Source organism: Actinoplanes sp. SE50/110 (assembly GCF_900119315.1).
Lineage (GTDB): Bacteria > Actinomycetota > Actinomycetes > Mycobacteriales > Micromonosporaceae > Actinoplanes.
The window spans coordinates 5,190,022-5,419,245 of record NZ_LT827010.1 but is presented as its reverse complement, the minus strand read 5'-3'; the positions used below and the strand labels follow the sequence as shown (position 1 = coordinate 5,419,245).

Annotated in this window: 200 protein-coding genes and 4 pseudogenes (2 of these 204 cut by a window edge); 111 read left to right on the top strand and 93 right to left on the bottom strand. The window is 71.6% G+C overall.

The window, feature by feature from the left end:
- Window positions 1-531, bottom strand: partial view of a heavy metal-binding domain-containing protein gene (locus tag ACSP50_RS24320; RefSeq protein WP_014691937.1) — the 5' portion only. Its footprint begins 294 nt before the window's first position; only the first 531 of its 825 coding nucleotides appear in the window; it begins with the start codon at window positions 529-531; the stop codon falls past the left edge of the window.
- A complete protein-coding gene (locus tag ACSP50_RS24315) occupies window positions 528-1,424 on the bottom strand; it encodes a heavy metal-binding domain-containing protein (protein ID WP_014691936.1) in 897 nt (298 codons plus the stop codon). Before ACSP50_RS24315 ends, ACSP50_RS24320 begins: the two co-directional genes overlap by 4 nt.
- A 125-nt stretch (window positions 1,425-1,549) precedes the next feature.
- Between ACSP50_RS24315 and ACSP50_RS24310 the strand changes: the two genes are divergently transcribed.
- Both ACSP50_RS24310 and ACSP50_RS24305 read left to right on the top strand, forming a co-directional pair.
- Complete coding sequence (locus tag ACSP50_RS24310) at window positions 1,550-2,410, top strand: xanthine dehydrogenase family protein subunit M (protein WP_014691935.1); 861 nt, start codon at window positions 1,550-1,552, stop codon at window positions 2,408-2,410.
- The gene (locus ACSP50_RS24305) at window positions 2,401-2,640 is read left to right on the top strand and encodes a hypothetical protein (protein WP_014691934.1); all 240 of its coding nucleotides are present in this window, start codon (window positions 2,401-2,403) and stop codon (window positions 2,638-2,640) included. The genes ACSP50_RS24310 and ACSP50_RS24305 overlap by 10 nt, the downstream gene beginning before the upstream one ends.
- A gap of 71 nt (window positions 2,641-2,711) precedes the next feature.
- On the opposite strand, the gene ACSP50_RS24300 is transcribed toward ACSP50_RS24305, so the two are convergent.
- The gene (locus ACSP50_RS24300; protein ID WP_014691933.1) at window positions 2,712-4,229 is read right to left on the bottom strand and encodes a beta-N-acetylhexosaminidase; all 1,518 of its coding nucleotides are present in this window, start codon (window positions 4,227-4,229) and stop codon (window positions 2,712-2,714) included.
- A 496-nt stretch (window positions 4,230-4,725) separates the two neighbouring features.
- On the opposite strand from ACSP50_RS24300, the gene ACSP50_RS24290 reads away from it, so the two are divergent.
- On the top strand, window positions 4,726-5,016 hold the full coding sequence (locus ACSP50_RS24290; RefSeq protein WP_197688087.1) for a TetR family transcriptional regulator: 291 nt from the start codon (window positions 4,726-4,728) through the stop codon (window positions 5,014-5,016).
- Here the strand turns inward: ACSP50_RS24290 and ACSP50_RS24285 are convergent.
- From ACSP50_RS24285 to ACSP50_RS24275, 4 genes are all read right to left on the bottom strand, one after another.
- A protein-coding gene (locus ACSP50_RS24285) for an IS5 family transposase (RefSeq protein WP_085945649.1) occupies window positions 5,000-5,805 on the bottom strand; the annotation gives its coding sequence in 2 pieces (ribosomal slippage) (window positions 5,000-5,475 and window positions 5,475-5,805; 807 coding nt in all). The two genes, ACSP50_RS24290 and ACSP50_RS24285, sit on opposite strands and share 17 nt — an antisense overlap.
- A gap of 271 nt (window positions 5,806-6,076) precedes the next feature.
- Complete coding sequence (locus ACSP50_RS42230) at window positions 6,077-7,147, bottom strand: hypothetical protein (RefSeq protein ID WP_155123610.1); 1,071 nt, start codon at window positions 7,145-7,147, stop codon at window positions 6,077-6,079.
- 229 nt (window positions 7,148-7,376) lie between these two features.
- Entirely contained in the window at window positions 7,377-8,540 is a 1,164-nt protein-coding gene (locus ACSP50_RS24280) for an IS110 family transposase (RefSeq protein ID WP_014691928.1), read from the bottom strand.
- Window positions 8,541-8,899: 359 nt separating this feature from the next.
- Window positions 8,900-9,931 (bottom strand): LacI family DNA-binding transcriptional regulator, encoded by a 1,032-nt coding sequence (locus ACSP50_RS24275; protein ID WP_014691927.1) that lies wholly within the window; start codon window positions 9,929-9,931, stop codon window positions 8,900-8,902.
- 172 nt (window positions 9,932-10,103) lie between these two features.
- On the opposite strand from ACSP50_RS24275, the gene ACSP50_RS24270 reads away from it, so the two are divergent.
- Window positions 10,104-11,504, top strand: coding sequence for a DUF1996 domain-containing protein (locus ACSP50_RS24270; protein WP_014691926.1), 1,401 nt, complete (start codon window positions 10,104-10,106; stop codon window positions 11,502-11,504).
- Between the two features lie 112 nt (window positions 11,505-11,616).
- Here ACSP50_RS24270 and ACSP50_RS24265 read toward each other — a convergent pair whose 3' ends face one another.
- Window positions 11,617-12,177, bottom strand: a complete 561-nt coding sequence (locus ACSP50_RS24265) for a DUF305 domain-containing protein (protein ID WP_014691925.1) — start codon at window positions 12,175-12,177, stop codon at window positions 11,617-11,619.
- A 152-nt stretch (window positions 12,178-12,329) separates the two neighbouring features.
- Between ACSP50_RS24265 and ACSP50_RS24260 the strand changes: the two genes are divergently transcribed.
- On the top strand, window positions 12,330-15,764 hold the full coding sequence (locus ACSP50_RS24260; RefSeq protein ID WP_014691924.1) for a discoidin domain-containing protein: 3,435 nt from the start codon (window positions 12,330-12,332) through the stop codon (window positions 15,762-15,764).
- A gap of 77 nt (window positions 15,765-15,841) precedes the next feature.
- Window positions 15,842-16,291: a 2'-5' RNA ligase family protein gene (locus ACSP50_RS24255; RefSeq protein ID WP_014691923.1), complete on the top strand. Its 450-nt coding sequence runs from the start codon at window positions 15,842-15,844 to the stop codon at window positions 16,289-16,291.
- Window positions 16,292-16,298: 7 nt separating this feature from the next.
- On the opposite strand, the gene ACSP50_RS24250 is transcribed toward ACSP50_RS24255, so the two are convergent.
- The gene (locus ACSP50_RS24250; RefSeq protein ID WP_014691922.1) at window positions 16,299-16,679 is read right to left on the bottom strand and encodes a hypothetical protein; all 381 of its coding nucleotides are present in this window, start codon (window positions 16,677-16,679) and stop codon (window positions 16,299-16,301) included.
- A gap of 144 nt (window positions 16,680-16,823) precedes the next feature.
- Here ACSP50_RS24250 and ACSP50_RS24245 point away from each other — a divergent pair, with 144 nt between their 5' ends.
- A complete protein-coding gene (locus ACSP50_RS24245) occupies window positions 16,824-17,555 on the top strand; it encodes a DUF72 domain-containing protein (protein ID WP_014691921.1) in 732 nt (243 codons plus the stop codon).
- Between the two features lie 20 nt (window positions 17,556-17,575).
- Here the strand turns inward: ACSP50_RS24245 and ACSP50_RS24240 are convergent, their stop codons facing one another.
- Complete coding sequence (locus tag ACSP50_RS24240) at window positions 17,576-18,184, bottom strand: TetR/AcrR family transcriptional regulator (RefSeq protein ID WP_014691920.1); 609 nt, start codon at window positions 18,182-18,184, stop codon at window positions 17,576-17,578.
- Window positions 18,185-18,282: 98 nt separating this feature from the next.
- Here ACSP50_RS24240 and ACSP50_RS24235 point away from each other — a divergent pair, with 98 nt between their 5' ends.
- Complete coding sequence (locus ACSP50_RS24235) at window positions 18,283-19,815, top strand: DHA2 family efflux MFS transporter permease subunit (protein WP_043512073.1); 1,533 nt, start codon at window positions 18,283-18,285, stop codon at window positions 19,813-19,815.
- 90 nt (window positions 19,816-19,905) lie between these two features.
- Here the strand turns inward: ACSP50_RS24235 and ACSP50_RS24230 are convergent, their stop codons facing one another.
- Window positions 19,906-20,964 carry a spore photoproduct lyase family protein gene (locus ACSP50_RS24230; RefSeq protein WP_014691918.1) on the bottom strand — a complete coding sequence of 353 codons (1,059 nt, stop codon included), beginning with the start codon at window positions 20,962-20,964 and terminating at the stop codon, window positions 19,906-19,908.
- A gap of 79 nt (window positions 20,965-21,043) precedes the next feature.
- Between ACSP50_RS24230 and ACSP50_RS24225 the strand changes: the two genes are divergently transcribed.
- Window positions 21,044-22,006 carry a hypothetical protein gene (locus tag ACSP50_RS24225; RefSeq protein WP_172898796.1) on the top strand — a complete coding sequence of 321 codons (963 nt, stop codon included), beginning with the start codon at window positions 21,044-21,046 and terminating at the stop codon, window positions 22,004-22,006.
- Between the two features lie 57 nt (window positions 22,007-22,063).
- The gene (locus tag ACSP50_RS24220; protein ID WP_043515288.1) at window positions 22,064-22,603 is read left to right on the top strand and encodes a GNAT family N-acetyltransferase; all 540 of its coding nucleotides are present in this window, start codon (window positions 22,064-22,066) and stop codon (window positions 22,601-22,603) included.
- 115 nt (window positions 22,604-22,718) lie between these two features.
- On the opposite strand, the gene ACSP50_RS24215 is transcribed toward ACSP50_RS24220, so the two are convergent.
- Window positions 22,719-23,582: a LysR family transcriptional regulator gene (locus ACSP50_RS24215; RefSeq protein WP_014691915.1), complete on the bottom strand. Its 864-nt coding sequence runs from the start codon at window positions 23,580-23,582 to the stop codon at window positions 22,719-22,721.
- Window positions 23,583-23,652: 70 nt separating this feature from the next.
- On the opposite strand from ACSP50_RS24215, the gene ACSP50_RS24210 reads away from it, so the two are divergent.
- From ACSP50_RS24210 to ACSP50_RS24185, 6 genes are all read left to right on the top strand, one after another.
- Window positions 23,653-24,378, top strand: coding sequence for an SDR family oxidoreductase (locus ACSP50_RS24210; RefSeq protein WP_014691914.1), 726 nt, complete (start codon window positions 23,653-23,655; stop codon window positions 24,376-24,378).
- A 106-nt stretch (window positions 24,379-24,484) separates the two neighbouring features.
- A complete protein-coding gene (locus tag ACSP50_RS24205; RefSeq protein WP_014691913.1) occupies window positions 24,485-25,135 on the top strand; it encodes a flagellar brake protein in 651 nt (216 codons plus the stop codon).
- Between the two features lie 43 nt (window positions 25,136-25,178).
- Window positions 25,179-26,405 carry a flavin monoamine oxidase family protein gene (locus ACSP50_RS44865; protein ID WP_014691912.1) on the top strand — a complete coding sequence of 409 codons (1,227 nt, stop codon included), beginning with the start codon at window positions 25,179-25,181 and terminating at the stop codon, window positions 26,403-26,405.
- A gap of 111 nt (window positions 26,406-26,516) precedes the next feature.
- Window positions 26,517-26,939: a DUF3592 domain-containing protein gene (locus ACSP50_RS24195; protein WP_014691911.1), complete on the top strand. Its 423-nt coding sequence runs from the start codon at window positions 26,517-26,519 to the stop codon at window positions 26,937-26,939.
- 51 nt (window positions 26,940-26,990) lie between these two features.
- Window positions 26,991-28,193, top strand: a complete 1,203-nt coding sequence (locus tag ACSP50_RS24190) for a cysteine desulfurase-like protein (RefSeq protein WP_014691910.1) — start codon at window positions 26,991-26,993, stop codon at window positions 28,191-28,193.
- A 203-nt stretch (window positions 28,194-28,396) separates the two neighbouring features.
- A complete protein-coding gene (locus tag ACSP50_RS24185) occupies window positions 28,397-30,355 on the top strand; it encodes a methyl-accepting chemotaxis protein (protein ID WP_014691908.1) in 1,959 nt (652 codons plus the stop codon).
- A gap of 15 nt (window positions 30,356-30,370) precedes the next feature.
- Here ACSP50_RS24185 and ACSP50_RS24180 read toward each other — a convergent pair whose 3' ends face one another.
- Complete coding sequence (locus tag ACSP50_RS24180; RefSeq protein ID WP_014691907.1) at window positions 30,371-31,000, bottom strand: TetR family transcriptional regulator; 630 nt, start codon at window positions 30,998-31,000, stop codon at window positions 30,371-30,373.
- Window positions 31,001-31,091: 91 nt separating this feature from the next.
- Here ACSP50_RS24180 and ACSP50_RS44180 point away from each other — a divergent pair.
- The 6 genes and pseudogenes from ACSP50_RS44180 to ACSP50_RS24155 form a co-directional block, all read left to right on the top strand.
- A pseudogene (locus ACSP50_RS44180) lies at window positions 31,092-31,372 on the top strand (hypothetical protein); the annotation flags it as partial.
- 48 nt (window positions 31,373-31,420) lie between these two features.
- Window positions 31,421-31,987 carry a hypothetical protein gene (locus tag ACSP50_RS24170; protein WP_014691906.1) on the top strand — a complete coding sequence of 189 codons (567 nt, stop codon included), beginning with the start codon at window positions 31,421-31,423 and terminating at the stop codon, window positions 31,985-31,987.
- A gap of 37 nt (window positions 31,988-32,024) precedes the next feature.
- The gene (locus ACSP50_RS24165; RefSeq protein WP_014691905.1) at window positions 32,025-33,989 is read left to right on the top strand and encodes an acyltransferase family protein; all 1,965 of its coding nucleotides are present in this window, start codon (window positions 32,025-32,027) and stop codon (window positions 33,987-33,989) included.
- Window positions 33,986-34,189 carry a hypothetical protein gene (locus ACSP50_RS24160; RefSeq protein ID WP_014691904.1) on the top strand — a complete coding sequence of 68 codons (204 nt, stop codon included), beginning with the start codon at window positions 33,986-33,988 and terminating at the stop codon, window positions 34,187-34,189. Before ACSP50_RS24165 ends, ACSP50_RS24160 begins: the two co-directional genes overlap by 4 nt.
- Window positions 34,190-34,245: 56 nt before the next feature.
- Window positions 34,246-34,419, top strand: coding sequence for a hypothetical protein (locus tag ACSP50_RS43110; RefSeq protein WP_014691903.1), 174 nt, complete (start codon window positions 34,246-34,248; stop codon window positions 34,417-34,419).
- On the top strand, window positions 34,416-34,649 hold the full coding sequence (locus ACSP50_RS24155; protein WP_014691902.1) for a hypothetical protein: 234 nt from the start codon (window positions 34,416-34,418) through the stop codon (window positions 34,647-34,649). Before ACSP50_RS43110 ends, ACSP50_RS24155 begins: the two co-directional genes overlap by 4 nt.
- A gap of 217 nt (window positions 34,650-34,866) precedes the next feature.
- Here the strand turns inward: ACSP50_RS24155 and ACSP50_RS24150 are convergent, their stop codons facing one another.
- Both ACSP50_RS24150 and ACSP50_RS24145 read right to left on the bottom strand, forming a co-directional pair.
- The gene (locus ACSP50_RS24150) at window positions 34,867-37,197 is read right to left on the bottom strand and encodes a non-reducing end alpha-L-arabinofuranosidase family hydrolase (protein WP_014691901.1); all 2,331 of its coding nucleotides are present in this window, start codon (window positions 37,195-37,197) and stop codon (window positions 34,867-34,869) included.
- Between the two features lie 459 nt (window positions 37,198-37,656).
- On the bottom strand, window positions 37,657-38,628 hold the full coding sequence (locus tag ACSP50_RS24145) for an AAA family ATPase (RefSeq protein WP_014691900.1): 972 nt from the start codon (window positions 38,626-38,628) through the stop codon (window positions 37,657-37,659).
- Between the two features lie 267 nt (window positions 38,629-38,895).
- Between ACSP50_RS24145 and ACSP50_RS42225 the strand changes: the two genes are divergently transcribed.
- On the top strand, window positions 38,896-39,399 hold the full coding sequence (locus tag ACSP50_RS42225; RefSeq protein WP_155123609.1) for a hypothetical protein: 504 nt from the start codon (window positions 38,896-38,898) through the stop codon (window positions 39,397-39,399).
- Window positions 39,400-39,478: 79 nt separating this feature from the next.
- Here the strand turns inward: ACSP50_RS42225 and ACSP50_RS24140 are convergent, their stop codons facing one another.
- Window positions 39,479-40,138 carry a hypothetical protein gene (locus ACSP50_RS24140; protein ID WP_155123608.1) on the bottom strand — a complete coding sequence of 220 codons (660 nt, stop codon included), beginning with the start codon at window positions 40,136-40,138 and terminating at the stop codon, window positions 39,479-39,481.
- Window positions 40,139-40,732: 594 nt separating this feature from the next.
- Here ACSP50_RS24140 and ACSP50_RS24135 point away from each other — a divergent pair.
- A complete protein-coding gene (locus ACSP50_RS24135) occupies window positions 40,733-41,275 on the top strand; it encodes a permease-like cell division protein FtsX (RefSeq protein WP_155123607.1) in 543 nt (180 codons plus the stop codon).
- Between the two features lie 316 nt (window positions 41,276-41,591).
- On the opposite strand, the gene ACSP50_RS24130 is transcribed toward ACSP50_RS24135, so the two are convergent.
- Window positions 41,592-42,587 (bottom strand): zinc-binding dehydrogenase, encoded by a 996-nt coding sequence (locus ACSP50_RS24130; RefSeq protein WP_014691897.1) that lies wholly within the window; start codon window positions 42,585-42,587, stop codon window positions 41,592-41,594.
- Window positions 42,588-42,710: 123 nt separating this feature from the next.
- On the opposite strand from ACSP50_RS24130, the gene ACSP50_RS24125 reads away from it, so the two are divergent.
- Window positions 42,711-43,751 carry an aldose epimerase family protein gene (locus tag ACSP50_RS24125; protein ID WP_014691896.1) on the top strand — a complete coding sequence of 347 codons (1,041 nt, stop codon included), beginning with the start codon at window positions 42,711-42,713 and terminating at the stop codon, window positions 43,749-43,751.
- 46 nt (window positions 43,752-43,797) lie between these two features.
- Here ACSP50_RS24125 and mraY read toward each other — a convergent pair whose 3' ends face one another.
- Entirely contained in the window at window positions 43,798-44,901 is a 1,104-nt protein-coding gene (gene mraY, locus ACSP50_RS24120) for a phospho-N-acetylmuramoyl-pentapeptide-transferase (protein WP_014691895.1), read from the bottom strand.
- A gap of 88 nt (window positions 44,902-44,989) precedes the next feature.
- On the opposite strand from mraY, the gene ACSP50_RS24115 reads away from it, so the two are divergent.
- Window positions 44,990-45,379 (top strand): TIGR03668 family PPOX class F420-dependent oxidoreductase, encoded by a 390-nt coding sequence (locus tag ACSP50_RS24115; RefSeq protein ID WP_014691894.1) that lies wholly within the window; start codon window positions 44,990-44,992, stop codon window positions 45,377-45,379.
- A gap of 18 nt (window positions 45,380-45,397) precedes the next feature.
- Here the strand turns inward: ACSP50_RS24115 and ACSP50_RS24110 are convergent, their stop codons facing one another.
- Entirely contained in the window at window positions 45,398-46,024 is a 627-nt protein-coding gene (locus ACSP50_RS24110; RefSeq protein ID WP_014691893.1) for a TetR/AcrR family transcriptional regulator, read from the bottom strand.
- Window positions 46,025-46,147: 123 nt separating this feature from the next.
- Here ACSP50_RS24110 and ACSP50_RS24105 point away from each other — a divergent pair, with 123 nt between their 5' ends.
- The 6 genes from ACSP50_RS24105 (at window position 46,148) to ACSP50_RS24080 (ending at window position 53,185) form a co-directional block, all read left to right on the top strand.
- Complete coding sequence (locus ACSP50_RS24105; RefSeq protein ID WP_014691892.1) at window positions 46,148-46,537, top strand: hypothetical protein; 390 nt, start codon at window positions 46,148-46,150, stop codon at window positions 46,535-46,537.
- A complete protein-coding gene (locus tag ACSP50_RS24100) occupies window positions 46,534-47,748 on the top strand; it encodes an MFS transporter (protein ID WP_014691891.1) in 1,215 nt (404 codons plus the stop codon). Before ACSP50_RS24105 ends, ACSP50_RS24100 begins: the two co-directional genes overlap by 4 nt.
- Window positions 47,749-47,909: 161 nt before the next feature.
- Complete coding sequence (locus ACSP50_RS24095; RefSeq protein ID WP_014691890.1) at window positions 47,910-48,191, top strand: acyl-CoA desaturase; 282 nt, start codon at window positions 47,910-47,912, stop codon at window positions 48,189-48,191.
- 358 nt (window positions 48,192-48,549) lie between these two features.
- Window positions 48,550-49,650, top strand: coding sequence for a CHAT domain-containing protein (locus ACSP50_RS24090; protein WP_052311707.1), 1,101 nt, complete (start codon window positions 48,550-48,552; stop codon window positions 49,648-49,650).
- Window positions 49,647-52,193 carry a tetratricopeptide repeat protein gene (locus ACSP50_RS24085; RefSeq protein WP_052311706.1) on the top strand — a complete coding sequence of 849 codons (2,547 nt, stop codon included), beginning with the start codon at window positions 49,647-49,649 and terminating at the stop codon, window positions 52,191-52,193. The genes ACSP50_RS24090 and ACSP50_RS24085 overlap by 4 nt, the downstream gene beginning before the upstream one ends.
- Before the next feature lie 32 nt (window positions 52,194-52,225).
- Entirely contained in the window at window positions 52,226-53,185 is a 960-nt protein-coding gene (locus ACSP50_RS24080) for a LacI family DNA-binding transcriptional regulator (protein ID WP_014691889.1), read from the top strand.
- A 1-nt stretch (window position 53,186) separates the two neighbouring features.
- On the opposite strand, the gene ACSP50_RS24075 is transcribed toward ACSP50_RS24080, so the two are convergent.
- Complete coding sequence (locus ACSP50_RS24075) at window positions 53,187-55,931, bottom strand: M14 family zinc carboxypeptidase (protein WP_014691888.1); 2,745 nt, start codon at window positions 55,929-55,931, stop codon at window positions 53,187-53,189.
- 379 nt (window positions 55,932-56,310) lie between these two features.
- Between ACSP50_RS24075 and ACSP50_RS24070 the strand changes: the two genes are divergently transcribed.
- A complete protein-coding gene (locus tag ACSP50_RS24070) occupies window positions 56,311-57,438 on the top strand; it encodes a cellulose binding domain-containing protein (RefSeq protein ID WP_014691887.1) in 1,128 nt (375 codons plus the stop codon).
- A gap of 61 nt (window positions 57,439-57,499) precedes the next feature.
- Here the strand turns inward: ACSP50_RS24070 and ACSP50_RS24065 are convergent, their stop codons facing one another.
- The gene (locus ACSP50_RS24065) at window positions 57,500-58,915 is read right to left on the bottom strand and encodes an FAD-binding oxidoreductase (RefSeq protein ID WP_014691886.1); all 1,416 of its coding nucleotides are present in this window, start codon (window positions 58,913-58,915) and stop codon (window positions 57,500-57,502) included.
- A gap of 79 nt (window positions 58,916-58,994) precedes the next feature.
- On the opposite strand from ACSP50_RS24065, the gene ACSP50_RS24060 reads away from it, so the two are divergent.
- Window positions 58,995-59,684 carry a TetR/AcrR family transcriptional regulator gene (locus ACSP50_RS24060; RefSeq protein WP_014691885.1) on the top strand — a complete coding sequence of 230 codons (690 nt, stop codon included), beginning with the start codon at window positions 58,995-58,997 and terminating at the stop codon, window positions 59,682-59,684.
- A gap of 41 nt (window positions 59,685-59,725) precedes the next feature.
- Window positions 59,726-60,256 (top strand): TOPRIM nucleotidyl transferase/hydrolase domain-containing protein, encoded by a 531-nt coding sequence (locus tag ACSP50_RS24055; protein WP_014691884.1) that lies wholly within the window; start codon window positions 59,726-59,728, stop codon window positions 60,254-60,256.
- Between the two features lie 106 nt (window positions 60,257-60,362).
- On the opposite strand, the gene ACSP50_RS24050 is transcribed toward ACSP50_RS24055, so the two are convergent.
- Both ACSP50_RS24050 and ACSP50_RS24045 read right to left on the bottom strand, forming a co-directional pair.
- Window positions 60,363-60,830: a low affinity iron permease family protein gene (locus ACSP50_RS24050; RefSeq protein WP_157432796.1), complete on the bottom strand. Its 468-nt coding sequence runs from the start codon at window positions 60,828-60,830 to the stop codon at window positions 60,363-60,365.
- 148 nt (window positions 60,831-60,978) lie between these two features.
- Window positions 60,979-61,860, bottom strand: coding sequence for a sulfotransferase domain-containing protein (locus ACSP50_RS24045; protein ID WP_014691882.1), 882 nt, complete (start codon window positions 61,858-61,860; stop codon window positions 60,979-60,981).
- 301 nt (window positions 61,861-62,161) lie between these two features.
- Between ACSP50_RS24045 and ACSP50_RS24040 the strand changes: the two genes are divergently transcribed.
- The 6 genes from ACSP50_RS24040 to ACSP50_RS24015 all read left to right on the top strand — a co-directional run bounded on the left by ACSP50_RS24040 (window position 62,162) and on the right by ACSP50_RS24015 (window position 66,751).
- A complete protein-coding gene (locus ACSP50_RS24040; RefSeq protein ID WP_014691881.1) occupies window positions 62,162-63,001 on the top strand; it encodes a MerR family transcriptional regulator in 840 nt (279 codons plus the stop codon).
- A gap of 47 nt (window positions 63,002-63,048) precedes the next feature.
- Window positions 63,049-63,429 carry a VOC family protein gene (locus tag ACSP50_RS24035; protein WP_014691880.1) on the top strand — a complete coding sequence of 127 codons (381 nt, stop codon included), beginning with the start codon at window positions 63,049-63,051 and terminating at the stop codon, window positions 63,427-63,429.
- Window positions 63,430-63,596: 167 nt separating this feature from the next.
- Window positions 63,597-64,679: a hypothetical protein gene (locus ACSP50_RS24030; protein WP_014691879.1), complete on the top strand. Its 1,083-nt coding sequence runs from the start codon at window positions 63,597-63,599 to the stop codon at window positions 64,677-64,679.
- Window positions 64,676-65,206 carry a SigE family RNA polymerase sigma factor gene (locus tag ACSP50_RS24025; protein ID WP_014691878.1) on the top strand — a complete coding sequence of 177 codons (531 nt, stop codon included), beginning with the start codon at window positions 64,676-64,678 and terminating at the stop codon, window positions 65,204-65,206. Before ACSP50_RS24030 ends, ACSP50_RS24025 begins: the two co-directional genes overlap by 4 nt.
- A complete protein-coding gene (locus ACSP50_RS24020) occupies window positions 65,203-66,306 on the top strand; it encodes an acyltransferase (RefSeq protein WP_014691877.1) in 1,104 nt (367 codons plus the stop codon). The genes ACSP50_RS24025 and ACSP50_RS24020 overlap by 4 nt, the downstream gene beginning before the upstream one ends.
- 112 nt (window positions 66,307-66,418) lie before the next feature.
- Window positions 66,419-66,751 carry a hypothetical protein gene (locus tag ACSP50_RS24015; protein WP_155123606.1) on the top strand — a complete coding sequence of 111 codons (333 nt, stop codon included), beginning with the start codon at window positions 66,419-66,421 and terminating at the stop codon, window positions 66,749-66,751.
- Here ACSP50_RS24015 and ACSP50_RS24010 read toward each other — a convergent pair.
- Complete coding sequence (locus ACSP50_RS24010) at window positions 66,748-67,989, bottom strand: Ig-like domain-containing protein (RefSeq protein WP_014691875.1); 1,242 nt, start codon at window positions 67,987-67,989, stop codon at window positions 66,748-66,750. The two genes, ACSP50_RS24015 and ACSP50_RS24010, sit on opposite strands and share 4 nt — an antisense overlap.
- A gap of 512 nt (window positions 67,990-68,501) precedes the next feature.
- Window positions 68,502-70,025 carry a M4 family metallopeptidase gene (locus ACSP50_RS24005; RefSeq protein ID WP_014691874.1) on the bottom strand — a complete coding sequence of 508 codons (1,524 nt, stop codon included), beginning with the start codon at window positions 70,023-70,025 and terminating at the stop codon, window positions 68,502-68,504.
- 361 nt (window positions 70,026-70,386) lie between these two features.
- Between ACSP50_RS24005 and ACSP50_RS24000 the strand changes: the two genes are divergently transcribed.
- Entirely contained in the window at window positions 70,387-70,935 is a 549-nt protein-coding gene (locus ACSP50_RS24000) for a TetR/AcrR family transcriptional regulator (protein ID WP_014691873.1), read from the top strand.
- On the opposite strand, the gene ACSP50_RS23995 is transcribed toward ACSP50_RS24000, so the two are convergent.
- Window positions 70,924-72,033 (bottom strand): alkane 1-monooxygenase, encoded by a 1,110-nt coding sequence (locus tag ACSP50_RS23995; protein WP_014691872.1) that lies wholly within the window; start codon window positions 72,031-72,033, stop codon window positions 70,924-70,926. The two genes, ACSP50_RS24000 and ACSP50_RS23995, sit on opposite strands and share 12 nt — an antisense overlap.
- 210 nt (window positions 72,034-72,243) lie before the next feature.
- On the opposite strand from ACSP50_RS23995, the gene ACSP50_RS23990 reads away from it, so the two are divergent.
- Entirely contained in the window at window positions 72,244-72,591 is a 348-nt protein-coding gene (locus ACSP50_RS23990) for a hypothetical protein (protein WP_014691871.1), read from the top strand.
- Window positions 72,588-74,738: a hypothetical protein gene (locus tag ACSP50_RS23985; RefSeq protein WP_014691870.1), complete on the top strand. Its 2,151-nt coding sequence runs from the start codon at window positions 72,588-72,590 to the stop codon at window positions 74,736-74,738. The genes ACSP50_RS23990 and ACSP50_RS23985 overlap by 4 nt, the downstream gene beginning before the upstream one ends.
- Window positions 74,739-74,780: 42 nt before the next feature.
- Here the strand turns inward: ACSP50_RS23985 and infA are convergent, their stop codons facing one another.
- Together infA and ACSP50_RS23975 are read right to left on the bottom strand one after the other, a co-directional pair.
- On the bottom strand, window positions 74,781-75,005 hold the full coding sequence (gene infA, locus ACSP50_RS23980; RefSeq protein ID WP_014691869.1) for a translation initiation factor IF-1: 225 nt from the start codon (window positions 75,003-75,005) through the stop codon (window positions 74,781-74,783).
- Window positions 74,998-75,759, bottom strand: a complete 762-nt coding sequence (locus ACSP50_RS23975) for a GNAT family N-acetyltransferase (protein ID WP_231956704.1) — start codon at window positions 75,757-75,759, stop codon at window positions 74,998-75,000. Before ACSP50_RS23975 ends, infA begins: the two co-directional genes overlap by 8 nt.
- Window positions 75,760-76,334: 575 nt before the next feature.
- Here ACSP50_RS23975 and ACSP50_RS23965 point away from each other — a divergent pair.
- Window positions 76,335-76,784, top strand: a complete 450-nt coding sequence (locus ACSP50_RS23965; RefSeq protein ID WP_080127992.1) for a hypothetical protein — start codon at window positions 76,335-76,337, stop codon at window positions 76,782-76,784.
- Between the two features lie 129 nt (window positions 76,785-76,913).
- Here the strand turns inward: ACSP50_RS23965 and ACSP50_RS43525 are convergent, their stop codons facing one another.
- The 5 genes and pseudogenes from ACSP50_RS43525 to ACSP50_RS23930 all read right to left on the bottom strand — a co-directional run bounded on the left by ACSP50_RS43525 (window position 76,914) and on the right by ACSP50_RS23930 (window position 84,962).
- Window positions 76,914-79,013: a glycosyl hydrolase gene (locus tag ACSP50_RS43525; protein ID WP_197688085.1), complete on the bottom strand. Its 2,100-nt coding sequence runs from the start codon at window positions 79,011-79,013 to the stop codon at window positions 76,914-76,916.
- Window positions 79,014-80,523: 1,510 nt separating this feature from the next.
- Window positions 80,524-80,670, bottom strand: a pseudogene (locus ACSP50_RS44860) (ClpX C4-type zinc finger protein); the annotation flags it as partial.
- Window positions 80,671-80,775: 105 nt separating this feature from the next.
- Window positions 80,776-82,143, bottom strand: a complete 1,368-nt coding sequence (locus ACSP50_RS23940) for a GGDEF domain-containing protein (RefSeq protein ID WP_231956703.1) — start codon at window positions 82,141-82,143, stop codon at window positions 80,776-80,778.
- Window positions 82,144-82,281: 138 nt separating this feature from the next.
- Window positions 82,282-84,003 carry a peptidase M16 gene (locus tag ACSP50_RS23935; protein ID WP_014691863.1) on the bottom strand — a complete coding sequence of 574 codons (1,722 nt, stop codon included), beginning with the start codon at window positions 84,001-84,003 and terminating at the stop codon, window positions 82,282-82,284.
- Window positions 84,004-84,017: 14 nt separating this feature from the next.
- The gene (locus ACSP50_RS23930) at window positions 84,018-84,962 is read right to left on the bottom strand and encodes a hypothetical protein (RefSeq protein WP_052311704.1); all 945 of its coding nucleotides are present in this window, start codon (window positions 84,960-84,962) and stop codon (window positions 84,018-84,020) included.
- A 68-nt stretch (window positions 84,963-85,030) separates the two neighbouring features.
- Here ACSP50_RS23930 and ACSP50_RS23925 point away from each other — a divergent pair, with 68 nt between their 5' ends.
- Window positions 85,031-85,681 (top strand): dihydrofolate reductase family protein, encoded by a 651-nt coding sequence (locus tag ACSP50_RS23925; protein ID WP_014691861.1) that lies wholly within the window; start codon window positions 85,031-85,033, stop codon window positions 85,679-85,681.
- A 106-nt stretch (window positions 85,682-85,787) separates the two neighbouring features.
- On the opposite strand, the gene ACSP50_RS23920 is transcribed toward ACSP50_RS23925, so the two are convergent.
- From ACSP50_RS23920 to ACSP50_RS23910, 3 genes are read right to left on the bottom strand one after another with little or no spacing between them, the layout of a single operon-like run.
- Window positions 85,788-86,249, bottom strand: a complete 462-nt coding sequence (locus ACSP50_RS23920; RefSeq protein ID WP_014691860.1) for a hypothetical protein — start codon at window positions 86,247-86,249, stop codon at window positions 85,788-85,790.
- Window positions 86,246-86,872 (bottom strand): RNA polymerase sigma factor, encoded by a 627-nt coding sequence (locus tag ACSP50_RS23915; RefSeq protein ID WP_014691859.1) that lies wholly within the window; start codon window positions 86,870-86,872, stop codon window positions 86,246-86,248. The genes ACSP50_RS23920 and ACSP50_RS23915 overlap by 4 nt, the downstream gene beginning before the upstream one ends.
- A complete protein-coding gene (locus ACSP50_RS23910; RefSeq protein ID WP_155123605.1) occupies window positions 86,869-88,107 on the bottom strand; it encodes a S8/S53 family peptidase in 1,239 nt (412 codons plus the stop codon). The genes ACSP50_RS23915 and ACSP50_RS23910 overlap by 4 nt, the downstream gene beginning before the upstream one ends.
- A 170-nt stretch (window positions 88,108-88,277) precedes the next feature.
- Between ACSP50_RS23910 and ACSP50_RS23905 the strand changes: the two genes are divergently transcribed.
- A complete protein-coding gene (locus ACSP50_RS23905) occupies window positions 88,278-90,956 on the top strand; it encodes a CHAT domain-containing tetratricopeptide repeat protein (protein ID WP_014691857.1) in 2,679 nt (892 codons plus the stop codon).
- Here ACSP50_RS23905 and ACSP50_RS23900 read toward each other — a convergent pair.
- Window positions 90,913-92,490 (bottom strand): methyl-accepting chemotaxis protein, encoded by a 1,578-nt coding sequence (locus tag ACSP50_RS23900; RefSeq protein ID WP_014691856.1) that lies wholly within the window; start codon window positions 92,488-92,490, stop codon window positions 90,913-90,915. The two genes, ACSP50_RS23905 and ACSP50_RS23900, sit on opposite strands and share 44 nt — an antisense overlap.
- A gap of 127 nt (window positions 92,491-92,617) precedes the next feature.
- Here ACSP50_RS23900 and ACSP50_RS23895 point away from each other — a divergent pair, with 127 nt between their 5' ends.
- Window positions 92,618-93,199: a hypothetical protein gene (locus ACSP50_RS23895; protein ID WP_014691855.1), complete on the top strand. Its 582-nt coding sequence runs from the start codon at window positions 92,618-92,620 to the stop codon at window positions 93,197-93,199.
- A 125-nt stretch (window positions 93,200-93,324) separates the two neighbouring features.
- Here the strand turns inward: ACSP50_RS23895 and ACSP50_RS23890 are convergent, their stop codons facing one another.
- Window positions 93,325-94,122 (bottom strand): hypothetical protein, encoded by a 798-nt coding sequence (locus ACSP50_RS23890; RefSeq protein ID WP_014691854.1) that lies wholly within the window; start codon window positions 94,120-94,122, stop codon window positions 93,325-93,327.
- Window positions 94,123-94,215: 93 nt separating this feature from the next.
- On the opposite strand from ACSP50_RS23890, the gene ACSP50_RS43520 reads away from it, so the two are divergent.
- Window positions 94,216-94,740, top strand: a complete 525-nt coding sequence (locus tag ACSP50_RS43520) for a hypothetical protein (protein WP_197688084.1) — start codon at window positions 94,216-94,218, stop codon at window positions 94,738-94,740.
- A 221-nt stretch (window positions 94,741-94,961) separates the two neighbouring features.
- On the opposite strand, the gene ACSP50_RS23880 is transcribed toward ACSP50_RS43520, so the two are convergent.
- Complete coding sequence (locus tag ACSP50_RS23880) at window positions 94,962-96,401, bottom strand: MFS transporter (protein ID WP_014691852.1); 1,440 nt, start codon at window positions 96,399-96,401, stop codon at window positions 94,962-94,964.
- Window positions 96,402-96,487: 86 nt separating this feature from the next.
- Here ACSP50_RS23880 and ACSP50_RS23875 point away from each other — a divergent pair, with 86 nt between their 5' ends.
- Window positions 96,488-97,207, top strand: a complete 720-nt coding sequence (locus tag ACSP50_RS23875) for a TetR/AcrR family transcriptional regulator C-terminal domain-containing protein (RefSeq protein ID WP_014691851.1) — start codon at window positions 96,488-96,490, stop codon at window positions 97,205-97,207.
- A 96-nt stretch (window positions 97,208-97,303) separates the two neighbouring features.
- On the top strand, window positions 97,304-98,074 hold the full coding sequence (locus ACSP50_RS23870; protein WP_231956702.1) for a hypothetical protein: 771 nt from the start codon (window positions 97,304-97,306) through the stop codon (window positions 98,072-98,074).
- Between the two features lie 874 nt (window positions 98,075-98,948).
- Here ACSP50_RS23870 and ACSP50_RS23865 read toward each other — a convergent pair.
- A complete protein-coding gene (locus ACSP50_RS23865) occupies window positions 98,949-99,482 on the bottom strand; it encodes a GNAT family N-acetyltransferase (RefSeq protein WP_014691849.1) in 534 nt (177 codons plus the stop codon).
- Window positions 99,479-100,594, bottom strand: coding sequence for a chromate efflux transporter (chrA, locus tag ACSP50_RS23860; RefSeq protein ID WP_231956701.1), 1,116 nt, complete (start codon window positions 100,592-100,594; stop codon window positions 99,479-99,481). Before chrA ends, ACSP50_RS23865 begins: the two co-directional genes overlap by 4 nt.
- 120 nt (window positions 100,595-100,714) lie before the next feature.
- On the opposite strand from chrA, the gene ACSP50_RS23855 reads away from it, so the two are divergent.
- The gene (locus ACSP50_RS23855) at window positions 100,715-101,041 is read left to right on the top strand and encodes a hypothetical protein (protein WP_014691847.1); all 327 of its coding nucleotides are present in this window, start codon (window positions 100,715-100,717) and stop codon (window positions 101,039-101,041) included.
- Window positions 101,041-101,898: a hypothetical protein gene (locus ACSP50_RS23850; protein WP_014691846.1), complete on the top strand. Its 858-nt coding sequence runs from the start codon at window positions 101,041-101,043 to the stop codon at window positions 101,896-101,898. The genes ACSP50_RS23855 and ACSP50_RS23850 overlap by 1 nt, the downstream gene beginning before the upstream one ends.
- Before the next feature lie 9 nt (window positions 101,899-101,907).
- On the opposite strand, the gene ACSP50_RS23845 is transcribed toward ACSP50_RS23850, so the two are convergent.
- A complete protein-coding gene (locus ACSP50_RS23845) occupies window positions 101,908-102,456 on the bottom strand; it encodes a sugar O-acetyltransferase (protein ID WP_172898793.1) in 549 nt (182 codons plus the stop codon).
- A 68-nt stretch (window positions 102,457-102,524) separates the two neighbouring features.
- Between ACSP50_RS23845 and ACSP50_RS23840 the strand changes: the two genes are divergently transcribed.
- Window positions 102,525-104,597 carry a tetratricopeptide repeat protein gene (locus tag ACSP50_RS23840; protein ID WP_052311702.1) on the top strand — a complete coding sequence of 691 codons (2,073 nt, stop codon included), beginning with the start codon at window positions 102,525-102,527 and terminating at the stop codon, window positions 104,595-104,597.
- A 48-nt stretch (window positions 104,598-104,645) separates the two neighbouring features.
- Here the strand turns inward: ACSP50_RS23840 and ACSP50_RS23835 are convergent, their stop codons facing one another.
- Complete coding sequence (locus ACSP50_RS23835) at window positions 104,646-104,909, bottom strand: hypothetical protein (protein WP_014691844.1); 264 nt, start codon at window positions 104,907-104,909, stop codon at window positions 104,646-104,648.
- Between the two features lie 367 nt (window positions 104,910-105,276).
- Between ACSP50_RS23835 and ACSP50_RS23830 the strand changes: the two genes are divergently transcribed.
- Window positions 105,277-106,131 (top strand): helix-turn-helix transcriptional regulator, encoded by an 855-nt coding sequence (locus tag ACSP50_RS23830; protein ID WP_014691843.1) that lies wholly within the window; start codon window positions 105,277-105,279, stop codon window positions 106,129-106,131.
- A gap of 12 nt (window positions 106,132-106,143) precedes the next feature.
- Window positions 106,144-106,362, top strand: coding sequence for a DUF397 domain-containing protein (locus ACSP50_RS23825; RefSeq protein WP_014691842.1), 219 nt, complete (start codon window positions 106,144-106,146; stop codon window positions 106,360-106,362).
- Window positions 106,363-106,490: 128 nt separating this feature from the next.
- Here ACSP50_RS23825 and ACSP50_RS23820 read toward each other — a convergent pair whose 3' ends face one another.
- The 3 genes from ACSP50_RS23820 to ACSP50_RS23810 are packed head-to-tail and all read right to left on the bottom strand — an operon-like array spanning window position 106,491 to window position 110,834.
- Entirely contained in the window at window positions 106,491-108,737 is a 2,247-nt protein-coding gene (locus ACSP50_RS23820; RefSeq protein ID WP_014691841.1) for a bifunctional diguanylate cyclase/phosphodiesterase, read from the bottom strand.
- A gap of 39 nt (window positions 108,738-108,776) precedes the next feature.
- Window positions 108,777-109,757 (bottom strand): hypothetical protein, encoded by a 981-nt coding sequence (locus ACSP50_RS23815; protein ID WP_014691840.1) that lies wholly within the window; start codon window positions 109,755-109,757, stop codon window positions 108,777-108,779.
- 36 nt (window positions 109,758-109,793) lie between these two features.
- Window positions 109,794-110,834, bottom strand: coding sequence for a low specificity L-threonine aldolase (locus ACSP50_RS23810; RefSeq protein ID WP_052311701.1), 1,041 nt, complete (start codon window positions 110,832-110,834; stop codon window positions 109,794-109,796).
- Window positions 110,835-111,045: 211 nt separating this feature from the next.
- Here ACSP50_RS23810 and ACSP50_RS23805 point away from each other — a divergent pair, with 211 nt between their 5' ends.
- The 3 genes from ACSP50_RS23805 to ACSP50_RS23795 all read left to right on the top strand — a co-directional run bounded on the left by ACSP50_RS23805 (window position 111,046) and on the right by ACSP50_RS23795 (window position 112,522).
- The gene (locus ACSP50_RS23805) at window positions 111,046-111,459 is read left to right on the top strand and encodes a hypothetical protein (RefSeq protein ID WP_014691838.1); all 414 of its coding nucleotides are present in this window, start codon (window positions 111,046-111,048) and stop codon (window positions 111,457-111,459) included.
- 78 nt (window positions 111,460-111,537) lie between these two features.
- Window positions 111,538-111,939: a DUF6578 domain-containing protein gene (locus ACSP50_RS23800; RefSeq protein ID WP_014691837.1), complete on the top strand. Its 402-nt coding sequence runs from the start codon at window positions 111,538-111,540 to the stop codon at window positions 111,937-111,939.
- A 46-nt stretch (window positions 111,940-111,985) separates the two neighbouring features.
- Window positions 111,986-112,522: a DUF1990 family protein gene (locus ACSP50_RS23795; RefSeq protein WP_063714017.1), complete on the top strand. Its 537-nt coding sequence runs from the start codon at window positions 111,986-111,988 to the stop codon at window positions 112,520-112,522.
- Window positions 112,523-112,574: 52 nt separating this feature from the next.
- Here the strand turns inward: ACSP50_RS23795 and ACSP50_RS23790 are convergent, their stop codons facing one another.
- On the bottom strand, window positions 112,575-113,174 hold the full coding sequence (locus tag ACSP50_RS23790) for a hypothetical protein (protein ID WP_043512052.1): 600 nt from the start codon (window positions 113,172-113,174) through the stop codon (window positions 112,575-112,577).
- A complete protein-coding gene (locus ACSP50_RS23785; protein WP_014691834.1) occupies window positions 113,074-114,210 on the bottom strand; it encodes a hypothetical protein in 1,137 nt (378 codons plus the stop codon). The genes ACSP50_RS23790 and ACSP50_RS23785 overlap by 101 nt, the downstream gene beginning before the upstream one ends.
- A 148-nt stretch (window positions 114,211-114,358) precedes the next feature.
- Between ACSP50_RS23785 and ACSP50_RS23780 the strand changes: the two genes are divergently transcribed.
- Window positions 114,359-114,808 carry a PASTA domain-containing protein gene (locus tag ACSP50_RS23780; protein WP_014691833.1) on the top strand — a complete coding sequence of 150 codons (450 nt, stop codon included), beginning with the start codon at window positions 114,359-114,361 and terminating at the stop codon, window positions 114,806-114,808.
- A gap of 54 nt (window positions 114,809-114,862) precedes the next feature.
- Here the strand turns inward: ACSP50_RS23780 and ACSP50_RS23775 are convergent, their stop codons facing one another.
- The 3 genes from ACSP50_RS23775 to ACSP50_RS23765 all read right to left on the bottom strand — a co-directional run bounded on the left by ACSP50_RS23775 (window position 114,863) and on the right by ACSP50_RS23765 (window position 116,168).
- Window positions 114,863-115,255: a nuclear transport factor 2 family protein gene (locus tag ACSP50_RS23775; protein WP_014691832.1), complete on the bottom strand. Its 393-nt coding sequence runs from the start codon at window positions 115,253-115,255 to the stop codon at window positions 114,863-114,865.
- 70 nt (window positions 115,256-115,325) lie between these two features.
- Window positions 115,326-115,706 (bottom strand): PPOX class F420-dependent oxidoreductase, encoded by a 381-nt coding sequence (locus tag ACSP50_RS23770; protein ID WP_014691831.1) that lies wholly within the window; start codon window positions 115,704-115,706, stop codon window positions 115,326-115,328.
- Window positions 115,707-115,727: 21 nt separating this feature from the next.
- Window positions 115,728-116,168 carry an Lrp/AsnC family transcriptional regulator gene (locus ACSP50_RS23765; RefSeq protein WP_014691830.1) on the bottom strand — a complete coding sequence of 147 codons (441 nt, stop codon included), beginning with the start codon at window positions 116,166-116,168 and terminating at the stop codon, window positions 115,728-115,730.
- Between the two features lie 131 nt (window positions 116,169-116,299).
- On the opposite strand from ACSP50_RS23765, the gene ACSP50_RS23760 reads away from it, so the two are divergent.
- From ACSP50_RS23760 to ACSP50_RS23735, 6 genes are all read left to right on the top strand, one after another.
- Complete coding sequence (locus ACSP50_RS23760) at window positions 116,300-117,379, top strand: thiamine pyrophosphate-dependent enzyme (RefSeq protein WP_014691829.1); 1,080 nt, start codon at window positions 116,300-116,302, stop codon at window positions 117,377-117,379.
- Window positions 117,379-118,371: an alpha-ketoacid dehydrogenase subunit beta gene (locus ACSP50_RS23755; RefSeq protein ID WP_014691828.1), complete on the top strand. Its 993-nt coding sequence runs from the start codon at window positions 117,379-117,381 to the stop codon at window positions 118,369-118,371. Before ACSP50_RS23760 ends, ACSP50_RS23755 begins: the two co-directional genes overlap by 1 nt.
- On the top strand, window positions 118,371-119,588 hold the full coding sequence (locus tag ACSP50_RS23750; protein WP_014691827.1) for a dihydrolipoamide acetyltransferase family protein: 1,218 nt from the start codon (window positions 118,371-118,373) through the stop codon (window positions 119,586-119,588). Before ACSP50_RS23755 ends, ACSP50_RS23750 begins: the two co-directional genes overlap by 1 nt.
- Window positions 119,585-120,235: a hypothetical protein gene (locus ACSP50_RS23745; protein ID WP_014691826.1), complete on the top strand. Its 651-nt coding sequence runs from the start codon at window positions 119,585-119,587 to the stop codon at window positions 120,233-120,235. The genes ACSP50_RS23750 and ACSP50_RS23745 overlap by 4 nt, the downstream gene beginning before the upstream one ends.
- A gap of 54 nt (window positions 120,236-120,289) precedes the next feature.
- Window positions 120,290-121,273: an SEC-C domain-containing protein gene (locus ACSP50_RS23740; RefSeq protein WP_014691825.1), complete on the top strand. Its 984-nt coding sequence runs from the start codon at window positions 120,290-120,292 to the stop codon at window positions 121,271-121,273.
- A 152-nt stretch (window positions 121,274-121,425) separates the two neighbouring features.
- Complete coding sequence (locus tag ACSP50_RS23735) at window positions 121,426-124,878, top strand: fibronectin type III domain-containing protein (protein WP_014691824.1); 3,453 nt, start codon at window positions 121,426-121,428, stop codon at window positions 124,876-124,878.
- 196 nt (window positions 124,879-125,074) lie between these two features.
- On the opposite strand, the gene ACSP50_RS23730 is transcribed toward ACSP50_RS23735, so the two are convergent.
- Window positions 125,075-125,569 (bottom strand): MarR family winged helix-turn-helix transcriptional regulator, encoded by a 495-nt coding sequence (locus tag ACSP50_RS23730; protein WP_043515224.1) that lies wholly within the window; start codon window positions 125,567-125,569, stop codon window positions 125,075-125,077.
- 65 nt (window positions 125,570-125,634) lie between these two features.
- Here ACSP50_RS23730 and ACSP50_RS43515 point away from each other — a divergent pair, with 65 nt between their 5' ends.
- The 5 genes from ACSP50_RS43515 to ACSP50_RS42210 all read left to right on the top strand — a co-directional run bounded on the left by ACSP50_RS43515 (window position 125,635) and on the right by ACSP50_RS42210 (window position 129,938).
- On the top strand, window positions 125,635-126,525 hold the full coding sequence (locus ACSP50_RS43515; RefSeq protein WP_085945593.1) for a class III extradiol ring-cleavage dioxygenase: 891 nt from the start codon (window positions 125,635-125,637) through the stop codon (window positions 126,523-126,525).
- On the top strand, window positions 126,522-127,580 hold the full coding sequence (locus tag ACSP50_RS43510; protein WP_014691821.1) for an FAD-dependent oxidoreductase: 1,059 nt from the start codon (window positions 126,522-126,524) through the stop codon (window positions 127,578-127,580). Before ACSP50_RS43515 ends, ACSP50_RS43510 begins: the two co-directional genes overlap by 4 nt.
- A 108-nt stretch (window positions 127,581-127,688) precedes the next feature.
- Entirely contained in the window at window positions 127,689-129,107 is a 1,419-nt protein-coding gene (locus ACSP50_RS23720) for a VCBS repeat-containing protein (RefSeq protein WP_231956699.1), read from the top strand.
- 42 nt (window positions 129,108-129,149) lie between these two features.
- The gene (locus tag ACSP50_RS23715) at window positions 129,150-129,335 is read left to right on the top strand and encodes a DUF4265 domain-containing protein (protein ID WP_155123603.1); all 186 of its coding nucleotides are present in this window, start codon (window positions 129,150-129,152) and stop codon (window positions 129,333-129,335) included.
- 54 nt (window positions 129,336-129,389) lie between these two features.
- Complete coding sequence (locus ACSP50_RS42210; protein ID WP_014691818.1) at window positions 129,390-129,938, top strand: hypothetical protein; 549 nt, start codon at window positions 129,390-129,392, stop codon at window positions 129,936-129,938.
- On the opposite strand, the gene ACSP50_RS44175 is transcribed toward ACSP50_RS42210, so the two are convergent.
- Entirely contained in the window at window positions 129,868-130,425 is a 558-nt protein-coding gene (locus ACSP50_RS44175; RefSeq protein WP_014691817.1) for a hypothetical protein, read from the bottom strand. The genes ACSP50_RS42210 and ACSP50_RS44175 overlap by 71 nt on opposite strands.
- A gap of 555 nt (window positions 130,426-130,980) precedes the next feature.
- Window positions 130,981-132,243, bottom strand: coding sequence for an aromatic acid exporter family protein (locus ACSP50_RS23700; RefSeq protein ID WP_014691816.1), 1,263 nt, complete (start codon window positions 132,241-132,243; stop codon window positions 130,981-130,983).
- A 121-nt stretch (window positions 132,244-132,364) separates the two neighbouring features.
- Here ACSP50_RS23700 and ACSP50_RS23695 point away from each other — a divergent pair, with 121 nt between their 5' ends.
- Both ACSP50_RS23695 and ACSP50_RS23690 read left to right on the top strand, forming a co-directional pair.
- Window positions 132,365-133,474, top strand: a complete 1,110-nt coding sequence (locus ACSP50_RS23695; RefSeq protein WP_014691815.1) for an MFS transporter — start codon at window positions 132,365-132,367, stop codon at window positions 133,472-133,474.
- A 36-nt stretch (window positions 133,475-133,510) separates the two neighbouring features.
- The gene (locus ACSP50_RS23690; RefSeq protein WP_014691814.1) at window positions 133,511-135,388 is read left to right on the top strand and encodes a PAS domain-containing sensor histidine kinase; all 1,878 of its coding nucleotides are present in this window, start codon (window positions 133,511-133,513) and stop codon (window positions 135,386-135,388) included.
- Here the strand turns inward: ACSP50_RS23690 and ACSP50_RS23685 are convergent.
- Window positions 135,385-136,407 carry a polysaccharide deacetylase family protein gene (locus ACSP50_RS23685; RefSeq protein ID WP_014691813.1) on the bottom strand — a complete coding sequence of 341 codons (1,023 nt, stop codon included), beginning with the start codon at window positions 136,405-136,407 and terminating at the stop codon, window positions 135,385-135,387. The genes ACSP50_RS23690 and ACSP50_RS23685 overlap by 4 nt on opposite strands.
- Window positions 136,377-137,366 carry a glycoside hydrolase family 11 protein gene (locus ACSP50_RS23680; protein WP_014691812.1) on the bottom strand — a complete coding sequence of 330 codons (990 nt, stop codon included), beginning with the start codon at window positions 137,364-137,366 and terminating at the stop codon, window positions 136,377-136,379. The genes ACSP50_RS23685 and ACSP50_RS23680 overlap by 31 nt, the downstream gene beginning before the upstream one ends.
- Before the next feature lie 295 nt (window positions 137,367-137,661).
- Between ACSP50_RS23680 and ACSP50_RS23675 the strand changes: the two genes are divergently transcribed.
- The 3 genes and pseudogenes from ACSP50_RS23675 (at window position 137,662) to ACSP50_RS23670 (ending at window position 139,238) form a co-directional block, all read left to right on the top strand.
- On the top strand, window positions 137,662-138,216 hold the full coding sequence (locus tag ACSP50_RS23675; RefSeq protein WP_014691811.1) for a hypothetical protein: 555 nt from the start codon (window positions 137,662-137,664) through the stop codon (window positions 138,214-138,216).
- A 111-nt stretch (window positions 138,217-138,327) separates the two neighbouring features.
- A pseudogene (locus tag ACSP50_RS42205) lies at window positions 138,328-138,414 on the top strand (IS5/IS1182 family transposase); the annotation flags it as partial.
- A gap of 38 nt (window positions 138,415-138,452) precedes the next feature.
- Window positions 138,453-139,238: a class I SAM-dependent methyltransferase gene (locus ACSP50_RS23670; RefSeq protein ID WP_014691810.1), complete on the top strand. Its 786-nt coding sequence runs from the start codon at window positions 138,453-138,455 to the stop codon at window positions 139,236-139,238.
- Between the two features lie 380 nt (window positions 139,239-139,618).
- Here ACSP50_RS23670 and ACSP50_RS23665 read toward each other — a convergent pair whose 3' ends face one another.
- The 4 genes from ACSP50_RS23665 to ACSP50_RS23650 all read right to left on the bottom strand — a co-directional run bounded on the left by ACSP50_RS23665 (window position 139,619) and on the right by ACSP50_RS23650 (window position 146,778).
- Entirely contained in the window at window positions 139,619-142,354 is a 2,736-nt protein-coding gene (locus ACSP50_RS23665) for an AAA family ATPase (RefSeq protein WP_231956698.1), read from the bottom strand.
- Entirely contained in the window at window positions 142,321-142,515 is a 195-nt protein-coding gene (locus ACSP50_RS23660) for a hypothetical protein (protein ID WP_014691808.1), read from the bottom strand. Before ACSP50_RS23660 ends, ACSP50_RS23665 begins: the two co-directional genes overlap by 34 nt.
- A 107-nt stretch (window positions 142,516-142,622) precedes the next feature.
- A complete protein-coding gene (locus ACSP50_RS23655) occupies window positions 142,623-145,292 on the bottom strand; it encodes a hypothetical protein (protein ID WP_014691807.1) in 2,670 nt (889 codons plus the stop codon).
- A gap of 64 nt (window positions 145,293-145,356) precedes the next feature.
- Window positions 145,357-146,778: an MFS transporter gene (locus ACSP50_RS23650; protein WP_043512048.1), complete on the bottom strand. Its 1,422-nt coding sequence runs from the start codon at window positions 146,776-146,778 to the stop codon at window positions 145,357-145,359.
- A 115-nt stretch (window positions 146,779-146,893) separates the two neighbouring features.
- On the opposite strand from ACSP50_RS23650, the gene ACSP50_RS23645 reads away from it, so the two are divergent.
- From ACSP50_RS23645 to ACSP50_RS23615, 7 genes are all read left to right on the top strand, one after another.
- A complete protein-coding gene (locus tag ACSP50_RS23645) occupies window positions 146,894-147,622 on the top strand; it encodes a TetR/AcrR family transcriptional regulator (RefSeq protein ID WP_014691805.1) in 729 nt (242 codons plus the stop codon).
- Window positions 147,623-147,774: 152 nt separating this feature from the next.
- Window positions 147,775-149,388: a methyl-accepting chemotaxis protein gene (locus tag ACSP50_RS23640; RefSeq protein ID WP_014691804.1), complete on the top strand. Its 1,614-nt coding sequence runs from the start codon at window positions 147,775-147,777 to the stop codon at window positions 149,386-149,388.
- Window positions 149,389-149,483: 95 nt separating this feature from the next.
- On the top strand, window positions 149,484-151,496 hold the full coding sequence (locus tag ACSP50_RS23635; protein ID WP_172898791.1) for a SpoIIE family protein phosphatase: 2,013 nt from the start codon (window positions 149,484-149,486) through the stop codon (window positions 151,494-151,496).
- A gap of 159 nt (window positions 151,497-151,655) precedes the next feature.
- Entirely contained in the window at window positions 151,656-153,431 is a 1,776-nt protein-coding gene (locus ACSP50_RS23630; RefSeq protein ID WP_052311697.1) for a DUF1996 domain-containing protein, read from the top strand.
- Window positions 153,432-153,529: 98 nt separating this feature from the next.
- The gene (locus ACSP50_RS23625; protein WP_014691801.1) at window positions 153,530-154,183 is read left to right on the top strand and encodes a DsbA family protein; all 654 of its coding nucleotides are present in this window, start codon (window positions 153,530-153,532) and stop codon (window positions 154,181-154,183) included.
- Window positions 154,173-154,697 (top strand): RIP homotypic interaction motif-containing protein, encoded by a 525-nt coding sequence (locus ACSP50_RS23620; RefSeq protein ID WP_014691800.1) that lies wholly within the window; start codon window positions 154,173-154,175, stop codon window positions 154,695-154,697. Before ACSP50_RS23625 ends, ACSP50_RS23620 begins: the two co-directional genes overlap by 11 nt.
- Before the next feature lie 69 nt (window positions 154,698-154,766).
- Window positions 154,767-155,123, top strand: a complete 357-nt coding sequence (locus ACSP50_RS23615) for a DUF6578 domain-containing protein (protein ID WP_014691799.1) — start codon at window positions 154,767-154,769, stop codon at window positions 155,121-155,123.
- On the opposite strand, the gene larC is transcribed toward ACSP50_RS23615, so the two are convergent.
- Window positions 155,056-156,396 (bottom strand): nickel pincer cofactor biosynthesis protein LarC, encoded by a 1,341-nt coding sequence (gene larC / locus ACSP50_RS23610; RefSeq protein WP_014691798.1) that lies wholly within the window; start codon window positions 156,394-156,396, stop codon window positions 155,056-155,058. The genes ACSP50_RS23615 and larC overlap by 68 nt on opposite strands.
- Before the next feature lie 103 nt (window positions 156,397-156,499).
- Window positions 156,500-157,168, bottom strand: coding sequence for a nickel pincer cofactor biosynthesis protein LarB (larB, locus tag ACSP50_RS23605; RefSeq protein ID WP_014691796.1), 669 nt, complete (start codon window positions 157,166-157,168; stop codon window positions 156,500-156,502).
- Between the two features lie 205 nt (window positions 157,169-157,373).
- Here larB and ACSP50_RS23600 point away from each other — a divergent pair, with 205 nt between their 5' ends.
- Both ACSP50_RS23600 and ACSP50_RS23595 read left to right on the top strand, forming a co-directional pair.
- Window positions 157,374-157,889: a cell wall anchor domain-containing protein gene (locus tag ACSP50_RS23600; protein WP_014691795.1), complete on the top strand. Its 516-nt coding sequence runs from the start codon at window positions 157,374-157,376 to the stop codon at window positions 157,887-157,889.
- A 124-nt stretch (window positions 157,890-158,013) separates the two neighbouring features.
- On the top strand, window positions 158,014-158,523 hold the full coding sequence (locus tag ACSP50_RS23595) for a hypothetical protein (protein WP_014691794.1): 510 nt from the start codon (window positions 158,014-158,016) through the stop codon (window positions 158,521-158,523).
- A gap of 48 nt (window positions 158,524-158,571) precedes the next feature.
- On the opposite strand, the gene ACSP50_RS23590 is transcribed toward ACSP50_RS23595, so the two are convergent.
- The 5 genes from ACSP50_RS23590 to ACSP50_RS23570 form a co-directional block, all read right to left on the bottom strand.
- Window positions 158,572-160,179: a hypothetical protein gene (locus tag ACSP50_RS23590; RefSeq protein WP_231957050.1), complete on the bottom strand. Its 1,608-nt coding sequence runs from the start codon at window positions 160,177-160,179 to the stop codon at window positions 158,572-158,574.
- Window positions 160,107-161,498, bottom strand: a complete 1,392-nt coding sequence (locus ACSP50_RS44170; protein WP_080127986.1) for a hypothetical protein — start codon at window positions 161,496-161,498, stop codon at window positions 160,107-160,109. The genes ACSP50_RS23590 and ACSP50_RS44170 overlap by 73 nt, the downstream gene beginning before the upstream one ends.
- Window positions 161,486-162,457 (bottom strand): hypothetical protein, encoded by a 972-nt coding sequence (locus ACSP50_RS23580; RefSeq protein WP_014691791.1) that lies wholly within the window; start codon window positions 162,455-162,457, stop codon window positions 161,486-161,488. Before ACSP50_RS23580 ends, ACSP50_RS44170 begins: the two co-directional genes overlap by 13 nt.
- A 26-nt stretch (window positions 162,458-162,483) precedes the next feature.
- Entirely contained in the window at window positions 162,484-163,449 is a 966-nt protein-coding gene (locus ACSP50_RS23575) for a hypothetical protein (protein ID WP_014691790.1), read from the bottom strand.
- A 187-nt stretch (window positions 163,450-163,636) separates the two neighbouring features.
- Window positions 163,637-164,269, bottom strand: coding sequence for a DUF4360 domain-containing protein (locus ACSP50_RS23570; RefSeq protein ID WP_014691789.1), 633 nt, complete (start codon window positions 164,267-164,269; stop codon window positions 163,637-163,639).
- A 398-nt stretch (window positions 164,270-164,667) separates the two neighbouring features.
- On the opposite strand from ACSP50_RS23570, the gene ACSP50_RS23565 reads away from it, so the two are divergent.
- Window positions 164,668-165,318, top strand: a complete 651-nt coding sequence (locus ACSP50_RS23565; protein ID WP_014691788.1) for a DUF4360 domain-containing protein — start codon at window positions 164,668-164,670, stop codon at window positions 165,316-165,318.
- Window positions 165,319-165,384: 66 nt separating this feature from the next.
- Here the strand turns inward: ACSP50_RS23565 and ACSP50_RS23560 are convergent, their stop codons facing one another.
- Entirely contained in the window at window positions 165,385-166,626 is a 1,242-nt protein-coding gene (locus tag ACSP50_RS23560; RefSeq protein ID WP_014691787.1) for a hypothetical protein, read from the bottom strand.
- Window positions 166,623-167,378: a polysaccharide deacetylase family protein gene (locus ACSP50_RS23555; protein ID WP_014691786.1), complete on the bottom strand. Its 756-nt coding sequence runs from the start codon at window positions 167,376-167,378 to the stop codon at window positions 166,623-166,625. The genes ACSP50_RS23560 and ACSP50_RS23555 overlap by 4 nt, the downstream gene beginning before the upstream one ends.
- Before the next feature lie 253 nt (window positions 167,379-167,631).
- On the opposite strand from ACSP50_RS23555, the gene ACSP50_RS23550 reads away from it, so the two are divergent.
- Window positions 167,632-169,275, top strand: coding sequence for a rhamnogalacturonan lyase B N-terminal domain-containing protein (locus tag ACSP50_RS23550; protein ID WP_014691785.1), 1,644 nt, complete (start codon window positions 167,632-167,634; stop codon window positions 169,273-169,275).
- Between the two features lie 171 nt (window positions 169,276-169,446).
- Here the strand turns inward: ACSP50_RS23550 and ACSP50_RS23545 are convergent, their stop codons facing one another.
- The 4 genes from ACSP50_RS23545 to ACSP50_RS44655 all read right to left on the bottom strand — a co-directional run bounded on the left by ACSP50_RS23545 (window position 169,447) and on the right by ACSP50_RS44655 (window position 173,850).
- Complete coding sequence (locus ACSP50_RS23545; protein ID WP_014691784.1) at window positions 169,447-170,292, bottom strand: aldo/keto reductase; 846 nt, start codon at window positions 170,290-170,292, stop codon at window positions 169,447-169,449.
- Between the two features lie 87 nt (window positions 170,293-170,379).
- Window positions 170,380-172,662 carry a bifunctional diguanylate cyclase/phosphodiesterase gene (locus tag ACSP50_RS23540; RefSeq protein WP_014691783.1) on the bottom strand — a complete coding sequence of 761 codons (2,283 nt, stop codon included), beginning with the start codon at window positions 172,660-172,662 and terminating at the stop codon, window positions 170,380-170,382.
- A gap of 158 nt (window positions 172,663-172,820) precedes the next feature.
- Complete coding sequence (locus ACSP50_RS23535) at window positions 172,821-173,645, bottom strand: SDR family oxidoreductase (RefSeq protein WP_014691782.1); 825 nt, start codon at window positions 173,643-173,645, stop codon at window positions 172,821-172,823.
- A 73-nt stretch (window positions 173,646-173,718) separates the two neighbouring features.
- A complete protein-coding gene (locus ACSP50_RS44655) occupies window positions 173,719-173,850 on the bottom strand; it encodes a hypothetical protein (RefSeq protein WP_255344701.1) in 132 nt (43 codons plus the stop codon).
- A 135-nt stretch (window positions 173,851-173,985) separates the two neighbouring features.
- On the opposite strand from ACSP50_RS44655, the gene ACSP50_RS23530 reads away from it, so the two are divergent.
- Window positions 173,986-175,080 (top strand): cobalamin biosynthesis protein CobQ, encoded by a 1,095-nt coding sequence (locus ACSP50_RS23530; protein WP_014691781.1) that lies wholly within the window; start codon window positions 173,986-173,988, stop codon window positions 175,078-175,080.
- A gap of 49 nt (window positions 175,081-175,129) precedes the next feature.
- Here ACSP50_RS23530 and ACSP50_RS23525 read toward each other — a convergent pair whose 3' ends face one another.
- Both ACSP50_RS23525 and ACSP50_RS23520 read right to left on the bottom strand, forming a co-directional pair.
- Window positions 175,130-175,504, bottom strand: a complete 375-nt coding sequence (locus ACSP50_RS23525) for a hypothetical protein (protein WP_014691780.1) — start codon at window positions 175,502-175,504, stop codon at window positions 175,130-175,132.
- Window positions 175,494-179,837 carry a polymorphic toxin-type HINT domain-containing protein gene (locus tag ACSP50_RS23520; protein WP_014691779.1) on the bottom strand — a complete coding sequence of 1,448 codons (4,344 nt, stop codon included), beginning with the start codon at window positions 179,835-179,837 and terminating at the stop codon, window positions 175,494-175,496. Before ACSP50_RS23520 ends, ACSP50_RS23525 begins: the two co-directional genes overlap by 11 nt.
- Before the next feature lie 162 nt (window positions 179,838-179,999).
- Here ACSP50_RS23520 and ACSP50_RS23515 point away from each other — a divergent pair, with 162 nt between their 5' ends.
- Window positions 180,000-181,421: a GGDEF domain-containing protein gene (locus tag ACSP50_RS23515; RefSeq protein ID WP_155123602.1), complete on the top strand. Its 1,422-nt coding sequence runs from the start codon at window positions 180,000-180,002 to the stop codon at window positions 181,419-181,421.
- On the opposite strand, the gene ACSP50_RS23510 is transcribed toward ACSP50_RS23515, so the two are convergent.
- Window positions 181,406-182,014 (bottom strand): hypothetical protein, encoded by a 609-nt coding sequence (locus tag ACSP50_RS23510; RefSeq protein WP_197688083.1) that lies wholly within the window; start codon window positions 182,012-182,014, stop codon window positions 181,406-181,408. The two genes, ACSP50_RS23515 and ACSP50_RS23510, sit on opposite strands and share 16 nt — an antisense overlap.
- Window positions 182,015-182,150: 136 nt before the next feature.
- Here ACSP50_RS23510 and ACSP50_RS23505 point away from each other — a divergent pair, with 136 nt between their 5' ends.
- The 5 genes from ACSP50_RS23505 (at window position 182,151) to ACSP50_RS23490 (ending at window position 184,939) form a co-directional block, all read left to right on the top strand.
- On the top strand, window positions 182,151-182,588 hold the full coding sequence (locus ACSP50_RS23505; RefSeq protein WP_155123601.1) for a hypothetical protein: 438 nt from the start codon (window positions 182,151-182,153) through the stop codon (window positions 182,586-182,588).
- 68 nt (window positions 182,589-182,656) lie between these two features.
- Window positions 182,657-183,406: an EAL domain-containing protein gene (locus ACSP50_RS23500; protein WP_099343853.1), complete on the top strand. Its 750-nt coding sequence runs from the start codon at window positions 182,657-182,659 to the stop codon at window positions 183,404-183,406.
- A gap of 34 nt (window positions 183,407-183,440) precedes the next feature.
- On the top strand, window positions 183,441-183,593 hold the full coding sequence (locus ACSP50_RS42200; protein WP_155123600.1) for a hypothetical protein: 153 nt from the start codon (window positions 183,441-183,443) through the stop codon (window positions 183,591-183,593).
- 76 nt (window positions 183,594-183,669) lie between these two features.
- Entirely contained in the window at window positions 183,670-184,257 is a 588-nt protein-coding gene (locus tag ACSP50_RS23495) for a hypothetical protein (RefSeq protein ID WP_043512032.1), read from the top strand.
- A 229-nt stretch (window positions 184,258-184,486) separates the two neighbouring features.
- The gene (locus ACSP50_RS23490) at window positions 184,487-184,939 is read left to right on the top strand and encodes a GNAT family N-acetyltransferase (RefSeq protein WP_014691772.1); all 453 of its coding nucleotides are present in this window, start codon (window positions 184,487-184,489) and stop codon (window positions 184,937-184,939) included.
- Window positions 184,940-185,039: 100 nt separating this feature from the next.
- Here the strand turns inward: ACSP50_RS23490 and ACSP50_RS23485 are convergent, their stop codons facing one another.
- Together ACSP50_RS23485 and ACSP50_RS23480 are read right to left on the bottom strand one after the other, a co-directional pair.
- Entirely contained in the window at window positions 185,040-187,364 is a 2,325-nt protein-coding gene (locus tag ACSP50_RS23485) for a sensor histidine kinase (RefSeq protein WP_014691771.1), read from the bottom strand.
- Window positions 187,361-188,620: a lipopolysaccharide biosynthesis protein gene (locus ACSP50_RS23480; protein ID WP_014691770.1), complete on the bottom strand. Its 1,260-nt coding sequence runs from the start codon at window positions 188,618-188,620 to the stop codon at window positions 187,361-187,363. The genes ACSP50_RS23485 and ACSP50_RS23480 overlap by 4 nt, the downstream gene beginning before the upstream one ends.
- 79 nt (window positions 188,621-188,699) lie before the next feature.
- Here ACSP50_RS23480 and ACSP50_RS43505 point away from each other — a divergent pair, with 79 nt between their 5' ends.
- The gene (locus ACSP50_RS43505) at window positions 188,700-190,199 is read left to right on the top strand and encodes a hypothetical protein (protein WP_014691769.1); all 1,500 of its coding nucleotides are present in this window, start codon (window positions 188,700-188,702) and stop codon (window positions 190,197-190,199) included.
- Window positions 190,200-190,206: 7 nt separating this feature from the next.
- Here ACSP50_RS43505 and ACSP50_RS23470 read toward each other — a convergent pair whose 3' ends face one another.
- The 8 genes from ACSP50_RS23470 to ACSP50_RS23435 all read right to left on the bottom strand — a co-directional run bounded on the left by ACSP50_RS23470 (window position 190,207) and on the right by ACSP50_RS23435 (window position 200,273).
- Complete coding sequence (locus ACSP50_RS23470) at window positions 190,207-190,896, bottom strand: response regulator transcription factor (protein WP_014691768.1); 690 nt, start codon at window positions 190,894-190,896, stop codon at window positions 190,207-190,209.
- An 81-nt stretch (window positions 190,897-190,977) separates the two neighbouring features.
- Window positions 190,978-191,388, bottom strand: coding sequence for a hypothetical protein (locus ACSP50_RS23465; protein WP_014691767.1), 411 nt, complete (start codon window positions 191,386-191,388; stop codon window positions 190,978-190,980).
- A gap of 34 nt (window positions 191,389-191,422) precedes the next feature.
- A complete protein-coding gene (locus ACSP50_RS23460; RefSeq protein ID WP_014691766.1) occupies window positions 191,423-192,586 on the bottom strand; it encodes a glycosyltransferase family 4 protein in 1,164 nt (387 codons plus the stop codon).
- Entirely contained in the window at window positions 192,583-193,443 is an 861-nt protein-coding gene (locus ACSP50_RS23455; RefSeq protein ID WP_014691765.1) for a glycosyltransferase family 2 protein, read from the bottom strand. Before ACSP50_RS23455 ends, ACSP50_RS23460 begins: the two co-directional genes overlap by 4 nt.
- A gap of 99 nt (window positions 193,444-193,542) precedes the next feature.
- Complete coding sequence (locus ACSP50_RS44855; RefSeq protein ID WP_014691764.1) at window positions 193,543-196,803, bottom strand: Neogenin; 3,261 nt, start codon at window positions 196,801-196,803, stop codon at window positions 193,543-193,545.
- A gap of 64 nt (window positions 196,804-196,867) precedes the next feature.
- Window positions 196,868-197,698, bottom strand: coding sequence for an ATP-binding protein (locus ACSP50_RS23445; RefSeq protein ID WP_231956697.1), 831 nt, complete (start codon window positions 197,696-197,698; stop codon window positions 196,868-196,870).
- 26 nt (window positions 197,699-197,724) lie between these two features.
- Window positions 197,725-199,584 (bottom strand): ATP-binding protein, encoded by a 1,860-nt coding sequence (locus tag ACSP50_RS23440; protein ID WP_014691762.1) that lies wholly within the window; start codon window positions 199,582-199,584, stop codon window positions 197,725-197,727.
- 101 nt (window positions 199,585-199,685) lie between these two features.
- Complete coding sequence (locus tag ACSP50_RS23435; RefSeq protein ID WP_014691761.1) at window positions 199,686-200,273, bottom strand: hypothetical protein; 588 nt, start codon at window positions 200,271-200,273, stop codon at window positions 199,686-199,688.
- A gap of 100 nt (window positions 200,274-200,373) precedes the next feature.
- Between ACSP50_RS23435 and ACSP50_RS23430 the strand changes: the two genes are divergently transcribed.
- From ACSP50_RS23430 to ACSP50_RS23420, 3 genes are read left to right on the top strand one after another with little or no spacing between them, the layout of a single operon-like run.
- Window positions 200,374-200,634 (top strand): hypothetical protein, encoded by a 261-nt coding sequence (locus ACSP50_RS23430; RefSeq protein ID WP_014691760.1) that lies wholly within the window; start codon window positions 200,374-200,376, stop codon window positions 200,632-200,634.
- Window positions 200,631-204,311: a hypothetical protein gene (locus ACSP50_RS44850; protein ID WP_014691759.1), complete on the top strand. Its 3,681-nt coding sequence runs from the start codon at window positions 200,631-200,633 to the stop codon at window positions 204,309-204,311. The genes ACSP50_RS23430 and ACSP50_RS44850 overlap by 4 nt, the downstream gene beginning before the upstream one ends.
- The gene (locus tag ACSP50_RS23420; RefSeq protein ID WP_014691758.1) at window positions 204,308-205,321 is read left to right on the top strand and encodes a metallophosphoesterase; all 1,014 of its coding nucleotides are present in this window, start codon (window positions 204,308-204,310) and stop codon (window positions 205,319-205,321) included. The genes ACSP50_RS44850 and ACSP50_RS23420 overlap by 4 nt, the downstream gene beginning before the upstream one ends.
- A 7-nt stretch (window positions 205,322-205,328) precedes the next feature.
- Here ACSP50_RS23420 and ACSP50_RS23415 read toward each other — a convergent pair whose 3' ends face one another.
- Window positions 205,329-206,429 carry a glycosyltransferase family 4 protein gene (locus tag ACSP50_RS23415; RefSeq protein ID WP_014691757.1) on the bottom strand — a complete coding sequence of 367 codons (1,101 nt, stop codon included), beginning with the start codon at window positions 206,427-206,429 and terminating at the stop codon, window positions 205,329-205,331.
- 88 nt (window positions 206,430-206,517) lie between these two features.
- On the opposite strand from ACSP50_RS23415, the gene ACSP50_RS23410 reads away from it, so the two are divergent.
- On the top strand, window positions 206,518-208,647 hold the full coding sequence (locus ACSP50_RS23410; RefSeq protein WP_014691756.1) for a hypothetical protein: 2,130 nt from the start codon (window positions 206,518-206,520) through the stop codon (window positions 208,645-208,647).
- Here ACSP50_RS23410 and ACSP50_RS23405 read toward each other — a convergent pair.
- Window positions 208,595-209,428 carry a glycosyltransferase family 2 protein gene (locus ACSP50_RS23405; RefSeq protein WP_014691755.1) on the bottom strand — a complete coding sequence of 278 codons (834 nt, stop codon included), beginning with the start codon at window positions 209,426-209,428 and terminating at the stop codon, window positions 208,595-208,597. The two genes, ACSP50_RS23410 and ACSP50_RS23405, sit on opposite strands and share 53 nt — an antisense overlap.
- A 139-nt stretch (window positions 209,429-209,567) precedes the next feature.
- Here ACSP50_RS23405 and ACSP50_RS23400 point away from each other — a divergent pair, with 139 nt between their 5' ends.
- Window positions 209,568-210,047, top strand: coding sequence for a peroxiredoxin (locus ACSP50_RS23400; RefSeq protein WP_014691754.1), 480 nt, complete (start codon window positions 209,568-209,570; stop codon window positions 210,045-210,047).
- 51 nt (window positions 210,048-210,098) lie between these two features.
- Here the strand turns inward: ACSP50_RS23400 and ACSP50_RS23395 are convergent, their stop codons facing one another.
- Window positions 210,099-211,157, bottom strand: coding sequence for an LLM class flavin-dependent oxidoreductase (locus ACSP50_RS23395; RefSeq protein ID WP_014691753.1), 1,059 nt, complete (start codon window positions 211,155-211,157; stop codon window positions 210,099-210,101).
- A gap of 100 nt (window positions 211,158-211,257) precedes the next feature.
- Here ACSP50_RS23395 and ACSP50_RS23390 point away from each other — a divergent pair, with 100 nt between their 5' ends.
- Window positions 211,258-212,502, top strand: a complete 1,245-nt coding sequence (locus tag ACSP50_RS23390; RefSeq protein WP_043512027.1) for a hypothetical protein — start codon at window positions 211,258-211,260, stop codon at window positions 212,500-212,502.
- On the opposite strand, the gene ACSP50_RS23385 is transcribed toward ACSP50_RS23390, so the two are convergent.
- Window positions 212,479-213,138, bottom strand: coding sequence for an alpha/beta fold hydrolase (locus ACSP50_RS23385; RefSeq protein WP_014691751.1), 660 nt, complete (start codon window positions 213,136-213,138; stop codon window positions 212,479-212,481). The genes ACSP50_RS23390 and ACSP50_RS23385 overlap by 24 nt on opposite strands.
- Window positions 213,139-213,194: 56 nt before the next feature.
- Here ACSP50_RS23385 and ACSP50_RS23380 point away from each other — a divergent pair, with 56 nt between their 5' ends.
- Window positions 213,195-214,247, top strand: coding sequence for a YafY family protein (locus tag ACSP50_RS23380; protein WP_043512024.1), 1,053 nt, complete (start codon window positions 213,195-213,197; stop codon window positions 214,245-214,247).
- A 20-nt stretch (window positions 214,248-214,267) separates the two neighbouring features.
- On the opposite strand, the gene ACSP50_RS23375 is transcribed toward ACSP50_RS23380, so the two are convergent.
- Window positions 214,268-214,816 carry a CGNR zinc finger domain-containing protein gene (locus tag ACSP50_RS23375; protein ID WP_014691749.1) on the bottom strand — a complete coding sequence of 183 codons (549 nt, stop codon included), beginning with the start codon at window positions 214,814-214,816 and terminating at the stop codon, window positions 214,268-214,270.
- A gap of 70 nt (window positions 214,817-214,886) precedes the next feature.
- Here ACSP50_RS23375 and ACSP50_RS23370 point away from each other — a divergent pair, with 70 nt between their 5' ends.
- The 8 genes from ACSP50_RS23370 (at window position 214,887) to ACSP50_RS23330 (ending at window position 223,128) form a co-directional block, all read left to right on the top strand.
- The gene (locus ACSP50_RS23370) at window positions 214,887-215,861 is read left to right on the top strand and encodes an EamA family transporter (RefSeq protein ID WP_014691748.1); all 975 of its coding nucleotides are present in this window, start codon (window positions 214,887-214,889) and stop codon (window positions 215,859-215,861) included.
- A 251-nt stretch (window positions 215,862-216,112) separates the two neighbouring features.
- Entirely contained in the window at window positions 216,113-216,844 is a 732-nt protein-coding gene (locus ACSP50_RS23365; protein WP_014691747.1) for a GTP pyrophosphokinase family protein, read from the top strand.
- A 139-nt stretch (window positions 216,845-216,983) separates the two neighbouring features.
- The gene (locus ACSP50_RS23360; protein ID WP_155123599.1) at window positions 216,984-217,697 is read left to right on the top strand and encodes a hypothetical protein; all 714 of its coding nucleotides are present in this window, start codon (window positions 216,984-216,986) and stop codon (window positions 217,695-217,697) included.
- A gap of 194 nt (window positions 217,698-217,891) precedes the next feature.
- Window positions 217,892-220,489, top strand: coding sequence for a tetratricopeptide repeat protein (locus ACSP50_RS23355; protein WP_014691745.1), 2,598 nt, complete (start codon window positions 217,892-217,894; stop codon window positions 220,487-220,489).
- Window positions 220,490-220,565: 76 nt separating this feature from the next.
- Window positions 220,566-221,264, top strand: a complete 699-nt coding sequence (locus tag ACSP50_RS23350; RefSeq protein WP_014691744.1) for a hypothetical protein — start codon at window positions 220,566-220,568, stop codon at window positions 221,262-221,264.
- Entirely contained in the window at window positions 221,261-221,587 is a 327-nt protein-coding gene (locus ACSP50_RS23345; protein ID WP_014691743.1) for a transcriptional regulator, read from the top strand. Before ACSP50_RS23350 ends, ACSP50_RS23345 begins: the two co-directional genes overlap by 4 nt.
- Before the next feature lie 636 nt (window positions 221,588-222,223).
- Window positions 222,224-222,508, top strand: coding sequence for a hypothetical protein (locus ACSP50_RS43100; protein ID WP_014691742.1), 285 nt, complete (start codon window positions 222,224-222,226; stop codon window positions 222,506-222,508).
- A 122-nt stretch (window positions 222,509-222,630) separates the two neighbouring features.
- Window positions 222,631-223,128, top strand: coding sequence for an RICIN domain-containing protein (locus ACSP50_RS23330; protein WP_014691741.1), 498 nt, complete (start codon window positions 222,631-222,633; stop codon window positions 223,126-223,128).
- 479 nt (window positions 223,129-223,607) lie between these two features.
- On the opposite strand, the gene ACSP50_RS23320 is transcribed toward ACSP50_RS23330, so the two are convergent.
- Window positions 223,608-225,590, bottom strand: a complete 1,983-nt coding sequence (locus ACSP50_RS23320) for a LamG-like jellyroll fold domain-containing protein (protein ID WP_014691740.1) — start codon at window positions 225,588-225,590, stop codon at window positions 223,608-223,610.
- Window positions 225,591-225,796: 206 nt separating this feature from the next.
- On the opposite strand from ACSP50_RS23320, the gene ACSP50_RS23315 reads away from it, so the two are divergent.
- Window positions 225,797-228,577: a BTAD domain-containing putative transcriptional regulator gene (locus ACSP50_RS23315; RefSeq protein WP_043512018.1), complete on the top strand. Its 2,781-nt coding sequence runs from the start codon at window positions 225,797-225,799 to the stop codon at window positions 228,575-228,577.
- A gap of 468 nt (window positions 228,578-229,045) precedes the next feature.
- On the opposite strand, the pseudogene ACSP50_RS45140 reads toward ACSP50_RS23315, so the two are convergent.
- Window positions 229,046-229,224: pseudogene (locus ACSP50_RS45140) on the bottom strand (DUF402 domain-containing protein) (its annotated part continues 163 nt past the right edge of the window); the annotation flags it as partial.

Sequence of the window (229,224 nt, the reverse complement as noted above, 5' to 3'; positions counted from 1 at the left end):
GTAGACGCAGGTGCCCATGGTCATGCCCAGCGGGGCGTACCCGGCCTGGATCAGCGTCCAGAAATCCTGGCCGGACAGGTCGCTGGTGAACGGCTGGTCGTGCCGGTTGCGCCAGCCGCCGCCGCTGTCCGGGGGCGCATCCGCCTTCACCGCGGTGCCGATCGCGATGAACTCGGCGAGCTCGGAGCCGAACTCCTTGAACTCGATGTCGAGGCGCACCCCGACGATCCCGTCGGCGCCGAGCGCGTCCGCTTCCGCCTCCATCCGGGTCATCGCCAGCTCCCGGGCGTGATACATCGCCTGGGACAGCTGGTCGAGCTCCCGGTTCTGGCTCCAGCGGCCGAACTGGATGCCGACGTGGTAGATGCTCGATCCCAGAACCAGCCCGAGCGGCCGGAAGCCGGCCTCGCGGACCAGCAGGAACTCGTTGACGCTCAGGTCGGAGGTGAACAGGCTGGTCGGCTGCCCGGGCCGCATCTGCGCCAGGCGGCGCATCGCATCATCGGGGACGCCGGGGGTCGGCACGGTCATCGAGGGCTCCGCAACGGCAGGATGGTCAGACTGTTCGGGGTGCTGAGCTGTCCGGTTCTGAACTGGGCGATCGCGTTGCCGGTGACGATGCACTCGGCGGCGTGATCGGTGTGGTTGTCGGCGACCTCGATCGCCCACATCCGGGACGACAGCCCGGACATCAGTGCCGCGTCGGCGCCGGTGGCGGCGACCCGCCGGGCGAACTCGTCACGCGCGACCGCCCGCACGTGGCTGATCAGCTCGGTGTACCCGGCCACCTCGACATTGCCGGCGAAAAACGACAACGACGATGTCGTCCGCCAGTCGTCGTGCCGGATCGCGACGGACAGGCCGTAGACGATCCCGGCCGGCACCCATCCGGCGCCGAGCAGCTTCGCCACGTCCTGGGCGGCCAGGTCGGTGGTGAACGGCACGCCGGCGCGCTGGCGACCGCGGGCGCGGACCGCCGTACCGAGGGCCATGAATTCCCGTTTCTGATCGTCCATCCGGGTCTCGGTGAGCCGGACGCCGACGACGCCGTCGGCGCCGAGCGCCGCGGCCTCCTGCCGCATCCGGTCGAGTGCGGTGTCGCGCCCGTGCCGGATGGCCCGCGTGTACGGCGCGAAGCCGGCGCCGCTGGGCCGCCCGGCCGCGGGCCCCGGGTCGCCGAGCAGCCCGGCGATCAGCCCCGGGTTGACGCCGGGACGCCAGCCGCAGCCACCCCATCCGGTCCACCCGATCTGCATCACGGTGGTGCCGAGCACCTCGCCCACGGTGTCGAAGCCGGCCACCTCCAGGCCGGCCACGCCGTCCGCGGACAGCAGCGAGGTCCGCACCCCGCCGTTGGCGGCCCGGGCGATCCGCGCGCGAGCCACCGGGGGCAGCCCCCGCCCGTCCCACCCGTCGACGCTCACCCCCCAGTCATACTCCGTTCCCCGGTTTCCGGCAGTCCCGGGGCGGTTCACCCGCCCGTGGGAAACTCCGCCCTGGGCGGGTCGCGAGGTGCGACGATGCGCATCGGGATCGATAAGCTCGGCGCATGCTCACCACCGTCGACTATCTGGCCGCCGACAGCGTCGACGAGGTGCTCGCCGCGTTGGCGGACGGCCGGACGTCGGTGCTGGCCGGCGGGCAGAGTCTGGTCCCGCTCGTGACCCGCCCGGGCGCGCCGCGCTCCCGCCTGGTGGACATCAACCGGGTGGCGGGGCTCGACACGCTGACCGAGGTGGACGGCTTCCTGCATGTCGGGGCGCTGGTCCGGCACCGAGCGTTCGAGTCCGACGCGGTCGGCGGAGCGCTCGGCCAGTTGCTGCGGGTGGTGGTGCGCCACATCGGGCACCCACCGATCCGGGCCCGGGGCACGATGCTGGGCAGCCTCGCGTACGCGCATCCGGCCGCCGAATGGCCGGCGGTGGCGGTGACCGTCGGCGCGCGGCTGGTGCTGGACGGACCGGCCGGCCGCCGCACGGTGCCGGCCGGCGACTTCTTCACCGGGCCGTTCCAGACCATCCGCCGGCCCGAGGAGATGCTGATCGAGGCGGAGCTGCCGGTGCTGCCGGGCGGGACCGGCATCGGCTACGCGGAGGATCGGCGCAGCACCACGTTCCCGCACGCGGCCGTGCTCGCGGCGATCACGGTGACCGCGGGCGCGATCAGCTCGGCGGCGATCTGTCTGGTGAACTCGGGACCCTGTCCGGTGCGCGCGACGGCGGCCGCGACAGCCCTGCTCGGCAGCACGTTCTCGGACGCCGCCATCGCCGCCGCGGCGCGCACCGCCGCGCAGGACGACACCCGCCTGCTCGCCGGCGACGCCCGGCGTCCGGGACGGCGGCAAGCCTTCGAGGTGCTGACCCGCCGGGCCCTCCGGCAGGCCCGGCAGGGAGCCGGCCGGTGCGGGTGAGGCTGACCGTGGACGGCGTGCCTCACGACCTCGACGTCGAGCCCCGCCGCACTCTCGCCGGCGTGCTCGGGATGCCCGTCTGCCCGGACGGCGCCTGCGGCGACTGTGACCTCGCGGTGGACGGAGTGGAGATCCGCTCCTGTCTGATGCTCGCCGTGCAGGCCGGTGGCGCCCGGGTCGTCACGGACGTCGGTCGTCGCCGGGCTCCGGGTCCCCGGCGTACGGCTTGATCCGGGCGGTCCAGGGCAGTGTCCTGGTCGGCCGGCAGATCAGGCGGTGTCTCGGTGCCGCGCCCGGTCACCTACGCCACCCAGGGCACCTGGGGCGACGGGTAGAAGTTGAGGCCCGCGGCCCGCCAGCGCGGGGCCTGCGCGGCCAGCCGCAGCCGGAACACGTCCCAGTCGTGGGTCGCGGCCGGCGACCAGCCCAACTCGGCGATGGCCGGCAACCGCGGGAACGCCATGTACTCCAGGTCGTTCGACGTGCGCAGGGTCTCCGTCCACAGCGGGGCCTCCACACCGCGGACCGCGGCCGCCGGCACGCCGGTGAGGTAGGCGCCGGGGTCCCAGCCGTAGGCGTCGCGGACCTCGATGAGCCCGGCCCAGTCCTGTCCCAGCGGTGTCTGCGGGGTGTACTTCATGTCCAGGTAAGCCAGGTTCGCCGGCGACAGCACGATCCCGGTTCCGGCGTTCGCGGCGGCGGCGACGGCGGGGTTGTCGGGCGTGGTGTCCCAGTACTGCGCGACCGTCGACGGCCGCGGGCCGGCCGCCACGATCTGGTGCCAGGCCGACGCCGCCTTGCCGTGCCGGGCGACGATGGCCTGGGCGCGGCGCATGAACGTCGCGTAGTCGGCCGCCGGGGTGGAGTCTGCCTCGTCGCCGCCGATGTGCAGGTAGCGCCCCGGCGTGATGGCGGCCAACTCGCCGATGACGTCGTCGAGGAAGCGGTAGGTGATCTCCTTGCCGACGCACAGCGAGCTGAAGCCGACGTCGGTCCCGGTGTACAGCGGCGGCGCCACCCCGTCGCAGTTGAGCTCGGCATAGGACGCGAGGGCAGCGTTGACGTGCCCGGGCATGTCGATCTCGGGCACGACGGTGATGAAGCGCCGCTGGGCGTAGGCGACGATCTCCCGGTACTGCGCCTGCGTGTAATAGCCGCCCGGGTCGCCGTCGACGGCGGTGCTGCCGCCGTAGGTGGCCAGCCGCGGCCAGCTCCTGATCTCGATCCGCCACCCCTGGTCGTCGGTGAGGTGGAAGTGGAAGGTGTTCACCTTGTACGCGGCCAGCTGGTCGAGGTACCGCTCGACCTGCTCGACGGTGAAGAAGTGCCGCGCCACGTCGAGCATCGCCCCGCGCTGGCCGAACCGCGGCCGGTCGGCGACCCGCCCGGCGGGCACGGACAGCGGACCGCGGGTGGGCAGCAGCTGGCGCAGTGTCTGCACCCCGTTGAACAGGCCGTGCGCGTCCGGGGCGGCGATACGCACGCCGCGCCGATCGACGCCGAGCCGGTACGACTCCGGGGCCCCGCCGCCGCCCACCGTGAGCACGATCGCGCCGGCCCGGACCGAGCGTACGACCGGCAGCCCGAGGAGCTCGCCCAAGTAGTCGGCGACCCCGGCCGCGCCCGGTCCGGCGGCGGTGATCGTGGTGTGTCGGTCTATACGGAAGGCGCCGCGCCCGGCCTGTGCGGAGACCGGCGCGGGAACGATGGTCGCGTAGGCGTTACCGGGGGTCGGCGGGCTTGCCGCGGCGGGCGGCGCCACCCCTGCCACCGATGAAGCCACGGCTAGCAGCATCGACACCAGCGTCCGACGCACCATCGCGCGCCCCCTCAACTGTTAACCATTCTGCCTAATTGATGGGAAGCTATCACATCCTCGGCCGATCCGTGGCCGGCCAGTGAGGTGGGGCCGTGGCGGTCGAGGCGCGGTCCGGTGCCGCCGGAAGGGTCGGATCTCGAACCGACCCTGGCGGGAGGCTGCGAACACGAACACCGATGTTCCCGCGCGCGCTCCTTCAGTCCGGGCTCGCTGATGAGAACGGTAGAAGCCGGGGCGATCGTCCCGCCTCGGTCGAGCTGACGCAGTCACAGCAGACTTGCGCAACGCTGGTCACTACTCCGGTGGGACGGGCGTTCAGTGGCTGGGGCGGCGTCCGCCCCGGCCGGCAAGGAGGAGACCGGCGACCACAAGGACAATATGGCCAGCCAGTTGAGCCCTGAAGCCGCCGGGTAGCCAACCGAGCAGGCCGGCGTTGTCGTGGTCCACGAGTTGGCGGACTGCGCCTTGAGCTCCGTAGACCAGCAGAATCATGCCGATGACCAGCGTCGTGGTCCTCATGACAGAGCTCGAAGACGCGACGATCCGCCGCGTCGCGGCGGAGGCGGGAGTGCCCGCCCGGCAGTTGCAGTACTACTTCGGCACCCGCGACGACCTGCTACTCGGCGCCCTCGAGCTACTCAACCGCGACGGCCGAAGCGTCACCTACCCGGGCGCCGGACGACGCTGGGTCACAGCCGTCGGCTCGGCGGCGGGGCCCTACGAACGCGCTCAACTGCCGATGAGCGGACATAAAACTCCTAACACGATCTCTAATCGGTCCAATTGATCAATCTGCGCCAGCAGATCAGGACGCAGGCAAGGCTGACGAAGCCGTCGTGGATGTCGAGGCGGCGCTCCCAGCGAACAGCCAATCGGCGGAACTGATGCAGCAGAGCGAAGGTCTGCTCGACGACGTACCGGAGCTTGCCGAGGCCCTTGATCCCGGTGGTCTTCGGTTTGGGGATGAGGGGTTCGGTGCCACGTTCACGGCAGGCCTGGCGGAACGCCGCACTGCTGTAGGCCTTGTCAGCCAGCAGCGCCGCGAACCGGCGCCGAGGCCGGCCCAGCCTGCCGGCGATCGGCGGGTAGCAGTCGAGCAGATCCAGGGCACGTTTGATGTCAGGTACGTTCGCGCCGCTGGTCAGCACGTAGATCGGGGTGCCGTTGCCGTCGCAGATCAGGTGGTGCTTGGAGCCGGGCTTGCCCCGGTTGACCGGCGACGGGCCTGTCCCGGCACCCCCTTTTTAGCGTCGATGTGACTGGCGTCAATCGCCGCTCTCGACCAGTCGATCCGGTTCGCCGCGTTCAGCTTGTCCAGCAGTATCTGGTGGACCTGGTCGAACACGCCTGCCTCGGTCCACCGCTGCAGCCTGCGCCAGCAGGTCATCCCCGAGCCGAACCCGAGCTCCTGCGGCAGGTCCTCCCAGCCGATCCCGGTGTGCAGGACGAACAGGATGCCCTGCAAGCACAGCCGGTCCGGCACCGGCCGCGGTCCCGGCGCCCTCGCTGGCCAAGCAGGCAGCACCGGCTCGATCAGCTTCCACAACTCGTCATCGACGACCCAGGCCTTGCTCACGAAGACCGGAACGAGACTGATCCTCACTCCGCAACGCTGATGAACATCGATTCAACAGATCGTGTTAGGTGCTTATAGCCTTGGCTTCCCGGCTCCACATTCCCGGGCTCTGGCAGGCTCTAATCGCGGGCAGCCAGATTGGTTTGCGGAACTAGTTAGCGACGGCGAGTGAGCGTCACTGAAAAAGAGGTTCAGTCGCGACGAACTCTACGGTGGACCGGGCCTGCTTATAGGGAGACGGTGGGCCTTGGCATTAAGAGCGCCGCGGCGGTTAACTATCTCCTACTTTTACCAGGGCAGCGATTTCTGCTGCCAGTTTCGCCCGAGCAGTCGTCGATGACAAGCTTTTCCTTAACTCCTTCAAAAGGGCACGGAGGCGCTCCTTCTCAGGGTCGCCTAGATAGGGGACTAAAGCTCTTGCGACGAGCAACGCTCGGTACTGTTCATCGCGTGATCGCGCCTCGAGCGCCACTGTACAGACGGAATCAAGGTAACTCGCATCGGGATGTATCTCCATGATCGTCAATGCGGCGATGCGCTCGCCGCTGCTTCCGCTCGACAAAGCTTCTATTACCGCCACCGGGTCGTACCTGCCCAGCTTCACGACGGAGCGTGCTTCGTCTGCCAACCTGTCGAACTCCGCGGTTCTCGGAGGTCCGGCTGGCATCAATCTTCGCGCTCTGTCATACGCTGCGCTTATAGGAGATAGTCCGCGCAGTACGTCGCGCGCCTGTTCCCGCGCGCCTTCGGCGCCGAGAGGATCACCTGCCCTTTCCATCTCGTCAGCCATATGGTTCAGCACCGCGGCCGCGGCCGCTCGCCGGTCGGCCCGCACCATTGCCGTTCCCAGTACCAGCCGCGTGTAGAGCCAACCTGTAACCAGACCGAATACGGCGGAGAACGTGACCAGCCCTCCTGCGAACGCCTTACCGGCCACTCCGCCGCCAAACGAGGGCGCCAGCGCACCGAACAGATCAACAGCGGACTTCCCGATCGAGTGAAACTGCGTTAAGCCGACGCCGACCAAGATTTTAGTGAGCCAGTCACTAATTTGTTCCAAGTTGGTGTTGGCGGCAACACCGAAAGAGTCCGCACGACGCTCGGCGTTCTCCGTGGTCAGCTGTCTTGGAACACCGAATACGAACCCTATTAGGCCGCCACTCAGCATCGCGGCCAACGAAACGACGATGCCTACGGCGAATATGGCGGTGCCGGCGGCTTGTTGCGAGGAGAAGACAACGAGCGCGGCGACCGCAGCCAAGATTCCGATGCCAATCCAGCCGAGCACGGCACGCCAGACGTTAGCATTGCCTTCACGCGGTTCTGAACGGTTCACCACCACAGCAGGATCCCCAAGTCGTCGTCGGGACAGCATCTCTACGTCAATGTATGCGGCAGGGGACTTCTACGCCCGTATTTCGTAGTGCAACTTCCGGCGAGTTGCATCGACCTCGGAGCGAGACGTCGTATAGTCTGCGGCGTTTACCAACTTTCGTCGAAAGCAGTCGCTCGTTCAACGCTCTTCCTTGAGCAAATCTCGGCACGGCGCACTCTCATGGCACCCCTCTGTGTCAAGAGGTGGTCGGAAGTGGTGTTCTAGGCTGGGGTTCGGCGGGTCCGGGAAGTGACTTGTCCGAAGTGTCGATCATGGGGATTGGATCGGCCGCGCTGGATTTCAGAGTCGCCCCCGCGTGTCCTCCCGGGCCCGTCTCGACGGTTTTGGCGTCGTTGACCATCTGCTGGTAGACGACGTCGGACAGTCGTCGTTTGAGCGCGCGCATGGCTTCCATCGGGGTTTTACCGGCGGCGAGTTTGCGCCGGTAGTAGGCGCGGCCTTCGGTGTCGTTGCGCAGCTGGACGACGGCCATGATGTGCAGGGTGCGGTTGATGCGCCGGTTCCCGGCTCGGGACAGCCGGTGCCGAGTCTGGTCGCCGGAGGAGGCGTCGATCGGTGCGGTGCCGTTCCAGGATGCGAAGTGCCCGCGGCTGGCGAAGCGGTTGATGTCGGCGACGTCGCCGATGAGCCGGGCTGCGCCGGACGGGCCGATGCCGTGCAGGTCCTGCAGGCTGCTGCCGGTCGCCTCGACAAGCTCACGCAGTTCCTTGTCGGCCGCTTTGGTCTTCTTGTCGACCTGGACGAGTTCGCTGATCAGCTCGGAGGCGAGCCGGCGCCGGGTCCGGCCGACCAGGTCACGCGGGCGGATCGTGGCGAGCAGTTCACGGGCCTGGGTAGCGGACAGATACTTCTTGGCGCCGCCGGGCAGTAGTTCGAGCAGCAGTTTGTGGATCCGGTTGAGCAGATCGGTGTGGGCGCGGCCCAGTTCGTCGCGGCGGTCGACCAGCAGCCGCAGCGCCACCGTCGCGTCGTCGGCGGCCACTTGCCGCAAGCCCTTGCTGCGCAGGGCGGCGACCGCGATGTGGTGGGCGTCGGCCGGGTCGGTTTTGCGTCCCTGGCCGGTGTCGAACACCCGGGCACGGGCGGACAACTTTGCCGGGACATCGAGGACGGTTTCGCCGTCGGCGACCAAGCGCTGGGCGAGGTGTTTGCCGATGCCGTTGCAGCCCTCGACTGCCCAGACCCGGTCCTTGTGCTGCCGGCCGAGCTTGAGCATCGTCTGGTATCCGTCGCGGTCGGTGCCGAACCGGCCTTGCGCGAGAATCTTCTCCCGGTCGTTGATGATCTCGATGGTCGCGGACCGCTTGTGCGGGTCCATACCGATGATGACCTGTCCCATGCCTGCTCTCCTCGATCGAACCGGGGGTGAATCCGGCGAGGAGGGCAGCGCTACTTCGAGCTGGGCAGTCCCCTCTTGAGCCTCTCCGCGCCACGGTGACCGGCAGGACGCATGCCATGAGTGAGTCATACCAACCAGCGGTGGACAGCCGCAATACGAGCGATCCCACCGGTCACCTCGACCAAGCCTGGCCCGGGCTGCGGTCGTCCCACCAGTAGATAAGTAGCCGCGTACAACGCGCGGTCCGCACCCGCTCCAGCCCCACCCGAGCCATGGGCCGTCACCGAGCGTAGGTAACGCCAAAACCGCTACGATCCCGCCTCTGGGGCACGGATCTGCGCTGGAGGTTGAACGCCAAGCTAAGCGGAGTGGCGGCGCACCAGGGTCGGCTCGTAGATCACCGAGCTGACCCGGGCCGCCGGGTCGTCGATGCGCAGGAGCAGGAGTTTGGCGGCCTCGGCGGCCATGTCCTCCAGTGGGTGGCGGACCGTGGTGAGGGCCGGGCGGGCGGCCAGCGCCGCGCTGCTGTCGTCGAAGCCGACGACCGCGACGTCCTCCGGGACCCGTTTGCCGGCATCCCGCAGGACGAGCAGGGCGCCCAGGGCCATCAGGTCGTTGGCGACGAACACGCCGTCCAGGTGCGGCTCGGCGGCCAGCAGGGCGCGCATCGCGCGCTCGCCGCTGTCCTGGGTGAAGTTGCCGGCCAGGGTGGGCACCCAGGCGTGGCCGTGCCGGGCCATCGCACGGCGGAAGCCGGTGACGCGGTCCTGGCTGGCCGGGACGTCGGCGGGGCCGGAGATCATGGCGATCTGCCGGCAGCCGCGGGCGACCAGGCGGTCGGCGGCCAGCGCGGCGCCGGTCTCGTTGGCCAGGTCGACGTAGCTGATCGGGACCGGCTCGGGTGGGCGGCCGATCAGCACGGCCGGGATGCCGGCCGCGGCGAGCAGGCCGGGCAGCGGGTCGCGGGCCGGCAGGGAGAGCACCACGGCACCGTCGGCCTGGCCGTTGCGCAGATCGCCGACCAGACGTTTGTGACCGTCGGCGCCGACCATCTGCAGGGCCAGCTGGGTGGCGGCGGGGCGCAGCACGCTCATCAGGCCGCCGACGACCCGACCGAAATACGGGTCGGCGAAGAAGCGGCTCATGAACGGGTCGTCGTCGTGGGTCTCCGAGTCGGAGACGACCAGGGCGATCGTGCCGGTGCGCCGGGTGACCAGCGAGCGGGCCAGCCTGTTCGGCACGTAGCCGGTCTGCTCGACGGCGCTCCAGACCAGCTCGTGCAACTGCGGGTCGACGTTGCGGACGCCGTTGACGACTCGGGAGACGGTGGCTCTCGAGACGCCCGCCACCCGGGCCACGTCCTCGAGCGTCGGTAGCCGCTGGCTCTGCATGCCCGCAGTTATAGCACGGCTGGAGAGCGCTTTCCGCGGCCGTTGATCGAACCGGGACAAACAGGGGCACTCGACGTTCCGGAACGGAAAACCATTGACGTCGGTGGTAACACCCTCGAAAACTGGAAAGCGCTCTCCAAGCGTATCGTCCGCCAACCTTGGGAGATCCCCCGTGAACAGAAGAACGCTCCGCAGGCTCGTGGCGCCCCTGAGCGCCGCGCTGCTGGCCGGCGCCTGGCTGGTCGCTGTCATCCAGCCGGCCAGCGCCGCCGACACCCTGCTGTCGCAGGGCCGGCCCGCACTCGCGTCGTCCGTCGAGAACGGCGAGTCCCCCGCCATCGCCGCGGTCGACGGGCGCTCCGACACCCGGTGGGGCAGCCAGTGGGCCGACCCGCAGTGGCTGCGCGTCGACCTCGGCGCCGCCGCCACGATCACGCAGGTCACACTGCAGTGGGAAGCGGCGTACGCCAAGTCCTTCCAGATCCAGACCTCGCCCGACGGGACCGCCTGGACCACCATCTACAGCACCACCACGGGCGCCGGCGGCACACAGACGCTGAGCGTCACCGGCACCGGCAGGTACGTGCGGATGTACGGCACCCAGCGCGGCACCGGATACGGTTACTCGCTGTACGAATTCCGGGTCTACGGCACGTCGACGGTCACCCCGCCGGCCACCGACGGCCCCGGCTACATCATGGCGAACCCGCCGGTCACCGGCGTGATCCCGTCCACCGCGACCCCGCCCGCACAGAACCCGCCGGTCACCCACCACGAATTCCAGGCGAACTGCTCGGTCAGCCGCACGAACCTCACCGACGACCCGATCGTCTTCCCCGGCCTGCCCGGGGCCTCGCACTCACACACCTTCCTGGGCAACCGGACCACCAACGCCACCACCACACTGGCGTCGCTGCAGGCCGGAGGCACCTCCTGCATCACCCCCGGGGACAAGACCGGCTACTGGATGCCGACCCTGCTCAACGGCGACACCGCGGTGCAGCCGGACGGCCCGCAGGTCATCTACTACAAGAGTGGAGTGCTCGACTACACCAGCGTCCGGCCGTTCCCGGCCGGGCTGCGCTACGTCGTCGGCAGCCCGAACGCGACCATCGACGAATTCCGCAACAACCCGGGCGCCGTCGAAGGCTTCGAGTGCGGCGACAGCACCCGCAACTGGGACATCCCGGCGAACTGCGTCGCCGGATCCCAGCTCAACGTCCGACTGCAGGCGCCGAGCTGCTGGGACGGCATCCACCTGGACACGCCCGACCACAAGAGCCACATGGCGTACCCGATCGTCGGCGTCTGCCCGGCCGACCACCCGGTCGCGGTGCCGATGATCGAGTTCAAGATGGCCTGGCCGGTCAGCGGCACCATGGCCAACGTGCACTTCGCGAGCGGGCGAGGCTACTCGTTCCACTACGACGTGTTCAACGCCTGGGACGGGCCGACGCTCGCGGCGCTGACCACGCACTGCATCAACGGTGGGCTGCAGTGCAACCCGCGCGGTTTCGACCAGTACAAGCCGGACCGGGGAGCCGCGCTCAACGAGAACTACGAACTCCCGTAACCCACCGACCGCCCCCGGCCGGGGTGACAGCATTGACTGCCCTCGGCCGGGGCGCTTCCACCGACGGTCAAAAGCAATATCGACAACGAATTTTTCCCGTACGTTTTCAGCACTATTTCTTGAGCGCCCCGAGCGCCGCCGCGCGGCTTTGCAGAATGCTCGCCGCGAGTGCCCTCGTGCGCGTTTCCGCACCGGCCGACTGCTCGCTGCCGGCCAGCTGCCGGCTCTGCTCCAGGTACTCCCGCAGCGCCACGCCGAGGGTCCGGTCGAACGCGGCCCCGTGCTGCCCGGTCGCCGCGGCGAGCATCGCCGGCGTCACCATCCCGGGCATCGGCATCCCCTCGTGCGGATTCCCGCCGGACAGCCCGGCCTCGTCGTGCAGCTTGCGCAGCGTGCCGAGTTCCCTCTCGGAAAGCGCCCTGACCTGGTCAGATACTGCTCGTAACCCGGTGTCCGCCCCGTTGCTCGGGGTCAGCGCGAGCAGCGGCAGCAGCTGCTCGTCCATCGCGATGTTGATCTGGATCCAGGCGATGTCGGTGCCGCCGAAGCTTGCCGCGGGGGTGCCCGGCGGTGGGCCGGCGGGTGGGGTGGTAGCGGTGGGGGAGCCGCAGGCGGTGACGGCGGCCAGCCCGCAGGCGGCCGCCAGGGCGCCGAGGCGGCGGCGTGTTCTCACGTCGCGGAGTTTCCAGTTCCGGAACCGTGATGTCAATGCCGAGTATTGACGTCCGGCAACACGAGAGAAACAATCGCTCTCGCTTGGAGAGCGCTTTCCCTGTTCGATTCCGGAGCAGGCCCCCGTCCGCAACATTCCCCGTTGGGGTGATCATGAGTCAAATATCCGCGTCCGGTCCGCGACGCCGCCGACCGTCCCTCGTCGCCGCGGTCGTCGCGCTGCTGCTCGGCCTCGCCGCGGTCGCGGTGGCCACCGCCGCGAACGCCGCCGACACCCTGCTCTCGCAGGGCAGGCCGGCCACCGCCTCGTCCCAGGAAGGCGCCGACGTCGGCCCGGGCAACGCCTTCGACGGCAATGCCGGCACCCGCTGGTCCAGCCGGTTCACCGACCCGCAGTGGATCCAGGTCGACCTCGGCGCCGCCGCCACGATCAGCAAGGTCGAGCTGCGGTGGGAGGGGGCGTACGGCAAGGCGTACCGGATTCAGACGAGCAGCGACGGGACGGCCTGGACCGACATCTACGCGACGACCAGCGGCGCCGGCGGCACCGAGTCGCTGACCGTCAGCGGCAGCGGGCGCTATGTCCGGCTCTACGGCACCGCGCGGGCCTCCGGCTACGGCTACTCCCTGTACGAGTTCCAGGTCTACGGCTCGCTCAGCACCGGCACGCCGGGCGCCGACTGCACGACGAACGCCGCGCAGGGCCAGCCGGCCGCCGCGTCGTCGGTCGAGGGAGCGGACGTCAGCGCCGACAAGGCGGTCGACGGCAACACCGGGACCCGCTGGTCCAGCCAGTTCAGCGACCCGCAGTGGATCCGTGTCGACCTGGGCGCCACCAAGACCCTCTGCGGCGTGGTGCTGCAGTGGGAGGGGGCGTACGGCAAGGCGTACAAGATCCAAACAAGCCCGGACGGGACCACCTGGACCGACATCTTCTCCACCGGCAACGGTGCCGGCGGCACCGAGGCGTTGACGGTCAGCGGCAGCGGCCGCTACGTCCGGCTCTACGGCACCACGCGGGCCTCCGGCTACGGCTACTCGCTGTGGGAGTTCAAGGTGCTCACCGGCGGCGGGACAACCACCCCGAGCACGCCGCCCACGCAGGATCCGACGAACTACACGACGGTCTGGCAGGACGATTTCGACGGTACGTCGGGGACCACCCCGTCCGCCGCCGACTGGCTGCTGCGCACCGGCACCGCCTACCCCGGCGGGGCCGCGGCCTGGGGCACCGGTGAGGTCGAGACGGCCAGCGCGAGCACCGCGAACGTGTCCCTCGACGGCAGCGGCCATCTGGCGATCAGGGCGCTGCGCGACGCTTCCGGCAACTGGACCTCCGGCCGCCTGGAGACCCGGCGCACCGACTTCGAGCCGCTCGCCGGGCAGCTCACCAGGTTCACCGCGGTGCTCAGGCAGCCCGACGTGGCCAACGGCCTGGGTTACTGGCCGGGCTTCCGAGCCACCGGCGCGGCGTACCGCGGCAACTACACCAACTGGCCGGGTGTCGGCGAGACCGACATCATGACCGACGTCAACGGGCGCAGCCAGCTGTCCCAGACGCTGCACTGCGGCACCGCCCCCGACGGGCCGTGCGCCGAGTACAACGGCCGCAACTCCGGCTTCGCGTCCTGCGCCGGCTGCCAGACCGGCTACCACGAGTACTCGCAGGTGGTCGATCGGACCAGGACCGACGAGGAGATCCGCTTCTACCTCGACGGGCGGCAGAGCTGGGTGGTGCGCGAGTCGCAGGTCGGCGTCGCGGCCTGGAACGCGGCCGTGCACCACGGCTTCTTCCTGCGCCTCGACCTGGCGATCGGGGGCTCGCTGCCGAACGCGATCGCCGGCAGAACCACGCCGACGGCCGACACGACCCCGGGCGGCGTGCTCAGCGTCGACTCGGTGACCGTGTCCCGGGCCACCGGCACCACGCCGACGGCCATGACCGACCCCGCGATCCCGGCCGGGCCCAGCGTCGTCAAGGTGACCGGCAGCCAGGGCAACTGGAAGCTCACCGTCGACGGGCAGCCGTACCAGATCAAGGGCCTGACCTACGGCCCGCCGGCCCGGGCCGCCGACGGCTACCTGCGCGACCTGAAGAACATGGGCGTCAACACCATCCGGATCTGGGGCGTCGACGACACCGATACCCCGATCCTGCTGAACGCCGCGGCCCGGCAGGGCATCCACGTGATCGTCGGGGAGTGGCTCAACCAGGGCGCCGACTACGTCAACGACACCGCGTACATGAACTCGGTGAAGACCTCGATCGTCAACCAGGTCAACGCGCTCAAGGGCAACCCGGGCACGCTGATGTGGGACGTCGGCAACGAGGTCATCCTCACCATGCAGGACCACGGGCTGTCCGCGGCCGACGTCGAGGCGCGGCGCGTCGGTTACGCCAAGTTCGTCGACCAGCTCGCCGACGCGATCCACGCGGCCGACCCGAACCACCCGGTTACCTCGACCGACGCGTACACCGGGGCGTGGCCGTACTACCGGCAGTACGCGCCCCACCTCGACCTGCTCGCGGTCAACTCGTACGGTGCGATCGGCAACGTCTACGACGACTGGGTGGCCGGCGGCTACACCAAGCCGTACGTGGTCACCGAGGGCGGCCCGGCCGGCGAATGGGAGGTGCCGGGCGACGCCAACGGGGTGCCGACCGAGCCGAGCGACCTGCAGAAACGCGACGGCTACACGGCCAGCTGGAACGCGATCACCGCGCATCCGGGGGTGGCGCTCGGCGCGACCGAGTTCCACTACGGCCTGGAGAACGACTTCGGCGGCGTCTGGCTGAACACCTTCACCGGAGGGTGGCGGCGGCTCGGATACGGGGCGCTGGCCAAGGCGTACACCGGCAGGGCCCTGGCGAACACCGCGCCGGAGATCACCGCGATGACCGTGTCGAACCCGGCGGCGGTACCGGCCGGCGGCACCTACACGATCACGACCAGCACGACGGATCCGAACGGCGACCTGATCCGCTACAACCTGATGTACTCCGACAAGTACATCAGCGGTGGCACCGGCCTGACCAACGTCAGTTTCACCGACAACGGCAACGGATCGTTCACCGTCAAGGCGCCCGAGACACTCGGCGTCTGGAAGGTCTACGTGTACGCCTTCGACGGGCAGGGCAACGTCGGCATCGAAACCCGGTCGATCAGGGTGGTGCCGCCCACCGTGACCGGCACCAACCTGGCCAAGGGCAGGCCCGCCACCGCCTCCGGGTACCAGCCGACCGGCATTAACGGACCCCAGCTGCCGTCGTACGCGGTCGACGGCGACTACGGCACCCGCTGGGCCAGCGAATGGGTGGACACCGCCTGGCTGCAGGTCGACCTCGGCTCGGTGCAGTCGTTCGACCACGTGAACCTGGCGTGGGAGGCGGCGTACGCCACGGCGTACCAGATCCAGACGTCGAACGACGGCACCACCTGGACCACGGCCTACGCGACCACCACCGGCGACGGCGGCTTCGACAACCTGGCGATCAACGGCTCCGGCCGCTACGTCCGGATCACCAACACGGCGCGGGCCACGGCGTACGGCTACTCGCTCTACGAATTCGGCGTCTACCGGCAGTAGCCACATCGGGGGAGGGAACGCGCCCGGCGGGCCGGCCGGGCGCGTTCCCCGTGCCCGCGTGCGGTACGCATAGTGCCGTGCACACCGTGGAACTGCTGCTCGATGCGGGACGGGAAGACGACGTACGCCGGCAGTGGGAGCTCTTGCGGGACGCCGGCCTGCCCAGCCTCGCCGATCATCGGCACCCCACCAACCGGCCGCATCTGACCCTGGTCAACGCCGCGTCGCTGGCTGGGTTGCCCGACCTGGACCTGCCGGTGGCCGCCGCGCTCGGTCCGGTGCGGATGCTCGGGAGGGCGCTGGTCTGGGCGGTGACGCCGACCGAGGAGTTGAGGGAACTGCATTTCCGGGTGTGGTCGGCGCTGCCGCAGGCGTGGCCGCCGCCGGACCGGTGGATTCCGCACGTCAGCCTGGCACTCCGGTTTCCCGCGGCGGCGGCCGCCACGATCACTCCGGCGGACGTGCGCGGAGAGTTCGTGGCGGCGCGCAGCTACGACACCGCAACGCGGTCGGTGACCGGCCTCTAGAGGAGGCTCACCGGGTGCTGGCGCGGGCCCAGGCGATCAGCGCCGGCTGACCGAGCAGGCGCACCGCCCGCTTGCGGTCGGTGTCCAGGCCGAAGCTGTCCTTGCGCTCGACGAACTGGGCGATGTTGCCCGGAAACACCCCGGCGAAGAACGCGGCGGCCACGTTGCCCAGCCGCCGCCGGGCCGGCTGACGCCAGGTGACCAGCAGCGCCGTCCCCAGCGCCAGCTCGGCCACCCCGGACACCACCACCACCCGGTCCGGGTCGACCGGGAACCAGGACGGTACCTGCGCCTGGAACTCCTGCCGTTTCGTGGTGAGATGCCCGGCGCCCGCGGTGAGGAGCACCGCGCCGAGGCCGACCTGTCCGAGAGTTCGCAGCAGACTCATGCCTTCACGATCTCCGATCGCCGCGCTTTCCACCACCCGCCCGGGTGACCGCCCGCCCCGGCAGTGGCTCACCGGCTGCCGGGCCGCCGCCATTTTCCTTCGGCGGCGCGCTGATCGGGGGCCGGGGTGGGTACTGGATCCGGCATGGCGGGGGTGCGGGTGGGATTGTGCGGGGCGAGTATGGCGCTGGCCTCCTATGCGCAGCGTTTCCCGGTGCTGGAGGTGCAGCAGACCTTCTACGAGCCGCCCCGCGAGAGCACCCTGCGGCGGTGGCGGGACACCGTGCCGGGGGAGTTCGAGTTCGTCGTCAAAGCGTGGCAGCTGATCACGCACGAGGCCCGGAGTGCGACCTATCGGCGGTTGCGCACCCCGCTGAGCGAGGCGGAACGGGCCGAGGTCGGCGGGTTCCGGTGGACACCGGTGGTGGCGCGGGCCTGGGACACCACGGTCCGGTGCGCGTCGCTGCTGCGGGCCGGCGCGATCCTGCTGCAGTGCCCGGCCAGTTTCCGGCCGACCGAGCCCGCCGTGACCCGGTTGCGGGAATTCCTCGCCCGGGCCCCGCGGCCGGACGGGGTGCGACTGCTGTGGGAGCCGCGCGGGCCGTGGCCGGACGACCTGGTCCGGGACATCTGTGCGGCCGGCGATCTGACGCACGCCGCCGACCCGTTCCTGCGGCCGAGTCTGACGCCGACGGCCTATTACCGGCTGCACGGCGTGACCGGCGCCCGCCACGTCCACACCGATGACGAGCTGGCGCGGCTGGCCGCCATGGTGGACGGCGGGCCGGCGTACGTGATGTTCAACAACCTGGCGCGGGCCGACGACGCTCGGCGGTTCCGCCGGCTGGTGGCCGGCGACGCGCAGCACACCGGATGATCGACGTGGCGCCGGCGTGGCTAGTCGTCGTCGCGTACCGCGCCGGGCCGGTCCGGGCCGGGGGCGATCAGGCTGTGGGCGATGTTGCGGGCGACCGCCGCGAGTTCGGTGTCGGTGACCGGCAGGCCGCGCGAGGCCATCAGCACGATGTTGACGCTGAGCAGCGCCGAGCGGACCCGTAGCGTCTCCTCGACGGTGGCGTCCGGGCCGGTCACGATGTCGAAGAGTTCGGTCATCTTGCCGAACGCGTTCTCCCGCCCCTGCTGCTGGTGCAGGTCGCGGACGACGTGCTGGTTGGCCATCGCGAACTTCATGGCGGCCATGCCGCTGCCGACGCCGAGCTCGACCATCCGGTCGACGACCTGGGCGCGCAGCTCCGGCCCGGGTGGCTGCTCACGGGCCCAGTCGACGAGCTCGTCGAGCGCGTCCAGGTGCGCCTGGAAGATCGACAGGACGATGCTCTCCTTGCTGCTGAAGTGGTAGTACAGCGCCGCCTTGGTGATGTCCAGCCGTTCGGCGATCTCCCGCAGGCTGGTCGCCTCGTAGCCGCGTTCGGTGAACAGCTCGATGGCCACCCTGCGGATCTCCGCTTTGGTGTCGGCGCCGCGCCGCTGTCCTGATGTCGCCATGACCGTCCTCACCTCGGGGTTTGCCAGCTTACCGTGCGGCAAGTAAACTACTGACCGGCCGGTAGGCTACGCAGCAACCATACCGAAAGAAGTCAGCCGTGACCCCACCCACCCGGTTCACCCATCGAGAGATCATGGTGACCATGAGCGGCCTCGTGATCGCGATGCTGCTCGCCATGCTCGACAACATGATCGTGGCGCCCGCCCTGCCGACCATCGTCGGCGAGCTGCACGGCCTCAACCACCTGGCCTGGGTGACCACCGGCTACATCCTGGCCTCCACGGTCGCCACCCCGATCTGGGGCAAGCTCGGTGACCTGCTCGGCCGCCGGATCACCTTCCTCAGCTCGATCGCGATCTTCCTGCTCGGCTCGGCGCTGTGCGGCATGTCGCAGAACATGGGCGAGCTGGTCGGCTTCCGGGCGCTGCAGGGTCTCGGCGCCGGCGGCCTGATGGTCGGCGTCATGGCGGTGCTGGCCGACATCATCCCGCCCCGCGAGCGTGGCAAGTACCAGGGCGTGATGATGGCCGTCATGCCGGTCGCGATGATCGGCGGCCCGCTGGTCGGCGGCTTCATCACCGACCACCTCAACTGGCGCTGGGCGTTCTACGTCAACCTGCCGCTGGGCGTCGTGGCGCTGGGTGTCTGCTGGTTCGTGTTGGCCAAGCTTCCGCGCGGCGCGGGTGCGGTGCGCATCGACTGGCTCGGCGCGGCCCTGCTCAGCGTCTGGATCACCGCGCTGGTGCTGATCACCACCTGGGGTGGCAGCCAGTACGCCTGGGCCTCCGCGCAGATTCTCGGCCTGCTCGCGCTCGCGGTGGTCGCCTTCGTCGCGTTCGTCGTCGTCGAGCGCCGCTCCGCCGAGCCGATCATGCCGCTGTCCGTCTTCGCCAACCGCAACTTCGCGCTGGCCGGCGCGCTCAGCCTGATCGTCGGCTTCGCCATGTTCGGCGGCATCACCCTGCTCCCGCAGTTCCAGCAGTACGTGCAGGGTTCCTCGGCCACCAACAGCGGCCTGCTGCTGATGCCGATGATGCTGTCCGCCATGGTCGTCTCGCTGGTCGGCGGTCAGCTGATCACCCGCACCGGCCACTACCGTGCGCTGCCGATCCTGGGCACCGTGTTGATGACCGCCGGCCTCGCCCTGTTCGCCACCATGGACATCGGCACCTCGCGGTTCACCACCGGCCTGTTCATGGCGGTCCTCGGCGCCGGCATGGGCTGCCTGATGCAGACCACCATGCTGATCGCGCAGAACAGCGCCCCGATCCAGGCGATCGGCGCGGCGACCGGCGCGGCCACCTTCCTGCGCAACATGGGCGGCTCGCTCGGCGTCTCGCTGCTGAGCACGCTCTACACCAACCACCTGATCCACGCGCTGGGCGGCGGCGTGCCGACCGGTTCGGCCGCCGGGATGACCCCGGCCATGCTGCGGGCCCTGCCGGACAACGTGCGGCACCTGTTCGCCCAGGCGGTCACCGACGGCATCGGCGCCGCGTTCACCTGGGGCGCGGTCGCGGCCGCGGCCGGCATCGTGGTGGCGCTGTTCATCCGCCACGTGCCGCTGCGCGGCTTCGCCGACGCACCGAAGGCCCCGGAGCAGGCCGCCGAGGAGCTGCAGGCGGTCTAGACGGTCACCGGCCACGAGCCGCCACGATCCGGCAACGGACCGTGGCGGCTTTTCCGATTGCGGCGGTACGCCGTCGGCAGCCCCGCGTCCTCAGAACGCGTAGCGGACCCGGCAGTAGGGCGTGCGCGCACCGATCAGATCGACCAGCTCAGCCACGTATCTTCCTTTCTCCCCGGTCCGGTACCGCACGTTCCACGACCCGTTCTGCGACCGTTTCGGCTGCTGCAGCTCCGGCCGCCAGATCAGCTCCTCGGCTTTCGGATGCCAGCCCAGGTTCACCTCGTGCAGTTCCCGATTGTGGGTCAGGAAAATGACCTCGGCTGCCAGCTGCCGTTTGGCCGCATCGCCGATTCCGGCATCGAGCTGATCGAGCAGTTCCGCCCAATCCTGCAGCCATCCGTCGCGGACGACGACCGGGCTGAAATTGACGTGCACCTCATAGCCGGCCGCCACGAAATCGTCGATCGCCGCGATCCGCTCGGCCACCGGCGAGGTGCGGATGTCCAGCACCTTCGCATCCTTCGCGGGCATCAGGGAGAATCTGATCCGGGTCCGGCCCTGGGGATCCCAGCCGAGCAGGTCCCGGTTGACGTGCTTGGTGGCGAACGACGCCTTCGCGGTCGGCAGCCAGCGGAACAACTCGACCAGATCCCGCACGTTGTCACTGATCCGCGCGTCGACGCTGCAATCCGAATTCTCCCCGATGTCGTAGACCCAGGCGACCGGATCACATTCGTTCGGCGCGCTCTTGACGCCCTGGCGCTTCGCGTGCCGCGCCACGTACCCGGTGATCTTGTCGATGTTGGCGAAGACCGTGATCGGATTGCTGTAGCCCTTGTGCCGCGGCACGTAACAGTAGGCGCAGGCCATCGCACACCCGTTGGCGGTGGACGGGGCGATGAAATCGGCGCTGCGCCCGTTCGGCCGGGCGGCCAGCGTCTTCTTGACCCCGAGCACCAGCGCTTCCCGTTTGATCCGCACCCACCGGTTGACGTTCGTCTCATCCCCGTAGAGCTCCGGAATCCGGTGGTGCGACTCCACCTCGACCAGCTGCGCCCCGGGAAACCGGGCCAGAATCTCCTTGCCGCGGGGCAGTTCGGCGGCGGCCGGCTCGACATAGATCCGGCGGATGTCCAGCAGCTCGCTCACACCCCGAGTATCCCCTTAATCTCCGCGGTCGGGGTGAACCCCGATGACCGGGAAGCCGCGTCGCGCCTACGGTTTCGAGGTGACCCGCCGACTCGTGCTACTGATCATCGGGGCAGCCGCCGTGGTGCTGGTGCCGTGGAGCGTCTATCTCGCCGACACCCTGCCGGACCGGTATGCGACCGGCCAGTGGCGGGCGACATGGGTGGGTTTCGACCTCGCCCTGGCCGCCTGCCTGGCGATCAGCCTGCGGCTCGGGCTGCGCCGGCGTCCGGCCGCGGTTCCGGTGCTGTCCGCCACCGCGGCGCTGCTGTTCTGCGACGCCTGGTTCGACATCTCGCTCGACTGGGCGTCGTCCGACCTGGCCGTCAGCGTGGTGCTGGCGCTGCTGGTCGAGGTCCCGTTCGGGATTCTGCTACTGGTCTGGGCCCGGCGGCTGATCAGCGGCGGCATGCGCCACACCCAGCTCACGATGCGCCACCTGCGGGCCCGGGAGGATCCGGAATTCGACCGGACGATGGTCGCGCTGGACCGTCTCGGCCCGGCCGACTGCCGCACCATCGCCGCCGCGGTCGGGGTCAGCGAGGCGCAGGTGGGGCTGCAACTGCGCGAGGCCGAGCAGCTGAACCTGGTCGACCGGCGGCGGGACGGCCGGTGGCTGCTGCCCGCCCATCAGAACCTGCGGCTGCCGTCCCTGGAGGCCGCCCGGGACGGCGAGGACCGCGAGCGGTTGCTGCGGTTCCTCGACGCCAAGTACCGCAGCGAGCTGGAGTTGCTGGCCTGGGCGGTCGAGCACCACGCCGAGTTCGGCCGGTGGGGCCACGGCGAGCGCGCCGTCACCCATCTCAGCGGCCCGGAGCTCGCCGCTTTCATCCGCGAGTATCAGGAGCTCAGCAACCGGTACTGTCTGCTGCGCTCGGCGCCGGGCCCGGACACGCGGGAGGTCGCGATCCGGTGGTACGCCTTCCCGAAGCCGGCTGATCAGCCCGCCCTCGTGTCCGTTCCGCACACGTCCGGGGCCACACCGCTCTCCCTCTCGCGATGATGCGGCCCGGGTGAAATCCGGATGTGGCGGCGGCGCCGGTTCCGGGATCATGTCGGTGTGCCCGCATTGATCGCGCCCACCGGGCGTGTACGTCAGTCGTTCCTCGCCGCCATGGCCGAGTTCCGCGCCGAGGGGCGCGCCGGCCCCGGCGACCAGTCCATGATCGGCCGGGAGTGGCGCGAGTTCGGCGACCGGTGGCCCACCCCGGAGGGCTTCGCCGCCTATGTGGACCGGCTGCTGTCCGAGCCGGTGGAGGACACCCCGCGACCCGAGGGGTTCGTGCCCTCCACCACCCTGTGGTGGGTCGACGGCGACGAGTACCTGGGCCGGCTGGCGATCCGGCATCGCCTCACCCCGCAGCTGCTCGACTTCGGCGGTCACATCGGCTACGACGTGCGACCTTCCGCCCGGCGCCGCGGCCACGCGACCGCCATGCTGCGCGCCGCCCTCCCGCTGGCACGCGCGCTCGGCATCAGCTCCGCCCTGGTCACCTGCGACGTCACCAATGTCGGCTCCCGCAGGGTCATCGAAGCCAACGGCGGCGTCTTCGAGGATCAGCGCGCCGAGAAGCTGCGCTTCTGGGTGCCCACCACCTGACGGTCCGCGGGCTGCCGCCGACAGCCGAAGCCGGCTCTGGACAGCACGACGGGCACGGCCCCTGGCCGGCGCCCGGCCGGAACAGCGATTCCCTCCCTGCCGCGGGGGGACGGACTCACGGCCCGGTGATCGTTGCCTGGTGCAGGCGGGTCGCGGTGTGGATCAGGGTGGCCAGTGGCCGGGAGCGGCTGTGTGGCGGCCAGGCGATCACCGTGGTCACCGGGGGTGCGTCCAGGACCGGGATGGTGGCCAGGCCCTCGCGCAGGTGGGGGCGGGCGGACTCGGGCAGGACCGTGCAGAGGCGGCCGAGGGCGACCAGCTGCAGCAGCTGGGCGTGGTCGCGGATCTCCGGGCCGGGACCGTCCGGGTAGGTGCCGTCCGGGCGTGGCCAGCGGGGCAGGGGCAGGCCGGGCAGGTTGCGGAGCTCGGCCATGCGCAGGTGCGGGCGGGTGGTCAGGGGGTGGCCGGCGGGCAGGACCGCGATCTGGTTCTCGGTGCCGAGCTCTTCGGTGTCGAGGCCCGCGGTGGAGTCGAACGGCAGGTGGAGCAGGGCGACGTCGGCGCGGCCGGCGCGCAGGACGCGTTCCTGTTCGGCGATGCCGCACAGGGCTACTTCGACGGGCACCGCGCCGGGTTCCGCGGCGTATGCGTCGAGGAGTTTCGCCAGCAGCTCGGTGGTGGCTCCGGCCTTGGTGACCAGGACCAGTCCGGGGCGTCCGGCGGCGGCCCGGCGGGTGCGGCGTTCGGCGGCCTCGACCGCGTCCAGCGCCACCCGGGCCTCGCGGAGCAGCACCGCGCCGGCCTCGGTGAGGGCGGCGCCGCGGTGGTCGCGGTCGAGCAGGGTGACGCCGAGCCGGCGTTCCAGCCGGCTGATCGCGCGGGACAGCGGTGGCTGGGCGATGCCGAGGCGCTGGGCGGCCCGGCCGAAGTGGAGTTCCTCGGCGACCGCGACGAAATACCGTAGCTCCCGCGTCTCCATGACCACAGGGTATGACCCCGCCACCCGATCGGTATTGGGCCCCGGCCGCCGGCGCGGACAGGATCGGGTCATGAGCGAAACGAGGGTCGCGCTGGTCACCGGCGCGAACAAGGGGATCGGGTACGAGATCGCGGCCGGCCTGGGCGAGCTCGGGCACACCGTCGCGGTGGGTGCGCGGGATGCCGGGCGGCGCGAGGAGGCGGTGGCGAAGCTGCGGGCGGCCGGGGTGGACGCGGTCGGCGTGCCGCTGGACGTGACCGACGAGGGCAGCGTGGTGGCCGCGGCGGAACTCGTCGAGCGGCGGTTCGGCCGTCTCGACGTACTCGTCAACAACGCCGGGGTGACCGGTGGGCGGCCGCAGGAGCCGACGGTCGTCGATCCCGCCGTGATCCGCACGGTCGTGGAGACCAACGTGATCGGGGTGGTCCGGGTGACCAACGCGATGCTGCCGCTGCTGCGCCGGTCGCCGGCGCCGCGGATCGTGAACGTGTCCAGCAGCGTCGGTTCGCTGACCCGGCAGTCCACGCCGGGCGCCGAGACCGGGCCGATCAGCGCGGCGTACTCGCCGTCGAAGTCGTTCCTGAACGCGGTCACCCTGCAGTACGCCAAGGAGCTGGCCGGTACCGGCATCCTGATCAACGCGGCCTGCCCGGGTTACTGCGCCACCGACCTGAACGGGTTCCGCGGCCACCGCACCCCGCAGCAGGGTGCCGCCACCGCGATCCGCCTGGCGACGCTCCCGGACGATGGTCCGACCGGCGGCTTCTTCGACGACGGCGGTGTCGTGCCCTGGTGAATGAGATATCTCACGCCGCGGCGGCACCGGGATCCTCACGTGCGGGCCGACCCGACCGAATGGAGGGGCCGAACCCATTCCACCCGGCTCGCGAGGTGTCTCCATCATGGTTGCTGCGGTCTCTTCCACCGTCGAGCTGCCCGCCGTCGGCACGCCGATGTTTCTCGTCCTCGGTGAGGGGATGAACTTCCGGTCGCGCCTCGAGGCGGTGGACGGTGACCGTTTCACGGTCGCCGCGCCGTTGGAGACCGCCGGCCCGGTCGTGATCTCGGCCGGTCAGCAGTTCGACGTCTTCTGGGCGCCGCCGAGCACCCGGATCGTGCTCCCGGCCCGGCTGGTCGCGGTCTCCGACGAGGCGCCGTTCCGGTGGAGTCTCACCGCGGCGGGGCTCCCGCAGCACAGCAACCGCCGCGAGTTCGTCCGCGGTGGTGGTGGCGCCGCCGTCCGGTTGACCACCGACGACGGTGAGATCGAGGGCGCCCTGCTGGACATCAGCGAGGGCGGGCTGCGCTGCTGGATCGACGAGCCGGCGGCGCTGGCCGCGGGCGGGCGGATGGCGGCCGCCGTCACGCTCGGCGCCGCGGGCACGATCGAGGTGAGCGGCACGATCCTGTCGGTCCGCGAGGCCCCGTACGGCGATCCGGGCCGGCATGTGGTGCTGACGTTCGACCCGCGGGAAAGCGCGGCCCGGGCGATCCGCCGCTACGTGATGGAGTGGGAGATCAACGAGCGCCGTCTCCACCGGGACGCCGCCTGATCCTGTCGTCGCAGGTCACGGACCGGGCGGTACCCTGCCGCCCATGTCGCATCCGGTGCAGTTGCTCGGTTCCGCGGTGTCCCGGTGGGGCGCTGATCCGTGGGCGCTCGGCTCGTGGAGCCTGATCGGCCGGCACGGCGGCCCGCGGGACCGGGTCGCGCTCGGCACGCCGATCGGCGGCCGGGTGCGGATCGCGGGGGAGGCCACCCACGCGACGCGCGCCGGGATGACCCATGGCGCGTACGAGCAGGGCCTTGCCGCGGCCGCCTGGGCCGCGGATCGGGGGCATGCCCGCGTCGCGGTGGTCGGCGCCGGGATGGCCGGCCTGGCCGCGGCCCGCGCGCTCACCGATGGTGGCGTCGAGGTGACGATCTGGGAGGCGCGGGACCGGATCGGCGGCCGGACAGCCGGGGTCGACGTCGCCGGGGGCGCCTTCGATCTGGGCGCCAACTGGCTGCAGCAGTACGACGAGAACGTCCTCGCGCGGATCGCCGAGGACCTCGGTCTCACCATGATCGTGACCGATTTCAACGATCCGCTGGTGCTGCGCGGCGAGCCGTTCCCCGACGGCCTCGAGGACGATCTGCGCCGGCGTCTGGCCTCGGCCGCGCCGGACGCGGGCATCGCCGACGTGCTCGACGCCTGGCTGCGCGATCCGGCCCCGTGGACCGCCGCGGAGATCCATCGTTTCGTCGCCGCCGAGATCGTCATGGACGCCGGCGCCCCGCTGTCCTGGCTGAGCGCCCGGCACGGCTTCGAGCCGGGCGTCGGTGAGGGCGACCGCTGGATCGCCGGCGGTTACCGTCTGCTCGTTCGACACCTGGCGACCGGAATCGACGTACGTCTTCGGCACCCGGCCCGCCACCTCCTGACCCTGCCGGACGGCGTGGTCCTGACCGGTGACGCCGGCACCCTGCGCGCCGACGCGGCCATCGTGACGGCCCCGGTGCCGGTCCTGGCCGCCGGCGCCATCACCTTCGACCCGCCGCTGCCGGAGCCGCACCGCACCGCCCTGTCGCGGCTGGGCGCCGGCCGGGTGGAGAAGGTGATCCTGCGGTTCGACCGGCGGTTCTGGCCGGAGCACGGCTACTACCGGGTGCACGGTCCCTCCGAGCTCTGCATCAGCGAGTGGCTGGACGCCAGCGCCGCCGACGGCGTCCCGACCCTGGTCGGCCTGTTCGCCGGCCCGTGGCTGGACGACCTGTGGACCGGCACCGACCGGGAGGTCGCCGCCCGCGCCGCCGAGGTGTTCCGCGCCGCGGTCGGGTAGAAGCAGCGGCCGGGCGCGGATCGCGGCCGGGTGCGACTCGGCCCTTGCGCGGCCGGAGGACAGTGTGGGGACCGATCGACCACGCGATCGACCACGTGAAGGGGCATGCCGATGACCTCGACCCGTTGGACCGCGGGCTGCCTGACGGTCGCCGCCGTCCTCGGCCTGCTCGCCGCCGGCGTCTTCCTGGTCGACGACCACCAGCGCGGCCGGATCGTCGACCAGGGCCATCAGGTGCGGGCCGTGGTCACCGCCGACCACGAGGACGAGTTCGACCACTGGTACACCGTCGACTACCCGGTACAGGGCACCACCCGCAGCGCCGACCTGCGGTATCCGTGGGTGATCGACACCTTCCCGGTCGGCTCGGAGCTCACCGTCTACGTCGACGCGGACCGTCCGGAGCGGATCGCCACCGCGGACGGCTACTCCACGCCGGTGTGGGCCTCCGCCCCGGGCTTCCTCGCCGTGCTGGCGGTCGCCGCGGCGTTCGCCTCGACCGCGGGCTTCGTCAGCAACCGGAGGAGCTCCTGAACGGCTGACCCGATCCGGCGGACAGTGGGCGCCGGATGGCAGACTGCGCGCATGGTCTTCGAGGTGGCGGCGTTCCGTGAGCACTTCCCGGCCCTGCGGCACGGTCTGGCGTTCTTCGACGGCCCGGGCGGCACGCAGACGCCGGCCGTGGTCGCCGAGGCGATCGCCGCGACGATGACCGCGCCGCTGTCGATCCGGGGGACGGTCGGCATTCCGGACGGCAACGCCGAGCGGGCCGTCCGGGAGTTCCGCGCCGCCTATGCCGACCTGCTCCACGTGCCGCCGGCCGGCATCGTGCACGGGCGCAGCGCCACCCAGCTCACCTACGACTTCTCCCGGCATCTGGCCAAGACGTGGCGGGCCGGCGACGAGATCGTGCTGAGCCGCCTGGAGCACGACAGCAACGTCCGCCCGTGGATCCAGGCCGCCGACCGGGCCGGTGTGACGGTCCGCTGGATCGAGCTGGACCCGGCCGCCGCGACCCTGGACCTGGACTCCTACCGGCGGGCGCTGTCCCCGCGCACCCGGCTGGTCGCGGTCGCCGGCGCCTCCAACGTGCTGGGCGCCAAACCGCCGCTGCGGCACCTCGCCGACCTGGCCCACACGGTCGGCGCGCTGGTCTACGTCGACGGCGTGCACCTGGTCCCGCACGACCTGGTCGACGTCCCGGCGCTCGGCGCGGACTTCTTCGTCTGCTCGCCGTACAAGTTCTTCGGCCCGCACTGCGGCGTGCTCGCCGCCCAGCCGGCGCTGCTGGAGACGCTGCGGCCGGACAAGATCCTGCCGTCCTCGGACGAGGTGCCGGAGCGTTTCGAGTTCGGCTCCCTGCCGTACGAGATGCTGGCCGGCGCCACCGCCGCGGTCGACTTCATCGCCGCGATCGCCCCCGGGCCCGGATCGAGCCGCCGTGAGCGGCTGGCGCACTCGATGGCCGCCGTGCACGAGCACGAGCTGGCCCTGCGCGCCCGGCTGGAGGCGGGTTTGGCCGCGCTGGGCGACGCGGTCACGGTGCATTCCACGGCCGCCGACCGCACCCCGACCACCCTGATGACGCTGACCGGCCGTGATGCCCGCGCGGCGCAGGTCCACCTCGCGGCTGTGGGGGTGCTGGCTCCGGCGGGGTCCTTCTACGCGTACGAACCCTTCACCGCCCTGAAGATCACCGACCCGGCGCTGCGCGTCGGCCTCGCCCCGTACAACACCGCGGCCGAGGTCGACCGCTTCCTGACCGCCCTGACCGACTTCCTGTCGTGACGCTCGCGGCTCCGCGGGCGGGCTGCCGGGGCGAGATCGCGGAAGGTGGCTGCCGGGGCGAGATCGCGGAAGGTGGCTGCCGGGGCGAGATCGCGGAAGGTGGCGGCCGGGGCGAGATCGCGGAAGGTGGCAGCCGGGAGCGGGGCCCGGCCTAAGCTGAACCGGACCATCCCGGATCAGCCGCATGCCGCCGAGGTGACACGGTGCACAGCATTCGGACAAGGCTGGTCACCAGCGTCCTGGTGACCGTGCTGATCGCCGTGGCCTCGCTGGTGACCATCGCGGTGGTGATGACGCGCTCCCTGGCGTTGCGTCAGGCCGGTGACTACACCGAGCAGCTGGCGATGCGACAGTCCGCGGCGGTCAGCCGGGTGATCGACGTGGCGGTGCACGCCACCGAGGAGCTGGCCGGCACGCTGGCGCGGCTCAAGGAGTCCGGGGTCACCGACCGCCGGGTGGTGACCGATCTGGTGGGCGCGGCATTGCGTCGGCATCCGGATTTCTTCGGCATGTCGACCGGGTGGGAGCCGAACGCGTTCGACGGCCGGGACCGTGACTTCCGCAAGGTCGCGCCCAGCGACGCCACCGGCCGGCTGATCCCGTACTGGTACCGCGACGGGGACCGGCTGCGGACCGACCCGCTCGTCGACTACGACAAGCCGGGCGCCGGGGACTGGTATCTCCAGCCGAAGGCGAACAGCAAGAGCCTGGTCGTCGACCCGTACGTGTACCAGGTCAACGGCAAGGACGTCCTGATGACCACCGCGACCGCCCCGATCCTGTCCGGCGGCCGTTTCCTCGGCGTGGTGACGGCCGACCTGGCACTGGCCGACCTGCGCACCGCGGTGACCGCCGAGAAGCCGTACGGCACCGGGTATCAGGCGCTGCTGACCGCGGGTGGTGCCGTCGTCGCGCACCCGCTGGCGGACCTGCTCGGCAAACCGCTGTCCGAGGTGAGCGCGCAGGTCGGCGCCGCGGTCAGTGGCCAGCGGCCGGTGCGCTGGAGCGGCCAGGACCCCTATCTGAAGTCCGCGGCGACGGCTGTGGTGGCGCCGGTGCCGCTGGCGACGGGTGACTCCTGGGCGCTGCTCGTCGCGGTGCCACACAGCACGATCACCGCCGCCGCCGACGACATGCGCCGCAACCTGCTGCTGGCGGCGGGGCTGGCCTTCCTGGCGGCCGGCGCGGTGGCCTGGGCGATCGGTACCGGCCTGGCCCGGCCGATCCACCGGCTGCGCGACCGGCTCGTCGAGATCGCGGCCGGCGACAGCGACCTCACCCAGCGGGTCGACCAGGATCGGCGGGACGAGATCGGTGAGCTGGGCGCGGCGTTCAACCGGTTCACCGCCAAGATCGCGGACGTGGTGCGGCGCATCGGGGAGAAGGCCGAGGGTGTCTCCGCCGCGGCCGACGCGCTGACCGGGGTCAGTGAGCGGATGCGCGGCACCGCCGACGACAGCGCCGGACGGGCGGCGCAGGTCTCGGACACCGCCGACCAGGTCTCCGGGAACATCCAGACGATCGCGGCCGGCTCCGAGGAGATGAACGCGGCGATCCGGGAGATCTCGGCCAGCACCATGGAGGCGGCGCAGGTCAGCCTGCGGGCCGCGGAGGCGGCGCAGGCCAGCACGGCCAGCGTCACCAAGCTGGGTGAGTCGTCGACCGAGATCGGGCAGGTGGTCCGGCTGATCACGGCCATCGCCGAGCAGACCAACCTGCTCGCCCTCAACGCCACCATCGAGGCGGCCCGGGCCGGCGAGACCGGCAAGGGTTTCGCGGTGGTGGCGGGTGAGGTCAAGCAACTGGCCCAGGACACCGGCCGGGCCACCGGGGACATCACCAGCCGGGTGGAGACGATCCAGTCGGACGCGCTCGCGGCGGCCGACGCGATCCGGGAGATCGCCGAGGTGGTGGACCGCATCCACGAGTTGCAGAGCACCATCGCCAGCGCGGTGGAACAGCAGACGGCCACCACGCACGAGATGACCCGGAACGTCGCCGAGGCCGCCGGCGGCTCCGCGGCCATCGCCGGCACGATCGGCGCGGTGGCGGACGCGGTCCACGAGACCAACGTCGGCAGCCAGGCCACCGGCCGGGCCGCCCAGGAACTGGCCGAACTCGCCGGCGAGCTGCGGTCGCTGGTCGGCCAGTTCCGGGTCTGACCGCGCCATGCCCGCTCAGCGGAGCGGGAGGCCGGAGCGGAGCTGGTCGAAGGCGCGGTTGGCCGCCTCGACCGCCGCCGGGTAGAGGTCGTCGGCGGTGGCGCCGGCGGTCAGGCGCCGCCAGTTCTCCCGGGCCAGGACCCGCTGGACCGCCAGGATCTGGGCCGCCGCCAGCCGCGCCGTCAGCGGGTCCGGCGTCGCCGTCGCCAGGCTCTCGGCCAGGCTCCGCTCGTCGCGCAGCTGATAGTCGTAGACCCTGGTGGCCAGGCTGGGTGTGGAGAAGACCAGGTCGTGGAAGGCGAGCACCTGCGGCACGTCGTTGAGTCCGGTGACCGGGTCGCGGGTGGCCAGCCCGTCGAGGAACCGCCGGTGCAGCGCATCGAGCGGGGAGCGCCCGGCCGGGCGGGAACTCACGGTCCGGGCCGGTTCGCCGGCGTGGTCGGCGAACCGGTGCAGGACCAGGTCCTCCTTCGACGCGAAGTAACGGAACAGGGTCGGCTTGGAGATCTCCGCGGCCGCGGCGATGTCGGTCACCGACACCCGGTCGAAGCCGTGTTCGAGGAACATGCCGATGGCGATCTCGGAGACCGTGTCGAAGGTGCGCTGCTTCTTGCGCTGCCGCAGGCCCGTCTCGCTCACCACCACAGGCTAGCATTCTGGTTAAATTTGTAACCTTGTAACTTTTCTTACCAAGTAAGGGAGCGTGACCAGAGGCGCCGGGCACCGTTCTCACCCGGGTTTCCGCGTCCCGGCGGTCGTGTTGACGTACGCTGATCGTCTCCTGCCGTTGCTGAAGTCCACCGTGCCGCAGACGCGGTCGGTTCGCGGTGACGCCGAGCTCACCGTGAGTCGCGTGCCGGACCTGGCCACCGCGGTCACCGAGCGGCTCGGTGCGGCGCCGTCGAGCCGGCCGAGATCGTCGCCGCCGAGCCGCGCGGCCACCACCGCCTCCACGTGGTGCTCACCCGCGCGGTCTCCCGGATGGACGTGCTGCACACGGGTGACCTGCCGGTCTGAGTACTTGCCGGGTTGCCTTACCTTACGGGCATCACACCTGGAGAGAACATGCGCCTGACATACGCCCTCGTCCCGATTCTGATCATGTCGCTGGCCGCCTGCGGCGACAAGAAGGTCGCCGCGCCGGCCGCGACCCCGGTCACGACCACGACCACGACGACCGCGACCGCCGAGTCGGGGGTCGCCCCCGCCTCGGCCAAGCCGGTGGCGGCTCCGAAGAGCCCGGCCGTGGTGAAGGCGAAGCCGGCCGGCTCGTCCAATCCGGCCTTCGGCATCCAGTACGCGCTGCTCAAGTCGAGCAAGCCGGCCACCCGGCAGATCACCTACGACCTGATCGAGTGGTACGAGGGCAAGGAGGCCACCAAGGCCTGCGCCGAGGACGGGGTCAAGGACACCGACGACGACCAGTGCACCGGCTGGTACATCCGGAACAACAACACGAAGCTGCGCACCCTCACCGTCGACCCGGACGCCACCATCAAGCTGACCGTCGAGGGCACGCTGAAGTCCGTCGACCTGAAGACGTTCCTGGCCGGCACCCACCCGGACACCGTCATCAAGTTCACCATCGACGCGAACCGGATCGTGTCGCTGGCGGAGATCTTCCTGCCCTGAGCGGTTTATCCCGAACCGCGCGTGGTAGCCGGGCGTCGTGTGGCGCTACCACCCGGCCCTCGACGGCCTCCGCGCGCTCGCCGTCACCGCGGTCCTGCTGTTCCACGCCGGAGTCCCCGGCGTGGGCGGCGGGTTCCTCGGCGTCGACGCGTTCTTCGTCCTGTCCGGCTTCCTGATCACTTCGCTGCTGCTCGACGAGCACCGGCGCACCGGCCGGATCGACCTCGGACGGTTCTGGCGGCACCGGGTCCGGCGGCTGCTGCCCGCCCTGCTGGCGATGCTCGCCGCGACCGTCGTGGCCGGACGGTACCTGCTCGACCCGGACGCGCTCGGACTGCTGCGCACCGACGCCTGGGCCGCGCTCGGCTACGCCGCGAACTGGCGGATGATCTTCCGCGGCACCGGGTACGTGGCGGTCACGGCCACCCCGTCGCCGCTGCAGCACACCTGGTCGCTGGCGATCGAGGAACAGTTCTATCTGCTGTGGCCGCTGCTGGTCGCCGGGGTGCTGGTCGGGCTCGCCACCCGCACCGCCCGCCGGTTGCTGCTCGCCGGCTGCGCCGCCGGCATCATCGTCTCCGCCCTGCTCTGCGCGGCACTGTTCCAGCCGGCGGCGCCGGGCCGTGCCTATTTCGGCACCGACACCCGGGCCCAGGCTCTGCTGATCGGCGCGGCATCCGCTGTGCTGCTGGCCCGCTCCGGGCGTGCCCGGTACGTGGGTGGCCCGGTGCCCGTCCTGGCCGGCGTCGCCGCCACCGCGGGGCTCTGGCACCTGGCGTCCGAACAGGCCCGCTGGATGTATCACGGCGGCCTGACCGCCGCCGCGCTCGCCGCCGCCCTGGTCGTCACCGGTGTGGTCGGCGACCCCGGATCCGGGCCGGCCCGGCTGCTCGCCCTGCCGCCGCTGGTCTGGCTGGGCCGGATCTCCTACGGCGTCTACCTGTGGCACTGGCCGCTGTTCACCTTCGCCACCACGGAGACCACCGGCCTGTCCCGCTGGCCGCTGCTGGCCGTCCGTCTCGCCGGCGCCCTGGCCCTGGCGGTCGTCAGCTATCACCTGATCGAGCTGCCGGTGCGACGCGGTCTGCTGGCCCGCACCCTGCCGCGTCACGGCCCGGCCGCCGTCACCGCGGCCGCCGCCGCGGCGGTCCTGCTCACCATCGGCCTCAGCACGCTGCCGGCCGGCCCGCCCCCGGCGGTCGCCGCGCCGGTGGTGATCCCGCCGATCCCGGCCGCGCCGGCACACCGCACCACCGGCCGGCTCCCGGCGCCCACCCGCGAACCCCGGGTCACCTTCCTCGGCGACTCGGTGTCCTGGACGATCGGCACCTACCTGCCCCCGCACCCCGGCATGTGGACCAGCGTGCGCGCCATCCAGGGCTGCGGCATCGCCACCCTGCCCGACATCCTGCAGCAGGGCACCCCGCACACCAACTATCCGGGCTGCACCGAGTGGCCGCGGCGCTGGCGGCAGGCGGTGATCAAGGACAGCCCGGACGTGTCGGTGATCCTGCTCAACCGCTGGGAGCTGATGGACCGCCGCTACCAGGGCGGCTATCAGCACGTCGGGCAGCCCGGCTACGACGGCTACCTGACCGACCGGCTGGACCTCGCGATCCAGGCCGCCGCCACCCGCGGTGCCGCGGTCGCCCTGCTCACCGCCGCGTACACGCACCGCGCCGAACGCAGCGACGGCAGCCTCTACGGCGAGGACCGGCCGGACCGGGTCGACGCCTGGAACAGCCTGCTGCGCCGGGTCGCGGCCCGGCACCCGGGCCGGGTCACCGTCCTCGACCTCAACGCGGTGGTGTGCCCGGACGGGCGATACACCGCCACGGTCCACGGGCTGCGGGTGCGCAGCGACGGCCTGCACTTCACCCCGGCCGGTGTGCAGCAGGTCATCGCCCCGTGGCTGCTGCCCCGGCTCGCCGCCCTCGCCGTCGGCGGTGATCGCGGGCCGGCGGGTTTACCCGGGTCCCGACCGGGAAGGCAGCGCTCATGAGTACCGAACAGCAAGCCGCGGGCCGGCATCCCACCGACGAGCCGGACGGCACGCCCGCCTACGCGGCCTCCCTGCGCCGTCCCGGCGAATCGGTTGCCGGGGCGCCCGCCGAGGAGCCCGAGCCCGACGAGGCACCGACCGGCGCCGGCTACGACGAGAACGCGGTGTCCGGCGACAGCACCGCCTACCGCCCCGACTGATGCGGTCGCGCCGGGTTCGCTGCATCGGACCGGACGGCGCGGGTATAGGAGCGATCATGAATGATGTCGATCCCGAGCAGTACGACGAGGACACCCCCGGGCAGGAGCGCGTCCCGAAGCGGGACGCGCAGGAGGCGCACGGCGGCAGCATGGCGCCCGGGCTGGTCGACGACACCGGTCACCGCACGGCCGAGCCGTTGCCCGGCGCCCCGGTCGAGGAGCCGCGATGAGCAACGCACCGGACCGGAACGACCCCGACCGCGCCCGCGGCCTGATCAGTGACGCCCAGGGCGAGTTCGTCCAGGAGCACCCCGGCGGCGCGTTCGACCCCCGCGCGTTCCGCTCCGGCCACCCCGCCCCGCCGGCCGAGCCGCCGGCCGCATCGCATCCGGCGGGCGAGCCGCCGATGCGCGGGAACCGGATGGCGCCACCCGGCGAAGAGTCCGCCAAGGCGGAATAGGCACAGGTTTCACCGGCCGCCGATCCCGCTGGCATGGCTGACGTGGTCGGCGGCGAAGCCCTGACACCCGACCCGATGTCTCGCGACGGCGACGCGTGGGCGCCCGGCCTGTCGCTGACCTGCACCCGCATCGCCTGACGGTGCGCGCGGCCGACGACCGTTGACCGCATCGCTGCCACCGGGCGAACAGTCCCGGTGGCAGCGATGCGGAGCGTCGTCAGCGCTGCAGGGTGAGCAGGCCCGGACGCCACGGCAGGTTGTTGTAGTCGCCGCCGGCGTTGGGGTCCTTGCCCTGATAGAGCAATTGCAGGTGGCACGGGTCGACGGTCTTGGTCTGGTCCGGATTCTCCCGGACCAGGTCCCCGTGGCTGATGTCGTTGGTCCAGGTGGCGCCGCTGTTGGCCGTGCCGGCGAACGGGTTGCTCTCGCTGGCGGCCTGCGGGGTCCAGGAGCCGCCGAGGCTGCTCGCGGTGAACGACCGGAAGTAGCGGCCCTGACTGCCGATCGCCTCGACGATCATCAGGTACTGGTTCTGTCCCTGGACCTTGTAGACCTCGACCGCTTCGAACAGGTTGTTGGTCGAGTCGCTCATGACCGTGGTGTACGAGGAGCCGAAGCTGCCCGGGAAGTTGCCGATCGGCATGCTCGCCCGGTAGATCTTGCCGTTGTCCCCGGCGAAGAACAGGTACATGTTCTGGTCGTCACCGATCAGCGTCTGGTCGATCACCCCGTACGGCGCGTCGGGCAGCGTTCCGGTGAACAGGGTCTGCGCGCTGGACCAGCCGTTGGCATTGGTCGGGTCGGTGGAGGTCTTGTAGCTGAACGACGTCGGCCCCCACTGGTAGGCCAGCACCCAGATGTTCTTCGGCGCGAAGTAGAAGAGGGTGGGCGCCACGGTGCCCTGGCTCATCCCGTTCTGCCCGGCCGAGGCCATGTCCGACCAGTTGGTGAACGGGGTGAAATTCATCGAGCCGTACGACCCGTTGGACACGTTGGACGCGTACACCAGGTGCTTGCCGTTGTAGACGACGTTGGTGAAGTCCTTCAGCGAGGTCCAGCCGTTCTTCGGCTGCGCGAGCGCACCCGTCGAGCTCCAGCGGTACGACGACGGCAGCGTGCAGGTGCTGCCGCTCGGCGACGGCGTCGGCGAGCTGGTGCCGGGGGCGGAGTAGGTGAATTGCTGGTTGGCCTGGCCGTTGCAGTCGTACAGCTGGACCTGCTGGCCGTTGGCGGTGCCCCAGACGTCCAGGCAGCGGCCGGACTGCACGCCGGTGATGGTCCCGTTGGCGTTGACGTTCCACTGCTGGTTGGCCTGCCCGTTGCAGCTGTAGATCTGGATCGCCGCGGAGTTGCCGGAGCCGGCGGCGTCCAGGCACTTGGTGCCGTACACCGTCAGCTGCCTGTTCGACGTGTACGTCCACTGCTGGTTGGTGCCGCGGTTGCAGTCGTAGAGCGTCACGCGGGTGCCGTCGGTCTGCGACCGGTTCGGTACGTCGATGCACCGCCCCGACTGGGTTCCCCGGATCTCTCCCGTCCCGCTCGGCGGGGTGGAGCTGCCGCTCGGGGTGGGGCCGGCGGCGTTGAGCGCGTCGAGGACCGAGGTGTAGGCGGCCTTCTTGGTGCCCGAACCGTCGAACAGCAGCGGGTTCTCACTCGACCGCCACGAGTCGCTGTCCCGCACACCCCACACGGTGACGCCCAGGCAGCGCGGCACGTTGACGCAAGCCTGGGTGAGCCCGGCGTACTGCGAGGTGGACGCGTTGGTGACGTCGGCCTCGGTCAGCGCGACGTCCACGCCGGCGTTGGCGAAGTTGGTGAGCGTGGTCTGAAAGTTGCCGGGCAGCGCACTGCCGCCGGTGAAGTGGGTCTGCAGCCCGACGCAGTCGATCGGCACGCCGCGCGACTTGAAGTCCTTGACCATGGTGAGCACGGCCAGGGTCTTGGCGTACGTCGCGTTCTCGATGTTGTAGTCGTTGTAGCAGAGCTTGACCGACGGATCGGCGGCCCGCGCCGTGCGGAACGCCACCTCGATCCAGTCGTTGCCGGTGCCCTGCAGATTCGACTGCCGGCGGCTGCCATCCTCGTTGTACGCCTCGTTGACCACGTCCCAGGCGGCCAGCTTGCCCTTGTAGTGCGCCATCACGCCGTTGATGTGGTCGATCATGGCCTGACGCAGCGAGCTGCCGCTGAGGCTCTGCATCCATCCGGGTTGCTGGCCGTGCCAGGCCAGGGTGTGGCCGCGGACCTTCATGCCGTGCTGGGTCGCCCAGTTGTAGATCTGGTCGCCGGCGCTGAAAGTGAACTGGCCGCGCTGCGGTTCCGTCGCGTCCGGCTTCATCTCGTTCTCGGGGGTCACCATGGTGAATTCGCGTCCCGCGATGCCGGTGTACGTCGCATCGCCGAGCCGCCCCGCCGCGAGGGCGGTGCCGAAGTAGCGGCCCGACTGGGCGGCCGCGGCGCCGAGGGTGCTCGCCGCCGCACTCGCGCCGGCGCTGACCACCACCGAACCCGCCACCGCGACGACCGCGACGACACCGCCGATGAGCATCTTGAGCCGTAACGGCCGGCCTCCTGGGGAGCCTGCGGGGTGGACAGGAGGGCTGGTTGTCACATCGGCCTCCGTTTCGGTTCTGCGTTCCGGCCCGGAGCACCGCGAGCAGGGGCCGGAATGCCGCCGGCGGGGTGCGGAAGGCATGCCGGTGCACCGCGCGTCCTGAGCGAGAACGACCAGAGTCAATATTTCCGCAATGCTGGCACGGTAATCGCGCTGAAACAATAGTTACGAAGAACTTCCGGAATCCAGATGCGACAGTACGACGATCGTCAGCCGGTTCGGGAGGGCTCCTAGCTGCGGCGATGGTGGGATCATCGGTGGATGCGCCGTCGGTGATGGGCATGCTGGCGAGGCCAGTGAGACGCGACGGATGTAATGCATCGAAAGTTTCGGAGCCGTTGAGGGGGGTCATCTATTGGCGGCCGTAATCTTCGAATCGTATGTCCAGAACTGTTATATCCGTTTGTCACGGAAAGTCGACACCGAGCCTGCTCGACCCCGGCTCGCATCGGCGTCCCGCCGGTGATCGATGTGGCCGAGCACTGTCGCGACACAGGCCTCCAACGGTCGGGCCGTGTCGACGAGCAGGGCGTCCGGCCAGGGCGGGAACGCCGCGAGCCGGGCCTTCGCGTCCGGCCAGTCGCCGGCGTCAGCCCAGCCGGGAATGCCGCGCACCCGGGTCTCCACCCGCTCCCGGTGCAAAGACTCCACGCTGCAGGCGCAGACCACCGGGATGAACGCGGCGCCGGCCGCTGACGCGAGACTCGCCCAGCGGGCCCGTACCCCCGGCTCCTCGCTCGTCGTGTCGAGGATCGCCGAGCGTCCGGCGGACAGCTCCCGATAGGCCAGCGTCGTCAGCAGTTCCGCACCGATGCTCATGAGGTCGGTGCGGTGCCGCATCCCGAACGGGCTCAGTGCACCCATCAGCCAGTCCAGCGCGAACACCGGCACGTCCAACGCCGCCCCGACACGGTCGGCGACCGTGCTCTTTCCGCTGCCGGGCACCCCACCGAACACGATCAGCGCCGCGCCGGACCTGGATGTCATCGGCACGCCGGTGAAGTCCGCCGGCAGGCCGGGCGTGAGATAGTCCGGCACCCAGCGCTGCGTATGGGTCAGCGTGATCCGATGTGGCACCTCGGCCCCGACCTCGACGTGCGACACCCACAGGTCGTCGTCGCGGGTGCGGAATCGGGCCGTGGCCGCTGTCCCGTCAGCGTCGACGCCGACGACGCGGATCGGGGCGAGCCCGGCCGCCCGGCTGCCGGTGATGTCCCGCAGTGCTGAGGCGCCGCCGATCCCCGCCGCGAATCCGGGGTCCAAGGCGCCGTCGACGTCGACGTCGACGGGCCACCGTCCGTCGAGTCCCTCAAGCAACCAGCGCAGTCGCGTCAATGCCGGGGTGCCGGCCACCAGATCGTCCATGCGTCGAGTCTGGACGGGCACCGGATCTTTCACCTTCCCGCGGGTTACGCGAAAAGCGTATCCGCCCCGGCAACCCGATCATCCGAAGCTCCTGCTGCCGGCGCCTACTCCAACGGCGATCGACCTGCGTTGGTCGCACGCGGCGGCTCGGACGCCGCGCAGGAGGTGGGCGCCATCAGCGGCAGATCCGGACGCTGGCCGGGGCCGAGCCCAAATCCGTCATCCGAATGGGGGAACAGTTATTGCGCTCATCGGCATAATGAAGAGGTGGACTCGGAGACCTATTTCGCCGCCTCGGCTCAGATACTTCCGGCTTTGATGATTCCCATCTGGATCGAGAATATTCATCTCGCTCGGCAACGCGCGTTGAGAATTATGGCAGCACGTCGACGAATCGAGGAACTCTGGGAGAGTGGTAAGGGAAAGGCAAGCGGGGACTTCACCACGAGGCTGGAAATTCTTTCGCGAAGTTTCGACAAGTCGCGCAATCGCCACCGTGGTGGGATCGTGTTGGCCGTCGTCTCCTCGGTGGTGTTCATCCTCGGCGAAGCAGGCGCTATCTATCCCTTGCTTGAGCCGCATACTCGTCCTGGGTCCTTTGATGTCAGTGAACCAGCGAAATGGACCACGGTCGGCGCCATTGCGCTACTTTCTGTACTCGTTGCGTTCTTTCCATTTCTCAGGTATCCGAGAACGGGATCGCGGAAAGATCCGGAAGGATACCGACCGCAGCCGGTGAATACCACCGACGTGCAGTGGGAATTGCCCTGATGCACCGGACCGCCATTGTCGAGGCCTGCCGTCGCACCGTCCCCGCCCCGAAGGTGATGGTTCTCAGGGGAACCTGGCGTCACCGGGATGTGAAGAAGCTCCGGCAGTCTGCGAGGTCGCCGTAGGAGACGATCGCATCGTCGATGTCGTTATAGTCGTCACTGACCTTTGCGATTGTGGCATTCACTTGGTTCTGAAGGCCATCGGAGACGGCTTGCGTTTTGGCCTGACCCTGCTGCTCCAATAGGGTCAAGAGAAGGTTGACATCGACCTGTATGCGGTTCAATGAATTCATCATAGCCTTGATGTGCTCCTCATCCTCCTCGGGATATGGAGCTGGAGCCCATTTGGAATAGAGTGCCTTCAACGTGTTCTCCGCTGCCGTTGTCCATCGAACCTGGGCGGCGATGCCGTTATCCGGCGCTTCCCCGGCCCTGTCGAGCTGTGCCTGCGCATCCCGGCACCACTGGTTGACCTCGGCGACATAAATGACGTGTTCCGGTGAAGGCTTCGACGGCGGAGTCGCCGAGGGGCCGGCGTGTGTGCTGCCGCCGGTCGAGTCGCCGTGGGCCTGAATGCCGAAAAAGACTGTCGCCGCGACGCCGACCACGCCGACCAGCACGCCGGCCCAGCTGGCGCGATCAGCGCCGGTGGATCGACCGATGGCCACGATCAGTACACCCGTGATGGCGACCAGAACGGAGATCGCCAGGAGTATTCCCATCGTCGGAAGATCCACCCAATCTTGTATTCTCGCTGGTCGGCCACCGCTGGCGCATCAGATGACGGCACCGTTCAGCACAGATTTCTCCGGCCGTGGGCCGCGGTGGCGATGGATGCGTTTTCGCCGAAGATCCGGTGGCGGCCAGCTTCGCGAGGTTCCTGTCGTGGCCGTGACCATATGGGCAGACTGTCGCTACGGCCATCGGCCGACCGACGGAAAGCGTTCGTTCAATCGCCTGGCGATGATCCATTTCCACCATCTGTATCTCCCTACGTGTCGCCCAGGACCGTAGCCTGTGCGAGCTACCGACGACGCGGTGCTTGCCCATTCAGGAAAATCATGACAGTGAAGTCGCTCCTTTGTCGCCCGGAGCCTCACTCAGTTGTGGGCGCGGCTCTGAAATGATCTTGGCTTCGGAAGAGTAGGCCTGACCCCGTGCGGTGCGGACAGCAGTTTTCGCCTAATCGGCGGGTCCAGCTCAGGGCTGTTTGGCGCATTGCACAAAAGATAGCTGGTCGTCCTTCGGTCGGACGGCAATATCTCATCGTCAACGCTGTGGAATCGAGGCGGCAGTCGCAGTATTGGCCCCCTCTGATAGAGTGGCCCGCCGTGTCTGATTCAAGCTCTTATTCCGGCGTCGACCTGCCCGCACCCACACAGCCGCCGCTCATGTCCCACGGGACTGCGCCGAAGCGGCGAAGCGTCACCCTTCTCGCGACAGCCCTCGTGGCGCTGGTCGTCGGGGCCGCTGGAGCCACCTCAGTATTGCTGTTGTCGGGCTGGCGTAAACCCGCAGAACAGCGGTACAACGTTTCCTTCTTTCTGAAGCAGAGCGTCACGGCGGCACAGACGTCAGCGATACGGACAGAGCTGGAGAAGGTCCCCGCCGTCAAAGACCTGCGATACGAGTCCAAGGAGGAAGCCCTCGCAAAGTTCAAGGAAATGTACAAGGATAAACCGGAGATGATTGAAGCGATAGAAAAGTCGGGTTCGGATAACGGCCTGCCCGTGTCGTTCCGCCTGGATATGAAGGCTTCCGATTTCGATTGTCGAACCATGGAGGCGATACGTGCGCTCCCCGGGGTGGAGCAATACAGTGTCGTCATGGGATCCATCGATGAGAACCCAGTCCTGCAGGTTCGCTGCCACTGATATCGGCTCATCGCTTCCGACGTCGCCACTTCGCCGCCGGGGCCTTTCAGCGGCTTGCGGCGATGATCGACGAGGTCACCGGTCACGAATCACCTCGGTGCTGGCCGAAGTCGTCATGGCGTCCCGGACGGCCGAGTCTCGCTGGCCATCGCTCGGCAACAGGCATTGAGCCATACCCTCCAGGCCGGGGTCAACCGCTCGCGAACGACCGCTGCGACCCGTCACTGCACCGTAGGACCGGCCACTCAGAGCAGGATTTCCACGGCGTCAGCGACGGTGACGACGGTCCTGTCGGGCGCGAGCGCGGCCGGGTTGCTCAGCGGCGGGGGTCGGCGTGGAATTTCGGGCCGGGGCCGGCGCCGGCCGGGCGGTTGCCGGCGAGGACGTCGACGATCTCGGGCAGGGTGAGGGTGGCGGCGACCAGTCTGCGCGGGGCGGTGGGCTTCGCGGCGTACGCCGCAATCGCTCCGGAAAGACCTGAGGAGGCGCCGAGAATGCCGACGGTGGTGACGTCCTTGAGCACGATGTCGCGGGTGTCGACCAGGCTGGGCGAGCCGGCGAGACCGATATAGACCACGGTGCGGCCGGGTTCGACCAGGTGCACCGCGAGGCTCGGCACGGCCGCCGCGTTGGTGGCGTCGACGACCCCGTGCCAGGGCAGGTCGGGCAGGGTGTCGCGGGTCCACACCGGGGTGTCGGCGAGCGGCTCGTCGCCGAGGCCGAGCAGGTGCACCTCGGCGCCCTGGGCCGCCCCGAACATGGCGGCGAGCAGGCCGATGGTGCCGGTGCCGAGGATCAGCAACCGTTCGCCGGGGGCCACCGCGGCGGCCCGGACCGCGCGCAGCGCGTTGCCGCCCGGCTCGACCAGGGCACCCAGCGTGGCGTCGACCGGGTCGGGCAGCGGATGCAGATAGGCCGCCGGGAAGAGCAGCCGCTCGGCCAGCGCGCCGGGCAGGCCGTCGCGGCAGCCCAGCTCGTGCCGGTCGGGGCAGACGTGGTGCCGGCCGGAGCGACAGCGTGGGCACGCGCCGCAGCCGATCATGGTGTCGCCGGTGACCCGCCGGCCGAGCCAGCTCTCGTCGACGCCGGGGCCGGTGGCGATGACCGTTCCGGCCCACTCGTGGCCGGGGCGCAGCGGATACGACGCGGCGCCGGTGTGCAGGTAGCTCATCTCGCCGGTGAACAGCTCGACGTCGGTGCCGCACACCCCGACCCGCTCGATGCCGACCACCACCTGGCCGGGGCCGGCCTGTGGCTCCGGCACGTCCTGGACCTCGGCCCGGCCGGGATCGGTGAAGACGAGCGCGCGCATGGTCGCCAGCGTAGAGCTTGCTCCCGGCCACTTCCGCCCGTGGGATCACCATTCCTGACGTGCCGGGAAAACGGTACGTTTCCTCCCGGTCCGGTAAGCCGGGAAGTTCGCGGAAGGAACCCGATGACGAGAATCGACAGCACCCCGTTCGGCGAGGCACCCGACGGCACGGCGATCGAGAAGTGGACGCTGACCGGCGCGAGCGGGGCGTCGGTGTCGGTCCTCACCTGGGGTGCCACCATCCAGTCGGTGATCGTGCCGGATCGGGACGGGCGGCTGGGCGAGGTGACGCTCGGCTTCGCCGACATGAGCGGTTACACCGACCCGGACAATCCGTACTTCGGCGCGACCATCGGGCGGTACGGGAACCGGATCGGCGGCGGTACGTTCACCCTCGACGGGCAGGCGTACAAGCTGGCCGGGAACGAGGGGGCGAATACGCTGCACGGCGGGCTGCGCGGTTTCGACAAGCGGGTCTGGGCGGCCACCGAGGTCACGGACGGGGTGCGGATGACGTACACCAGTCCTGACGGTGAAGAAGGTTTTCCCGGCGCCGTCGAGACGGCCGTGACCTTCAGCTTCGACGACGAGCTCCGGCTGCGGATCGACTATCACGCGACGACCGACCAGCCGACCGTGGTGAATCTGACCAACCACGCGTACTGGAATCTGGCCGGCGAGGGCAGTGGGACGATCGGCGACCATCTTCTGCAGATCAACGCCGGCCATTACACGCCGGTCGACGCGGCGCTGATTCCGACCGGTGAACTGGCGCCGGTCGAGGGCACCCCGTTCGATTTCCGCACGTTCCACGCGATCGGTGAACGGCTGCGCGACGACGATCCGCAATTGGCGTACGGGCGGGGCTACGACCACAATTATGTGCTCGCCGACCGGGTGGCGGCGATCGTCCGGGACCCGGCGACCGGGCGGCAGCTGACCATCGAGACGACCGAGCCGGGCGTGCAGTTCTACTCCGGGAACTTCCTCGACGGTCGGCTGCGCGGCATCTCCGGGCGGCAGTACCGGCAGGGTGACGCGTTCGCGCTGGAAACCCAGCACTACCCGGACAGCCCGAACCAGCCGCATTTCCCGTCGACGACGCTGCGGCCGGGGGAGACGTACACGTCGAGCACGACGCACACGTTCGGCGTCTTCGGCTGACCGTTCGGCAGGTCGTGGCGCGGGGAGCCGCCCCGCGCCACGACCGCTACCCGACGGCCGCCAGGAAGTCGGTGTAGAACAGGCCGAGGCCGATCGCCGCGCAGACCCCGGCCACGATCCAGAACCGCACGACGATGTTGACCTCGCTCCACCCGGCCAGCTCGAAGTGGTGGTGCAACGGCACCATCCGGAACACCCGCCGCCCGGTGGTCCGGTAGGAGACGATCTGGATCACCCAGGTGACCGTGATGATGACGAACAGGCCACCGATCAGGATCGACAGCAACGTGGTACGGGTGGCCACCGCGAGTCCGCCGATCAGCGCGCCGAGTCCCAGCGAGCCCACGTCGCCCATGAAAATCCGGGCCGGCGACGTGTTCCACCACAGGAAGCCCAGGCAGGCGCAGGCCGCCGCGGCCGCGATCATCGCGATCTCCAGCGGATCCCGCACCTGGTAGCAGTACTGGCCGGGGCGGGCGTACGTCGGGTCGGCGCACCAGTGCCGGTACTGCCAGAAGCCGATCAGCGCGTACGCGCCCAGCACCAGGGTGGACGCGCCGGTGGCCAGGCCGTCGAGGCCGTCGGTGAGGTTCACCCCGTTCGACATCGCCGTCACCACGAAGGCGAACACCATCACCGAGCCGACCTTGCCGACGTCCAGCCAGTCGAGGTCACGGATGAACGAGATGTGCTCGCTGGCCACCGTCTGGCCGTTGGTGCTCCGCACGTAGAGCGCGGCGATGCCGAACCCGACACCCACGAGCGCCTGGCCGAGCAGTTTGCCCTTGGCGGACAGGCCGTCGGAGTTGCGCCGGCGCACCTTGAGGAAGTCGTCGAGGAAACCGACCACCCCGCAGAAGACGAACACGCCGAGCAGCACGAGCGCCGTCATGGTCGGCTTCTCCTGCGCGATCTGCCGTTTCGGCAGCGTGGTCAGCGCGAAGTGCCCGGCGACGTAGGCGACGAGGGTCGCCACGATGAACGCGACCCCGCCCATCGCGGGGGTGCCCTTCTTCCCCTCGTTCGAGGCCAGCCCGAGAGAGCGGATCGGCTGCCCGGCCTTGAGCGCGGTGAAGACCCGGATCGCCACCGGGGTGGCGAACAGGGAGACGAGGAACGCGACCGCCGCCGCGACGATGACCGCCCTCACGGGCGGCCCTGCAGGAGATCCGGATTGCCCACGGGGCACGATCTTGCCATCTGCCGGCAAGCGTCGGTGGGAGCCTAGGCTGGGCCGGGTGGAGACGACCCCGGCGCAACGGTTCGCGAGCGCGCGGGTGGCCCGGCTGGCCACGGTCACCCCGGACGGCGCGCCGCACCTCGTGCCGATCGTGTTCGCCCTGGTCGGGGACGTGATCCACACCGGGGTGGACGGTAAGCCGAAGCGGTACCGCAACCTGCGCCGGCTGGTGAACATCGCCCGCGAGCCGCGGGTCAGTGTTCTCGCCGACGGGTACGACGAGGACTGGTCGCAGCTGTGGTGGGTGCGTGCCGACGGCGTCGCGACGGTCAGCGACGAGCCGGAGCCCGCGCTGATCGACCGTTACCCGCAGTATCGGGTGTCGCCCCCGCCCGGTCCGTTCCTGCGCATCCGGGTCACCTCCTGGCACGCCTGGTCCGCGACCTGAGGTGCCGGCGGGCACCGGTCACGCCGGGCCGGTGTTGACCGCGCCGTGCAGGAACAGGTCGACCAGGTCGGGGACGGGGGTGTGGCGGCCGGCGCCGCGGCGGCCGAAGAACAGGGCGAGGAAGGCGTCGGTGGCGGTGGCGGCCGGGACGCGCAGGGTGGCCTCGTCCGGCGCGAACAGGTTGAGAACGGCCTGCCGGGTGGCGGCCCGGGCGGCTTCCCGGTCGCCGGTACCACCCGCCGGCCGGGTCGGGTCGACGGCTTCGGTGCCCGGCCGCCGGTTCGGGGTACCGGAGGCGTGCACGGCCCCGACGACGGCGCCCATCCGGGCGAAGTAGGCGTCGAGCGCGTCGACCGCCTCGACCAGCCGGTCGGCGAGGGGCTGGTCGACGGAGATCGACCGGAGCTCGCCGAGCACGGTGGTCGAGTCCATGGCGGCGACGATGCACGCGCCCAACAGCTCGTTCTTGTCGGTGAAGACGCGGAACACGGTGGCCTCGCCGATCCCGGCGGCGCGGGCGATCTGCGCGGTGGTGACGGCGGCGCCGTGCTCGGCGACCAGGGGCAGGGCGGCGCGGACGATCATCTCGCGGCGTTGTTCGGTGGACATTCCCGGCGCGCGGCGCCGGTCACTCTCGGCTGTCATGCCGATCAGAGTACGGAGTGAGTACTCACTCCGTCAAGGCGGGCGGCGATTGGACGGGCATCGACGCGGGACATAGCATGTGCCGACCATATTGATCATGGTTGTCACCAGCGGGGGAATGCCTTGTCCGAGAGTTCGTGCCGCATCTGCCACCGGGCGCCCGCCGCGGAGGTCACCTTCCACGGGCACGAGGGCATGATCGTGCTGATGCGCTTCAGCCGGGTGCACGGCCCGTTCTGCCGGGAGTGCGGCCTCGCGGCGTACCGCGACATCACCGGACGCACGCTGCTGCGCGGCTGGTGGGGGCTGGGCTCGTTCTTCGTCACCGCCGGGGTGCTGGTGCTCAACACGGTGCGGCGCGCCCGGATCGCGGCGCTGCCCGAGGCGGACCGCCCGGCCAACGACCGGACGCTCGATCCGGGAAAGCCGCTGCTGGACCGCCCCGCCGCGTACGGCCTGCTGGTGCCCGCGCTGCTGATCATCTACGTGGCGTTCAGCACCGCCCGGTCGTGACCGGCGGGGGCGGCTACCGCGCCGTGTTGGCCCTGCCGTACGCGGTGCGCACCTTCGTGCCCGCGGCCGGCGCCCGGCTGGCCTACGGGCTGTTCCCACTCGCCACCCTGTTCACCGTCCAGCAGGCCACCGGTTCGTTCGCCACCGCGGGCCTGGCCTCGGCCGGCTTCGGGGTCACCGCCGTGCTGCTGCCGCTCAAGGCCCGCCTGGCCGACCGGCACAGCCAGCGCGCCGTCCTGCCGCCGCTGGCGCTGACCTGTGCCGCGGCCCTGGCGGGCGCGGCCATGGTCACCCGGCCCGCCGCGCTGGTCGCGCTGATCACCGTGGCCGGCCTGGCCGCGCCGCCCCTGGGGCCGGCGATGCGGGCCACCTGGCGCCGGCTCACGGCCGGCACCGGTCTCAAAGCCCGGGCGTACGGTCTCGATTCGGTCGTCGAGGAGGCGCTGTACCTGACCGGGCCGTTGCTCGCCGGCCTGCTGGTGGCGGCCGGGCCGGCCCGCTGGGCTCTGCTGCTGACCGCGGCCCTGCTGCTGGCCGGCACCCTCGGCATGGTCGCCACCCCACCGGCGCGGGACCGGCGGCCACCCACCGGCGACGACCCGGGCGGCCATCGGTGGCTGGTGGACACCGGGCCGCTGCGCTCGCCTGCCCTGCGGGGCCTGGTGGTGACGATCCTGGCGGTGGGGACCGGCACCAGCGCGGCGTACACCTGCCTGGCCGCCTTCGCCGAGGACCGTGGCGCCCCGGGAGCGGCCGGCCTGCTGGAGGCGGCGCTGGCCGTCGGCAGTGTGACCGGGGGCCTGCTCTGGGGCCGCCGCGAACACGCGGGCCGGCGTCACCTGCGCCATCTCGCCCTGCTGACCGGTGTGCTCGCGACCGGTCTGGCCGTCGCCGCGGCGGCCGCCGGGCTGCTCATGCTGGGTCTCGTCCTGTGCCTGACGGGTACGGCGGTCGGGCCGGTCTATGTGGTCGCCTATCTGGCCGCCGACGACGCCGCGCCCGACGGGTCCGCCACCGAGGCCGGCACCTGGCTGAACGTCGCCGCCACGGCGGGTGGGGCGGCCGGCGCCGCGCTGGCCGGGACGATCGCCGAGTCCCGGGGTCCCGGCCCGGGTTTCCTGACCGGCGCCGGGCTGCTGGCGGTGACCGCGGTGGTGACGGCCGTACGGTCGCGCCGGGAAGCGGTGAGTGCCCCCGACGCCACCGGTTGATCTGCGGGAATTCACGCATCTGAACGCGGACGGCCGCCCGCGGGCCGTAGATTCGGCGCGAAATTCCTACGGCGGAGGCAGGTCGACATGTCCCTCACCGCAGACGGTGCGACGGGTCGCCGCGGGCCATACTGGACGGAAAGCGTCCGCTGCCCGCCCACGTGACCGTCCACCTGTTCGTGATCGTGCGGTTCGTGGCGCTGCTCGCGGCCGTCCCGTTCGCCTGGGGCCGAGGGTTGAGCCGGCTCGATCTGGCGCTGGCCGTCGGCTGGTGCACGCTGACCTGCCTGGGCACCACGGCCGGTCACCACCGGTACTTCACGCACGGCTCGTTCAAGGCCGGGCGCCCGCTGCGGATCGGTCTCGCGGTCGCCGGCAGCCTGGCCGTGCAGGGCGCCGTGAACCGGCCCACCGCGGCCCGGCTCGCCCGCATCACCCGCTGACGCCTCGTCCCGTAGAGGTTCACCGCCACCACCTGCAAGCCGGTGCTCGACCATTCCGCCTACCGGGTGCCCGTCCTCGATGAGGCGCCACCCGGAAGCCGCTCGACCCGCACCCGTTCCACGGTGGTCATGCCGATCCCGAACGGCCTGCGGACGATCGCGGGCGACGCCGGCAGGCAGGTGCCCACCCGTGCGGTGCGCGGGGCCGGTTCTACTGTGAGCAAGACGGCCCCGGCGACATCGACGGCGTCGCGCGCGGTGCCAACCGCACCTGCGACGATGACGGCTACAGCCCGTTCTCCCTTTGATCGCACTTCCTGTCGGTCGTTCCCGTCGCGGGGGCTGGCACAGTGGAGTGATGAACCGCGCGGCGGGCGTCGACATCGTGGTGCGGGAGCTGTCGGCAGCGGACGACGGCTCGTTCGCGGCCCGGGTCGAGTTCGGTGACTCCGGCGGCGAGACCGTGACCGTCCGCGCGCCCGTCGACGACGGCGACGAGAAGCTGCTGGCCTGGTATTTCGAGCAGCACCTGCAGTTCCCGTTCCTGGACCGGGACCTGGAGCGGCAGGCCGCCGAGGTGGTGGCGGAATACGGTCGCGCACTGTTCCGGCAGGTCTTCGCCGGCGAGGCGAGATACGGCTACCGCCGCGCCTTCGACCAGGGTTTCCAGGGCTGCCGGCTGCTGGTGCGCGGGTCGGCGGCCTTCCAGCGGCTGCACTGGGAGACGCTGTGCGATCCGGAGCGGGGGGAGCGGCTCGCGCTGCGGATGCCGCTGGTGCGCCAGGACACCCGGGTGCCGCTGCCGTACCGGCTGCCCGACCCCGCACCCACGCTGAACATCCTGGTGGTGACGGCGCGACCGTTCGGCTCCCGCGACGTGGGATACCGGACGATCTCGCAGCCGCTGCTGGACGCGATCGGCCGGACCCGGCTGCCGGTCACCGTCGACCTGGTTCGGCCCGGCACCTGGGAGGCGCTGCGCGAGACGCTGCGGACGGCCGCGCGCGACCACGGCCAGGGCTGGTATCAGGTGGTCCACTTCGACGTGCACGGCGGGTTCGGGACGGCCGAGGCGATGACTTCCGGGGTGACCTCCGGGCGCTACCTGTTCGAGCCGGGCGAGCGGCCCGCCGACGCGCGGCAGGGATTCCTGTTCTTCGAGACCGGCACGGTGGGCCGGGCACGGCCGGTGCCGGCCGATCAGGTGGCGCAGCTGCTGGCCGAGCACCGGGTGGCGGTGGCGGTGCTGAACGCGTGCCAGTCGGCGATGCAGGACGGCGGCGAGGCCAGCCTGGCGCAGGACCTGGTGGCGGCCGGGGCGCCGGTCGCGATCGGCATGGCGTACTCGGTCACGGTCAGCGCCGCCCAACAGGCGATGCCGGTGCTGTACGGCCGGCTCGCGGCCGGCGACGACCCGGTCGTTGCGGCGTACGAGGCCCGCCGGCCCTGCACGACGTGAAAGCGCGTCGCGGACACTTCGAACAGGATCTCGATCTGGAGGACTGGATCCTGCCGGTCGTCTTCGCCCAGCGGGAGTCCCGGCTGGACCTGCGGCCGATGACCGCCGGCGAGCAGGAGGTCTTCTACCGGCGTCGCGAGCAGGTGAGCGTGGCGCCCGCGGTGGATTACGGTTTCGTCGGCCGTGACCTCGACCTGCACGCCCTGGAACGGCTGCTGCTGATCGATCCTGAGCGCACCCAGGTGCTGGTCCGTGGCATGGCCGGGGCGGGCAAGTCCACCCTGCTCGCGCACGCCGGCTGGTGGTGGCAGCGGACCGGACTGATCGAGCAGGTCTTCTCCTTCTCGTACGAGCAGCGGGCCTGGACGGCCGAGCAGATCACCCGCCAGATCGCGCACGAGCTGCTGCCCGCGCCGGAGTTCGCGGCCTGGGAGTCGCTGGGCCCGGCGGCCCGGACCGGCCTGATCATCGACCGGCTGCGCGCCACCCGGCACCTGATCGTGATCGACAACGCCGAGTCGATCACGGCCAGCCCGGCGGCGATCCCGCACGCGCTCCCGGAGCGGGAACGTGACCGGCTGGCCCGCTTCCTGTCCGGCCTGCGCGGCGGGCGGACGCTGGTGCTGGTGGGTTCGCGGGAGGCCGAGGAGTGGCTGGCGACGTCGACCTTTGCCGGCGGCGTCCACCACCTGCCAGGTCTGGATCCACAGGCCGCCACGGCCCTGTTGGAGCGGATCGTGGCGCGGCACGGCGGCAGCCGGTGGCTGGGTGACACCGTCGATGACGAGCAGCGTAAGGCGCTGAGCGAGCTGATGCGGTTGATCGACGGCTATCCGCTGCCGATGACGGTGATCATGCCGCAGCTGGCCGGCACGCCGCCGGCCCGGATCCTCGCCGAGTTCGGCAGCGGCGGTGATGCCGTCGATCCGTCGATGGCCGCTCGTCGTGCGATCGAATACAGCCATGGCAAGCTCGACCCGGCTCTGCAGGAGTCCATTCTCTTGCTGGCGCCGTTCACCGGTAGCATTCCGGTTCCGGTGTTGCACATTTACGTCAATGAGTTGCGCGCCGGCGCCGGGGAAGTGAACATCGGGGAAGTTGATCTGGCCGGTGCGGTCGCCGAGCTGCGTAGTGTCGGCCTCGCCCGTGCGCATCCGGAGTTGACTGGATTCGTGGAGACCGTACCCATCCTCCCCTACTTTCTCCGGAATCGAATCCGCGGTGATCCGGACCTGGAGCGGGTGTGTCGTCACGCGCATTACCGCCTTTACGTCGACTGTGCCGCTTTCATGCAGGATGCCGTTCTTTCCGGTGACCCCTATCGGCGCGCGCTCGGCCGTGTAATGGTCAAGGCCGAGTATGCGAACCTCATGGCTTCCCTCCACTATGCGCAAGGGGCGGGGGAGCCGGTCCTGTCCGTCGTCCGCGCCCTCAACATGTACCTCGATGTGGAACATCAGCACAACGTCCGCCGGGCTCTGCTGGAGCAGGCGATAGAGCGACTCCCCGAACCGGAAACCGCCGACGATCGATGGGAATTGTTGGATCTGCACAACATTGCGGGCAACGCGGCCCTGACGCAGGGGCAACTGGACGACGCAACTTATCATTACCAGCTGGAATTGGACATGAAGCGGGCTCTCGGGCTCCGCGAGTATGAGGCCGTCACCCTCAACCAGCTCGGGAAGATTGCGCAGGAGCAGCGCCGTTTTGCGGAGGCGAAGCAGTATTTCCAGGACTCCATCGACATCAGCCTGGAGCACAACGACCGCAAATCTGCGGCCACTTCCTACCACCAACTCGGTATGGTCGCGCACGAGGAGGGGGGCCTGGAAGTAGCGGAAGACTATTATCGACAGGCCGCCGATCTCATCCGTGAGTCCGGTGCTCGGCAGGAACTCGCAGCCCCCTACCATCAGCTCGGGATCATTTTTTCCGATAAGGGGGAATGGGATCGCGCCAATGAATTCTTCGAACAGTCGCTCGCCATCGCCACCGAATTCAACGACCGGCACAAGATGGCCTTCACGTACCACCAGCTCGGTATGTCCGCCTTCCAGCAGGGATCGCTCGACAAGGCGGTCTACTATTACCGGTTGGCTCTCGATATCGAGATCAACTCTGGTGATCGAATCGGCGCGGCGAGCACCTACCACCAGCTCGGTCTGGTCGCGGTGGCACAACATCGAGTCGAGCAGGCGGAACAGTACTTTCAGCAGGCGCTCGACACCTTCGTGGATCTGGGCGAACTGTCCGGGTGCGCCGTCGTCGGCTTCCAGCTCGGTGATGTGATATGCCTCTCCGGCCGGCACGACGTTGCTTTCGTGCACTTCATCCGGTCCATCGTCGCCTACAGATTGAGCAGGGGAATCTGGGCGGTGAATGTGCTTGACCGACTTCACGAGGAGGAGGGGCACCCGATCGACCGGACACTCCAGCAGGCGATTGCGGACCTCGTCCCGGTGGAGCTGCGGGGCGAGTTCGGAGAGGCTTTTCGTCAGCGCGCCGCCACCCCGGGTCGAGGCCCAGCGGATCGGCCCTGACCCACTCGTGTCGATCAGGTTATCGTCGGGTCATGGAGAAACGGGCGACGCTCGCCGACGTGGCGCGGGAGGCCCGGGTGTCGCGGGCGACCGCCTCCCGGGCGATCAACGGGGCGTACGGCACCTCCCCGGAGATGCGCGAGCATGTGCGCGCGGTGGCCCGGCGGCTGGGGTTCGAGCCGCACGCGGCGGCGCGGGCGCTGGCGACCGGGCGGGGCGGGGGCGGCCGCCGCGAGCGGATCGAGATCCTGATCGTCGATCCGGATCCGGCGGCGATGGGCGTCAAGCCGTTCTACGGCCGGGTGCTGGCCGGGGCGATGACCGCGGTGGACGGGCAGGACATCGCGCTGGAGGTGCGCCGGGTGGACGTGCCGCCGGCCGCGGACGACGATCCGCCGTTCGGACGCCTGCTGATCAACATCTCCGGGGCGGCCGGGGCGGCGTATGCGCGCCGCGGTCGGACGGTGGCGCTGGGCCGCTGTGCGCCGGGGGTCACGTTCGTCGCGCCGGACAATGACGGCGGCGGGTTCCAGGCCGCCGCACACCTGGTGATGAGCGGCCGGAAACGGGTCGGCGCGGTGTTCGGGCCGGCGACGCCGTGCGCGCGGGAACGGCGTGCCGGGTTCCTGCGGGTGATGTCCGGGGCCGGCCGGGAGGTGGTGGCCGCCGACGGTGACTTCACCCGGGCCCGGGCGTACGCGGCGACCCTCGAACTGCTGGACCGCGCCCCGGACCTGGACGCGATCTTCGCGGCCTGCGACGTGACCGCGATGGGTGTGCTGCAGGCGTTGCGGGCCTCCGGCCGCCGGGTGCCGGAGGATGTCGCGGTGGTCGGTTTCGACGGCAGCGCCCTGGCCGAGGCCGCCGACCTGACCTCGGTGTTCATGCCGGCCGAGGATGAGGCGGCCGCGGCCGTCCGGCATCTGCTCGACCCGGCCCGGCCGGCGCCGCGGCGGCTGCCGACGACGCTGACCGTGCGCGGGTCGAGCTAGCTCAGGCCACGATGGAGCGCAGCGGGATACCGGCGGCGCGCAGGTCGGCGATCAGGTCGCGCAGATACGGGTGCTCGTCGAACTGCAGGCCGTCCGGGTTCGGGATGGTCAGGTAGGCCGAGTCGCCGGCTACCGCCACCGTCGCCGTGCTCGTGTACCGGCTCACCACGCTCCGGGTGCGGGCCAGGTCGGCCACCGCCACCTGGATCCGGTCCGGCCGCCACTCGCCGCCCAGGTTCGGCGCCGCCGGCCGCGCGGCCGCGGCCGCCCTCGCCGGTTCCGGTCTCGCCGTGCGCGCCGCCGGCTTCGGGTTCCCGGCCGGGTACAGCAGCGCGTTGGCCACCAGCTGCATGCCGCTCTCGGTGTACCCGCGAAACAGCGGGTCGTTCGCGAACAGCACCGCCCGCCCCGCCCCGGTCGGCTCGTCGACCACCACCGAGGTGCCCTTGAGCACGTCCTCGTGCACCGTGTAGCCGTTGTGCCAGAATGTGCCGTCGCTCGGATAGGTCAGCACGTTCACGCCGGTGGTGCTCGGGGTGAGGATCGGGTCGCCGTTGTTGAACGCGAAGTCCGCGGCCGGCCGGCCCGTGCCGACCGGGCTGGCCGGGTTCACGTCGACCCGCAGGTGCGAGCCGATCACCAGGTAGTCGTCGGGCTGCGGCTTCTCGGTGGTCGAGGTCAGCCCGGCGGCCCGGGCCAGGCGGGTGCCCTCGTTGCGGAGACCGACGTAGGTGTGCCCCGCGCCGATCCAGGCCCGCAGGTTGGCCTGTCCGGCGGCGGTCAGTCCACCGGTCGGGTTGCTGCCGTCGGGCACCAGCAGCACGCTGCGCCGGGTGAACGCGGGCGTGTTGTCGTTGATGTCGGCGCTGGTCACCGGGGTGAGGTTCAGCCCCCAGCGGCTGCCGAGCAGGTAGCGGGCCTCGCCGTACGAGCCGGACGTGGTGGACACCCCGGCGCCGCGGAACAGCCCGACGTCGGGTGTGGTGAGCGCGGTCCCGCCGGTCCGCGCGCTGGGCGTCAGGGTGACACCCAACGATCGGGCCAGCCGGTCGACGGTCGGGGTGACCGCCGAGGCCGGTACCCGCACCAGATTCCCGTCGCGGACCGCGGCGATTCCCCGACCGAGCAGGCGGAAGGTCAACTGCGCCGCCGAGGCGGAATCCAGCGGGTACGTGTAGACCCGCCCCCGCCCGCTCGCCCCGCCCTCGACGCCGGTCACCAGGCTGCCCCGTGGGCGCACATCGTCACCGGTGTAGACGGTGTCGATCCCCATCAGCAGCGGATTGCTCCACGACGAGACGTCGTAGAAATACGGGAACGGGACGTACGGATCCTCGCCCAGCGTCGCCTGGATCCAGTGCTTCTGCGGCTGATCCATCGGGATCCAGTAGGCGCCCTTCGGAACAACGACCTCATCGGCCGTACGCCCGCCGAAGATCCGTGCGTGGGCGATCGTGACCGCCTTGCGCACCTCGTACACCTCGACGTCCATCCGCCGCAGCCGGTCGACCAGCCGTCGCACGTCGGCGAGCTGCCTGCCCGGCATCAGGAAATACGACCGGACTCGGATGTCGGGCACCGGGAACCGCACCTGGTTCTCCGGCTGCACCACCTGGTTCGGCTCCAGCTTGCCGGCGCGGCCCTCGGCGACCGCGTCACTCCACGTCCGGTAGTAGCCGGTCAGCACCTCGCGCCGGTTCGCCGCGGCCCAGCCCAGGGTCGCCCACTGGGTGTTGTACTGCTGCTGCACCCGGTCCTGCACCGAGGAGGCACTGCCTTTCTCGTACGTCATTCCGGCCGCCCCGAATCCGGTCGCCGGAACCGTGTCGCCGTACCCCATGTAGAACAGGTCGTACGTGTCGTAATTGAAATAGCACTCGGTGGTGACGGTGTCGCTGCACGCCCCGTTGTAGCCGAATGCCGCCTTGTTCGCCGCCCCGATCCGGTTGATCCAGTCCACCGGCGCGTCCGCGATCTCGTGGTGGATCGGGTCGGCGTCCGGCGGGAAGAAATACCGCTGTCCGCCCATCTCGTGCGCGTCCACGAACACCTGTGGCGGGTATTTCCGCAGCAGTTCCAGTTTGCTGTCGGTCTCCGGCTGGGTCCGCGCGAACCAGTCCCGGTTCAGGTCGAACCCGTACTCGTTCTGCCGCCGGTTCGCGTCCCGCCCGTCCGGGTTCTGGGTCGGCAGGATCACCGTGATCAGGTTGTCGTCGCGCTGCCGCACCGCGCAGGACGTGCCCGCGGCCAGCTCGTACAGCGTCTTGAGGCTGGCGTCCGCGCCACTGGTCTCGCCGCCGTGCACGTTCCCGGCGATCCAGACGATGGCCGGCTCCCCGGCCGCGATCCGCCGCGCCTGCTCCGCCTTCAGTTTCCGAGGATCCCGCAGCTCCCGGATCTGTCCGGCGATCCGGTCCAGGCTGCGCCGGGAGACGTGCCGGCTGCTGGAGACGATCGCGTAGTCGAGCGGCTGTCCCAGCACGCTGGTCCCCATGGTGCCACTGACCACCCGGTCGGAAGCCTTGTCGACGGCCGCCAGGTAGCCGCGGATCTCGGCGTTGGTGACCACCCGCTGCTGGCCGATGCCGAGCGGGAAGCCGAGGAAACTCTCCGGGCTGGGCACGGTGCCCAGATACCCGGCCGCGCCGGAGCACGACGGTGGACCGGCCGCCCCGGCCGGCGCCGGCGTCAGGGCCGCGGTCAGCAGGATCACCGCTGCCACGGTCGCGGGTCTCGGAATTCGCATCGTATGCCCGTTCCTTTCCCGGAAAACGCAACAAATGACCGCAGCCTAAAGCGGCTATTTATGCTGGTCAATGAACTGCGGTCATCGCGTTCCCGGGAGGGTGGTCGGCGGCCCCCGTCGCTGCCCCACCATAGCAGAGGTATGCGGCGAAAATCGGCCTTTGTCCGTTCTGGCGTCGCTCGCTGCCCACCGGCGCGAAGAAGGTCCGCGTACTGCCGCGCCTCGCGCTCCGGCCGGATCGGCCGGAGCCCGGTCGCCGCTCGCGCTTCCCGCCCGGAGCGGAGAGATCCGGTTCCGGAACCGGCTCGGCTTTCGACAAATGTCGATGTCTTGTACCGTGGTTTGGGAGCGCTCCCACTCCTCGTTCAAGGAGACTCCCATGCAACGGAAGCACCATGCCCTGGTCGCCGCCCTCGTCCTGGTGGCGTCCGGGCTCTTCGGGCTGACGCTGTCCAGCCCGGCGCAGGCCGACACCAGGATCTGCGACCAGTACGGGTCGACCACCATCGGCGGCCGGTACGTCGTGATGAACAACCGCTGGGGCACCAGCGCCGAGCAGTGCATCACGGTGACGGGCACCGGGTTCTCGATCGCCAGCCAGCAGGGCACCGGGAACACCAGCGGCGCGCCGGTGTCGTACCCGGCCGTCTACTACGGATGTCACTACACCAACTGCTCCCCGGGCACCACCCTGCCGCTGCGGGTTAGCGCGATCAGCAGCGCGACGAGCAGCATCAGCTACACCTTCGTGTCCGGGGCGACCTACGACGCGGCGTACGACATCTGGCTCGACCCGCGGCCGAACACCACCGGCGTGAACGCTCAGGAGATCATGATCTGGTTCAACCGGCAGGGCTCGATCCAGCCGATCGGCTCCCGGGTCGCCACCGCCACCATCGGCGGGCGCAGCTGGGAGGTGTGGCAGGGCAGCAACGGGTCGAACGCCGTGGTCTCCTATGTGGCGCCGTCGCCGGTGAGCAGCTGGAGCTTCAGCGTCCTCGACTTCATCAACGACGTGAAGAACCGCGGTGCGATCACCAGCTCGTGGTACCTGACCAGCATCCAGGCCGGATTCGAGCCGTGGATCGGCGGCGCCGGGCTGGCCGTCACCAACTTCTCCGCGGCGGTCGACGGCGGCGGCGCGCCGTCCGGTCCGGGCACCCCGTCGAGCCCGTCCAACCCGGGCACTTCCGGTTGCCAGGTCACCTACGCGCCGAACGTGTGGAACACCGGCTACACCGCGGACGTCACGGTGGCCAACACCGGTGGTGGGGCGGTCAACGGGTGGGCGCTCGGCTTCACCCTGCCGGCCGGACAGACGATCACCAGCTCGTGGAACGCGACGCTGAGCGGCAACTCCGGGGCGATCACCGCGCGCAACGTGAGCTTCAACGGCGCGATCCCGGCCGGTGGCAGCACGTCGTTCGGGTTCCAGGGCGCCTACAGCGGCTCGTTCGCCAAGCCGGCGTCGTTCACCCTGAACGGTACGGCCTGCGCGATCGGCTGAGCGTGACGCGGAGGTACGGCGCGGCGGCGCTCGCCGCGTCGTACCCCCTGATCGTTTCTGGTCAGGAATCGAAGGAGAAACCGAAGAGGTTGGCGGTCTTGAGAATCAGGCCGTCACGGCCGCCGTTACGGTCGGCGCGGGCGATCGCCCGCCGGATGACCTGCACCGCGGGGTACGCGATGGGTTCCGGCGGGATCGGCATCGGTCGCCTGGTCGCCATCCGCAGCCGGGTCCGCGGCGTGTCGGCCCCGGCGAGAAGGTCCAGCATGACGGCGCCGGCGAAGCGGGTCGCGGCCACGCCCAACCCGGTGAAGCCGCTGGCGTAGGCCACCTTGCCGCCCATCGCGAGGCCCTGGAACGCGGCCAGCCGGGTCGACATGTCGATCATGCCGCCCCAGGCGTGGGTGAACCTGATCTCGCCGAGCTGCGGGAAGGTGCGCAGGAAGTGGTCGGCGAGCCGGGCGAACGTTTCCGGTCGTTGGTCGAACTCCGGCCGGATGTCGCCGCCGCGGTGGTAGACCGCGTCATAACCGCCCCAGAGGATCCGGTTGTCGGCGCTCTTGCGGTAGTAGTGGAACTGCCGCGAGCAGTCGCCGATCCCGAACCGGCCGTGCCAGCCGATCTCGTCCAGTTGCGCCGGGGTGAGCGGCTCGGTCATCAGCACGTAGTCGTAGATCGGGATGGTCAGCATCCGGTTGCGCCGGAGCAGCGACGGGAAGCCGTTGGTGGCCAGCACCACCTGGCGGGCGCGCACGACGCCCATCCGGGTGGTGGCGCGGACCGTGCCGCCCCGATCGGTGAGTCTGGTCACCGGCGTGTGCTCGTAGATGCGTACGCCCAGTCTGCGGCAGGCGTCCTTGAGGCCCCAGGCCAGTTTCGCCGGGTGCACCAGGGCCGCGCCGGTCTCCTGGAAGGAACCGGCCCGGAACAGCGGCGACTTGACGATGCCGGCCAGCTGCTCCCGGTCGTAGAAGCGACCGGGCGCCGCCCGCAGTTCCTCGACCTGGTGCCGTTCGGTGGCGACGGCGAGTGAGCCGTTCTCCTCCCACTCGGCGTCGATGCCGTGCCGGGTCAGCGAGTCGCGGAAGCCGGCGAAGTTCTCCTCGGCGAGGCCTTCCAGCACCGCGAGGTCCTCGCCGAAGTAGCGCTGGCCGTTCTCCTGGCCGTGGGTGAGGCTGGCCTCGACGAATCCGCCGTTACGGCCGCTGGCCGCCCAGCCGATCTCCTCGCCCTCGACCAGGACGACGTCGCGGGCCGGATCCGCCTCTTTCGCCTGGAGCGCGGTCCACAACCCACAGTAACCACCGCCGATGATCAGCAGGTCGGTGTCGATGGTGCCGATCAGGGCGGGCAGCGGGACGGGCCGTCCGGGATCCTCGAGCCAGAACGGGGTCCGGGCCGCGTCGGCGAGCGCGGCGCGAATCCGCTTCTCGTCGGTCCGGATGTCAAGGTCGTAGGCCGGTGTGTCCGCCCGCATGCTGATCCTCCCTGGTCAGGGCCATAGGAAACCGCGTGCGGTACGCTTAGGTCAATGCGTTGACATAAGGAGTTCCGAAATGGCGACCACGCGGGGCAGTTCCGGCAGGGTCCGGCGGCGGCCCACCCGCAGCGGTGTGATCCTCGAACCGTCCATGATCATCGATGCCGCGCTGCGACTGATCGAGGCACCCGGTGGCAACGCACTCACGGTCCGTCGCCTCGGCGTCGAGCTCGGCGCCGACCCGTCGGCCATCTACCGCTACTTCCGCGATCTCGACGCGCTGCTGATCGCCATCGCCGACCGGCTGATCAGCGAGACGCTCGCCGGGTTCGAGTCCGGGCCGGACTGGCGGGCCGCGCTGCGCGAGATGGGCCGCGGCGTGCATGATTCGATGCTGCGGCACCCGCGGCTGGCCACACTGCGCGCCAGCCGGTTCACCGCCGGCCCCAACGAGCTGCGCGCCGACGACATCGGCATCGGCCTGCTGCTGCGTGCCGGCTTCCCCGCGCCGGACGCGGTGCGACATTTCCGGGACTTCATCGACGCCGTTCTCGCATTGGCGGCGATGGATGCCGCGGAATTGGCGCCGGGGCAGGAGGAAGCGGACCGGCAGGCACTCGCCCAGGCATATGCGACGTTCTCCCCGGAGGAATATCCGAATCTCGCCGCGGTCCGCGAGCACCTTCCGCAGATCGCCGTCTCCGCGTTCCCCGGCGTGCTCGACAAGCTGGTCGACGCGATCGCCGTGCAGCTGCCGGCATCGTAAACGGCTGGCGTCCGGCGATCCCGTCAGGCGAGGATGCGGCCATGACCGACGACGGGGACGCCCGGGCGCTGATCCTGGTCGAAGGGATCAGCGACCGGATCGCGCTGCGCACCACGGCCGCCGCCCGGGGCCGCGACCTCGACGCCGACCGGGTGCGGATCGAGCCGATCGGCGGAGCCCACGCCATCGGCCGCTACCTGCGCGACCTCGGTCCGGCGGCCGCCCGGCTCCGGGTCGTCGGCCTGTGCGATCGGCAGGAGCAGTGGACGTTCCGGGCCCACCTGCCCGCCGACCGTTACTTCGTTTGCGACCGCGACCTCGAGGAGGAGCTGATCCGCGCGGTCGGCGTCGCGTGCGTCGAGGAACTCTTCGCCGCCGAACGCGACCTGGACCGCTTCCACCTGTTCCGCAGCCAGCCCGCCTGGCGGGGCCGCCCGATCGAGGCGCAGATGCACCGCTTCGTCCGCAGCTCCTCGCGCCGCAACCTCCGCTACGCCCACCTGCTCGCCGCGGCCGCCGCGCGGCGTGACACCCGGCCCGGCCCGCTGGCGGCGCTGCTCGACGCAGTCTGAGCCCCGGCTTCTCGATCGACCTCACCGTCCGGGTTCCGGAAGTCGGCCGCCATGTCGTGGAGGCGGCGACCGGGTTCGCGAGTGGACCCGCGGATGGCGCAGCCCATCATGGCCACTGGGCTTCGGGCGTGTTCTCTCGCGAAGCGATGTCGCGATGGTGAAGCTCCTGCAACTCCCGCTCCGGCACCTCCTCCAGGGCGATCAGCCGGTTGTCGGCGGCCGGCACGGCGCGCAGCAATTCGTCGAGCTTGCGCTGCAGTGCCACGGCTTGCCGAGCCTGCGTGTGCTGAACGGTGAACACCATGGTCAGGGTGATCAGCGAGCTGGTCACATACAGGGCGTTCTCCCACCAGCCGGGGAAGCTGATCACCACACCGATGATCAGCCAGGCCACGACCAGTCCGGCGACCGCGAGACCAGCCAGCGAGTGGGCGGACAGTTCGCCGAGCCGATGGAGCAGCCGGCTGCTGAGGGCGCGCTGCCGCCAGTATCGCCGCCGGGTCCGGTGTGCCAGAGCGACGGCTCGCTGATGATCGTCCACACCGCTTCCGGAGGGTTCGAGGGTCGGCTTCACCACCTGATCCCGCCCTGCTGACCGATGGACCTGCGATGGGGAGACCGACGGCTGCGGGATCTGGGCACCGAAGCCCTATTCCGCTGTTGACCAGCGACCAAACGTCGGCGGATCGTCGGAGACCGCCGACCCGAGGCCACCCCGGGCCCTATCGTTGCAACCACTCGACGAATCCGGGGGCGGCCACCGAGCGCAGCACCGAGTCGTAGGCGGCCAGGTCGTCGTCGGTGAGCACGTCACGCCACTGCCCGCTCCGGCCTGACCGGAAGAACGCCGTCTCGCTGGTGAACAGGCCGAGACGCTCGTCCGGGACGAGCCGTGCGGCATTGCCCCGCATGGCGTCGAAGCCGGCCGCCCCCACCAGCGCCGGCCACGATCTCTCCGGCACGTCGAGAGCCAGGTGTCCGGCCAGCGCCCGCATCTGCCCGGGCAGGTCGGCGCTCAGCTCGGCGTAGTGCAGCAGCACCACCGACGGGTCGGCGCGGCACTCCCAGGCCTGGCCGAGGTGGTGAACCATGGTGCGCAGCGTGTCCATGCCGACGGTCGGCGGCCGCTCGTCGTGCATCCACTGCAGGATCCGCTCCCGCCGGGACGCCGGCCGCCGAGGCGCCGCGCCGCCACCCAGCAGCCGCTCGAAGACCGTGCCGTCCAGATTGGCGCGGTGGTGGTCGATCGACACCCCGACGTCCCGCGGATCCCGGCCGATCACCAGATACGTCACGCCCGGCCACCGCGGCAGCCCGTCCAGCGGCGTGTGCGTCTTGATGAACCGGCGGTGCCGTTGGGCCGCGAGCGTCGCCGTTACGTCCCCGATCGGCCGCAGCCGGATGTCCAGCCACGGCGACAGCGTGGTCAGCGGCGCCGGCAACGCGGGCTCCTGCAGGATCAGCAGTGCGCAGATCATCTGCAGCCAGGTGGTCCCGCACTTCGACGGCGCGCTGATGACGATGTCCCCGGTCCGCGGCTCGAATCGCTCCCACCGCGTGCTGTCGTTCAACCCGGCCCGATAGACCGGCAGCGTGGTCCCCATCGTGAGACCCTACCGAAGGCAGTCTTTCGGGAAGAACCTGATCAGCGGGCCGCGCCCGGCTGCCGTCGACCCGCAGGCGCGGCCGGGTCAGGCAGTGGTCACCCTTGCCGCGCGCGGCCCGCCGGCGCGGCACCCGCCTGTTCGCCTCGGGCTTCCGCGTGGAGCACCGGCCGCCCGCCGATCGACGGTCCGCCGCCGGCTTCCGCGCCGCTCGTCCTGCCGGGAGGATCGGTGGCCGATGTCCCGGGCCACCTGGCCGCCCGATTGACTCTCCCCGTGCGGGAGGGTGCAGGCTGTCGCGGTGGCAGAGTTACTGACGGTCGGGGAGTTCTCCCGGCTGACCCATCTGACGGTCAAGGCGTTGCGGCACTATCACGATGCCGGGGTGCTGGAGCCGGCGCTGGTCGACCCGTCGACCGGCTATCGGTACTACACGCCGGAGCAGGTGGAGGTGGCCCAGCTGGTCCGCCGGCTGCGCGAGGTGCGGATGCCGGTCGCCGGGGTGCGTCAGGTGGTGTCGGCACCCGATCTGCCGGCCCGGGAGTCGGTGATCGCCGCCCACCTCGACGTCCTGCGTCGGGAGCTGACCGCGACCGCCGCGGCGGTCGGATCGTTGCGGGCGCTGCTGGCCGGCGGGGACACCGCTGAGCTGATCTTCCGGGACACCGCGGAACAGCACTGCCTCATGATCGACGGTGATGTCGGCCAGGACGACCTCACCCCGTGGTGTGCCATGGCCTACCCGCGGTTGTACGCCGTCGCGGGCCGCCACGGTCTCGTGCCGCGGGGTCCGTCCGGCGCGCTGTACGCCTTCGCCTGGTTCCAGGTCGGCGGCCGCGTGACGGCCTTCCTCCCGGTAGCCGCCCTCCCGGCGGCGGACGACGGAGAGCAGCGTGCCGGGATCCTCGGCGAGGGGGTGCGGTGGGGGATTCTGCCGGCTGGGCGGCATGCGGTCGCCGTGCACGCCGGGCCCTGTCACGACCTGGACCGCACCTACGCCGGGCTGGGGCGTCAGGTGCTGGCGCAGGGGATCGGGGCGCCCGGTCCGGTCCGGGAACAGTACCTGGTCACGTCCGCGGACACCGATGACCCGGATCAGTTGCGGACCGAGGTCTGCTGGCCGGTCGTCGCTGCGGGGTGACGGTGCTCATGTCGTACACAAGTAATCGATTTTGAAGGAGTTCCCTGATGCCGCTGTCCATCGCGCAGATTGTCATCGACTGTGCCGACGCGCAGAAGCTGGCCGCTTTCTGGGCGGAAGCCCTGGACCGGCCGGTCGACCCGGGCGCCGGCCCGGAATTCGCCACCATCGGTCACGGCGCCGCCTCGACCGGCAACGCGCCGGCGCTGATGTTCATCGCCGTCCCGGAGCCCAAGCGCGGCAAGAACCGGCTGCACTTCGACCTCGCCGCCCGCCAGGTGCCGGACTGGCGCAGCGAGGTGGACCGGCTGCTCACACTCGGTGCCACCCGGGTCGATGAACACCAGGCTTTCGGCTGGCACTGGATCACCATGCGCGACCCGGAGGGCAACGAGTTCGACCTCGGCGCGGGCGCCGCCACGTCCTGACCGCCGAACCCGACCACGCGTGCGACGGGCCCCCGGGAGCGGCTGCCGCCGCTGATCAGCCCCGCCGAGCCCGCTCTGCGGACGCGTACGGACAAGGGTGATGGAACCTTTCGCCGTGCCGATGTCTTTCGAAGGGGTGAGATCGGTTCGGCAAGGGGGTTCTGAGCGTGACGGAACGGATCAGGGAGTTGCTCGACGAGGCGGTCGCCGAGCTTGAGCCCGGGTATCGCGACCCGGTCGCGACGGTGGTCCGGCGCGGCCGGGCCGCCCGCCGGCGCACCATGCTGGCGGCGACCCTGGCCGTGATGCTGCTGGCCGGCGGCCTGGTCGCCGGCCGGCAGATGCTGGCCGGCCCGCTCACACCGACCGCCGCCGGAACCGCCGATTCGCGGCCCCGCCTGGTCGACGGCAAGGTGCGGGCCGGCGCGGTCGAGATTCCGGTCCCGGCAGGGTGGCGGGTGGTCACCAACGATGCTTCACAGCCCTGCGGTGACCTGACCGAGACGATCATGTTGATCGTGCGGAACAACCGCGGCTGCCAGTACGCGCCGATGGAGATCTCGGTCGCGGCCGGCCGCAATCCCGGCGGCACTGTGCTCTTCACCGCCGCCGAACCGTTCTCCTCCGGCGACCTGATCACCACGCCACGATCCGTGACGCTCGCCGGTGGCGAGCCAGGGTGGATGCCGTCGTCGCCGGAGGACGCGGAACTGGCGCCCGGCCGCGAGGGGTACCACTACTCCGCCGAGCTGCTGCTGCCCTGGTCCGACGTGTTCATCCAGTTCCGGACGGACGGCCCGACCGCCCGGCGGATTCTGGAGACGTTCCGCAGCACGCCCCGCGAGGGCGGCGCGCTGAAGGTGCCGACCAGGGTCGGCTCGGTCGACCTGACGATGCCCGATTCCTCGGGCAGACTACGGCCGGCCGGTCATGGCATCTCCTCCGACCCGAAGACCGTCAACGCGGTCCTCGGACTGCTGCGCGAACAGACCGCGGTCGTGCGCGACGGCGACGCGTGTGCCGGCACTCAGCAGTTGAGCGCCCGACTGTCGCTGATCGCACCGGGCCCGTCCCCGTCCCCGTCGCCGGACGCGATGTCGTTCCCGGTCAGCTCGCCGAAGACCACCACCGTCGTGATCGCGCTCGGCACGAAATGCCAGGAGGCGGTGTCCTCGGACGGCGGCCGGGTGCTGCTCAGCGACACCGCCCTGGCCCGGTTGCAGGGCCTGATGGGGATCGGTGCACGGTGAGCGATCGCACCGCGCCACCCGGCTTCGGCGAGTTCGTCTCCGCCCGCTACCCGGCCCTGGTCCGCTACGGCGCGCTGCTCACCGGCGACCGCGGCCATGGCGAGGACCTGACCCAGGACGCCCTGGTCAAGACCTACCGGGCGTGGCGGCGCCTGCATCCGCAGGGTGACCCGGAGGCGTACACCCGGCAGGTGATGGTCCGAGCGGCCTGGCGCTCCGGCCGCCGCCTGTGGCGCTTCGAGATCCCGGCCGAGGTGCTGCCCGACCGGCCGGCCGCCGGCGACGTGGCCGACCAGCTCGGCACCGCCGACCTGGTTCTGGCGGCGTTGCGGGAACTGCCCGCCGGGCAGCGCGTGGTACTGGTGCTGCGCTACTGGGCCAACCTGTCCGAGCAGGAGATCGCCGCCCAGCTGAACTGCTCGATCGGCACGGTCAAGAGCCGGGCCAGCCGGGCCATCACCGCCCTGCGCCGCGCCGACGGCCCCCTGGCCGGCGCGTTCGCCCTGGCCGACGGGCCGCGCCGGTGACCCCGCCGGCCCGGGTGGCCGGCCTGGACGGGGTGCGCGGCCTACTGGCGCTCTACGTGGTGATCCACCACTGCTGGCTGGTCTGTTTCCCTGGCTACCCGGCCAACACCGGCCCGTGGTGGGGCGGCTGGCTGATCCACGGCCGGCTCGCCGTGGTCGCGTTCATCGTCCTCTCCGGTTTCTCCCTGGCCCTCGCCCCGGCCGGCCGCGGGTGGCGCCTCGGTGGCCTGACCGACTTCGCCCGGCGGCGGGCCCGGCGGATCCTCCCCGCCTACTGGGCGGCGCTGCTGGTCAGTCTGGCCGTGGCAACACTGGCCGGCCCACTGCCGATGATCCATCGGGCCGACGGGCGGATCGCTGTCGTCTATGCGTTGATGTTGCAGGACTTCGTCCCCGCGCCCGCCCCGAACGGCGCGTTCTGGTCGATCGCCGTCGAGGCGGCTCTCTACCTGGCGTTCCCGCTGCTGATCCTGGTCCGCTCCCGGTTCGGCGCGCTGGCCACCCTGGGCGTGTCCTTCGTGCCGGTGCTGATCGCCGGTCCGGCCGCGACGACCGGCTTCACCTGGGAGATGGCCCCGTTGTTCACCTTGGGGCTGCTCGCCGCCGGAGTCGCCGGCCGGCCGCCGCGCCTGCCCTGGTGGAGGCTGACCGCATTCGCCGCCACTCCGGTGATCGCCCTGATCGCGTGGCGTGGACCGGTCTGGACCGAACACCACTACTTCTGGATCGACCTGTTCGCCGGGCCCGCGGTGGCGTCGCTGCTGATCGCGGTGTCGGCCCGCCCGGCCCGGCTGCTCAGCGCCCGGCCGACCCGCGGGCTGGGCCTCGCCTCGTACAGCCTCTACCTGCTCCACGTGCCGGTGGTCGCGCTGGTCAGCCACCAGCTCGGCCGCTCCTTCCCGGTGCTCGTGGCGGTCGCTGTGCCCACGGCGGTGCTGATCGCCGCCCTGTTCGCCATGGTCTTCGAGAGGGCACCCTTCCGGAGAGCGGGAAATACCGAACAGGGTGAACGAGCGGACCCTCACCACAACGCTGCACGAGGGCTGGAAACCGACTCCCGGATCATGGTCGGGCCCGGAGCAGGATCCCTGCGAGGGTGAGCGCGGCCCAGTAGTGGACGGGTGCTCATGGCCGAACCGTGCCGTTGTTCGAACCGGTTGATGCAGCGTTCGCCGATGTTGCGCTGTCCATAGGAGACGGAGTCGACAGCAGGTGAACGCGGTCTTCTCCCGGCCTGAGCCTCGGCGCGCGACGGGTCTACCGGCTGACGATCACGTACGAGGATTCCAGGAACGAAGCGTGGAATTCTGTCTCTGGATCAAGGCCGTCGGGTACAGCGCGGAGCCGGTCGAGTATTTCGACGAGGTCCAAGGTGGCTTGGAGGTGCGCTTCCCGCTTGTCGCATCGGGTGGCGTATCCGCGCCGGTTGAAGCCGCGTTCGACCTGGTCGCGCCGTTGGACGGCGTCCGGATCGAACGCGGGTCGACGCGACGCTCGAGCGTCGCGTCGACCGGGGCGTCCCCGTCGCTGTCGCCGTCGCGCTAGCGGCCGTACTTGTCGAACGAGACGGTCCAGTCGCCGAGACCGTTCCAGATCGGCAGTTCCCGCGGGCTGTTCTTGACGTCGACGATGTCGCCGACCAGGAAGTTCTCGTAGACCCACTTGGCGTCGTCGACGCTCAGGTTGATGCAGCCGTGCGAGCGGTTGGCCTGGCCGAGCTGGTGGTTCCACGGGGCGGCGTGCAGGAACTCGCCGGAGTAGGTGATCCGGGTGCAGTACTCGATGGTCTCGGCGGCGTAGTAGTACGGGTTTTTCGGGTCGGAGACGCCGTAGCTGGCCGAGCTCATGTCGTGCTTGCGCTCCTTGGAGAGCACGACGTGCGGGCCGCCGGCGGTCCAGAAGCTGATCTTCTGACCGTTGGCGCCGGTGGTGGTGCCGCCCATGCCGAGGCTGCACTTCATGCGGCGCACGACCTTGCCGTCGATGTACACCTTGGCGACGTGTGTCCGGTTGTCGACGATGGTGATCAGCTGACGGCCGATCTTGAAGTTGGCCGACGCGTTCTTCTCGCCGTAGACGCCCTTGCCGAGGTTGACCCCGAGGGCGTTGACACTGACTTTGACGGTCGAGCCGGCCGTCCAGTATTTCGCCGGCCGCCAGTGCACGGTTTTGTCGTCGGCCCAGTAGAACTTGCCCTCGACCGACGGCGAGGTCTTGATCTCGATCGCCTTCTCGGCGAGCTCCTTGTTGACCGCCTTGCTGAACGCCACGATCACCGGCTGCCCGGCGCCGTAGGTGTGCCCCGACTGCAGCGCGCTCATCGCGTTGGCCTGGAAGGTGACCCGGACCGTGGCGTGCGGCTTGATCGTGGAGAACGAGGACGACTTCTCGGTCTTGGCGCCCGTGCTGTCGGTGGCGGTCACGGCCACCTTGTACGTCTTTCCATACGCCAGGTGCTCGGTGGAGACCCAGGAGCCGTCGGGCTTGATCTCGCCGTCGACCTTCTCCTTGCCGGCGGTGACGGTGACCGCCTCCAGCTTGCCCCCGGTGACCGCGACGGTGATCGGCTTCACCGGGGAGACCCCGGTGGCCCCGGCGTCCGGCGTGACGGTGACCTGCACCGGCGCGGCGGCCGCGGCGGGCTGCTCGTTGTTGGCCACGGGCTGCGTCCAGATCGTGCCCCCGGACGTGGTCGCGTCCTTTTTCGAGGAGCAACCGGCAACCGTGGTGGCGGCCGCGGCAACACCGAGTGAACCGATGATGACCTTACGTCGCTGAATCATTGGCTCTCACAATCGAGGGGGGTCCGGCCTGCGCCATCCGTGGCCGCACAAGGATAGACGCGGCTGCGACCGGAAAAGTTGCCTGCCGGATCGATCTATTTCTGATGCGGTGGAGGGACCGGGTCATCTTGACAGATCTTGATTCGATTCGGGACCCCGCATCGAGTGATATAAACCAGACATTCCAAAGGGAGCGGGATAGTCGCCCCGCTGGCGAAACCCGGGGTGTGTCCGTCGTTACATCAGTGCCGCGGCGGGAATCCCGCAGCAGGGACCTCCGGCCCCGGCCGCCGATCGAACTGTTCCCGCCCGCTACCAATCGAGCCGATTGAGCCATCCGCTCCGGATGGTCGCGCCTGCTGGACGACGCCGGGGGCGATCGAGCAGTCCCGCAGCGAGGCCTCCAGCCGCCGGGTCGCACCGGTCCGGGAATCGGCCGGGTCCACGGCAGTGATCGTACCGCGCAAAAAGCATGAAAAGGGCGGGCCCGGAGGCCCGCCCTCAGACGATCATCAGCAGGTGGGCTCACCGGACTGGGCCGGCAGGCTCACCGCGTTCCAGGCGGCCTTGACCGCGTTGAACTGGGTGCAGCTGCCCGGGTACAGGTTCTTCGCGGCCTGCAGCGTCCACACCCGGTACTTGGCGTAGGACGAGCTGGAGGTCTTGAGCAGCATCGCGTTGTACATGATCTTGATGGCGGTCTGGATGCCCACCCCGGTCACCGACGCGCCGTTGCAGGTCGGGCTGGCCGGCTGGCCGTTCCCGGCGCTGCCCTGGGCGAGCAGGTAGAACCAGTGGTTGCCGGGACCGGCCGCGGCGTGCACCTCCTGGCTCGGGGTACTGCTGGAGTAGCAGTTGCTGTCGCCGGCCAGCGACGGGTTGTACATGTACCGGATCGGGCCGGAGCCGACCAGGTTGACCTCTTCGCCGACCTGGTAGTCGGCCGGGTCGTTGGGGTTCGCCGCGTACGCCTCGGTCGCCGCGCCGAAGGTGTCGGCCACGAACTCCTGGGTGCCGCCCTTCGACAGGCTGCCCGGGGTGTGGTCGTCGATGCCGTGACCCAGCTCGTGGCCGACGACGTCGAGCGACGCGATCCACTTGCCGGCGGTGTTCTTGCCGATCTGCACCTGGGTGCCGTCGTAGTAGGCGTTCTGGTCGTTCAGCCCGACCCGCAGCGGCCAGGCGCCGCCGGAGCCGTCCTGCCCGTTGCGCCCCAGCCACGCGGAGAGCATCGCCTTCTGCTTCTGCGCCACGTACAGCGCGTCCACACAGCCGGTCTCCTTGCTGGTGCCGACCCCGTTGCCCCACACGTTGTCGGTGCCGCTGAACACCTTGTTCGTCGAGGCGTCCTGGCAGCTCAGGTTGGTCGTCGAGGGATCCTTGAGGGAGTACGTCGACCCGGACAGCGTGGTGTTCAGCGAGACCGAGCCGTTGATCCAGCCGGTGCCGCTGCCGGTCGCCTCGGTGACGTGCTCCTCGGTGGAGAGCACCTTGCCGGTCTGCGCGTCCACGTCGACGGTCAGCCGGCTCGCTCCGGTCGCGCTGCGCCCGTTCACCGTGGTCTCCCAGGCCAGCGTCGCCGCCCGGCCGTCGGCCGTGACGACGATCAGCCGGGTCGGCTCGACACCGGACACGCTCTTGAGCAGCTGCCGGGCGGTGGTCACCGCGGAGCTCTCCGAGATTGCCGGTACGGTCGTCAGCTCACCGATCGCGTTGTTCTGCGCCACCGAGGTGTAGCGCGTCTGGCCGGCGCTGTCGGTAACGACCACCAGGTCGCCACCTTTCACCGACAGACCCTTGTACGTCCGGTCGTAGGCCGCGTAGGTCAGCCCTTGCGACCGGATCACCTGACGGCGGAGGAAGCCGTCGTGGGCGCTGGCGTGCAGCGCCGCCGGTCGGGCGGCGACCAGGGCGTCGGCCCGCGCGACCGGGTCCGCGCCGGGTGCCTTCGCCGCGGCCGGACCAGCCACCGCGACCAGGGCGGACGCCGCCGCGGTCCCGGCCGCCAGGGCGATGCCCAGGGGGATTCGTGCCATCTCACGTACTCCTTTCCCGCCCATGGGGGTAGTGGGCGGGCTAGACCCGGTCCGGCGGAGTAGCCGGTACCGGGTGTGCCGGAAGTGACGTTATCTATCTGCGTCTATTCTCGAAATAGGGAAAACCCTCGCACTCCACCGAAGTCGGGTCCCGGTGACCTCCGCGAGCGCATCTGGCGGACCTGCTGAGCGGCCGCGAGGATCACGGCGGCCGGCGGCCTGTCTCGTACGGCGTCGACCGATGCCCGGAGGCCGGTTGACGCACCGCTTCGGCCGGTCGTGGGCGGGGTGGTCTGCCGGGGTGCGACAGGATGACTGGGTGTGTGCGGGGGCTGGTCCCGGTTTGTATGCTGCTGTCCTCATGGATGCCGACCGCACGCCCCGCGAACGTCTGGTTGCCGCGGCCCGCTCGCTGGCGGCCGAGCGTGGCTGGGACAAGGTGCGGATGGCCGATGTGGCGCGGGCCGCGGGGATGAGCCGGCAGACGGTCTACAACGAGTTCGGTGATCGCGCCGGTGTGGCGCAGGCGCTCGCCGTGTGGGAGATCGAGCAGTTCACCGGCGCGGTCCGGGAGCGGCTGTTCGCGGCGGGTGCGGACGTGCGGGGCGCCGCGTACGCCGCGATCCTGCACACCCTGCGGGAGGCCGCCGGCAACCCGCTGATCCGCTCCATCCTGGACAGCTCCGCCGACGGCCTGTTCCCGTATCTGACCACCCGCTCCGACCTGGTGCTCGCGGCGGCGGCCACGGTGATCCGGGAGTGGGCCGACGCGTGCGTGCCGGGCGTGGACGCGGCGCTGGCCGCCGAGTCGATCGTGCGGCTCACCGTCAGCCACATCGTGCTGCCGGGGGAGTCGCCGGAGGCGTCGGCGGCCGCGCTGGCCGAGGTGTTCGTGCGGCTACTGCGCTGACCGGCCGGCCGCGTTGGCCAGGGTGGCGTCGCCGCGGTAGTGGTCGAGGACCCGGTGGTCCATCACCCGCCGCCACAACGGGGGGACGAGCGCCAGGAGCAGCATCGTGGCGTACCCCGCGGGAAGTTGCGGTGAGACCTCGAAGGTACGCAGCGTCTGGTAGCGCCGCTGCGGGTTGGCGTGGTGGTCGCTGTGGCGCTGCAACTGGAACAGGAAGATGTTGGTGGTGAGCCGGTCGCTGTTCCAGCTGTGCCGCGGGTCGACCTTCTCGTAGCGGCCGGTCGGGGTGCGTTGCCGCAGCAGCCCGTAGTGCTCCAGGTAGTTGACCGCCTCCAGGACGGAGAAGCCGACCACCGCCTGCAGCACCAGGAAGACCAGGATGGCGGGGCCGAAGACGGCGGTCAACGCGGCGAACAGGACGACGGTCATCAGCCACGCGTTGAGGATGTCGTTGTGCAGCCGCCACGGGCTGCGGCCGCGGAGGCGGTGCCGGCTGGTCTCCAGGTGCCAGGCGGAGCGGAGGCTGCCGAGCACGGTCCGCGGCCAGAAGCGCCAGAACGACTCGCCGAGCCGGGAGCTGGCCGGGTCTTCCGGGGTGGCGACGCGGACGTGATGACCCCGGTTGTGTTCGACGAAGAAGTGGCCGTAGCCGGTGGGCGCCAGCGCGATCTTGGAAAGCCAGCGTTCGACGGTCTCCCGCTTGTGACCGAGCTCGTGGGCGGTGTTGATGGCGATGCCGTTGACCAGGCCGGCGGTCAGCACCAGGCCGAGCCCGGGCTGCCGGGTCCAGGCGGCGCAGGTGATCACCAGTGCGGCGTACTGCGCGGGCAGGAACAGGAAGGTGATCCAGCGGTAGTACGGCGACGCCTGCAGGGCGGGCACCGCCTCCTCGGGCGGGTTGGCGCGGTCGTCGCCGACCAGCAGGTCGATGACCGGGATGACGCCGAGGATGAAGACCGGGGTGAGCCACCACGCCCACCCGGATCCGGTGGCGCGGGCGAGCAGCAGGGCGGCGAAGGGCAGGGCGGGAACCACGAGGGCGAGTGGCCACAGCGGACGTTTGACGTCACGCCACGACCCGGCTACAGCAGCGGTCATGAATAGATGTTTTACAAAATAGGCCTTCGTGTCAAGTGGCCGGTTTCCCCGACCGGCTGACACTCGGACGGGTGTCGTTGCGTGTCGGGCGCGCACATCGCCGCAGGTCACTGACGGTGACTGGCGTCTTCCCCTCTTCGTCCGGTTTTCCGCGGCCACACCCGGCGGCCAGCCTGTTCCCGGTCCTGACGGAGAACCCGAGAGAAGACGATGTCCACCTATCACCAGAGCTTCACCACTTCCGGCAACGCCCGGGTCGGCACCCAGATCGGCCATCTCAGCGGCGACCTGCACCAGGGCGCCTCGGCCGGCCTCCCCGGGGAGATCGACCGACTGCGCCTGCTGCTGGACCGTGCCCACGAGCGCGGCGACCTGGACACGGACACCCTGGCGGCCGCCGGGCAGGACCTGGAGGCGGCCCGCGCGGCGGTCGGCGAGTCCCGGCGCGGACGTGCCGTGGTCGCGCTGCGCCGGCTGAACGGTCTGGTCGGCGACGTGGCCGGACTGGCCGCCCCGGTGGCCGCGATCCTGGCCGCGGTCAACGGGAGTGGCGCGTGACCGACTGGGACGAGGACGTGGCGCAGACCTTCGTCAACCAGGACAACGCCTATGTGGACACCCAGATCGGGGTGCTGCACGGCGATGCCCACTTCTACCACGTGACCGGTGACGCCGGCCCGGAGGAGCAGTTCCGGGTGGCGGTCAACTACCTCGACGCCGGGCTGGCCGGGGAGGCCCGCCGCCGGATCCGGGAAGCGGTGATGACCGGCGGGCTGAGCTCGGCCGAGGTCGCCTACCGGTGGGCGCTCGCCGTGCTCAGCGGCCGCCGGCTGACCGACCTGTCGGACGAGGATCTGGCCGCGCTGGAACACGCGTTCGCGATGGCCGGCCAGTATCCCAGCGGGCGCTGGTGGCGGTCGGTCGCGGTGATCCAGGGCTTCGTCGACGCCCTGCTGGCGCTCGGGCCGGACGGCCAGCCCAACCCGGTGGCGTGCGCCGAGGCGCTGCGCGGGCACGCCGCCCTGCCGCCCGAGGACCGGCTGGAGATCGAGAGTCATCTCGGCCAGTTCCTCGCGCACATCCTGCGCGACGACGCCGACCAGCGCACCGACGAGCGGGTCCGGGCGGCGCGGCTGGCCGGGGACCGCCGGGACCGGGTGCCCAAGTTCTTCGAGCCGGACCCGGCGCCGCCGGTGCGCAAGGTGCCGCTGCAGACCCCGCCGGGCAGCGCCTGGCGGCCGGTCGCCGGCGGCGCCGCGATCGCCGCGCTGGCCCTCTGGACGTTGCTCGCCGAGCTGGGCGAGGTGAGCATCCTGGCCACGCTGGCGGTGACCGCGCTGCTCGGCGCGGGCGGCTGGTTCGCCGGCCGGCAGCTGCTCGAACGGGCCTACCTGGCCAGCCGGCGGGCGGCCAAGGAGGCCGAACTGACCCGCGGGGAGCGCGCCCCGATCGAACGACCGGGCAACCAGGCGCCCCAGGAGGGTTTCGCGGACGCGGTCAGCGGCCTGATCGATGCCGCGTTCGCCCGGCGGCAGCCCGCCGATCACAGCCGGGACGCTTTCTGGCAGCAGACCTGGGGATTGCGGGCCGCGCTCTACGGCGACCTGGTCGACCTGTACGCACACGCCGGGGTGCCGGCGGCCACACTCGCCTGGCTGGTCAACTTCCACGCCGGGGAGATCGCCCGGCGCTGGCGGGCCGGTGGCCTCGACGAATTCCGCCGGGACCGGCCGGCCGCCCCGCTGGCCTCCCCGGAGTTCGCCGGTGGGCTGGCGGCGCTCGGCGGGGCCGCGGTGATCGCCGTGCTGACCCTGCTGAACAGCCACTTCTTCGGCATCGTGGTGACCGCCGGCCTGCTGTACCTGGCCACCCGGGTGGGCCGCGGCGGCGCCATGGTGCTGTACGGCGAGCGGCGGCGGATCACCCTGGACACCGCCGAGTACGCCCAGCGCTTCGACGCCGAGACCGCCGCACACCAGCGCCGGGTCGCCCACCTCGCCGACCGGCCCACCGACGTGGAGATGGGCCGGTGGCTGGCCCTCGACCTCGCCTACTTCACCCGGGCGGTCCTGCTGGACTCCCGGCTCACCGGCCGCGACGTGGTCACCCAACTGGTGCTCACCGAGGCGGCCGCGGGCAGCGTGCGGGCCCGGATCCTGGGTGGACCGTTCCGGCATTCGGCGTACACGGTGCTGCTGTTCCTGCTCACCGAGGGCGGGGTGCGCCGGGTGCAGGCGCGGCTGGAATTCGCGTCCGGGAAGTTCGTCGGCGAGCGGCGGGACAACTTCCGGTACGAGGCGATCGTCTCCGCCCACGTCCGCGAGGTCGGGGTCCGCTTCGACGACGGCCGGCCCCGGGTGCTGACCGACGACGAGTCGTATGCGTTGGCCCGCACCGACAAGGTGGTCCGCCGGGAGGCCCTGCTGCTGAACCTGATCGACGGGCAGAAGATCCCGGTGCTGGTGGACCACTTCGACCCGGCGACGGTCGACACCGGCCGCGAAGATCCGGACCAGCTGGCCCGGCTCGCCAAGGACAGCTCCGGCGTCTCCAGCGCGGTCCACGTCCTGGAGGCGATCGCCGTCGAGGGCCGGGAGTGGATCTCGCTGGAGCGCACCCGGATGTACCGGCGACTACCCCGGCGCCGTACGGTGCCGGGCCAGCCGCAGGGCCGGGAACTGCACGCCCCACCGGTCAGGTGGTGACCGGCGCCCGCCCGCCGCGGGGCGGGCGGGCGCCGGACGCGGTCAGTTCCGGTAGCGGTAGAGAATCCGGCCCCTGGTCAGGTCATACGGGCTGATCTCGACCAGCACCCGGTCGTACGGAAGGATCTTGATGTAGTTCTTCCTGATCTTTCCGCTGATGTGGGCGAGCACCACGTGCCCGTTCGGCAGCTCCACCCGGAAGGTGGCGTTGCGCAGGCACTCGACCACCAGGCCCTCCTGCTGGATGCCGCGGCTCGCGTCAGGCATGCCGCCCCCTCAACGCCGCCCGCGGCTCGCTGCCGGTGAGTGGCCCCCTCAGGACCAGCTCGAGGTTGCTGCCGGCCCGGCGGCCGCCGAACCCGTCGAACAGCGCGACCGCAGCGGTGTTGGCCGAGTTGACCTCAGCCGATGCCGTGGCGACGCCGCATCGGTGCGCGTCGGCGAGCACCTCGGCCAGCATCGCCCGCCCGATCCCCCGGCCGCGGTGCGAGGAACGGACCGCGATCAGGCCGATGTGCGGGCGCCGGGGCATCGGGCCGAGACGGGTCAGCCCCACACTCTCGCCGTCCATGGACGCGACCAGGTAGCGGGCCGGTTCCAGCGGCCGGGTCAGCACCTCGGCCGGCATGTTCTGCCACCCGATGCCCGCCTCGACCTCGGCCCTTACCACGGCGTACAACCGCTGCAAGGAGGTTGCCTCGGCGGGCCCGACGGTCACTCCCGGCGGCGGCGTCACCCGACCGCCACTGGTGGGTACGACATATTCCCACTCCCGCCGGCGCGGGCCGAAACCGAACCGTTCCCAGGCGGTGAGCAGCTCGAGATCGGCCTCGTCCACCACCGTGTAGAGCGGCCGCGGCAGCTCCGCGAGCATCGTCTCGGCCAGCCGCCGGAACACGCCCGCCTGCCAGGCGTCGACGCTGACGAACGCGCGCCCGTCGGGCCGTCGCGACACCTGGCCCCGGCCGGCCACCTCATCGTCGACGAGAGCGTGCCAATGCCGCTCCGACACCCGGATCACGTCAGAAGTATTTGTTTCCATGGCATGCCGCCTTTCCTGGAGTGCCAGACGTGGGCGCTCCGGGGCGGCTGCCTAGATCAGCCCTGAGCCGTGCGGACGAGGGGGAGCACCCACATCGAAGTAACGTTCACGGGGTCTCACCTCCTCAGGTCGTTCCACGGCTGCCCGGGACGTTATCGGTTGCGGTGCCACGCTGTCCATCCATTAATCCGCCGCCGACATCTGCCGCTCGGCCCGGCTCCGGCACCCCGCCCCGGCGCGGGAGGATGGCGACCATGGAGTCGCACCACGACCACGGCCACGGGCACCACCACACCCCGGAGCCCGCCTGGCCCGCCCCCGCCGAGTGGTCCGCGCCCAGCCCCGCCTCCGCGCCCGACTGGCCCTCGCCGTCCCCTTCGACCGATTGCCCCGCGGCGGACGTGTCTGCGTCGCCCGCGTCGACCGATTCCCCCGCGGCGGACCGGTCTGCGTCGCCCGCGTCGGCCGATTCCCCCGCGGCGGACCGGTCTGCGCCGCCTGCGTCGGCCGAATCTTCCGCGGCGGACGGATCCGCTCCGGGCCCGATGGAATGGGTGATCGCACCGCCCTTCACCGACCCGGCCACGCCGCTGACCGACACCGGCTCGCCGGCCTGGAACAACCAGCCGGCCCCGGCCCCGTGGCCGGAATACACCCCCGCCCCATGGTCGGATGACGCCCCCGCCGGCGGTGCCGCTCCCGCCACCTCCGGGCACCACGCTGTGCCCGCCGAATGGCGAAACACCGGCACCGTCACCCCCGCGGCCGGAACTCGCCGCGCGACCCTCGCCCTCCTGCTGGCCGCCGCCGCCGTGCCCTTGTCCCTCTGCGCCTTCGGCCTCCCGGCGGGGGCCGCCATCCTCCTCGGCGCCCTGCACCTGCGCCACACCACCAGCGGCGCCCCGGGCCGCCGCCGCGCCATCACCGCCATCTGCCTGAGCGCGGTGCTGCTCCTCCCGTCGATCGTCCTGAGTATCGGGTTCTGGTCCGCCACCTCTGCGTGACCCCGGCGCCCACCGGGACGCGCTGGTCGACGGTGACGGCGTCGGTGGTGGCGGCGGAGGCGTAGGTCTGTCCGGCCAGAGGGTCGGCCGCGGCCGGCCCCCTGGCGAGGTCCCGCTCGATCTCGGGAACTATCGACCCATGCCGGCGCCGAGGCTGTTGAGGGCCTTCTGGACCATGGCCTGGGCATTGGCGTTCAGGTCGGCGTTGGTGCCGTTCACGATCCAGGACGAACCGGAGAAGATCGCCACGGTTACGCCGTTGTCGACGCCGCCGCTGGTGCCGCTGCTGGGGATGCCGAGCAGCGAGGCCGCCTTCACCGACGCCTCGCCGAGCTCGCGGGAGTCGTTGTCCGAGGTGGTCTGGTCGTTCGCGGTCTGCGTGTCACCGAAGATGGCGCCGATGACCTTGCCTTGGTAGAAGGCCAGCGCGAACTGCCGCCCGGAGATGCCGTGCTCTTCGTAGAAGAAGTGCGGGCAGGGCGAGACGCGGTCCCAGCAGTCGTCACCCAGGACGTAGAACGGCACGTGGTGAGCGCCCAGGGACTGACCGTTGCTGTCCCGGAAGGTGGTCTCGCCCTGGTGGTCGGGGTCGGGATCGGGGTCGCTGCCGTCCGTGTCGATGGCCATGCCGGAGGTGTAGGCGTACACGCCCGACGCCACCTGGTAGACGTTGACGTTCCGGGCCCGCGTCATGGTGTTGATGTGCGGCTTGGAGTTGACCTGCCTGGCAGCCGTCATGTTCCTCTGGATGCCGGACAGTACCTGGGCCGGGGTGTACGGGCCCGGCCCGGTGGGTGGCGTCGTCGGACCGGTCGTCGGGCCGGTGGTGGGTCCGCTTCCTCCTCCCGACAGGGTCCATTTCTGCCAGGCGTTGGTGTTGACGTCCCAGATTTGCAGCTGGGTGCCGTTGGTCGTGCTACCCGCCGGGACGTCCAGGGCCCGGCCCGAAGCCGCGCTGATGATGTGGCCGTCCGGCCGCACGGTCCACTTCTGGTTGGTCTGCCGGTTACAGTCCCAGAGCTGGATTTTCGTTCCGTTGGCCGTATATTGCCCTGTCACGTCCAGACACTTGCCGAGAGCACGAATCGTGCCGTCGGTACCCACCGTCCACGACTGCGCGGGACCACCGTTGCAATCGTTGATCTGCACGGCCGTCCCATTGGTCGTGCTTGCCCCGGCCACCTCCACGCATTTGCCGCTGCTGGACTTGATGGAGCCCGTGCCGCCGGTGGGTGGCGGGCTTGTCGGTGGAGTGGTGCCGCCATCCGTGGCGATGGTGAAATCACCCTGGTTGAGCACACGAGCGTTGCTGAAGGTCGACCGGATGGTCGAGTTGCACCCGCACTGGGCGATGTATTCCGACCAGATCATGAAATAGGTCCAGTTCGGCTGACTCGCCAGCGTTGCCGCGCTCGGCGTGTTGCCCAGCTCCGCCAAGGCGATCGGTTTAACACCATGCGCGATGTTCACTATCGCCGAGTACCAGGCCGAAGTGGGGAAGTTGTTGTTCCACGGGTCGAGCGTGACCACGTCGACGTAATTGTCACCCGGGTAGTAGGCTGCTGCCCCGCTCGCGCTGCCGGTGTCCTTGACGTTCCACACCCAGGCGATGTTCGTCAGCCCCTTGGACAAGAAGTAGTCGTGCGTGAGCTGGTACAGCTTCGCGCTACCACCGGACCCGGAACGGCCACCCCACCAGGCCCAGCCGTCGTTCATCTCATGCAGGGGACGGAACAACACGGGCACGCCGGCGTCCTTCAATTGCTGGAAAAACGGAACCAGCTGGTCCATCTTCGCCTTGTACGCGTTGTTCAACGACGAACCGTCGGTAAGAAGCGACGACCACTCGGCATCGCTCAGCTCGCTGCCCACAATAGGATTATCGCCAGTGTCGAACTCACAGGTGGCGACATCGGGACGGCACTGGTGCCAGGTCAGCGCAACGAGTGAACCCGCGGACCACTGCGCCTTGGCCTGGTTGATCATCTTCTGCCGGTTCGGGATGTCGCCGGCGGAAAACCCCAGCTCACTGCCCCACAGGCCCGGCGTTTTCCCGGTGATGGACTGCATCTCGGCCGTGTACTCCGTCGGATTATTCAACCCCTTGTTGTGCACCCCGCTGACAATCTTGCCGCCGGTGATCGATGTGAGGAAGGCGACCACATTGGCCGGGCTGGTCGCGGCGAAGGCGGACGCGTTGGATGCGGGGGCCATGAGACCGGCGGCCACGGCCACACCCAGGACACCGAGTCCGGCGACGATCGATCTCCGGGAAGAATTTCTTCGTGTCATCTGAAACCTCTCACACGACGAATCGGGGATAATTCAGCGCTGCAGTGACAGCCTTGGTGATGGCTGCCTCCATTGAGCGCGGTGCGCTGTGAGGGACAGTTGGAATCACATTCGTATGTGTCGGAAACGACGCCGCTGGTACCGGAGCCTCGCAGCACTTCCAGTGCCGAAATTGCACATGCTCGACGCATTTTGCCGGCGAATGTCACTGACCCGTGCACAGCGTGGAAACGGGGATGGCGGGCACGGAATCAGTCCACGTCCGCACATTCGACGGCCGGCCCGGCGGCGCCTGGCTGGTGCAATAGGCCAGCGCTCAACCGCGAATATTCGCGCGCGCATCCAAGTGCGGTTCTACTTCGGTGACGGCGCCGACGTGCATACCGTCACCCCGGCCGTGCCCGGAGAAGCTGAAGAACCTGCTCAAGGTGCCGTTCGGCTCGGCCCGCACCTCGGCGCGATCAGGGCCCGGGCTGCCGGCATGTGCCGTGCCTGTTCGGCCGAGGACCGGCAGCGGCCGGTAGGCCGGCTACCACGTGAACGGAGATGCCCATCGCAGGGCCATGGAGGGGACACAGCGCTCCTCGAGGGGGTTGGGTGGCGCGGTGTTTCACAGGTCGAAGGGAGAGCACCACGCCGCCGAGGGAGTGGTGACACCATATATTAATTAAGTTGACTTATCAATGCCGGTAGATGTGTCAGAGTGAAGTTAAAAATTGAAGCTCTTCAGGTGTCCACACCAGCCGTTGGTCGTACCTGGCCGCCGCGCTACCCGGCGATCAACTCAGCTACGTCCTCGCGGCAGCCCGCTCACACCGGGCGCCGACCGGTCCCGGCGTCCAGCGGGCGGGTGGGTCCGGTCATAGGCGCGGTCGGCGTCCAGCCATTCGGCGTCGTTCCACGGCACGGGCATGGCGCCAACGGGCTCGAAGCTCAACCGTGGATCGTCCGACTGCACCGGGCAGATGATCCTGCGTCAGCCGCCGCTCGACGGCTCGGATTGGGCGCTCCGTCGCGGGCCGGGGCGCTGAAGTTCAGGCCCGTGGCCGGCGGGTCGGGGCGGCCGCGCTCGACCGGTTCGGGCGTCTCGTGCCGACCGGTGGAAGCCCTCGGCCGGCAGGAACGTGCGGACAGCAAGCCCCGGTGGGTGTACGAAGTCGCCCCCCGACGACGTGCCTACCCGTTCCCGATTGTCCGAGGTCGATCACTGTTCGCCGGAGAATCGCTCCCAGGCGGACTGCCGGGTGATGCCCAGGGCGGCGCCTATCCGCGCCCAGGTGACTTTCCGGTTGCGCAGGATCGTGACCAGCCGCTGGATGCTCGCCTCGGACTGGGCGCCGACCGCCACGATGCGGGGAAGCAGGTCGAGGATTTCCGCGTCGGTCATCCCGTTCTCCCGAGCGGCCATGCGGGCAGCCGATGCGAGCGGGTCGTCGTCGCCGGACCCGAGAATGTCGTTGCACAGGTCGACGCAGATGTTGCAGATGTACACGCCCGGCCCGGCGATGATCTTCTCGACTTCGGAGCTCGGCTGGGCGCAGAAGGAGCAGCGCAGCTCGACGCTCACCGGGTCCGCAGCGGTGTCGCCCGACATGTGGTCTCCCGACGGTAGAGGAATGTCAGGCTAATCCTGACAACCCCGCCGTGTCCAGGGGTGACCGCGCCCGCCGAGCCGAGTTGCCGGTCAGTTACCCCAGGGTCACGCCGCCAGGGTAGTGGCCAGCACCCAGCGCCCGCGGCCCTGGCGTTTCGCCTCGTACATGGCGGCGTCGGCGGCGCGCAGCGCGTCCCGCTCGTGGGCCTGCTCGCCGGCGCCGTAGGCGGCGATGCCGATACTGGCGCCGACGTCCAGCTGGCTGCCCTGGAACGGGATGGGCCGGGCCACGTCGGCGACCACCCGCTCGGCGAGCCGGATGGCGTCCGGCGCCGGCAGGTCGGGGCAGAACAGCACGAACTCGTCGCCGCCGAGGCGGACCACCAGGTCGGTGCCGCGGACGGCGGCGGACAGGCGGTTGGCGACGGTGGTCAGCACCAGGTCGCCGGCCTCGTGGCCGTAGCGGTCGTTGACCTGCTTGAAGCCGTCCAGGTCCAGGTAGAGCACGGCGACACCGGTGGGGCGGCCGCGGTCCATCTCGTCAGTGAGCATGGCGCGGTTCGCCAGGCCGGTGAGCGGGTCGTGGTGCGCCTGGTGGGAGAGCTGCGCCTGGGCCCGCTCCTGCTCGCGCACGGCCAGGGTGAACCGGGTCAGCACGAAGATCGTGCTGGCGGCGGTGGCGAGCAGGGTGGCCACCGCGTTCTTGGCCAGGCCGTCCTGGACGGCGGTGAGGACGGGGGCGGTCAGGAACGCGACGCCGAGGAACAGGACGCGGGACGGGTGCAGCACCCGGACCTGGGCGCTGGAGCGGGTCAGCTCGTCGCGCTTCGGGTGCAGGCAGGCGGCGGTCAGCAGGGCGTTGCCCAGCATGATCAGGCTGCCGGCGCGGGCCACCAGCCCGTCCGACAGGAAATGGAACCCGATGTTGGTGATGAGATCGATCGACAGGTAGAGGGCGACCGCGCCGAACAGCAGGCGGGTCGGCGCCTGGCGCGTGCCCGGGGACAGGGCGATGAACAGCAGCGCGGCGAGCACCACGACGTCGGCGACCGGGTAGAGCGCCGGGATGATCGACGCCCCCGTGGAGTAGCCCTGCCGCAGCGACGGCTCGATCAGGAACTGCCAGCTGACCAGGGCGGCCGCCGCGGTCAGGGTGAGCGCGTCGAGGACCGCGCCGCGCAGCCGGCCGGGGGCCCGGCGGCGGGCCATCAGTACCAGCGCCACGGTGAGCACCGCGTACCCGCCGAGCCAGCAGACGTCGGACAGGCCGACCGGCGGGACCTTCGCCAGGTAGTAGTAGGCCAGCTCGGTCGCGTCGCCGGCGAACCAGAGGGTCTGCGTGACGGCGACCAGCAGCCACGGCCGGCGCTGCGGCCCGGCCGGCACCCGGCGCATCGCCAGCCAGGCGGCACTGGTCAGCGCGCCGTACAGGAGGACGTAGAAGACGTTCCCGAAGGTGGAGTTGTAGGTCACCGCTGCGAGCGCGACGGCAACCGTGGTGCCCCCGAGAAATCCCCAAACCCTGCGTGCTGCCATGTCGTGGGTAATCGGCAGGGGCGCCGCCGTGCTGTGCAGAACGCGGCATGACGCGGGCCACACCGGCCCGGGAGGTCAGTGTCGGTAGAGGCGCAGCAGTCCGCGGGCGGCCCAGACGGCGCGGGCGCCCACCATGGCCACCACGATCAGCACCGCGGGGAGGTTGTCCAGCGGATGCGAGCCGGACGGGGCCCGCACCTGCGCCGGGTCGAGGGCGCCGGTGGCGAACCCGGCGATCACGCCGACGCAGAGGACCAGGTTGACCAGGTAGCCGCGCCAGGTCCAGCGGGACGGCGGCGGGCCGGTGAAGGCGCCGGCCGGCGGCGCCGGCGCGGTGATCGTGGGCAGCCGCAGCTGAGGCTGCGGCACGGCCGCCGGGTCGCGGACGGCCATCGCGGCCCGCAGCCCGGCCGGGACACGACCGTCGAGAGTCGGGATCGCGGCGGCGAGGCGGTGGAACATCGTCGGTTCCAGGTGGACCGTGACGCCGTCGTCGCCGATCAGCCGGCGGGCGCCGTCCGGCCAGGCCAGCACGGCGGCGCAGGCGTCGAACCGCACGGTAGCGGCGGTCTCGCCCAGTACCATGCTGGCGCCTTCGGCGCCGATGATCACGCGGGTCCGGGCCGGGTCGGCGAGCGACGGGAAGACGTCGCCGTCGATCGGGGCGGTGGAGGCGACCGGGGCCGGAGTCCAGCCGGGCGGTCCGGTGTCCGGGCGGCCCGGCTTCTGCAGCAGACCGGCCGCGAACGCCGCGCGCGCCACCCGGGTCACGTCCGCCCGGGTGACCGCACGGGTCTCCGACAGCAGCTCGTTCGGCTCGGCCGGCGGACGCCCCAGCAACAGGTCGATCGCCTGCGACCGCGCCCCGGCGCCCTGCCCGGCGGCCTGCGTCAGCCCGTCGGCGCACAGGGTGACGACCGTGGCGAGCTCCGCCTCGTCGATGTCGCCGTGCCGCAGCCGGTCCAGCACGCCGAGCAGGCCGGCCAGCACGGCGTCCTGCTTCTCCGGGAGGCCGTCGGCGAGCGCGGTGATCAGCGCGGTGCCGTCGGCGCGCGGCGCGTAGCCGGCCGTCGCGGTGTAGGACAGCCCGCCGTCCACGCGTAGCGTGCGATGCAGCGCGCGGGCCAGCAGCTGGGTGAAGACGACGGCGGCGGTCTCGCGCGGCACCACGGCGTCCCACACGATTACGCCGTCCGGCCCGGGGAAATACCCGGGAGTGGCCGGCAGGGTCGGTGTGGCCGGCGCCGGCCGGCGGTCCCCGGCGGGCAGGTCGACGCCCAGATCGGCGGGCAGGTGCGGGCCGCTCACCCACAGCGCCGCATTGCCGCGTACAAAATAGTCGTTCGTCCAGATTTTAAGATCTTCGGCCTGAAGGCCGTCCAGACCGAACCGGGGGTACGCCGTGAGCCCATAGCCGTGGGCGCCGTGCCGCCAGATCGGCATCGCGGCGGCCGCCCCGTCGTGGCGGGCGGCGTACTCGGCGTGCACCAGGTCCCGCGCCACCGCCAGCCGGTCGGCCGGCAGCTCGCGCAGTGCGGCGCAGACCCCGGCCAGGAAGGCGCGGACCTGCTCGGCGGACCCCTCGGTGTGGAACTCGGTGAGGTCCGGCGCGGTCGCATCATCCTGATCTGCATCGGTCACAGCGTGCCGGACCAGGTGCTCGATCAGCCGGGTGACGCCGCGCCGGGCGAGCGGCTCGTCGACCTCCCCGACCCGGAAGATCAGGCCGGCCCGCAGCGGACCGGCCGACGCGACGAACACGCCGGGCACGCCGCCGGTCTCGAACTGGATGCTCATGCGACTTCTCCCGGCTATCTCGTGACGTAGCGGCGGACGACGCCGACCGCCGGCGCGGCCGCGACCAGCAGCAGGTCGGCGATCCCGGGCAGCCCGCCGGAGAGGCCGAAGGCACGCATCCGGGCCTGTCGGAACGCGGCCGTGACCTCGGCCGACTGGGTCGACCAGGGATACTCCGACGCGTACGGGCCGAGCATGGTGAACATCCGCCGCGCGTTCGCCCGGTCGCCGACCTTGCTGAACGCCAGCGCGAACGAGTTGACCACCTGGACCCAGCCGACGGTGCGGGCGAACGCGGGGTGGCACACCGAACGCCCGGCGGCCTCCTCGATGTCCGCCCGCAGCCCCCGGAAGTCGGCCTTCTCCAGGTAGTAGTCGACGAGCAGGACCGCGTTGTGGGCGCCCTCGGGGGCGGCGCGCATGGCGGCGCGGACGAACGCCTCGGCCTCCGGCCAGGAGCCGCTCCACTTGGGGCACAGCTGCTGCAACAGCTGCGACTGGGCCGGCAGGTGGTGCGGATCGAAAGCGGACAGGCACGCGTACCGGTAGCGGGCGTGGTCCAGCCCCATCTCCAGGCCGCGGACGGTGAGCAGGCTCGCCGTCCACAGCGCGAGGTCGTGCGGCGTGCGGGTCAGCGCGGCGTGCAGCACGCGCTCCGCCTCCGCCAGGTACCGGTGGAACACCCGGAACTGGCGGGCCGTCACGGTCCGGGCCCGGCCGCCGCCGCGGACGTTCCAGCCCTGCTCGATCAGCTGGAAGGCGCGAACCGCCGACGCGGTCGGATCCGCCGGGTCCGCCGGCACCGGCTGTTTCGCCTGGGCCGCGTAGAGGCGCAGGAGCCGGGTGCGCGCCTGCGGGTCGGCGGCGTCGGCGGCCCGGAAATCGCTGTCGCGGAGCAGGGCCCGGGCCTCCGGATAGGGCGCGGAGGGGGAGAGGCGGACGGCGAGGCTGTCGAGCACGAGCGCAGAGCATAGGTGATCACCGCGGAGGGTGTCAGTCCCGGTCGGCCGGCCCATAGAGTGGGGCGATGTCAAAGGTGAGGGTGCACAATCTCGCGGTTTCGCTGGACGGTTTCGCCACCGGTGAGGGGCAGACCCTGGAGGCGCCGTTCGGGCATGCCGGTGGGCGGCTCATGCAGTGGTTCTTCCCGACCCGCGCGTTCCAGTCGATGAACGGGCAGGACGGCGGCAGCGAGGGCGTCGACAACGCGTTCGCGGCCGCGTGGGGGCCGGGGATCGGCGCCGAGATCATGGGCCGCAACAAGTTCGGGCCGCAACGCGGCGCCTGGGAGAACGAGGAGTGGCAGGGCTGGTGGGGCGACAACCCGCCGTTCCACACCCCGGTCTTCGTGCTCACCCACCACCCGCGGCCGACGCTCAAGCTGGAGGGCGGCAACGTCTTCCACTTCGTGGACGCGTCGCCGGCCGAGGTGCTCGCGCAGGCCCGGGAGGCGGCCGGTGGCCTGGACGTCCGCATCGGCGGCGGGCCGACCACGGTCCGTCAGTTCCTGGAGGCCGACCTGATCGACCATCTGCACGTCGCCCTGGTGCCGATCATCCTCGGCCGGGGAGTACGCCTGTGGGACGGCCTGGAGAGCCTGGAGGACCGGTTCACCGTCGAGTCCGTTGCCTCCCCGAGCGGCGTCACCCACCTGACCTTCACCCGGCGCCCGGCGTAGCCGTGGGCCGGCGGCGCCGGGCGCTCGCGGTCCGCGGCGTTCCGGCGCTGCCCCACGTCCGGGATCGCCGCCGGCGCCCGGTGCCGGACGCCGGCGGCGATCCGGGTCAGAGGGTCAGGGCCGCGGTGACGATGCGGCGGCCCGCCGGCGTTTCACAGGTCAGCGTGAAACGGTCGCGGGGCCGCGGAGCGATGCGGAAACAGCCGTCCTCGTCGACCGGGACGGCGGTGGTGGTGCCGTCCGCCAGGCGCAGCGTGAGGCTGGCCGGTTCGGCCGGGACGAGCTGACCGAGCAGGGCGGCCGGGGCGACGCCCAGCTCGATGGTGAGGTCGGGCGCCTCGAAGCTGAGCGTGCGCAGGTCGGCCTCCTCGGCGCGCAGGCCGGCCAGCTCGGGCGGGCGGGTGGCCGAGTCGTGGACGAGTTCGGCTAGTTCGGCGTCGACGGTGCGCCAGGTGAAGACGGCGCGGGCGGCCTCGAAGACCTCCGTCGGGGTGCGGTCCGGTGCGGCCACGGCTCGGCTCAGGGCGTGCAGGAGCTGGTCATCGTCGTACCACCAGGTGTCGGTCATTTCTTCTCCTCGTTGCCTTCGGCGTCGGTGAGCAGGGCGCGCAGGGCCGGGTTGCGGCGCAGCCGGTCCAGGCAGCGGGAGCGGGTCGGGCCGATCGCGCCGCACGGCATGCTCAGCCGGGTGCTGATCTCGGCGTACGGGACGGGCTCGTCGCGCATCAGCATGCCGAGCAGGCTGCGGCAGTGCTCCGGCAGTTCGGCGAAGGCGGCGCGCAGGGCGGCGTCGCGTTCCGCGGCGATCAGGTCCCGGTCGACCGGGCCGTCGTCGTCGGCGGGGGTGCGGGCCAGCCGGGACTCCACATCCTCCGGGTGTTCGCGCTGCCGGCAGTGGTACAGCCGGGTGCATTCGCGGGCCGTCGTGGTGGTCAGCCAGCCGGGCAGGGCCTGCGGCTCGCGCAGCCGGGACAGGTTCTCCACCAGGCGCAGCCACACCGTCTGGCTCACGTCGGCGGCGTCGGCCTCGGTCAGCCGCCAGCGCCGGCAGGTGGCGTAGACCAGGGAGGCGTACCGCGCCACCAGGGCGTTCCAGGCCGCTTCGTCGCCGGCGGCCGCGGCCGTGACGAGCGAGACCAGGTCGGCCGGTTCCGGCGGCAGGCCCGCGCGCGGGCGGTCGACGGCGGTCATGCCGACCACTTGGGGATCATCGTCGCGGTGGTGCCGGCCGCGGTGTCCTGCAGCAGCCGGTGCAGCGCCGCCGGGGCGTCCGTCTCGCCGGGCCGGATCCGGGCGGCCACCAGGCCGGAGACCCAGGCCGCGGCGAACGACGTGCCGCTCCAGGCCGCCAGCCCCGGATAGCGGCCGGTCGTGCCGGGGGTGTCCGGGTCGACCACCGACACCGCGTCGCCGAAGTAGTTGCTGACCACGTTCACACCCGGCGCCAGCAGGTCCACCCACGGTGCGTCCGGGCTGAACGTCGCCGGCATGCCCTGCGGGGTGAGCGCGCCGACCGCCACCACCTCGTCGTACGCGGCGGGCCACATCGGGCGCCGGCCGTCCTGCTCGTTCTCGCCGTGGTTGCCGGCGGCGGCGACCACCACGGTCCGCGGGCCGAGCAGCCGCAGCGCCGTGGTGACCGCGAGGGCGGGCTGGTCGTCGCCGGTGAAGAAGCCGGCCGACACGTTGATCACGTCCACCCCGCGGCCGGCGAGGGCGACCAGGTCGTTGGCGAACTGCCAGGTGGTGCCGCGGGCGTGGTCGTCCAGGGTGGGGTGGACGACCACGGCGGCACCGGGCGCGCTGCGCAGCACGATGCCGGTGACGAACAGGGCGTGCCCGGCGGTGAAGGCGACACCGTCCGGGCCGGGCGGGGGCAGCAGCGCGGCCGGCGGGGCGAGGTAGGCGCCGGCCAGCGCGCCGTCGCCCCACAGCCGGGTGTCGCAGACCGCCACGGTGGCGCCGCGCCCGCGGTCGCCGTCGAGCCGGGCCAGGCCGTCGTGCAGAGTGCGGCGGCCGCCGGGGGAGCCCTCGACCTCGGGCAGGACGTCGGCGTCGGCGGGCAGCGCTCGGCCGGACCAACCGCCGGTCAGGACCTCCGCCTGGGTCGGGGTGCCCGGCAGGCCGCGACCGCCGCCGCTGATCACGTTGGTGCTGCCGACCATCTCGACCTCGCGGTTCTTGCCGAGCACCGGCGTCCAGCCGTGGTACTCCCGGCGGAAATAGGCCCGCAGGTCGGCCAGCAGCGCGTCGAGTGGCGAGTCCGCGCCGTCGGCCGCGGCGGCCGGCCCGTCGCGCGGTCCGGCCGGCTCGCCCAGTTCGACCAGGGCCAGGCCGAGCGCCGGGCTGCGCTGCGGCTCCCGGACCGGCGTCCGGCCGAGGGTGCCGAGTCGGTCGAGCACCAGGCTCAGATGTGGCAGAGCCACGATCAGTTCATTGACGCGGTGCGTTGCGGTCGTCGTGCCCATCGTTCTCCCCGTGCGTGCGTTGCGTCCGGGAAACCCACCCGGCTTCTAGGGAAAAGAACGACTAGCAGTGGATTTGATACAAATGTCGCTGACAGTTTCGTGGCGGTGCGCCGAGCGGGGAGTACGACATGGGGCGTGACCCGGTCGCTGAGCGGCTCTGCGACGAGGCGCTGTCCTCCGTCGACGCGCAGCCCCGGCGGGCGTGGGGACTCGCCGAGCGGGCCCTGCGGACCGCTCAGCGCGCCGGCGATCCGGAGTCCGCGGCGGTGGCCGAACGGGCCCGCGGGCTGGCCGCCCTGCACCTGGCCGACCTGGACACCGCACTGCGCTGCGAACGGGGCGCGGTCCGGCTGGCCGAGCGGGCCGGCAACCCGACGCTCGCCGCCGAGGCCCGAATGACCCTGGCGTTCGTGCTGGGCCGCCGGGGCCGGACCGGCGACGCCCTCGCCGTGATCGACCAGGCCCGCGCCGACCTGCACGGGGTGCAGCGACTGCGGGCCACCGCCCAGCGCGGCGCGATCCTGCAGCACGCCGGCCGGCTCGGCGAGGCCCTGGACGCGTACCGGGAGACGCTGCCCCGGCTGCGCGCGGCCGGCGACGCGGTGTGGACCTGGCGGGTGCTCAACAACCGGGGCGTGCTCAACGTCCAGCGGTACCGGTTCGCCGAGGCGCTGGCCGATCTGCAGGACGCCGAACGGCTCAGCGACGCCCAGGACCTGCGCCTGCTCGGCGCCACGGTGCGGGAGAACCTGGGCTTCGCGCTCAGTCGGCAGGGCGAGATCCCGGCGGCGCTGCGCTACTTCGAACAGGCCGAGCAGCGGTACGGCGTACTCGGCGTCAACGTGAGCTCGCTGCTGCTGGACCGGGCCGAGCTGCTGCTCGCGGTCCGCCTCGCCCCCGAGGCCCGGGTGGTCGCCGAACAGGCGGTCGCCGAGCTGACCCGCACCCGCGGCCGGTTCAAACTGCCGGAGGGACACCTGCTGGTGGCCACCGCGGCCCAGCTCGCCGGGGACTGCGGGGCGGCCCTGCCGGCGGCCCGCCGGGCGGCCGCCGCCTTCGCCCGGCAGCAGCGCACCGACTGGAGTGCGGTCGCCCGGCTGGTCGCCCTGCGCTGCCGGCTCGGCCTCGGCCTGAAGGTCGCGGTGGCCGACCTGGTCCGGGTGGCGCGCACCCTGGAGACGGCCGGCTGGCGGCTGCCGGCGCTCGACGCCCGGATCACCGCGGCCCGGCTCGCCCTGGACCGGGGCCGGCCCGCCGCCGCCCACGCGGTGCTCGCCGCGGCCGGCCGGGCGCGCCGCACCGACCCGGCCGAGCTGCGCATCCGGGCCTGCCAGTGCGTGGCGCTGCGCCAGCTGATCGAGGGCCGGCGGCGGGCCGCGAGCGCCACCATCGCGGCCGGGCTGCGCATCGCCGAGCAGCACCGGGCCGTGCTCGGCGCACCCGATCTGCTCGCCCACGTCTCCGGGCACCGCACCGACCTGGTCGACATGGGGCTGCGGATGGCGCTCGACGCCCGGTCGGCCCGCCGCGTGCTGCGCTGGGCCGAACGCGGCCGGGCCACCCACCTGCTGCTCACCCGGGCCCGCCCGCCGGCCGACCCGGTGCTGGCCGCCGAGCTCGACGAGATGCGCGGGGTCGCCGCCGAACTGACCGCCGCGCGCCGGGCCGGGACCTCGGTCGCCGACCTGGAGCGGCGGCAGGCGGCGCTGGAGAACCGGGTCCGGGACCGGCTGCGGCAACGCGACGGTGACCACGCCGCGGCGGCGGCGCCGGCCTCGGCGGACCGGTTGACGGCGCTGCTGGGCGAGGCGGCGATCATCGAGTACGTGGAGTCCGCCGGCCGGCTGTTCGCCCTGCTCGTGGCGGACGGCCGGGTGCTGCTGCGCCCGCTCGGGCCGGCCGCCCGGATCGCCGGGCCGCTGGAACGCCTGCCGTTCGCGATGCGCCGCGCGGCCTGCGGGACCGGACGCGGCCCGGAAGCCGCCGGGCAGCTCCTGGCCACCCTGGGCGGCCGGCTCGACGACTTCCTGATCGGCCCGGTCCGCGACGCGCTCGGGGACCGCCCGGTGGTGCTGGTGCCGACCGGCACCCTGCAGTCGTTGCCGTGGGGGCTGCTGCCGTCACTGAACGGCCGACCGGTCACCGTCACCCCGTCGGCGACGCTGTGGTCCCAGGCCGCCGGCCGGCCGCGCCGGACCGGCCGCCCGCTGGTGGTCGCCGGGCCCGACCTGCCCGGCTCGGTGACCGAGGCGGCACAGCTGGGCCGGCTGTACCCGGCCGCGACGACCCTGACCGGCAGCGCCGCCACCGCCGGGGCGGTACTGGCCGCGCTCCCGCACGCCGACATCGCGCACCTGGCCGCGCACGGCAGCTTCCGGCGGGACAACCCGCTGTTCTCCTGTCTGCGGCTGGCCGACGGCCCGCTCACCGTGCACGACCTGCAGACCCTGCCCGCGGTGCCGGAACTGGTGGTGCTCGCCGCCTGCGACAGCGGCCTGTCCCTGGTCTGCCCCGGTGACGAACTGCTCGGCTTCTCCGCGGCGCTGCTGGCGCTGGGCGCCCGGTCGCTGATCGCGGCGATGCTGCCGGTGCCCGACGAGGCGGCCGCGGAGCTGATGGCCCTGGTGCATCAGCGGCTCGCCGCCGGTGAGCCGCCGGCGGTGGCGCTCGCCGCGGCCGGGCGGGAGCTGACCCGCTCCGGCGGGCCGGCCGAGCGGGTGACCGCGGCCGGCTTCGTCTGCCTCGGCGCCGGACTGCAGCCGATCAGGTGCGGAAACTCCGGGTCAGGTCGTTCAGCGCCTGACTGAGCCGGGTCAGCTCGTCGGCGGCGCGCCGCGAATGGTCGGCGCTGTCGCGCGTGCGGTCCGCGACATCGCGGACGCCCGCGATGTTCTCGGTGATCTCACCGCTGCCGACGGCGGCGTTGGCGACACCCCGGTTCATCTCGCCGGTGGTCGCGGTCTGCTCCTCGACGGCGGCGGCGATGGTGTCCTGCGCCTCGCTGATCCGCTGGATGATTTCGGTGATCTGCTGGATCGACTGGACCGCCGCCCCGGTCTGCGACTGGATGCTGCCCACCCGGGCGGTGATGTCGTCGGTCGCCCGGGCCGTCTCCTGCGCCAGATCCTTGACCTCGGAGGCGACCACCGCGAAGCCCTTGCCCATCTCGCCGGCCCGGGCCGCCTCGATGGTCGCGTTCAGGGCCAGCAGATTGGTCTGCTCGGCGATCGTGGTGATGGTCCGGACCACCTCGCCGATCTCGGCGGAGGCCGTACCGAGCCGGGACACCGTGGCGCCGGCCTGACCGACCGTGTCGACCGCGGTGCTGGCCACCATCGCGGCCTCGGTGGTGTTGCGACTGATCTCGGCGATCGCGGCACCCATCTGCTCCGAGCCGGCGGCCACCGTGTCCAGGTTGCGGGACACGTCGGCGGCGCTGTCCGCGACGATGCCGATCTGCTGCGACGCCTGGTCGGCGTCCGCCTGCAGGGCCTGGGACATGCCGGTCAGGGTGCTGGAGGCGGCGGCGACCTGCTCGGCGTGCGAGGTGATCCCGGTGACCGTCCCGGCGATCCGGTCGATCGCCCGGTCCAGCGAGGCGCTCATCCGGCCGATCTCGTCGCCGCGCCGCACCCCGGTGCGCTGGGTCAGGTCACCGTCGGCGAGCCGGTCCACCACCGCGACCACCCGCTGCAGCGGCCGCCGGATGGAGCGGGTGAGCAGCGTGGCGGCGAGCAGGGCCAGCAGCACCGCGCCGGTGGCCAGCACCAGGTCGCGGACCGTCGCGTGGCTCCGGGTCCGGGTCAACGTCGCCAGTGCGGCGGTACGTTCGGCGGTCACCGAGTCGTCGAACTTGGCGGCGGCGTCCATCGCCTTCAGGTACGGACCCGACTCGGTCACGTTGCTGATGTGCGTGGCCTGGGCGTACCGGCCCTGCTGCACGGCCGTCCACACCTGGTCGTCGATCGTCATGAAGTCGTCGAGGCCGGCCTGGAAATCGGCGGCGTGCTGTCGCTGCGCGTCGTTCGAGGCCGACTTGCGCACGTCGGCGAGCACCGCGTACACCTTCGCCTTGGCCTCGGTGAAGAAGCCGTGCTTGAGTTCGTGGTCGGAGGCGGTGTACGCGGTCTGCAGGCCGTACGCGTCGGAGAACCGGAACTGCAGCAGCGCCACCGAGCGGGCCTTGGGGTCGATCTGCTCGACCACCTGGCGGGCCTGCCGGTCGACGTTCGCCCGGACCTGCCCGGCGCTGACCGCCAGCACGATCATCAGCAGGGCGAGCGACCCGAAACCGGCCCACAGCTGGAAACCGAGCGACAAATCGCGAAAGTTGGGGCGCATCACCTCAGATTAACCATCCGGCACGGACGGCGTACCGGCTTCGTGCCAGGGGGTCAGCGGGCCGACACCGCAGCGTGCGTGGCACCGATAGAGTGCGCCGAAAGTCGATCCCTACCGGGGAGGATCCGTGCCCGCTCCGTATGCGGCGTCGCGACGTCGGTGGTTCATCGCGGTGCTCGTCCTCCTGGTGGTGCTGGCCGTGCTGACCGGCATCGCGCTGCACAAGCTGTGGAACCGGCCCCAGGCCTCCGGCGCGACGCCGACGGTCACCACCTCCTTCGGCACCCCGTCGACACCCCCGTCGTCATCCGCGTCGGCGGTGGCCGGCGCCGCGCCGCAGACCGCGTCGACCCACCGGGTCAGTGGGACGACGGCGCCGGTGGTGACCAGGACGACCCCGTCCGGGCCGGTGATCGTCTACTTCCGGGTCAGTCAGCAGCCGACCTGCCCGTCCGGTACCGACCAGGTCCAGTACCCGGGCACCCCGGTCACCCTCGCATGGAAGGTCACCGGCGTCGACAAGGTGACGCTGTCGGTGGACGGCCCGGGCATCTACGACACGTACGACGCCAACGGCTCTGCCGAGATCAACTTCTCGTGCGGCGGCGAGGCGAACTCGTACCAGTCCCACTCGTTCCTGCTGACCGCCGCCGGCAAGACCCGGAAGCTGGTCGTGAAGGCGCGGGTCAACGAGATCGCCCACACCTGAGTTCAGGACAGGTCGGCGGCGTCCAGCGCGGACTGCGGCGACCGCAGGTACCCGTCGCTGGTGACGGTCGCCCCAGCGGGTCGACGCGGTCTGCCCGGTGTAGGTGGTGGCCTGGGAGCCTCCGCTCAGCCCGTCGCCGGGGCGAGGCATCGGCCGGTGGTCAGCGCCCCGACGGCGCCGAGCCGGCTGGGATGCCGGCCGATGGCCGCGTAGGAGACCGCGCACGCCTGCTGTCCCAGCGGGACGCCGTACATCACCGTCTGCGACGGGCCACCGTCCCCGGGCTGCACCAGCCTCACCTCGGCCTCGGGATGGCCGATCGCGGCCAGCGCCCGCCGGACCGCGGCCACATCGGCATCCGCCGGCCGATGATGCTCGGCCGGATCGCTCGGATCCCCATCCGAGGGCCGATGATGCTCGGCCGGATCGTTCGGATCCCCGTCCGGGGGCTGAGGCTCCTCCGGATTGTTCGGGTCCCACTCCGAGCAGGCGGTGCCCGCCGGGCAGAGAACGCCGTCCAGCGCGGCGGTGATCTGCTCGGCCCGGCTGTCCCATCCGTCCGGCGGGGACAGCAACACCCGCCGTGGGTCACCGCCGATCTCGGCGGTGCAATCCCGGAGCTGGCTCTCGCGCACCATCCGCCGGAGCTCCGCCGGGCTGGGCCGGGCGCCCTCGACGGAGATCAGCACCGCGGTCGAACAGCCGTAGCCGCCGGTGGAGAATCTCTCCCGGTACGACTTGATCAAAGCGGCTCGGATCTCCGCCTCGCTGACGGCGGCCGGCGGTGCCGCAACGTCCGGCGGATCCACCCGCCGGGCCGGGCCCCACAGCACCGCGACCACGCCGGCCGTCATCACCACCAGCACCAGCACCCCGGGCAGCCGCAGCCGCCGCGGTGGGTCATCGTCCCCGAATACGAACACCGGACCACGCTAGGTGCGGAAGGTTGCGACGGCGGTTCCCGCCCGGTTGCCGGCGCCCGGGCCGGGGTGGCCGGGGACGGGTACGTTGAGATGGTGACTATGGATGACGGGCAGGTCAGCCGGGAGGATCGGATCGTCGCCGAGTTCGGGGACGGGCATGACGTGGCGGGGATCGCCGCCCGGTACGGGATCAGCGTGGAGCAGGTCTACGCGGTGATCCAGCGGGAGGTCGGGCCGGCGGCGCCGAGCCCGGTCGCCCCGCCGCCCGGGTATCAACCGCCGTACGGTTACCAGCCGCCGCCCGCATCTTATCCGCCGCCCGCCTATCCGCAGCAGCCGACGAACTACCCGCCTGGGGCTTACCCGCCGCCTGGGGCTTATCCACCGCCTGGGGCTTATCCACCGCCTGCGGCTTATCCACCGCCTGGGGCTTGTCCGCCGCCCCCGGCCTACCCGCCGCCCGGCCACTACGGGCCGCCGGTGTTTCCGCACGGATCTCCTGAGGTGGACGCGATCGTGGCGGAGTACGGGGACGGCCATCCGGTCGAGGAGATCGCGCGGCGGCGGGGGCTCAGCGTCGATCAGGTCTACGAGATCGTCCGTCGCGATCTGGGATAGCGGGACAACGGCGTATCAGGCGGGCGCGGGCTCGGGACGGTTTGATGGACCACCTCCGGATGCGCACCTACACGCCGCGCGGTAGGACGAACGGCCACGCACCGCGGGCGTCGTCGGCGTGAGACGGGGCCGGCTATCCGCGTACGCCGCAATCGTCATGGCGGCGGGCGGAGCGGAACGCCCGGCCGCGACAGGGAGTGGCTGTCGCGGCCGGGTGTCGGTCAGGCTTTGGCGGCGCGGCGGGCGGCCCAGACGACCAGCATGGTGCAGATCGCGGTGAGGGCCAGGGTGGACACCGTGACCGCGTTCTCGAAGGTGTGCGCGGCGGCCGGGCTGGTGTCGACGCCGGTGAGGGAGCCGCTGACCGCGGCGGCGACGATGGTGCCGATGACGGCCATGCCGATGCTGCCGGCGACCTCCTGACTGGTGTCGCTGAGGGCGGCGCCGGTGGAGGTCTGGTCCTCGGGGAGGCCGCGCATCACGGTGACGCCGGCGATGGTGGCGACGACCCGCATGCCGGCGGCCGTGAGGGCCAAAGCGATGGCGATCCAGACGTAGTCGTAGCGGCCGAGCAGGGCGTAGATCAGCAGGCCGCCGATGACCGCGCCGGCGCCGAGCGGGGCGGCGATCCGGGTGGTGAGCCGGTCGACGATCTTCTCGACGAACGGGCCGATCGCCAGCATCACGGCGACCTGCGGGAGGTTGCCGAGCGCGGCCTCGGCGGGGGACCAACCCCAGACCACCTGCAACTGCAGCGAGGCGCTGTACGACACGGCGGCCATGCCGAGGCCGAGTGCCGCCTCGTAGGCCAGGCTGGCGCCGACCGCGGGACGCTTGATCAGGGCGAAGTCGAACAGCGGGTGCGGGGTGCGGCGCTCGCGGACGACGAAGGCGGCGGCGCAGGCGAGGGCGCCGAGGCCGGCCAGCCACGGGGCGGCTTGCGACCAGCCGTCCTCGACGGCGAGGGTGGCGGTCCACAGGGCCAGGATGATGGTGGCGGTGCCGAACAGGGCGCCGGGCAGGTCGAGCGGGGTGCTGTTGCGGGCGGCCGGGTCGTCGGCGGGGATGCCGCGGCGGATGCAGACCAGCGCGAGGACGGCGATCGGGACGTTCATCACCAGCAGCGTCTGCCATGGCAGGACCTGCAGGACGAGGCCGCCGACGGTGGGGCCGACGGCCATCCCGACCAGGCCGACCGTGGCGATCAGCGAGGTGGCGCGCATCAGCAGGTTCTCCGCGTCGAACAGGCGGAAGCAGAGCGCCATGGTGCCGGGGGCGGTCATCGCGGCGGTGACGCCGACGACGGCGCGGACCGCGATCAGCTCGCCGGGGGTGCGCACCAGCAGGACGGCCAGATTGGCGAGGGTGAACAGGGACAGGCCGATCAGCATCATGCGGCGGGTGCCGTAGCGGTCGGCGACCGCGCCGAAGGCCATCATCAGGCCGCCGAACAGCAGGGAGTACCCGGAGGTGATCCACTGCAGGTCGGCGGTGGACGCGTTCAGCTCGCGGGCGATCCTCGGGAGGGCCACGTTGAGCACGGAGTTGTCGAGCATCTCCACCAGGAAGACCACGGACAGCCCCAGGATGGCGGGCCAGACGGCCCGGAGCGAGGTGGCGTGCACCTTGTCGGCGGGTGCTTCCAGGACTGCGGCACTCATCAGGCACCTCCTTCGATTCGCATTTTGGAACGGCGTTCCAGTGAAGCTAGTCTGGAACGACGTTCCAGTCATGTCAAGATGGGGTCATGCGGAACACGGATCGGCGCGCGGACGCTCTGTCCAAGGAACGGATCATCGAGGCCGCCGTCGAGATGCTGGATGCGGCGGGGGAGAGCGGGCTGACCTTCCGGGCGCTGAGCGCGCAGCTCAGTACCGGGGCAGGCGCCATCTACTGGCATGTGGCGAACAAGGGCGAGCTGCTGGTCGCCGCCACCGACACGATGCTCGCCGCGGCGATGGCGGTCGAGGACGCGCCGCGGGCGCCGGCCGCGGCGATCCGGGCCATCGCGCTCGGCGTGTTCGACGCCGTCGAAGCGCATCCATGGATCGGCGACCAGATGACCCGGCTGTCCGGGCAGTCGTCGACGCTCCGGATCTTCGAACGGATCGGGCGGCACGTGCAGGCCCTCGGCGTGCCCGAGGCGGCCCAGTTCGACGCGGCGTCCGCGCTGCTCAACTACATCCAGGGGGTGGCGGCGCAGAACGCGGCACTGTCCCGGTCGGTGACGCAGGGGACGGACCGGGCCGACGTGCTCGAAACGGTGTCGGCGATGTGGGCCAGCCTGGACACCGACGACTTCCCGTTCCTGCGGACGATCGCCGGGAAACTGCGCGACCACGACGACCGCGAGCAGTTCGTCGCCGGCATCGATCTGATCCTGGCCGGCATCGAGAGCCGCTGGCCGGCCGGGCCCCGGGGGCTTCCGCGAGACGTTGGCGGCGATCGGCACCCTGATCGGTGTTGATGTCGAGGACGACTTGAGAAACGCGCCGGTGCTGTCCTCGAGTTGACGGCTTGGCGGATGAGTGGCCGGCTTTGCGTGCTGGTGCACGAATAGCGGTTGTCGATCGAGCCCGATACCGTCCCGGACATGGGCATCAGGTACTCAGCGCTCCTGCGATGGGGCGCCGCACTCGTCACCGCCGGCGTGGCGTCGGCCGGCTGTGGGACCGTCTCGCTCCAGGGCGAGTATCCGGCGCGCGACGCCGAGCAGGCGGCACGGCGGCTCAATGACGACTTCGGTTACCGTGACCGCCTTCGGCAGGCGGAGTACATCGCCGCCACCGAGATACCCACCACGGCACAGGGCGGCAACAGCGAGGTCGGCGAGACACCGCTGGCCTGGTCCGGGCGGGTCTTCGCCGACGAGAAGGCCACCATCGACATCCGCTTCGCAGTGCGATCGCCCGATTCGGCGCCCACCGAGGAGTTGACCCGGTGCTACCGCTACACCCTTCAGTTGTACCGCTACACCAGCTATGACGAAATCGCCTGCCCGGCGGTCGCAACGCCACCGGCGCCCTCGGCCTCGCCGCCGCTGAAGTTGCCGCCCGACGCCGAGGCCCGACTGAGCGCCGCGCTCCGTGACGCCACACCCGAAACACTTGCCGGCCGCGTCCGAGCCGCCTTCCCCCATGAGGGCATCACGGTGGACACCGTCACCGACAAGGGCACCCTGGTCGCCGCGGTGGGTGTAGCCGCCGAGCGCGAATGCACCGTCGTGATCCGGAAAACGGACGGTAGGACGACGCCGGTCGCCTTCCGCGCCAGGCAACTCGAACCCGGCGAGACGGGCTGCCGAACCAGCCTGTACACACACCCGGCGCAGTAGGCCCGCCCGAGTACAACCCGATCCCGGCCGTGTCTGCCCGGCCGAGCCCGTGAACCGTCTTTCTTCTTCCCACGGACATCTGACGAACCCGAGAGGTGCAGGCCATCCGCGACACCCTTTTCGCCGCCGCGTGGGTCACGGGCAATGTAGCGAGATGGGTACCTGGTCGAGGCCACCGGCAGGCGATCGAAAATCAGGGATTCTCCGCCGGTCCACGCACAAGGGGAATCTGCGGATTCAGGGCGAGGATCCGGGAAGCGACCTCACCATGCAGGTCCGCCAGGACGACCTCGTCACGGTTCACTCGCGGGTGCTGCGCGATCAACGATCGATGTGTCAGCCGGTCGGATATTTGTGATGCCCACAAGGCGACAAGCCCGGGAAGGAACATCCAGGAAATCCGGAACGATACGGGGCCGGTGAGCAACCAGGCAGTACACACACCGACCACGGCCAGCGCGATCACCACATGGGCCCGGCGAAGCCACCTCGAGACAGTGTTGAAGGCGCAACTGCGTGCGATCCTCTTGGCGGACGTCTCGTCAACGTGTATCGGCACCCGGAGGGGCCGCCGAAATGCGGGCCCTCCGGTACAACAAGCGAGGATCAACCTCGGATCGGGAGTGCCGTCGACAATTGATCGGTTGGGCGCGCGCAAGGTGATCGGCTTCACGGGGAATGCGTAGCGTCGCGCGCCCCATCACCTTCTCCTGTCAACGCTTCGCCGCATGATAATGGGATGGCGCTGATACAGCCGGAAAATGTCGCCCTCTCGGGAATCGTCCGGGAGGTGGCCACGCCGATGGCCATGAGGTGTGTTCGGGACGGCACCACCGTCGGGGTCGGCGTCATCACCAGGCCCTCGGGTCGGCGATCAGGTGCCGCTTCCGGCCGGTGACCACTCCACGGTCCGGCGCATGCAGGCGCGGGGCCAGCGGTCCAGGCCCAGCGCGGCCTCGTGGGCGCGGACGGCGCGCAGCCCGGGAGTGATCTCGGCGCTGCCGAGCTGCCGGAAACCGCACCGGCGATAGTACGGCGCGTTCCACGGCACCTCGGTGAAGGTGGTCAGGGTCAGCGCCGGGATCCGCGCGGCCGCGGCGTGGGCGGCGAGGTGGTCGATCAGGCGGCGGCCCAGGCCCTGGCGGGCGTGGCGGCGATCGACCGACACCTGCTCGATGTGCAGACAGCCGTCGACCGGGTCGGCGATCAGGTAGGCGACGGGTCGATCATCGGGGTCGGCCGCCACCCAGGCGAGCCCGGTGCGCAGGTAGCGGGTCAGCTCGTCGATGGTGAACGGGTCGTCGTCGGCGATCTCGGGCATGCCGATGTCGCGGAACTGCTCGCCGGCGGAGCGCTCGATGTCCTGAACGGCGAGCAGGTCGTCGGGGCGCATCGGTCGGATGATCATCGCGGGAGTGGACCTCCGGCCAGGACGATGGCGACGCCGGCGGTGGCGGCCGCGAGCAGGGTGAGGACCGGACCGCGGCGCAGGGCGAGGGCGAGCGCGGCGGCGCCGGCGAAGACCGCGTACTGCCAGGGCTCGGTGAGGGCGCGCAGGAGGGGGACCGCGGATCCCAGGATGGCGCCGATCGCGGCCGGGCCGGCGCCGTCGAGGAAGGCGCCGACCCGCCGGTTGCCGCGGAGCCGGTCGAAGCGGTGCGCGCCGAGCAGGATGAAGGTGAACGACGGGCTGAACGCGACGGCCGCGGCCAGCAGTCCGCCGAGCAGGCCGGCGGCGGCGTAGCCGACGACCGCGACGGTGTGCACGACCGGGCCGGGTGTGATCTGCCCGAGCGCGACCGCGTCGAGAAACTCCGCGGCGGTCATCCAGTGGTGCTGCCCGACCGCGTCGGCCTGCATCAGCGGGATGATCACGAAGCCGCCGCCGTAGGAGAGCGCGCCGACCTTCAGCGCGGTCCACGCCAGCGGGAGCAGCGCCGCGCCGCCGAAGACCGCGACCAGCGGCGCCGGTCGCTGATCAGAAACGGGCAGGCGCTGGGCGGCGATCTCGGCGATGCCGCACGCGATCAGGACCAGTACGAGCCACGGCCCGACGGTTGCCGCCGCCACCGCGCCGAGCAGCAGGTATGCCGCCCACCGCACGCGTACCGCCCGTTTCCAGCTGGCCGGGACGAGCATCGCCCCGGACTGCAGGGCGATCGCCGCGACCGCCGATCCGGCGCCCGCGCCGGCGGCCCGCACCCAGGTCGGCGGGTCGCCGAGGAACAGCGCGGCCAGGGCGAGGATGGCGACCAGGCCGGGCACGATGAACGCGAGGCCGCCCACCAGGGCGCCGGCCCGGCCCCGGACCCGCCACGCGCAGTAGATCGCGAGCTGGGTCGAGGCCGGCCCGGGCAGCAGGTTGCACGCGGCGATGGCGTCCTCGAACTCCCGCGCGTCGATCCACTGCCGCCGGTCGACGCACAGTTGGCGGAACAACGCGATGTGCGCCGGGGGGCCGCCGAAGCCGAGACACCCGATCCGGCCCCATTGCTTGATCACGGTAGCGAGGCTGACCACGCCGGCAGCGTACGACATCTGCTTCCGCCCATCCGGCACGCGCTGACGTCCTGACCGGAGCGCGCATCGCGCCGACAGGCCGATAACCAACATCAATTCCCCTTGGCTACAGTGCTCTCCATGCCGGACGTCGCACTGCCGCCGTTGTCCGCTGCCGCCTGGGCTCTGGTGGGCGGATCGGTCGTCGAGGCGCTCGAACTCGCCGGTGCACTGCGCCGGGCGAAGGCGCTGCCGTGGAAGCGTCCCGGCGAGCCGAGACTTCCCGCATACCTGCTCTCGGTGGTCCTCCGGCTCGCCGCCGGAGCCGGGCTGGCCGCCGTCTTCGGCGCGGACGGTCAGCTCGGCGGGCCGTTCGCGGCCGGCTCACTGGGCATCACCGCTCCGCTGATGGTGGAGAAGATGCTCAGACAGGTCGGCAAACCCGAGGTCGAGGACGGCACCGCCTGATGCCGGCCGGGGACCCGTCGTTCGGCCGTCAACTGCTGTTGGCTCTGGCCAGATCCACGCCCGCGTTCCACCCGGCCCGGGAGGCTCGGCGGGCTGACAGCACGCTCCTGGACGCGGTCGCTCGACGCACCCCGGCCTTCACCGGCGACCAGCCCCATCCGGACCCGGTCCCGTTCCGCGGCACGTTCGCCTTCGCCCGGCCCACCATGGCGCGCCGCGGGTCGCGATCGCTGGCCCCGCTGCTGGCCGGCCTGGCAACGGTGCTGTTCGCGGCGGTCGGCAGCGCGGTGCTGGTGGCCGGTGCGGGCGGCCACCAGCCCACCCTGCCCCTTCCCGGCCTCACCGACGCGACCGGCACCGCCACCACCGGCGGCCCGCCGCCTGACGCGAGTGCCTCACCCACCGGCAGCGCGGCGGCCCAGGGCGCCGCCATGAACCAGTTGCTGGACCGCAGCAGCGCATCCCGGGCCGAGCTGAACGCCGCGATCATCGCGGTGCTCGCCTGCGAGAAGGTGGACGACGCCGTCAGCAGACTGCAGGCCGTGGGCGTCGAGCGCGACGAACAGCGGTCCACGCTGGCGAGCCTGGACCTCTCGGCCATCCCGTCCGGCGAAGCGGCGCGGGATGCGCTGAGTGCCGGGCTCACGCACTCGCTGAACAGTGACGTGGCCTATGTGAAATGGGCCCGGGAAAGAAACAGCGCCGGGTGCGCCGACACCCCGGCCGCCAAGGTCTACCGGCAAGCCGCTGATCACGAGTCCGCGTCCTCCGCCGTGGCCAAAGAGCAGTTCCTGGCCCTGTGGAACCCGATCGCCGTCTCGCTGGGGCTGCCGTCCCGCGGTCGCCAGGACCTCTGACCGCCCGATCTACTCGCCGAGGCGTTTGCGCTCGACGAAACTGGTGGCGGTCACCACGCTCAGCGGCGGCACATCCTTGGCGATGACCGCGCCCGCGCCGACCACCGAGCCGCGCCCGATCGTCACCCCCGGAGCGACGGTGACGGCCGCGCCGATCCACACGTCATCCTCGATGACGATCGGGGCGTGCGTGATGAAATCGAACCGCTCACCCGGCGCCACCGGATGCCCGGCGGTGCTCAGCGTCACCCGCGGTCCGATCAGCACCCGATCGCCGATGGTGATGCCGCCGAAGTCGAGAAAATAGCAGCCCTGGTTGATGAAGACCCGCTCACCGAATGCGGCGCCCAGACCGTGGTCGCAGTAGAACGGCGGCAGAATGGTCAGCGAGTCCGGCAGCGCCTTGCCGAAGATCTGGGCCAGCACGGCCCGACGCCCGTCGAGATCGTCGAAGGGCAGCGCGTTGAGGCGGAAGGTGAGATTCATGACGACCTGCACCCGCTCCGCGAATGCCCGGGACTCGGGCGTCCGGGTGGGTAGGCGTTGCTCGTTACGCACGGGTCCATGCTGGCATGTCCGCTCACCCTGGAGCCGTCCCGGTGACCACGCCACCTGAACCTCCGCCGTTGCCGACGGCTCAGGCGCTTCAACTCGGTGCCCACAACGTCCAGTACAACTTCTCCGGCGGTGCGGTGCCGGTTACCTGGCCGTGCCGGGCCGGGGTGGTGCCGCCGGAGGCGGACTGCCGGCAGAGCCGGCCGGCCGACCAGACGCTGGCCAGGCCGTCGGCATCGCGCGAGGGCACGGTCGCTCAGGTGGTCACCGGCATGGGCGGAGTCGGCAAGACGCAACTGGTAGCTCACCTGGCGCACGACTTGTGGCGGAAACGCGAGGTCGATCTCCTGGTGTGGATCACCGCGACTTCCCGACGGAACCTGGTAGCCGGATATGCCGAAGCCGCGCTGAGGGTGTTCGGCATCGAGGAGGGTGACGTGGACCGTGCCGCTCAGCGGTTCCTGACCTGGCTCGCCGAGCCACACGGCCACCGGTGGCTGATCGTTCTCGATGATGTCTCGGACCCGGCGGACCTCCGATACCTGTGGCCGCCGGCTGAAGCCTTCGGCCGGACGGTGGTGACCAGTCGGCGCCGGGACAATGCTCTGTGGGCCGGGCGACAACTGATCGAGCTGACCGTGTTCCGTCCTGCCGAGGCCGAGGTCTATCTGAAGGCGAAGCTGGCGGCCCGCCCGGCAGCTCTCGACGGCGCCGCCGACCTTGCCGCCGCTCTCGGTCATCATCCGTTGGCTCTCGCCCAGGCGGCCGCCTACATCCTTGACCGCGGGCCGCGAACGTCCTGCTCCGCGTATCGGAAGCTGCTCACCGGCCGGCGGCGCCGGCTGTCAGACCTGGCCCCGGACGCCCTGCCTGACCAGCAGGGGGTGCCGATGTCGGCGATCTGGACTCTGTCGATCGAGCAGGCCGCGCGACTGGCCCCGGTCGGCTTGGCACAGCCGGTGCTCGAACTCGCCGCCCTGCTCGATCCGAACGGCATTCCGATCAGCATCCTGACAACCACGTCAGTCTCAGCGTTCTGCGCCGAGCGGGTCGATCGCGAGATCGACGCCGACACGATCGATGAGGCGCTGCGCCTGTTGGCTCGGTTCAATCTGCTGTCCCTCGACGATGCGACCGAGACCGCTCACATCCACGCAATGGTCCAACGGGCCGTCCGCGAAACACTGACTCCGGACGCCCGTCGGCGTCTGTCGACCTGCCTGGCCGACGCCGTCTTCGAACAGTGGAGGACCATGCGCCGACGAGAGGATGCGATGGCTGCGAATGTGATCGCACTCGTGGAAGCAACCGACCTGGATCTGTGGGACCCGGAGGGCAACCTCCATCCGGTGCTCTACCGCACCCTGCATCGCATCGCCGGTGAGGGCGAGCAACCGTCGACGAGCTTCCTCGACCACCTCTACCGTAGAACGGTCGAGCATGTCGGCATCGACCACCTGAGCACGCTGCGACTCCGCATCTACCTCGCCGTCCGTCGTGGCGCTTCAGGCGACATGTCGGGCGCGGTCGACGACTTCGAGGCGCTGGTCGGGGATTGTGTCCGGACGCTTGGGCAAGATCATGATGAAACGCTGAACGTCCGCCGCAACCTCGGCGAGCACAAGGCGCGCGCCGGAGACACGATCGGGGGAATCGCCGACCTGGAGGCGGTGTTGGTCGACTGCTTGCGCATTCAGGGAGCCGACCACCCGAACACCCTCGGTGCCCGCTTCAACCTCGCGAAGTGGCGCGGCCACACCGGCGACCCACTGCGGAGCGCCGGGGAATTCGACAATCTGGTGGCGGCTCTCACTCGGGAACTCGGGCCGGACGACAGCAACACCCTGGCGGCCCGATGGAACGCTGCCAGCTTCCGAGGAATGGCGGGGGAGGGGCGGCCGGCCGTCGAAATGTTCACCGCGCTGACTCGCGACTATGTTCGCTTGGCGGGCCGGAATCATCCCGTCACCCTCGAGGCCCGCCTTGAACTGGCGAAATGGCGCGCTGTCGCCGGCGACACCTCGGATGCCATCGCTGACCTTCGCGCTCTGGTGGAGGACATGGTGCGGGTTCTGGGCGCGGACCACGCCCAGACCAGGAAGGCTCAGGATGATCTCGACGGCTTGGTGAATTCGCCTATCTGAGGTTCACGGGCCGGCGCGGTCCCGACCGTGACTGTCGAGCGCGGCCGGTCATTCCGCGGAGGCGGGGTCCGCCGCGTCCGCGATCGGCAACCGGTTCGCGGGGATCGTCCGCAGGCCGTCGAACTGCACGAAGATGGTGCGCCGCTCGATCGCGCGCCCGGCCGGGTCGATGGAGTACCCGCTTATCCAGATCCAGCCGTCGTACGTCGTCCAGTCATGCACCTGGATGACCCGGAGCAGGATGGGTTTCCGGAACTGCACGCTGGCCGCGCTGCCGACGCGGAGGATGTCACCGGGCCGGGGCAGTGTCATGGCGACGGCCTTTCCCGCCGGTCAGGTCATGGTGCCGTTGCGGCAGTTCATATTGCGGTTGTACGTCCATGGAAGCTCCCTGTCGATCAACGAACCGCACGGGTGTGGTTGCCGGCCGCCGCGGGGCACCGGGGTCGTGGACTCTCGTCGCCGCGGGATCGGCGATCGTCGTCGACTGTGGAGTGGGCGGCTCGGTCGCGATAGCCAGAGTGGCACTGCCTTCAGGGGGCGTCAATCTTATGCCGTAACTTTTCGTTCCTCGAAAGAGGGACATCACTATGGATCTTCCACCTAACGCCGTTGCCGTATGCCGACGAAGCGAGCACGATGTCCTCGATCGATTCCGGCGAGGGAAGTGGAGTCCGCCATGGCGCGCCCGATCGGCCCGACCATCCCGCGCTGGCAGCTCGGCGAGCAGTTGAGTCAGCTGCGCACCTCCGCCGGCAAGTCGCAGCAGGACGCCGCCAACCGTCTGGGCTGCTCGATCAGCAAGATCCAGAAGATCGAGGGCGGCGAGGTCGGCATGAAACCGGTCGAGCTGGAAGCCCTGCTCGTCCTCTACGGCGCCCCGGACGCGCTGAGCGGCCAGTTGCAAGAGCTGCGCACCCTCGGCGCCCAGCGTGGCTGGTGGTCGAAATACGGTGCCGTCTCCGCTCCGTTCTCCACCTTTCTGGGTCTGGAGAGTGCCGCCACCAAAATCAGGATCTTCGAGCCGCTCATGGTTCACGGTCTGCTCCAGACCGAGGCTTATGCCCACGCCTTGACCGAGGCCTCCAATCCCTCGATGCCGGATACTGAAGTAGACCGACAAGTCCGGATTCGCCTGGAGCGGCAGGACCGGGTCTTCCTGGAGGAGCCGCCGGAGATCTGGGTCGTGCTCGACGAGGCCGTTCTCCGCCGGCAGATCGGGAGTCCGCAGGTGATGGCGGAACAGCTCAACCACCTGCTGCGCCTGCCGAAGCGGGTGACCGTCCAGGTGGTCCCGTTCGCCAACGGCAGCTACCCGGGCACGCTGGGCGCCTTGACGTTGTTCGAGTTCGCGGAAGAGTTGCACAGTCCGGTCGCCTACGTGGAATCCCAGGCAGGCAACCTTTACCTCGAACGGGAAGACGATCTGGCGCGGAGTAACGTCTCCTTGAACCACATCACCGCGGCGGCACTCAGTAAGCAGGAGTCCCGTGAGCTGATCGCCGCGGTCGCCCGCCAGCTCGTACCGCAGTAGTAGGAGCCATCGATGGACAAGTACCACGTCAATCTTGCCGACGCGCAGTGGCGCAAGTCCACCAAGTCCAACGCCAACGGCGGATGCGTGGAGATCGCTCAGGTTGACGGCTTCGTCGCGATCCGGGACTCGCGGAATCCGGATCGTGAGCCGCTGATCTTCGACGCCACCGAGTGGGACTGCTTCCTCGACGGTGTCGCGAAGGGTGAGTTCCCCGTTCCGCGCCCCTGAGCTCGGTCGACGGCCCGGTCACCGCAACCGGTGGCCGGGCCGTCGTACGCCCGCCAGAACGCTCCCCGAGGCTAACCCCTCCACCGGCGTCGATCGATGTTTTACGACGTAACTTCGAGAATGGCACGTTACTGTGCAACTTGCAGGTCGGCGGCCTGCTTCCCCAGGAACGCGGCGTGCCAGCGGTCGAAGTCGGCGGCCGGCATCGGCCGGGCGTAGTGGTAGCCCTGGGCGATGTCGCACCCGAGTTCACGCAGCGCCGCGACCGCCGTCGCGTCCTCGACACCCTCGGCGACGACCGACAGGCCCAGGTTGTGCCCGAGGCTGACCGCCGTCCGCACCAGGACCGCGTCGCCGTGGCTGGTCGCCATCCCCTGGACGAACGACTTGTCGATCTTCAACTCGTCGACCGGCAGGCGCTGCAGGTAGCTCATCGACGAGTGGCCGGTGCCGAAGTCGTCGACCGACAGCCGGATGCCGCCCGCGTGCAGGGCGTGCAGGACCGCGAGGCAGCGCTCCGGGTCGGTCATCACCAGGCTCTCGGTGACTTCCAGCTCCAGCACGGCGGCCGGAACGTCGTACGACCGCAATAATTGAAAGATCTGATCGGGGAAGCTCGGGTTGAGCAGGCAGCGGGTGGACAGGTTGACGGCGACCGGGAGGAGCCGGCCGTCGCGGCGCCACGCGGCCGCCTGACGGACGGCGATCTCCAGGACCCGGGTGGTCAGCGGGTGGATGAGGCTGGTGGTCTCGGCGATCGGGATGAAGCTGTCCGGGGGGATCCGGCCCCGGTCCGGGTGCTCCCAGCGGATCAGCGCCTCGACGCCGGCCACCCGCTCCCCGTCCAGCTCGATCTTGGGCTGGTAGTGGACCGTGAGCTGGTCGTCGGTGTCCAGCGCGCGGCGCAGGTCGGCGAGCAGCTGCAGCCGGTGCGCCGGGTCGGCGTCCTGCCCGGGCTCGTACTCGTGCACACCGGTGGCCTGTTCGGTGGCCAGTTGCAGGGCGCTGCCGGCGTGCCGGAGCAGGGTCTCCGCGTCGTCGCCGTGCCCCGGCCCGGCCGCGATCCCGGCGCTGACTTCGACGTCCAGGCTGACGTCGCCGAGGGTGAAAGCCGGCCGCAGAACCTGCAGCAGGTCGTCGGCCACCCGGTGCGCCCCGGCGAGGTCGCCGCCGGGCAGCAGCACCGCGAAGTCGTCGGCGCCGACCCGCGCCAGCAGCGCGCCGGACGGCACCGCCGCGGACAGCCGCCGGGCGACCTGGGTCAGCAACAGGTCGCCGTGCCGGGTGCCGAGCAGGTCGTTGACATCCTTGAAGCCCTGCAGGTCGAACAGCAGCACGGCGGCCCGCTGCCCGCCGTCCAGTGCGGCGCCGAGACGGTCGGCGAGCAGGGTGCGGTTCGGCAGGCCGGTGAGCCGGTCGTAGGTGGCCGACCGGCGGACCGCGGTCAGATACCGCCAGCCGCTGACGGCGGAGATCAGGATGATCAGCAGCGCGCCGAGCAGCAGCGCGAGCGATCCGATGCTGAGACCGTGGGTCCAGCCGCGGCCGAAGGCGGGCGCGGACACCGCGAGATACCAGTCGTTGGCGTTGCCGCGGGTGGCGTGGATCCGCTGGTACGCGATCCGCCGCCCGCCCAGCGTGGTCACACCGTGATCGCCGGCGCCGGGCGGCAGGGCGGCGGGGATGCTGCCGGTGCGGGTGTCGACCAGGACGTGGCCGGTCTGCGCGTCGACGATCGACGCGGCGATCGAGCCGGTGGTGCCGGCCATCCGGAAACTGTCCAGGGCGATCTCGAAGTGCACGATCCCGGTGTGCCCGGCGGCCCGCACGGTCGTCGAGTTCGAGATCACCGCGTTGTGGGTGTCCGTCGACTCGTACTCCTTGGCCTGGTACACCTGGCCCGGTTCGAGCGCCAGGGTGGGCGCGAAGAAGGCGTTGTCGTCCTCGTCCCGCGACAGGTCGTCAGGGCCGGCCGGGGTGCTGTCGACGACCCGGGCGATCTCGGTGCCACTGCTGTCGATGAAACAGGCCTCACCGATCCGCCCGGGGAAGAGGGTCTCCAGGTAGCCGAGCGCCTCGTTGACCCGGCGCAGCTTGGCGGGGGTGGCGGGTGCCGCGTAGTAGTCGCTGAACACCGGGTTGTCGGCGAGCACCGCGTCGATCGCGCGGGCCCGCTCGAAGTAGTTCTGCAGAGCCTCCACCTGACGCCCCAGGGTGACGTCGAGCGCGTGGTCCTGCGCGTCGACCCGGCCGCGGCGCACCGCGAGCACGCTCGTCACCACGCTGGAGATCAGCACCAGCACACCGATCAGGAACACCGTCATCCGGACGGTCCGATCGATCTTCCGCTTGCGGGAGCCCAGCGTCGCAGCCATCAAGGATGACCATCGGACGCTGAGCCCCCGGCGTGAGCCCTACGGACGAATCGGCGCCGCCGCGTCCGCGGTCCACGGGACGGCGAGGCCCATCTCCGGCACCGTGCCCAGCTCGATGTCCAGCTCACCGCCGGTGGCCGCGGCCGGGCGCCGGAAGGTGAACGGGTAGCTGACGGTGTCGTCGGACGGCGGGGCCGGGACCGTCACCCGGAACCAGTCCGGCTCCTCGGTGACCTTCGGCCAGCCGGCGCCGGAGCGTTCCAGGCCCTCCGGCGGGAAGAACGAGAGGGTGAACTGTTCCGGTCGCGCACCCCGGTGACGGGTCACGGTCACGATGGTCGTGCCGTACCGGAAACCGTCCTTCTCCGGCCCGAGCGTCAGCGGACCGGCGGTGATCGACGCGTCCGTCACGTGCGGGTTGACCGGCATCCTTCGTGGGCCGCTGACCTGCACGAACTTGCCGCTCCGCAGGGCGTAGCCGCGGGTCTGCCAGATCTGCGGCGTACGGTCGTCGCAGCACCGCTGATAGTCGGCGACGGCCGTGGTCAGCACCCCGCCGGTCACCTTCGGGCTGTCCGCGCGGATGTCCCGGACCGGTCCGGTGGTCGCCGCCACCCGCCCGAGGGAGATGATCGCGCCGGTGGCGTCCCGGTCGTACACCACGACCTGTTTGCTGCCGCCCTCGATGAGACAACCGAACGTGACGATGGTTTCGTCCGCACCGTCATGATCGACGTCGCCATAGGCGACCGACAGGATCAGGATCGAGTCACCGTACGGCGGTTGCCCCTCCGCCACGCTCCCTCCCTCGACCGGCACCTGACCCCGGTGGAAGTGCAGGCGCCCAGACGGTCCCCGCACGTTGTCCGCGGGCCAGGCCGGGACGTCGAGCGTCGCCTCCCGCAGGTCGGCGAGCGAGATCCGCCCGTTCGGCGCGGGGTCGGGCGCGGCCTGCGCGGACGATCCGATCGGCAGGGTCACGGTGAGGGCGGCGAGGGCCGCGAGCAGCTTCGGTCTCATTGCGCGCCATCCTCCGCCCTCCGAGCCCGTTTGGTGTCACCGTTGGGAGTAATTCACCCGATTTGGGCACGCCGCCCGGATGGCGTCTGCCAGCCGGTCGACATCCGCCGCGGTGGTGTCGAACGACGTCATCCACCGCGCCTCGCCACTCGGCCAGTCATGGAAGAGAAACTGCTCGTGCAGCGTGGCCAGGGCGTCCGCGGGCAGCCGCGCGAACACCGCGTTCGCCTGCACCGGGCGGTCGATCGTCAGCCCCGGCAGGTCCCGCACCCGGTCGGCCAGCCGGGTGGCCATCGCGTTGGCGTGCCGGGCGCCGCGCAGCCACAGATCACCCTGCAGCAGCGCCAGGAACTGGGCGGAGGCGAACCGCATCTTCGACATCAGCTGCATCGACGACATGCGCAGATGCTCCAGCCCCCGATCCAGCCGCGGATCGAGCACCACCACCGCCTCCCCGAACAGCATGCCGTTCTTCGTACCGCCGAACGACAGGATGTCCACTCCGGCGTCGGTGGTGAACGCCCGCAGCGGCACCCCGAGATGGGCGGCGGCATTCGCGATCCGGGCGCCGTCCAGGTGCACGACCATGCCATGCTCGTGCGCGAACGCGGCGATCTCGCCCACCTCGTCCGGGGTGTAGACGGTCCCCGACTCGGTGGCCTGGGCCAGCGACACGACCTGCGGCCGGGCGCGGTGTTCATCGTCGAAACCCCACGCCTCCCGCCGGATCGCCGCCACGGTCAGCTTGCCGTGCACGGCCGGCACCGGCAGAAGTTTCAGCCCGCCGACCCGTTCCGGCGCGCCGCACTCGTCGACGTGGATGTGCGCGGTGTCGACGCAGATCACCGCACCCCACCGGTCGGTGGCGGCCTGCAGCGCCACCACGTTCGCCCCGGTGCCGGTGACCACCGGATAGGTGGTGGCGGTCGGGCCGAAATGGTCGCGGAAGACGTCCTGCAGGCGGGCGGTCAACGGGTCCCGCCCATAACTCTCCGCATGCCCCTGATTGGCGTCCGCGAGAGCGGCCAGCACCTCAGGATGCGCCCCACTGTGATTGTCACTGGCAAAAGAGATCACCCCGCCAGTCTTACAGCGGACATCCTGACCGGCCGTCCAACGGAAGGCTGCCCGCACTGTGCCGGCCGACCGCGTACACCTGCCGGATCCCTACCAGCCCACCCGGCGTGACCTCGGATTCGCCACCGCCATCCATCGCCGCCTGCGGTCGGGTGGATGCAGGTAGGTCGCCGTTGGCCGGTACTCTGCGGCTCGTGGGCGGAGGGATCCGGTGACTCAGAAGTCGCTGCGGCTGGTCGGCTACTGGGACGATCCGGCGGCGCCGGACGGCTGGCCGGATGTCCGCGACTTCGTGTGCGCAGACGTCGCGGCGCAGGAGCGGGACGCGGTCATCGCGTATCTCCGTTCGGGGACCGTGGTCGTCGCCATGTCCGGTATTTCGGTGTGCCACCTATGCGGGGTGGGCAACGGAAGCACGGAACTGACCGACGGCGAACATCTGATCTGGCCGGCGGGCCTGGTGCACTACGTGGAGTCGCATGATGTCCACCTACCGGAGGAGATCCTCGCGATCACTCGTCGAGGCCCTGCTCGGCCCGTCGACCCTCGTGCGTTCGAGCGGGCGTTGCTGGAGACGCACGAACTGACCGTCGACGAACAGTGGTGGCGAGCGCTCCGGAGGTAGCGCACGCTGCCGCCCGCTCCAGCCCGCAATCGCCTTGCCCTGGCGGCCGGATGGTGATGGTGTCGGCCGGTGCGAGGGATGGGGGCTCCGGTGGTCACGGTGTGGGTGGACGGTTGGCAGCTGGAATGCTGCGGAGAGCCGTTCGCGGTGGGCCAGGAGGTTTCCTGGGTGCTGCGGGATCTCGATCGCGAGTGGTTGGCGAGTTTCCTGGGCGGTGGCCTGGCCGGCAGTGTCGACAAGGCGGAGGAGCATCACGGGAACGAGCCGGAAGGCGTGCCGCCGACGGTCGGGACCGTGGTGTCGATCGAGGCGGTGCACTGCCGGTACGCCCCGCTGTCGCCGGACGTCAACGGGCTCCATCCGGTCGCCGGGTCCGGGACCACGGTATCGGTGCGGAACACCGCGGTGGCGGGGCAGGACCGGGGTGACCTCACGTTCGTCGGCTACCTGGTGGGGTTGGCCGTGGACGAGGGGGCGTAACCACCGCAGCTGAGCACGTCACCGGGCGGGGCAGTAGCGTGGCGGGATGCGGCGGGCAATGGGTTCTGAGCTGGGCGCTGCCTCCTTGACCTATCGGGAGGTCGGTGCCACCCGGGCTGAGTCGATGCCGGAGGGCTACGGGCACGTGACGCGTGACGTGCGGTTGGGAGACGGCCCGGAGGTCTTCCGGCGGGCCGGGGCCGCCCTGCTCGGCTGGCGGATGCATGAGGAGGCCGGGCTCACCGTGGTCCACGCCGACGGGCGGGCCGCGGCCGGGGTCAACGTGGTCCTGCGGGTCGGCGGGAGCCTGATCGGTCTCGCCATTCCGTGCCGGGTGGTGTACGCGGTCGACGAACCGGATCGGTGTGGCTTCGCCTACGGGACGCTGCCCGGTCATCCGGAGACGGGTGAGGAGGCGTTCATGCTGGCTGTCACCGGGACCGGAGAGGTCCGCTTCCGGGTCCGGGCCTTCAGCCGGCCGGCGTCGCTGATGGCGCGCGTGGGCGGCCCGGTCACCCGCCTGGTCCAGCAGTATGCGACCGATCGCTATGTCACCGCGCTGCGGCGCCTCGCCCACCGGTAGGGGACACCCGGCGGCCGGTGCGGTCAGGGAGAACCGGCTCCACGCGCCCGGGTCACGGCTCGCCACTGCCGCGCTGTCGCCGGCCGGTGGCCAGGATCCAGAAGCCGCCCGTCGCGCCGGCTGTCACCAGTGTCAGCCCGGTGATGAAATCGGCCGCGCGGTCCGGCCAGGGCAGGGCCGCGGGGGTGGTGAACAACCCCAGGTAGAACGGCTGGATCACGGCTCCGACGGGGACGACGAGCCGGGCCCCGATGCCCCAGCCGTCCGGCCGACGGGCGATCGCGCCGACCAGGCCGAGCGGTCCGCCCAGGATCACCGCGGCCAGGAACCACGAGGAGTTGTCCGCCCAGACGCCCGCATCGAACATGCCCAGGGCGAGGCCCACGCCGTAGTGCACCACGCAGGCGGTGAGCAGTGCGATGATGCCGGCGACGACGGCCTGGGCGCGGCCGCGGACGAGCCACCCGGACAGCACGCCCAGCCCGGCCCAGAGTGCTCCCGCGTTGACCAGCTCGCTGAGGGTCATCCGAGCGGCCAACAGGGTGTTCGCCCTACCCTCCAGCTGGCTCACCGTCGTCACGTTGGAGGCGAGCGCCACCAGAGCCAGGACGCTGGCGGCGATGAACATCAGGACCCATCCCCGTCGATTCACACCCGGACGTTACCGAGCTCACGCCACGTGGCGGGCCCGGGTGGCCGGCGGCCTGCCGGTGGTGCAGGTGGCGCGCCAGCCAGGCGGCGAGTGCAGCGCTGAGCAGCATGTCGTAGCGGCCCAGCGCGGCGACCAGCAGGTCGAGGAGGGCGAAGAAGGTGAGCAGGCCGATGATCACGCGAAGGCCGTCGGCTCCGTACGGGCCCGTGGTCGCGAGCCGGGCGAGCAGCAGGGCGGCGACGACGACGGGGAGCAGAGCCAGGGACAGGCCGAGGGGCCAGGGCAGACCGGTCCCGGGCACGGCGTAGGTGAGGATCCAGTGGGCGGCCGCCCCGGTGAAGGCGATCGCCCCGAGCCGTCCTCGGGGGCGGGATCCGTCGTCCCGGCGGGTCGGCGTCCGCCGGCGCGGTGAGTGGCCGGCGGCGGCAGGGGGTGCGCCGGGCCGGCGGCGGCCGACCGGGAAGGCGAGCGCGATGACGGCGATCAGCAGAGCGCCGGTGGCGACCAGGACGGCGGCCGGCGGCCGCTGGGCGAACTCACCGTAGATCAGCGGCGTGGCGGCCAGCGTCAGGCCGGTCAGCCCCAGGGCCGGGCGGGAGGCCCAGGGACGGTCGCGGGCCCGGGGGACGAGCGCCTCCACGACCAGGATCGCGGCGCCGATGCTGATCGTGGTGTGGAAGACGGTGAGGTGCGCGGCGAGCAGCAGGTTGGTGTGCCCGACGACGCTGTAGGAGCCGATGCCGGAATCGGTCCAGAAGGCCGGGAGGAACCAGTAGCGGTCGACGAGGCCCTCCTCCCAGATGGCGTAGGCGACGCCGAGCAGGATCAGGCCGGGCAAGCCCAGCCGGAACCGGTGGGCGATGTCGCGGCACACGAGGGCGCCGCACCCGTACAGCGCCATCATGAAAGCGAGCCTCCCCGGCATCAGCAGGTCCAGCGGTGGGCTGGAGCCGGACAGGCCCTCGCCGAAGAACGGGGCCAGCACCAGGATGCGCAGGGCCGGGCTGCCGAGTGCCCGTCGGAGTGTGGCCGCCATGGGAACAATCTCCCGGCAACGGCCCCTTCGGCGCATCCGTCCAAAGTCGATGATTCATATACCAAAGTTTCGGCATCGGGACCGGACGAGGCCGTGGCGGCCTTATAGAATCGGGCTGGGAAACGGCGTTGCAAGGCTAGGAAAGTGCATGGAAAAGCAGCGGAAACGGCGATTGGCTCGTCTCGGGGGCGCGCTGGTGGTCATTGTCGTCGTCGGGCTGGCCGGGGCCTGTTCCCGCGGTGAGCAGACGTCGGCGGCCGCCTCGGTGCGGCCGGCCGCCGCGACCGTCGCCGTCCCGGCGACTCCGGACCCGGCGACCGCGACGCCGACCCGGGAGGCCTCCCGGAAACCGGCCACCAGGAAGGCTCCGGCCATGGTCAGGGTGCCCGACGGGGTCGGGCGGGACTACCAGTCAGCCCAGGACATCTGGCGCGCCGCCGGCCTGATCGTCGCCCCGGCCAAGGACGACACCGGCGCCCACCGCCTGCCGGTGATCGACGCGAACTGGGTCGTGCTGGCGCAGGACCGCAAAGCCGGCTCCAGGGTCCGGAAGGGCTCGCTGATCACCGCGACGGTGAAGAAGTACAGCGACGATTGAGGCACCGCGGGCCGAGACCGCGGGGAGGGGCCCGGACCGGCGGCTGACCGTCGGTCAGCCCTGGGCGGCCTCCTGCTGGATCTGCGGGAACTGGGCGGCCATGGCCTCCGCCAGGGCCTGCGCGGCGGACAGCGGACGGACCATGACCATGAACTCGTCGATCAGGCCGTCGGCGTTCAGGTGCAGGAAGTCGCAGCCGGTGAGTTCCCGGCCGCCGACGGTGGCCCGGAAGACCAGGGCGTGGTCGCGCTCGTCGGAGCCGGCCAGTTCCGTGACGTACCGGAAATCCTCGAAGACGCGCAGGACGGCGCGCAGGATCGCGGCGGTGACCGGCTTTCCGGGATAGGGCTTGTGGGCGACCGGACTGGTGAAGACGACGTTGTCGGCGAGCAGGGCTTCGATGGCGGCGCTGTCGCGCGCCTCGACCGCTTCGCGGAATGCTTTCACGACGATTCCTTAAAGGTCTGATCCATTGACGGGTGGTGATCGCCGAAATGCGGGCGACGATGGCGGCCGCTCACACGGTGATGACGATGCCGATGGCGGCCGGGCGCTTGATGTGGAACAGCCGGGCGAGCGTGCCACCGATCCGGGCCGTGACGTAACGGCTCTCCAGCAGCCGCCGGGCGGCGTCGGTCTGCGAATCCGGGAGCAGCACCGCCGTCCCGGCGATGGTCTGCGCGCCGGGCGGGACGTTGCCGCGGACGTCGCAGGCGGTGATCTCGACCCGCGGGTTGTTGCGGATCCGCTTGACCTTGCCGGCGGCCGCGGCGGAGACCGTGGTGATGGTGTCGCCGGACGCCACGTGCCAGACCGCGGTGGGGACCGGCGTGCCGTCCTTGCGGAACGTGGTCAGGCTGATCTGCTTGCTCGCGATGATCTCCGCGGGAATGCTCATGCCGCGATCCTAGGTGCGCGGTCAGGCGAGGTCGAACTCCTCGAAGACCAGAAGGGTCCGGGTGTTCACCACTCCGGGCATGCCCTGGATCTCGTCGAGGACGAGTCGTCGCAGGTCGGTGTTGTCCCGGGCGCGGACCAGCAGGATCACGTCGAATTCGCCGCCGACCAGGGCGATGTGCACGACGCCGGGCAGGTGCCGGAGGCGTTCGCCGACCTCGCGCCATTCGGCCTGGTGCAGGTTGACGGTGACGTACGCCGATGTCGTCATGCCGGCCGCGACGTGGTCGATCTCGGCGCGGAAGCCGCGGATCACGCCGGCTTCGCGCAGACGCTGCACCCGGGCGTACGCGTTGGCCCGCGAGATGTGCAGGGTCTCGGCGAGCTGCCGGATCGGCAGGCGCCCGTCCCGGGTGAGTTCGGCGAGGATGCGCCGGTCGATGTCGTCGAGGTCGCTGGCCACCTGTCTCCGTCTCTGGGTCCGGCGGGCCGTCCGGTTGGACGGTTGGCTCTGCGGAGCCGCCCGCGGAACGCAATTTTCTCGATCTGTCTCAGATTATGGAACATAGGTGACCGGCGACACACGATATCGGCATGACGCCTGACCCCCGCCGGCTCTTGCCGTCCGACAGCCCGGTGACCCTGATCGCTCCCAGCGGCGCCGCCGTCGGCGAGGTGCCCGAAGACGCCGTGCTGCTCCGTTCGCTCGCCGCGCTGATCACCGCGCGGCGGCTCAACGACCAGGCGTACGCCCTGGTCCGGCAGGGGAGGCTGGCCGTCTACCCGTCGTCGCACGGGCAGGAGGCCTGCCAGGTGGCCGCGGCGCAGGTGCTGGACGCGACCGACTGGTTGTTCCCGACCTACCGGGACACGGTCGCCGCGGTGGTCAAGGGTGTCGACCCGGTGGAGGCGCTCAGCCTGCTCAAGGGCGATTGGCACTGCGGGTACGACCCCTACGAGCACCGGGTGGCCCCGCACGCCACCCCGCTGGCCACCCAGCTGCCGCACGCGGTCGGGGTGGCGCACGCGGCCCGGCTGCGCGGCGAGCCGACCGTGGTGATGGCGATGTGCGGTGACGGCGGCACCAGCGAGGGCGACTTCCACGAGGCGCTGAACTTCGCCGCGGTCTTCCACGCGCCGGTGGTCTTCTTCGTGCAGAACAACGAGTACGCGATCAGTGTGCCGCTGTCCCGGCAGAGCGCCGCCCCGTCGCTGGCCCACAAGGGCATCGGTTACGGCATTCCCGGCGAGCGGGTCGACGGCAACGACGTGGCCGCGCTGCTCAGCGTGCTGGGCGCGGCGGTCGCCCGGGCCCGGGCCGGCGAGGGGCCGCAGCTGGTGGAGGCGCACACCTACCGGATGCAGGCGCACACCAACGCCGACGACGCCTCCCGCTACCGCGACGAGGCCGAGGTCGCCGCGTGGGTGGAGCGCGATCCGATCACCCGGCTCCGCACCCACCTGCGGGATCGGGGTGCGCTCACCGACGAGATCGAGGCCGGTTTCACCGCGGACGCCGAGCGGGCGGCCGCGCACCTGCGCGACGGGCTGCATCGGGACGTCACCCCCAACCCCGACGACCTTTTCGCGTACGTCTATGCCACCCCCACCCCGCAACTGCGGGAACAGGCCGCGCTGGTCGCCGACGAGCTCAGCCGGGAAGGAGCCCTCTGATGGCCACCGTCGTCCACGAGAAACTGTCCATGGCCCAGGCCCTCAACCAGGCGTTGCGCGACGCGATGGCGGACGACCCGACGGTGGTGCTGTTCGGGGAGGACGTCGGTGCGCTCGGCGGGGTCTTCCGGATCACCGACGGGCTGACCGCGGAGTTCGGCGACACGCGCTGTTTCGACACACCGCTGGCCGAGTCCGGGATCGTCGGGATGGCCGTCGGGATGGCGATGAACGGCATGCGCCCGATCGTCGAGATGCAGTTCGATGCGTTCGCCTATCCGGCGTTCGAGCAGATCGTCAGCCACGTGGCGAAGATGCGGAACCGGACCCGCGGACGGGTGTCGCTGCCCATGGTGATCCGGGTGCCGTACGCCGGCGGGATCGGCGGGGTGGAGCACCACTGCGACTCGTCGGAGGCGTACTACGCGCACACGCCGGGGCTGAAGGTCGTCGCGCCGGCTACGCCGGGCGACGCGTACGCGCTGCTGCGGGCCGCCATCGAGGATCCCGACCCGGTGGTCTTCCTGGAACCGAAGAAGCTCTACTGGAGCAAGGAGGAGATCGAGTTCCCGGTCCGTGCGCCCGGCATCGGCAGTGCCGTCATCCGCCGCGCGGGCACCGACGCGACCCTGATCGCTTACGGACCCTCGGTGCCGGTGGCGCTGGAGGCCGCCGCGGCCGCCGAGGTCGAGGGACGCAGTCTGCAGGTGGTCGACCTGCGGTCGATCGTGCCGTTCGACGACGCCACGGTGTGCGCCGCGGTCGCGTCGACCGGGCGGGCCGTGGTGGTGGCCGAGTCGGCCGGCTTCGCCGGGGTGTCCGCCGAGGTCGTCGCCCGGATCACCGAGCGCTGCTTCACCAGCCTGGCCGCACCGATCCGCCGGGTGACCGGCTTCGACATCCCGTACCCGCCGCCGAAGCTGGAGCACTTCCAGCTGCCCGGCGTGGACCGGGTGCTCGACGCCGTCGACGACCTCAACTGGGAGCAGTGATGATCTTTCGTTTGCCGGACCTCGGGGAGGGCCTGACCGAGGCGGAGGTCGTGCAGTGGCTGGTCGCCGAGGGGGACACGGTCGCCGTCGACCAGGTGGTGGCCGAGGTGGAGACGGCCAAATCGGTGGTGGAGGTGCCGACCCCGTTCGCCGGGCGGGTCGCCACGCTGCACGCCGCGGCCGGCAGCACCCTGGCGGTCGGCGAGCCGCTGATCACCGTGGAGGAGGTGGCCACGGCGACGGAAACCTACCGTGAGGAGGAGCGGGCCGGCTCGGGGAACGTGCTGATCGGCTACGGGACGTCCGGTGCCGCCACGACCACCACCCGGCGGCGCCGGCCGCGCGGCCCGATCCTGACCAATTCCGGTCACACGCGGCCGCCGCAGGTCATCTCGCCGCTGGTGCGGAACCTGGCGCGGACCACCGGGGTGGAACTGGGCACGGTCCAGGGCACCGGGCGCGGCGGGGTGATCACCCGGGCGGACGTGGAACGCGCGGCGGCCCGCCCGGCCGTCGCGCCCGCGGCGGCGGTGCCGGCCGCGGCGGAGGGGGTGAAACGCGTACCCCTCAATGGTTTCCGGAAGGCCGTGACGGCCGCGCTGACCCGCAGCCGCGCGGAGATCCCGGAGGCCACGGTGTGGGTCGACGTCGATGCCACGGAGCTGTGGCGGCTGCGGGAGAGCAACCCCGGCGGGCCCGGCCTGCTCGCCTATCTGGCCCGGTTCACGGTCGCCGCGCTGCGCGAGTTCCCGGTGCTCAACGCCCGGTTCGACGCCGAGCGGCAGGAGATCGTCCAGTACGATCGGATCGACCTGGGCATCGCCGTGCAGGGCGAGCGCGGCCTGGTCGTGCCCGCGGTCGCCGGTGCGGAGACGATGACCACGGCGCGGCTCGGCGACGAGATCCGGCGGATCACCGCGGATGCCCGCACCGGGCGGGTGAGCGGCCCGGACGGCACCTTCACGTTGAACAACTACGGCAGCCTCGGGGTCGACGGCAGCGCGGCGATCATCAACCACCCGCAGGTGGCGATCCTGGGGTTCGGCCGGATGATCGATCGAGCCTGGGTGGTCGACGGCGAGCTGTGCGTTCGTAAGATCACCCAGATGAGCTTCGTCTTCGACCACCGGGTGTGCGACGGCGGCACGGCGGCCGGCTTCATGCGCTCGGTGGCCGATGCCATCGAGAACCCGGCTTCGGTGATCGCCCGACTGTGATCCTGTTCACCGGCGACGTCGGCGGCCCGGCGCAGGATGCCGCGCTCGGGCCCCGGCTGCTCCGCGACGGCCTCGGCGACGCGCGGGACATCCTGCGCGTCTACTCGCCGGCGCCGACCGCGGCGTTCAGCCGCCGGGACACGCTGCGGCCGGGTTACGACCGTGCGCTGCTCGCGGTCCGCGCATCCGATTTCGACCCAGTCGTACGTCCCCAGGGCGGCAGCCTCGCGGCATACCACCCGGGCAGCGTGGTGATCGACCACGTGCACCGCTCGGGGCCGGAGGCGCCCGCCCCGGCCGAACGCTTCGAGCGGTACGCGGCGATGCACGCGGCCCTGCTGGCCGGGCTCGGGGTCGACGCCCGGATCGGGCCGGTGCCCGGCGAGTACTGTCCCGGCGAGTACAGCCTGCACGTGGGCGCGGCCAAGATCGCCGGTTCGGCGCAGCGGGTCACCCGGGACGGCTGGCTGTTCAGCACCGTGATCCAGGTCCGCGGCGCGGATCGGCTGCGGGGCGTGCTGACACCCGCGTACCGCCGATTGGGTTATGACTTCGATCCGGGCACCGTGGGGGCGATCGAGGACACCGCGCCGGGCCTGACCGTGGAGGCGGTCACGGCGGCGGTGCTGGCGGCGTACGAGGTTTGACCTCTTTGACCTTTTTGGTGCTTTCGTCGGTGGGAGTCGACGTACTGTGTCGTCGTGCCTTTGAAAGCTGAACTCACCAGCGCAGACCTCCTCGAGATCCGGCAGACCGCGCTCGGCGAGGCGGACCCGCTCGGGCTGGCCGCCGACCTGGCCGAGGCCGCGGAGAACGGGCGGCTCGCCGATCCCGCCGACGCCGGGGCCGCGCTCGTGCTCGCCGCCGAGATCGCGGAGACGCGGTCGCGGTTCGAGGCCGCCCTGCGCTATGCGGAGCGGGCCGTGGAAACCTACGGCGACCGGCAGGACAGCCCGGCCGCCGGCGCCCGTGCGGTGCGCGCCCGGCTGCTGTTCCACATCGGTCGCGGCGACGAGGCGATGGCCGAGTTGGAGGCGTTGCGGCCGACCCTGGAGCAGTATCCGGACGCGCCGGCGTATCTGAGCGTGGCCCTGGAGATCGGCGGCCGGCTACGGGTCGCCGAGCAGTGGCTGAGCGAAGCGGTGCAGGCGGCCCTGGCCGAGCGCGGGCCGGAGCCGTCCGGGCCGGACGAGGCCGGGCAGTTGCTGTTCCTGCTGCAGCAGCGCCACCGGGTGCGGCACGCGCTGAACCTCCCGCACGACGCGCACGACAACCTGGCGCAACGACTGGAGGACAGGCTCGCCGGCGCCGGCGCGACGACCGGGGACCAGCTGCTGTTCTTCCCGGAGAGCGAGCTGGGCAAGGTGCTCGCCGAGTGGCCGGGGCTCGCGGACGCGTACGGCGCGGACTGGACCGCGCACCGGGCCCGGCTGGAGGGGCTGCTGGCCCGGTTGTCCGCCGCCGGCCAGGCGAACCTGGCGGCGCTGCGCGGCTCGGCCGAGGGCCTGCGCAAGGCGGCCGGCCGCGACGGTGATCCGGCCGACGCCGAGGTCCGCGCCCGGTACGCGCGGCAGATCGCCACGGGCAGCGGGCCGATCCCGTGGCCCCCGGAGCGCAACGGGGCGTGCTGGTGCGGATCCGGCACCAAGTACAAGAAGTGCTGCCTGCCGCGAGGCCGCGCCTAGAGCATCCACCCCCGCCTGCCGCGCTCGGTACAACCAGCACCCGGACGGCGGGCGGTTTCCCGCGAACTCCTCCCAACGGGTCGCCGCCGGTCCAATAATCCGCTGGACGGATGAGTCCGGGTGAAACGCGATCAACGGTCTGCGGGGCTGTCATGGCGAGCGGTGTGATCAGCAGGACAGTGGTGACGGCCGGGGCAGTCGTGCTGCTGGCGGCGATGGTCGCCGCGCCGGCCGCGGCCCGGTCGCCGGGCAGCCGGGTGGTACAGCTCGCCGCCGGGAACGGTCACACGTGCGCGTTGCTCAGCGACACCGGGGCCTACTGCTGGGGCCGGGGCGCCGAGGGTCAGCTGGGCGACGGGAGCACCGTGTACCGGTCGGGCCCGGTGGCGATCGCCGCACCGCACGGGGTGAGCTTCACCCAGCTCACCGCCGGGCAGGCCCACACGTGTGGGGTGGGCAGCAACGCCAAGGCCTACTGCTGGGGCATGGGCGACTACGGTCAGTTGGGTGACGGCGCCACCGCGAACCGGTCGAGCCCGGTCGCGGTCGCCGGCCCGGCAGGCGTCGGTTTCACCGAGCTCGCCGCCGGCGACCGCCACACCTGTGCGCTGGGCAGCGACACCAGGACCTACTGCTGGGGGATCGGCAACGACGGCCAGTTGGGTGACGGCGCCACCGCGAACCGGTCGAGCCCGGTCGAGGTGGCCACCCCGCCGGGCGTGAGCTTCACCGAGCTCGCCGCCGGCGTCTACCACACCTGTGCGCTCGCCAGCGACACCGGAACCTATTGCTGGGGCATGGGCGGCATGGGTCAGCTGGGCGACGGCGGCACCGTGAACCGGTCGAGCCCGGTGGCGGTCGCCGCCCCGCCCGGGGTGACCTTCACCCAGCTTGCCGCCGGCGGCTTCCACACCTGCGGGCTGGGCAGCGACACCAGGACCTACTGCTGGGGCCTCGACGAGACCGGCCAGCTGGGCGACGGCGGCACCGCGCGGTGGTCGCGCCCGGTGGAGGTGGCCGTCCCGGCCGGGGTGACGTTCACCCGGCTCACCGCCGGGAGCAACCACACCTGCGCGCTGGGCAGCGACACCAGGACCTACTGCTGGGGGTACGGGTACTACGGCCAGGTGGGCGACGGTGGCACCGTGAACCGGTCGAGCCCGGTGGAGGTGGCCGTCCCGGCCGGGGTGACCCTCAGCCGGCTCACTGCCGGCTGGTACCACACGTGCGCGCTGGGCAGCGACAGCACGGTCTACTGCTGGGGACTCAACGAGACCGGTCAGCTCGGTGACGGCAGCATCACGGACCGGTCGTCGCCGGTGGGCATGCCGCCGCTCCCGTCACCGGCCGGGCCGCTGCCGCCGACCGGCGTGTCCGCCACCGCCGGGGACCGGGAGATCGCGGTGTCGTGGACGGTCCCGGCGGATCTGGGCAGCGGGGCGCTGACCGGCTACACCGCGACCACCTCGCCCGGGGGGAACAGTTGCACCAGCGTCACGACCGCATGCCTGATCACCGGTCTGACCAACGGCACCGCCTACACCGTCGCCGTGACCGCCACCACGACCGTCGGCACCTCGGCGGCCAGCGACCCGTCCGCGTCGGTCACGCCGGTCGCCGGGCCGCTGCCACCGACCGGCGTGTCCGCCACCGCCGACGACCGGGAGATCGCGGTGTCGTGGACGGTCCCGGCGGATCTGGGCAGCGGGACGCTGACCCGCTACACCGCGACCACCTCACCCGGCGGGAACACCTGCACCAGTGGCACCGCGACGACATGCACGATCACCGGTTTGACCAACGGCACGGCCTACACGGTCACCGTGACCGCCACCACGACCGTCGGGACCTCCACGGCCAGCGGCCCGTCGGCGCCGGTCACCCCGGTCGCGGGTCCGTTGCGGCCGAGCGGCGTGTCCGCCACCGCCGGCGACCGGCAGCTCGTCGTGTCGTGGACGGTTCCGGTGGATCTGGGCAGCGGGAGGCTGACCGGCTACATCGCGACCACCTCGCCCGGCGGGAAGACCTGCGCCAGCGTCACCGCGACGACATGCACGATCACCGGTCTGGTCAACGGCACGGCCTACACGGTCACCGTGACCGCCACCACGACCGTCGGCACCTCGGCGGCCAGCGATCCGTCCGCGCCGGTCACGCCGGCCGCCGGTCCACTACCGCCGACCGGCGTGACCGCCACCGCCGGCGACGGGCAGCTCGTCGTGTCGTGGACGGCTCCGGTGGATCTGGGCAGCGGGAGGCTCACCGGCTACACCGCGACCACCTCGCCCGGCGGGAGCACCTGCGCCAGCGTCATCGCCACGACATGCACGATCACCGGTCTGGTCAACGACACCGCCTACACCGTCGCCGTGACCGCCACCACCACGGTCGGCACCTCGGACGCCAGCGTCCCGTCCGCAGCGGTCACCCCCGCCGCCGGCCCGCCGGCGCCGACCGGCGTGACCGCCACCGCCGGCGACAAGGCGATCACCGTGTCCTGGATCTCGGCGGACACCGGCGGGCAGACGCCGACGAAATACACGGCCACCGCCTCCCCGGGCGGAAAGACCTGCACGATCAGCAGCAGCAGCAGCCACAGCGGGCTCTGCACGATCAACGGACTGACCAACGGCACCGCCTACACGGTCACCATGACCGCCACCACCAAGGCCGGCACCTCCCCGCTCAGCAGCCCGTCCGCGCCGGCCACCCCGGCTGCCGTGCCGCCGGCGGACCGGCCGCAGCCGCCGGTGGTCACCGCCGTGAAACCGCAGAGCGAGGCCATCGCGGTGTCGTGGCAGCCCGGTTCGCTGGGCGCCGGCACGCTGCTCGGCTACACCGCTTCGGCGGCCGCGACCAACGACCCGTGCTCGTCCGCCAGCACCCCGTGCATCACCACCAGAACCACCGGGAAGCTGGGTGCCATCCACCTCACCACCACGACGGCCGACCCGTCGACCTGCACCAGTACCGACACTGACGCCCAAGCCTGCACCATCACCGGCCTGACCAACGGCGTCAGCTACGCCATCACGGTGGTCGCCCACACCACCGCCGGCGATTCCGGGGTGGACCTCAGCGGGCCGGTCGTCACCGTCACCCCGGGCGACCGGACCCTGGTCCACGGCTCGCGCTTCACCACGGCCGTCACGGCCACCGATCCCTCAGGCATCGGCCGTTCCTACCTGACCGGCGCGGACGGGGCAGGACTGCCCTTCTCCTACCCCAGCGCCACCGTGCCGGCCGGCGCGGACGGCGACCGGACCGTCACCTGGATCGTGCTCGACAGCCTCGGCAACCAGAGCACCGCCTCGAGCACCGTGATCGTCGACAACACCGCGCCCGCGGTGACGTTCGGCAAGGCGCCCCGCAACGGTGCCAGGATCGCCAGGACCACCACGATCACCGCGGCCGCCAGTGACCGCAACGGTATCGCCCGGGTGCAGTTGCTGGTCAACGGCAAGCCGGTGGCCGACGACACCCGAGCTGCCTTCGCCTTCGTCCTGAACCCGGCGAAGTACGGGAGGAAGTTCACCGTGCAGATCCGCGCCTACGACCGGGCCGGCAACTCGCGATCCACCAGCCGGCGCACCTACCACCGCTGAACCGCGGACTCCCGACCCCGCCCAGAGCCACCACGAGCGCATGGCGGCGCGGCGCGACCGCGGCGACCGGACAGCCACTGTGAAGCGGAACGTCCGGCCCGAAAAGCCACGGACAGGTCCAGGACGTCCTGGGACGCGAGGCCGTCGGGAAAGCGCTGGTACGAGGTCGCGTGCCGCTCGACACGCCAGTGTGGTCTCAGTCCGGATCGTCGGTGAGGCAGGGGTCGTCGGGATCGATGGTGCGCACGATGCGGCGGCCGATGTCGCGCAGGTGGCGCTGCTGGGCCCGGGTCAGCGGGTCGAAGATCAGGCGCTGCACCTCCGCGACGTGGCCGGGGGCGGTCTCGACGACCTTCTGCCAGCCCGAGTCGGTGAGGACGGCCAGGGTGTAACGGCCGTCGGCGGGGTCCGGGGTGCGCCGGACCCAGCCCCGTTTCTCCAGGCGGGTCACCACCTGGGAGAGGCGGGGCAGGGAGCCCTCGCAGAAGGCCGCCAGGGCGCTCATCCGCAGGGTGTGCTCCGGCGCCATGGACAGGCCGGCCAGCACCTGGTACTCGAAGTGGGTGAGCTGGGCGTCGCGCTGCAACTGCACGTCCAGTGCGGCCGGCAGGCGGGCCATCAGGCCGATCAGGGTCATCCACGTCCGGCGCTGGTCGTCGTCCAGCCAGCGCGGCTGCGCCTCGTCGGTCATGACCCTCAGCATAGCCTCGATGACTTGCAGCTTGAAGTCATGAGGTCATACTGTTGACTTAACACATGAAGTCATCGGAGGGCGACGTGTCTCGTGAGGCGAAGCTTGACCCGGCGCGGCCGGCCGCGGCGTACGACGCGCTGCTGGCCCGGGTGCTGCCGCAGGCCCGGGCACAGCGGGTGTGGGAGCCGGCCGACGGGGCGCTGCCGGCGCTGTTCGTGAGCCACGGGGCGCCACCGACGCTCGACGACCCGCAATGGCTCGACGACCTGTTCCGGTGGGGGCAGTCGATGCCGAAACCGCGGGGCATCGTGATCGTCTCGGCGCACTGGGAGAACGCGCCCGCGGCGCTGTCCGGCAGCGCGGCCGGCACCCCGCTCTACTACGACTTCGGCGGCTTCCATCCGCGCTACTACACGCTGCCGTACGCCAGTCCGGACGCCACCGGCCTGGCCCACCGGGTGGCCGGGACACTCGGTCGGACCGGGCCGGTGCACCAGTTCGTGAACCGCGGTCTCGACCACGGGGCGTTCATCCCGATGATGGCCATGTACCCGGCGGCCGACGTTCCGGTCGTGCAGCTGTCGATGCCCAGCCTCGACCCGCAAGCGCTGCTCGGCCTCGGTCAGCGGCTGCGCGCATTGCGGGACGAGGGCATTCTCGTCATCGGCTCCGGATTCATGACGCACAGTTTCGCGGTGATGCGCGATCCCGCACTGGTCGGGCACACCCGGGCCTTCGACGCCTGGGCGGCGGACGCGCTGGCCCGCGGCGACGTGGACGCGCTCACCGATTACCGGGCGAAAGCGCCCGGCGCCGACGTCGCCCATCCGACCGCCGACCACTATGTGCCGCTGCTGCTGACCCTGGGCGCGGCGGCGGATCCGGCCAGCGCGGTGTCGGCCATCGACCGGATCGCGTTCGGCAACTCGATCCGGTCGGTCAGCGTCGCGTGAGTGGCCGGTCCGGGCCGCCGATCGTCGTCATCGGGGCCGGTCAGGCCGGGCTCTCCGCGGCCTACCACCTGAAGCGGCGCGGGCTGGAATTCGTGGTGCTCGACGCCGCGGACGGGCCCGGGGGAGCGTGGCGGGAACGCTGGGAATCGCTGCGGATGGCGACCGTGAACGGGATCTTCGACCTGCCCGGATTCCCAAGAGCGCAAGGGGATCCGCAGGAGCCGAGCCGCACGGCGGTGCCGCGGTACTTCGCGGACTTCGAACGGGCCAACGGGCTGCGGGTGCGGCGTCCGGTGCGGGTGATCGACGTACGGGAGAAGGGTCTTGATCTGGTCGTGGCAACCGACCGCGGGCAATGGTCGGCCGCGGCGGTCATCAACGCGACCGGGACCTGGACCAATCCGGTGCTGCCACACTATCCGGGGCAGGAGACCTTCGCCGGGAGGCAACTGCACACCCGGGAGTACGTGTCGGCCGAGGAGTTCCGCGGGCGGCGGGTCGCCGTGGTGGGCGGCGGGATCTCCGCGGTGCAGCAGCTCGAGGAGATCTCCCGGGTGGCGGCGACGTTCTGGTACACCCGGCGCGAGCCGGTCTTCCGGACCGACGCCTTCACGCCGGAGGTGGCCGGCCGGGAGACGATCGCGAAGGTCGTCGCCGACGTGGAAGCCGGCCGACCGACCGGCAGCGTGGTGTCCTACACCGGACTGGCCTGGACGCCGTACGCGCTGGCCGCCCGGCAGCGCGGCGCCCTGGAGCGCCGGCCGATGTTCACCGCGATCGAGCCGCACGGTGTCCGTGCGGCCGACGGATCGTTCACCAGCGTCGAGGTGATCCTGTGGGCCACCGGCTTCAAGGCGGCGCTCGCGCACCTCGACGGGCTGCATCTGCGCAACGCCCGCGGCGGTATCGCGATGGCCGGTACGCAGGTGGCCGGCGAGCCGCGCGTACACCTGATCGGTTTCGGCCCGTCGCAGTCGACCGTGGGCGCGAACCGGGCCGGCCGGGAGGCCGCTGTCACCCTCGCGCGACACCTGGCGGCGAGATCCGGGCATTGAGATCTTGGACAGCGGCCGGGTGATGTGAAAGATTTGTCCTGCACGTCCGACGGCCACGGGGAGGCTGGGTTCGACATGTCAGGTGCCGCATCGCGATGGGTTGCCGCGTTGACGCTCGCTTCGGTGTCGGCGTTGCTGCCGACCTCGGCGCAGGCCGCGCCCCTACCGGCAGCGTCCACCTGCGCCGGTGACACCGGGACGGCCGCGGACCGGGTCGTCGCCGACCGGCTGCGCCCGTCGATGACCGGCCGGCGCCTCGGCACCGCGGTCAGCCCGCGGGCCGTCGCCTGCGCCCGGGCGATCATCGGGATCGTGCAGCAGCGCGGCCTCGGGCCGCGCGCCGCGGTGATCGCGGTGACCACGGCGATCACCGAGAGCACCCTGACCAACCACGTGGTGTCGACCGACCACGACAGCCTCGGTCTGTTCGAGCAGCGGCCGTCGCAGGGCTGGGGCCGGGCCGCGCAGCTCGTCGACCCGGTCTACGCGACCAACGCGTTCCTGACCGCGATGCTCCGCAAATTCCCCGGCGACAGCTGGATGGGCGGCGACATCGGCGCAATCTGCCAGCGGGTGCAGACGTCGGCGCTGCCCGGGGCGTACGCGTTCGAGGTCCACGACGCGCAGCTCATCGTCTCCGCGCTGTGGGCGGTCGCCCCGGATCCGGCACCGGCCGTGCCCACCGCGGCGGCGACCGCCTCCGCCTCCGCCGCGGCGTCCGGTCCGTTCACCACCGCGCTGGCCTCGGCCCGGCCGCAGCTCGGCGCGCTGAACGGCCGGCACGGCCTGGCGATGGCCGACTGGAACGGTGACAAGCACCCCGACCTGATGATCATCAACGGGGTGGGCGCCGCCACCGGCAAGACCGAAATCCGGATCATGGACGGCGCGACGAACTTCTCCCGCCTCCTGCTGATCACCGCGACCGCGCTCGGCCCCACCGACGAGCGCCACGCGTACGCGGTCACCGACTACAACGGCGACGGCAAACCCGACCTGGTCGTCACCCAGAAATCCGGCACCGCCAGCGGTCACACCGAGGTGCGCGTCGTCGACGGCGCCTCGAACTTCCAGCGCCTGCTCGTCGAAACGGCCACCGTGCTCGGCCCGACCGACGACCGCTACCAGTTCTCGGTCGCCGACTGGAACGCCGACGGCCACCCCGACCTGCTCGCCACCCAGACCACCGGCACCGCCAGCGGCAAGGTCGAGGTGCAGGTCCTCGACGGCGCCACGAACTTCCAGCAGGCGTCACCGGCCGTGGTCACCGCACAGCCGGCCGGTGACGGGGTCCGGGTCGCGGTGACCGACTGGAACGGCGACCGGAAGCCCGACCTGGTCACCACGGTCAAGACCGACCTGAGCGTGCTCGACGGGGCGGCCGGGTTGACCAAGACCCTCGCCACGGCCAAGGTGCCGGGCGACAGCCGGGAGCAGGTGCTGACCGACTGGAACGCCGACGGCAAGCAGGACCTGGCGGCGGTGCAGACCGAGGGCACCGCGGAGATCTCCGTCCTGGGCGGCTGACCCGCGTGCGGTTTCCGGACAGGGCCGATGCCGGTGGCGTGCATGAGAAAGTTCGCACGCTTCGGTCTCGGCGGTGAGGTCTTCAGCGCGGACTTGCCGCTCGTCGCACTGACCGTCCCGGCAGGGGCCGCGTCCGGCGAAATCAAGCTTCTGCTCGACGAAGGCCAGGCCGATGGCTGGTGGCACCACGAGGTTGGTTGTGGTTCTCAACGGCGCTGGGACGCGTAACGCGGCACCTCGTGCGGGTCGGCGGCGCGGCCGGATGGCTGGCAGGATTGCCTCGTGCCGTGGCCCGACAGAGCCGAGATCATTTCGCTGTTGCGGCGGTGTGACGATGCCGACCATCTGGAGCATCCCGCCGGCTTCGACGATGCGGCCGAAAGACGCCGATTCGGGCTGCTGGTGGCTGGCCTCGAGCAGGGTTTCGGCGGTGAGTGCGCGGTCGACGCCGGCGCAGCGGTGCAGGACGCGAGTTACTTCGGCCAGGTGGTCGTGCCGGGTCCGGCGACAACGACCGGTGTGCCGATCTTCATTCGGGTGAGCAACTTCGGTGGTCTCGCACTGGTCGGTGCCGAGGGTCCGGGCCGTTATGACGACGAGGAAACGCTTGCGCTCCTTGCCGATGCGGACCTGACGCAAGTCTTGGGGATTCTGGCCAGCCAGGACTACGTGCCGCTGCTGGAAGACGTTCTGGCGGCAGAGTACGACGGCATCAGTGACGTGCTGAGAGATGCCTATCGGTCGTACCCGCCGACGTGGATCAACCTGTCCAGGAGACGACGTATTGGTTGGTCTGGTCATCGAGTCGGATGTCGGCGGGGCGGTCGGTGAATCCGAACTCTTGGGCTGCCCAACCAGCGATGGCGAGAGCGAGGGCCGGCTCGATGTAGTCCACTTCGATGATCTCCAGTGCGTGGATGACGACGGTGACGTGGGCGGTGGGTTCGGCGCGCGTGATGTCGTCGGCGACGTGGAGCAGTCCGGTCCGCAGCCATCCGACTTCGTTCTGGCTCAGCCTCAGTGGTGTGCCGCGGAAACCGTCAGTGACGTGGGACGTATCCAGCCAGATGTGATCGCTGATGTGATCGGCCTTCACGGGTAGGGTGCTTTGCCTCAAGGCCTCGGCGGTGAGGCCGGCGAAGATGCCGATCTTGTTGGTTTGGCGTTTGAAGCGGTAGTTGTGCACGTGCGCCCAGGTTTCCTTGGAGATCTTACCGATGGTGTCGGCTCGGCGGCTGACGTCGGCGGCGTAGGTGGTCCAGTCGCCGGCGCTGGCGCGTTGCCAGGCGGCGGCGACGCTGATGTGGATGCCCAGCATCCGGGCGAGGATCGCGGCGGCCAGTTCGGTGGCGAGGTCGAACAGTGCGGTGGAGCGGGACTGTGCGGGGTTGAGGCCCAGGTCGCACAGGCGTTTGGTGAGTTGGAAGGCGCTGACGGGTCGGCCGGGTCGGCCGCCACGGCTTCTTTGGACGTGGTTCGCAGCCGGTATCCATGCCCGCTTCGACGACGCCGGGAAAGGATAGCTCCGCGGGCGGCAGTGGTGTGGACCAGGTGGTGGCGCCGGTCTCGGTGTGACGGGCGACGCGGGGAGCCTGACCTGGTGGAACTGGACGGTAAGGGCTGGCCGGTAGCCAGGTCGTGCGGATACCGTCGGGGAGCAGGACGAAGGCGCCGAGGTGTTCATGGGCATGATGCTCCGGAACGACCGAGCGGAGGACCTGACCATCGAGGCCCACCTCGGTGAAGGTGTGACCGCCGGGGCCGCGGTGCGACAGCCAGACCGTGCCGGCCGGGGTGACTCGCGGCGGTCAGGTGGGCCATCGCCCCGATCGAAGCCCGGATATCGCCGGCGGGGCCCATGGCCGCATCGGATCTACGAGCGGGACGAGGTCTTCTTGAGGATCAGGCGGACGGCGGGGAGGACCTCGGAGACGGCCGGGATGCCGGGGCCCGGCTCGCGCAGGCCGATGGAGAGGGCTGGGGCCGAGCGGGCCAGGGAGCCGGCCATGCGGTCGATGTCGGTGATGATCGACCCGGTGAGGACCAGCACGCCGGTGTCGTCGAGTTCGGTGCGGACGGTGCGCAGGGTCTGGTGGCGGGCGTCACGCAGCGACTCGAGCTTCTCGTGGCGGCGGTCGTCGGAGCGTTCGGCGAACGCCTCGGCGGCGGCGGTCAGGACCGGGGCGATCGGGGCCGGGATCACCGGGGCGTGCGGGGTGGCCGCGGCGTCGAACATCGAGCGGGCCACCGAGTTGACCTGCTGCACCCCGTGCTCCAGGGCGTGCAGGGTGTCGCGCAGCGGGGTGACCTTGGCGACCGGGGTGGTCAGCGACCAGTGGGCGTGGCGGATCATGTCGTCGACCGCGGTGGCCGCCTCGTCGAAGTCGGCACCGAGGTCGCGGGACCGGGCCAGCCACTGCTCGGCCTGCTCCCGGGTGTAGCCGTCGCGCACGCCGTCGCCGAGGGCGGCGAGCAGCCGGGCAATCTCACCGGACAGGCGGTCCAGGTTCCACGCGGCGCGCTCCAGCGGGGTCATGCCGCCGACCAGCGGGGACAGGATGGCACCGACCACGATGCCGAGGGCGGTGGCGGCGATCCGCTCCCAGACGTACGCCTCGGTGACGGCGCTGCCGCCGACCAGGATGCCGAGCGAGGTGGCGGGCACCGTCACCGAGCTCTCGCCGAGGCGCAGCAGACGTCCGGCGGCCAGGCCGCAGCCGGTGATCGCGGCGATCGTCCACGGGGTGAGGCCGAAGACGCCCCACACGGCGACGGTCAGACCGAGACCGGCCAGGGTGCCGATCAGGCGCTGGGTGCCCTCGCGGACCGAGGCGTGCGAGCTGAGCTGCACGGACAGGGTGGCGGAGATGGCCGCGGTGACCGGGCCGGCCAGGTGCAGGGTGCCGGCCGCGGCCCAGGCGATGCCGGCGGCGACCGCGGTGACCAGGCCGGATCGCAGCACCGCCGGGTCGACATGTCGGCGGCACCAGCGTGCGGCGCGGCGTACGAGGCCAGGCAGGTGCGGGATCAGGGAACGGCAGGCGGACTCGACCGCGGGCCGGAGGTGGCGGCGGAGCAGGGCGGCGGTGATCGCACAGAGCAGCAGGCTCGCGGCGACGACGAGGATCGGGTGCATCGGTTTCGACGCTATCCCCGCGGCGCAGCCGTTTTTGCGATTTGGGCGGATTGTGACGGGCGTCGCCCCCGGTCGTGGGAAATCGGTTTCCTTCGATGGTTCCAGCCGATACGAACGGTGCGTGCCCTCGCTCGCGCTGTTCGCCGCGGTTCTGCTGCTCGGGATCGCCGACTCGATGGTCACCTCGTACATCGTGCTGTTCGGCGCGGATGTGGTCGGGCTGACGCCGCTGCAGATCGGGATCTGGTCCGCTGTGTTCGCGCTCGGCGGGATCACCATCGGGTCGTGGCTGGGCCGGTTGTTCGATCGGCGGCCGGCCAGGGCGTACGCCGCAATAGTGATCTTCCTGGGTGCGGCGGGTTACCTGGTGCTGCCGAGGGTGTCCGATTTTGTGGTTCTCCTGGTGATGGCGGCGACCGTGCTCGGGGCGATGGGCGCCGCCTTTCCGCAGCTGTTCGCCCTGGGCGGCGCCGGGCCGCGGGTCGCGGCGGTGCTGCGCTCGGCCTGGTCGCTGGCCTGGGCGACGGGGCCGCTGCTGGGTGCGCTGGTGCTGTCGCACGGCGGCTACACGTGGCTGATGTGGACCGCGGCCGGAGTGTTCCTGATCTCCGCGCTGACCGTTTTCGCCGTGCCGCCGCCGCGTCCCGCTCCGGCCGCGGATCCGCTGCCGGCGCCCACTCCGATCCTGCTGACCGTGGGCGTCCTGCTGTTCTTCGCGGCGATGTTCGCCGGTGGCCTGGTGGTGCCACTGTTCGCGACCCGCGCGCTGGGCCGGTCGGCCGCCTCGGTCGGCGTGCTGTTCAGCGTCTGCGCGGCGATCGAGGTGGCGGCCACGCTCGGCTTGACGCTGGTGCCGGCCACCTTCAGTCAGCGGACCCTGATCCTCTTCGGGTTCGCCGCGCTCGCCGCCTACCCCGTGGTCATCGTCGCGGCGTCCGGGATGCCGCTGCTGGTGGCCGCGCAGCTGCTGCGCGGGGTGGGCATCGCGGTGGTGGCCGCGGCCGGGATCCGGTATTTCCAGGAGCTGCTGGCCCCGGCGACCGGGCGGGCGACCACGCTGTTCGCCAATGCGTCGACCGCGGGTCTGCTGGTCTCCGGCACGCTGTCCGGCGCGGGGGTCGAGCACCTCGGATACCGGGTGACGCTGCTGCTCTGCGGGGCGGTGACGGTCCTGGGCGCGATCGCCTTCGCCTTTGGGGCGATGAGGTTTAGAACCGGTATATCCGGGTAGCGCTTGTCCGTTATGTCACCGCTTTCAGGAAATATCATGTCGTTCGACCATCGCGCGCTCTTCTGCAGCGCCCCGGTGGCCATGCTCGTGCTCGATCCTGAACTGGTGATCGTCGAAGTCAACGACGACTATCTGAGCGCCACCATGCGGGAGCGGGCGGACCTGATCGGGCAGTCGGTCTTCGCCGCCTTCCCGGAAAACCCTGCCGACCCGGGAGCCGGCTCGGTCGCCCAGCTCGCGAGCTCGCTGGACCGGGTGCGCCGCGACGGCGTCGCCGACATCCTGCCCATCCAGCAGTACGACATCCCGCAGCCCGGCGGCGGCTTCCAGATCCGGTTCTGGTCGGCGGTCAACGCGCCGGTTTTCGCCGCGGACGGCACGGTCTCGCTGATCATTCACCGGGTCACCGACGTCACCGAGTACATGCTGGCCAAGGAGGGGCACGCCCTGCGGGTGCTGACCGGCGAACTCGAATCCGAGATCTTCGCCCGCCGGCAGGCGCAGGAGCGGATCACCATGATGCAGGCGGTCGCCGACAGCCTGGTCGTCGCGATCATCGCCGGTGACCCGACCGGGCGCCCCGCGATGTGCAACCAGGCCGCCCTCGGCCTGGTCGGCGACCTGGTGCGAGGCCGGGCGCTGGAGCAGTGGCCGGAGCCGCTGCGGCCGCTGCTCGCCCGGGTGCTGCACGGCGAGGTCGTCCGGGAGGCCGAGGTGGAGCTGCGCCTGCCCGGGCGGCCCCGGCAGATCCTGCGGATGAACGCCCGCCCGCTCACCGGCCAGCCGAGCCTCGCCGTGGTCGTCGGGCTCCGCGACGTCACCGCCCGCCGGCTGGCGTCCCGGCTGCAGGAGGGCGAGCTGGAGATCACCCACCTGATCGCCAACGGACAGCCGTCCACCGGGACGTTGCGGCGGGTGATGGCGATCGCCGGCGCCTCCATCGGCTGGCAGGCCACCGAATTCTGGGCCGTCGACGAGGTGACCCGGACGCTGCGGCGCGAGGCGCACTGGGGAGAGTCGGCGCGCTCCGGCCCGGACCTGCCGGCCCAAACCCTGCGCGGGGCCGGGCCCCGATGGGAGGACGGGGCGCTGGCCGTCCCGGTTCCGGCCGGCGCCGAACCTCTCGGGGTGCTGGTCTGCTACGCCGGGGATGACGACGTACCGGAAGAATTGCGGGCCGCGGTGGTGACCGGCATCGGCGCGCGGCTGGGCGAATGGCTGCAGCGGCGTCGCGCCGAACGGCTCGCCGCCGAACTCGCCCGCACCCGCGACGAATACATCGCGCTGGTCGGCCACGAATTGCGCACCCCGCTGACCAGCATCCAGGCGCACACCGAACTCCTGCTCGACGACCCCGGCCTCAGCGACGACCAGCGGGACGCGCTGGGGGTGATGCGGCGCAACACCGAGAGCCTACGGACCATCGTGCTGCGCCTGCTCGACGTGGCCGGGCTGCGCTGGGGGCACATCGAGCTGCACCGCAAGCCGGTGGACCTGGCCGTGCTGGTGCGGGAGGCGGCGGCCGGGCACAGCGGGGTGGCGATCGGCGCCGTCGACCCACTGATCGTCGACGGGGACCGGGGCCGGCTCGGCGAGGTGCTGGACGAGCTGATCGGCAATGCTCGGGACTGGGCGGCTGAGGGCACCGTGGTCACGGTGGGGGTGCACGCCGATGGGGGCGCGGCGGCGGTGACCGTGACGAACCGCGGGACGCCGATCGCGGCGCACGAACGCGGCCGGCTGTTCGATCTGTTCTTCCGCGGTGACGCGGCGCGGCACGGCGGGATGCGGGGCAACGGGCTGGGGCTGACCGTGGCCCGGGCGATCGTGGAGCAGCACGGCGGGACGCTGACGGTCGGCGAGCCGGACGGCGGGATGACCACCTTCACCGTCCGGCTGCCGTTGACCGCCTAACCGCAGGAAACCGCGGGCCAGGTCCCGTTGCCGTTGGTCTGGATCGTCAGCCCGAAGGAGTTGCCGCTGCCGTTCGGCTTGGCGACCAGCGTTTGCGCGTTCGGGTAACTCGCGGTCGTGTTCCAGGTGGCGATGACCTTCGCCGGGGACGGGACGGTGAGCGTCACGGTCCAGGTGGTGGAGCCGGAAACGGTGACGTTCAGGTTGTACCGGTCGCTCCATTGCTGTCCCGCGGAGAGCGAGGCGGTGCAAGCTGTGCCGGTGCCGCCGGTGCCGCCGGTGCCGCCGGTGCCGCCGGTGCCGCCGGTGCCGCCGGTGCCGGTCGGCGCGACCGCCCGGCCGGTCTGCGGCGAGATCACCCCGGCGCACAGGCCCCGGCTCGCCAGGCCCTGGGCGATCCGCGGAATGGCGGCCACCGTGTTGGCCGGCCAGTCGTGCATCAGGATGATCTGCCCGTTGGTGAGCCGGGCATTGGCCGCCACGATCGCATCGACGCTCGCGCCGTTCCAGTCCTGCGAGTCGACATCCCAGATGATCTCGGTCAGCCCGTACTTCTGCTCGACCGATTTCAGCGTCGCGTTCGTCTCCCCGTAGGGCGGCCGGAACAGCTTCGGCGTGCCACCACCGGCATTGGCGATCGCCGATTGGGTCCGGGAGATCTCGGCATCGATCGTCGCCTGACTCTGCTGGGTCAGATGCGGATGGGTGTAACTGTGGTTGCCCACCTGCATGCCGGCATCGATCTGCGCCTTGACCAGGGCCGGGTTGGCCGCGGCATGCTGGCCCTCGTTGAACATCGTCGCCCGCAGCCCGTTGGCGCGCAGGGTGGCCAGCAGATTCTGGGTGTTCCCGGCGGTCGGCCCGTCATCGAAGGTCAGCCCGACGTATCCCGAACAGGTGGCGGCCTGCGCGGCGGTCACCTCGACCGCCACGAACCCGGTGGCGGCGGTCAGCACGGTGGCCACGGCGGCGAGCATGATGCGCATGGTCAGCTCCCGCTGCACGAAACGTTGGGCCACGTCCAGTTCCCGTTCGCCTGGATGGTGACGCCGAAGGTGTTGCCGCTGCCGTTCGGCTTGGCGACCAGGGTCTGCGCGCTCGGGTAACTCGCCGCGGTGTTCCAGGTGGCGATGCTCTTGGCCGGGGACGGGATGTTCAGCGTGACCGTCCAGTTGCTGGACCCGGAGACGGTGACGTTGAGGTTGTAGCGGTCACTCCACTGCTGGCCGGCGGAGAGCGTGGCGGTGCACCCGCCGCCGGTGCTTCCACCCCCGCCGGTGCTGCCGCCCGTGCCGCCCACGGTGATGTTCGAATTCCCGCTGCTCTGGTAGCCCTCGGTTGCCAGGATCTGGTAGTTGAAGGTGCCGAGGTTCATGCCCTTGGACGCCCAGGCGTCGAAATGGTTGCCGGTCGTGATGGTGCCGCCGGTCCGCTTCGACTGCCGGACACTCCAATACTGGTAGAACGTGGCCGTGCCCTGGATCGACGGCTGGTTGACGCGCTGCGTGCGATAGATGTCGTACGTGCCGCCGTCGCTGGTCACCGTGCCCATGTAGGTGCCGGTCGGGCGGTAGGTGCCCCAGTTGTCGACGATGTAGTACTCGACGAGCGGGCTGGTGGTCCACCCGTACAGCGAAAGATAGGCGTTGCCGCTCGGATTGAACGACCCCGAGTAGGAGACCGCGCGGCGCGCCCCGGTCGACCAGCCCTTGCCGGCGACGAAGTTGTTCACGCTGCTCCACTGGGTGCTGTACTGACCGCCGGCGCCCATGGTCATGCTGACGTTGCCGCTGTCCTTCCAGAACGAGTAGTAATAGCCGTTGTTGGTGCCGGTCTGATTGCTGCTGACGGTGGTGTCGGCGTGCGCCGGGCTGCTGGCCAGCATGGTGCCGGCGACGGCGGCGACCACCGTGCAGGCGGCGGCGAGGGTGGCTTTGAGCCGGGCCCGGGGACGGGATGACGTGGGAGCGTCGGGCATGGCGAATCCTTCGGGGGAGTGGGACTTCCGGGATCGACGGTGAGCGATCCCTGTCTGCGTGAGTATTCGCGCGCCCGCTCCACAGTGTCAACAACTTACGGAAACACTCCGGTAATTTAGCAGCTAGATGAGCTGGTAAAACTTAACCGTTCAGTAGTTTGATTGAAAGGTTCCGAGTTGAAGTTCCGAAAGTTTCGAAGCCGCATGTGGAGGAAGGAGCTGCCGGGCCGGTAACATCCCGCGCCGACGAGATCAACAACTCCGGCCCCCGGGCCGGGTCACCCTTGAGGCGCACATGAGCATTGCCATCCCGTCCAGCCTGGTGCCGGACGGCTCCGGCGTACCCTCCGTCTGCTCCCGGCACGGAGAAGCCCCCGCCGTGCAGAAGCCGGTCAAATTCTGGTCCAAGCCGCCGGCCTGGGCCCTGATCCTGATCCTCTTCGGCGCGCTGCCGTACCTCATCGTGGTCTGGGCGCTCCGCAAAGAGGTCCGCTCACAGGCCTGGCCGTTCTGCTCGGAGTGCGTCAAGCTGCACAAGAACCGGCTGCTCATCGGCCTCGGCCTGATCGCCGTGCTCCCGATCAGCCTGGCGTTCCCACGCGGCGACTCGTTCGGGACGGTGGTCCTGCTGGCCCTCGTCGTCGCCCTCGCCGGTGCCGCCGTCCTCGCCCGAGGCTCCTACCGGATGCTGCCCGGTGGCGTGGTCTCCCGCGACGGAGCACAGGTGGACTTCCCGAACTCCCACCCGGCCTTCGACGCCGCCGCGCAGGCGGCGTACCACCAGGCCGCCCAGCGGTACGCGGCGTGGCAGGCCGGGCAGCACGCCCCGTACCAGGCGCCGCAGGCCTGAGCCCACGAACACGCAACGGCGCCCGCCCTCACCGGGCGGGCGCCGTTGCGTGTGTTGTGGACAGGGATCAGAAGATGGCGTTGAAGGTGTTCCAGCCGATCCCGTGGCTGGATCCGCTGCTGTCCACGCCGGGCCACCGCGGTCGTGCAAGCCCTTCTCGTCCTGCATCGCGTCGAAGCCAACCGCTACGCAGGATGAAAAGGCTCGGTGCAGCAGAGCCTGCATATGGTGAAGGCATGGATTTCGCCGGATCGGTGCCCGCGAACTACGATCGCTACCTGGGGCCTTTGCTGTTCCAGCCGTTCGCCCGTGACCTCGCGTCCCGGTTGGCCGACCGGTCTCCCTCCCGGGTGCTCGAGCTCGCCGCCGGCACGGGCATCGTGACGGCCGAGGTGGCGCGGGCGTTGCCTGATGCCGTCATCGTGGCCACCGACCTCAGCCAGGCCATGCTGGACGTGGCAGCCGCCCGCAGGGAGACGGCCGGGGTGCGGTTCGAGGCGGTCGACGCCCAGAATCTGCCGTTCGGCGATGACAGCTTCGACGCGGTCTGCTGCCAGTTCGGCGTCATGTTCCTGCCGGACAAGGCGCGCGCCTACGCCGAAATGCGCCGGGTTCTGCGCCCCGGGGGCGGGCTGCTGTTCAACGTCTGGGAGCGCATCGAGGACAGCCCGATCGCCGCCACCGTCGAGGCCGCGCTGCAGAACTGCTTTCCCGACGATCCGCCGCAGTTCCTATCGCGGGTCCCGCACGGCTATCACGACGCGACGGCGATCCGCGACGCGGTGCGCGCGGCGGCCTTCGGTGAGGTGGATGTGGTGACGGTTTCGCTGCCGAGCGTTTCGCCCTCCGCGGGCGACGCGGCGATCGGCTTCTGCCAGGGCACGCCGATCCGCCACGAGATCGTCAGCCGCGGTGGCGACCTGGCGGCGGTCACCGAGAGCGTGCGTGCAGCTCTGACCGACAAGTTCGGCACCGGGGAGGTGCGCGCCGACATGGCCGCTCTGGTCGTGACCGCCTGCTGACCCGCCCGCGCGGCGCCGCGCGGCGCAGGAGAGCCGTCACGGGTACGCGGACGAGCTGGTGCTCCGCCTCCGGGCCGGCGGCTGACATCCACCGGGCCAGGCCCTCAGCATCGGTCAGTCGGGTGGTGGCTTCACCGCGGATCGTCGCGGTGCCGGCTTTCAGGATGATCCGCAGGCCGAGGAAATCATCCGGTTTGTGGCGCTCCTCGATGGTGACGCGGGGCGGGCCGGTCAGCGGGATCCCGTGTGAGCGCCAAGCCCCGCTCCGGCGGACGAGCGGCTACGGCTGGCGGTATTCGAGCTCATCGACCGCTTGCAGGAAATGATCGACAGATTCCCGGGGCGGGAAAGGGTCGCCGATTGGTGACGGCGCTGGTGGTTCAGGTGCCGTTGACCAGGTCGGCGACCTCGGTTCGGGAGGAGACGCCCAGTTTGCGCAGGATGTTGGAGACGTGGACGGCGGCCGTCTTCGGGGAGATGTAGAGGCGGCGGGCCAGCTCCGTGTTGGTCAGGCCGTCGCTGATCAGGACCGCCACCTCGCGCTCGCGCGGGGTCAGTGCCGCCGGCCCGGTCACCGCGGAAGCGTCGACCGGTGTCATGCCGAGCCGGGCGCGGACCTCGTCCAGGCGGGTCACCCGCCAGCCGTGCCAGCGGGACAGGGCCGTCGCCGCCGCCTTGGCGTGGACCTCGGCTTCGGCGGGGCGGCCGGCGGCGAGCAGGCAGCGGGCCGCGCCGACGTGGACGGTGCCGCGGGCGGCCGGTCCCAGGATGTGCGCATCGGTGATCGACAGGTAGCCGTCCAAGGCGAGAGCGTGCCGGCCGTGTGCCTCCGCCACCTGGGCGTCGACCAGCGTCCGGTACGCGTCCCACACCTCCGCGTCCAGCAGGGTCGCCACCATCTCGTCCAGCCGCTCCGCCGGCAGGCCCAGCTCCAAGGCCGCCGACACCAGGTCGTGCGCCTGTTCACCACTGCGCCAGGACTGTCCGGCCAGTGCGGCGAACAGGTCGTTCAGGGCCATCGAAGCGCCCGGCAGGTCACCCCGTCGGCAGGCCAGGTTGAAGGTCAGACCCGGGATCGCCGTCGGCAGGTTGTTCGGCAGCTCGCGCAGGTCGGCGAGGATCTGCTCGACCCGGTCCAGGTGCCCGGCCTCCAGATACAAACCGGCCAGGAACACCGCGTGGAAGTCGGCCCAGCGGCCCCGCCGCCGATACCCGATGTCCTGCTCGCGGCCCTCCTCCAGGGCGGCGATCGCGGCGTCCAGGTCGCCGGCGCGCTGGGCCAGGCGGGCGCGCCCCTGGTAGTACGTGGCGACGGCCAGGGACTCGAAGCCGGCGCGCTCGGCGTCGATCCGCATCCGTTCCAGGGTTTCGGCGTGTTCGATCGGGGAGGTGGGCGGGACGCCGACGACCAGGGCGGCCAGGGCGCGGGCGGCCAGCACCCATTCGCCGGCCGCCTCCAGGTCGTCGATCAGGCCGGACAGCATGGCGCGGCCCTCGGTGGCGGTCTGCGGGCGTTCGGTGAGGGTGGAGCCCTTCTCGACCAGCGCCGCCAGGCGCACCCCGGGCAGCTCGAATTCGTCGGCCAGGGCCAGCGCACGGTCGCACCAGAGCAGGGCGTCGTCGAGTTCGTCGCGCAGGTACGCCGACTGGGCGATCGCGGTCATCGCCCATGCCTGGTCGGCGCCCGGCGGGAGCTGGGCGATCAGGGTTGCGATCGCCTCGGTGAGGGTGCGCATCTCGGCGGCGTCGCGGGACTCCCAGGCGATCCGGACCAGCAGATACAGCGACTCGGCCCGGTCCGAGCTGGTGGTGGCCAGGTCACGCCATCGGCGGCCGTAGCGCAGCGCGTCGTCGAGCAGGCCGGCCAGCCACGCCGCGCGGGCCGCGGAGGCCAGCAGGCCCGGATCGTCGGGCACCTCGTCGAGCCCCATCTCGGCCAGCTGCAACGCCTGATACGCCGAGCCGATCGACAGGTACAGCCCGGCGCCGTCGCGGGCGGCCTGGACCAGGTCGTCGTAGCGGCCGGCGCCGCGCGCGTGGTGGGCCACCATGGCCGGGTCGGAGCCGCCGCCGCGCAGCAGACTGTCCAGGGCGGCCTCGTGCAGCCGGCGGCGCTGGCGGCTCAGCATCTGGTCGGCGATCGCCTCGCGCAGCAGCGCGTGCCGGAAGGCGAACTCGTCGTCGCCCGACTCGACCAGCACCCCGCGGGTCACCAGGTCGCGCAGCACCCGGATCAGCTCGTCCTCGTCGGCCCCGGTGACGTCGGCCAGCAGGTCGAACGGGATGCGGTGGCCCAGCACGGTGGCCGCCTCGACGATCCGGTGACTCACCGGGTCGAGGTCGTCGACCTGACGGCGCAACACATCGGCGAGGCTCCACGGCAGCGGTTGCTCGACGAGGCCCTCCACGTCGTACCCCGGCAGGGCTCTCAAAAGCTCCTCCAGGAAGAACGGGTTGCCGCCGGTGCGATGGTGCAACGCGGTCGCGGCGCGCAGCGGCGCCGGGGCCCCGGTCGCGGCCGCGAGCAGGGCCGCGGTCTGCGCCGGGGACAACCGATCCAGCCGTACGTGGGTCACCGCATGCCGGCGCTCCAACTGCGCCAGCAGGCTCGCCACGGGCTGCCGGCGGGTCACGTCACCCGGCCGATACGTCCCGATCAGCAACCGCGGGCCGTGCTGGTCGGCGATCCGCTCGAACAGCGCCGCGCTCTCCGAGTCGGCCCAGTGCAGATCCTCGAAGACGATCACCGCGGGCGAGTCGCCGATCAGGTCCGCGACGATCGCCAGGCCGGTGTGCAGCCGTTGCACCGGGCTGCGCCGCGGATCGGCGAGCGCGGCCAGCTGGTCCTCGTCCACTTCGGGCCGGCCGTCGATCGCGTCGAGCAGCACCTCGTAGGGCCGGGACAGGGAGCCGGGCTCGGCCTGCCCGACCAGCACCACCGTCTCCGGTGGCAGGGTGGCCAGCAGCTCCTGCACCAGCCGGGTCTTGCCGATGCCGGGCTCGCCGGCGATCACCGCGACGGCCGGTTCCCGGGCGGCGGCGAGCTGGGCCAGGCGGCGCAGCTCGCGCTCGCGCCCGACCATCACCGGGCTGGCACCGCCACGGAAGGTTCGCACGCCGAAAGCGTACCGGCGGGCCGCCCGCGCACCGCGCCGCGTTTTCCCGCCCTCCGGGACCGCCGGGCCGCGGCCAGCAGCCGCTCCCGGTCCGCCTCGGCGATCAGCTCGTGCCGCCGCTCCCGGGCCAGTCCCAGCATCATGAACGGATGGAACAACATGGTCTGTCTCCCTCGCTTGCCGACAGACCCATGCTCGCCGTCCGGACGCGGTGCCCACATCGACAGCGGGATGCGTATCTTCGCAGCTCAGGCCGGGATAGGTATACCTAGACCTTGGCCGGAAGCACGGTCAGCGCGTCCGGCGGATACACCTCGGGCATCCGGCGGCGCTGCCGGAACTCGCTGGTCAGCGTCCAGCCGACCAGCGGGTTCGCGGCCATCGCCCGGCGGATCGCGGCCAGCTCGTCGTAAGCGGCCAGGATGCCGGCGGACTGCGGCAGGGCGAAGAAGCCGACCAGGGTGCGGCAGTAGTAGGCGTACGCGGTGATCTCCCGGGCCAGGCGGCGCAGCGCCGCCCGGTTCGCCTCCTCACGGCCCCACATGTCGATGCATTTCAGATCGTCCATCGCCGCGGTGAAGTCGCCGTCGTCGGCGATCCGGCCGGCGATCGCACGGCACCAGAGCATCAGCCGGGAGGTGGCCGGTTCGGCGTCGACCTTGCGGATCGCGGCGGCGACCGCGTCCGCCTTGCCGGTCAGGTCCCGGGCCACCAGCCGGGCGGCGATGGCGGGCAGGTCCCGGCTGCCCTTCTCGGAGATCTCCACCATGGTGCGGGCGGCCCGGATCAGGTCGCGGGGCAGGCCGCCGGAGAGGCAGAAGGCGAGTCCCTTGAACGGAATCGGGATCTCCGTGGTGCGCCGGCCGACCAGGTCCGAACTCTCCTTGAAGGCCAGGTAGGGGATGCTGGCGATCTCGTCGAAGGCGCTGTCGAACACGTCGCGGAACGGCAGGCCGCGCCGCTCGAACGAGGCCATCGCGTCCTCCGACACCGACACCAGGAAGTGGCAGCCGGCCACCCCGAAGATGCTCTTGATGTCGTTGAGGAACTGCTGCGCGCGCGTCTCGTCCTCGATCTTGTCGAGCTCGTCGATCCCGATCACCAGGGCCGGGCCGCCGGCCGGCCGGGGCTGCGCGGCCGCCAGCTTCAGGAACCGCCGCAGCGAGTCGACGATCTCGGGCAGGCTCAGCTGTTGCCGGACGAAACCGGTCGAGCGTTTGAGTGACGACTCCAGCCCGGCCGGCACCACCTTGACGGCGCCGGAGTATTCGCCGGCGATGCTCTGCTGGTATTCGATCTCGCGCAGCCGTTCCAGCGCCGCGTCCCGCAGGGTGTCCTCGGGGGCGTAACCGGAGCTCGGCCGCGGCGCGCGGCGGGCGGCCAGATGTGCGCCGAGGCCGGTGGCGACCAGCAGCATGATGACCGCGATGATCTGGCTGGTGCCCAGCCGGTACTGGCTGCCGCTGAGGATCAGGATGCCCAGCCCGGCGGCGCCGGTGAGGCCGGCCAGCAGCGAGCCGGCCCAGAGCGGGCGGCGGGCGGACAGCCAGTGGATCGGGTCCGGCGGCGGCCGGTGTCCGTCGTGCAGGCCGAGGGCGGCGCGGCAGATCTGCGCGTACAGGTGCAGCAGGAAGTCGCGGGGCGCGTAGTCGACGGGGGCGGAGACCAGGACCCGGATGGTGCCGGCGGATTCGGCGCGGTGCTCGCAGAACGAGGCCAGGATCGTCGACTTGCCGACGCCGCGCGGCCCGGCCAGGCCGACACTGCCGCCGGGCAGCATCGTGAGGATCTTCTCCAGCCGCTCCCGGGCCCTGGTGGGCACCTCGTAGATCGGGTCGAACGCCTGGCTGAGCCCATGCGGCCGGGTCACGTAGAGGGTGGTGTCGTACGACGGCCTCGCGTCGTTGACCATCCGGCGCAGCAGCGGCAGCAGGATCCGGTTGCGGAGCATCTCGCGCCACTCCCGTTCCGCGGTCCGCCAGCGGCTGTCGACGATCTCGAACGGTGTCGAGGAGTAACCGAAGAGTCCGGCGAGCAGGTTCAGCGTCAGGATGACGCTGCCGGGCACGGCGAGCCAGAGTTCCGGCCGGACGACGTCGAGGCGCCGGTTCGCCGTCCCGGCGCCGAGGATCAGGATGGTGCCGAGAGCGGTCAGCGAGATCAGGCCGATCAGGATCGCGCCGGTGACGACCGGGACCCGGAGGTCGGCCAGCCGCGCGGTCGACCAGTGCCGGTCGACGTGTCCCCAGGATTGGAAGGCGACCAGCAGGACCGCCAGCACCACCGTGGTGATCATCACCACGGTGACCGGCACCAGCCCGGACTGCTGGATCGCCACGGTCTTGACCTGCATGCCGGCGACCGCGGTCAGCCCGGCCGCCAGCGCCGTCGCGAACGCCTGGGTGACGAACAGGCCCGGGTGGCGCACGCCGCGGAACTCGGCGATCGAAGCCGCCGCCGAGCCGGTGACGAGCACCCCGGCCGCCCACAGCAGCACGGGGTCGGCGTAGTCCAGGCGATGCTCACCCGGGCCGGCGTAGGCGAAGGCGAGGAGCCACAGCGCCATGCCCAGGGACAGGATGAGCCGGCGCAGGCCGGGGGTGAACGCCCACTCGTAGGCGATCAGGGCGCCGGCGTCGAGCCGGTCGCGGACCCGCGCGCGGTCGACGAGTCGGCGATCCACGATCTGCCAGGCATCCTGCGCGGGTGTGCCGAGGGCGTCACGCTCGCGCAGGCAGCGGCGGCGCAGGAAGTCGGTGGAGACGGTGCCGTCCGCCAGCGAGCCGGCGCCGAGCACCTCGTCCAGTTCCTGCTCGAACACGTCATGCCGGTAGCGGTCGCGCCGCTCCGGGGTCAGTTTCCACCGGGGAAGCTCCTGGACGGGGGAGTCCGCCGGGGCCGCGACCGGCCGGCGGCGGCGGAGCTGGTCGAACAGCATCCTGCAGACCGTAGTGGCCGATCCGGGGACATGTCCGATTCTGGTCCCCCGACCGGGCGTCCGCTCATCGGACGGAGCTGAGCGCCGTCCGAGCCGCCCGGGTTCGGACGATCGCCCATCCGACCAGCGCCGCGGCCATCGCGGTCAGCACCAGGCCGGCGGTCGTCATCGCGGTGGCGAACTGGGTCGTCTGCTGTGCGGTCCACTGCCCGGCGGTGATCGAGCCGGTGAAGACCGCGGCCAGGATCGTGCCGGTGACCGCGATCCCGGCGCCCGAGGTCACCTCGGACGAAGTGTCGACCAGGGCGGCGCCGATCGTGGTGCGGTTCTCCGGGAGGCCGCGGAGCACGTTCATCGCGGCGACCACGCCGACCACCCGCAGGCCGGCCGAGACGAGCACCAGGGCGAGCGCCACCCAGAGGTAGCCGAAGCGGCTGAAGACGCCGAAGACGGCCAGGCCGGCGACGACGGCGAGCGAGCTGAGCCAGGCGGCGCGCTCCAGGCCGGCCCAGGTGACGAACGGGTTGACGTAGACGCCGCCGCCGATCAGGACGACGACCTGCGGGAGCATGCCGAGCGCGGCGTGCGCCGGAGACCAGCCCCAGGCCAGCTGCAGCTGCAGGGTGACCAGGTAGCCGAGGCCGGCGACGGCCATCCCGGCGGCGGCCTTGTAGGCCAGGCCGGTGGCGACCAGCGGCCGGGCGACCAGCGCCAGATCGAGCAGCGGGTGCGCGGCGGTGTGTTCGCGCAGTACGAACAGCAGCGCGCCGAGCCCGGCGGCCGCGGTGGCCGCCCAGGGCTGCCAGCCGCCGGCACCCTCGTCGACGAACAGGGTGGGTGCGATGAGCGCGACCACGACGGTCAGCGTGCACAGGACCGCGCCGGCCACGTCGACCGGGGCGCGGTGCAGGTCGGCGGGGTCGTCCGCGGCGATGCCGGTGCGCACCCCGGCGAAGGCCAGCGCCGCGATCGGGACGTTGATGAGCAGCAGCGTCTGCCACGGGGCGACGGACAGCACGAAGCCGCCGGTGGTGGGTCCCACCGCCAGCCCGACCAGGCCGACAGTGGAGATCAGCGTGGTGGCCCGGACCCGCAGATCGTCGCGGGCGAACAACCGGAAGGCCAGGGCCATCGAACCGGGGGTGGTCATCGCCGCCGCGACGCCCATCAGCGCGCGGACCGCGATCAGCTGGCCGGCGGTGGTGACGAACGCGGTGGCCAGGCTGGCGACGCCGAGCAGGATCAGGCCGACCAGCATGGTGCGGCGCCGGCCGAAGCGGTCCGCGACCGCGCCGAACAGCAGCATCAGGCCGCCGAAGACGACCGCGTACGCGCCGGTCACCCACTGCAGGCCGATGGTGGAGGCGTGCAGCTCGCGGCCGATGGTGGGCAGGGCGACGTTGAGGATCGAGTTGTCGAGCATCTCGAACAGGAACACTGCGGACAGGCCGGCGAGGGCTACCCAGGCGGAGCGGAGTGTGGTCATCGGGACCCCTTTCACGGATACGAACACCGTTCTACTCCAGATCGCTGTTCGTAGCAATACGAACATAGTTCGTAGTAAGTCGGAACACTGTTCGTCGTTGCGCTAGACTGCGCGCATGGCACCGACCCCGCAGGAACGCCGCGCCGCTCGTCACCAGCTCGGCGGAGCGCCGTCCGCCCCCGCCGCCCGGCGCGGTCCCTCCGGTGGCCGCAAGAAGCCGATCACCGTCGACGCGATCATCGACACCGCCTTCGGCATCATCGAGACCGAGGGCTACGAGGCGCTCACCATGCGTCGTCTCGCGGTCGCGCTGGAGACCGGGCCGTCCTCGCTCTACGCCCACGTGGTCAACAAGGAGGACCTCGACGAGCTGCTGATCGGCCGGCTCTGCGCGGAGATCGAGCTGCCCGAGCCGGACCCGGCCGGGTGGCGCGCCCAGCTGATCGGCGTCTGCACCCGTCTGCGTGATCAGTTCCTGCGCTATCCGGGCATTTCGCGGGCCGCGTTCGCCGCCGCCCCGTCGAACCTCGACACGCTGCGGGTCAGCGAGGGCATGCTCGGCATCGTGCTGGCCGGTGGGATCGCGCCGCAGGTCGCGGCGTGGGCGATCGATGCGCTGACGCTCTACGTCAACGCGTACTGCCTGGAGGTGTCGGTCGCCGAGCGGCGGCGGGCTCCGGACGGCGACTGGGTGCTCACCCGGGCCGAGATGATGCGGCGGTTCGCCGCACTGCCGGACGGCTTTCCGCACACCAAGCGGTATGCGGCCGAGCTGACCGGCGGGACGGTGCAGGACCGCTTCGCGTTCACCCTGAACCTGATCATCGACGGCATTCCGGGATGAACAGGACCGCTGGTCACTTCCGGTCGGTTACGGCTCATCGCCGCGATTAGGGGGTACGCGTGGGCCTCCCGCGCGCCGTTCCGGCAGACATTCGTCCCGCAGGGTCCGCGCGTGGCGTTCAGGAATACCCGCGTACCGCCGAATTAGGCTTTGTGACCATCCTCAACCGGATGCGGCTGGGCATGCGGCTGGCCGCCGCGTTCGCCACCGTTGTGGTGTTGCTGCTCGTCGTCATGGCCGCGGCTCTGATCACCGCGGCCCGCCAGGGCGCCGCCACCGACCGGATCGCCCAGACGCAGAAGTTCGTCGCGCTGATGAAGGACGCCAAGTTCGCCGCCGCCGATTTCAACGGCTGGCAGACCGCGTACGCCTTCGACGCCCTGCGCGGGGTGCCCGACGCCGCCAAGGACACCGGGTCCTCCCGCAAGTCGTTCCTCGCCTCGCTCGGCAAGTTCCAGAGCACCGTGTCCGCCGCCGCCGACGCCGCCACCAGCGAGCCCAGCCGTACCGAACTCCGGCGGGTCAGCGCTCTCGCCGACGACTTCCGGACCGCCGACACGCAGATCGCCCAGCTGTACGACCAGGGCTCCACCGCCGCGACAAGGACCGCCAACGGCCTGGTCATCGGCAAGGAGATCCAGATCTTCCAGCAGATCGGCGAGCACCTCGACGCGGTCGTCGCCACGGCCGGCACCGACTTCACCGCCGCCCAGCACAGCGCCACCGAGGCGAAGAACATCGGCGCGACCGTCATCTGGGCGGCCGGCGTGACCGCCGCGCTCATCGCCGTCGCGCTCGCCGTCATCGTCACCCGCTCCGTCACCGGTCCGGTCGACCAGGTCCGCCGCCGCCTCATGCTGCTCGCCGACGGTGACCTGGCCACCCCGGTCACGGTCACCGGCCGTGACGAGATCGCCGACATGGCCGGCGCCCTGCGGCAGAGTGTCACCGCCCTCGGCGACGCGATGCGCACCATCGACACCTCGGCGACCTCGCTGGCCGCCGCCACCGAACAGATGACCAACACGTCCGCGCAGATCGCCGCGTCCGCCGAGGAATCCGCGGTCCAGGCGCAGGCCGTGGCCGCCGCCACCGAGGAGGTGTCCCGCAACGTGGCGACCGTCTCGGCCGGCGGCGAGCAGATGGGCGCCTCGATCCGCGAGATCGCCCACTCCACCAGCGAGGCCACCGCCGTGGTCGCCGCCGCCGTGCAGGCCGCCCAGGCGGCCAACACCACGATCACCACGCTCGGCCAGTCGTCCCGGGAGGTCGGCGAGGTGGTCCGCACCATCACCGCGATCGCCGAACAGACCAACCTGCTGGCCCTCAACGCGACCATCGAGGCGGCCCGGGCCGGCGAACTCGGCAAAGGCTTCGCCGTCGTCGCCGGTGAGGTCAAGGACCTGGCCCAGGAGACCGCCCGGGCGACCGAGGACATCACCCGCCGCGTCGAGGCGATCCGCACCGGCACCGACAGCGCGGTCACCGCGATCGGTGAGATCGCCACGGTCATCGCCCGCGTCAACGACTTCCAGACGACCATCGCCTCGGCGCTGGAGGAGCAGACAGCCACGACGGCCGAGATGAACCGCAGCGTGTCCGACACCGCGACCAGCACCGAACAGATCGCGACCAACGTGGCGACGGTGGCGCAGGCGGCCCAGCAGACGACCGAGGGGGTGGCGCAGACCCAGGAGGCGAACGCGGAGCTCGCCCGGATGTCCAGCGACCTGCGCGTCCTGGTCTCCCGGTTCCGCTACTCCTGACCCCGGCCGCGCGGACCCGGATTAGGCGGGCGTCCGATCCGGGGGCGATGATGGACCCGTCGCCGCGCAGCGTGGTGCGGGAGGAGTGTCGATTCGTGGCCGATCCGCCGTTGCCCGCGCCGCTGCTGGCCATGCTCGACAGCGATCCGCAGGGGTGGGTGCTGGCCCGGGCGGTGCGCGACGAGGGCGACATCGCCGACTTCGCCATCGTCTACATCAACGAGGCCGGCTGCCGCCTGGTCGGCCGGCCGCGCGCGGAGCTGGCCGGGCACCGGTATCGCGAGCTGTGGCCGGAGACGGTGCACGACGGGACCCTGCCGTTCTACCGGAAGGTGGTCGAGACCGGGACGCCGGCGACCCGGACGGTGTACTACGACCGCCCGTCGGTCACCGGGCACTTCGAGCTGCGCGCCGGGCCGTACGGGGACGGCCTGCTGATCCGCTTCGTCGACCTGCGGCAGATGACCGTGTCACCGGGCGGCATCCGGCTGTACGACATGCTCGACACGGCCTTCGACGGCTTCACCGTCCTGCGGCCGGTCACCGGCCCCGACGGCCCGATCGTCGACTTCCGCTGCGAGTACGTCAACCAGCTCGGCGCCCGGCTGACCGGACGTTCCGCGGAGGACGTGATCGGGCACCTGCTGAGCGAGATCTCGCCGGAGAGCTGGGACGACGGCATGTTCGAGCGGTACCGGGCGGTCGCCGACGGCGGCGAGCCGTGCCGGCAGCAGCTGTCCTACCCGGAGATCGGCCAGGTGTGGGAGGTCAAGATCGGCAGGTCCGGGCTCGACGCGGTGGTCGTGTCGTTCCGGGAGATCACCGAACACATCGACCGGCAGCGGCAGCTCGCGGCCAGTGTGACCCGCGCCGAACACGCCGCCGCGCGGGCCCGTGCCCTGGAAAGCGTCACCGAGGCGCTGGTCGCGGCCAGCACCACGACGCAGGTGTACGCCGCGGTCGGATCGGTGCTGCGGCCCTCCGCCGGCGGGCAGGGCCTGCTCGTCCTGCTGCGGCAGGACCGGGGCCTGCGGCTGGCCTACCACGCGGGGTACGAGCCGGACGTCGTCGCGCGGCTGCGCCACCTGCCGCTCGACCACCCGTACCCGGCGACCGCCGTCGCCCGCACCGGGCGTTCCCGCTACCTGACCTCGCCGGCCCAGCTGCGCGCGGCACAGCCCGACCCGGCCGTCGCCGTCCCGCCGGGGGAGCGGCAGGCGTGGGCGATGCTGCCGCTGACCGTCGCCGGCGACGTGCTCGGCGTCCTCGTGGTCGGCTACCGCGACGGCCGCGACTTCGACGACGACACCCGGTCCACGCTGACCGCCCTGGCCGGGCTGGCGGCGCAGGCCCTGCAGCGGGCCATGCTCTTCGAGACCAGCATGTCGATCGCCGCCGAGTTGCAGCACGCGCTGCTGCCGGCCAGCCTGCCCGTCGTGCCCGGACTGCGGCACGCGGCCCGCTACCTGCCGTGGACCCGTGGTGCCGAAGTGGGCGGCGACTGGTATGACGTCATCGCGGTGCGCGACGGCCGGATCGCCGTCGTGATCGGGGACGTGGCGGGGCACAACGTGGCCGCCGCGGCGGCGATGGGGCAGATCCGGGACGCCCTGCGCGCGTACGCGGTCGCCGGGCTGTCGCCGTCCTCGGTGATGCGGCACACCCACGACCTGATCCAGTCACTGCACCTCGACACCATCGCGACCTGCTGCTACCTGCAGGTGGACGTTGCCGTGGGCACGGTCACCGCGGTGCTCGCCGGGCATCCGTCCCCGGTGTTGCGCACCACGAACGGTACCGGCCTGGTCACCTTGCCGATCCAGCCGCCGCTCGGCTCGTTCCGGCGGATCGCCTACCGGGACACCAGCTTCGACCTGCCGCCCGGAGCCACTCTGCTGCTCTACACCGACGGCCTGGTGGAGGACTCCCGCCACCCGATCGACCGGGGGCTGAGCCAGCTGTGCGCCGCGGTCCGGGCCGCCCCCGGCGACGACCCCACCGCGATCATCGACCACGTGCTCGCCGCCGGCGTCGGGCCCCGGCCCCGGCGTGACGACATCGCCGTGCTGTGCCTGACCCGGGACGCGGAACAGCCCGAAACCCGGTGATGGCCCCGCCCCGGGCCGGCCGGCTCCGGCGCGGGCCGACTTCTTACCAACCGGTGACGTCGGGGCCGAACCCGCATCGATCCGCCGCCCGTCCCCGTAACACCGTGCGCCCGGCCGCCACCACGGCCGGGCGGTCCACCGGTTATCGAGGGAGCACAGATGCGAAGAACCGACAGGCGTCCAGGATCGCCGAAGGTGAAGGCGATCCGGCTGGTCGCGGCGGCGGTGACGCTGGCCGCGAGCGGAATCCTGACCGTCACGTTCGTCTCCGGCGGTGGCAAGGGCACCGCCGACGCCGCCACCAGCCTCGGTCAGTATGTGCCGATCGAGCAGGTGCGGCCGAATGTCGCCCGGGTCCGGACGTCGCCGGGCGGCTCGGCGGGCCGGTTCCGGGTGGACTGCGGCACCAACCGGAACCGGAAGTTCAGCCCGGACAACCCGGTGGCGCAGCCCGGGATCCGCAACGGCGCGGAGCATGTCCACGACTTCGTCGGCAACCTGGCGATCACCGCCACCTCGTCGGACGCCGACCTGGACGCGTCCGGCACGACCTGCCGCGACGGCGACAAGTCGGCGTACTTCTGGCCGGTGGTGCGCATCGACCGGTCGGTGCGCGACGGCGGCGCGGTCGCGCAGGCCCTGGCCGGGACCTCGCCGACGGTGGTCTGCCCGCCGGTGCGGGACCGGCTTCCGGCGGTCCCGGCCGGCGCCAAGGCCGCGGTGGACCGCCAGCTGGCCGAACTGGACCGTCTGGAGGCCGACGCGGGACGGCAGGTGCTGGCCGGCCGGGGTGTCAACGTCGGGCTGAACACCACCGTGCTGCAGTCCCTGCGGGCTCGCCGCGCCGCCCTGCTCACCGGGATCGGCGACACCATGCGGGCCGCCGGGGCGCGCCGGCCGGACGGGATGGTGTCGCTGGCCGACTGCGACGTCAGCTACGACGGCCTGCACGCCGCGCTGCACGGCGACCACCGGGCCGGTTCGGTGGCCACCCCGACGGTGCGGTGCCCGGGGGTGCGCGACAAGCTGCCCGGCGTGCCCGCGACCGCGCTCGACGAGGTCGACCGCAACCTGGCCGAGCTGGATCGGCAGATCTCCGAGGCGAACCAGCGGCTGGTCGGCGATCCGGCCGTCGGCGCCACCGCGGTCCTGGGTCCACTGCGGGCCAAGCGGGCCGCGGTCCTGGACCGGATCGCCATCGCCATCGGGCGCACCGGCCCGCGCCCGGCCGGCCTGGAGCAGCTGGCCGGCTGCACCGTCGACGCGGCCACCGGCGGGACCTCCTCGCCGGCACCCGGCAGCGGCGTCCCCTCGGCGGCGACCGGCAGCGGCGCGCCCTCGCCGGCGCCCGGCAGCAGCGCCCTGCCCGACCCGCAGGGCCCGAACCTCGAACTGCCCGGCAACACCGGCGGTATCGTCCGCCCGGCGAAGGTGCTGATCGAATACCGGGGCAACGCGACCGCGAAGGTGGTGCCGATGCCGAAGTTCCTGCGCGCGCTGACCGGGGACGCCAAACCCACCAGCCGGGGGCCGGCCAACGCCCGGGCCGCCTGGACCTGCTCCGGATTCGCCGACCGGCTCACCGACCGGTATCCGATCTGCCCGGCCGGCAGCCGGGTGCAGCGCGTCCACGACTTCCCCGGCTGCTGGGACGGCAGGAACCTGGACAGCGCCAACCACCGCAGCCACGTCGCCTTCGCCGACCGGGCCACCGGCGCCTGCCCGGCCGGGTTCGTCGCGATCCCGCAGCTGCGCGTCACCATCTCCTACGACATCCCGCGTGACGTGCAGGTCAACGGGCAGTACGCGCTGGACTCGTTCCCGGAGGAGAACCACAACCCGTTCTCCGACCACGACGACTTCATCAACGTGAATGCCGCCCGGACCATGCAGCGCATCGCCACCTGCATCAACCGTGGCCGCAACTGCGCCTGACCGAGGCGACCGGGGCTCCCGGGTCGCGGCCGGGCCGGCCGCGACCCGGGGGTACGTTCTGTCCGGAAGGAGTTCACCTCAGCGGAAAGGGTCCTCCGGTGACATCGACCCGGTTGACGATCGACGTGTGGGCCGACGTGCTGTGCCCCTGGTGCTACCTCGGTGAGCAGCGGCTGAGCGAGGCGATCGGCCAGTCCCCGCACGCCGCCGAGATCGACCTGCGGGTGCACACCTTCCAGCTCGACCCGGACGCGCCCGCCGAGGTCGGCACCACCCTGGCGTACCTGGCGAAGAAGTTCGGGATGCCGGAGAGCCAGGCCCGGACCATGGAGGAGGGGATGGCGGAGAAGGCCGCCGCCGACGGGCTCACCTACGTGGTGGACCGCCCGGCGGGCAGCACCTTCGACATGCTGCGGGTGATCCAGCTCGGCAACGCGCACGGCGTCGGCTGGGAGTACCTGCGGGCGCTGCAGGCCGAGGTCTTCGGCGGCAACTTCGACGCCTACGAGCACGAGACGCTGGTCCGTGTCGGTGTCGCCGTCGGCGTGGGCGAAGCGGAGATCCGCGACGTCCTGACGTCGGACCGGTTCGCCGAGGAGGTCCGCGCCGACCACGACGCGGCGGTGGGTCTGGGTGCGCGCGGCGTGCCGTTCACCGTACTCGGCAATCGTCTCGGTGTTCCCGGAGCGGTCAGCACCCGGCAGTACGCCGCCGCCATCAAGCAGGCCTGGGCCCAGGTCGATGCCGGCTGAGGACGGTCCGCTGCGGTTCGTCCTGGTGGACGACGCGGAGTACTGTGACGCGCAGACCGGCCGGTGCGCGCCGGGCGAGGTGGTGACACAGGTGGATCTCAACGAGTTGTCGACCTCTGTCCTGCCCTACGTGTCGGCGGTCGCCGGCGCCTACGGCAGCGCGGTGCTCGACAAGGTGAAGGACGCGGCCGCCGAGGACGGCGCCGACGCGACCGTCAGCTGGGGCCGCAAGCTGCTCAGCCGGCTGTTCGCCGGCAAGCGTGGCGAGAAGGTGTCCGACGCGGTCCGGGAGCTGGCCGCCGACCCGGCCGACGAGGCGTCGCTGGCGCTGGTCCGCGCGCAGATCCTGAAGGCGCTGACCGAGGAGCCGTCGCTCGCCACCGAAGTGCGCGAGCTACTGCAGGCGGCCACTCCGGCCGGCGACCAGTATCAGGTGATCATCACCCGGAGCCAGGGCATCCAGATCGGCTCCCGCAACACTCAGACGAATACGTACCCGCCGCTCGGCGACTGAGGGGTCCGGCGGTCGCCCCGGACAGGCATAACCGGCGGCGGACCGGGGCACACTGCCGGCGTGGCCATCATGGTGTGGGTGGATAAGGCGGACTGGAACTGTTGCGGCGATCCGTTCCGGGTCGGCTCGCGGGTCGACTGGGAGCTCCGGCGTGACATCGACGCGCGGTGGCTGGGCGAGGTGCTCGGTTCCGGCGCGGCGGTCGGCGTCGACGCCTATCAGTATCACCACGGCGGTCCCGACGCGGTGATCGAGCCGGCCAGCGCAACGGTGACCCGGATCCAGGCGGTTCATGCCCGGCCCGATCCGCGGACCGGCACGGTGCCGGGCTCCGGGGTGCTCACCGAGCTGCCCGAGGTCACCCGGGGCGTCCCCGATCGTGGTGATCTGACGTTCGAGGGCTTCCTGGTGCGGCTGGAGGAGTAGGCGGCGAGGGCCGGCCCGGCACCAGGCCGGCGGCGGCCGCGGCGGCCAGCGCTTCCTGTAGCACCACCCGTTCCGGGCGGCCTTCGCGGCGGGCGACGGCGGCCACGTCCTCGAACTCCGGCATGGCCTGCACGATCACCCCGTCGAGGTGACCGATCTTGACGGCGATCTCGCCGATCCGGACGACGTGGCGGGCCAGCACCGTGCGGTGCCGGACGGATTCCCGGATGCCCAGCGTGCTGGTCTGTTCGAAGAGGTGTCGCCGTAGCCCGGGGACCTGGTCCGGTGCGCAGAGCGCGGACAGGACGTGGGCCGGGCGCCCCTTCTTCATCAGGATCGGGGTGAGCCACGCGTCGGCCGCGCCGGCGGCGAGGAGTCGGGCGAGCACGCCCGGCCACAGGCGCGGGTCAAGATCATCGACGTTGGCCTCCAGGAGGACGATCTTCTCCCGGTCCGCTTCCCCAAGCTTGCCCTCTGCCCGGTCCGCTTCCCCAAGCTTGCCCTCTGCCCGGTCCGCTTCCCCAAGCATGCCCTCTGCCCGGTCCGCTTCTTCTCGCTGTCCGATGATGACGCGTACGACGTTGGCCCGCTCCGCCCGATCCCGTCCCCCCGCCCCGGTCCCGGCCGCCTCGACCCGCATCGACGGCAACTCCTCGCAGGTGGCCGCCAGCGCGCGGAGCAGCGCCATCCCGGTCGGGGTGGCCAACTCGCCGGAGCCACCCGCGGACACCCGCCAGCCCAGCGCGAGCTGCGCCACCGCCGGCACCGGCACCGGCAGCTGCCCGTGCGCGCCCCGCACCCACCCCGACCCGACCGCCACCTCGCCGGCCGACACCGAGGTGACCCCGAGATCGTCGAGCGCCGCGCACACCCCGACCACGTCGGCGACCGAGTCGAGCGCCCCCACCTCGTGGAAGTGCACGTCACCCGCCGGGATCCCGTGGACCCGCGCCTCCGCCTCGGCGAGCCGGGCGAACACCGCGACCGCCCGGTCCCGCACGGCGACCACCAGCCCGGAGTCGTCGAGCATGCCGCGCAGCCCGGCCCACGTGCGGTGCGGTGGCTCGGCGACCAGCACCTCGACGTGCGCCTTGACCGCCCGCAGCCCGGCCCGGGTCACCTCCGACGCGCTGATGCGCACCGAGCCGGGAACGACCGCGTCGACCGCCGCCTGCACCACCGCCGGGTCGGCGCCGGCGTCGAGCAGCGCCCCGAGCAGCATGTCCCCGGCCACCCCGGCGGACGCGTCGACCCAGGCGTGCCGCGCGCTCACGCGCCCGGCTCCGCGGCGATCCGCGCTCGCGGCCGGCTCCGGGACCCCGGCTCCGCGGCGATCCGCGCGTGCCGCCGGCTGGCGATCCGCGCGTGCCTCCAGCTCATGCGGCCGGCTCCGCGGCGATCTGCGCGGCGAGGTGGCCCGCCCCGTACCCGTTGTCGATGTTGACCACCGCGACCCCCGGCGCGCAGGCGTTCAGCATGGCCAGCAGCGGCGCCAGCCCGCCGAACGCGGCGCCGTACCCTACCGAGGTCGGCAGCCCGATCACCGGCGCCGCGATCAGGCCGGCGACCACGCTGGGCAGCGCGCCGTCCATCCCGGCGGCCACCACCACGACCCGGGCGCGGCGCAGCAGCTCGAGACGGCCGAGGACCCGGTGCAGGCCGGCCACCCCGACGTCCACCACCAGTTCGGTGGCCCGGCCGAGATGGCGGGCGGTCAGCTCCGCCTCGCGCGCCGCCCGCAGATCCGAGGTGCCCGCGGCCATCACGACCACCAGCCCGCCGGTCGGCGCCGCGGGGTCCGGTGGCCAGGCCAGCAGGCCCGCGTCAGGGTAGTGCCGGGCATCCGGGAGCTCGCCCAGCACCGCCGCCGCGTGCGCCGGCTCGGCCCGGGTGAACAGGGTGGTCACCTCCGGTCGCGAGCGGACCGCCGCGGCGATCCCGGCGACCTGGGCCGATGTCTTCCCGGCACAGAACACCGCCTCCGGGTAGCCGCGCCGGGCCGCCCGGTCCAGGTCGAGGTCGGCATAGTCGAGCGGCTCAGTCACGACCCACCCGTACCACCGTTTCGTCCCGCTCGGCGTCGTCCATGCACCCGTTCTACACCGTGTCCGATCCCGCGGAAGCGGCGAGCCCGGGCCGGTGGAAGTGGGATGTTCCACAATGCGGCGACCTCTGTCGATGCGCCTTGCCTATTGATCCACCGTCGGTAATATCGGTGCGTTTGATCAACAACGGGGGAGGAAACACCACATGCGATCGAAATTGTCGGCCGGCGCCGTGGTGGCGCTGGCCTTCCTGATTCCGGCGGCACCGGCGGTGGCGCACACCGGCGCGCCCGCCGGCACCAAGACCAACCGGTCGGCCGAGCGCAAGGTCTACCGGGACCTCCGCGAAATCGTCACCATCGATCCGGACACCGCCACCTCCACGCAGGTGCGGCTCGTGGCCAACCGGATCCTGTTCGAGTCGACGAGGGAGGCGCTGCCGGTCCTGCCCGACGCGGTGCAGGCAGCGATGGACGGCACCGAGGCGCAGTTGCGGACCTTCCTGAAGACGGGCCTGCCGAACGCCTGGGCGACGGCGCTGCGGATCTCGGTGGTGCGGACGCTCACCGACGCCGGCCCCCACGTCTATGCGGCCGCGCAGCAGACGCTCGACACCGCGAAGATCGACGCCTACCTGACGTTCCTCAACGTCGACCTCTACACCGCCCGTGAGCTGGACCTGCGCGTTCCGCCGCGGCACGTCCCGCAGCGGCAGGTCTGACACCGGGCCGTCCCGGCCCGGTGTTCCGCCGGGCCGGGTCAGCCGCCGGTCACCAGCATGATGCCCAGACCGGCCGCGACGCCGGCGTGGCGGGCGGCGGCGAGCCGCATGATCTGATGGCCCGATGAACGCATCCGGTCCGGCGGCCCGGCAGGCCGAGCTGCGACTGCGGGTCGCCGAGCATCTGGAGCCCGGCGAGACGCTGCACGCCGCGCTGTGGATCGCCCGCGACCCGGGCCTGCCGCTGATCTCCCGGCTGGCGCCGGGCATGCCGGGCAGCCCGCCGCCGGGACCGGCCGGTGGCATCGCCGCCGAGCTGTACCGCCACCTGCCGGAGCACACCGTCGCCGCCACCCTGGCGCTGACCGGCGACCGGCTGCGCCTGCTGCTGCTCGACGGCGAGTTCCGGCCGCCCCGACGCCGCCTTTTCGGGCGGTCCGAGCCGGCGCCGCTGCCACCGCTGGCGCCGGTCTGGGAGTGCCCGCGGGCCGGCCTGGCCACCGCGGCCGCCGACGAGCCGGCGGGCAGCCTCACCCTGCGTTTCGCCGACGGGTCGGCGCTGGCGGTGGCCGCCCCGGGGTTCACCGCCGTCGCGTTCGCCGAGGCGGCCGGTCGGTCGGGTGCCGGCGGTTGACCGTCTGAGCCCGGTGACCCGGAAGTTGAGCGTGCCGGCGGTTGACCGTCAGAGCCCGGTGACCCGGAAGTTCAGCGTGCCGGTGTAGACGCCGGCCCGCTGCTGGAAGTCCACCTTCAGGCGGTTGGTGATCTGCACCGTGTCGCCGCCGATCGCGGTCGGCCTGCCGGCGGTGACCGCCACCTCCCCGGCGGAGGTGTAGCCGGCGTAGCTTCCGGCGGTTCCGGCGAAGGTGCCGGCGCCGCTGACCGAGACCGCGTAGCCGAACCGCCCGGCGCCGAATCCGCCGCCGGTCACCGGGCTGGCGAGCCCGCCGGAGACCGGGGTGAGCGCACCGTACGTGCCGCTCATCGGGGTGCCGGCGACCTTCAGCGTGTAGCCGTTGGTCGCGTTGGACTTCACGGTCAGCGCGGCGGTGACACTGTTGTCGCCCTGGGTGATCGGATCGACGTAGAGCACCACCTGGGCAGGGGCGGTGACCGTCGTGGCCGGGTTGGGCACGACGAGCACCGGCGTCGCCGTCGTGAACGTCACGGCCCCGGACTGGGACACGTCGATGGTGGCGGCGCCGGCCGCGCGCGTGGTGATGGTGGTGCCGTAGCCGCCGGCGGTGCCGGTGTTGGTGAAGCCGGCGACCGACAGGTACATGTGCCGGCCGACCGGCACGGTCACCGGCGAGGCCAGGGTGTACGTCAGGGTCGTGCCGCTGAGCGAGACGGTCCCGGTGCCGGGCAGGTGGACGGCGCTCACCACGTACAGGCCGGCGCCGGTGGTGGCGGTGGGCAGTGCGACGGTGATGCTGGCGATCGGGGTGGCGGTGCGGGAGACGAATTCCCAGCCGTAGACGGCGCCGGTCGCGCCGAGGGTGGCGTTCGACGTCCAGAAGATGGCCGCCGAGGTCTGCAGCGTGAGCTGCCGGACGCGCAGCTCACCGCTGGACGGGAAGTACAGGGTGCCGGTGGCGTCGATGGCCATCCGCCCGGGGGTGTGCACCCGGGCGGCGTTCGCGGTGCCGGAGCCGCCGTCGCCGGCCCACGAGTAGCTCTGGTACTTGCCGGCGATGGTGTGGATGACGCCGTGCCTGTCGACCCGGCGCAGGACGCTGCCGCCGTATCCCGCGGCGGCCGGGTTGCCGTCGGCGATGTACAGGTTGCCGGCGGTGTCGGATTCGAGCCCGTCGGGCTGGTCCAGCAGCGCAGCGGTGGCCAGGGCGCCGTCGCCGGCGTAGCCTAGCGCGCCGGTGCCGGCCACCGTGCTGATCGTCCCGTTGCTGATCTTGCGGACCAGGTGGTTGCCGGTGTCCGCGACGTAGATGTCACCGGACGCGTCGACCTTCACGTCCCGCGGCGCGTTCAGTTTCGCGAGCGAGGCGGCGGTGCCGTCCGGCGAGGTGCCGGCCGTGCCGGTGCCGGCGATGACGCTGACCGCGGCGCCGTTGATCATCAGGATCCGGTTGTTGCCCGTGTCCGCGACGTACACCATCCCGTTCGCAGTGTCGATCCCGTACGGCGAGCTCAGCAACGTGGTGGCCGCGACGCCGGTCATCAGCGACCCGGCCACGCCGGTGCCCGCGACGGTGGTGATCACACCGCCGGCCACCCTGCGGATCCGGTGGTGGCCGGTGTCGGCGATGTAGAGGACCCCGCCGGAGTCCACCGTGACGTCCTCCGGGTCGGAGAGATTGCCGCTGGTCGCGAGCCCGCCGTCGGCCGGTGTGCCGCCAGCCACGCCGGTGCCCGCGACGGTGGTGATGATGCCGGCGGCCACCTGGCGGACCACGTTGTTGCCCGAGTCGGCGATGTACATCGTGCCGGCCGGATCGACGGCCACCCCGCCCGGGTGGTAGAGCTCGGCCGCGGTGGCCGCACCGCCGTCGCCACCGCGCGCCCACCACCCGTTGCCGCCGACCGTCGAGATCGCGCCGCCCACGGTGAAGCTGCGCACCCCCAGTTCTGTTTGCCGGCGTCGCTGGCCTGGTCGCCGCCCTGGGCGACGTAGAACCGGCCGGTCGAGTCCTCGACCAGGTCGGTGGGATGGTCCAGGGTGGCCGCGGTCGCCGCCGCCCCGTCACCGCTCATCCCCGCGACGCCGGTGCCGGCCACCGTGGTGATGGTGCCGCCGACGGTGAATTGACGGACCCGGTTGTTCCCGGCGTCCGCCACGTAGATGACGTTGGATGCGTCGACGACCAGACCGCGCGGGCAGTTGAGTCCGCTGGCGGTCGCCGCCACCCCGTCCACCGCCGCGCCGGACACGTTGGTGCCGAGCCCGGCGACCACGGTCCGAGAGCCGCCCGCCGCGGTGTACCGGTAGACGACGTGATTCTGGCAGTCGCTGACGTAGACGTTGCCGGAGCTGTCGAAGGCGATGTTGCTGGGTCGGTTCAGGCCGGTGGCGAACGCGGCGAGCGGGCCGCCCGACGTCGACTTGAGCACCTGGCCGTTGTAGGTGTCGGCGACGAACTCGTCACCGGCGGCGTTGAACGCCACGCCCTGCGGGTTGTTCAGCCCGGAGAACTGGGTGCGGATAATGCCATCGCTGAGGGTGACCTTCCGGATGCGCGCGTTCAGCTGCGCGGCGATGACGACGTCGTTGTTGGCGTCCAGCGCCACGTCGGCCGGGGTGTTGATCCCGGCGGCCGTGGCCGGACCGTTGTCGCCGCTGTTGTTGTTCGCGCCCATGCCGGCGAAGACCGTGGCGATCCCGGTGGTCAGATTGATGGCGCGTACCGCGTGGGCGAACAGGTCGGCGACGTACAGGATCGACGGCGCGGCCGTGGACGACTCGTAGAGGGCCAGGCCCCGCGCGCCGATCGCGATCGAGGTGGCCGGCTGCCCGTTGCCACCGACCCCGCCGGCGGTCGTGGCCAGATCGCCGGCCGCCGCCCGGGCCGGCGTCACCGGGAACGCCAGCTGGCTGGTGACGACCGCGAGCAGGCAGGCGAGCGCGGCCGTGCCCCGGCTCAACCGGCGCATGCGGGCTTCCCGGACCGCCCGCGGCGGTGCACGCCACGGGCGGCGATCCGACGCCGGCGACGCCAGTAGAGGTAGCCCGTGAGCAGGACGACGAGCAGGCACAGCGCGATGATGGTCGGCCACGGGACGATCAGGATGGCCTGACCGGTGCCCTGCGCGGTCTGCAGCAGGCCGCCGCCGCTGCCGTACAGCACCTGTCCCTGCGGCCGGGCGATCAGGAACAGCCCGTGCGCCACGTACCGGTAGGTCAGCGTCCGGCTGGTGCCGGACGGGAACAGCTGCAGGTCGTCGGAGCCGCGGTAGACGCCGATGTTCGTGTCGCTCAGCGTGGAGTCGACCTTCACCTGGCCGCGGCCCAGCGCCGCGGCCGCCCCGACGTTGCGCACCCGATACGTGCTCTCCATGGTCGCGCCCAGGTGGATGAACCCGGTGTGGGCCACCTCGACCGCCATCTCCCGCTGCCGCGGCCCGGGCAGTTCGACCGTGACCAGGGCGCCGATCTGGTGGTAGACGCGGATGCCGGTCGCGCCGGCGCCAGGCTGCGCCTCGACCACGAAGCCCAGCAGATAGATGTCGGGCAGCAGGCCGCCGGGAACGGTCAGCGTGACCGGAACCCGCCGGTAGGCGCCGGGGCCCAGGGTGAGCGTCGGGGGAAACGTCGCCTTCGCCGACCACGCTGGATCCGGCCGGTCGGTGAACCGGGCCTGCCCGTCGTCGCCCGGCACCACTCCGACCGTGCGGATCTTGACGTCGAGGTCGTGATCCGCCCGGTTGGCGATGGAGAGTTCGGTGCGGATCCGGCCCTGGGCGTCCGGCGCCAGCCGCTGTGCCGGGGTGCTCACCGCGAAGTCGGCGGTGCCGGCGGACGGCATCGGTGCGGCGAGCGCGGCGGCCGGCACCGCGAACGCTGCGAACGCCGTGGTCACCACGGTCGCCACCAGGGTACCGAACCTGCCCACCGGTGCCTCCTTCGTCGGTCGTCGCGTCAGTACGAGGGGGTGACGGAGTACGTGATGCTCGCGCCGTACGTGTCGGCCTTCAGCAGGTAGTCGATCTTCGCCTGGTTGGTCAGCGTCACGGTGTCCCCGTTGGTGGGTCCGAACGCGGCGAACGGCACCGCATAGCCGGCCGTGGTGTATCCCGCGTAGCCACCGCCCATCGAGCCCTGGACGGTGCCCACGCCGGTGTGGGCGCTGACCGTGTACCCGAAGGTGTCGGTGCCGGCCGTCACCGGGCTGCCGACGCTGCCGGCGACCGCCGGGAGGGTGGCGCCGCGCGCCTGGCCCAGCGGCTGCTGGCTGATCCTGGTGCCGAGGGTGTACCCGTTCGCGGCGTTCGTCGCCACGGTCAGCACCACATCCTTGGTCTGCGTCGCCAGGCTCGGCACGGACGGATCCATCAGCATGGTGAAGCCGGTGGTGTTGCTGCTGAACGCCGTCGACTGGGCCACCACCACGGTCACCGCGGTGCTGGTGTCGTTGAAGGTGACCGTGTTGCCGGTCGCCGTGTCGATGGTCGGCGCCGCGGTGTCCTGGGTGCTGATCACGCTGCTGTACGCACCCGCCGTCGAGGTGTTGGTGAAGCCGCTGAGCGAGATCAGCACCCCGGTCCCGGCGCTCACGCTCGCGGCGCTGGTCACGACGAAATCCACGGTGCTGCCGGTCAGCGTGGCGGTGCCGGTGGTCAGCCCGTACAGGTCGGAGACGGTGATCGAGCCGGGCACCCCGGTGCCCGTCGGCACGGTGAGGAACACGTGCTTGATCGTGCCGGTCGTCGCGGTGGTGAACGTCCAGGTGTAGCGCACACCGGTGGCGCCTGGCTGGGGTTGCGAGGTGGACCAGCCCACGCCGGTGAGCGTGCCGGCCGCGTACGCCGGGACTGCCATACCGGCGACCGCTGCGGCGGTCACGACGGCGACCGTCGCCAGCCGCCGGCTCGTGCTGAATGACATGGGGCCTCCGAGGCCGAGGGGATGACTCCCCTCCTTCGGCCCCGGCGGCCACCGGTTGAGCCTTCCCGCGGATTCGGTCAGCCGGCCAGGCCCCGGCGGAGTCGGCGGGGCAGGGGGCTGCCCGGTAGGTTCGCGGCGGCCACGGGTGTGTGCACGGCCGGTCGGCCGTGCACCCGAGCCGGCGCGCTCAGCAGGGGGAGAGGCTGAAGTTGAACAGGGTGTCGACGTCGCCCTCGGTGGTGTTCATCGACATCGTGCTGGTGCCGGTGGAGGAGCCGGCGTTGAGTCGCAGTTCGGTGTTGACGTTCAGGACGCTCTGCGACCCGCAGGCGGCGTAGGTCAGCACCGGCGCCACGTCCCAGGTCGTCCAGAGGCCGGAATAGGGGCCGCTGAACGTCACGTCCTTGCGCGCGGTCGCCGAGGATCCCTGCCAGTAGTAGCTGGTGCGCTGCAGGGCGGTCGCCCCGGACCGCAGGCTCGCCCGGCCGCGGTAGTTGGCCGAGGCGATGGCGACGGTCCAGCCGTCCGGGATGCTCACGAGGACGCCGAGCTGGCAGTTCTTGCGGCGGTCCACGACGTCGGCGTCCCCGCCGGCCGTGGCGACGAAGTCGCGGTACCGGACCCGGAAACCGGTGTCGTCGCCGTTGCTGACCACCGAGGCGGTGCCCGGGGCGCACCCGGATCCGCTGGCGGCGATCACCTCGACGGTGATCGCGGCGGCCGCCGCGCCGGCATCGGTGGCGGCATGCGCCGGGGTGCCGAACGGGAGGGTGAGGGTCGTGATCACTGCGGCTACCAGTGCGCGGTTGCGGTTTCTCATGGAGGTCCTTCCGAGGCTGGGGCTGAGGATGAGCCGAGCGCGGATTTATCAGGTGCCACCGTATTGACTCTTGAATGATTCCAGAACGGCCGCTGTCATATCCGCGACAACCGTAGTGGCGCTCCTGAGGCATGCACAAGCGTCACCTCGACATTGACCTTCGTCTAACTCAAAAGCGCTGCGGCAGACCTCTCGCGAGTCCGGGTGGCGGTCGGACAAATACTGGTAAACCTACAAAAGAAGCCGATGATATGCGGGTTATTGCGGCATTCATGCCCGGTCGTTCTCTTTCTCGATGGGTATCAAGAATGCCCGCGATCCGCCTCGCCGCTGTTGACTTGCATTGAGTGTCATCAATAGCTTGTCCTCGGCCCGACCTCGATCCCGAAGGGATAAAAATGAAATTCCTGTTAACCCGCGGATGCGTTGCGCTCGCGGTGCTGGCGTCGTCGTTGTTCCTGGTGTCGCCGGCTTCCGCGGCGATCGTCTTCACCGATCCGCCGCCCCCCGACGCGATCTCCATCCAGCTGGTCGCCATGGCGGGCTCGGGGTGTGCCCCGGGCACCGCCGACGTGGCGATCTCGCCGGACAACTCCGCGTTCACCGCGATCTACAGCGCCTACCTGGCGCAGGCGGGGCCAGGCGTCCCGGTCACCGAGAACCGGAAGAACTGCCAGCTCAACGTGCTGGTCAACGCGCCGTCCGGCTACACGTTCGCGATCGCCAAGGTGGACTACCGCGGTTACGGATTCCTGCAGCGCGGCGCGGTCGCCCAGCAGCGGGCGAACTACTACTTCCAGGGCATGTCGATGGGCAGCTACGCCAACCACCCGATCGCCGCGCCGCTGGACGACAACTGGATCGCCACCGACGAGGTGCCGATCGCGGCCCAGGTCTTCCGCCCCTGCGGCGAGCAGCGCAATCTCAACATCAACACCGAGTTGCGGGTCACCAAGGGCACCTCGACCGACGTCAGCTACGTGACCATGGACTCCACCGACGGCAGCATCGAGACGATCTACCACTTCACCTGGATGCGCTGCCACTGAACAGGTCGCCGAGACGTCGAGCCGCTCAGGCCCCGGCCTGGCGTTCGACGTCTCGGCCCCGAGGGTTCAGCGCAGGATGCCGGTGTGGCCGAGGGAGTAGCGGCCCGGTTGCGGCCAGACGCAGAGGCCGTGCGGTTCCGCACCGACACGGATCCGGGCCAGCAGCCGGCCTGAGCCGGTGTCGATGGCGTAGACCTCGCGGTTGTAGCGGCCGGACAGCCAGAGCACCCGCCCGTCGGCGGAGACGCCGCCCATGTCGGGACTGGCCTGGCCGGGCAGTTTCCACTTGCTGACCAGACGACCGGTGTGGAAGTCGAGCACCGAGATGCTGCCTTCGCCGCGGTTGGCGATGTAGAGGTGGCGGGAGTCGCGGCTGGGGTAGAGGCCGTGGGCGCCATACCCGGTGGGCAGGAAGGAGCGGACGGTCAGGTGGTCACCGTCGAGGATCCAGAGGCCGCTGGTCTGCATGTCGGCCACGTACCACGTGCGGCCGTCCGGCGAGATCTTGATGTCCTGCGGCATGGCGTGCCCGGGCAGCTGCAGCCGGCCGACCACGCGCTGGGCGGCCGTGTCGACTTTGACCAGCTCACCGGAGAACTCGCAGGTGGCGATGAAGTAGCGACCGTCGGCGGAGAAGTCGGCGTGGTTGACACCGCGACACCCGATCGGCAGGACGTGTCGTGCGGCCATCGTGTGCGGGTCACTGAAGATGATCGCCTTCCGCGTTTCGGCCATCACCATGGCGAACTTGCCGTCCGGGGTGAAATAGAGGTTGTACGGATCGTCGACCCGGATCGGCTTCCCGAACCTCCCGGTCGCCGCGTCGATCGGCGTCAGCGTGCTGCCGGCGTTGTTGTTGACCCACAGGGTGCGCAGATCCCAGCTCGGGACCACATGCTGCGGACCGTGCCCGACAGGCACGGTTCTGATCACGCGGTACGTCCGCGGGTCGATCACCATCACCGTGTCGCTCCCCAGATTGGGCACGTAGACCAGCGCCGGGTCGTGCACCGCGACCGCCGCGACGTGTCCGGGCCGGTCGGCGGCGTAGACGTCCGACGGGTCGAGCGGCGGTGGCATGCCGGGCAGGATCGGCCCGGCCGCCGCCGGGGACTGCGGCAACAGCGACGGCGACGGCGACGGCGTGGCCGGCGGTGCGGGGCGCTGCGCGTCCGCCGCCGGGCTGCAGGCGGCGAGCGGGCCGGTCGCGAGCAGGGCCACGGTGGCCCAGGCGGCCGTCCGGCGAGATTCGCGCCGACCCGGGCAGCCGGGTGCGGAGCGGGTCAGGTGATCGCGGCGGCCGGTCATCCCAGCAGGTCCGCAACGGTGACCGGGCGCAGGCCGCGTGCCTTCAAGCCGGCGAGCAGCGGGGCGATTGCCGCGATCGTCTGCTCGTGGCCGAAATGCAGGCTCACGATCGATCCCTTCTGTACGGCGGCCAGCGTGTTCGCGACGATGGCGGGCGTGCCGGGATCGGTGTAGTCGCGGGAGTCCACGTCGTACGACAGGCAGGTGGGGTAGCCGGCGCGGCGGGCCGCCGCTTTGATCGTCGGGGTGGCGAACCGGGTCTGCGACGGACGGAACCAGCGGCCGGCCGACCCCGAGACGGCGCGGATCACCCGGGCGCAGGTGGCGATCTCGGCGTACGCCGTCGCCGACGTGAAGCTTTTGATGTCCGCGTGGTGCTGGGTGTGGTTGCCCAGTTCGTGACCCTCGGCGAGGATCCGGCGGCCGAGGGCGCGCTGGGTGTCGAGCCAGGCGCCGACGGCCAGGACGGTGACCGGGGCGGCGCCGCGGCGCAGCTGGTCGAGAAGCGCGGTGACCTGGCGTGGGTCGCCCTGACCGTGGAAGGTCAGGGCGACGCCGGACCGGTCCCGCGGGCCGTGCTGCACCTCATCCGGGAGGTCCGCCCCGGGTTTCCCGGACGGCGCGGTGGCCGGCCGCTGCGGGGATCCTTCGGCGGCGGGTGGTGCGACGTGCGCCGGTTCGGTGGCGTCGCACCCGGCGACCGCGCTGAGAGTGAGCGCGGCAGCCGCGCGCAAAGCATGACGACGTTGCATGCACCGGACAGTAGGCGGGACCGGATGAGAGAACCCTGAAACTTTCCACCGCGGAGGGACCCCCCACGGATGGGGGACACCCATGAGGAGGAGCGGTCCTCGAGCGGAAGCTCGCGGGTGAGCACGCAGAGTGATCAGTGGGGTGCTCAACGCGTACACCAGGGAAGATGTTTTTTTCTTCGCGACGCAGGCAACCTTTTCCGCTCCGCGGACCACTCAGCGGTGATCCTTCCGCACAACCTCAGGTGGTTCCATGCCGATCTCCCGACTCACCCCGGGGCTGCACCGTCGTCCCACGCGTCGCCGTGCCGTGCTGGCCGGCGGCCTTGCCGCGGTAGCCGCGGTAGCCGGTATCGGACTGCTCGGCGGACAGCCGTTCGCCTCTGCCGAGGCCAACATCAGCTTCGACAACGGCTCGGGCATGAGCTTCGTGGTGGACGCCAGGAACGGCAACCTGACGTCGCTGCAGCACAACGGCACCGAACTGACCGCACCGGGCCGGGCCGCCGGGCAGATCGAGTCGGGGTGGAAGTCGGCTGCCGTCAGCAGCAGGACCTTCGCCGACAGGTCGATCCTCGTCACGGTCGACGAGCGCGAGGTCGGCGAGACGCAGTATTACTACGCCCGCCGGGGCGACAACACGATCTACATGGCCACCGACATCCGCCAGCCGCAGAACCCCGGCGAGGCTCGATTCATCACCCGCCTCAACCGTTCGCTGCTGACCACCTCGCCGGTGGCCGCCCGGACGGCCGGCACGGTGGCGGCGGTGGAGGGCTCGGACGTCTTCAAGTTCGCCGACGGGCGGACCGCCTCCAAGTTCTACAGCTCCCAGCGGCTGATCACGCAGCAGCCGTTCGGCGCCAGCGGACACGGCCACGGCGCCTACCTCGTCCCGGGCACCGGCGAGATGAGTTCCGGCGGGCCGTTCTTCCGCGACATCGAGGTCAACGACACCGGCGACGCGGTCAACATCACCTACTGCATGAACAGCGGCCACACCCAGACCGAGCCGCTGCGGCTCGGCCTGCAGGGCCCGTACGCCCTGGCCCTCACCGACGGCCCCGCCCCGGCGCGGCACAGCCTCGACTTCCTGTCCGCCTACATTCCCGGGCTGCTCTCCAACGCCCAGCGAGGCGGCGTGCAGGGGACGGCCACCGGATCCTGGAACGGCCAGCGAGCCACCGTCGCGCTTGCCGGTCCGAACGGGCAGTACTGGAGTCAGGTCAAGGCCGGCCGGTTCCTGATCGGCCACATCCGCCCCGGCACCTACACGGCCAGCCTGTACGCGGGTGAACTCGCCGTGGGCGTCGCCAAGGAGGTCACCGTCACCGCCGGCGCGACCACCACGGTGGCGCTGAGCGGCAACGTGCCGGCCGCCGGCACGCTGTTCCAGCTGGGCGCCTTCGACGGCACCCCGGCCGGTTTCCGCAACGCCGACAAGATCGAGACGATGCACCCGTCGGACCCGCGGATGGCCCCCTGGAACGTGGGCACGTTCGACATCGCCTCGGGCGCCGCGAACTTCCCGATGGCCGAATTCCAGGCGGTCAACGCGCCCCTGGCGATCAGGTTCCCGTTGCGCGCCGTCCCCGCCAAGGGTGTGCGCCTGCGGGTCGCGACCACGCTGAACTTCGCCGGCGGCCGTCCCGCCGTCGCGATCGGCAGCTACCGATCGCCGGTCTCCGCCTCCCCGGCGCCCCGTGACCTGAAGTCTCGCGGCGTCACCCGCGGAACCTGGCGGGGCGTGAACACCACCTACGTGTTCGACATCCCGGCGGCGGCCCTGAAGGAGGGTGCCAACACCCTGTCCCTCTCGGTGGTCAGCGGCAGCACCGGAACCACCTTCCTCAGCCCGAACTTCGTCTTCGACGCCCTCGCCCTCGACCCGGCGTAAGCCGGCTCACCGGGTCGCCGCCCGCCGACGAGCCGTATCGGCCTCGGCGAGCGACGGCCCGGGTCCGGGGCAGGGCGCTGGTGCCGTCGGCCAGGGGCGTGCCGCGGGGTGAACACCCTGACGCCGGCGTCCTGCCGCGATCGGGCCGGGTGCCGGCGGGATCGGTGCGCGCTACGGCAGGGTGGCCAGGTCTTCGGGGGTCAGCTCCAGGGTGTCCGCGGCCGCGGAGTCGGTGATCGTCTCCGGGCGGCTGGCGCCGGGGATCGGGATCGACACCGGGGACTTGGCCAGGTGCCAGGCCAGGCAGACCCGCTGCGGGCTCACCCCGTGCTTCTCCGCGACCCGGGCGAAGGCGCCGCCGAGCGAGCCGGCCGCCCGGATGCCGCCCAGCGGTGACCAGGGCAGGAAGGCGATGCCCAGCTCGGTGCACAGCTCCAGCTCCGGCCCGGACGAGCGGAACTCGGGCGAGAACTGGTTCTGCACCGACACCAGCCGGCCACCGAGGATGTCGCGTGCCTCGCGGATCTGCTTCGGGTCGGCGTTCGAGATGCCGGCCATCCGGATCTTTCCGGCGTCCAACAGGTCGCGGATCGCGCCGATCGAGTCCGCGTACGGCGTCTTCGGGTCCGGCCGGTGGAACTGGTACAGGCCGATCGCGTCGACACCGAGACGCTTGAGTGACTCCTCGCAGGCCCGCTTCAGGTAGTCCGGCGATCCGTCGACGGTCCAACTGCCGTCACCCGGGCGCCGATGTCCGCCCTTGGTCGCGACCAGGACCCCGGAGGTGTCCCCGCCGTAGGCGGCCAGGGCCCGGGCGATCAGCGACTCGTTGTGCCCGACCTCGTCCGCGCCGATGTGGTAGGCGTCCGCGGTGTCGATCAGGGTGATCCCGGCGTCCAGAGCGGCGTGGATCGTCCGGATCGATCGGTCCTCGTCCGGGCGGCCCTCGATCGACATCGGCATGCCGCCGAGACCGATCGCGCTGACCCGCACGTCACCGAGGGAACGAGTTTGCATGGTGCGCTTCCTCTCGCAGATGTATGCCTCTGCGTCCCTATATGCCCCGTCGCGCGCCGTCCAACATCGTCGGACCGGTTCCGCTCATCACCCCGCCTGCGGTACCGGCTCCTGGCGTGGTGAGAAAGCGGTGCCGGGCATCGGCCGGGCGAAGTGGTACCCCTGGCCGCGCTCGCAGCCGAGGCCGACCAGCAGCCCGGCCTGGAAGGCGGTCTCGACACCCTCGGCGACCGTGGTGAGCTCCAGACCGCGGGCCAGGTCCACGACGGCCCGCACCAGCGCGGTCCGGCGGGTGTCGGTGTCGTCGGAGGGCATCAGCGATCGGTCGATCTTGAGAACATCGATGGGCAGGTCGCGCAGGTACGCCAGCGACGAGTAACCGGTCCCGAAGTCGTCGATCGCGATGCGCACCCCGTCACCGCGCAGCGCGTCCAGGTGGGCCAGTGCCTGGCTCTTCTGGGTGCCCCCGCCGACCAGGATGCCTTCGGTGATCTCCAGGGTGAGCGCACCCGCGGGCAGGCCGGTCTCGGCCAGACATCGTCTGACCTTGGCGGTGAACTCGGGGTCGTGCAGTTGCCGGGGCGACACGTTGACGGCGATGGTGATGCCGTCGCGCCGGTGCCAGTCGACCGCGTCGGCGCAGGCGCGACGCAGCACCCACTCGCCGAGCGGCACGATCAGCCCGCTGTCCTCGGCCGCGGGGATGAACAGGTCCGGGCCGATCGGGTCCTCGCCCGGTGGCAACCAGCGCACCAGGGCCTCCGCGGCCACCGTGCGAGAGCTGAGCAGGTCGACGATCGGCTGGTAGAACACGGCTAGCTCGTCGTTTCGCAGAGCGCCGCGCAGCCGTTCCACGGTGCGCAGCCGCTCGGTCTGCCGGTCGCGCAGGCCGGCGTCGTACCAGACCGCGCAGTCCTTGCCGGCCGCCTTCGCGGCGTACAGCGCGAGGTCGGCGTCGTCCAGCAGGTGCGCCGGATCGGCCGTCGGCTCGGGCAGCCGCACCCCGATGCTCGCCGTCACGTACAGCACGTGGCCGTGGATCGTGACCGGTTCCCGCAGCGTCGCGAGCAGGGCTTCGGCGCGCGCCGTGACCGTCGCCGGCGCGGCGCCGGGTACCAGCACCGCGAACTCGTCGCCGCCGGTGCGCGCCAGCACGTCGGCGTCGGCGAGCCCGGCACCCAGCCGGTCGGCGATCACGCGCAGGAGGTCGTCGCCGGCCGAGTGCCCGAGCCGGTCGTTGACGTTCTGGAAGCCGTCCAGGTCGAGCAGGAGCAGACCGTACGGCGTACCGGACGTGATCAGGTTCTGCAGCCTACGGCGGTTCGGCAGGCCGGTGAGCGCGTCGTGCTCGTTCACGTGCCGCAGCGACCGCTGCAGCGCGGCCTGCTCGGCGAGCGCGGTGCCCAGCTTCTCGGCATGCCGCTGCAGCTGCCGCTGCCCGTTGCCCATCCGGACCACGAGCAGCAGCGAGATGACGACGGTGGCGGCGACCGGCACGATGAAGTCGTAAACGGTCAGGTGGCCTTCCCGGGAGTCCAGGATCAGGGCGTATCCGGTCGCGGCCGGGCCGATCAGCACCAGTACCGCCTGCAGCGCGGTGGCGTGCCAGCCGCCGGCCCGCACGCTGATGCTCGCCCCACGGCCGGACACCGCCGGATGCAGCGCCGCCACGCCCGGCAGCGCGAAGGCGGCCAGCCAGCAGAGCGAGCTGCACGGCGAACCCGACCAGGCGCCACCGACAACCACCGACACGACGTACGAGGCGTCCGCGACGATCATCAGCAGCGTCATCGCCACCAGCGCCACGTGCGCCGGCCGCAGCCGGCGCGCCGCGACGAGCAGGCGTACGGCGACGGCCACCAGCAGGACGTCGAGGATGGGGTAGGCGAAGGCGTTGGCGCTGACGACCGCTTCCGGCCGGTCCAGCACGTACGGGTCGTAGACGAAGAGCCATCCCAGGGTGGCGCTGGTGCACGCGGCGATGCCCGCCTCGGAAACCCCGATCCACCGGGAGCCTTCCGGCGAGCGCTCCGGAAGCGCCGCCAGACCGGCCGCGAGCAGCGGATACATCGCGAAATAGAGCACATCGACCACAGAGAAGCGCGGTGGAGCCGACCGCAGGCTGAGCTCGACGGCCCAGATCGCGTTCGCTGCGCCCCCGCAGCTCAGCCCCGCGGCCAGCAGCAGCCAGGCGCGCGGGCGCGCGGCCCGGCGCAGCCGGATGCCGGCGAGGACGCACATCGCCGAACCGAGACCGACCCCGGCGTAGGCGAATTCCCGACCGGCCTCGCCCAGGGGCGGGCTGAGCAGCATGATGCAGGCCACGACTCCCAGCCAGCCACACCACGCGTACGCCCGCAGACCGCGCACGTCTCCGCTCCCGCCCTCGCTCCGTCACCTGACCTGGCAATGATCGGCATCGGTCGGGGCCACCTGAGTGCAGCGAAGGCCACCATCGGCGCGAGCCACCAGCGGTCGGGAGATCGGGACCACGCACCGACCGGAGGTCCGGGCCGGCGACGCTGCCGTCAGGCGCCCTGTGCCTCGATCGAGACCGGCTGCCACCGCTGCCATTCGGCGAGCCGGGACTCGTAGTCGGCGGTCGCGATGGCCAGCGCCGCGTTGCCGAAGAAGACGCGCAGCGGCGGGTTCTCGGCGTCGACCACCTTGAGGATCGCCGACCGGGTGGCCTCCGGGTCGCCCGGGTTGCCGGCCCGACCCCTGCGCGCCTCGGCGGCCTGCGCGCGGACACTCTCGTACTCCGGTAGTGCGGTGGCGTGCCGGGCGGAGGAGCCGCCCCAGTCGGTGCCGAACGCGCCCGGCTCGACCAGGGTCACCTTGATCCCGAAGGCGGCGACCTCCTGCGCGAGCGCCTGGCTGAAGCCTTCGAGCGCCCATTTGGAGGCGTTGTAGATGCCGATGTTGGGGAACGCGGAGATGCCGCCGATCGACGACACCTGGATGATGTTGCCGCCGCCGGCCGCCCGCAGATACGGCAGAGCACCCTGGGTGATCCACAGCGCGCCGAAGACGTTGGTCTCGAACTGCGCGCGGGCCTCCTGCTCGCTGATCTCCTCGATCATGCCGAACTGGCCGTACCCGGCGTTGTTGACGATCACGTCGAGCCGGCCGAAGTGCCCGGCGGCCCGGGCCAGCGCGGCGAGGGCGGCCTCGCGGTCGGTGACGTCGAGCGCCAGCGGCAGGATCCGGTCGCCGTACCCGGCGGCGAGGTCGTCGAGCGACGACACGTCCCGGGCGGTCGCGGCGACCCGGTCACCGCGGTCGAGGGCGGCTTCGGCCCACTCCCGGCCGAAGCCGCGGGAGGTGCCGGTGATGAACCACGTCCTGGACATCCAGGTGATCCTTTCTCCGATGGTCACCTCCACTCTTATCCGGAATCGGGGCGGATCGACCAGCGGGCGGCGATCAACGCCAGCGGCGCGGGCACCAGCCGCGGCGCCGGAGCCGGCCCAGGACGTCCTCGGCGCCGTAGACACCCAGCATGCCGGCCAGACCGGCCAGGACCGGAGCGACGAAGTCAGCGGTTTCGAGATGCATGTCCACCAGTTCGGCGGCCCGGGTCGCGGAACGTGGTGTCGATCGGGTGCCGACCGGTTTCTCTTCGCGCGGTCGCCTTGATATTGATAGAGGACAGCGGGTATCGCCGAGCCAGAGGCACTACAGGAGGCGAACATGTCATCGGACAACGGGGGTTTCCCGGCCTGGGTGGAGGACACCGGAGCCGCGGGGCCGGCCGCCGGCCCCTGGTCCTCGTTGCCGCCGCCGCCCGCCTCCCTGGTCAACCGGGGTGCGGTCGTGCCGGCCGCCGCGCCGCCGGCCCCGGCCCGGATCGCTCCGCCCACCCTCGACGACCTGCTGGCGGACCGGCCGGCCCCGCCGACCGGGCCGGCGCGGACCGGCTGGCGGGCCATGGTGCGCCGCGCCTCCGGCGGGGTGATCTCGCTGGCGCCCGGCCCGGCCGAGTTGGCGCACCGCGCCGCGGTCGCGGCGGTGCAGCGCAGCCTGGACGGGCCGAAAACGGTGGTGGTCGTCAACCCGAAGGGCGGGGCGATCAAGACCACCACCACCCTGATGATCGCCCGCACGCTCGGCATCCACCGCGGCGGGTACGTGCTGGGCTGGGACAACAACGAGACCCGCGGGACGATGGGCTGGCGGGCCAATCCGGCCCGGCACACCAACACCGCGGTGGACCTGCTGCGGGATCTGGACCGGTTCGCCGACGTGCGCAGCGCCCGGGTGGGTGACCTGGACAACTACGTCCGGTCGCAGGGGGACGCGCAGTTCGACGTGCTCGCCTCCGACGAGGACGCGGAGTCCTCGGCCAGCATCGACGCGACGGCGTTCAGGAATCTGCACCGGACGCTGAGCCGCTTCTACCGGGTGATGGTGGTCGACACCGGCAACAACATGCGGGCGAGCAACTGGGAGGCCGCGGTCGCCGAGGCCGACCAGCTGGTGATCGTCTCCACGGTGCGCGAGGACACCGCACAGAGCGCGGCATGGATGGCCGACGCGCTGAACACGTCCGGCCGCGGCGCCCTGGTCGCGAACGCGGTCACCGTGCTCGCCGACCCGGCCGCGGTCGCCGACCGGGCGCTGCGGGCCCGCCTGCACCGGCATTTCGGCCAGCTCACCCGGGCGGTCGTCGACGTGCCGTACGACCCGGCACTGATCGGTGGCGGGCCGATCGCCTACGACGCGCTCTCGCCGGCCAGCCACGCGGCGTGGCTGCGGGCCACCGCGGCCATCGCCGAGGGCCTCTGACCGGGACCGGGGCTTCGCGCCGACAGTGTCGGCGCGAAGCCCCGGGTGCTCAGGCGGTCCGGTCGACCGCGGCCAGCAACGCCGCGGCCAGCCCGCGGGCCTGCTCGGTGTAGAAACCGAGCCGCAGGTGGAAGTCCTCCTCGGTGCCGAACATCTCCGGCACCTGGCGGAGCACCAGGTAGATCATGCGCAGTTCCCGGTGGGTGACCGCCAGCTCGGCGCCGGTGGTCACCGCCGGGGTCAGACGCTCGGCCAGCTCGGCGAGCTCCGCTTTCGCGAAACCGAACTGGACCAGCATCCGGTCCGGGGAGATCTGCAGCTGGGTGATCACCCGCAGGGCCTCCCGGACGAGGTTCGTCTCGAACACCGCGAGGGCGACGACGTACGCGCCGTCCCTCGCGGTCAGCCTGACCTTACGAGACATTGAGCGGCACGTATCTCGGTCCACCTTTGTTGTTCTTCACCGTGTCGAAGACGTCCGCGGCGTACTTGTAGGCGTGGATGCGGTAGCCCACGTCCACGATCAGCACCCCGCCACGGCTCGGGTCGAAGGCGACCTTGGCCCCCGTCTGGGTGTCCTTGTGCGTCATCTTGCCGACCCAGCCCTTCAGGTACTGGCCGATCTTATCGGGATCGTGGCCGAGGCCCGGGATGTCGTGGTCCGCGGCGCTCGGCGTGCCGTCGTGCATCCGCTCCACCATGTGGTCGACGCCGGCGGCCACCTCGTTGCCGTAGGCCTTCTCCAGCCGATCCATCGCCGCGTCGGTGAGGCCGCCGGTCTCGTCGTCGAACTCCCCGCAGTTGTGCACCAGGACCGGCGTACGACCGGCGAGCACGTAGAACGTGTGCAGGTCGGCGACGGTCAGGTTGTACATCCACCGGGACCCGTCGTACCGCTGCACGCCGGTGACCGGCACGGTGCCGCCCGCCGGGGTGCGCAGCGTGTCACCCGCGGCCAGGTCACCGGCCAGGGTCCACCGGTGTGAGCCGGCCGCCCAGAACGGGTGGTGCTGCGTGGTGCGCAGCTCCCCGCCCGTGGCGACCGAGACGTCGGCCAGGTCGGTGTCCAGGTTGAGGTGCAGGTCGGTGACCGTGCGACCGGCGGTCCGCCCGGTCAGCGGGTCGGTGGCCAGCACCCGGTCGCCGGTGCGGACGTCCCGGATCGGCCGGGTCGTGCCATCGGCGAGCAGCACCCGGGTCTCCGGGGCGAAGCTGTCCCGCTTGCAGATCTCGAGCAGGTTCTCCAGCTCTTCGATCAGGTTCTTGCCCTCGGGCAGATTCTTGACGAGATCCTCGACGGCGGGGAAGCCCCGCTTGTCGATGACGATCTTCATCAGGTTGAGCTCGATGTTGCTGAACTTCAACTTGTTCGGGAAGTCGACGGCGATCTCGATCAGCTTGCCGAGCTTGATCGCGCCGAGCTTCTTGAGCGCCGCGTCCATCGCCTCGGTGCCGAACGTCTTGATGCCGGCCAGCAGCTCGCCGTCGAGCAGCTTGGCGATGGCCGCCGGGATGCCGTCCTCGAGCAGCTTGATGCCCTGCGCCGCCTTGCCGATCTTGCCGATCGCCAGCGAGCCGATGTCGAACGTCCAGAGGCCGAAGAACTTGGCGTACTCGCCGTTCTTCCACTCCTCCAGGTGGATCAGCGAGCCCGGGTTCTGGATCGTCTGCTTGATGCCGTCGACCAGCATGTCGCAGGCTTCCTCGGAGTCCGGCGTGTTGCCGGGGGAGTTGCCGCCGGGGCCGAAGGCGCACAGCCCGGCCAGCCACACCCCGCCGAGGGTGCCGATCGCGCCCTGGGTGATCCCCTTGAGGTAGTCACGCACCGACGGGTCGTCGAACATCTTGTCGATGAACTTGTCGGCCTGGTCCTGCCAGGTCTTGATCCAGGACGTCTGCCGGGCCCGCTTCTCGGCGTCCCGCAGCTGCGCGACCTGGTCCACCGCGCCGGTCAGGTTCTGCGCGAGGGTGGTCATCTCCTTGGCGACCGACTTCATCGAGTCGGCGACCAGCTTGCCCGACTTGGCCGCCGCGTCCACCTGCTTGGCGATCTTCTGGACGTTGTCCGCGGCCTTGTCAGCGGTGTTCGCGTAGCTGCGGGCGTTGTTGGCGGCCTGCCGCGCGACCCCGGCGTCGTGCCCGGCCTCGACGGCCATCCGCTCGGCGCCCTGCGCGTACGACGCGGCCACCCGTGCCGCCTCGGTGGCCGAGCTGACCGCCTTGATCGCGGCGTTGGCCTCCTTGGCCGCGCCGATCGCCGCGTCGATGGCCACCTTGGACGCCTTGACCGCCCGGGCCGCCTCGGCGGCCGCCTTCTGTGCCGCCTGGTAGGCCGGTTTGATCTGCTCCTGGGCCTTCTCCGCCATCTCCGCCGCGTGCTGGGCCGCGGCGTCCGCGTCGACGGCGTGCTGCTCGGCCTGGGCGCTCTGCTCGGTGCCGATCAGCATCGCGTTGTTCGCGATGTCGACGGCCATCGCCGCGTCGTTGTCGGTCGGTGCGTACGCCGAGGCCACGTCGATCGCCGACGCGGCCGGATCGGCCAGGGCGAGCGCCGAGACACGGGCGTTGAGCGCGGCCCGGCCGGCGATCCGGCTCTGGAACGACGCGATCCCGGCCTCCTGGGCCGACGCGTCCGCCGACGACCTGGTCAGCTCGGCGTTCGACTTCGCCGCGGTGGCCTGGTTGATCGCGGCCCGCGCCACGTTCACCGCCTGCCGCGCGTATTCGTTGGCCCGCTGCGCGTCGCCGATCGCCTTGTTCGCCGCCGCCGCCGCGGCCAGAGCGTCCTTGCGGGCGCCCGCGGCCGCCGCCGCGGCCGCGTCGGCCTCGGCCCGCGCGGCGTCGGCCGCCGCCGCGGCACGCTGTGCCGCCACGGCCGCCGCGTCGGCCGCCGCCGCGGCGCTGTTCGCCGCCTGCCGCGAACGCGTCTCGGCGTCGCGGATCCCGGGCAGCTGCGCGTCGATGATCTTTACCTGCTCGGCGGCGTAGTCGCCCTCCGCCGTGCCCTTCTTCGCGATGGCGTCGGCCGCGTGCGCGGTCCGGCTCAACTCCATCGTGTTGCGCTCATTGATCCACTTGTTGGCGTCGGCCGCCTTCGTCCGCGCGTCGCTGGCGAGCCCCTCGAACCGCTTGGCGGACGCGTTGACCTCGTCCGCCGCGCTCTTCGCGGCGGTACCCTTCGCCACGGCGATCTTCTGCTGGTCCACCGCGCGCTGCGCCGCGCCCATCGCGACCGTCTGCTGCTGCAGCGCGACCGCCATCTGGTTGCGCGCGATGTCCCGCTGCGCCGCGGCCCGCTCGTAGTGCTCCTTGGCCTCGTCGGCCTTCGCCCAGGCCTGCTGCGCCTCATCCTCGGCCCGCAGCCGCTGGGTGTGCGCGGCGGCCTCGGCGGCCTTCGCCGCCGCGGCCAGCTTCTCCGCCTGGTTGGCGAGCTTGGTCGCCTCCGCCAGGTTGCGCTCCGCGGCCTGCCGGTACTTGACCGCGTTGGCCATCTCGACCGTCGCGTTACGGTCGGCGTCCAGCGCCTTGGCGGCGGCCTCGGTCGCCTCGGCGGCGCTGCAGGCCGTGTCGGCGGCCAGCTTCGCCGCCGCGCCCGCGTCCTTCTGCGCCTGTGTGACCTCGGCCCAGGCGACCCCGTGCGACAGGCCGGTCTGGACCAGCGTCTGCGCCGCGGTGGCGGCGACATCGGCCTGCGCGGTCACCTGACCGGCGTTGCGCGCGGTGGTGGCCGCCTCGGCGCAGGTGTCGGTGTGCAGCCTGGTGAGGTCGGCGGTGTGCGTCTTCCCGCCGGCCTTGCGGATCGGCAGGTCCGCCGCGTAGATCGCGTCACCCTGCTTGGCGTACCGGTTCGTCAGCAGCATCGAGTTGGCCGTGACGGTCAGCGAGCTCGTCGCCGACACGCTGGCCCGGATGATCGTCGTGCGGGCCTGCGCCGCCTGAGTGGCCCGGGACGCCAGATCAGCCAGATCACCGGCCGCTTTGGTACGCGCCGCGAGAGCCGCCTCGATCTGCGCCTGAGCGTCGGTGTCGCGTGCCGCGGCCGCCTTGTAGCCGGTGTTGTAAAACTCGGCGATCACCGCCGGGTCCTCACTGTCCAGCGCCATCTGCCCGGCGCTGCGCACCTCGTACCCGCCGCCGGCGACGATCTGCTCCACCCGCGCCTTGATCAGCGCGGCCTGCTGCGCCGCGGAGAGCTCGGCCTGCTTGTCGGCGGCGACCGCCGCGTCCCTGCCCACCGCGACGAAATCGGCGATCTTCGTGGCGTTGCCGGTGGCCAGCGCCGCCGCCGCCCGCTCCCGCAGGATCGGGCCGCCGGTACGGGCCCACTCGGCCACCATCAACCGGTTGGTCTCGTCGGCCAGCTTCTGCCGCCGGTCGGCCGCCGCCCGGTACACCGGCAGCGCGTTGTCCAGGAAAGCGGTGAACTCGGCGGGGTCGTCGGTCAGCAGCACCGCGGCGGCCGCCGCGCGCACCTCCGCGTCCGCGTCGTAGTCGGCCAGATCCTGGATCAGCATCCGGTTGAGCTCGACGTCGTCGATCGGGCCGTCGGCGAGCAGTCGCTGTTCCCGCTCCTGCTCGGCGACCCGCTCCATCTCGACGACCTGGGACAGGGTCAACGGCCGGGCCGCGGCCGCCGGCCGCGGCGCCGCCTGGGCCGGCACCGACACCGCCTGCGGCAGCACGGTCAGCACCGCCAGCACGGCGGCGGTGGTCAGCCGCCCGGGTAAAAATCGCGCGCGAATATGGTCGCTGAACATGAAACCCCCGTAGATCAGACAAGCGACGCAGGAAGGATACTTTGAAGTGGATGAATGACCGGCACCGCCCTCCGGCGATGCCGGGGTGCAATTCGGGGGCAGGGCGCGCCGAGTCCTGAATCCGGTGCCCGCCGGGCCGATCGGGCGACCATGAACCACCGGATGCTCGCGCTCTACCTCGCCATGACCGGTGTCGCCACCGTGGCGGCGGCCGTGACGACGGGCACCCGGTACGGCGACCCGGTGTACTTCGCCACCTATCTCGCGATGGTGGTCCTGCTCTGCTGGTCCACGGCGCGCCGGCGACGGCACGGGGATCAACTGCCCTGGCTGTACGTGTCGCTGGGGCAGGTCGCCTGGCTGGGCGGGGACGCGGTCTATCCGGTCAGCGCGCTGCTGCACCGCGACGACGACGGAACCGTCTCAGCGGTGCTGTGGACCGTCGGCTATCTGGCGTACGGCGCCGCGCTCGTGGCGATGGCCCGGCGCCGGGCCGGTCGCTGGCTGCGGCCCGCGGTGCTGGACATGCTCACCCTGGCGGTCGCGGCCTCGATCGTGATCTGGGTCGTGTTCGTGTCGCCGTACCTGGCCGAGCTGGCCGCCGACCCGGTCGGTGCGTACCTGTACCTGATGGGTCCGGTCGGTGACATCGGCATCCTCGCCGGCGTCTTCCTGCTGGTCCTCTCGCCCGGCCGGCGCACCGGTGCGACCCGGCTGCTGCTGCTCTCCGCGGTGCTGCGGGTCGCCTCCGACCTGGGGTCCACCTTCATCCCGTCGGACAAGCTGTCGCTGACCGTCGGGACCACCGTGATCCTGCTGAGCAACGCGCTGCTGACCGGGTCCGCACTGCACGCCGGCAGCCGGGAGCTGACGCTCGCGGCACACCGGCCGCCGACGCTGCACCCGGCCCGGGTCTGGTTCCTCGGGATCGGCCTGCTGACGGCTCCCGCGATCCTGTTCGCCCGGCGCGAGTATCCCGGACCGGAGCGGCTGCTGCTCTTCGTCGCCACGGTGACCACCGCGGGCTTCATCCTGGCCCGGTTCGCCACCGCGCTGCGCTCGCTGGAACGCGCCGAGCGCACGCTGGACTACCGCAGCCGGCACGACCCGCTGACCGGACTGCTGAACCGCGCCGCCCTGGGCGAGGAACTCGACCACTGTCCGCCCGGCTCCACCGTCCTCTACCTGGACCTGGACGGTTTCAAGGCGGTCAACGACGGCGCCGGGCACGCGGCCGGCGACACGATCCTGCAGGCGGTGGCGCAGCGGCTGACCGCCGCGGTCCGCGACTGCGACACGGTGGCCCGGCTGGGCGGCGACGAGTTCGCGGTGGTGCTGCACGGCCTCAGCGACGCGGAGGGGGTGCGGGTCGCCGAGCGCGTCCTGCGGGATGTGGCGATGCCGGTGGCCTTCGAGGGCGCTTTTTACCACGTCGGCGCCAGCATCGGCATCGCCGGCACGGACGCCGCCGGCCCCACCGGACAGTGGCGCCCCGCCGCCCTGCTGCGGGCCGCCGACACCGCGATGTACGAGGCCAAACGGCTCGGCCGGGGCCGGTACGTGCTGGCTCAGGCCGCGGCCTGAACCGCCGGCCCGCGCCGGCTGCCGAGGTAGCCGACCAGGGCCACGATCAGGGCCGCGGCGAAGACCAGGCCCGACGGCAGGTAGCCCCAGCGCAGGGTGGTCGCGGTCAGGTCGCCCCCGGCGGTGCCCAGGGCGAAGGTGACCAGCACGGTCGCCCAGTAGAAGAGCTCCGGACGGCCGTGGGTCACGGTGTGGATCGACAAAGTGCGTTCGCTGAGGTACCAGGTGACCAGCACGACGACCAGCGCCAGCGAGAAGGCGACGGTCGACACCGGGTAGGGGATGCCGAGGCCGACGTGCAGGACATCGGCGGCCATCGTGCCGAAGACGCTCACCATCACCACGGCGAACCAGTAGACGCCGGTCCGGTAGCGCCGGGACCTGAGCTGGACGATCAATGCGGCCGCGAGCGCCAGCCCGGTGATCCCCACCGCGACCGGCGGGTCGATGGTCTTGGCGAAGAAGTCGGACGCGGTCTCGCCCATCCCGGTGGTCAGTACCTTGATCACCCAGAACATGGCGGTGATCTGCGGAACCTTCACCGCGAGCGAGACCGGGCCGGCCGTGCGTAGCTGTTGTTCGTCGATCGTCACGGCCGGCACGATGCGCTACCGGCGCTGAAAGAACGCTGAACAGCCCCGAAAGGGAGTAGCCGGCCCAGGGTGCCGACGAGCCGATCAAAGAGGGGTTTCGCTGCGCGGCGGCGAGGTCGGTGGCCATGCTGGCTTGGTGACGGCTTCGAAGGGGTCCACGGTGCGGGTAACCGGCAGACCCGGTGATCCGGCGGTGATGCCGCCCGGCCGGGTGTTCATGACGGCGCTGCTGGGCAGCCTGGCCATCCTGCTGGGCGGCCGCCTCTTCGACAACGTCGGAGACGCCTGGGGAACCACCGTCCTGTTCGTGCTGGTCGTCCTGGCGACCTCGGCCTTGACCGCCGAACTCACGGCCCAGGCGCAGCGGGACCGGGGCCGCTGCGGCGGGTGGGCGCGCATGGACACCGGCATCGTCCTGGCGCTCATCGTGCTCGCCGGGCTGCTCCTGACGGCGTCCGCCATCGGCGTCAGGTCGGCGGGCACGCAGACCGCCGCGGAGCGTTTCACCGTCCTATACGTCCTGCTGGCGGGGTATTTCGGGTTCGTGCGGCTCCGGACCATCCGCGGGCGCTGAGGTGAAGCTGCCGGGAATCTGACGGCAGGTTGAGGATGACTTGAGGTGGGCGGCCCAGTATTTGTCACATGACAGCGACGATGACGCCGGGGCAGGCCACGATCGACACGTTGCACTCGGTGCTGCGCTCGGAAGCGATCCAGCCCTCCTTCCAACCGGTGGTCCGGCTGGCGGACGGCGAGATCGTCGCCTTCGAGGCGCTGGCGCGTTTCCGGGAGCACCACTTCGCCAGTCCGGACCAGGCGTTCGCGGCTGCCAACGCGGCCGGCCTCGGCGTCGAGCTGGAACTGCTCGCCATGCAGCGGGCGCTGGCGTCGCTGGACGGGGTGCCCGGTGACGCCTACCTGAGCACCAACCTGTCGGTGGAGGCGATCCTGGACCCGCAGGTCCAGGAGACGCTGCTGGCGAACGCGCACCGCCGTCTCGCGGTCGAGCTCACCGAGCACACCCAGGTGCACGATTACCCGCGCCTGGTCGCGGTCACCGAGCGGTTCCGCGCCGCGGGCATCCTGATCGCGGTGGACGACGCCGGCGCCGGGTTCGCCAGCCTCAGCCACATCCTGCAGCTGCGCCCCGACATCATCAAACTCGACATCACGCTGACCAGCGGCATCGACACCGACCCGGTGCGGATGGCGCTGGCCCGGTGCCTCGCCGGCTTCGCCACCGACATCAACGCCGTGCTGGTCGCCGAGGGCATCGAGACCGCCGCCGAACACGAGAAGCTGCTGGAGCTGGGAGTACGGTTTGGCCAGGGCTATCTGCTCGGCCGTCCGGCTCCGCTCCCGCGCATTGCCCACTCCCTGAACGCAGAATGAGGTCATCTTGAACATCGCGACGCACGCTGTCCGCATGACGAAATCCCCCCTCGCCGCCGCCGAGCCCGCCCGTTCCGCCGTCTCCGTCCGCGACGCATGGGAGCCGCTGTTCGAGATCCTCAACGGCGCGCCGGCCCGCGACGGACGCGGCGGCCACCGCCCCACGGTCACCCGCCACTCCCGGTGACCACATGGCCAGGTGGAACCTGAGCTGCGACGATTCGGCTGAGCACCGGGCAGTTTCGGCGTGTCACGATGGTGGGGTGAGCGCTTCTCCTGCCCGCCTGACCGCCGCCCGCAGCGCCGGCCTGCTGCTGGCCGGCGCGGTACTCGGGGCCGGCCTGACGCCGGTGCCCGCCCTCGCCGACGGCCCCGGTTACGGCGGCACCGCGAACGCCCTCACCGTCGCCTGGAACGCCGGGTCCGAGCAGCGAGGCGTGGCCGTCTACGCGGTCGGCTTCCGCAGCGGCTCGCCCGTCCAGGTGCGGGTGGGAGGGGAGGCCGAGCGCAGCGTCACCGCCGACCCGTCCGGCGCGATCGACATGGTGCTCACCGCCGCGACCACGACCGCTACCGCCGCGACCGTTGCCTCCGCCGCCGTGACCACCGCCACCGCCGCCGCGGCCGGCACCATCGTGCTGGTCAGCGGTCACACCCCGGCCGGCGAGCTGCGCACCCTGGTCGGCGCGGTCCCGCCGGAGGCAGCCGGGATCGGCGTCGCCCAGCTCGTGCCGTGGGCCGCCACGCTGGTCGGTCTGGGCGGGGCCGCTCTCTGGCTCCGCCGCCGCTATGCCACGGTCGCCGCCGGGCAGTTGAGCCGTTACCGCCACCCCGCCCGCCATCGCGCCTGACGCCGCAGAGCTGACCGAGCTCGTCGATCAACCTCCGGCTCCGGCACAGCAGCGCCGCGGGCCGGCTCCCGCCCTACCGAGGGCGGCCACGCTGAATGCCCGGTAGGTGAGCCGCGTGGGGCGTCAGCGCCGAGCCCGACGTGTTCTTGCGGCGGTCGCCACACGGATGAGGAAGCAGTGGTGCCCGGGCCCGCACGTTCGGTCAACCGAGTGACAGACTCGCTCCGTGATGATCAGTAAGGCCGACGCGGATGACATCGCGGATCTGGCCCGACTGCTGTGGCGAGATACCCGCGACGAGGATCCGTCAAGCCAGTCCGTTGACGCCTTCGCTGAGGAACTCGCGCAGTGGTGGGGCTCCCATCAACACTCCCACGCGGCGTTCGTCGCTCGACTCCTCGGCTCAGAGATCATCGGGATGGCCTGGGTCGCGCTTCTCCCCCGGGTACCGAGGCCTGGGGCGACAAGTCGGCTGTCCGCAGACCTGCAGAGCGTCTTCGTCATGCCGGAGCACCGCGGACAAGGGATAGGCTCCGCGCTCGTGGAGGCCGCTTCAGAGTATGCGACCCGCCTCGGGTCTCTTCGCGTGACGGTCCAGTCTGGCCGCAAGGCGGTGCCGGTATACGAACGGCTGGGCTTCGAGTCGTCTCGGCAGTTGTTGCAGCGGATGGCGCACTCGTAGAACGGCCCCACATCGGCAAATCCGTGCACGCGAAGAGCTCGTCTTCGATGCGACCTGTTGTGACCGGGTGTCATCCGGCGGAGGACAGGCGCTGAAGTTGTCAGCTCTCGTTGAGGTAGCCGGCCATGGCGATCGCGGCGGCCCCGGCGGCGCGGTCCACCTCACTCACCGCGGCGGCCAGTACGGCGATGTCCACCGCCGCGGCGGCCAGGCGTTCCACTCGGGCGCAGGCGTCGGCCAAGGGCTGGGCGCCGAGGAGCGCGCTGGACGACTTCAGCGTGTGTGCGACTGCGCCGAGCCGGTCATGGCGGGATTCGGCAAGAGCGCCGGCCATGGCTTGCCGGCGGCCGTCGAGCTCGGTCAGGAAGGTGCCGACGGTCATCGCGACCAGTTCCCGGCCTTCCAGCTGGGCTTCCAGGTCGCTTAGCTGGGCCCGGGAGAGCACCTCGGCGCCGGGCTCCGAGACCGGTGCGGCCGGCGAGCCGGCGCCTTCCGGCTCCGCGACCGGCGCACCGTCCGCGGCGGGCGAAGAAGGCGTGGCGGGCGAAGAGGGCGCGGCGGGCGAAGAGGGCGCGGCCGGAGTGGATGTCGGCGCGGCGGGCGAAGAGGGCGCGGCCGGAGTGGATGTCGGCGCGGCGGGCGACGAAGGCGCGGCCGGCTCCGTGGGGGTCAGGTAGGGCGCCAACGCCCGCCGCAGCTCCACCAGGGTGATCGGCTTGGTCAGGTAGCCGTCCATGCCGGCGGCCAGGCATCGGGCGCGGTCCTCGGGCAGCGCCGTCGCGGTCAGCGCCACCACCGGCACGACGCAACCGGCCGAGCGCACCCGGCGCGTCGCCTCCAGGCCGTCCATCCCGGGCATCTGCATGTCCATCAGCGCCAGCTGGTACCGGTTGTCGCCGAGCAGCTCGCGGACCGCGGCCGCCCCGTCCCCGACGGTGTCGCAGTCGACGCCGAGCAGGCTGATCATGCGGGCCAGCACGGTGCGGTTGACCTCGTTGTCCTCGGCGAGCAGGATCCGGCCGGCGGGCAGCGGCGGCAGGGTCACCGGCGCGCCCCGCACGCCGGTGCGCTGCTGGTTGAGCGCGGCGACGAGCCGGTCGAGGGTGACCGGCGCGCTCAGCAGGCCGGGCCGGCGGACCACGCCGGTGCGCGGGTCGGTGCCGCTCAGCAACAGCGCCCGCCCGGTGGAGCCCAGCGCGGCCAGGATCATCTCGGCCCGGTCCACGGCCGCCGGGTCGTGGGCGTCGTCGCACCACAGCACGGTGTCGACACCGGGCCGGCCGGTGGTCAGGTCGTCGAGGTCGAGCGGGACGGCTTCCGCCCCGCCGGCCGTGACCAGCCAGGACAGCGCCTGCCGGGAGTGGGAGGTCGGCGCGCTGATCCCGATCCGGCGCCCGGTCAGCGGCAGCGCCGACGGGACCGGGCCCGGCAGCGGCCGCAACGGCAGCGTGATCGCGAAGCGGGAACCGCGTCCGGGTTCCGAGCTGACGGTCAGGGTCCCGCCCAGGCAGGCGGCGAGCCGCCGGGCGAGCGGCAGGCCGAGCCCGGCCCCCTCGTGCCGGCGTGCCGCCGAGTAGCCGGCCTGCACGAACGGTTCGAAGATGCGTTCCTGGTCGGTGGCCGCGATGCCCGGCCCGGTGTCGGCGACTTCGAGGCGGTAGTGGTCGGTGCCGTCGGGCCGGGCGGTCACCACCACCTCGCCGCGTTCGGTGAAGCGGACCGCATTGCCGACCACGGCGGCGAGGATCTGGCGGAGCCGGTCGGCATCGGCCTCGACGACCGCCGGCAGTTCGGGCGCGGGCGCGGCCAGCAACAGCAGCCCCCGGTCGCGCGCCTCCTGCTGCAACGGTTCGAGCACGCTCTCCAGGACGTCGCGCACCGCTGTGGGCGCGACCCGCGGCACCAGCGACCCGGTTTCCAACCGGGCCAGATCCAGCAGGTCGTCGGTGAGGTCCCGCAGGTTGCGCACCGCCCGGTGCACGGTGTCGACCGTCTCCCGGACGTCGGGCGGCAGACTCTGCGCACGCAACAGATCGATGGCGGCGACCACGGTGGTCACCGGGGTGCGCACCTCGTGGCCGAGCAGCGCCAGGAACTGCTGCCGTCCGTCGACGGCCACCGCGGTCTCCACGGTGATCAGCCGCCGGTGCGCGCCGCACGTGCTCTCCAGGCCGGTGACCCGGACCGTGGCGGCGGAATCGGGGCCGCAGTGACAGGCCGGTGCGGTGGTCGTCCCGGGTCGGGCCGCCCGGACCAGCTCGGGCAGCCGGCCGTGGGCGGGACATCCCGGGTCGCCGGCGGTCAGCGGCTCGCCTTCGGCGGGGCCGGGCCAGCGGGAGTTGGCGACCAGGATCCGGCCGTGCTCGTCGGCGATCGCGGCCGGGCCGGCGACGGCCTCGACCAGCGTGCGGGCGGCGAAACTCATGCGGGGACCCCTTCGGTGAGGTGGCTGCCCTCGACCGGCGCGGGCAACCGGCGCGTCCAGGCGCGGATCTCGGTCGCCGCGACCACCAGCAGGGTGGGCAGCAGCGCCGCCGCCGAGCAGGCGGCGATCGCGAGCGGCGAGCCGTGCCAGAGCTGAATGAGGCCGACCTCGAGGGCGACGCCCGCCCACGGCAGCCAGGTGGCGCGGGAGTGGCGGGCCAGCGCGGCGTTGGTCAGCACGGTCACCACCGAGGTGACGCCGGCGACCACGGCGAGGGTCCGGACCAGGGTGGTGGCGCCGGCGTACTGGTCGCCGTAGAGCACGGTCAGGACCAGGCCGGGCGCGGCCGCCACGACCGCCGCGCCGAGCAGGGCCGGCCCGCCGACCGCGGCGACCGCGGTGCGCAGTGCGCGGGCCCGACCGGGCCGGTCGTGCGCCGCGGCCAGGCGGGGGAACACCGCCGACATGACCGCGGCGGGCAGGGCGAGCACCGTCTTGGCCACGGTCGCGGCGGCGACGTATGCGCCGGAGGCGGTCCCGGCCAGGTGGTGCCGGGCCAGCAGCAGGTCGGCGGTGGAGAACAGGAACAGGCCGGTCACCGCGACGGCCGCGCCGCCCACGGCCCGCGGCCGCAGCCGGACGCCGGGCCCGGGATCCGGACGGCGGGTGAGTCGGCGGGCCGCCGTCACCAGGGCCGCGACCTCGCCGAACAGTGTCGCGGTGAGGGCGCCGGCCACGCCGAAGGGCACGGTCAGGGCAACCCCCAGAGCCAGCCGTACGACGGTGGCCGCCAGGTACGAGCCGGCGACCGTGGACACCTGCCGGTCGCCGAGCAGCAGTCCGCGCGCGGTGGCCAGCAGCGCCGCCACCAAGATGTACGGGGCGAGCTGCGCGGCCTCGCCCAGCCCGTCGAGGTGGAAGTAGCCGCTCAGCAGCGGCGCGCCGGCGAGTGTGAGCAGTCCGGCGGGCAGCGTCCACAGCGTGACCGCTCGCAGGCTGCGCAACGTGGTGGCCCGCCCGGCGCCGTGCGTGGCCGCGTGCGCCGAGGCGGCGGTCTGCAGCGCGCCGAGCGGGATGCCGAGCATCACCATGGCGGCCAGCACGGCGCCCAGTGCCCCGTACGCGGCCGGCTCGAGAAGCCGGCCGACCAGGGCGTGAAAGGCGAGGTTACCGGCGCTCTGCACCGCCACCGCCAGCGCGATCGGGCCGGCGGCGCGGAGCAGGAAGCCGCGGCCGCGGCCGGAATCGAACTGCACGGCGTACCTATCGGCGGGTCAGCGGCGATGCTGCCGAAAGTCGCTCATGTTCTCGTGTCGGCCGGAATAATCGTGACAAATGACCGATAAGTTGCTGACCCCGTTGCCGAGCCGGGCGGACGTGCTGGACACCCTGACCGCGGTCCTCACCGACGCCGGCCTGCCGTGGGCGTGGCAGGGCGCGACCGGTGCGCCGCAGCGCTGGTGTGCCGGCACCGGGCCGAGCGATCTCGACGTCTGGTGCGCCGGGCCCGGCCCGGTGGCCGCGCTGATGAGCCGGTACCCCTGCGCGGTGATCGCCGCGCCGGCGGACCCGCGCCGGCTGCGCCACACCAGCCTCGCGGTGCTGACCGGCAGCGGACCCGCGATCGTCGACGTGACCCACGGTGACCTGCGTGTCGGGCCGGTTCTGCTGGTCCCGGCGGCCGAGGTGACCCACGATCCGGGCAGTTGCCGGCTGACCGGCGCGGCCGCCGTCGCCGATCTGCTGGTCCGCCCGGTTCTGCGGGGCCGGATCCCGGAGGTCGGCCGGCTCGCCGAGGCTCGGGGAGCCTGGGCCGAGGCGGACGCGGCGCACCTGTCGGCGCTGGCCGGACGGCTGACCCGGCAGCTCGGCGCCCGGGTTACGGCGGATCTGATCGCGGCCCTGCGGGGTGCCCGACCCGATCCGGGCCTGCCGCGCCGGGCCCGGCTGCGCCTGGCCGCCCGCAGTCTCGGGCCGGGGACCATCGGTGCCACCTGGGCGCAGCGGCACGGCGTGCTGCCGGCCGGCCGGTCCGCCGGGCCGCTGGGTCTGCGCACGCGCGGGGTGGTGGTCGCCCTGGTCGGTACCGACGGGTCCGGCAAGTCGACGGTCGCCGGGGCGCTGCACGAACGACTGCGGGACCACGGGTTCGCCACAGCCACGGCGTATTTCGGGATGGCCCGCGGCAACCTGCCCGGAGTGGCCCTCGCCCGGCGTCTGCTCGGCGTCGGCTCCACAGCGCCGCAGACGGGGACCGCTCCGCAGGATCGAGGCACTCCGCGGACGACGGCCGAGCGGACGACGGCCGAGCGGACGACGGCCGAGCGGACGACGGCCGAGCGGACGACGGCCGAGCGGACGACGGCCGAGCCGATGACGGCCGAGCGGACGACGGCCGGGCCGCTCGATCACGCCCGGTTGCGGCGGATGGCGGCCTGGTTCTACGCGGGGGAGTACGGCTGGCGGTACCTGCGCACGGTCGCGCCGGCGCTCGCCCGGCGGCAGGTCGTGATCGCCGATCGCTGGGTGTACGACCTGCGGGACTCCCCGTGGCCGGGCTCGGCGGCGGCCCGGCTGGCCGAGCGGATGCTGCCCGCGCCCGACCTGCTGGTGCTGCCGGACGCGCCGGCTGAGGTGATCCACCGCCGCAAGCCGGAGCGTCGCCTGGACGAGCAGCGCGCGCAGCAGGAGCGGTTCCGCCGGCTGCTCGCCGAACGGCCGGCCCGCCGCGCCGAGCTGGTGGTGGACACCTCCGGCGAACCGGGCGCCGGCCTGGCCGCCCTGGTCGCCGCGGTGATCGAGGCGGCCCACGCGCCCCGGCGGCGACGCCGGTGAGCGGCGGTCAGGGCTCGAAGCGGTAGCCGACGCCGCGCAGCGTACGGATGTGCCGCGGCGCCGAGGCCGACTCGCCGAGCTTGCGGCGCAGGTTACCGACGTGCACGTCGATGATGTGGTCGTCGCCGAAGAAGTTGTCGCCCCAGACGTCCTCGAGCAGCTTGCGGCGGGTGAAGGTACGGCGCGGCGCGGAGGACAGCAGGTCCAGCAGGTCGAATTCGATCTTGGTCAGCTCGAGCACCTCGCCGGCCCGGGACACCTCCCGCACCTCGAGGTCGATCCGCAGCTCGCCGTATTCCCGGACCGCCTCGCGCCGGGCCTGGGTGGTGGCGCGCGGCCGGCGCCGCATCGCCTGGATGCGGGCCGCGAGCTCGCGCGGCGAGAACGGCTTGGTGACATAGTCGTCGGCGCCCACCGAGAGCCCGACCACCTTGTCCACCTCGTCGGTGCGCCCGGTGACCATGATGATGTAGGCGTCGGTGAACTGGCGGATCTGGCGGCACACCTCGATGCCGTCGACGTCCGGCAGGCCCAGGTCGAGGATGGCGATGTCGGGCCGCTGCTTCTGGGCGCGCTCCACCGCCTCCGCACCGTCACCGGCGGCGAGGACCTCGAAGCCCTCCTTCTCCAGCAGGTGACGGCAGATCATCATGAACTCGGGCGAGTCCTCGACGACGAGCGCACGTGGCTTGGACACGGCACCTCCGGTGACGGGTGGATCGTTACTGACCTCTGATCGGCCGCGCCGGCCGGAATCCAAGGCCGGACGGGACATCTCTCAGGCGGAAACGGCACTCTCCCGGGCCTGGTGCAGGAGCTCGATGAAGCCGTACGCGTCGAGCTCGGCACAGTCGGCGACGTCCAGGAAACCGATCCACCGGCCCTCCGCGGCCGAGACGCCGGCCTGCCACGACGCCTCCCGGTCCAGCCGGGCGGCGTGCACGGTACGGGCCAGCGGCAGGTCGCTGAGCTCGGCGACATCGGTGTCGGCCACCGCGACCAGCTCGAAGCTGATGCACTGGGCGTAGAGCGCCTCGGCCAGGCGCTCGATCAGGTAGCGCAGGGTGGCGGCGGGCCCGGAGAGCGGCAGCACCAGGGTCAGGTCGACGGCGCCGCGGCCGGGGCCCGGTACGACGGCGGCGGCCGGGCGGAGCGTGGCGGCGGGGGCGGTGAGCTGCGAGGTCGGCATGCACTGAGCATGGCGGTCGTACCTCAAGCACAGCTCATCCCGAGGTCAGCCGGTCGGCAAGACCGCCGAGGACCGACCGGTAGGCGTCGGCCGTCAGCGCCGTCGCCCGGTCCCAGCCCATGTGGTCGCGCGCCGACGCGCGCCCGGCCCGGGCGTACCGCTGCCACGCCGGCTCGTCGGTGAGCAACCGGATCAGGGCCCGGGCCAGCGCGCGCGGGTCGGCCGGGGGCACCGACAGGCCGTTGACGCCGGGTTCGAGGACCGCCCGGACGCAGGCGACGTCGGTGCCGACCACGGGCAGGCCCACCGCCATCGCCTCGACCAGGGCCATCGCCGGCGGCGAGGTGGTGTAGTCGAACTTGAACGGCCACGCGCCGGCCTGCGCCGCGGCGAACTCGCCGAGCAGGTCCGGCACCGGGTCGGTGACCACGTCGATCGCGTCCCCGGCGGCTCCGGCCCGGGCCAGGATGGCGGGGAGTTCGGGCCGCGGGATGAGCAGCAGCCGCAGCCGCACGCCCGGCACCTCGGCGCGCACCGCCCGGAACGCGTCGAGCAGGGTGTCCAGGCCGCGGACCGTCTCGGCGCGGCCGGCGAAGACGATCACCGGGTGGTCCGGGTCGAAGCGGGCCCGGCGGTCGTCGTCCGGAGCGCCACACGCGTAGCGGACGATCGCCGGGCCGCCGGGCCGGCCCAGGCGGTCGGCCACCCGCGGGTCGGGAGTCAGCACGGTCGTCACGCCGGCCCGGCGCAGGGCCGCGGCCGCCAGCGGCACCGGCAGCACGGTGGTGAGCGCCACCCGTGGCCGTAGCACATTCGACGACCACATCTCGGCCAGGCCGCTGCGGCGCCAGGCGACCGGGCCGGGCAGCGTCGGCCAGGCGTAGACCGTCAGCACCTTCGGGTACGGCCGCAGCGCCGGGTGCAGGGCCATCAGTGGCCCCAGCGCGCCGGCGTGTAGGTGCACCAGATCGGGGCGGATCCCGGCGAGCGCGGCGCTCAGCGGGGCGGACCGGCCCAGCGGGAACGTCTCCAGCGGGCCGCCGAGCTCGTGCGCGCCGGCGAAGACCTCGGCGCCGTCGACGACGTGCGTGGTGATCAGGTGATGCTCGCCGGGCACCCGCCGCACGGTCTCGGTCACGGTACGCCCCATCGCCTCGCGGGCCGAGAACTCGGCGATGACGTGGGCGACCCGGGTCACGCGCGGACCGCCGGGCGGACCGTGGCGAGCGCCCGGCCGCGGAGGTGGCCGATCGCGCCGAAGGCGAACTCGCTGATCTTCATCAGCCACATCCCGCCGTACAGCAGCGGGTGGGTCCGCAGATAGCGGGCGTTGCGCAGGTAGAGAGCCAACCGGTGCAGGATGTTGGCCTGCCACCGGAACGCCTCCGGATGCACGCGCGCGAACACGTCGGCGGTCGCCGCGTACCCGAGTTTCTTGCGCAGCGTGCGGGACAGCCGCAGGTCGCCCTCGTTGTGGTAGAGGAAGTTGCGGGTGCGGCCGACCCGGCAGCCGGCCGCGCGTACCCGCAGGTCGAGATCCTTGTCCTCGGAGAAGACCATCCGCTCGTCGTGCCCGCCCAGCTTGTCGTAGACGTCGCGGCGCAGGCAGCGCAGCGACTCGATCTGCGCGACGCCGTCGTAGCACTTCTTCTCCAGCCACTTGCAGCGTGCCCAGAACGTGGTGCCGAACGACTCCTCCGGGATCACCACGGCGTCGTAGGAACCGGCCAGCAGGTCGGCGCACTCGCCGAGCAGGCCGGGTGTGATCATCATGTCGGTGTCCAGGTGGAGCAGCACCTCGCCGGTCGCCTCGGCCGCGCCGCGCCGGCGGCCCTGCGCCATCGACCGGTTCTCCTTGAGATAGCGGACGTCCAGTCCGCGGTCGCGGAACTCGGCGACCACCCGGGGCGTCTCGTCGGCCGACCGGACGTCGTCGTTCACGATGATCTCGAAGTCCCGGTACGTCGAGCCGAGGAACGACGTCAGGAACTCCCGCAACAGGGCGGCGCTGTTGAAGGCCGGCACGACCACCGACAGCGCGGGGGTTCGGGTCATGAGCCCCAGTATGGGTGCTGGTCCGGCGTGGCCGGGCGGGTACGACGACGATGGGCCGGGACTCCGCGAGCCCCGGCCCATCTCAGCCGCATCAGTGGATCAGTAGTACAACGGCAGCATCACCGCCCAGTAGACCAGCGTCGTCGCGTCGGCCACCGTCAACTCCGGCTTCGCGCCCAGCGACAGCGCCGTCACCCGAGCCGTGTACGCCGTCCAGCGGTGTCCCATCAGGTCGGCGTCCAGCTGCTTGAGCGTGACCGCCGATGCGCGGGGCAGATCCTTGTGGGTCAGCGCGATCAGCCACTCGATCGTCGGCTTGACGCTGTAGGTCAGCTGGACCGCGGGGGCCGCGTTGCCCGCCTTGTCGACGGCACCGGAGCAGATCACCGTGTGCTTGCCGTAGCTCTCGTAGTCGGACAGGGTGGCCTTGCCGGCGACACCGGACACCGCGTCCGCGGTGACGCAGGTGACCACCGGCGCGGCGTCCGGGCCGTAGACCGCGCCGTTGGTCGCGCCGGCGATGGTGACGACCGGGGCCTGACGGTCGACGTTGAGCGTGGTGCCGGTGCTCGCGGTGTTCCCGGCCCGGTCGGCGACGGTGCCGGCGATCTTCTGGGCGGCGCCGTCGGTGACCACCTGGTCGGCGGGGCAGGTGACCACGCCGGAGCGGTCGTCGGTGCAGGTGAACTTCACCGTCGGGGCGGCCGTGTACCAGCCGGCCCGGTTCGCGCTGCCGGTCACCGTGGCGGTGATCTGCGGCGCGACCCGGTCCAGGTTCACCGTGGTACCGGTGCTCGCGGTGTTCCCGGCCCGGTCGGTGACCGTGCCGGTCACCTTCTGTCCGGCGCCGTCGGTGCCGACCGTGGTGCCGGTGCCGCAGGCGGCGACGCCGGAGCGGTCGTCGGCGCAGGTGAACGTGATCGTCGGGGCGGTGTTGTACCACCCGTTGGTGTTCGCCGTGCCGCCGCTGATCGTGGTGCCGATACTCGGCGCCACCCGGTCGAGGCTGACCGTGGTGGTGACGGTGGCGCTGTTTCCGGCCAGGTCGGTGGCCGTGCCGGTGAGGGTGCGGGCGGTGCCGTCCTCGGTCAGCGGGGTGTCGGCCGGGCAGGACGCGATGCCGGATCCGGTGTCGGTGCAGGTGTAGTGGATGGTGGGGGCGTCGTGGTACCAGCCGCCGGCGTTGGCGGTGGCGCCGAGCACGGTGGCGGTGATGGCCGGCGCGGTGCGGTCGACGTTGACCGTGACCGAGGTGGCCGCCGTGTTGCCGGCCGCGTCCAGCGCGGTCCCGGTGACGACCTGACCCGCGCCGTCGGTGCCGACCGGGATGTCGGCCGGGCAGGACGCCACGCCGGATCCGGTGTCGGTGCAGGTGAAGTGGACGGTCGGGGCGTCGTGGTACCAGCCGCCGGCGTTGGCGGTGGCGCCGAGCACGGCGGCCGAGATGGTGGGTGCGGTCCCGTCCACGTTCACGATGACCGAGCCGCTGCCGGTGTTGCCGGCCCGGTCGGTGGCGGTGCCCGCCAGGACCTGTCCGGCGCCGTCGGCGGCTGCCGTGCTGTCAGCCGGGCAGGTGGCGACCCCGGAAGTCTCGTCGGTGCAGGTGAAGTGCACCGTGGGTGCGGTCCGGTACCAGCCGCCGGCGTTGGCGGTGGCTCCGGAGACCGTGGTGGTGACGCCCGGCGCCGCCTGGTCGACGTTCACGGTGACCGAGGTGGCCGCCGTGTTGCCGGCCCGGTCGGTGACCGTGCCGCTGACCTTCTGGCCGGCGCCGTCGGCGCTGACCGACACGTCGGCCGGGCAGGCCACCACCCCGGAGGTGCCGTCGGAGCAGCTGAAGTGCACGGTGGGCGCGGTGGTGTACCAGCCGGCGGGGGACACGTCGCCGGTGACCGAGGCGGTGATCTTCGGCGTGGTCGGGTCGACGCTGAGCACGACGGTGGCCGTCGCGGTGTTGCCCGCCTTGTCGGACGCGATGCCGCTGATCTTCTGGTCCGCCTTGCCGGCGCTGACCACGGTGTCCGCCGGGCAGCTGGCGATCGTCGAGGTCTCGTCGGCGCAGGTGTAGTGGATGGTCGGCGCGGTGGTGTACCAGCCGGCCGCGTTCTTGGTGCCGAGCACCGTGGCGGTGATCGACGGAGCCTTCTGGTCGACCTTGAGGGTGAGCGTGGTGGTGGTGGTGTTGCCGGCCGCGTCCTTGGCGGTGCCGGCGAAACGCCGGGCCAGGCCGTCGGTGTTGGCCAGGATCGGCGCCGGACAGACGGCGACCGTGCCGCTGTCGTCGGCGCAGGTGAACTGGATGGTGACCGGCGTCCGGAACCAGCCGTTCACCGGCTTCTGGGACAGCGTGGCGGTGATGCTCGGCGGGGTCCGGTCCGGTCCGTTGTCCACGACGGTGCTGGTGGACGGCCAGGTCGCGTCCGTTGCCGGCGGGCTGCCGGAGGCCTCGAAGACCGGGACGGAGCCGCTGACCGCGCTGCTGCCGCCGTTGTCGTTGTAGGCCTTCACCTCGACGATCCAGGCCTTGTCGGTGGCGAGGGCGAGGGTGGTGGCGGTCACCGAGGTGTCCAGCTTCAGCGTCTTGGTGACCTTGTCGATCCCGTAGCCGACCTGGTAAAAGGTCGGCGCGGGACCGTTCGCGGGCGGCGTCCAGCTCACCGAGACGGTGCCCGGAGCCTCCGCGAGCCGCTTCACGACCAGGTCGGTCGGGTCCGCCGGCCGGAACCGGTCGAGCAGCGACTTGGCGGTCACGCAGGCGCCGTACTGGTTGACCGTGGTCACCGCCAGCGTGTAGGCCCGGCTCGGGTCGATCCCCGGGTAGGTGAACGACAGGCCGGTGCTCGTCTGGTCGGCCAGCACGGCGCCGTCGGACAGCCGGGTGAACACCGAGTGGTAGCCGGTGAGCGGCGTGTATCCGGTCCAGGCCGGCTCGCGCCAGGTGGCCACCGCGGTGGTGCCCTCGTCGATGCGGGTGGGCGCCATGCCCATCACCGCGCTCGGCGTCAGCGCCCGCAGCGACCAGAAGCCGGTGTTGGCGACCGTGCCGGCCGCGTCGACCGCGCCGATCCGCACCTTGTACGCGGTGCACGGGTTCGGCGCGTCGATCGTGTAGCCGGTCGCCGTGGCCGGCAGGTCGAGAACCGTCTCCACGTCGCCGGCCAGGATGTCGATCGCGTAGTGGTCGGCACCGGTGACCGGTATCCAGCCGACCTTGATCTGGTGCACGTCGTCGGCGGCACGGGCCACCGTCAGGTTCTTCGGCGCGGCCAGGGCGGAGAGGGCCGCGGCCGGCGTGGCGACGAGACTCGTCGCCATTGTCGTCAGAACGCCGACCGCGCCGAGCAGTCGTCTTCTGTCCATGCGGACCTCTTCTCCGGGCAGCTTTCGTCGGGGGTGTTCATCGGCTGGCAACCTCAATCCGGCCTCAGGCGGGGGTATGGCTCAGGTCAAGCTCGGGAGCGGCCACCACGGGCGGCTCGCCCGGTGTGGTGGCCAGGGGGAGGGTGAACCAGATCCGCGCGCCGCCGCGGAACTGCGGGTCGGCGCCGATGGCGCCGCCCAGGCGTTGCACGATGCGGCGGCAGATGGGCAGACCGAGACCGTTTCCCGGGTACGCGTCGGGGTGCGCCCGATGCAGCTCCTCGAAGATCGCCTCGTGCTGTCCGTCGGGGATGCCGATGCCGTGGTCGGTCACCTCGATCCGGACCATGTCGTCGTCCAGCAGCCGGGCCGCGACATGCACCCGGGCGATCTCGCCGTGCGGCACGTACTTGATGGCGTTGCCGACCAGGTTCTCCATCAGCCGCCGCAGCATGCCGTGGTCGCCCCGCACGGCGGGCAGCGCGTCCCGGCGCACCTGCGGCGCCGGGCGGACCAGCTCGGCCGTGTCCGCGACCAGGTCGTCGACCAGCGCGGCCAGATCGATCGGGGCCAGGTGCAGCCGAGACTCCTGCGTCGTGGCGTAGGTGAGCACGTCGTCGATCAGCTGCCGCATGCGGACGGTGCAGCGGGTGATCTCGGTGACGAACTCGTCGTACTCGGCCGGGCGCGGATAGCCGACGTCCAGGTGTTCCAGCAGCTGGGCGTAGCCGCAGATGCCGGCGAGCGGGGCCTTGAGGTCGTGGCTGACGTCGCTGGCGAACGTGCGCAGCTCCGCCACTGTGCGCTCGAGCTCGGTGTTGCGGCGACGTTCCCGGTCCAGCTCGGCGCGGAGCTCGGCGAGCTCGGTGCCGGGCGACACAACGTTGTTCGACACCGTGGGCCTTTCGTCGTGGCGGTTCATCAGGCCATCACCCGGGACTTCTCGTCACCGGTCTGCAAGCGGGTGATCAGGTGGTCGACGCCGGGGTCGGCGCCGGGGGTCAGGTACGGCCGCAGCGCGCTGCGCAGCTCGGGCAGCGTGATCGGCTTGCTCAGCCGCCCGTTCATCCCGGCGGCCAGGCACAGCGCCAGGTCGGCCGGGTCGGTCGCGGTCAGGGCCAGGATCGGGGTCGGCGAGCCGGCCGCCCGGATCTGCCGGGTCGCCTCCAGCCCGTCGGTGCGGGGCATCTGGACGTCCATCAGCACCACGTCGTACGGGTCGCCGCCGAGAACGGCCTCGACCGCGGCGGCACCGTCGGGCACCGCGTCGCACGTGACGCCCATCAGCTCGATCATGCGGCGGAAGACCGTACGGTTGATGTCGTTGTCCTCGGCCAGCAGCACCCGGCCACCCGGCAGCGGCGGCACGGTGACCGGCGCGCCGCGGACCCCGGTGCGCTCCCGGTTCAGCGCGGCGACCAGCCGGCGCAGCACCAGCGGGGCGGTCAGCACCCCGGGCCGCCGGACGATCCCGGTGCGCGGGTCGGTGGTGCTGATCATCAGCGCCCGTCCGTCCGGACCGAGCGCACCGATGACCGTGTCGGCGCGCCGCACCGCCGCCGGATCGTGCGCGTCGTCGCACCACAGCACCGTGTCGACGTCCGGCAGAGCGCCCGTGACATCGGCGAACGTCACCGGGACCGGCTCGGCGCCGGCGCTCGCCAGCAGCCAGGTCAGGGCCCGTACCGAACGGTCGGACGGCGCCATCACGGCGACCCGGCGGCGAGCCAGCGGCCGTGGTTGCCCGTCGCCGTCCGGCGACGCCGCGGGCAGCGGCAGGCGGACCCGGAACAGCGCCCCGGCGCCCGGCCGGGATTCCACCTCGATGGCGCCGTCCATCCGGTCGACCAGCCGGGCGGCCAGCGCCAGACCGAGCCCGGCGCCCTCGTGCCGGCGTGCCGCCGAGGAGTCGGCCTGGGTGAACGGCTGGAACAGCCGGGCCTGCTGCGGCTCGGGGATGCCCGGCCCGGTGTCCGAGACGGTGACCAGGAGGCTGCCGTCGGCGGCCGGCTCGGCCAGCACGACCACCTCGCCGGACGCGGTGAACTTGACCGCGTTGCCGACCAGCGCCGTGAGCACCTGGCGCAGCCGGACCGGGTCGCCGGCCACCGTCGCGGGCAGCTGCGGCGCGGGCGCGGCCAGCAGCAGGATGCCCTTGTTGCGGGCCTGCGACTGCAGCGGCTGCACGACGCCTTCGAGCAGTTCCCGGATCGGCACCGGCTCGCGGGTCAGGGTCAGCCGCCCGGTCTCCAGGCGGGCCAGGTCGAGCAGGTTCTCGGTGAGGGTCTCCAGGGCCTTCGCCGAGTAGTGGATGTCGTCCGCGATCTCTCGGACGCCCTGGTCCAGCTGCTGCGCCCGGAGCAGGTCGACGGCCGCCACGACGGTGGTGACCGGGGTCGTCACCTCGTGGCTGAGCAGCGCCAGGAACTGCGACCGCGCGGTGTCCCGGCACTGCTCGGCGACGACGGTGACCAGCCGCTGGTCCTCGCCGCCGGGCCCGGTCAACGGGGCCACCCGCAGCGTGTGCACGATGTCCTCGGCGCACCGGCAGCACAGCTCCGCCGCGCCGGCGCCGGGGGTGGCCCGCCACACCGCCTCGAGCACGCCGCGGTGGGCGCCGCACGGCCCGGGCGCGGCGGTGAGGAACCCACCCTCGGCCGGATAGAGCTCGCCGTTGCCACCGGACCACTGCCGGTTGGCGAGCAGCACGCGGCCGTCGGGATCCAGGATCGCCGCGGCGACGGGGATCGCCTCGACGAGAGTGCGCGCCGCATATCCCATGCGCTGACCTTTCGCGGGGAAGTCAGACCCGAAGCAGGCCCGTGCCCCCAGGCTCGGCGAGCTTGGGGGCAAATGCCGTGGAAGTCGGGAGCGATCCGGTTTCAGACCGCGAGCCGGCGGCGGCCGCGGTAACCACCGGGAGCCGCGACGGGGTGACCGCTGCGGCGCCGCAACCGGGCACCCAGCCCGAGCGTGACGGCGGCGAGCGCGCCCAGGGCCCAGGGCAGGACCTCGACCGGGCCGCGTCCGGTCGCCTGCGGCGGAACCGCGGAGACCAGCACCCGGGCGGCTCCGGAGGCCGAGCGACCGGCCAGCACGATGCTGGTGCCGGACGCGCCGGTGCCGACCAGCGACTGCGGCACGTCGACCTCGATCCGGCCGTTCTCGTCGCCGCGGGTCTGCTGGATCGGGCTGCTGCCGAGCCGCACCTCGACCAGGTCCCGGGCTCGGTACCCGAACCCGGTGACCCGCAGCTGGTTGCCACCCTCGGCCCAGGTCAGCACCAGCTTGTCGGTGCTGCTGGAGACCGCGGCCGCGGCCGGGCCGGCGACGGCCAGCAGCGAGGCGCAGGCGCCGAGCAGGATCAGCATGGCGGCGACGATGCGGCGGGCGGCGGCGAGCTTGAGCATGCATCGAGAGTGCGGCATGCCGACCGGGTAGCGGAACGCCTCCGGGTCAAGCTTGCCCACCTCCTGAGCCGGGCTTGAGCCGGGCGACCGCGGGGCCCGCGCTCAGCCGGTCGGCGCGGCCGCCGATGGGAAGGGTGTCCGAAGATGTCCGGAGGTGTGCGTGTCGCTAGACCACGCCGCGCCCGGCGTGCGGACGGCACCGGGCCGGCACCGGCGCCCCTGGCACCTGCCGGAGCTGGCCGACCGGCTGTGCCGGCGCGCGCTCACCGTGGCCGCCGGGCTGTTCGCCGCCTGTGGCCCGGCGCATGCCCTCGGCCTGACCGATCTGGTGTTCTGGACCGTGCTGGTCGGGCTCGGGCTGGCCGCTGCCGCGGTGCCCCTGGGCCTGTTCGGCCTGCGGCACGGGGACACCGCGGATTGATCAGGGGCCCGCTGAACCGGGCGGCCCTGCTCGCCGCGCGGCCGTATCTGATCGTGCTGGCGATCGACGTGCTCATCGTCAGCCGCTGGTTCCGGACCGGCACGTTCATCGCCGGCGGCGACATGGGCGCGTTCATCAGGCGCGGCTGGGCACCGGAGATGACCTGGTCCTGGAATCACCAGCTGACCGGCGCCGGGTCGGCCGGCTACACCATGGCGCGGGCCTTCGAGTTCCTGCTGATCTGGCTGTGCCGGCAGGTGGGCCTGACCGAGTACTCCGCCCAGTGGCTCTTCTACACCTGCATCTACGGGCTGGTCGGCTTCGGTGTGGCGTACCTGGCCGGCGCGTTCGTGCGCTCCGGGCCGGGCATCGTGGTGGCCGGGTCGTTCGGCATGCTCAACGGGTTCTTCCTGACCCGGCTGCCGAACCCGCTCAACGTGATCTCGGTGGGGTCGGTCGCGTTCGTCACCGGCGTCGCGATGCGGGTCGCCCAGGGCCGGCGTGTTCCGGCCCCGATCGCCGGGTTCGCGCTGATGCCGACCTCGTTCCTGAGCTTCAACCCGCCGATGCTGGTGGTCGCCTACGCCTGGGCGGTGGCCGGCACCCCGGCCCTGGCCGCGCTGCTGCTCGGCCGGCGGGCGGCGGGCCGGCTGATCAAATGGTTCGTCGCGGCGGTGCCGTGGGTGATCGGTCTGAACGCGTGGTGGCTGGTACCACTGGCGCAGAGCTTCGTGGGCGGTGGCGGCGCCACCGCGAACGCGACCTTCACCGACCCGACCAACTGGTCCTGGTCGCAGGTGAACAACCTGCCGCCGAACATCCTCACCATGGTGGCGAACTGGGCGTGGTTCCTGCCGCAGTACCTGCCGTTCGCCGCCGACCTGGACCGGCCGTGGTGGATCTGGATCCGGTATCTGCTGCCGGCGCTGGTGTTCGCGGCCCCGCTGCTGGCTCCGCGTCGGTTGCGCCGGGTCGCGCTGGGCCTGCTCGCGGTGATCCTGGTCTTCGTCTTCCTGGCCAAGGGGCTGCGTCCGCCGCTGGCCAGGGTGAACCTGCTGCTGTACCTGCACGCGCCCGGGTTCTGGCTGTTCCGCGAGCCGATGAGTAAGCTCGGGCAGCTGCTCGTGTCGTTCTTCGGGGTGATGCTCGCGATCGGGGTGGCCGGGATGCCGGCCGTGGTCCGGCGGGTGGTGCCCCGACGGCGCCCCTACGCCTACGCGGCGGCGGCCATCCCGTTGCTGCTGGTGCTGGCCTACCCCTTCCCGATCTACACCGGCGGGGTGATGCCGGACGAGCGCCCGAGCCAGCCGTCGATGCACGTCCGGGTGGCGCAGCAGTGGTGGGACACCGCCGCGCGCATCGATGCCGATCCGCGCCCCGGCAAGGTGCTGGTGCTGCCCCTCGACGACTACTACCAGATGCCGACCACCTGGGGTTTCTTCGGTGCGGACAGCATCGCGAACCTGTTGATCAAGCATCCGGTGGTGCAGCCGAAACCGGAGGGCTACTTCGGTGACGTGCCCGGCTTCGCCGCCCACCTGCGGCTGGTCGAGGCGGCGCTGCTGGCCGGGGACCTCACCGCGGTGCCGAAGCTGTTGGACGCGATCGGCGCGAGCCGGGTGATCGTGCGGCACGACCTGGTCCGCGGCCTGCCGAACCGCTATTTCGCCGACGACCGGCTGCTGGCCGCCGCGATGACCCGGGTGCCCGGCGCCACCCTGGAGAGCGGGGGCCTGCTCGACGTCTTCCGGCTCGGCGACGGTGCCGACCCGACGGTCCGGACCTACGATCGGGTGCTGGACGCCCCGGCCCGCCCCGAGGCCGGCGCCGCGGTGCTCGGCACGGTGGACACCCGGACCGCGATCGCGGCACGCCGGGACACCTCGGTGGCCGCGGCCAGTCCCCAGGTCGACGACCACCCGGCGGTCACCCCGGACGTGGTGTACTGGCCGGTCCCGGCGGTCGACGAGGGGTCCCCGGTGACCACCGTCGACGTGCCGGCGGGCCGCTACACGGTCGCCCAGCGGGCCCGGGCCGCCCCGGCGCTGGTGCCCCGGGTGGACGGCGGTGACCTGGTGCTGGCCGACCCGACCGTGGTGAAGGTGGACGGGCGGCCGGTCTCGCGCCGCCCGGAGCTGCGGGTGCCGCTGCCGGCCGGCCGTCGAGTCCTGGCGATCCGGGCGGGCACCCGGCGTACCGTGTCGGTGGATGTCGCGAAGCCGGCGCCGGTGCCGGTCGGCGCGGCCACCAGCCTCACCCTGCTGGCCGCCGCCGCGAAGCCGGCGAAGGTCAGCGGATTCAGCCCGGTCTTCGACTGCAACAGCTACGAGCCGCGGCCGTGGCGCGAGCTCGGCCTCTCCGCGAAGGTCAGCGACACGAAGCAGGGCCGGACCGTCACGCTCGCCGCCGCCGACCACGCCGCCTGCACCCGGCTGATCGTCAGTGGCGCGTCGCCCGGGGAGATCTACCGGGTCCGCCTGGAGTATCACCGGGTGTCCGGCGCCCGGCCGCAGATCTGCCTGTGGCAGTCCGGCGCCGCCGGCTGCGAGCTGTCCGCGCGGCCCTCGCTCAGCGACGACTGGATCCCGTACGAGGGTGTGGTGACCATGGACGCCGGCGGCGAGCTGCAGATCATCCTGCACGCCGACGCCATCCGCAGACTCGGACCCCGGACCGTCACCGAGTATCGCGGCGTCCAGGTCCAGGCGCTGGAGCAGGTCGGCAGCCGGGAGGTGTGGCCGCCGTCGGTGCCGGAGACCGCCGTCGAGCTCACCGCGGGCCGGCACGAGCTGCGTGTCGACGGCGGGCAGGCGGGCTCGGTGCTGTCCCCGTTCGAGCCGCTGGAGGACTGCTACCGCTACGACGACCAGACCGCCGAGCAGGCCGGGCTGGCCGCCGAGGCGCAGACCGGGGTGGACGGGGAGACCACGTACACCCTGAAGGCGGTCAGCCACCTGGCCTGCATCGGGGCGACCGCCGGGGTCCTCGGCGCCTCGGCCCTCTACGAGCTGTCCCTGCAGGCGCGCAGCGTCGCGGTGCGCAACCCGAAGTTCTGCCTGTTCCTGCGCGGACCCGACCTGTGCCGCAAGCTGCCGTCGGTGGCCGTCTATCAGGGCTGGACCCGCTACGAGACGTTCATCCCGCCGGATCCGGACACCGTCGAGACCCGTCTCTACCTGTACGGGCTGCGCGATCTCGCCGGCAAGCAGCAGTCCCAGGTGGAGTACAAGGGCGTCCGGCTGCGTCCGGTGGCCTCGGCCTCGGCCGTCGTGCTGGTCCGGCAGACCGCCGCGACGCCGGCCTCGTCGGCGGACTGGACGCGGCACGATCCGGCCCACTTCGCCGGCACGCTCACCGCCTCCGGACCCACCATGCTGGCCCTGGCCGAGAGCGCGGCGCCCGGGTGGCGGCTGACCGGCATCCCCGGCGCGACGAAGGTGACCCTGCAGGGCTGGATGAGCGGCTGGCGACTGCCCGGCGGCGGCGGGTTCGCGCTGTCCTACGGCCCGGCCCGGATCGCCCGCTACGCCTTCTACCTGCTGCCGGTCACGGTCGTGGTGGCCGGTGCGTACATGTACGGGGTCCGCCTGCCCGCCGGCCGGCCAGGTGACTGGACCGCCCGGCACCGGCGGCGCCGCCGGCTCCCGTGGCGGCTCCTGAAGTGGCCCCGCCGATGACCGCCCTCGTGCGCCGGCTGCTCGGCGAGCGATCCCGGCGGCGGATGCGGTGGGCCCGGCGGCACACCGTGCTCTGTGCGATCGGGTTGCTGGTGGCGGTCCTGGCGGCAGTGGTGGTCAGCACGCCGGCGAGCCGCCGCCTGATCGTCGGGCCGGACACGGTGACCGTGGTGGCCGTCGGTGACATGGCGTGCGACCCGGCGGACCCGGACCTCAAGCGGGCCACCCGGGAGCAGGGTGACCGGTGCCGTCAGCAGGCCGTCTCGGACATCGCCGTGGCGCTGCGCCCGGACGCCCTGCTGGCCCTCGGCGACGTGCAGTACGAGATGCCGACCGCCGAGGCGTTCCGCACCGTGTACGGCCCGAGTTTCGGGCGGCTGCGCGACCGGACTGTGCCGGTCTACGGCAACCAGGAGTACAAGGTGCAGGACGCGTCGTCGTTCACCGCGTACTTCGGCGACCGAATCCTCGACAAGCGTGGCTACTGGTCGCAGCAGATCGGCCGCTGGCACGTCGTGGTGCTCGACTCCAACTGCTCCGCGGTGCCCGGCGGCTGCGGCTCCGGGTCACCGCAGCAGACGTGGCTCGACGCCGACCTGGCCGCGACCTCGAGTCGCTGCGTGCTCGCCGCCTGGCACCATCCACGCTGGTCGACCGGCATCGCCGGACCCGACGACCGGACCGCGGAGCTGTATCGCACCCTGTACCGGCGCCGGGTGGACCTGGTGCTGTCCGGGCACGAGGCGGACTACCAGCGCTTCGAGCCGCTGAACCCGGACGGGGTGGTGGACCCGGAGGGTGTCCGGCAGTTCGTGGTGGGCACCGGTGGCCAGGCGCACTACCGCCCGGAGGGCACCGCCGCCACCGGTGCCCCGCCGGGCGCGTACGCGGACTACGACCACCACGGCGTGCTCGCGCTGACGTTGCGCCCCGCCTCGTACGACTGGGCGTTCCATCCGCTGGAGGCCGGCCGGGTCACCGAGGACGAGGGTTCGGCGCGCTGCCACTGAGCGCCGGTCAGGCCGCCACCCGCATCGGGCCGCGAGGGCAGCGGGCCTCCCGCTCGACGGCGGTGAGCAGCGCGGCGGCGACCTCGTCCCAGGAGTGCGCGCCGCCGTAGGGCAGCGGTTCGGGCGCCCGGCGCACCCAGCCCGGCAGCGCGTCGGCCAGCCGTTCGGCCATCGCCTCCGGGTGTGGCGGCACCACGATCCCGTGCGCCGCCCGGGTCGAGTCGCGCAGCCCCGGCACGTCGTACGCGATCGTCGGCGTGCCCAGCGCGGCCGCTTCGGTGACCACCAGTCCCCACCCCTCCCGCACGCTGGCGGCCAGGTGCACGTGGGCCCGGGCCATCCGGTCGTGCTTGTCCTGTTCGCTGACCCGGCCGAAGAACTCGACACCGTCCGGCGCCTCGTCGGCCAGCCGGTCCAGCAGCGGCCCGCCGCCGAGCATCCACAGCCGCAGGCCGGGGACCGCGGCGCGGGCCAGCAGCACCGCCCGGATCACGTCCCGGGGCCGCTTGTAGTTCACCATCCGACCGCAGAACACGGCGGTGGGCCGGTCCTCCTTGGCCGGGTGGGGCAGCGGGTGGGGTGGCTCGTAGCCCTCCGGCACCACGGTCACGTCGTGCGCGCCGAACCGGGCCAGGGCCTCCCGGGTCGACTCGGAAACGGCCAGGATCGGGCTGCCGCCCAGCCGCCGCAGCCAGTTCGGCTCCAGCCGGTGCCGGCCCAGGTGCGCCAGCAGCGGCGGGGCGTTGATGTGCCAGATCTCCTCGCAGGTCTGGTGGACCAGCGCGATCGTCCGCGCGCCGTCGTCGACCCACTCGTGCGCCTGGAACGGCACCGTGTTGGTCTCGTCGACGACCACGTCGAACCGGCCCCGGCCGTGCCGCTGCCACCAGCGCCGTGCCTCCCGGTAGACGGTGAACCGGCTGCCGGCCCGGACGATCCGGTAGCCGTCGCGGATTTCGTCCGCCGGGCGCCCCGCCACCGCCGCGGCGAAGAGGGTGACCTGGTGCCCGGCCGCCGCCCAGCGGCGCAGCACCTGCTCGGTGTACACCTCGGCGCCGCCGGACGCGGGGTGGCTGAGGTCGCGCCAGTTCAGGATCAGGATGCGCATGACCGGGGAGATCGGCCGGGACGGCACCGGGTTGAGAACGTTGGGGATATGACCCCGCGACGCCGGTGGATTGCCGATACTGGCACAAATGACCGAGCAACGGCGGAACCGGGCAGTTGGTGGCCGGCCGCCCGCCGCGCGACACCGGCGGCCCGCCCCGGCCACCCGGCTGACCCTGGAGTCCACGCTCGTCGGCCTGGTCATCGGGTTGCTGGTGGTGGCGCCGTGGACCCGCCCGGGTTATCTGCTGCTGCTCGACTGGGTGGCCGGGCCGCACACCGCGCTCACCCCCGGGCTCTACGGACTCGATCCGGCGGCGCTCGACGCCCTGCCGTACCGGCTGGTCACGCATGCGCTGCGGGCCGTCGTCGGGGCGGGCGCGACCAGCTGGCTGATGATCCTGGCGTACTTCCCGATCGCCGCCGGGGGCGTGTCCGGCATCGCCGGGGGGAGCCGGTGGCGGCGGCACCCGGCGGCGGTGTTCGCCTGCGTCAACCCGTTCGTCGTCGAGCGGCTGCATGCCGGGCACGTGCCGTTCCTGCTCTCGGTCGCCCTGCTGTGCCCGTTGACCGCGTCGGCGCTGCACGCCCGCCGGCGCGGCGGCTGGTTCGCCGCCCGCCCGGCCGGTTGGTACGCCCTGGCCATCTCGGTCGGCGCGCACGCCGCCTGGCTGGGCGGGATGGTGCTGCTCGCCGTCGCGTTGCTGCCCCGGCCCGGCCGGCGACACCTGGCCCGGACCGCCGTCATCGTCGTCTCCGCCGGCTGCGTCTACGCCTATGCCGCGGCGGTCGTCGCCACCGCGATTCTCACGGTCCGGGTCAGCGACGAAGATCTTGAGGTGTACGCGACGTACGCCGGCGCCTCGGGTCTGACCGCGACCGTCGCCACCCTGCGCGGCTTCTGGCGGGGTGGCTCGGACAGCAGTCCGCAGCTCGCTCTGGGCGTGGTGCCCGGCGTGATCCTGGTGGTCGCCACCGTCGCCGGATTGATCCGGCTGTGCCGCCGGGACCGTGCCGTCGGGGCGCCGCTGGCCGCCGTGACCGCCACCGGGCTGCTGCTCGGTGCGGGCATCACCGGGCCACTCGGTCCGGTGTACCGGATCGCCTTCGACACGCTGCCGCTCTTCCATGCCATGCGGGAGCAGCAGAAATGGGCGGCGCTCGCGATGATCGGCTACGCGGTGGGATTCGGCGCGGCCGCCGAGGCGGTGGCCCTGCGCTGCCGGGCCGGGCGTCCGGTGGCACCGCGGGCGGTGGCGGTCGGGGCGGCGCTCGCCCTGGCCGGGATGACGGCCACGGTGAGTGGGTCGCTGTTCTGGGGCCTGGGCGGCAGCGTTGGGGTGAGTCACTATCCGCCGGCCTGGTACACCGCCGACCGGATCATGGGGGACGGCGACGAGTCGATGCTGTTCCTGCCCTGGCACCAGTACCAACCCTTCACCTTCACCGCGGCACGCAGCGTGGCGACGCCGGCCGGCGCCTTCTTCCGGCGGCCGGTGCTCAGCAGCGACGCGGTCGAGCTGGGCCCGGTGCGGAGCAACTCGTCGTCGTACCGGATGGCGTATCTGGATCGGTTGATCGCCGCCGGTGGCGGCGGGAGTTTCGGGCGGCTGATCGCTCCGCTGGGCGTGCGCTACGTCGCGCTGGCCCGCGACCGGGAGAGCGGCACCTACGCCTGGCTCGACCGGCAGCCGGATCTGGAACCGGTGCTGCGGACCGCCGCCCTCGACCTGTACCGGGTGACGGTCAGCGGGATCGGCCGGGTGGTGAGCGCCCGGGACGGGGACTATGCCGCGCTGCTCGCCTGGGCCGCGCGGGGGCGGCTCGGTACGGAGGCGGTGATCTCCGGGGCCGGCGGCGGAACCGTGCCGTCCGCGGCGTCGGGTGGCCTGCGGCGCGTCGGCTCGACCCGCTGGCGGGTGGCGGCGGGTGAGGCCGGCTGGGTGGTGCTGCCCGAGGAATGGTCGGCGGGCTGGACGGCGGGGGATCAGGTCACCCGGCGCACCGTCGCGGGGACGGTCGCGGTCCATGCCGGTTCGGGGGCCTTCACGGTGCGTTACGCGCCGTGGAAGTGGTTACGGCTGGGTCTTGCCGCGTCGTTGCTGACGCTGGTGGCGCTGCTGGGCGCCGGTCTCGTGGAGCATCGGCGGGAGCTGTCGCCGCGGTTCAGACGGCGGCCTGGCGGTAGTGGCCGCCGAGGTGCCGGCCCAGGATCGTGACGGTGTCGCGCAGCGTGCGCACGATGGTGTTGGTGGTGACGGTGCTGCCGTTGGCGGCGGTGTTCAGCGCGACCGGCGCGGCGTGCAGGTTGCGGATGCCGGCCGCCTTGGCCGCCACGAAGAACTCCAGGTCGAAGGCGAACCGCTGCTCGCGCAGGTGCGGGAGCAGCTGGGCGAGAGCGTCCCGGCGGATGATCTTGCAGCCGGTCTGGGTGTCCTTGACCTGCAGCAGGAAGAGCAGGGTGACCAGGGTCGAGTAGACCATCGAGATCAGCTTGCGGACCTTCGAGGCGCCGCTGACCGACTGGGCGTGGCGCTTGTCGGCGTAGACGGCCGCGTGGTCGCCGCCGCGGGCCAGCCCCAGGTAGGTGGCCAGGTGCGCCGGGTCGATGTCGCCGTCGGCGTCGATGAAGCCGACCCAGGCGCCCTGCGCGGCGGCGAAACCCTGGTGCAGCGCGCTGCCCTTGCCGGAGTTGAGCCGGTTGTCGATCAGCCGGACCTGCGGCAGGAACGGCACGTGCAGCTGCGAGCCGTCGGTGCTGCCGTCGTTCACCGCGATGATCTCGTGCCCGATGCCGGCGGCGGTCAGCGTCGCGATGATCGCGTGGATGGTCTGGGCGACGACCGGGCCGCAGTTGTAGAACGGCACGACCACGGTCAGTTCGACACCGGCGGTGGCCGGGGCCCAGAGGTTCGGGCTGGCGACCGGAGCGACGACGGCCGGGGCGGCGACCGGGGCGGCGGTGTGTGCGGGGCGCTCGAGCGTGGCGGTTGCGTTCATGTCCACTACGGTCGAGCCGCAACCTCAAGCTGAGGTCTAGCCCGATTCAGTCCTGCGACAAGCTTGCCGATCGGCCGTGGCCGCAGGCGGCGAGGGCGGACAACGGGAGTTTTCCCGGTGTCCCGTACCCTTTCGCCGCATGAGCATCGGCAAAGGTGACCTCGCGCCCGACTTCGCACTTGCGGACCAGGACGGGACGCTGCGCAGGCTGACCGATCTGGTCGCCGACGGACCCCTCGTCCTGTTCTTCTACCCGGGCGCGATGACCAAGGGCTGCACCGCGGAGGCATGCCATTTCCGCGACCTGGCCGCCGAGTACCGCGCCGCCGGGGTGCAGCGCGCCGGCATCAGCAGGGACCCGGTGGCCAAGCAGAAACTCTTCGCCGACACCTACACGTTCGACTACCCGCTGCTTTCGGATCCGGAATCAACCACGATTGCGGCGTACGGGGTGAAGCGCAAGCTGAATCTCGGACCTCTCAGCACCAAACGGATGACCTTCGTGATCGGCACCGACCGCCGCATCCTCGACGTCATCCACAGCGAACTCGACATGAACCAGCACGCCGCCGACGCTCTCGCGGTCGCCGTGGCGGCCCGGGCACAGCACGGGTCATAACAGGGGTGGTCAGGGCGTCGGCGCCCCGCTGGAGGCCGGCGCCCGTTCAGGTCACGAGGGCAGCGGGGCGCCCAGCACCGCGGCGGCGGTCAGCCGGACCGACTCCAGACGGTCGGCGATCTGCGTCGACTGGTGGGCGACGATCAGCTCGTCGGCCTGGGCCCGGTCGGCGAACGAGGTCAGATAGGAGCGGACCTCGTCCGGGGTGCCGACCGCCGAGTAGGTCATCATCGCCCCGATCTGCCGCCCGTTCGGCGTGGTCAGGAACTCGTCGATCTCCTCGTCGGTGAAGTCGGTGGAAGCGGTGGAGCCGGCCGCCGAGGGGGCGCCCGCCGGGCCGGTGGAACGGCTGATCAGGCCGCGCACCCGGATCCGCCGGGTGATCGTGAACTGCTCGCGGGCGGACTCCGCGGTCGGTGCGGCGATCACGTTCACGCCGGCGATCACGTACGGCTGCGACAGCTGCGCCGACGGCTGGAACTCGCTGCGGTAGGCGGCGACCGCCTCGTACAGCAGACCCGGCGAGAAATGCGAGGCGAAGGCGTAGGGCAGGCCGTACGCCGCGGCCAGCCGAGCCCCGAACATCGACGAACCCAGAATGTAGAGCGGGACGTGCGTGCCCGCGCCCGGCGTCGCCCGGACCCCCGGCACCCGTGACTCGTCCCCCAGGAAACCCTGCAGCTCCAGCACGTCCTGCGGGAAGCTGTCGGCGGACATCGGGTTGCGCCGCATCGCGCGCATCGTCACCTGGTCGCTGCCCGGCGCCCGGCCCAGCCCCAGGTCGATCCGCCCCGGATGGAGCGAGGCGAGCGTCCCGAACTGCTCGGCGATCGTCAGCGGCGCATGGTTGGGCAGCATGATCCCGCCGGCGCCGAGCCGGATCGTCGACGTCCGCCCGGCCACATGCCCGATCAGCAGGCTGGTCGCACTGGACGCGATCCGTGCCATGTTGTGATGCTCGGCGTACCAGACCCGCTCGTAGCCGGACTCCTCGGCGGCCCGGGCCAGGGCCACCGCATTGTCGAACGCCTGCGCCACGGTCCCACCGGGCGTGATCGGTGCGAGGTCCAGAATCGACAGGCGCGGCTTCGCCGAGAAAGTGCTGGTCATAGGAGAAGGAAACGCCGCCGCCCACCGGCGGTGTTCCCGCCGTGCGGGAGAACACATCGGCGCTCTGCCGGACCCCGGCGGCCGGGCTACGATGGCGCCCGTGTCCGCGCCCCTCGACCGGCACCGCGCCGAACGCCGGCGCCTGCTCGCCGGCATCAGCGACCAGCTGCGCCGGCGCGGCATCCCGTCCTCGTTCGGGCAGCTCACCCCCTACTACGACGGGTACGGCCGGGCGCCGGCCGGGCTGACCGGGCTGGTCGTCGACGAGCCGGACGGCCCGGGCAGCTTGCAGGTCACCGTGGTCACCGCACACCGGGTCGCGGAAGCGTCCGGTGACCCGCTGCGCCGGGCCCGCGACGTCGACCTGGAATACGACCTGAACGGCGAAATCCTCTTCGAGGTGACCACTCTGGATGTCGCGGTCGGCAGTGCCGCCGTCTGGTCGCCACGGCTGCTGACCGGCAGCGAGGAGGCGGTCGTCGACGCGGTCCGGTTGTGGCACGGCTACCGGGACACGCTGCGCGCCACCCCGCCGCTGCCCGACCCGAAACGGCCGGCCCGCCACGCCAGACAGCTCGCCGGGCGCCGCGCAGCCGCCGCCGCCCCGCGGGTCCGGGTCACCGGCGAGGCCGCCGCAACCCCGGATGTGTCCGATCTCGATCACGCCCGGCTGTGCTTCCACTTCCCGCGCGACCGCACCGGGCGGTATTCGCGCCGCGCCGTGGTCGCCCTCGCCGGCTACGACATCACCCTGGGTAAACGGGGCCGGTGGCTGGCCGCCCGGGCGTCCGGCGACGAGCTGACCGTCGGGGTCGAGGCGCTGATCGACGTCAACCAGGACCACCGCTGGGATCAGCTGCCCTGGCTGTGGCGGGCCTCCGCCCGGGACACCCCGGCCACGCTGCGCTGGCAGGCTCCGGACGCCGACCACGTACAACCGATCATCGATCTTCTGCGGCGCCATGAGATCGCCGAGGCGCTCACGCTGTGCGGGGTCGAGGTCGACGAGAGGCTGTCCGCGCTGCTGGCCGGCTACCCGATCAGCTACTCGCAGGCGCGGTACACCGAGACCTGGGTCCACACCCTGTACGACCGACTGGCCGGCTCGGCGCCGTGGCGGTTCGCGGCCGGCTTCCGTGCCTGGCAGCAGGAACGGCGCCGGGCCGGGCGGTCCGACCAGGCCGAGGTCCCGCTGTTCGGCCTCAAAGGCCTCAACCAGCAGTCGAGACCGATGGTGGCGCTGGCCGCCCCGCGCGGGGTGTGCCGGCTGCGGATGATCTGGTCGGCCGGCAACGCCCGATTGCCCCGCGCCCTCTGGGAGCTACCCGCCGACCTCGGCGAGTAGCGCCGCGAGTTCCGTCGGCGCGGAGAACATCGGCCAGTGCCCGCCGGGCAGCTCCCGGTACGTCCACCCGGCGCCGGCCATCAGACCGAACGCCGGCAGGTTCGCCGCCATCTCCCGCAGCCGCGCCGCCGGGAAGGAACAGAGGATTGCCGTACGCGGAATGTCCCGCCACGCCTCGCCGTGCCGCACCGGGCCGGTCGCGGTCGCGGCCGGCTGGGGTCGTCCGCGGTCCCGGACGATCGCCCAGTCGAAGCCGGTCGCGGACGGCGGCGCCTCGGCGGGCACCGGCAGCATCCCGTCGACCGGCACCACCGGCTCGCCGGTGAAGTCGGCCTGCGACATGCCGTCCGGCAGCGGTCCCGCATCCACGTAGACCAGCCGTCGCACGTGGGTGGCACCCTGATCGGCGACCGCGGTGATGACCAGCCCGCCGTAGCTGTGGCCCACGAGCACCACGTCGTCGAGCTTCTCCACCAGGGCGACCAGCTCCGCGATGTGGTCGTCGACCGTCGTCCCCGGTTCCAGGCGGGGCGACACCTGGTGCACCTCGTGGCCGGCCGCCCGCAGCGGCCCGGCGACCGCATCCCACGCCCAGCCGCCCAGATGGAACCCCGGCACCAGCACATATGTCGTCATGGCGGCCACCGTAGGCGCCAATCCGGGCGAAAACCGCCCGGTATATCGTGTGGCCCGTGCCACAGTCACTCGGCAAGGTTCTCGGGCTCCTGGAGCTGCTCCAGGCCGCGCCCGGCGGGGTCACCGTCGGCCACCTCGCCGACCGGCTCCAGGTCGACGAGCGGACCGTCCGGCGGTATGCGGGGCAGCTCGCCGGCCTCGGCATCCCGATCGAGGGCCGGCGGGGGCGGCACGGCGGCTACACGCTGGCGCCCGGCTACCGGCTGCCCCCGCTGATGCTGACCGACGAGGAGGCGCTCGCCGTCCTGCTCGGGCTGCTCGCCGCCCGCCGGGCCGGCCTGACCGTCACCGCGGAGGCGACCGAGACCGCCACCGCCAAGATCCAGCGGGTGTTGCCGCACGCGCTGCGGGCCCGCACCGATGCGCTGCTGGCCACCCTGGACTTCACCGCGACCCGGGCGGTGAACCCGTCGACCCCGGACACCGGCATCCTGCTCACCCTGGCCGCCGCGGCCCGGGACCATCGACCGGTCACGTTCACCTACACCAAGCCGGGAAAGCCGGGCGCGGCGCCGGGCGTCGGGCCGGACGAGCCGGGGGAGCCGGGCGGCGGGCCGGGACAGCCGGGGGAGCCGGGCGTCGGGCCGGGCCAGCCGGGGACTGAGCCGGGCCGCCGCCGCGTCGACCCGTACGGCCTGGTCTTCCACGCCGGGAAGTGGTTTCTGACCGGCCACGACCACGACCGCGGCGCGGTCCGCACCTTCCGCCTCGACCGGGTTGCCGCCCCGGTCCCGCTGGCCGGCACGTTCGCGGTGCCGGCCGGCTTCGACCCGGCCGCCCGGGTCGCCGAGGGTCTGGCCACCGGCGCCTGGCGGCACGAGGTGTCGGTGCTGCTCGACCTGGACCTCGACGAGGCCCGCCGGCGCATCCCGCCCACCGCGGCCACCCTGCACCGCACCACGCACGGCACCCGGATGACGGCCCGCGCCGAGCGCCTCGACGGGATGGCCCGCATGCTGGCCGGCCTCGGCTGCCCCGTCACGGTCGAGACCCCGGACGCGCTGCGCGCCGAGCTGCACCGGATCGCGGCCCGCCTGCGCGACGCCTGACCCGGGCATTCGCCGGCGAATCAGCAGGACCGCCGGGCGCGGAAGGCGACCATGTTCATCCGGTTGCCGCAGCGGACCGTGCAGAAGCGTTTGGAGCCGTTGCGGGACAGGTCGATGAACAGGCCGGTGCAGTCGTCGGCGGCGCACACCCGCAGCCGGTCGGTCTCGTTCATCCGAATCACGTCGATCAGGGCGAGGGCCGCTTCGACGCGCAGGCGTTCGGCGAGCGGCGCGTCGGGCTCGGTGGCGTGCATGTGCCAGTCGGAGCCGTCGTGCCGGGTCAGGTACGGCAGGGCGCGGGCCTCCCGCAGCATCCGGTTGACCACGGCGACGGCCTCGTCGCGGCTCAGCGTCCACACCTCGCGAATCTGGTCGCGGGTATGACGTACCTCGCGCAGTTCCTTCTCGTCGTTGTCGATGCGACCGGAGAAGGTGTTGGTGATCAGGAGGGTGCGCAGGTCGTCGACGGTGGCGAGTTCGTCGTCGCCGGATCGGGACGCGCCGGCCGCGGTGTTGGCGAGGACCACCGCGAACTCCAGCGCCTCCTCGGTGTCAGGGGCAAAGAGCAATTTGACTCCTCACTCAGGCGGGCCTAGCGTCAGGGGCGTTGCCAACTTAGCCCATGACGGGGGAGCCATCGTGAAACTGTCGCCGCAGTCCGCCGGACTGGCCGCGGCGGTGCTCTCCGCCGCCTCCTTCGGCACCTCGGGCGCGTTCATCAAGCCGCTGCTGGAGGCCGGCTGGTCGCCGGCCGCCGCGGTCACCGCGCGGGCCCTGGCCGGCGGCCTTCTGCTGCTGCCGCTGGTGCTGTTCTCGCTGCGGGGAAACTGGGCCGCGGTCTGGCGCGGCCGCGGGCGGATCGCCGCGATGGGCGTCGTCGCGGTGGCGTTCACCCAGCTCACCTACTTCGCCGCGATCCGCCGGGTGCCGGTGTCCACGGCGCTGCTGATCGAATATCTGGCGCCGCTGCTGCTGGTGCTCGGGGCGTGGGCGACGACCCGGCGGCTGCCCCGCCCGGCCGTGCTGCTCGGCTCGGTCCTCGCGATCGGCGGCCTCGTCCTGGTGATCGGGCCGGGGGCGCTGCAGGCGGTCGACCCGGCCGGGCTGCTGCTCGCGCTCGGTGCGGCGGTCGGCTGCGCGGTCTACTTCGTGGTCGCCGCGCGCCCCGCCGACGGTCTGCCGCCGGTCGCCCTGGCCGGGCTCGGCCTGCTGCTGGGCGGCGTGATCCTCGGCGTGGTTGGGGCGACCGGCGTGGTCCCGATGGCCGTGGCGACCGGGCCGGTGGCGCTGCTCGGCACGTCCACGCCGTGGTGGCTGCCGCTCGGGGTGGTCGCCCTGTTCGGCACCGCCATCGCGTACGGCGCGGGGATCTTCGGCGGCAGCCGCCTCGGGTCCCGGCTCGCCTCGTTCGTCGGCCTCCTCGAGGTGGTCTTCGCCTCGATCCTGGCGTGGATCGTGGTCGGCGAGCGCCTCACCCCGCTGCAGATGCTCGGCGGCGTGCTGATCCTGGCCGGCATCGCCGCCATCCCCGCCGAGCCGGCCGTTCCCGTCGTCGCCGCTGATCGGGCCGGCGTCTCCGGCCCGAAGGTGGCGCGCAGCGGCGCCCCCCGGTAGTCGTCCTTCACGATGCGCCCGGACGTCCGGGCCGGGTTGAACGGGTGGTGAAGACGGGCGCGAGAGTTCGCCGCACCATGCCGCCGCATTCCTCGGAACCATCGGCGGGCTTCGTCTCCTGCCACGCCTCGGGGGGCTGACGTCCCGGTGGCTGGTGCCCCGGGCCGGGCGCGGGTCGGCTACCGTGCTGGCGGAAGTGCCGATGAGTGGCGCGGGAGTGCCGCCGGTCGCACCGAGGAGATGCAGGCATCGTGACCACCGCGCAACCCGAGCCGGCCGTGCCCGGCGCGGATCGCCAGGTCGCCCGGCTCCAGCCGGCCGGGTCGTCGTTCGGCGGCTTCGGCTTCGCGCACGCCGAGCCCGAAGTGCTGCACGACGTGATGGCCGAGATCAACAAGTTCCTGATGGTGTACAAGTTCGGCCTGGCCGAGATCGGCACGAAGATCAACATCCTGGCCGAGGAGCTGGCCCACCGCGGTCGCGGCAACCCGATCGAGCACGTCACCCCGCGGCTCAAGACGATGGCCAGCATCACCGCCAAGGCCCGCCGGATCGAGTGCCCGCTCACCGTCGACGACCTGCGCGCCCGGATCCGCGACATCGCCGGCATCCGGATCGTCTGCGGCTTCGTCCCCGACGTCTACACCGTCGCCCGGATGCTCACCCGCCAGCCCGACGTGCACCTGGTCACCACCAAGGACTACATCGCCCAGCCGAAGGCGAACGGCTACCGCAGCCTGCACCTGATCGTCGAGATCCCGGTCTTCCTCTCCGACCAGGTGGTCGCCGTCCCGGTCGAGGTGCAGCTGCGCACCGTCGCGATGGACTTCTGGGCCAGCCTGGAACACAAGATCTACTACAAGCACGACGCGGACGTGCCCGCCGCACTCCGCGCCGAGCTGGCCGCCGCCGCCGAGGACGCGGCCCGCCTCGACCAGCGCATGGAGCGGCTGCACCAGGAGATCCACGGCCCGCGCCACTGAGGCTTCGCGGTGGCACTTCCGGCCCGTACGGGGGCACCGGGTGAGAGCTGCCATGCCGGCGCTCCGCCGCGATCCGCCCTGGTCGGCGGAATCACAGGTATTGCGACAGATCAGGAAAAAGGTGCGGCACGCTGTGGTGATGACAGTGCGGAGATGCGCAGCTTCAACGATCTGTTCCGCCGTAGCGGTGCTGGCCGCCGGATCGCCGGCCGCGGCCAGCGGCCCCCCGGCCCTCGCCGGCGACCCGTACCACGGCAAGTGCGGCCGCGACTCCTACGGCGTCAACACCACGGTCATCACCGACCACGGCCACCTGCACCTGACCGACCCCGCCACCGGCAACGAGATCGGCGACGCCTACTTCTTCTACACGCCCAGCTGCCACGGCTTCTTCGTCACGAGCCTGACCCGCGGCGACAGGTACTACACCAGATCGACCGTGTGGGCGAGGGACCGCACCGGCCCGGTCGCCGGCTTCTCGTCGTTGTATCCGGGCAACGGCATCGCCTGGACATACGTGCTGGGCAACATGGCCGGCCACGCCGCGTGCGCCGAAATCGCCGTGACCACGCCGCACGGCCGACCCGTCACCACGATCGACCTCGGCTGCACCGCGGTCATCCAGGACCACCGCACCGTCGGTGTTCCCGTCTGGGCCCTCCCGCCCGGACGAAGCGATGCGCCGGAATCCTTCTCCGCCCGCACTCTGGCCGAGGGGGCCCGGGGATCCCGGCGGTGCAGCGCGGGATCCGCCGGGACGCCGGTCAGTTGCCTGCGGTCAGGTAGTCGAGTAACCAGCCGGTCAGAGCGCGGGCAATGCCGGCCAGGACACCGGAGATCACGGCGAGGCTGATCCGGGTGCGATGCTGCGCGGGGTCGCTGGGGTGCTGCGGTGCTGGGATCATCGGACGCTCCCTGGTGTCGGACGAGGCGCAGCCGGCGTCGGCTGCGTGTCCAAACTCGGGCCCCCCTTCGGGGGTGGATTCCGGTGTCGACGGCTGCCGACCGGTGCGCGCAGGCGGCCCGGCGCGGCACTATGGATCGGCGATGGATGCCGACGGGTCCCGACCAGAAGTCCGCCGTGCCAGGCCGGTGGAACGCGTCGCCCTGCCGCCCGGGCCGATCCGCGACCTGCGGGAGATGCTCTACCGGCTGTACGCGGAGGCGGACTGTCCCCGGATCGACCGGTTGGCCGAGGCGATTCTCGCGGACGACGCGCTACCGGGATCGCCGCGCAAAGACCTGATCATCAAGATCATCAGCGGTGATGGGCTGGCGTCGCAGCAAGACACCGTCACGGTTGCCGTGACGCTGGCCCGAGAGGCGGGCCGCGACGACACCGCGCCGGTGGCCGAGCAGGTCCGGCAGCTGTGGATCACCGCCCGGACCGCGCCGGCGCGCAGCGACGACAGCGTGGTACGGGTCGGGCGGGTGCCCAGGCCGGCGGCCTGGTTCCAGGACAGATACGCCCACCACGCTCTGCTCCGGGCGGCCCGGGCCGGCCGCAGTGTGGTGCTGACCCAGGTGCTGTCCGGTCTCGGCGGGGTCGGCAAGACACAGCTGGCCGCCCAGTTCGCCCGCAGCCTGGATGCGGCCGGCGAGCTGGATGTGCTTGCCTGGATCACCGCGGCCAATCGGCAGGCGCTCGTCGCGGGTTACGCCGACACCGCCCACGCCCTGCGGTTGTGCGGCCCGGAAACCGAGCCCACCGCGGCCGCTGACCGGCTGCTGTCCTGGCTGGAACACACCAGCCGACGCTGCCTGATCGTGCTCGACAACCTGGACAGCCCGGCCGACGCGACCGGCCTGTGGCCGCCGGACAACCCGCGTGGCCGCACGCTCGTCACCACCCGACGCCGGGACGCGATCCTGCACACCGACAATCGCACCATGGTCCCCGTCGGCCTGTTCACCCCGCCCGAGGCCGCTGACTATCTCACTCAGGCCACCGGCACCACCGAGCCGCGCTCCGCGGTCGACTCCCTCGCCGCCGACCTCGGCCTGCTCCCGCTGGCCCTGGCACAGGCCGCCGCGTACATCCGTGACCACGGGATCGACTGCGCCACCTACCGGCAACGGTTGCGTGAGCACGGCCTCACCGCGAGATTGCTTCCGCCCGATGACGGCCTACCGGATGATCATCGCACCATCGTCGCGGCCATCTGGGACGTCTCCATCACCGCCGCCGACAACCATCGGCCCCGCGGCCTGGCTCGCCCCCTCCTGGAGGTTGCGGCGCTGCTCGACCCCAACGGCATCCCCGACGCCCTGTTCACCACCACCGCGATCACCGCCCACCTGGGCCGGGCCGGGATCACCGCGCCGGACCCACCGGCGATCATCGACGGGCTTCACAACCTGCACCGGCTCCACCTGATCACCCATGACGTTGACACCCACGCCGTCGGCATCCACGCGCTCGTCCAGCACGCCACCCGTGACCGGTGCACCCCCGCCCGGCTCGCTCCCCTCGCCCGCGCTGCCGCCGACGCCCTTCTCGAAATCTGGCCCGGCGTCGACCGTGACCCCGTCCACACCCAGACACTGCACGCCAACACCACCGCCCTACGAACGGCCACCGGCGACGCCCTGTTCACCCCTCAAGTACACAGGCTGCTGTTTCAGGCCGCCCGCCGGCTCGGAAACACCGGGCAGGTCGCCGCTGCCGTCATCGCCGCCGAACAGCTGCTCACTTCCTGTCTGCGGATATTGGGCCCCGATCACCCGGACACCCTGGCCAGCCGGCACAACCTCGCCTGGTGGCGGGGTGAGGCCGGCGACCGGGCCGGCGCCGCCACCGCATACGAACAGCTGCTCACCGACCAACTACGGATATTGGGCCCCGATCACCCGGGCACCCTGGCGACCCGGCACAACCTCGCCTGGCGGCGGGGCGAGGCCGGCGACCCCCATGCCGCCGAACGGCTGCTCGCCGACCCGTCGCCGGTGCTCGGCGCGCCGACCGCGGCCGGCCCTCGCAGCCTCGCCTGGCGGCGGGGCGAGGGCGGCGACCCCGTCGGTGCCGTCACCGCCTACGAACAGCTCCTCGCCGACAGGCTGCGGGTCCTCGGCCCTGACCACCCCGACACCCTGATCACCCGGCATGGCCTCGCCTGGTGGCGGGGCGAGGCCGGCGACCCGGCCGGGGCTGTCACCGCCTACGAGGAACTGCTCAGCGACCGGCTGCGGGTCCTCGGCCCCGACCATTTGGACACCCTGGCTACCCGGCACAACCTCGCGCAGTGGCGGGGCGAGGCCGGCGACCCGGTCGGCGCCGCCGCGGCCACCGAACACCTCCTCACCGATCAGCTGCGGGTCGTCGGCCCCGACCATCCCCACGCGCTGGCCAGCCGCTACAACCTCGCCCAGTGGCGGGGTGAGTCGGGCGACCCGGCCGGCGCCGTCACCGCGTACGAGCAACTGCTCGCCGACCAACTGCGGGTCTTGGGTCCCGACCACCCCGACACGCTGATCACCCGCTATCACCTTGCCCACTGGCGGGGTGAGGCCGGCGATCCCATCGGCGCCGCTGCGGCGACCGAGCACCTGCTCGCCGATCAGCTTCGGGTTCTCGGCCCCGACCATCCCCACACCCTGGCCACCCGTCACCGCCTTGCCCGCTGGCGTGACCGAAGGCCGGATTGAGGAGAACGCGCACCGCTGTGGAAGAAAGTTCACTGAGGTACTAGCGCCAATCGGTTTGTAATGGAAACCTATTGGCATGACAGCTGAACCGGTACCCGCCGGCGGGGATGCCCGCCGGCTCCTCGACGATGTGAAGTCGCTCGCCCATCAGGTGCGGGTGCATCAGCGGCTCACCTGGATAGCGCTGCTGATCCTCGGCCTGGTCACGATGGTGTCCATCCCGTTCGACTACTACGGCATGATCGTGCACTGCGTGGCGTCCGGTGACGGCCAGGCGTGCAGGTTCGAGCGGCGCGGCATGCTGCTCTACTGGCCGCCGGCGCTCCTGCTGGCCTATGCGGCGATCGCGGTGAGTTACGTGCGGGCCGCCCGGGAGCGCGGGCTCGGCGCGCGGGTCATGCCGTACGTGGTGACCGGTGTTGCCCTCGTCGTTGCGTTCCTGACCTCGTGGGTGCTGTTCCGGGTCTACCTGAACGGGCACCCGCTGCCCGACCCGCCGCACCCGATGCCGTGGGCGCTGCTGTTCCTCGACCGTCTGATCTCACCGTGGGGCACCATCGGCATCGCACTGCTGGTCCTGGCCCGGCTCGAACGCAACCTGCCGCTGCTGGGGTTCACCCTGGTCTACCTGGCGGTCACGCTGATCCCGATCGACTTCGGCTGGCACATGAACAGCGACACCCGCACCGTGTGGATCCCGCAGCAGGTGATCGACGGCATGCTGTTGCTGCTCGGCTCCGCCGGGTTCGCGTGGGTCGCCCGGAGGCAGCGGTGACCGCCGCCGCGGAGACTCCGGAACATCCGGTCAACGGCCTCGACGACATCGTCCACCAGCGGGTCAGGCTCGGCATCCTGACCATCGCCCACGAGGCCCGCCGGGTCGAGTTCGGCTACCTGCGCGCCCAGTTGCAGCTCACTGCCGGCAACCTGTCGCAGCACCTCGGCGTCCTCGAGACGGCGGGCCTGGTCGACGTCGAGAAAGGCTATGAGGGCAAACGCGGGCGTACGTGGGTGACCCTCACCGCCGCGGGCAGCGCCGCCCTGGCCGCCGAGATCGGCCGGCTCAAGCAGCTCATCGCCCGGGTGGAGCAGCGATGACCACGCGACGGTCGCTGCTGACCGCCCTGGCCGCGGCCCCGTTCCCCGGCGACGTCCCACGGTTCCCGCGGCTCACCCTGCCGGCGCCGACCGGACCGTTGCCGATCGGTACCGTCGCACTGCACCTGGTCGACCCGGCCGGCGGCCGCGAGATGATGGCCGGCGTCTGGTATCCGGCCCGGGACATCCGCCGCTACCCGGTCTTCCCGTGGATGTCCGATCCGGCGTGGCGCGCGCTGCTCCGACTGGTCGACCTGGAGGCGCCGGTCCGGGCGCCGCTGACCGCCACCCGCCGCGGCGCGCCGGTGCTGGGGGAGCGGCTGCCGGTGATCCTGTATTCGCACGGCAACGACAGCTGCCGGGCCGAGACCACGATCACCGTGCAGGAGCTGGCCAGCCACGGCTATGCGGTGGTCACCGTCGACCACACCGGGAACGGGGTCAGCGAGTTCCCGGACGGCCGGATCACCCTGCCCACCGACGACGACTTCACGCCGTGGGACGTCCCGGCCGGTGGCCCTGGTGACCGGAGTGGGCACACGGTCGGTATCGGCGTCGGCATCGCCAACCGGCTGGATGTCCGACGAGATCGGCACCGGCCTGGCCCGAGGGCCACAACAGCGCCATCATCGTCGGATGACGACGCGACCTCCCACGCTGCGCGACGCCCTGAGAAGCTGCGTCCACACCGGCGAGAAGATCGGTTTCACGCTGCTCGACGGCCGCCAGTTTCTCGGCTGGGCCGCCGATGTCGACGGCGACCGGGTGCTGCTCAGCTGGGCGCCGAGCCCGATGTTCGCCATGTCGACCGACGATGCCCAGTGGAACCCGGACGACGAGTGGGTGCCGCTGAGCGCGATCGCCGCCGACACCGCGGCCCGCTACGACGAGGCGTCGCGGCGTTGGAGGCCGTGCTGCTGACCCGCGGTGTCCGCCCAATAGCAGAATGACAGGTGCGGGTCGCCTGGGCGCGCGTTCATCGCCGCACTTTCCAGACAGGCTGCTACTCTCCTGGTAAATCTGTTACGGGGGGTTTGTGGCTGATGAGGAAAATTGCGGGCTCCGCCGCGGCGATCACCGTTTTGTTGGCCGGAACGCCGGCGAACGCAACACCTATCGATCCATATTACACGCTCATCAACGCGAACAGCGGAAAATGTCTTTCGATTGGCGCCTCCAACACGACCAGTGGAGCGGCTGCCATTCAATGGAGCTGCTGGGGCGGCGATGATCAGCGCTGGTACCTGCGCAAATCCACCGCTGGAACAGTTCGACTGGTCAACGTCAACAGCGGCAAATGCCTGGCCATCGGCGCCTCGAACATGTCCGACGGTGCAACGGCGATCCAGTGGGATTGTATCAACATCGATGACCAGCGTTGGTATCTGCGTGACGCCCAAGGCGCGAAGAAACTGGTGGCCCGGCACAGCAGGAAATGCCTTTCGGTGGGCGCCTCAAGTACGGCTGACGGAGCGACCGCTATTCAGTGGAGGTGCGGGGACGGCGACGATCAGCGCTGGTACATGAACTATCACGCTTAGTTGGTCCAGCAGAGGCGAAACGAACCGCGACGGAGCGCCGGGATCGCTGTTCGCGGCCCCTTGTCGACAGATCCGTCCGACCTTGAGTCGCTGAGCCGGGAGTTTGCCGGAACAGCTCCGGCCGCCCTGGGTGAGGCATGGGCGGATCCGGCGGTGGCCAGCCGGTCGATCGTCTCGACGGGCATGAGGAAAGCGCCGGGCATGAGGAAAGCGACGGGCACGAGGAAAGCGATGTGCCACGTCTCGTCCTCCTGGCCGATCAATGCCGGGACCGTGGCGGCGGAGTTGACGCACCAGTGAACCGGGACGTCACCGGCGTCGCCGATCTGCAGCGATCTGCGGGCAGGGTCGGCGCGGCGGTCGGCTGTCGTGGCGTACGCCGCAATAGGGCGTCGCGGTCTTGAGGCCGGCGATGAAGACGCGGCTCTGATCGCGGTGGGCCCCCGGCCGCGCCGACGGCGCGGCCGGAAGCGTCGCGGTCAGGAGGAGGTCGCCACGAAGTGGCAGACCGGGGCGGTGGCGGACACGTTCGTACCGTCGGAGGCGCGGACGTACCAGCCGTACGAGTGGCCGTCGAGCAGGGCCGGCACCGGCACCGAGACGGTGCCCGTGCCGGTCACGAAGTCGCTGGCCGAGCCCGGGCCGCCCAGGTAGATCGGCTGCGGCTGGTGGGGGTCGGTGTTGTCCCAGAGGGAGAAGTCGGCCCGGACCGCGGCCGTCGGATCGTCGTCCTTGACGACGGCGGTCAGCCGTGGGGTCAGCGACGGCACCTTGCCGTAACCACCGTTCTGGTGACAGCCGGGGTCGCCGGTGCCGGTCGCCGGGACGGTGACCGTGCCGGTCGGCACGGCGGGCAGCATGGTCTGCGCGGCGCGCAGCTTGGTGATCTCGGTGCTGCTCAGCGCGTACGGGAAGAGCTGCAGGTCGTCGAGGCCGCCCCGATACCCGTCGCCGACGGTGATCGGGGTGCCGCTCGGGACGCGTCTGGTGTGCGTCGCGGTGCCGGCCAGGGTGCCGTTGACGTACAGACCCATCGTGCCGGCGACCGCGTCGTAGGTGGCCGCCAGGTGTGTCCAGACACCGGTCTGCGCGGGGGCGGTGACCTGGTCGGACGCGGCGCCCTCGGCGTCGGCCGTGACCATCGCGAACCGCCATCTGCCGCCGGTGTAGGACAGGTCGATCGGCCGGCCGTTGTTGTCCGCCTGGTTGAGCAGCGAGCCGGCGGCGGTCGCCGCGTCCGGTTTCGCCCACACCGAGACGGTGAGCGCGCGGCGGGTGTCGAACTTGTTGACGGTGCCGTCGACGCCGCTGGTGACCGTTCCCGAGCCGGCGAAGCGCAGCGAATGGACCCGCTCGGCGGAGCGGGTGACATCGTCCGACAGCGTGCCGGACAGCCCGTTGATCGAGCCGTCCGCCGTGGCGGCACCGCTGGTCTCGTCGAACTTCCAGGTCAGCGACTGCCCGCGGGTGAACGCGACGAGCGGCGCATGGTCCGACAGGCCCGCCGGGTCGTCCGCGGCCGCGACGTTGGCGTCGGTGTCGGCGAACTCGGTGAGCGAGTCGCAGTAGGCGAAGCCGGAGGTGGCGAAGACGTAGTCGAGCTTCTGCCGGGAGACCGTCGGCGCGGCGTCCTCGCTGTTGAAATGCGTCATCTCGTTGACCGCGTCGCCGGGCGAGTAGGCCTGCTGGTCACATTCCGGGTACGTGTCGAACAGCGGCCGGATCGGTGAGGTCGCGGCCGAGCCCTGCATGGTGTTGAAGTCGCCGCCGAGCACCGGCAGGGCGACGGCAGCGATCTTCTGCTTCAGCGACGCGGTCTCGCGGGCGTACTCCGGGTCGGTGGTGTGCAGCAGGTGGGTCACGCACGGCGTGTTCTGCCAGCCGTCGACCCGCACGCAGAGCAGGTTCGAGGTGCGTTTCTCGTCGGCGTCCGGGTAGTAGCTCGGGTCGCCGGCGACCAGCAGCGGCGTGACCGTGGACGAGGTGATCGTGCCCCGGACCGCGATCACCTCGCCGATCGTGCCGACCAGGTCGCCGCCGCGGCAGTCGGATCGGCCGTCCGGGCGGGCCACGACCGCGGTGCGATAGGTCCAGCCGGAGCCGAGCGCGGCCATCAGCGGTGACAGGTCGTTGCGGTCACCGCCGCGGCCGGCGGCCTCGTCCGGATAGCAGACCTCCTCCAGCATGACCACGTTGAGATCGCGCTCGCGGATGATGGTCTCGATGGCGGCGGCCTTGGCCTGCGGCCGGGACCGCCACGGACAGTACGAGGAACTGCCGCGGCTCCCGCCGGCCTCCCCGCAGATGTTCCAGGTCAGCATGCGGACGGTCTCGCGCTGGTAGCCCAGCCCGTCGGGTGCGGTGGCCGCGGCCTGCACCGCCGGCCGCGGCGGTGGCTGCTGCGTGACGGCGAGCCGGACACCCACGACGGTGCTCAGCACGGCAGCGGTCACGCCCACCATGGACAGTAGTCTTCGCAAAACGTTCCCCCGTTTCGATGGCACTCGATGGCGATCGTATAGACGGGGTGACGGCCGAACGACGGTGCCCGGACGCCCGGATGTCGGCCGCCCCCGTGGCTGCCGACATCCGGCGGCGTCCATGGTGCAGTGCCGCGCTTGGCAAAACCTTGGCGGGCCGCTGGCGGAGTCCTCCTAGACTTCGGCTCGTGGACTTCCAGCTACTCGGTGCGGTGCGCGCTGTCCACAATGGGCAAACCGTGCCCCTCGGCCGGAAGCAGGAACGGTGCGCGCTGGCCGTCCTGGCGCTCGACGCCGGGCGGCCCGTCCCCGTCGCCCGCATCGCGGACCTGCTGTGGCACGGCGACCCGCCGCACCGGGCCCGCGGCGCCATCCAGGCGATGATCTCCCATCTGCGGGCCGCGTTCCGGGCCGTCGACCCGGAGCATCACTACATCGTCGGCGGGGAGGCGGGATACCTCCTCGACGTCGCGCCGCAGGCCGTCGACATCAACCGGTTCACCGCCCTGGTCAGCCGGGGCCGGGCAACCGACGTGACGGAGACCCGGGCGGACATCCTGGCCCAGGCGATGGCCCTGTGGCGCGGCCCGCTGCTCGGCGACATCGCGGACGACGTGCTGCGGGCCCGGCTCAGCCCGGACATCGACGAACTGCACCTGCAGGCGCGGGAGGACTGGCTCGCGGCCCGGCTTGAGCTCGGTGACCACGACGAGGTGACCGCCCGGCTCAAACGCCTGGTCGACGAGCATCCGCTGCGCGAGCGCGCCCGCCGGTTGCTGATGCTGTCGCTGTACCGCGGCGGCCGGCGTCAGGAAGCACTCGCCGTGTACCGCGACACCCGCACGGTGTTCGTCGAGGAACTGGGCCTGGAACCCGGACCGGAGATGCAGCACCTGCACCGGACCGTCCTGTCGGCGGAGGCGGCCACGCCCGGTCTCACCGTCGCCGACGCCCCGGTCGCGCCCGCCGAGTTGCCGGCCGACCTCGCCACCTTCGTCGGCCGCGAGCCCCAGGTGGCCCAACTCGACGAGGTGCTCACGGCCGTCGGCCGGCCGTCCGCGCCCGCGGTGATCGCGACCATCAGCGGCAGCGGCGGAGTGGGCAAGACGTCGCTGGCCGTGCACTGGGCGCAGCGGGTGCGACCACATTTCCCCGACGGGCAGCTGTTCGTCAACCTCCGCGGCTTCGACGCCTCCGCGGCACCGATGAGCGTGGAGGACGCGCTGCGCGGGCTCCTGCACTCCCTCGGGATGCGCCCGGACCGGATCCCGCCGGCGACCGACCGGCAGGCGGCGCTGTATCGCAGCCTGCTCGCCGGCAAGCGGATGCTGGTCGTGTTGGACAATGCCCGGGACGCCGAACAGGTCCGGCCGCTGCTGCCCGGCGCCCCCGGCTGCCTGGTGATCGTGACCAGCCGCAACCAGCTCCCGGGCCTGGTGGCCACCGACGGCGCGACACCCGTTGCGCTGGGCCTGCTCGGGCATGCCGAGGGCCGTCGGCTGCTGCGGCGGCGGCTCGGCGGCGACCGGATCGACGCCGACACCGGCGCCCTCGACCGGATCGTCGACCGGTGTGCCGGGCTGCCCCTCGCGCTGGCGGTCGTGGCCGCCCGGATGTCCCAGAGCCGCCGGCTCACCCTCGGCGACCTGGCCGCGGAGCTGGCCGAGTCACGGACCGCGCTGGACACCCTGGGAACCGGGGACCGGGCGAGTGACCTGCGCTCGGTGTTCGCCTGGTCCTACCAGGCGCTCAGCCGGCCCGCGGCCCGCCTGTTCCGCCTGCTGGGGCTGCACCCCGGCCCGGACGTCTCGGTGCACGCCGCCGCCGCCCTCGCCGACCTCCCGATCGGCCAGGCCCGCCGGATCCTCGCCGAACTGACCCGCGCCAACCTGCTGTCGGAGCCCACCTACGGCCGGTTCGCCGCGCACGACCTTCTCTGGGCGTACGCGGTGGGACTCGCCGAATCCGGCGAACCGCCGCAGGAGCGCCGAGCAGCCCGGCTGCGGCTGCTGGAGCACTACGCCGCGATGACCCTGCACGCGGCCGAGTTGCTCCTGCCCGGCCGGGTCGGATCGATTCCGCTGGTCGCGCCGCAGCGTACCGCCGCTGAGCAGGTCGACGACCTGAAGGACGCGGTGGCCTGGTTCACGGCCGAAAGCCCGGTGCTGCTGCGGCTGGTGCCGGCCGCGCTGTCGACCGGCCACCACCGGCAGGCCTGGCTGCTGGCCTGGGGATTGCGCGACTACCTCGACCACCGGCGGCAGTGGGACCTCCAGATCACCGTGCAGCAGGCCGGCCTGGCCGCGGCCGTGCACCTCGGCGACTGGACCGCGCAGGCCCACGCCCACCGCAACCTGGGCCGCGCGTTCACCGAGCAGGGCCGGATCGACGACGCGCGGCACGCCTACCGGCAGGCGTTCACCGCATTCGCCGCAGCGCGGGACCACCACGGTCAGGCCAGCGTCCACATGTCCATGGGGCTGCTCGCCCAACGGCATCGGCAACCCCATCAGTCGCTGCACCACTACCTGGCGGCCCTGAAGGCCTTCGAGCAGATCGGCGACCCGTCGGGCCAGGCGAACGCGATGAACAACGTCGCCTCCGGCTACCTCGAACTCGACCAGCACGACCAGGCGTTGGAGTACGGTCTGCGGGCGCTGGACCTCGCCCACACCACCAGCGCGTGGGCCCAGGCCGCCATCCTGAACACGGTCGGCTCCATCTGGCGCCGGCACGGAAAACACCATCGGGCGGTCGAGTGCTACAGCCGCTGCGTGGCGCTGATCCGCAGCGTCGGCGACCGATTCCACGAGGCCGTGGCCCTTTGCGACCTGGCCGACGCCTGCGCCGCCGCGGGCGACGAGACGTCGGCGGCGCAGGCCCGGACCCAAGCTTTGGAGATCGTCGGGCACCTCAGCGAATCGGACGCCGCGGTGATCCGCACCCGGCTGAATGGCGGCTCGCCTTGACGGTTCGCGGTATGGTGCGTCGATATGGGGGCAATCAAACCGTGGCACCTGTTCCTGTGCCTGATCGTGGTACTGCTGATCGCCGGCGTGGTGGTGGCCGTGGTCAGTGCGGGACGGAGAAAGTAGCACCCCCTCGGCTGTGCTGACGGCGGGTGCGCAGCAAGCCTGACCTCTTCTGTCGCCCGCCGTGGCCGTCGGCTCGGAGTGGCTCCGATCGCACAGCGGCTTCCTCGTCGCCCGTCCCGCCGCCGGCATCCGGCTCGTCTCACTGCGGGTCGAGCAACATGTGCCATCCGCGTCGAATCCAGGGTTCGGCCCCTGCCGCAGGGCATCCGCACAGCGTTCAGCCGTGGCCCGGGCAAGGTCCGCGTCGTCGGCGCTCATCCAGCCGTGGCGACGGGCCTGCTCATACTCGTCCCAGTCCTCGATGTCGACACGCCCGCCAGGCCGGTGCAGGACCGGGTCCAACTCGAGATCGACATATCGCCAGCCCGCATCGGTCCTCTCCGGCGGACGGCAGACGTCGATCTCCAGCCGCTGATCGGCAGGATCGTCAATCCACCAGGCCACCCAGGGACGGTCCACCGTCAGCAACACCACCACCGGCACGGACAGGGTGCCGCCGTCATGCGGCGCCCCCCACGGCG

Bases quoted from the DNA above. Each gene is read 5' to 3' on its own strand.
- ACSP50_RS24310 (WP_014691935.1), top strand. From the start codon at position 1,550: ATGCTCACCACCGTCGACTATCTGGCCGCCGACAGCGTCGACGAGGTG.
- ACSP50_RS24300 (WP_014691933.1), bottom strand. From the start codon at position 4,229: ATGGTGCGTCGGACGCTGGTGTCGATGCTGCTAGCCGTGGCTTCATCG.
- ACSP50_RS24290 (WP_197688087.1), top strand. From the start codon at position 4,726: ATGACCAGCGTCGTGGTCCTCATGACAGAGCTCGAAGACGCGACGATC.
- ACSP50_RS24280 (WP_014691928.1), bottom strand. From the start codon at position 8,540: ATGGGACAGGTCATCATCGGTATGGACCCGCACAAGCGGTCCGCGACC.
- ACSP50_RS24275 (WP_014691927.1), bottom strand. From the start codon at position 9,931: ATGCAGAGCCAGCGGCTACCGACGCTCGAGGACGTGGCCCGGGTGGCG.
- ACSP50_RS24260 (WP_014691924.1), top strand. From the start codon at position 12,330: ATGAGTCAAATATCCGCGTCCGGTCCGCGACGCCGCCGACCGTCCCTC.
- ACSP50_RS24250 (WP_014691922.1), bottom strand. From the start codon at position 16,679: ATGAGTCTGCTGCGAACTCTCGGACAGGTCGGCCTCGGCGCGGTGCTC.
- ACSP50_RS24245 (WP_014691921.1), top strand. From the start codon at position 16,824: ATGGCGGGGGTGCGGGTGGGATTGTGCGGGGCGAGTATGGCGCTGGCC.
- ACSP50_RS24240 (WP_014691920.1), bottom strand. From the start codon at position 18,184: ATGGCGACATCAGGACAGCGGCGCGGCGCCGACACCAAAGCGGAGATC.
- ACSP50_RS24215 (WP_014691915.1), bottom strand. From the start codon at position 23,582: ATGGAGACGCGGGAGCTACGGTATTTCGTCGCGGTCGCCGAGGAACTC.
- ACSP50_RS24210 (WP_014691914.1), top strand. From the start codon at position 23,653: ATGAGCGAAACGAGGGTCGCGCTGGTCACCGGCGCGAACAAGGGGATC.
- ACSP50_RS24205 (WP_014691913.1), top strand. From the start codon at position 24,485: ATGGTTGCTGCGGTCTCTTCCACCGTCGAGCTGCCCGCCGTCGGCACG.
- ACSP50_RS44865 (WP_014691912.1), top strand. From the start codon at position 25,179: ATGTCGCATCCGGTGCAGTTGCTCGGTTCCGCGGTGTCCCGGTGGGGC.
- ACSP50_RS24195 (WP_014691911.1), top strand. From the start codon at position 26,517: ATGACCTCGACCCGTTGGACCGCGGGCTGCCTGACGGTCGCCGCCGTC.
- ACSP50_RS24190 (WP_014691910.1), top strand. From the start codon at position 26,991: ATGGTCTTCGAGGTGGCGGCGTTCCGTGAGCACTTCCCGGCCCTGCGG.
- ACSP50_RS24170 (WP_014691906.1), top strand. From the start codon at position 31,421: ATGCGCCTGACATACGCCCTCGTCCCGATTCTGATCATGTCGCTGGCC.
- ACSP50_RS24160 (WP_014691904.1), top strand. From the start codon at position 33,986: ATGAGTACCGAACAGCAAGCCGCGGGCCGGCATCCCACCGACGAGCCG.
- ACSP50_RS43110 (WP_014691903.1), top strand. From the start codon at position 34,246: ATGAATGATGTCGATCCCGAGCAGTACGACGAGGACACCCCCGGGCAG.
- ACSP50_RS24155 (WP_014691902.1), top strand. From the start codon at position 34,416: ATGAGCAACGCACCGGACCGGAACGACCCCGACCGCGCCCGCGGCCTG.
- ACSP50_RS24150 (WP_014691901.1), bottom strand. From the start codon at position 37,197: ATGCTCATCGGCGGTGTCGTCGCGGTCGTCGCGGTGGCGGGTTCGGTG.
- ACSP50_RS24145 (WP_014691900.1), bottom strand. From the start codon at position 38,628: ATGGACGATCTGGTGGCCGGCACCCCGGCATTGACGCGACTGCGCTGG.
- ACSP50_RS24130 (WP_014691897.1), bottom strand. From the start codon at position 42,587: ATGCGCGCGCTCGTCTTCACCGATCCCGGCCGGGCCGAGGTCCAGGAC.
- ACSP50_RS24125 (WP_014691896.1), top strand. From the start codon at position 42,711: ATGACGAGAATCGACAGCACCCCGTTCGGCGAGGCACCCGACGGCACG.
- ACSP50_RS24110 (WP_014691893.1), bottom strand. From the start codon at position 46,024: ATGACAGCCGAGAGTGACCGGCGCCGCGCGCCGGGAATGTCCACCGAA.
- ACSP50_RS24090 (WP_052311707.1), top strand. From the start codon at position 48,550: ATGAACCGCGCGGCGGGCGTCGACATCGTGGTGCGGGAGCTGTCGGCA.
- ACSP50_RS24080 (WP_014691889.1), top strand. From the start codon at position 52,226: ATGGAGAAACGGGCGACGCTCGCCGACGTGGCGCGGGAGGCCCGGGTG.
- ACSP50_RS24075 (WP_014691888.1), bottom strand. From the start codon at position 55,931: ATGCGAATTCCGAGACCCGCGACCGTGGCAGCGGTGATCCTGCTGACC.
- ACSP50_RS24070 (WP_014691887.1), top strand. From the start codon at position 56,311: ATGCAACGGAAGCACCATGCCCTGGTCGCCGCCCTCGTCCTGGTGGCG.
- ACSP50_RS24065 (WP_014691886.1), bottom strand. From the start codon at position 58,915: ATGCGGGCGGACACACCGGCCTACGACCTTGACATCCGGACCGACGAG.
- ACSP50_RS24060 (WP_014691885.1), top strand. From the start codon at position 58,995: ATGGCGACCACGCGGGGCAGTTCCGGCAGGGTCCGGCGGCGGCCCACC.
- ACSP50_RS24055 (WP_014691884.1), top strand. From the start codon at position 59,726: ATGACCGACGACGGGGACGCCCGGGCGCTGATCCTGGTCGAAGGGATC.
- ACSP50_RS24045 (WP_014691882.1), bottom strand. From the start codon at position 61,860: ATGGGGACCACGCTGCCGGTCTATCGGGCCGGGTTGAACGACAGCACG.
- ACSP50_RS24035 (WP_014691880.1), top strand. From the start codon at position 63,049: ATGCCGCTGTCCATCGCGCAGATTGTCATCGACTGTGCCGACGCGCAG.
- ACSP50_RS24010 (WP_014691875.1), bottom strand. From the start codon at position 67,989: ATGATTCAGCGACGTAAGGTCATCATCGGTTCACTCGGTGTTGCCGCG.
- ACSP50_RS24005 (WP_014691874.1), bottom strand. From the start codon at position 70,025: ATGGCACGAATCCCCCTGGGCATCGCCCTGGCGGCCGGGACCGCGGCG.
- ACSP50_RS24000 (WP_014691873.1), top strand. From the start codon at position 70,387: ATGGATGCCGACCGCACGCCCCGCGAACGTCTGGTTGCCGCGGCCCGC.
- ACSP50_RS23995 (WP_014691872.1), bottom strand. From the start codon at position 72,033: ATGACCGCTGCTGTAGCCGGGTCGTGGCGTGACGTCAAACGTCCGCTG.
- ACSP50_RS23990 (WP_014691871.1), top strand. From the start codon at position 72,244: ATGTCCACCTATCACCAGAGCTTCACCACTTCCGGCAACGCCCGGGTC.
- infA (WP_014691869.1), bottom strand. From the start codon at position 75,005: ATGCCTGACGCGAGCCGCGGCATCCAGCAGGAGGGCCTGGTGGTCGAG.
- ACSP50_RS23935 (WP_014691863.1), bottom strand. From the start codon at position 84,003: ATGAGCATCCAGTTCGAGACCGGCGGCGTGCCCGGCGTGTTCGTCGCG.
- ACSP50_RS23925 (WP_014691861.1), top strand. From the start codon at position 85,031: ATGTCAAAGGTGAGGGTGCACAATCTCGCGGTTTCGCTGGACGGTTTC.
- ACSP50_RS23920 (WP_014691860.1), bottom strand. From the start codon at position 86,249: ATGACCGACACCTGGTGGTACGACGATGACCAGCTCCTGCACGCCCTG.
- ACSP50_RS23915 (WP_014691859.1), bottom strand. From the start codon at position 86,872: ATGACCGCCGTCGACCGCCCGCGCGCGGGCCTGCCGCCGGAACCGGCC.
- ACSP50_RS23905 (WP_014691857.1), top strand. From the start codon at position 88,278: ATGGGGCGTGACCCGGTCGCTGAGCGGCTCTGCGACGAGGCGCTGTCC.
- ACSP50_RS23900 (WP_014691856.1), bottom strand. From the start codon at position 92,490: ATGCGCCCCAACTTTCGCGATTTGTCGCTCGGTTTCCAGCTGTGGGCC.
- ACSP50_RS23880 (WP_014691852.1), bottom strand. From the start codon at position 96,401: ATGAGTGCCGCAGTCCTGGAAGCACCCGCCGACAAGGTGCACGCCACC.
- ACSP50_RS23875 (WP_014691851.1), top strand. From the start codon at position 96,488: ATGCGGAACACGGATCGGCGCGCGGACGCTCTGTCCAAGGAACGGATC.
- ACSP50_RS23865 (WP_014691849.1), bottom strand. From the start codon at position 99,482: ATGATCATCCGACCGATGCGCCCCGACGACCTGCTCGCCGTTCAGGAC.
- ACSP50_RS23855 (WP_014691847.1), top strand. From the start codon at position 100,715: ATGCCGGACGTCGCACTGCCGCCGTTGTCCGCTGCCGCCTGGGCTCTG.
- ACSP50_RS23850 (WP_014691846.1), top strand. From the start codon at position 101,041: ATGCCGGCCGGGGACCCGTCGTTCGGCCGTCAACTGCTGTTGGCTCTG.
- ACSP50_RS23835 (WP_014691844.1), bottom strand. From the start codon at position 104,909: ATGACACTGCCCCGGCCCGGTGACATCCTCCGCGTCGGCAGCGCGGCC.
- ACSP50_RS23830 (WP_014691843.1), top strand. From the start codon at position 105,277: ATGGCGCGCCCGATCGGCCCGACCATCCCGCGCTGGCAGCTCGGCGAG.
- ACSP50_RS23825 (WP_014691842.1), top strand. From the start codon at position 106,144: ATGGACAAGTACCACGTCAATCTTGCCGACGCGCAGTGGCGCAAGTCC.
- ACSP50_RS23820 (WP_014691841.1), bottom strand. From the start codon at position 108,737: ATGGCTGCGACGCTGGGCTCCCGCAAGCGGAAGATCGATCGGACCGTC.
- ACSP50_RS23815 (WP_014691840.1), bottom strand. From the start codon at position 109,757: ATGAGACCGAAGCTGCTCGCGGCCCTCGCCGCCCTCACCGTGACCCTG.
- ACSP50_RS23800 (WP_014691837.1), top strand. From the start codon at position 111,538: ATGGGGGCTCCGGTGGTCACGGTGTGGGTGGACGGTTGGCAGCTGGAA.
- ACSP50_RS23795 (WP_063714017.1), top strand. From the start codon at position 111,986: ATGCGGCGGGCAATGGGTTCTGAGCTGGGCGCTGCCTCCTTGACCTAT.
- ACSP50_RS23785 (WP_014691834.1), bottom strand. From the start codon at position 114,210: ATGGCGGCCACACTCCGACGGGCACTCGGCAGCCCGGCCCTGCGCATC.
- ACSP50_RS23780 (WP_014691833.1), top strand. From the start codon at position 114,359: ATGGAAAAGCAGCGGAAACGGCGATTGGCTCGTCTCGGGGGCGCGCTG.
- ACSP50_RS23770 (WP_014691831.1), bottom strand. From the start codon at position 115,706: ATGAGCATTCCCGCGGAGATCATCGCGAGCAAGCAGATCAGCCTGACC.
- ACSP50_RS23760 (WP_014691829.1), top strand. From the start codon at position 116,300: ATGACGCCTGACCCCCGCCGGCTCTTGCCGTCCGACAGCCCGGTGACC.
- ACSP50_RS23755 (WP_014691828.1), top strand. From the start codon at position 117,379: ATGGCCACCGTCGTCCACGAGAAACTGTCCATGGCCCAGGCCCTCAAC.
- ACSP50_RS23750 (WP_014691827.1), top strand. From the start codon at position 118,371: ATGATCTTTCGTTTGCCGGACCTCGGGGAGGGCCTGACCGAGGCGGAG.
- ACSP50_RS23735 (WP_014691824.1), top strand. From the start codon at position 121,426: ATGGCGAGCGGTGTGATCAGCAGGACAGTGGTGACGGCCGGGGCAGTC.
- ACSP50_RS23730 (WP_043515224.1), bottom strand. From the start codon at position 125,569: ATGACCGACGAGGCGCAGCCGCGCTGGCTGGACGACGACCAGCGCCGG.
- ACSP50_RS43515 (WP_085945593.1), top strand. From the start codon at position 125,635: ATGAAGTCATCGGAGGGCGACGTGTCTCGTGAGGCGAAGCTTGACCCG.
- ACSP50_RS23715 (WP_155123603.1), top strand. From the start codon at position 129,150: ATGAGAAAGTTCGCACGCTTCGGTCTCGGCGGTGAGGTCTTCAGCGCG.
- ACSP50_RS44175 (WP_014691817.1), bottom strand. From the start codon at position 130,425: ATGCTGGGCATCCACATCAGCGTCGCCGCCGCCTGGCAACGCGCCAGC.
- ACSP50_RS23700 (WP_014691816.1), bottom strand. From the start codon at position 132,243: ATGCACCCGATCCTCGTCGTCGCCGCGAGCCTGCTGCTCTGTGCGATC.
- ACSP50_RS23690 (WP_014691814.1), top strand. From the start codon at position 133,511: ATGTCGTTCGACCATCGCGCGCTCTTCTGCAGCGCCCCGGTGGCCATG.
- ACSP50_RS23680 (WP_014691812.1), bottom strand. From the start codon at position 137,366: ATGCCCGACGCTCCCACGTCATCCCGTCCCCGGGCCCGGCTCAAAGCC.
- ACSP50_RS23675 (WP_014691811.1), top strand. From the start codon at position 137,662: ATGAGCATTGCCATCCCGTCCAGCCTGGTGCCGGACGGCTCCGGCGTA.
- ACSP50_RS23670 (WP_014691810.1), top strand. From the start codon at position 138,453: ATGGATTTCGCCGGATCGGTGCCCGCGAACTACGATCGCTACCTGGGG.
- ACSP50_RS23660 (WP_014691808.1), bottom strand. From the start codon at position 142,515: ATGTTGTTCCATCCGTTCATGATGCTGGGACTGGCCCGGGAGCGGCGG.
- ACSP50_RS23655 (WP_014691807.1), bottom strand. From the start codon at position 145,292: ATGCTGTTCGACCAGCTCCGCCGCCGCCGGCCGGTCGCGGCCCCGGCG.
- ACSP50_RS23650 (WP_043512048.1), bottom strand. From the start codon at position 146,778: ATGACCACACTCCGCTCCGCCTGGGTAGCCCTCGCCGGCCTGTCCGCA.
- ACSP50_RS23645 (WP_014691805.1), top strand. From the start codon at position 146,894: ATGGCACCGACCCCGCAGGAACGCCGCGCCGCTCGTCACCAGCTCGGC.
- ACSP50_RS23630 (WP_052311697.1), top strand. From the start codon at position 151,656: ATGCGAAGAACCGACAGGCGTCCAGGATCGCCGAAGGTGAAGGCGATC.
- ACSP50_RS23620 (WP_014691800.1), top strand. From the start codon at position 154,173: ATGCCGGCTGAGGACGGTCCGCTGCGGTTCGTCCTGGTGGACGACGCG.
- ACSP50_RS23615 (WP_014691799.1), top strand. From the start codon at position 154,767: ATGGTGTGGGTGGATAAGGCGGACTGGAACTGTTGCGGCGATCCGTTC.
- ACSP50_RS23600 (WP_014691795.1), top strand. From the start codon at position 157,374: ATGCGATCGAAATTGTCGGCCGGCGCCGTGGTGGCGCTGGCCTTCCTG.
- ACSP50_RS23595 (WP_014691794.1), top strand. From the start codon at position 158,014: ATGAACGCATCCGGTCCGGCGGCCCGGCAGGCCGAGCTGCGACTGCGG.
- ACSP50_RS44170 (WP_080127986.1), bottom strand. From the start codon at position 161,498: ATGCGCCGGTTGAGCCGGGGCACGGCCGCGCTCGCCTGCCTGCTCGCG.
- ACSP50_RS23575 (WP_014691790.1), bottom strand. From the start codon at position 163,449: ATGTCATTCAGCACGAGCCGGCGGCTGGCGACGGTCGCCGTCGTGACC.
- ACSP50_RS23570 (WP_014691789.1), bottom strand. From the start codon at position 164,269: ATGAGAAACCGCAACCGCGCACTGGTAGCCGCAGTGATCACGACCCTC.
- ACSP50_RS23565 (WP_014691788.1), top strand. From the start codon at position 164,668: ATGAAATTCCTGTTAACCCGCGGATGCGTTGCGCTCGCGGTGCTGGCG.
- ACSP50_RS23560 (WP_014691787.1), bottom strand. From the start codon at position 166,626: ATGACCGGCCGCCGCGATCACCTGACCCGCTCCGCACCCGGCTGCCCG.
- ACSP50_RS23555 (WP_014691786.1), bottom strand. From the start codon at position 167,378: ATGCAACGTCGTCATGCTTTGCGCGCGGCTGCCGCGCTCACTCTCAGC.
- ACSP50_RS23550 (WP_014691785.1), top strand. From the start codon at position 167,632: ATGCCGATCTCCCGACTCACCCCGGGGCTGCACCGTCGTCCCACGCGT.
- ACSP50_RS23545 (WP_014691784.1), bottom strand. From the start codon at position 170,292: ATGCAAACTCGTTCCCTCGGTGACGTGCGGGTCAGCGCGATCGGTCTC.
- ACSP50_RS23535 (WP_014691782.1), bottom strand. From the start codon at position 173,645: ATGTCCAGGACGTGGTTCATCACCGGCACCTCCCGCGGCTTCGGCCGG.
- ACSP50_RS44655 (WP_255344701.1), bottom strand. From the start codon at position 173,850: ATGCATCTCGAAACCGCTGACTTCGTCGCTCCGGTCCTGGCCGGTCTG.
- ACSP50_RS23530 (WP_014691781.1), top strand. From the start codon at position 173,986: ATGTCATCGGACAACGGGGGTTTCCCGGCCTGGGTGGAGGACACCGGA.
- ACSP50_RS23525 (WP_014691780.1), bottom strand. From the start codon at position 175,504: ATGTCTCGTAAGGTCAGGCTGACCGCGAGGGACGGCGCGTACGTCGTC.
- ACSP50_RS23520 (WP_014691779.1), bottom strand. From the start codon at position 179,837: ATGTTCAGCGACCATATTCGCGCGCGATTTTTACCCGGGCGGCTGACC.
- ACSP50_RS23515 (WP_155123602.1), top strand. From the start codon at position 180,000: ATGCTCGCGCTCTACCTCGCCATGACCGGTGTCGCCACCGTGGCGGCG.
- ACSP50_RS23500 (WP_099343853.1), top strand. From the start codon at position 182,657: ATGACAGCGACGATGACGCCGGGGCAGGCCACGATCGACACGTTGCAC.
- ACSP50_RS42200 (WP_155123600.1), top strand. From the start codon at position 183,441: ATGACGAAATCCCCCCTCGCCGCCGCCGAGCCCGCCCGTTCCGCCGTC.
- ACSP50_RS23490 (WP_014691772.1), top strand. From the start codon at position 184,487: ATGATCAGTAAGGCCGACGCGGATGACATCGCGGATCTGGCCCGACTG.
- ACSP50_RS23485 (WP_014691771.1), bottom strand. From the start codon at position 187,364: ATGAGTTTCGCCGCCCGCACGCTGGTCGAGGCCGTCGCCGGCCCGGCC.
- ACSP50_RS43505 (WP_014691769.1), top strand. From the start codon at position 188,700: ATGACCGATAAGTTGCTGACCCCGTTGCCGAGCCGGGCGGACGTGCTG.
- ACSP50_RS23465 (WP_014691767.1), bottom strand. From the start codon at position 191,388: ATGCCGACCTCGCAGCTCACCGCCCCCGCCGCCACGCTCCGCCCGGCC.
- ACSP50_RS23455 (WP_014691765.1), bottom strand. From the start codon at position 193,443: ATGACCCGAACCCCCGCGCTGTCGGTGGTCGTGCCGGCCTTCAACAGC.
- ACSP50_RS44855 (WP_014691764.1), bottom strand. From the start codon at position 196,803: ATGGACAGAAGACGACTGCTCGGCGCGGTCGGCGTTCTGACGACAATG.
- ACSP50_RS23440 (WP_014691762.1), bottom strand. From the start codon at position 199,584: ATGGGATATGCGGCGCGCACTCTCGTCGAGGCGATCCCCGTCGCCGCG.
- ACSP50_RS23420 (WP_014691758.1), top strand. From the start codon at position 204,308: ATGACCGCCCTCGTGCGCCGGCTGCTCGGCGAGCGATCCCGGCGGCGG.
- ACSP50_RS23415 (WP_014691757.1), bottom strand. From the start codon at position 206,429: ATGCGCATCCTGATCCTGAACTGGCGCGACCTCAGCCACCCCGCGTCC.
- ACSP50_RS23410 (WP_014691756.1), top strand. From the start codon at position 206,518: ATGACCGAGCAACGGCGGAACCGGGCAGTTGGTGGCCGGCCGCCCGCC.
- ACSP50_RS23405 (WP_014691755.1), bottom strand. From the start codon at position 209,428: ATGAACGCAACCGCCACGCTCGAGCGCCCCGCACACACCGCCGCCCCG.
- ACSP50_RS23400 (WP_014691754.1), top strand. From the start codon at position 209,568: ATGAGCATCGGCAAAGGTGACCTCGCGCCCGACTTCGCACTTGCGGAC.
- ACSP50_RS23395 (WP_014691753.1), bottom strand. From the start codon at position 211,157: ATGACCAGCACTTTCTCGGCGAAGCCGCGCCTGTCGATTCTGGACCTC.
- ACSP50_RS23385 (WP_014691751.1), bottom strand. From the start codon at position 213,138: ATGACGACATATGTGCTGGTGCCGGGGTTCCATCTGGGCGGCTGGGCG.
- ACSP50_RS23360 (WP_155123599.1), top strand. From the start codon at position 216,984: ATGACAGTGCGGAGATGCGCAGCTTCAACGATCTGTTCCGCCGTAGCG.
- ACSP50_RS23355 (WP_014691745.1), top strand. From the start codon at position 217,892: ATGGATGCCGACGGGTCCCGACCAGAAGTCCGCCGTGCCAGGCCGGTG.
- ACSP50_RS23350 (WP_014691744.1), top strand. From the start codon at position 220,566: ATGACAGCTGAACCGGTACCCGCCGGCGGGGATGCCCGCCGGCTCCTC.
- ACSP50_RS43100 (WP_014691742.1), top strand. From the start codon at position 222,224: ATGACGACGCGACCTCCCACGCTGCGCGACGCCCTGAGAAGCTGCGTC.
- ACSP50_RS23330 (WP_014691741.1), top strand. From the start codon at position 222,631: ATGAGGAAAATTGCGGGCTCCGCCGCGGCGATCACCGTTTTGTTGGCC.
- ACSP50_RS23320 (WP_014691740.1), bottom strand. From the start codon at position 225,590: ATGGTGGGCGTGACCGCTGCCGTGCTGAGCACCGTCGTGGGTGTCCGG.